The sequence below is a fragment of the Streptomyces sp. NPDC007983 genome, assembly GCF_042958345.1.
GTDB lineage: Bacteria > Actinomycetota > Actinomycetes > Streptomycetales > Streptomycetaceae > Streptomyces.
This window is the reverse complement of the sequence record NZ_JBIBJI010000005.1, coordinates 1-227021: the sequence shown is the minus strand read 5'-3', so window position 1 is coordinate 227021 and position 227021 is coordinate 1. Positions and strand designations below refer to the sequence as shown.

The 227021-nt window shown below is 70.6% G+C and carries 196 protein-coding genes and 23 pseudogenes (1 of these 219 running past the window's edge); 132 read left to right on the top strand and 87 right to left on the bottom strand.

Annotated elements, in window-relative coordinates:
- A protein-coding gene (locus ACFZCY_RS18055; protein ID WP_391174236.1) for an ATP-binding cassette domain-containing protein crosses the window boundary here: on the top strand, positions 1-277 show its end. 2063 nt of this gene lie to the left of the window's left edge; the window shows 277 of its 2340 coding nt (coding positions 2064-2340); the start codon falls outside the window, past its left edge; its stop codon occupies positions 275-277.
- On the opposite strand, the pseudogene ACFZCY_RS18050 reads toward ACFZCY_RS18055, so the two are convergent.
- Positions 261-1232, bottom strand: a pseudogene (locus tag ACFZCY_RS18050) (integrase). The gene ACFZCY_RS18055 and the pseudogene ACFZCY_RS18050 overlap by 17 nt on opposite strands.
- Before the next feature lie 96 nt (positions 1233-1328).
- On the opposite strand from ACFZCY_RS18050, the gene ACFZCY_RS18045 reads away from it, so the two are divergent.
- Both ACFZCY_RS18045 and ACFZCY_RS18040 read left to right on the top strand, forming a co-directional pair.
- Positions 1329-1799 (top strand): DJ-1/PfpI family protein, encoded by a 471-nt coding sequence (locus ACFZCY_RS18045; RefSeq protein WP_391174232.1) that lies wholly within the window; start codon positions 1329-1331, stop codon positions 1797-1799.
- Between the two features lie 138 nt (positions 1800-1937).
- Positions 1938-2503, top strand: a pseudogene (locus ACFZCY_RS18040) (aldehyde dehydrogenase family protein); the annotation flags it as partial.
- A gap of 56 nt (positions 2504-2559) precedes the next feature.
- Here ACFZCY_RS18040 and ACFZCY_RS18035 read toward each other — a convergent pair.
- From ACFZCY_RS18035 to ACFZCY_RS18020, 4 genes and pseudogenes are all read right to left on the bottom strand, one after another.
- Positions 2560-2677 (bottom strand): annotated as a pseudogene (locus tag ACFZCY_RS18035) (transcriptional regulator); the annotation flags it as partial.
- A gap of 163 nt (positions 2678-2840) precedes the next feature.
- Complete coding sequence (locus ACFZCY_RS18030; protein WP_391174230.1) at positions 2841-4250, bottom strand: amidase family protein; 1410 nt, start codon at positions 4248-4250, stop codon at positions 2841-2843.
- Between the two features lie 231 nt (positions 4251-4481).
- Complete coding sequence (locus ACFZCY_RS18025; protein WP_391174227.1) at positions 4482-5522, bottom strand: aldehyde dehydrogenase family protein; 1041 nt, start codon at positions 5520-5522, stop codon at positions 4482-4484.
- An 821-nt stretch (positions 5523-6343) separates the two neighbouring features.
- Positions 6344-6841 carry a hypothetical protein gene (locus ACFZCY_RS18020; protein ID WP_391174224.1) on the bottom strand — a complete coding sequence of 166 codons (498 nt, stop codon included), beginning with the start codon at positions 6839-6841 and terminating at the stop codon, positions 6344-6346.
- 383 nt (positions 6842-7224) lie between these two features.
- Here ACFZCY_RS18020 and ACFZCY_RS18015 point away from each other — a divergent pair, with 383 nt between their 5' ends.
- On the top strand, positions 7225-7962 hold the full coding sequence (locus ACFZCY_RS18015) for a winged helix-turn-helix domain-containing protein (RefSeq protein ID WP_391174222.1): 738 nt from the start codon (positions 7225-7227) through the stop codon (positions 7960-7962).
- A 53-nt stretch (positions 7963-8015) separates the two neighbouring features.
- On the opposite strand, the gene ACFZCY_RS18010 is transcribed toward ACFZCY_RS18015, so the two are convergent.
- Positions 8016-10250 carry an ATP-binding cassette domain-containing protein gene (locus ACFZCY_RS18010; protein WP_391174220.1) on the bottom strand — a complete coding sequence of 745 codons (2235 nt, stop codon included), beginning with the start codon at positions 10248-10250 and terminating at the stop codon, positions 8016-8018.
- A 63-nt stretch (positions 10251-10313) separates the two neighbouring features.
- On the opposite strand from ACFZCY_RS18010, the gene ACFZCY_RS18005 reads away from it, so the two are divergent.
- Complete coding sequence (locus ACFZCY_RS18005) at positions 10314-11264, top strand: WYL domain-containing protein (protein ID WP_391174218.1); 951 nt, start codon at positions 10314-10316, stop codon at positions 11262-11264.
- Between the two features lie 29 nt (positions 11265-11293).
- Here the strand turns inward: ACFZCY_RS18005 and ACFZCY_RS18000 are convergent, their stop codons facing one another.
- The gene (locus ACFZCY_RS18000; protein WP_391174215.1) at positions 11294-12676 is read right to left on the bottom strand and encodes an FAD-dependent oxidoreductase; all 1383 of its coding nucleotides are present in this window, start codon (positions 12674-12676) and stop codon (positions 11294-11296) included.
- 49 nt (positions 12677-12725) lie between these two features.
- Here ACFZCY_RS18000 and ACFZCY_RS17995 point away from each other — a divergent pair.
- Positions 12726-13775 (top strand): annotated as a pseudogene (locus tag ACFZCY_RS17995) (lyase family protein); the annotation flags it as partial.
- A 15-nt stretch (positions 13776-13790) separates the two neighbouring features.
- Here the strand turns inward: ACFZCY_RS17995 and ACFZCY_RS17990 are convergent.
- The 3 genes and pseudogenes from ACFZCY_RS17990 to ACFZCY_RS17980 all read right to left on the bottom strand — a co-directional run bounded on the left by ACFZCY_RS17990 (position 13791) and on the right by ACFZCY_RS17980 (position 15822).
- On the bottom strand, positions 13791-14126 hold the full coding sequence (locus ACFZCY_RS17990; protein ID WP_391174449.1) for a hypothetical protein: 336 nt from the start codon (positions 14124-14126) through the stop codon (positions 13791-13793).
- A pseudogene (locus ACFZCY_RS17985) lies at positions 14096-14682 on the bottom strand (helix-turn-helix domain-containing protein); the annotation flags it as partial. The pseudogene ACFZCY_RS17985 and the gene ACFZCY_RS17990, both read right to left, overlap by 31 nt.
- 24 nt (positions 14683-14706) lie before the next feature.
- Positions 14707-15822, bottom strand: a complete 1116-nt coding sequence (locus ACFZCY_RS17980; protein ID WP_391174212.1) for a zinc-binding dehydrogenase — start codon at positions 15820-15822, stop codon at positions 14707-14709.
- 923 nt (positions 15823-16745) lie between these two features.
- On the opposite strand from ACFZCY_RS17980, the pseudogene ACFZCY_RS17975 reads away from it, so the two are divergent.
- The 3 genes and pseudogenes from ACFZCY_RS17975 to ACFZCY_RS17965 form a co-directional block, all read left to right on the top strand.
- A pseudogene (locus tag ACFZCY_RS17975) lies at positions 16746-17093 on the top strand (transposase); the annotation flags it as partial.
- Positions 17094-17813: 720 nt separating this feature from the next.
- A complete protein-coding gene (locus ACFZCY_RS17970; protein WP_391174208.1) occupies positions 17814-18425 on the top strand; it encodes an ankyrin repeat domain-containing protein in 612 nt (203 codons plus the stop codon).
- Between the two features lie 232 nt (positions 18426-18657).
- Positions 18658-18894 (top strand): hypothetical protein, encoded by a 237-nt coding sequence (locus tag ACFZCY_RS17965; RefSeq protein ID WP_391174205.1) that lies wholly within the window; start codon positions 18658-18660, stop codon positions 18892-18894.
- A 309-nt stretch (positions 18895-19203) separates the two neighbouring features.
- Here the strand turns inward: ACFZCY_RS17965 and ACFZCY_RS17960 are convergent, their stop codons facing one another.
- From ACFZCY_RS17960 to ACFZCY_RS17940, 5 genes and pseudogenes are all read right to left on the bottom strand, one after another.
- Positions 19204-20265, bottom strand: a complete 1062-nt coding sequence (locus ACFZCY_RS17960) for a trypsin-like serine peptidase (protein WP_391174203.1) — start codon at positions 20263-20265, stop codon at positions 19204-19206.
- Positions 20266-20466: 201 nt separating this feature from the next.
- Positions 20467-21047: pseudogene (locus tag ACFZCY_RS17955) on the bottom strand (integrase core domain-containing protein).
- Positions 21048-21108: 61 nt separating this feature from the next.
- Entirely contained in the window at positions 21109-21489 is a 381-nt protein-coding gene (locus ACFZCY_RS17950) for a tautomerase family protein (RefSeq protein WP_391174201.1), read from the bottom strand.
- 5 nt (positions 21490-21494) lie between these two features.
- Positions 21495-22058 carry a TetR family transcriptional regulator gene (locus ACFZCY_RS17945; RefSeq protein ID WP_391174199.1) on the bottom strand — a complete coding sequence of 188 codons (564 nt, stop codon included), beginning with the start codon at positions 22056-22058 and terminating at the stop codon, positions 21495-21497.
- An 88-nt stretch (positions 22059-22146) separates the two neighbouring features.
- A complete protein-coding gene (locus ACFZCY_RS17940; protein ID WP_391174197.1) occupies positions 22147-22602 on the bottom strand; it encodes a zinc-binding dehydrogenase in 456 nt (151 codons plus the stop codon).
- Positions 22603-23514: 912 nt separating this feature from the next.
- Between ACFZCY_RS17940 and ACFZCY_RS17935 the strand changes: the two genes are divergently transcribed.
- The 4 genes from ACFZCY_RS17935 (at position 23515) to ACFZCY_RS17920 (ending at position 28214) form a co-directional block, all read left to right on the top strand.
- Positions 23515-24618 carry a 4Fe-4S binding protein gene (locus ACFZCY_RS17935; RefSeq protein WP_391174193.1) on the top strand — a complete coding sequence of 368 codons (1104 nt, stop codon included), beginning with the start codon at positions 23515-23517 and terminating at the stop codon, positions 24616-24618.
- 339 nt (positions 24619-24957) lie between these two features.
- Positions 24958-26256 (top strand): DUF3533 domain-containing protein, encoded by a 1299-nt coding sequence (locus ACFZCY_RS17930; protein WP_391174190.1) that lies wholly within the window; start codon positions 24958-24960, stop codon positions 26254-26256.
- 152 nt (positions 26257-26408) lie between these two features.
- Entirely contained in the window at positions 26409-26978 is a 570-nt protein-coding gene (locus tag ACFZCY_RS17925; protein ID WP_391174188.1) for a TetR family transcriptional regulator, read from the top strand.
- A gap of 417 nt (positions 26979-27395) precedes the next feature.
- Entirely contained in the window at positions 27396-28214 is an 819-nt protein-coding gene (locus ACFZCY_RS17920) for an oxidoreductase (RefSeq protein WP_391174419.1), read from the top strand.
- 364 nt (positions 28215-28578) lie between these two features.
- Here ACFZCY_RS17920 and ACFZCY_RS17915 read toward each other — a convergent pair whose 3' ends face one another.
- The 3 genes from ACFZCY_RS17915 to ACFZCY_RS17905 form a co-directional block, all read right to left on the bottom strand.
- On the bottom strand, positions 28579-29289 hold the full coding sequence (locus ACFZCY_RS17915; RefSeq protein ID WP_391174185.1) for a nitroreductase family protein: 711 nt from the start codon (positions 29287-29289) through the stop codon (positions 28579-28581).
- An 89-nt stretch (positions 29290-29378) separates the two neighbouring features.
- The gene (locus ACFZCY_RS17910) at positions 29379-30113 is read right to left on the bottom strand and encodes an NAD(P)-binding domain-containing protein (protein ID WP_391174182.1); all 735 of its coding nucleotides are present in this window, start codon (positions 30111-30113) and stop codon (positions 29379-29381) included.
- A 121-nt stretch (positions 30114-30234) separates the two neighbouring features.
- A complete protein-coding gene (locus tag ACFZCY_RS17905; protein ID WP_391174179.1) occupies positions 30235-30831 on the bottom strand; it encodes a TetR family transcriptional regulator in 597 nt (198 codons plus the stop codon).
- A 254-nt stretch (positions 30832-31085) separates the two neighbouring features.
- Here ACFZCY_RS17905 and ACFZCY_RS17900 point away from each other — a divergent pair, with 254 nt between their 5' ends.
- The 3 genes from ACFZCY_RS17900 to ACFZCY_RS17890 all read left to right on the top strand — a co-directional run bounded on the left by ACFZCY_RS17900 (position 31086) and on the right by ACFZCY_RS17890 (position 34086).
- Positions 31086-31787 carry an SDR family oxidoreductase gene (locus tag ACFZCY_RS17900; RefSeq protein ID WP_391174177.1) on the top strand — a complete coding sequence of 234 codons (702 nt, stop codon included), beginning with the start codon at positions 31086-31088 and terminating at the stop codon, positions 31785-31787.
- Positions 31788-31818: 31 nt separating this feature from the next.
- Complete coding sequence (locus tag ACFZCY_RS17895; protein ID WP_391174174.1) at positions 31819-32853, top strand: alpha/beta fold hydrolase; 1035 nt, start codon at positions 31819-31821, stop codon at positions 32851-32853.
- A gap of 225 nt (positions 32854-33078) precedes the next feature.
- Positions 33079-34086 (top strand): NAD(P)H-binding protein, encoded by a 1008-nt coding sequence (locus ACFZCY_RS17890; RefSeq protein WP_391174171.1) that lies wholly within the window; start codon positions 33079-33081, stop codon positions 34084-34086.
- Between the two features lie 79 nt (positions 34087-34165).
- Here the strand turns inward: ACFZCY_RS17890 and ACFZCY_RS17885 are convergent, their stop codons facing one another.
- The gene (locus tag ACFZCY_RS17885; RefSeq protein ID WP_391174168.1) at positions 34166-34804 is read right to left on the bottom strand and encodes a TetR family transcriptional regulator; all 639 of its coding nucleotides are present in this window, start codon (positions 34802-34804) and stop codon (positions 34166-34168) included.
- 125 nt (positions 34805-34929) lie between these two features.
- Between ACFZCY_RS17885 and ACFZCY_RS17880 the strand changes: the two genes are divergently transcribed.
- From ACFZCY_RS17880 to ACFZCY_RS17860, 5 genes are all read left to right on the top strand, one after another.
- The gene (locus tag ACFZCY_RS17880; RefSeq protein ID WP_391174165.1) at positions 34930-37263 is read left to right on the top strand and encodes an MMPL family transporter; all 2334 of its coding nucleotides are present in this window, start codon (positions 34930-34932) and stop codon (positions 37261-37263) included.
- A gap of 857 nt (positions 37264-38120) precedes the next feature.
- The gene (locus tag ACFZCY_RS17875) at positions 38121-38333 is read left to right on the top strand and encodes a hypothetical protein (RefSeq protein WP_391174161.1); all 213 of its coding nucleotides are present in this window, start codon (positions 38121-38123) and stop codon (positions 38331-38333) included.
- A complete protein-coding gene (locus tag ACFZCY_RS17870) occupies positions 38330-39982 on the top strand; it encodes a GMC family oxidoreductase N-terminal domain-containing protein (protein ID WP_391174158.1) in 1653 nt (550 codons plus the stop codon). The genes ACFZCY_RS17875 and ACFZCY_RS17870 overlap by 4 nt, the downstream gene beginning before the upstream one ends.
- 2 nt (positions 39983-39984) lie before the next feature.
- Positions 39985-41979, top strand: coding sequence for an NAD(P)-binding protein (locus tag ACFZCY_RS17865; protein WP_391174155.1), 1995 nt, complete (start codon positions 39985-39987; stop codon positions 41977-41979).
- A 193-nt stretch (positions 41980-42172) separates the two neighbouring features.
- A complete protein-coding gene (locus tag ACFZCY_RS17860) occupies positions 42173-42940 on the top strand; it encodes an SDR family oxidoreductase (protein WP_391174152.1) in 768 nt (255 codons plus the stop codon).
- Positions 42941-43089: 149 nt separating this feature from the next.
- Here ACFZCY_RS17860 and ACFZCY_RS17855 read toward each other — a convergent pair.
- From ACFZCY_RS17855 to ACFZCY_RS17840, 4 genes and pseudogenes are all read right to left on the bottom strand, one after another.
- Positions 43090-44193, bottom strand: a pseudogene (locus ACFZCY_RS17855) (polysaccharide lyase family 1 protein); the annotation flags it as partial.
- 76 nt (positions 44194-44269) lie between these two features.
- Positions 44270-45505: a right-handed parallel beta-helix repeat-containing protein gene (locus ACFZCY_RS17850; protein WP_391174149.1), complete on the bottom strand. Its 1236-nt coding sequence runs from the start codon at positions 45503-45505 to the stop codon at positions 44270-44272.
- Positions 45506-46276: 771 nt separating this feature from the next.
- Positions 46277-46609 carry a hypothetical protein gene (locus tag ACFZCY_RS17845; RefSeq protein ID WP_391174146.1) on the bottom strand — a complete coding sequence of 111 codons (333 nt, stop codon included), beginning with the start codon at positions 46607-46609 and terminating at the stop codon, positions 46277-46279.
- Between the two features lie 73 nt (positions 46610-46682).
- Positions 46683-47513 (bottom strand): phytanoyl-CoA dioxygenase family protein, encoded by an 831-nt coding sequence (locus ACFZCY_RS17840; protein ID WP_391174144.1) that lies wholly within the window; start codon positions 47511-47513, stop codon positions 46683-46685.
- A gap of 129 nt (positions 47514-47642) precedes the next feature.
- On the opposite strand from ACFZCY_RS17840, the gene ACFZCY_RS17835 reads away from it, so the two are divergent.
- The 3 genes from ACFZCY_RS17835 to ACFZCY_RS17825 all read left to right on the top strand — a co-directional run bounded on the left by ACFZCY_RS17835 (position 47643) and on the right by ACFZCY_RS17825 (position 50273).
- Positions 47643-48461 carry a helix-turn-helix domain-containing protein gene (locus tag ACFZCY_RS17835; protein WP_391174141.1) on the top strand — a complete coding sequence of 273 codons (819 nt, stop codon included), beginning with the start codon at positions 47643-47645 and terminating at the stop codon, positions 48459-48461.
- Between the two features lie 473 nt (positions 48462-48934).
- Positions 48935-49147: a hypothetical protein gene (locus ACFZCY_RS17830; protein WP_391174138.1), complete on the top strand. Its 213-nt coding sequence runs from the start codon at positions 48935-48937 to the stop codon at positions 49145-49147.
- A 430-nt stretch (positions 49148-49577) separates the two neighbouring features.
- A complete protein-coding gene (locus tag ACFZCY_RS17825; protein ID WP_391174415.1) occupies positions 49578-50273 on the top strand; it encodes an SDR family NAD(P)-dependent oxidoreductase in 696 nt (231 codons plus the stop codon).
- A gap of 70 nt (positions 50274-50343) precedes the next feature.
- Here ACFZCY_RS17825 and ACFZCY_RS17820 read toward each other — a convergent pair whose 3' ends face one another.
- Complete coding sequence (locus ACFZCY_RS17820) at positions 50344-51345, bottom strand: amidohydrolase family protein (protein ID WP_391174135.1); 1002 nt, start codon at positions 51343-51345, stop codon at positions 50344-50346.
- A 171-nt stretch (positions 51346-51516) separates the two neighbouring features.
- Here ACFZCY_RS17820 and ACFZCY_RS17815 point away from each other — a divergent pair, with 171 nt between their 5' ends.
- The 3 genes and pseudogenes from ACFZCY_RS17815 to ACFZCY_RS17805 all read left to right on the top strand — a co-directional run bounded on the left by ACFZCY_RS17815 (position 51517) and on the right by ACFZCY_RS17805 (position 52585).
- Complete coding sequence (locus ACFZCY_RS17815; protein WP_391174132.1) at positions 51517-51657, top strand: hypothetical protein; 141 nt, start codon at positions 51517-51519, stop codon at positions 51655-51657.
- A 170-nt stretch (positions 51658-51827) separates the two neighbouring features.
- Positions 51828-51980: pseudogene (locus ACFZCY_RS17810) on the top strand (3-oxoacyl-ACP reductase); the annotation flags it as partial.
- Positions 51981-52057: 77 nt separating this feature from the next.
- Complete coding sequence (locus ACFZCY_RS17805; protein WP_391174129.1) at positions 52058-52585, top strand: SDR family NAD(P)-dependent oxidoreductase; 528 nt, start codon at positions 52058-52060, stop codon at positions 52583-52585.
- 192 nt (positions 52586-52777) lie between these two features.
- Here the strand turns inward: ACFZCY_RS17805 and ACFZCY_RS17800 are convergent, their stop codons facing one another.
- From ACFZCY_RS17800 to ACFZCY_RS17790, 3 genes are all read right to left on the bottom strand, one after another.
- Positions 52778-52939 carry a hypothetical protein gene (locus tag ACFZCY_RS17800; RefSeq protein ID WP_391174126.1) on the bottom strand — a complete coding sequence of 54 codons (162 nt, stop codon included), beginning with the start codon at positions 52937-52939 and terminating at the stop codon, positions 52778-52780.
- Positions 52940-53172: 233 nt separating this feature from the next.
- On the bottom strand, positions 53173-54000 hold the full coding sequence (locus ACFZCY_RS17795; protein ID WP_391174122.1) for a calcium-binding protein: 828 nt from the start codon (positions 53998-54000) through the stop codon (positions 53173-53175).
- A 556-nt stretch (positions 54001-54556) separates the two neighbouring features.
- A complete protein-coding gene (locus ACFZCY_RS17790; protein WP_391174119.1) occupies positions 54557-54817 on the bottom strand; it encodes a hypothetical protein in 261 nt (86 codons plus the stop codon).
- A gap of 24 nt (positions 54818-54841) precedes the next feature.
- Here ACFZCY_RS17790 and ACFZCY_RS17785 point away from each other — a divergent pair, with 24 nt between their 5' ends.
- Complete coding sequence (locus tag ACFZCY_RS17785) at positions 54842-55378, top strand: stealth conserved region 3 domain-containing protein (protein ID WP_391174117.1); 537 nt, start codon at positions 54842-54844, stop codon at positions 55376-55378.
- Positions 55379-55712: 334 nt separating this feature from the next.
- On the opposite strand, the gene ACFZCY_RS17780 is transcribed toward ACFZCY_RS17785, so the two are convergent.
- On the bottom strand, positions 55713-55901 hold the full coding sequence (locus ACFZCY_RS17780; protein WP_391174114.1) for a hypothetical protein: 189 nt from the start codon (positions 55899-55901) through the stop codon (positions 55713-55715).
- A gap of 238 nt (positions 55902-56139) precedes the next feature.
- Positions 56140-57066 (bottom strand): annotated as a pseudogene (locus ACFZCY_RS17775) (NADP-dependent oxidoreductase); the annotation flags it as partial.
- A gap of 88 nt (positions 57067-57154) precedes the next feature.
- Here ACFZCY_RS17775 and ACFZCY_RS17770 point away from each other — a divergent pair.
- From ACFZCY_RS17770 to ACFZCY_RS17720, 11 genes are all read left to right on the top strand, one after another.
- On the top strand, positions 57155-57562 hold the full coding sequence (locus ACFZCY_RS17770) for a winged helix-turn-helix transcriptional regulator (RefSeq protein WP_391174112.1): 408 nt from the start codon (positions 57155-57157) through the stop codon (positions 57560-57562).
- Between the two features lie 128 nt (positions 57563-57690).
- Positions 57691-58230, top strand: a complete 540-nt coding sequence (locus ACFZCY_RS17765) for a ZIP family metal transporter (protein ID WP_391174109.1) — start codon at positions 57691-57693, stop codon at positions 58228-58230.
- A 283-nt stretch (positions 58231-58513) separates the two neighbouring features.
- The gene (locus ACFZCY_RS17760; RefSeq protein WP_391174106.1) at positions 58514-60280 is read left to right on the top strand and encodes an AMP-binding protein; all 1767 of its coding nucleotides are present in this window, start codon (positions 58514-58516) and stop codon (positions 60278-60280) included.
- The gene (locus tag ACFZCY_RS17755; RefSeq protein ID WP_391174104.1) at positions 60270-61151 is read left to right on the top strand and encodes a hypothetical protein; all 882 of its coding nucleotides are present in this window, start codon (positions 60270-60272) and stop codon (positions 61149-61151) included. Before ACFZCY_RS17760 ends, ACFZCY_RS17755 begins: the two co-directional genes overlap by 11 nt.
- A 40-nt stretch (positions 61152-61191) precedes the next feature.
- The gene (locus ACFZCY_RS17750) at positions 61192-61686 is read left to right on the top strand and encodes a fatty acid desaturase (RefSeq protein WP_391174101.1); all 495 of its coding nucleotides are present in this window, start codon (positions 61192-61194) and stop codon (positions 61684-61686) included.
- 75 nt (positions 61687-61761) lie between these two features.
- Positions 61762-62385: an HAD-IA family hydrolase gene (locus tag ACFZCY_RS17745; RefSeq protein WP_391174098.1), complete on the top strand. Its 624-nt coding sequence runs from the start codon at positions 61762-61764 to the stop codon at positions 62383-62385.
- Positions 62378-63391, top strand: coding sequence for a substrate-binding domain-containing protein (locus ACFZCY_RS17740; protein ID WP_391174095.1), 1014 nt, complete (start codon positions 62378-62380; stop codon positions 63389-63391). Before ACFZCY_RS17745 ends, ACFZCY_RS17740 begins: the two co-directional genes overlap by 8 nt.
- Positions 63392-63539: 148 nt before the next feature.
- A complete protein-coding gene (locus tag ACFZCY_RS17735) occupies positions 63540-64379 on the top strand; it encodes an ABC transporter permease subunit (RefSeq protein WP_391174092.1) in 840 nt (279 codons plus the stop codon).
- The gene (locus ACFZCY_RS17730; RefSeq protein WP_391174089.1) at positions 64376-65197 is read left to right on the top strand and encodes an ABC transporter permease subunit; all 822 of its coding nucleotides are present in this window, start codon (positions 64376-64378) and stop codon (positions 65195-65197) included. Before ACFZCY_RS17735 ends, ACFZCY_RS17730 begins: the two co-directional genes overlap by 4 nt.
- Positions 65198-65244: 47 nt before the next feature.
- Positions 65245-66660 (top strand): extracellular solute-binding protein, encoded by a 1416-nt coding sequence (locus tag ACFZCY_RS17725; protein WP_391174086.1) that lies wholly within the window; start codon positions 65245-65247, stop codon positions 66658-66660.
- The gene (locus tag ACFZCY_RS17720) at positions 66657-67349 is read left to right on the top strand and encodes a 2'-5' RNA ligase family protein (protein ID WP_391174083.1); all 693 of its coding nucleotides are present in this window, start codon (positions 66657-66659) and stop codon (positions 67347-67349) included. Before ACFZCY_RS17725 ends, ACFZCY_RS17720 begins: the two co-directional genes overlap by 4 nt.
- Positions 67350-67386: 37 nt before the next feature.
- On the opposite strand, the gene ACFZCY_RS17715 is transcribed toward ACFZCY_RS17720, so the two are convergent.
- From ACFZCY_RS17715 to ACFZCY_RS17685, 7 genes are all read right to left on the bottom strand, one after another.
- The gene (locus tag ACFZCY_RS17715; RefSeq protein ID WP_391174412.1) at positions 67387-68034 is read right to left on the bottom strand and encodes an HAD family hydrolase; all 648 of its coding nucleotides are present in this window, start codon (positions 68032-68034) and stop codon (positions 67387-67389) included.
- Positions 68015-68263, bottom strand: a complete 249-nt coding sequence (locus ACFZCY_RS17710) for a hypothetical protein (protein ID WP_391174080.1) — start codon at positions 68261-68263, stop codon at positions 68015-68017. The genes ACFZCY_RS17715 and ACFZCY_RS17710 overlap by 20 nt, the downstream gene beginning before the upstream one ends.
- A gap of 117 nt (positions 68264-68380) precedes the next feature.
- Positions 68381-68986, bottom strand: a complete 606-nt coding sequence (locus ACFZCY_RS17705; protein ID WP_391174077.1) for an ATP/GTP-binding protein — start codon at positions 68984-68986, stop codon at positions 68381-68383.
- Positions 68967-69347, bottom strand: coding sequence for a DUF742 domain-containing protein (locus tag ACFZCY_RS17700; protein ID WP_391174074.1), 381 nt, complete (start codon positions 69345-69347; stop codon positions 68967-68969). Before ACFZCY_RS17700 ends, ACFZCY_RS17705 begins: the two co-directional genes overlap by 20 nt.
- Complete coding sequence (locus ACFZCY_RS17695) at positions 69340-69768, bottom strand: roadblock/LC7 domain-containing protein (RefSeq protein ID WP_391174072.1); 429 nt, start codon at positions 69766-69768, stop codon at positions 69340-69342. Before ACFZCY_RS17695 ends, ACFZCY_RS17700 begins: the two co-directional genes overlap by 8 nt.
- Positions 69765-72086: a nitrate- and nitrite sensing domain-containing protein gene (locus tag ACFZCY_RS17690; protein WP_391174070.1), complete on the bottom strand. Its 2322-nt coding sequence runs from the start codon at positions 72084-72086 to the stop codon at positions 69765-69767. The genes ACFZCY_RS17695 and ACFZCY_RS17690 overlap by 4 nt, the downstream gene beginning before the upstream one ends.
- Positions 72087-72169: 83 nt before the next feature.
- Positions 72170-72937: an MHYT domain-containing protein gene (locus tag ACFZCY_RS17685; protein ID WP_391174067.1), complete on the bottom strand. Its 768-nt coding sequence runs from the start codon at positions 72935-72937 to the stop codon at positions 72170-72172.
- Between the two features lie 664 nt (positions 72938-73601).
- Here ACFZCY_RS17685 and ACFZCY_RS17680 point away from each other — a divergent pair.
- The 23 genes from ACFZCY_RS17680 to ACFZCY_RS17570 all read left to right on the top strand — a co-directional run bounded on the left by ACFZCY_RS17680 (position 73602) and on the right by ACFZCY_RS17570 (position 102715).
- Positions 73602-73850 (top strand): helix-turn-helix domain-containing protein, encoded by a 249-nt coding sequence (locus tag ACFZCY_RS17680; RefSeq protein ID WP_391174064.1) that lies wholly within the window; start codon positions 73602-73604, stop codon positions 73848-73850.
- Positions 73847-74377, top strand: a complete 531-nt coding sequence (locus ACFZCY_RS17675; RefSeq protein WP_391174061.1) for a hypothetical protein — start codon at positions 73847-73849, stop codon at positions 74375-74377. Before ACFZCY_RS17680 ends, ACFZCY_RS17675 begins: the two co-directional genes overlap by 4 nt.
- Positions 74378-75215: 838 nt before the next feature.
- Positions 75216-76694 (top strand): exopolysaccharide biosynthesis polyprenyl glycosylphosphotransferase, encoded by a 1479-nt coding sequence (locus tag ACFZCY_RS17670; protein ID WP_391174058.1) that lies wholly within the window; start codon positions 75216-75218, stop codon positions 76692-76694.
- Between the two features lie 70 nt (positions 76695-76764).
- A complete protein-coding gene (locus ACFZCY_RS17665; protein WP_391174054.1) occupies positions 76765-78084 on the top strand; it encodes a nucleotide sugar dehydrogenase in 1320 nt (439 codons plus the stop codon).
- Complete coding sequence (locus ACFZCY_RS17660) at positions 78074-79312, top strand: glycosyltransferase (RefSeq protein ID WP_391174051.1); 1239 nt, start codon at positions 78074-78076, stop codon at positions 79310-79312. Before ACFZCY_RS17665 ends, ACFZCY_RS17660 begins: the two co-directional genes overlap by 11 nt.
- The gene (locus ACFZCY_RS17655) at positions 79309-80718 is read left to right on the top strand and encodes a Wzz/FepE/Etk N-terminal domain-containing protein (RefSeq protein WP_391174049.1); all 1410 of its coding nucleotides are present in this window, start codon (positions 79309-79311) and stop codon (positions 80716-80718) included. Before ACFZCY_RS17660 ends, ACFZCY_RS17655 begins: the two co-directional genes overlap by 4 nt.
- Positions 80715-82235: a Wzz/FepE/Etk N-terminal domain-containing protein gene (locus ACFZCY_RS17650; protein ID WP_391174047.1), complete on the top strand. Its 1521-nt coding sequence runs from the start codon at positions 80715-80717 to the stop codon at positions 82233-82235. Before ACFZCY_RS17655 ends, ACFZCY_RS17650 begins: the two co-directional genes overlap by 4 nt.
- Before the next feature lie 3 nt (positions 82236-82238).
- Positions 82239-84173, top strand: coding sequence for an asparagine synthase (glutamine-hydrolyzing) (gene asnB / locus ACFZCY_RS17645; protein ID WP_391174044.1), 1935 nt, complete (start codon positions 82239-82241; stop codon positions 84171-84173).
- Between the two features lie 17 nt (positions 84174-84190).
- Positions 84191-86386 (top strand): Gfo/Idh/MocA family oxidoreductase, encoded by a 2196-nt coding sequence (locus ACFZCY_RS17640; protein ID WP_391174041.1) that lies wholly within the window; start codon positions 84191-84193, stop codon positions 86384-86386.
- 2 nt (positions 86387-86388) lie between these two features.
- Positions 86389-88326, top strand: a complete 1938-nt coding sequence (locus ACFZCY_RS17635) for a heparinase II/III family protein (RefSeq protein ID WP_391174038.1) — start codon at positions 86389-86391, stop codon at positions 88324-88326.
- An 11-nt stretch (positions 88327-88337) separates the two neighbouring features.
- Entirely contained in the window at positions 88338-89870 is a 1533-nt protein-coding gene (locus tag ACFZCY_RS17630) for a right-handed parallel beta-helix repeat-containing protein (RefSeq protein ID WP_391174035.1), read from the top strand.
- 1 nt (position 89871) lies between these two features.
- Positions 89872-91107 carry an O-antigen ligase family protein gene (locus ACFZCY_RS17625; RefSeq protein ID WP_391174033.1) on the top strand — a complete coding sequence of 412 codons (1236 nt, stop codon included), beginning with the start codon at positions 89872-89874 and terminating at the stop codon, positions 91105-91107.
- A 2-nt stretch (positions 91108-91109) separates the two neighbouring features.
- Positions 91110-92354, top strand: coding sequence for a glycosyltransferase (locus tag ACFZCY_RS17620; protein WP_391174409.1), 1245 nt, complete (start codon positions 91110-91112; stop codon positions 92352-92354).
- Positions 92351-93586, top strand: coding sequence for a methyltransferase domain-containing protein (locus tag ACFZCY_RS17615; protein ID WP_391174030.1), 1236 nt, complete (start codon positions 92351-92353; stop codon positions 93584-93586). Before ACFZCY_RS17620 ends, ACFZCY_RS17615 begins: the two co-directional genes overlap by 4 nt.
- 11 nt (positions 93587-93597) lie before the next feature.
- A complete protein-coding gene (locus ACFZCY_RS17610; RefSeq protein WP_391174026.1) occupies positions 93598-94392 on the top strand; it encodes a glucose-1-phosphate cytidylyltransferase in 795 nt (264 codons plus the stop codon).
- Positions 94389-95036: a PIG-L family deacetylase gene (locus ACFZCY_RS17605; protein WP_391174023.1), complete on the top strand. Its 648-nt coding sequence runs from the start codon at positions 94389-94391 to the stop codon at positions 95034-95036. The genes ACFZCY_RS17610 and ACFZCY_RS17605 overlap by 4 nt, the downstream gene beginning before the upstream one ends.
- 3 nt (positions 95037-95039) lie before the next feature.
- Entirely contained in the window at positions 95040-96065 is a 1026-nt protein-coding gene (locus ACFZCY_RS17600; RefSeq protein WP_391174020.1) for an NAD-dependent epimerase/dehydratase family protein, read from the top strand.
- Positions 96053-97351, top strand: coding sequence for a DUF4910 domain-containing protein (locus ACFZCY_RS17595; RefSeq protein WP_391174018.1), 1299 nt, complete (start codon positions 96053-96055; stop codon positions 97349-97351). The genes ACFZCY_RS17600 and ACFZCY_RS17595 overlap by 13 nt, the downstream gene beginning before the upstream one ends.
- Positions 97348-98655 carry a hypothetical protein gene (locus tag ACFZCY_RS17590; RefSeq protein WP_391174015.1) on the top strand — a complete coding sequence of 436 codons (1308 nt, stop codon included), beginning with the start codon at positions 97348-97350 and terminating at the stop codon, positions 98653-98655. The genes ACFZCY_RS17595 and ACFZCY_RS17590 overlap by 4 nt, the downstream gene beginning before the upstream one ends.
- Entirely contained in the window at positions 98652-99599 is a 948-nt protein-coding gene (locus tag ACFZCY_RS17585; protein ID WP_391174012.1) for a glycosyltransferase, read from the top strand. The genes ACFZCY_RS17590 and ACFZCY_RS17585 overlap by 4 nt, the downstream gene beginning before the upstream one ends.
- On the top strand, positions 99596-100816 hold the full coding sequence (locus tag ACFZCY_RS17580; RefSeq protein WP_391174009.1) for a polysaccharide pyruvyl transferase family protein: 1221 nt from the start codon (positions 99596-99598) through the stop codon (positions 100814-100816). The genes ACFZCY_RS17585 and ACFZCY_RS17580 overlap by 4 nt, the downstream gene beginning before the upstream one ends.
- Positions 100813-101364, top strand: a complete 552-nt coding sequence (gene rfbC, locus ACFZCY_RS17575) for a dTDP-4-dehydrorhamnose 3,5-epimerase (RefSeq protein WP_391174006.1) — start codon at positions 100813-100815, stop codon at positions 101362-101364. The genes ACFZCY_RS17580 and rfbC overlap by 4 nt, the downstream gene beginning before the upstream one ends.
- 7 nt (positions 101365-101371) lie before the next feature.
- Positions 101372-102715, top strand: a complete 1344-nt coding sequence (locus ACFZCY_RS17570) for a glutamate-1-semialdehyde 2,1-aminomutase (RefSeq protein WP_391174003.1) — start codon at positions 101372-101374, stop codon at positions 102713-102715.
- Between the two features lie 7 nt (positions 102716-102722).
- Here the strand turns inward: ACFZCY_RS17570 and ACFZCY_RS17565 are convergent, their stop codons facing one another.
- Both ACFZCY_RS17565 and ACFZCY_RS17560 read right to left on the bottom strand, forming a co-directional pair.
- On the bottom strand, positions 102723-103385 hold the full coding sequence (locus ACFZCY_RS17565) for a phosphatase PAP2 family protein (RefSeq protein ID WP_391174000.1): 663 nt from the start codon (positions 103383-103385) through the stop codon (positions 102723-102725).
- A gap of 502 nt (positions 103386-103887) precedes the next feature.
- Positions 103888-104463 carry an ABATE domain-containing protein gene (locus ACFZCY_RS17560; RefSeq protein WP_391173996.1) on the bottom strand — a complete coding sequence of 192 codons (576 nt, stop codon included), beginning with the start codon at positions 104461-104463 and terminating at the stop codon, positions 103888-103890.
- Positions 104464-104566: 103 nt separating this feature from the next.
- On the opposite strand from ACFZCY_RS17560, the gene ACFZCY_RS17555 reads away from it, so the two are divergent.
- Positions 104567-105739: an alpha/beta fold hydrolase gene (locus ACFZCY_RS17555; protein WP_391173993.1), complete on the top strand. Its 1173-nt coding sequence runs from the start codon at positions 104567-104569 to the stop codon at positions 105737-105739.
- Between the two features lie 87 nt (positions 105740-105826).
- Here ACFZCY_RS17555 and ACFZCY_RS17550 read toward each other — a convergent pair whose 3' ends face one another.
- Positions 105827-106960 (bottom strand): FAD-dependent monooxygenase, encoded by a 1134-nt coding sequence (locus tag ACFZCY_RS17550; protein ID WP_391173990.1) that lies wholly within the window; start codon positions 106958-106960, stop codon positions 105827-105829.
- A 150-nt stretch (positions 106961-107110) separates the two neighbouring features.
- Between ACFZCY_RS17550 and ACFZCY_RS17545 the strand changes: the two genes are divergently transcribed.
- From ACFZCY_RS17545 to ACFZCY_RS17535, 3 genes are all read left to right on the top strand, one after another.
- Complete coding sequence (locus ACFZCY_RS17545) at positions 107111-107872, top strand: TetR/AcrR family transcriptional regulator C-terminal domain-containing protein (protein ID WP_391173988.1); 762 nt, start codon at positions 107111-107113, stop codon at positions 107870-107872.
- A gap of 422 nt (positions 107873-108294) precedes the next feature.
- Positions 108295-108975 carry a heparin lyase I family protein gene (locus ACFZCY_RS17540; RefSeq protein ID WP_391173985.1) on the top strand — a complete coding sequence of 227 codons (681 nt, stop codon included), beginning with the start codon at positions 108295-108297 and terminating at the stop codon, positions 108973-108975.
- Between the two features lie 258 nt (positions 108976-109233).
- On the top strand, positions 109234-110496 hold the full coding sequence (locus ACFZCY_RS17535) for a PQQ-binding-like beta-propeller repeat protein (protein WP_391173982.1): 1263 nt from the start codon (positions 109234-109236) through the stop codon (positions 110494-110496).
- A gap of 81 nt (positions 110497-110577) precedes the next feature.
- On the opposite strand, the gene ACFZCY_RS17530 is transcribed toward ACFZCY_RS17535, so the two are convergent.
- Complete coding sequence (locus ACFZCY_RS17530) at positions 110578-111249, bottom strand: hypothetical protein (protein WP_391174446.1); 672 nt, start codon at positions 111247-111249, stop codon at positions 110578-110580.
- A 175-nt stretch (positions 111250-111424) separates the two neighbouring features.
- A pseudogene (locus ACFZCY_RS17525) lies at positions 111425-111826 on the bottom strand (phospholipase); the annotation flags it as partial.
- Between the two features lie 427 nt (positions 111827-112253).
- Between ACFZCY_RS17525 and ACFZCY_RS17520 the strand changes: the two are divergent.
- The gene (locus ACFZCY_RS17520; protein WP_391173979.1) at positions 112254-112703 is read left to right on the top strand and encodes a cupin domain-containing protein; all 450 of its coding nucleotides are present in this window, start codon (positions 112254-112256) and stop codon (positions 112701-112703) included.
- A gap of 475 nt (positions 112704-113178) precedes the next feature.
- Here the strand turns inward: ACFZCY_RS17520 and ACFZCY_RS17515 are convergent, their stop codons facing one another.
- Positions 113179-113589, bottom strand: a complete 411-nt coding sequence (locus ACFZCY_RS17515) for a hypothetical protein (RefSeq protein ID WP_391173977.1) — start codon at positions 113587-113589, stop codon at positions 113179-113181.
- A 222-nt stretch (positions 113590-113811) separates the two neighbouring features.
- Here ACFZCY_RS17515 and ACFZCY_RS17510 point away from each other — a divergent pair, with 222 nt between their 5' ends.
- The gene (locus ACFZCY_RS17510) at positions 113812-114981 is read left to right on the top strand and encodes a histidine kinase (protein ID WP_391173974.1); all 1170 of its coding nucleotides are present in this window, start codon (positions 113812-113814) and stop codon (positions 114979-114981) included.
- Positions 114978-115655: a response regulator gene (locus ACFZCY_RS17505; RefSeq protein ID WP_391173972.1), complete on the top strand. Its 678-nt coding sequence runs from the start codon at positions 114978-114980 to the stop codon at positions 115653-115655. Before ACFZCY_RS17510 ends, ACFZCY_RS17505 begins: the two co-directional genes overlap by 4 nt.
- Positions 115656-115685: 30 nt before the next feature.
- On the opposite strand, the gene ACFZCY_RS17500 is transcribed toward ACFZCY_RS17505, so the two are convergent.
- The 3 genes and pseudogenes from ACFZCY_RS17500 to ACFZCY_RS17490 form a co-directional block, all read right to left on the bottom strand.
- A complete protein-coding gene (locus ACFZCY_RS17500) occupies positions 115686-116018 on the bottom strand; it encodes a hypothetical protein (RefSeq protein ID WP_391173969.1) in 333 nt (110 codons plus the stop codon).
- Positions 116019-116164: 146 nt separating this feature from the next.
- A pseudogene (locus tag ACFZCY_RS17495) lies at positions 116165-116341 on the bottom strand (hypothetical protein); the annotation flags it as partial.
- A 12-nt stretch (positions 116342-116353) separates the two neighbouring features.
- Positions 116354-116966, bottom strand: a pseudogene (locus tag ACFZCY_RS17490) (SDR family NAD(P)-dependent oxidoreductase).
- Here ACFZCY_RS17490 and ACFZCY_RS17485 point away from each other — a divergent pair.
- From ACFZCY_RS17485 to ACFZCY_RS17440, 10 genes and pseudogenes are all read left to right on the top strand, one after another.
- Positions 116934-117365 (top strand): annotated as a pseudogene (locus ACFZCY_RS17485) (TetR family transcriptional regulator C-terminal domain-containing protein); the annotation flags it as partial. The pseudogenes ACFZCY_RS17490 and ACFZCY_RS17485 overlap by 33 nt on opposite strands.
- Positions 117366-117600: 235 nt before the next feature.
- Positions 117601-118104 (top strand): DUF5709 domain-containing protein, encoded by a 504-nt coding sequence (locus tag ACFZCY_RS17480; protein WP_391173966.1) that lies wholly within the window; start codon positions 117601-117603, stop codon positions 118102-118104.
- Positions 118105-118164: 60 nt separating this feature from the next.
- A pseudogene (locus ACFZCY_RS17475) lies at positions 118165-118533 on the top strand (aldo/keto reductase); the annotation flags it as partial.
- A gap of 160 nt (positions 118534-118693) precedes the next feature.
- Entirely contained in the window at positions 118694-119611 is a 918-nt protein-coding gene (gene ltnD, locus ACFZCY_RS17470; protein ID WP_391173963.1) for an L-threonate dehydrogenase, read from the top strand.
- A 1-nt stretch (position 119612) separates the two neighbouring features.
- Positions 119613-120899, top strand: coding sequence for a 3-oxo-tetronate kinase (otnK, locus tag ACFZCY_RS17465; protein ID WP_391173961.1), 1287 nt, complete (start codon positions 119613-119615; stop codon positions 120897-120899).
- The gene (locus ACFZCY_RS17460) at positions 120899-121573 is read left to right on the top strand and encodes an aldolase (protein ID WP_391173958.1); all 675 of its coding nucleotides are present in this window, start codon (positions 120899-120901) and stop codon (positions 121571-121573) included. Before otnK ends, ACFZCY_RS17460 begins: the two co-directional genes overlap by 1 nt.
- A 49-nt stretch (positions 121574-121622) precedes the next feature.
- On the top strand, positions 121623-122930 hold the full coding sequence (locus ACFZCY_RS17455; protein ID WP_391173956.1) for an MFS transporter: 1308 nt from the start codon (positions 121623-121625) through the stop codon (positions 122928-122930).
- 34 nt (positions 122931-122964) lie between these two features.
- A complete protein-coding gene (gene otnI / locus ACFZCY_RS17450) occupies positions 122965-123768 on the top strand; it encodes a 2-oxo-tetronate isomerase (protein ID WP_391173953.1) in 804 nt (267 codons plus the stop codon).
- Entirely contained in the window at positions 123765-124823 is a 1059-nt protein-coding gene (gene denD, locus ACFZCY_RS17445; RefSeq protein ID WP_391173949.1) for a D-erythronate dehydrogenase, read from the top strand. Before otnI ends, denD begins: the two co-directional genes overlap by 4 nt.
- 5 nt (positions 124824-124828) lie before the next feature.
- Positions 124829-125584, top strand: coding sequence for an FCD domain-containing protein (locus ACFZCY_RS17440; protein WP_391173946.1), 756 nt, complete (start codon positions 124829-124831; stop codon positions 125582-125584).
- A 136-nt stretch (positions 125585-125720) separates the two neighbouring features.
- On the opposite strand, the gene ACFZCY_RS17435 is transcribed toward ACFZCY_RS17440, so the two are convergent.
- From ACFZCY_RS17435 to ACFZCY_RS17415, 5 genes are all read right to left on the bottom strand, one after another.
- Complete coding sequence (locus ACFZCY_RS17435; RefSeq protein ID WP_391173943.1) at positions 125721-126008, bottom strand: MarR family transcriptional regulator; 288 nt, start codon at positions 126006-126008, stop codon at positions 125721-125723.
- A 107-nt stretch (positions 126009-126115) separates the two neighbouring features.
- Complete coding sequence (gene asnB / locus ACFZCY_RS17430; protein ID WP_391173941.1) at positions 126116-127948, bottom strand: asparagine synthase (glutamine-hydrolyzing); 1833 nt, start codon at positions 127946-127948, stop codon at positions 126116-126118.
- A 231-nt stretch (positions 127949-128179) separates the two neighbouring features.
- Entirely contained in the window at positions 128180-129322 is a 1143-nt protein-coding gene (locus tag ACFZCY_RS17425; RefSeq protein WP_391173938.1) for a serine hydrolase, read from the bottom strand.
- 222 nt (positions 129323-129544) lie between these two features.
- Entirely contained in the window at positions 129545-130648 is a 1104-nt protein-coding gene (locus ACFZCY_RS17420) for an ABC transporter substrate-binding protein (protein ID WP_391173935.1), read from the bottom strand.
- Between the two features lie 172 nt (positions 130649-130820).
- Positions 130821-131741, bottom strand: a complete 921-nt coding sequence (locus ACFZCY_RS17415) for a LysR substrate-binding domain-containing protein (protein WP_391173933.1) — start codon at positions 131739-131741, stop codon at positions 130821-130823.
- Between the two features lie 85 nt (positions 131742-131826).
- On the opposite strand from ACFZCY_RS17415, the gene ACFZCY_RS17410 reads away from it, so the two are divergent.
- Positions 131827-132282, top strand: a complete 456-nt coding sequence (locus ACFZCY_RS17410) for a tautomerase family protein (protein WP_391173929.1) — start codon at positions 131827-131829, stop codon at positions 132280-132282.
- Here the strand turns inward: ACFZCY_RS17410 and ACFZCY_RS17405 are convergent.
- A complete protein-coding gene (locus tag ACFZCY_RS17405; protein WP_391173927.1) occupies positions 132269-133294 on the bottom strand; it encodes a zinc-binding dehydrogenase in 1026 nt (341 codons plus the stop codon). The two genes, ACFZCY_RS17410 and ACFZCY_RS17405, sit on opposite strands and share 14 nt — an antisense overlap.
- Before the next feature lie 70 nt (positions 133295-133364).
- On the opposite strand from ACFZCY_RS17405, the gene ACFZCY_RS17400 reads away from it, so the two are divergent.
- The 3 genes from ACFZCY_RS17400 (at position 133365) to ACFZCY_RS17390 (ending at position 135675) form a co-directional block, all read left to right on the top strand.
- Entirely contained in the window at positions 133365-134348 is a 984-nt protein-coding gene (locus tag ACFZCY_RS17400) for a helix-turn-helix domain-containing protein (RefSeq protein WP_391173924.1), read from the top strand.
- Between the two features lie 146 nt (positions 134349-134494).
- Positions 134495-135199, top strand: a complete 705-nt coding sequence (locus tag ACFZCY_RS17395; protein WP_391173920.1) for a GNAT family N-acetyltransferase — start codon at positions 134495-134497, stop codon at positions 135197-135199.
- A gap of 179 nt (positions 135200-135378) precedes the next feature.
- On the top strand, positions 135379-135675 hold the full coding sequence (locus ACFZCY_RS17390) for an antibiotic biosynthesis monooxygenase (protein WP_391173918.1): 297 nt from the start codon (positions 135379-135381) through the stop codon (positions 135673-135675).
- A gap of 287 nt (positions 135676-135962) precedes the next feature.
- On the opposite strand, the gene ACFZCY_RS17385 is transcribed toward ACFZCY_RS17390, so the two are convergent.
- The 4 genes from ACFZCY_RS17385 to alc all read right to left on the bottom strand — a co-directional run bounded on the left by ACFZCY_RS17385 (position 135963) and on the right by alc (position 140932).
- Positions 135963-136706: an aspartate/glutamate racemase family protein gene (locus ACFZCY_RS17385; RefSeq protein WP_391173915.1), complete on the bottom strand. Its 744-nt coding sequence runs from the start codon at positions 136704-136706 to the stop codon at positions 135963-135965.
- 60 nt (positions 136707-136766) lie between these two features.
- Complete coding sequence (locus tag ACFZCY_RS17380) at positions 136767-138281, bottom strand: cytosine permease (protein WP_391173912.1); 1515 nt, start codon at positions 138279-138281, stop codon at positions 136767-136769.
- 139 nt (positions 138282-138420) lie between these two features.
- Positions 138421-139761: an allantoinase AllB gene (gene allB, locus ACFZCY_RS17375; protein WP_391173909.1), complete on the bottom strand. Its 1341-nt coding sequence runs from the start codon at positions 139759-139761 to the stop codon at positions 138421-138423.
- Positions 139762-139816: 55 nt separating this feature from the next.
- Positions 139817-140932, bottom strand: coding sequence for an allantoicase (gene alc, locus ACFZCY_RS17370; protein WP_391173905.1), 1116 nt, complete (start codon positions 140930-140932; stop codon positions 139817-139819).
- A 437-nt stretch (positions 140933-141369) separates the two neighbouring features.
- On the opposite strand from alc, the gene ACFZCY_RS17365 reads away from it, so the two are divergent.
- Positions 141370-141840: a hypothetical protein gene (locus ACFZCY_RS17365; RefSeq protein ID WP_391173902.1), complete on the top strand. Its 471-nt coding sequence runs from the start codon at positions 141370-141372 to the stop codon at positions 141838-141840.
- A gap of 115 nt (positions 141841-141955) precedes the next feature.
- A complete protein-coding gene (locus tag ACFZCY_RS17360) occupies positions 141956-143089 on the top strand; it encodes an FAD-dependent monooxygenase (protein WP_391173899.1) in 1134 nt (377 codons plus the stop codon).
- Between the two features lie 14 nt (positions 143090-143103).
- Here ACFZCY_RS17360 and ACFZCY_RS17355 read toward each other — a convergent pair whose 3' ends face one another.
- Together ACFZCY_RS17355 and ACFZCY_RS17350 are read right to left on the bottom strand one after the other, a co-directional pair.
- Positions 143104-143616 carry a methyltransferase domain-containing protein gene (locus tag ACFZCY_RS17355; protein ID WP_391174406.1) on the bottom strand — a complete coding sequence of 171 codons (513 nt, stop codon included), beginning with the start codon at positions 143614-143616 and terminating at the stop codon, positions 143104-143106.
- Between the two features lie 323 nt (positions 143617-143939).
- Positions 143940-144869 carry an anti-sigma factor RsbA family regulatory protein gene (locus ACFZCY_RS17350; RefSeq protein ID WP_391173896.1) on the bottom strand — a complete coding sequence of 310 codons (930 nt, stop codon included), beginning with the start codon at positions 144867-144869 and terminating at the stop codon, positions 143940-143942.
- A 227-nt stretch (positions 144870-145096) separates the two neighbouring features.
- Here ACFZCY_RS17350 and ACFZCY_RS17345 point away from each other — a divergent pair, with 227 nt between their 5' ends.
- The gene (locus ACFZCY_RS17345; protein WP_361472109.1) at positions 145097-145606 is read left to right on the top strand and encodes a MarR family transcriptional regulator; all 510 of its coding nucleotides are present in this window, start codon (positions 145097-145099) and stop codon (positions 145604-145606) included.
- 192 nt (positions 145607-145798) lie between these two features.
- Here the strand turns inward: ACFZCY_RS17345 and ACFZCY_RS17340 are convergent, their stop codons facing one another.
- The gene (locus ACFZCY_RS17340; RefSeq protein ID WP_391174403.1) at positions 145799-147043 is read right to left on the bottom strand and encodes a SpoIIE family protein phosphatase; all 1245 of its coding nucleotides are present in this window, start codon (positions 147041-147043) and stop codon (positions 145799-145801) included.
- 409 nt (positions 147044-147452) lie between these two features.
- On the opposite strand from ACFZCY_RS17340, the pseudogene ACFZCY_RS17335 reads away from it, so the two are divergent.
- From ACFZCY_RS17335 to ACFZCY_RS17325, 3 genes and pseudogenes are all read left to right on the top strand, one after another.
- Positions 147453-151176: pseudogene (locus ACFZCY_RS17335) on the top strand (HAMP domain-containing protein).
- A complete protein-coding gene (locus ACFZCY_RS17330) occupies positions 151173-153497 on the top strand; it encodes a SpoIIE family protein phosphatase (RefSeq protein ID WP_391173892.1) in 2325 nt (774 codons plus the stop codon). The pseudogene ACFZCY_RS17335 and the gene ACFZCY_RS17330 overlap by 4 nt, the downstream one beginning before the upstream one ends.
- Before the next feature lie 95 nt (positions 153498-153592).
- Positions 153593-154579, top strand: a complete 987-nt coding sequence (locus tag ACFZCY_RS17325) for a helix-turn-helix domain-containing protein (protein ID WP_391173889.1) — start codon at positions 153593-153595, stop codon at positions 154577-154579.
- 28 nt (positions 154580-154607) lie between these two features.
- Here ACFZCY_RS17325 and ACFZCY_RS17320 read toward each other — a convergent pair whose 3' ends face one another.
- Positions 154608-155471 (bottom strand): glutamate synthase-related protein, encoded by an 864-nt coding sequence (locus tag ACFZCY_RS17320; RefSeq protein WP_391173886.1) that lies wholly within the window; start codon positions 155469-155471, stop codon positions 154608-154610.
- Positions 155472-155699: 228 nt separating this feature from the next.
- Between ACFZCY_RS17320 and ACFZCY_RS17315 the strand changes: the two genes are divergently transcribed.
- The 9 genes and pseudogenes from ACFZCY_RS17315 (at position 155700) to ACFZCY_RS17275 (ending at position 164349) form a co-directional block, all read left to right on the top strand.
- Entirely contained in the window at positions 155700-156389 is a 690-nt protein-coding gene (locus ACFZCY_RS17315; protein WP_391173884.1) for a polysaccharide deacetylase family protein, read from the top strand.
- Position 156390: 1 nt separating this feature from the next.
- On the top strand, positions 156391-156711 hold the full coding sequence (locus ACFZCY_RS17310; RefSeq protein WP_391173881.1) for a hypothetical protein: 321 nt from the start codon (positions 156391-156393) through the stop codon (positions 156709-156711).
- 83 nt (positions 156712-156794) lie between these two features.
- A pseudogene (locus ACFZCY_RS17305) lies at positions 156795-157200 on the top strand (ATP-binding cassette domain-containing protein); the annotation flags it as partial.
- A gap of 71 nt (positions 157201-157271) precedes the next feature.
- Positions 157272-157993 (top strand): annotated as a pseudogene (locus tag ACFZCY_RS17300) (ABC transporter permease).
- A gap of 212 nt (positions 157994-158205) precedes the next feature.
- On the top strand, positions 158206-160422 hold the full coding sequence (locus ACFZCY_RS17295) for an MMPL family transporter (protein ID WP_391173879.1): 2217 nt from the start codon (positions 158206-158208) through the stop codon (positions 160420-160422).
- Positions 160423-160539: 117 nt separating this feature from the next.
- On the top strand, positions 160540-161757 hold the full coding sequence (locus ACFZCY_RS17290; protein WP_391173874.1) for a histidine kinase: 1218 nt from the start codon (positions 160540-160542) through the stop codon (positions 161755-161757).
- Complete coding sequence (locus ACFZCY_RS17285) at positions 161754-162434, top strand: response regulator (protein WP_391173871.1); 681 nt, start codon at positions 161754-161756, stop codon at positions 162432-162434. Before ACFZCY_RS17290 ends, ACFZCY_RS17285 begins: the two co-directional genes overlap by 4 nt.
- A 98-nt stretch (positions 162435-162532) precedes the next feature.
- On the top strand, positions 162533-163735 hold the full coding sequence (locus ACFZCY_RS17280) for a hypothetical protein (protein WP_391173868.1): 1203 nt from the start codon (positions 162533-162535) through the stop codon (positions 163733-163735).
- 65 nt (positions 163736-163800) lie between these two features.
- A complete protein-coding gene (locus tag ACFZCY_RS17275) occupies positions 163801-164349 on the top strand; it encodes a hemerythrin domain-containing protein (RefSeq protein WP_391174400.1) in 549 nt (182 codons plus the stop codon).
- Positions 164350-164351: 2 nt separating this feature from the next.
- On the opposite strand, the gene ACFZCY_RS17270 is transcribed toward ACFZCY_RS17275, so the two are convergent.
- From ACFZCY_RS17270 to ACFZCY_RS17255, 4 genes are all read right to left on the bottom strand, one after another.
- Complete coding sequence (locus ACFZCY_RS17270; RefSeq protein WP_391173865.1) at positions 164352-164876, bottom strand: hypothetical protein; 525 nt, start codon at positions 164874-164876, stop codon at positions 164352-164354.
- Positions 164877-164992: 116 nt separating this feature from the next.
- A complete protein-coding gene (locus ACFZCY_RS17265) occupies positions 164993-166105 on the bottom strand; it encodes an NAD-dependent epimerase/dehydratase family protein (protein ID WP_391173862.1) in 1113 nt (370 codons plus the stop codon).
- A 30-nt stretch (positions 166106-166135) separates the two neighbouring features.
- Positions 166136-167206: an SDR family oxidoreductase gene (locus ACFZCY_RS17260; protein ID WP_391173860.1), complete on the bottom strand. Its 1071-nt coding sequence runs from the start codon at positions 167204-167206 to the stop codon at positions 166136-166138.
- Positions 167203-167646 (bottom strand): SPW repeat protein, encoded by a 444-nt coding sequence (locus tag ACFZCY_RS17255; RefSeq protein WP_391173857.1) that lies wholly within the window; start codon positions 167644-167646, stop codon positions 167203-167205. Before ACFZCY_RS17255 ends, ACFZCY_RS17260 begins: the two co-directional genes overlap by 4 nt.
- A 174-nt stretch (positions 167647-167820) precedes the next feature.
- Here ACFZCY_RS17255 and ACFZCY_RS17250 point away from each other — a divergent pair, with 174 nt between their 5' ends.
- Together ACFZCY_RS17250 and ACFZCY_RS17245 are read left to right on the top strand one after the other, a co-directional pair.
- Positions 167821-168396, top strand: a complete 576-nt coding sequence (locus ACFZCY_RS17250; RefSeq protein ID WP_391173854.1) for an HPP family protein — start codon at positions 167821-167823, stop codon at positions 168394-168396.
- A complete protein-coding gene (locus ACFZCY_RS17245; RefSeq protein WP_391173851.1) occupies positions 168389-170155 on the top strand; it encodes a glycoside hydrolase family 15 protein in 1767 nt (588 codons plus the stop codon). The genes ACFZCY_RS17250 and ACFZCY_RS17245 overlap by 8 nt, the downstream gene beginning before the upstream one ends.
- Here ACFZCY_RS17245 and ACFZCY_RS17240 read toward each other — a convergent pair.
- The 4 genes from ACFZCY_RS17240 to ACFZCY_RS17225 all read right to left on the bottom strand — a co-directional run bounded on the left by ACFZCY_RS17240 (position 170137) and on the right by ACFZCY_RS17225 (position 175500).
- Entirely contained in the window at positions 170137-171963 is a 1827-nt protein-coding gene (locus tag ACFZCY_RS17240; protein WP_391173848.1) for a thiamine pyrophosphate-requiring protein, read from the bottom strand. The genes ACFZCY_RS17245 and ACFZCY_RS17240 overlap by 19 nt on opposite strands.
- Before the next feature lie 103 nt (positions 171964-172066).
- On the bottom strand, positions 172067-172951 hold the full coding sequence (locus tag ACFZCY_RS17235) for an SDR family oxidoreductase (RefSeq protein WP_391173845.1): 885 nt from the start codon (positions 172949-172951) through the stop codon (positions 172067-172069).
- A 624-nt stretch (positions 172952-173575) separates the two neighbouring features.
- Positions 173576-174229: a LuxR C-terminal-related transcriptional regulator gene (locus ACFZCY_RS17230; RefSeq protein ID WP_391173842.1), complete on the bottom strand. Its 654-nt coding sequence runs from the start codon at positions 174227-174229 to the stop codon at positions 173576-173578.
- Positions 174217-175500 (bottom strand): sensor domain-containing protein, encoded by a 1284-nt coding sequence (locus ACFZCY_RS17225; protein ID WP_391173839.1) that lies wholly within the window; start codon positions 175498-175500, stop codon positions 174217-174219. Before ACFZCY_RS17225 ends, ACFZCY_RS17230 begins: the two co-directional genes overlap by 13 nt.
- A 260-nt stretch (positions 175501-175760) precedes the next feature.
- On the opposite strand from ACFZCY_RS17225, the gene ACFZCY_RS17220 reads away from it, so the two are divergent.
- Together ACFZCY_RS17220 and ACFZCY_RS17215 are read left to right on the top strand one after the other, a co-directional pair.
- The gene (locus ACFZCY_RS17220; RefSeq protein ID WP_391173836.1) at positions 175761-176516 is read left to right on the top strand and encodes an ATP-binding cassette domain-containing protein; all 756 of its coding nucleotides are present in this window, start codon (positions 175761-175763) and stop codon (positions 176514-176516) included.
- Positions 176517-176540: 24 nt separating this feature from the next.
- Positions 176541-178997, top strand: a pseudogene (locus ACFZCY_RS17215) (FtsX-like permease family protein); the annotation flags it as partial.
- Here the strand turns inward: ACFZCY_RS17215 and ACFZCY_RS17210 are convergent.
- The gene (locus tag ACFZCY_RS17210) at positions 178930-179748 is read right to left on the bottom strand and encodes a LysR family transcriptional regulator (RefSeq protein WP_391173833.1); all 819 of its coding nucleotides are present in this window, start codon (positions 179746-179748) and stop codon (positions 178930-178932) included. The pseudogene ACFZCY_RS17215 and the gene ACFZCY_RS17210 sit on opposite strands and share 68 nt — an antisense overlap.
- 98 nt (positions 179749-179846) lie before the next feature.
- Between ACFZCY_RS17210 and ACFZCY_RS17205 the strand changes: the two genes are divergently transcribed.
- On the top strand, positions 179847-180563 hold the full coding sequence (locus tag ACFZCY_RS17205; protein WP_391173830.1) for an NAD(P)-binding domain-containing protein: 717 nt from the start codon (positions 179847-179849) through the stop codon (positions 180561-180563).
- Positions 180564-180615: 52 nt separating this feature from the next.
- On the opposite strand, the gene ACFZCY_RS17200 is transcribed toward ACFZCY_RS17205, so the two are convergent.
- From ACFZCY_RS17200 to ACFZCY_RS17190, 3 genes and pseudogenes are all read right to left on the bottom strand, one after another.
- The gene (locus tag ACFZCY_RS17200; protein ID WP_391173827.1) at positions 180616-181050 is read right to left on the bottom strand and encodes a nuclear transport factor 2 family protein; all 435 of its coding nucleotides are present in this window, start codon (positions 181048-181050) and stop codon (positions 180616-180618) included.
- A 99-nt stretch (positions 181051-181149) separates the two neighbouring features.
- On the bottom strand, positions 181150-182766 hold the full coding sequence (locus tag ACFZCY_RS17195; protein ID WP_391173824.1) for a carboxylesterase family protein: 1617 nt from the start codon (positions 182764-182766) through the stop codon (positions 181150-181152).
- Positions 182767-183199: 433 nt separating this feature from the next.
- Positions 183200-183409 (bottom strand): annotated as a pseudogene (locus ACFZCY_RS17190) (hypothetical protein); the annotation flags it as partial.
- Between the two features lie 131 nt (positions 183410-183540).
- Between ACFZCY_RS17190 and ctaD the strand changes: the two are divergent.
- The 3 genes from ctaD (at position 183541) to ACFZCY_RS17175 (ending at position 187000) form a co-directional block, all read left to right on the top strand.
- Positions 183541-185271, top strand: a complete 1731-nt coding sequence (gene ctaD, locus ACFZCY_RS17185; protein WP_391173821.1) for a cytochrome c oxidase subunit I — start codon at positions 183541-183543, stop codon at positions 185269-185271.
- A complete protein-coding gene (locus ACFZCY_RS17180; RefSeq protein WP_391173818.1) occupies positions 185268-185627 on the top strand; it encodes a hypothetical protein in 360 nt (119 codons plus the stop codon). The genes ctaD and ACFZCY_RS17180 overlap by 4 nt, the downstream gene beginning before the upstream one ends.
- 95 nt (positions 185628-185722) lie before the next feature.
- Positions 185723-187000 carry a SpoIIE family protein phosphatase gene (locus ACFZCY_RS17175; RefSeq protein WP_391173815.1) on the top strand — a complete coding sequence of 426 codons (1278 nt, stop codon included), beginning with the start codon at positions 185723-185725 and terminating at the stop codon, positions 186998-187000.
- A 124-nt stretch (positions 187001-187124) separates the two neighbouring features.
- Here the strand turns inward: ACFZCY_RS17175 and ACFZCY_RS17170 are convergent.
- A pseudogene (locus ACFZCY_RS17170) lies at positions 187125-187284 on the bottom strand (alcohol dehydrogenase catalytic domain-containing protein); the annotation flags it as partial.
- Positions 187285-187494: 210 nt separating this feature from the next.
- Between ACFZCY_RS17170 and ACFZCY_RS17165 the strand changes: the two are divergent.
- The 4 genes from ACFZCY_RS17165 (at position 187495) to ACFZCY_RS17150 (ending at position 190284) form a co-directional block, all read left to right on the top strand.
- The gene (locus ACFZCY_RS17165) at positions 187495-188058 is read left to right on the top strand and encodes a DUF2243 domain-containing protein (protein WP_391173813.1); all 564 of its coding nucleotides are present in this window, start codon (positions 187495-187497) and stop codon (positions 188056-188058) included.
- A complete protein-coding gene (locus ACFZCY_RS17160) occupies positions 188058-188876 on the top strand; it encodes a cytochrome c oxidase assembly protein (RefSeq protein ID WP_391173810.1) in 819 nt (272 codons plus the stop codon). The genes ACFZCY_RS17165 and ACFZCY_RS17160 overlap by 1 nt, the downstream gene beginning before the upstream one ends.
- 235 nt (positions 188877-189111) lie before the next feature.
- Complete coding sequence (locus ACFZCY_RS17155; RefSeq protein ID WP_391174397.1) at positions 189112-189309, top strand: SDR family oxidoreductase; 198 nt, start codon at positions 189112-189114, stop codon at positions 189307-189309.
- 180 nt (positions 189310-189489) lie between these two features.
- A complete protein-coding gene (locus ACFZCY_RS17150) occupies positions 189490-190284 on the top strand; it encodes a SigB/SigF/SigG family RNA polymerase sigma factor (RefSeq protein ID WP_391173807.1) in 795 nt (264 codons plus the stop codon).
- Between the two features lie 17 nt (positions 190285-190301).
- Here the strand turns inward: ACFZCY_RS17150 and ACFZCY_RS17145 are convergent, their stop codons facing one another.
- Both ACFZCY_RS17145 and ACFZCY_RS17140 read right to left on the bottom strand, forming a co-directional pair.
- The gene (locus tag ACFZCY_RS17145; protein ID WP_391173803.1) at positions 190302-191012 is read right to left on the bottom strand and encodes a Ppx/GppA phosphatase family protein; all 711 of its coding nucleotides are present in this window, start codon (positions 191010-191012) and stop codon (positions 190302-190304) included.
- On the bottom strand, positions 191009-191176 hold the full coding sequence (locus tag ACFZCY_RS17140; protein ID WP_391173800.1) for a hypothetical protein: 168 nt from the start codon (positions 191174-191176) through the stop codon (positions 191009-191011). Before ACFZCY_RS17140 ends, ACFZCY_RS17145 begins: the two co-directional genes overlap by 4 nt.
- A 239-nt stretch (positions 191177-191415) precedes the next feature.
- Here ACFZCY_RS17140 and ACFZCY_RS17135 point away from each other — a divergent pair, with 239 nt between their 5' ends.
- Together ACFZCY_RS17135 and ACFZCY_RS17130 are read left to right on the top strand one after the other, a co-directional pair.
- On the top strand, positions 191416-191742 hold the full coding sequence (locus ACFZCY_RS17135; RefSeq protein ID WP_391173797.1) for a plasmid stabilization protein: 327 nt from the start codon (positions 191416-191418) through the stop codon (positions 191740-191742).
- 126 nt (positions 191743-191868) lie between these two features.
- Positions 191869-192423 (top strand): DUF6328 family protein, encoded by a 555-nt coding sequence (locus ACFZCY_RS17130; protein ID WP_391174394.1) that lies wholly within the window; start codon positions 191869-191871, stop codon positions 192421-192423.
- Positions 192424-192805: 382 nt separating this feature from the next.
- Here ACFZCY_RS17130 and ACFZCY_RS17125 read toward each other — a convergent pair whose 3' ends face one another.
- The 4 genes from ACFZCY_RS17125 to ACFZCY_RS17110 all read right to left on the bottom strand — a co-directional run bounded on the left by ACFZCY_RS17125 (position 192806) and on the right by ACFZCY_RS17110 (position 196023).
- On the bottom strand, positions 192806-193813 hold the full coding sequence (locus tag ACFZCY_RS17125) for an SMP-30/gluconolactonase/LRE family protein (protein WP_391173794.1): 1008 nt from the start codon (positions 193811-193813) through the stop codon (positions 192806-192808).
- 4 nt (positions 193814-193817) lie between these two features.
- Positions 193818-194462, bottom strand: a complete 645-nt coding sequence (locus ACFZCY_RS17120; RefSeq protein ID WP_391173792.1) for a diguanylate cyclase — start codon at positions 194460-194462, stop codon at positions 193818-193820.
- Positions 194463-194752: 290 nt separating this feature from the next.
- Positions 194753-195817: an acyl-CoA dehydrogenase family protein gene (locus ACFZCY_RS17115; protein ID WP_391173788.1), complete on the bottom strand. Its 1065-nt coding sequence runs from the start codon at positions 195815-195817 to the stop codon at positions 194753-194755.
- Entirely contained in the window at positions 195814-196023 is a 210-nt protein-coding gene (locus tag ACFZCY_RS17110) for a hypothetical protein (RefSeq protein WP_391173786.1), read from the bottom strand. The genes ACFZCY_RS17115 and ACFZCY_RS17110 overlap by 4 nt, the downstream gene beginning before the upstream one ends.
- Positions 196024-196265: 242 nt before the next feature.
- Between ACFZCY_RS17110 and ACFZCY_RS17105 the strand changes: the two genes are divergently transcribed.
- Positions 196266-196625 (top strand): (2Fe-2S) ferredoxin domain-containing protein, encoded by a 360-nt coding sequence (locus tag ACFZCY_RS17105; RefSeq protein WP_391173783.1) that lies wholly within the window; start codon positions 196266-196268, stop codon positions 196623-196625.
- A gap of 14 nt (positions 196626-196639) precedes the next feature.
- Here ACFZCY_RS17105 and ACFZCY_RS17100 read toward each other — a convergent pair whose 3' ends face one another.
- Positions 196640-197668, bottom strand: a complete 1029-nt coding sequence (locus ACFZCY_RS17100) for a substrate-binding domain-containing protein (RefSeq protein ID WP_391173780.1) — start codon at positions 197666-197668, stop codon at positions 196640-196642.
- Positions 197669-197876: 208 nt separating this feature from the next.
- Between ACFZCY_RS17100 and ACFZCY_RS17095 the strand changes: the two genes are divergently transcribed.
- The 8 genes from ACFZCY_RS17095 to ACFZCY_RS17060 all read left to right on the top strand — a co-directional run bounded on the left by ACFZCY_RS17095 (position 197877) and on the right by ACFZCY_RS17060 (position 208452).
- Positions 197877-200030: a beta-L-arabinofuranosidase domain-containing protein gene (locus ACFZCY_RS17095; RefSeq protein WP_391173778.1), complete on the top strand. Its 2154-nt coding sequence runs from the start codon at positions 197877-197879 to the stop codon at positions 200028-200030.
- 123 nt (positions 200031-200153) lie between these two features.
- Positions 200154-201413 carry a GDSL-type esterase/lipase family protein gene (locus ACFZCY_RS17090; protein ID WP_391173775.1) on the top strand — a complete coding sequence of 420 codons (1260 nt, stop codon included), beginning with the start codon at positions 200154-200156 and terminating at the stop codon, positions 201411-201413.
- Between the two features lie 184 nt (positions 201414-201597).
- Entirely contained in the window at positions 201598-203307 is a 1710-nt protein-coding gene (locus ACFZCY_RS17085) for an ABC transporter substrate-binding protein (RefSeq protein ID WP_391173772.1), read from the top strand.
- Positions 203307-204266 (top strand): ABC transporter permease subunit, encoded by a 960-nt coding sequence (locus tag ACFZCY_RS17080; RefSeq protein WP_391173769.1) that lies wholly within the window; start codon positions 203307-203309, stop codon positions 204264-204266. The genes ACFZCY_RS17085 and ACFZCY_RS17080 overlap by 1 nt, the downstream gene beginning before the upstream one ends.
- Positions 204266-205255 (top strand): ABC transporter permease subunit, encoded by a 990-nt coding sequence (locus ACFZCY_RS17075; RefSeq protein WP_391173767.1) that lies wholly within the window; start codon positions 204266-204268, stop codon positions 205253-205255. The genes ACFZCY_RS17080 and ACFZCY_RS17075 overlap by 1 nt, the downstream gene beginning before the upstream one ends.
- Complete coding sequence (locus tag ACFZCY_RS17070; protein ID WP_391173765.1) at positions 205252-206058, top strand: ATP-binding cassette domain-containing protein; 807 nt, start codon at positions 205252-205254, stop codon at positions 206056-206058. Before ACFZCY_RS17075 ends, ACFZCY_RS17070 begins: the two co-directional genes overlap by 4 nt.
- Positions 206055-207020, top strand: coding sequence for an ATP-binding cassette domain-containing protein (locus ACFZCY_RS17065; RefSeq protein WP_391173763.1), 966 nt, complete (start codon positions 206055-206057; stop codon positions 207018-207020). Before ACFZCY_RS17070 ends, ACFZCY_RS17065 begins: the two co-directional genes overlap by 4 nt.
- Positions 207013-208452, top strand: coding sequence for an aminopeptidase P N-terminal domain-containing protein (locus ACFZCY_RS17060; protein ID WP_391173759.1), 1440 nt, complete (start codon positions 207013-207015; stop codon positions 208450-208452). The genes ACFZCY_RS17065 and ACFZCY_RS17060 overlap by 8 nt, the downstream gene beginning before the upstream one ends.
- Here ACFZCY_RS17060 and ACFZCY_RS17055 read toward each other — a convergent pair.
- Positions 208449-209087 carry an FCD domain-containing protein gene (locus ACFZCY_RS17055; protein ID WP_391174391.1) on the bottom strand — a complete coding sequence of 213 codons (639 nt, stop codon included), beginning with the start codon at positions 209085-209087 and terminating at the stop codon, positions 208449-208451. The two genes, ACFZCY_RS17060 and ACFZCY_RS17055, sit on opposite strands and share 4 nt — an antisense overlap.
- A gap of 121 nt (positions 209088-209208) precedes the next feature.
- Here ACFZCY_RS17055 and ACFZCY_RS17050 point away from each other — a divergent pair, with 121 nt between their 5' ends.
- The 5 genes from ACFZCY_RS17050 to ACFZCY_RS17030 all read left to right on the top strand — a co-directional run bounded on the left by ACFZCY_RS17050 (position 209209) and on the right by ACFZCY_RS17030 (position 214472).
- Positions 209209-210033 (top strand): hypothetical protein, encoded by an 825-nt coding sequence (locus tag ACFZCY_RS17050; protein WP_391173756.1) that lies wholly within the window; start codon positions 209209-209211, stop codon positions 210031-210033.
- A 76-nt stretch (positions 210034-210109) separates the two neighbouring features.
- On the top strand, positions 210110-210826 hold the full coding sequence (locus ACFZCY_RS17045) for a GntR family transcriptional regulator (protein WP_391173753.1): 717 nt from the start codon (positions 210110-210112) through the stop codon (positions 210824-210826).
- Positions 210827-210889: 63 nt separating this feature from the next.
- Positions 210890-211897: an ADP-ribosylglycohydrolase family protein gene (locus tag ACFZCY_RS17040; protein ID WP_391173751.1), complete on the top strand. Its 1008-nt coding sequence runs from the start codon at positions 210890-210892 to the stop codon at positions 211895-211897.
- An 83-nt stretch (positions 211898-211980) separates the two neighbouring features.
- Positions 211981-213489 carry a cytosine permease gene (locus ACFZCY_RS17035; protein WP_391173748.1) on the top strand — a complete coding sequence of 503 codons (1509 nt, stop codon included), beginning with the start codon at positions 211981-211983 and terminating at the stop codon, positions 213487-213489.
- 5 nt (positions 213490-213494) lie between these two features.
- A complete protein-coding gene (locus ACFZCY_RS17030; RefSeq protein WP_391174388.1) occupies positions 213495-214472 on the top strand; it encodes a PfkB family carbohydrate kinase in 978 nt (325 codons plus the stop codon).
- Here ACFZCY_RS17030 and ACFZCY_RS17025 read toward each other — a convergent pair.
- Both ACFZCY_RS17025 and ACFZCY_RS17020 read right to left on the bottom strand, forming a co-directional pair.
- Positions 214437-214994 carry a DUF2165 family protein gene (locus ACFZCY_RS17025; RefSeq protein WP_391173746.1) on the bottom strand — a complete coding sequence of 186 codons (558 nt, stop codon included), beginning with the start codon at positions 214992-214994 and terminating at the stop codon, positions 214437-214439. The genes ACFZCY_RS17030 and ACFZCY_RS17025 overlap by 36 nt on opposite strands.
- Positions 214995-215161: 167 nt before the next feature.
- Positions 215162-215611, bottom strand: a complete 450-nt coding sequence (locus ACFZCY_RS17020) for a DUF5707 domain-containing protein (RefSeq protein WP_391173744.1) — start codon at positions 215609-215611, stop codon at positions 215162-215164.
- A 195-nt stretch (positions 215612-215806) separates the two neighbouring features.
- On the opposite strand from ACFZCY_RS17020, the gene ACFZCY_RS17015 reads away from it, so the two are divergent.
- The 3 genes from ACFZCY_RS17015 to ACFZCY_RS17005 are packed head-to-tail and all read left to right on the top strand — an operon-like array spanning position 215807 to position 219148.
- Complete coding sequence (locus ACFZCY_RS17015) at positions 215807-218119, top strand: histidine kinase (RefSeq protein ID WP_391173741.1); 2313 nt, start codon at positions 215807-215809, stop codon at positions 218117-218119.
- On the top strand, positions 218116-218799 hold the full coding sequence (locus tag ACFZCY_RS17010; RefSeq protein ID WP_391173739.1) for a response regulator: 684 nt from the start codon (positions 218116-218118) through the stop codon (positions 218797-218799). The genes ACFZCY_RS17015 and ACFZCY_RS17010 overlap by 4 nt, the downstream gene beginning before the upstream one ends.
- A gap of 52 nt (positions 218800-218851) precedes the next feature.
- A complete protein-coding gene (locus ACFZCY_RS17005; protein WP_391173736.1) occupies positions 218852-219148 on the top strand; it encodes an SCO4225 family membrane protein in 297 nt (98 codons plus the stop codon).
- Between the two features lie 717 nt (positions 219149-219865).
- Here the strand turns inward: ACFZCY_RS17005 and ACFZCY_RS17000 are convergent.
- The 3 genes and pseudogenes from ACFZCY_RS17000 to ACFZCY_RS16990 all read right to left on the bottom strand — a co-directional run bounded on the left by ACFZCY_RS17000 (position 219866) and on the right by ACFZCY_RS16990 (position 223281).
- Positions 219866-220771, bottom strand: coding sequence for an alcohol dehydrogenase catalytic domain-containing protein (locus tag ACFZCY_RS17000; protein WP_391173733.1), 906 nt, complete (start codon positions 220769-220771; stop codon positions 219866-219868).
- Positions 220772-221086: 315 nt separating this feature from the next.
- Positions 221087-221904 (bottom strand): annotated as a pseudogene (locus ACFZCY_RS16995) (IS5 family transposase).
- Between the two features lie 744 nt (positions 221905-222648).
- Positions 222649-223281 carry a hypothetical protein gene (locus ACFZCY_RS16990; protein WP_391173730.1) on the bottom strand — a complete coding sequence of 211 codons (633 nt, stop codon included), beginning with the start codon at positions 223279-223281 and terminating at the stop codon, positions 222649-222651.
- 24 nt (positions 223282-223305) lie between these two features.
- Here ACFZCY_RS16990 and ACFZCY_RS16985 point away from each other — a divergent pair, with 24 nt between their 5' ends.
- The gene (locus ACFZCY_RS16985) at positions 223306-223752 is read left to right on the top strand and encodes a hypothetical protein (protein WP_391173727.1); all 447 of its coding nucleotides are present in this window, start codon (positions 223306-223308) and stop codon (positions 223750-223752) included.
- Between the two features lie 43 nt (positions 223753-223795).
- Here the strand turns inward: ACFZCY_RS16985 and ACFZCY_RS16980 are convergent, their stop codons facing one another.
- Together ACFZCY_RS16980 and ACFZCY_RS16975 are read right to left on the bottom strand one after the other, a co-directional pair.
- Complete coding sequence (locus ACFZCY_RS16980) at positions 223796-224458, bottom strand: response regulator (RefSeq protein ID WP_391173725.1); 663 nt, start codon at positions 224456-224458, stop codon at positions 223796-223798.
- Positions 224459-224472: 14 nt separating this feature from the next.
- Positions 224473-225687: a histidine kinase gene (locus ACFZCY_RS16975; protein ID WP_391173723.1), complete on the bottom strand. Its 1215-nt coding sequence runs from the start codon at positions 225685-225687 to the stop codon at positions 224473-224475.
- A 107-nt stretch (positions 225688-225794) separates the two neighbouring features.
- On the opposite strand from ACFZCY_RS16975, the gene ACFZCY_RS16970 reads away from it, so the two are divergent.
- Entirely contained in the window at positions 225795-226709 is a 915-nt protein-coding gene (locus ACFZCY_RS16970) for an ATP-binding cassette domain-containing protein (protein ID WP_391173719.1), read from the top strand.
- A 58-nt stretch (positions 226710-226767) separates the two neighbouring features.
- Positions 226768-227021, top strand: a pseudogene (locus ACFZCY_RS16965) (ABC transporter permease); the annotation flags it as partial.

The window sequence follows — 227021 nt, the reverse complement described above, 5'->3', positions numbered from 1 at the left end:
GTACGTCCTCGACGAGCCCACGACCGGCCTCCACCCCGCCGACGTGGAGGTGCTGATGCACCAGCTGAACGCCCTCGTCGACGCCGGGCACACCGTGGTGGTCGTCGAGCACGACATGGCCGTGGTCGCGGGCGCCGACTGGGTGATCGACTTGGGACCCGGCGGCGGTGACGCGGGCGGGCGGATCGCGGCGGCGGGAACGCCGACCGAGGTGGCCCGGGCGGAGGGGAGCGTGACCGGACCGTACCTGGCTCGGATGATCACGCCGGTAGACTGACAGCGGCCCGCCCGGTGACGTTCGCCTTCCGCCCCGTGCGGACGCGATTGCCGTCGTGCCCGCCCCATGCTTTCGCGGCAGGCCCGGGCAAGCCGCGCTCGGCACCCGTGATGAGGATGTGGTCGAGGGCTTCGCGTCGGATGCTGCCGATGATGCGTTCGCAGTGCGCGTTCATGCGGGGAGCCTGTGGCGCACTGTTGAGAATCTCCCTCCAATCGGCCCGAAAGACGGCGTCGAAGGCCTCGCCGTACTTGCCATCGCGGTCGCGCAGCAGGAAGCGCAGGGACTCGATGCGTATGCCAGGGCCGGCCGTGAGATTCCGCGCCTGCTGCACCGTCCGGTCCCGCGTCGGGCGGGCTGTGACCTTGGTGATGTGCAGTCGCCGGGTGCCGTGCTCGAGGAACATCAGCGCGTACAACCGCCTGCCGAGGGCGGTGTCGATGTGGAAGAAGTCTGCCGCGATGATCCCCTCGGCTTGCGTGGTCCGGAACTCGTGCCACTTGGGGCCTGAGTGACGTGGCGCGGGGGCGATGCCGGTCGCGTTGAGGATCTACCAGACCGTCGAAGCGGCGATCCGGTGTGCGAGTCGGGTCAACTCCCCTTGGATCCGCCGGTGTCCCCGACTCGGCTTCTCCCTGGCCAACCGCAGGACGAGCTTCTTGAACCGCTGCGGGGTGGGCGGGCGTCCGGTGCCACGGCGCGCGGTGTAGTCCCACTTCGCGGTGATGAACCTGCGGTGTCAGGCGAGCACGGTTCCGGGGGTGACAGGGAAGACCTTGAGCCAGTGGCGTCGGGGTATCAGCCCGGACAGGACGGCGAACAACTGGCGGCGCGGGACCGCGTTCCCGTGCCGCAGCACCAACAGTTCGGCGTCCTTCGCCGTCCCACGGCGGAGGAGTACCGATGGAACCGTCAGCAGCTTCCGGGTCACCTTGTACAACAAGGACACGATCATGCAAGGCATAATCTCAACGAACTGACCGCACCCCGCTCAGCTGCGGCGATGACTTTTCGAGCGGCACAGGTCGCCGGAGAGGACTGTAGCCGCCACGTGGAGCACGCCCAGCAGGCGCTGAAGGCATTCGGTCCGCTGCTGAAGCTCCACGAGGTCGACATCGACGACTACGCTGCGGTGGTTCTGCCCGGTGGTCACGGCCCGGTCGTCGACCTCTTCGATGACGCCCACCTGGGCGGGCTGCTGGCTCAGGCGGACAAGGGCGGCAAGCTCATCGGTGCTGTCTGCCACGGTCCGGCCGCACTGCTGAGCGCCAAGGACGCGGAAGGCAACTGGCTCTTCGCCGGCCGCAGGATGACGGCGTTCACCGACGAGGAGGAGCAGCTGTTCGGCACCGCCGAAGGAGCCCCGTGGCTGCTCGCCTCCCGCCTGCGGGAGATGGGCGCGATCCACACCGGTGGTACGGCCTACCAGCAGCACAACGTCACCGACGGCAACCTGTTCACCGGCCAGAATCCCGCCTCCAGCGCCAAGATGGCCGAGGACATGATCGCCGCGCTCCGCTGACACAGCTCCGCATCAGCCGTCCGCACCTCGCACCATCTGAGCTGCCCGGACACACGAGTGCGCCCTTGCCCCCGCGAGGGCCCATTCTTCAAGCGTCACTGGCGGAATCACCCTCTCGATTCCAGAAAGAAGCGTCCCATGGAAACAACCGCACCGCATGACGTCATCGGTCGTGTGGAGAAGGGGCTGCTCATCGCCGGCCAGTGGCGGCCGGCAGCGGGAGACCCGAAGTTCGCGGTGGAGGACCCCGCGACGGGCCAGACGCTGTGCGAGGTGGCTGACGTCTCACCGGTCGATGCGGCAGCCGCCCTCGATGCCGCGCATGCGGCGCAGTCCGCATGGGCTTGCGTTCCGCCGCGTCGCCGCGGGCAGATACTGCGCCAGGCTCACGACCTCCTGCTGGAGCGCAAGGAGGAGTTCGCGCTGCTGATCACCCGAGCAGGCACCTGCTGATAACACCGTGGAACGCACCACTGGCCATGCCCGCGCGCAAGATCGGACCGGCGGTGGCGGCCGGCCGCACCATGATCGTCAAACCCGCCCCGCAGACACCGCTCACGACGGCCGCACTCGCCGGTGTGCTCACCGACGCGGGCCTGCCCGACGGCGTCCTCAACGTCATCCCCACCACCCGTGCCGCCGCTGTCACCGAGCCCCTTTTCCAGGACCGCAGGCTGCGCAAACTGTCCTTCACCGGGTCCACGCCCGCCCGAGCGATCTCCTGGAGCACCTGGTCAGAGGGGTTCCGCTCGCGGCCCTACTCAAGCCGGATGTAGTAGTCAGTGCCCCCCGGCGAGCAATGCCACTTCGTCCCGCCGCAAACCGGGAACTCGGCGGGAACCGCCGTCAGGGAACCCGACATCCCGCGGCAACGTCATCACACGGCGGGCGCGCAGATAGTCGCCGAGTTGGTTCTCGCTTTCACAACGGGAAGGCTGGTCCGGAGGACGAACCTGTGGGTGGGTGCGATGGTCCCACCCACAGATCGGGCCTGTCCAGGAGTGCCTCCTCGCGGTGGCGCGCGACGCCACAGTCCCCACGTCAGCCCAGGTCAGGACGGCGGTGACGGATGGGGCTGATCGTCTCCAAAGCTGCGCCCAAGCGCAGGACGCTCGCCTCGTCATACCAGCGCGAGACGAGCTGAACACCGATCGGCAGACCGTCGGTGGTGGTCCCGAACGGCAACGACAGGGCGGGCAGGCCGGTGAGATTGAACGGAACGGTCGCGCGCATGATGCCGCGCGCCGGAACGGTCACGTCTCCGACGCGGAACGTCGACTGGGCATGCGGTGGGGCGGGGACGGGGCACACCGGGCACAGCAGCACGTCGTAGCGCTCGAAGTATGCGGCGAACAGCGAGCTGAGCGCGTCGACCTGCTGCTGTGCGGTGACGTAGTCGGCGGGTGCCACCTCCGGGGCGCTGATCGTCCGCCGGATGACGGGGTGTACTTCGGACTCGCGGTCGGCAACCACCTGCCGGAAGTACGGCGCCACCTCGGCGGTGTACAGCACCGCGCTCAACTCGGTCGCGTCGATCGCCTCCAGCCCGGCCGGCGGTGCGGGGTCGACCGCACAGCCCAGCTCCCGCAACGCGTCGGCGGCGGCTGTGACGGTGGCCATCACCTCGTGGTCCACCGGGCCGAACGCGGGCTCGCCCGCCCAGCCCACCCGCAACCCGGCCAGGGCCCGCGGCCCCTCCGCGTGTGGCGGCGAGTGCCGTACGTGACCGTCGACACCGTCGGGCCCGGCGAGAATCCGAAACGCGGTGGCGATGTCCCGCACACTGCGCGCCATCGGGCCGACGTGCCAGTAGCGGCTGGGAACCCGGGGCCAGTGCCCCGTGATCGGTACCCGGCCCCTGGTCGCCTTGAGGGCGAGAATGCCGGTGTCGTGGGCCGGGCCGCGCACGGAGATGGCCACGTCACTGCCCAGTCCCAGCGGCGACATCCCGGCGGCGATGGCGGCTGACTCACCGCCACTGGAGCCACCCGGAGTCCGCTCGCCGTTCCACGGATTGCGGGACCTGCCGACGATCAGGTTGTCGGTCTCGGTCCAGTAGGAGAACTCGGGCAGGTTCGTCTTGGCCAGAGGAATGCCACCGGCCGCCCGTAGCCGGGCCACCGCGGTGGCGTCCGCCACCGGGACATGGTCCCGGAACAGTGCCGAGCCGCGCGTGGTCACCGCTTCCGCCACGTCCAGCGAGTCCTTGACGGTGAACGGCACACCGTGCAACGGACCCACCGCGTCGCCGGCCGCCATGGTCTCGTCCGCGGCGCGTGCCGCGGCGAGCCCCTGCTCGCCAAGGACCGTCACCACGGCGTTGACCTGCGGATTGACTGCCTCCATGCGAGCCAGGAAGACCCGCACCACCTCCACCGCGGAGACCTGCCGCGTGGCAATCAGCTCCGCCAACGCGGTCGCGTCCAGATAACAGATGTCGCTTTCGGACATCTACCTGCCCCTTCCACCAGCCGCCAAGATCAAGGTACCCGCAGGATGGCCGGTCGCGGCCGTTTCGGCACCGGTCGGGGAGTTCAGCTCTCCAGGCGGGCGGCTCGGGCCTTCAGGTCCTCCGCGAAACCATCCCAGTCGGGTCCGAAAGAGAGCAGGTCCGAGACAGGCTGCGGCACCTCCTGCTGCTGGTCCGGCCCGACACGGTGTTGCGCTGGCATCGTGAACTGCTCAGGCGACGCCAGGCCGCGACTCGGCGGAGCACTCCACGAGTACCAGCACGCGGCCTGAGCTGCGTGGATGATTTATCGGCACCCGCACTGCTGTCGCGCTTATGTCCCACTGGTCACAGCTGCCGGCGGCATGGCTGACAGCCGTCCAGGACGTGTCGCAGAACCGCGTCACCAGGCCGACGATCGCACCCTCCCGCTCCTCTTCCTGCGCCATAGGAGGGCACCGGCGCCGTCGGCCATCACCGCCGTGGTCGTGGACGTGGTCACTGGTGTGAGCAACCCTGGATACGATGTCGGGCGGGTATCCGTTGACTCCGAAGGTGCCCGAAGACGGTCGGCTCGTAGAACCAGCCCGTGGCCGGGCTGTCCGGGCGGCGGCCCCGGTCGCCAGCCTGGCCCCCTCCGCAACGCCCAAAGCCACGTGCTGTTCCACCTTCTCGCGCCGGCGGGCGCTCATCAGCGGTCCGGTCGTGGTCGCCGGGCCCAGGGGATCGCCGATCACCTGCTGCTGCGTGATCTCGACGAGACCGTCGAGGATCCGGTCGTAGCGGCCGGGCCCGGTGTTGAGGAACGACAGGAACGCCGGCCCCTGCAGGGTGTGTTCCAGGTTGGCGTCGTTGAGGACGATCGCCGCGGATTTGCCGCCGAGTTCGAGGTTGGCCGGGATGAGGCGTTCGCCGCACTCGGCACCGATGAGGCGGCCGGTGGAGGTGGCGCCCGTGAAGGCGACCTTGTCGATGCCGGCCGACAGCCCGGCCTCCTGCGCGATCCGGACCAGCAGGGCGCCGCTCAGCGAGGTCTCCACCGAGGGCTTGAAGACGACAGTGCAGCCTGCCGCCAACGCCGGTGCGATCTTGGTGATGGCGAGAAACACCGGGTAGTTCCACGGCGGGATGACAGCCGCCACGCCGATCGGCTCACGCCGTACGACGGTCCGGCTGCCGGGCCCGACGGAGATGCGGGTCTCCTCCTGTTCCAGCCCACGGGACAGGCCCGCGTAGTAGCGGAGGACCATCGCCGGGGCGTCGACATTGTTCATCAGGGAGAAACCGGGTCCAGCAGGGTGACGTCTCGGTGTTGGTGGCGGTCTTCCACGTGCCGTCGGCGTGGATCTGGGCCAGATGGCGCACGGGCAGGGGGAGGGCGGTGCGGCTCATGGCAGGACTCCGTATGTTGGGGCGGTCATCATCCGGGCGGGTGTGGCCATCGAGGTCGAAGGTGGTCACAGTTGCCTTCCAGTACTTGGTTGTCGCCAAGGACTGGTCGATGCGGCCGGGACTCGACGGGGATCGGGTCGTCGGCGCCGCCGGTGAGCTGGTGCGCGGCGCTCGACATCGGTCGCGTCACACGGGTGCCCCAGGCGGTCCTCATCAGGTTGATCGGGGTGAGGCCGCCCTTCATGGCGGGCGTCGTTGAGGTTCTGCACCAACTGGAGAAGCTCCGTTGGTTGAGTGCAGGCGAACAATCCAAGCCAACATCTTGATTGAAGATTGACCTGGCAGAGTGGGAGGAGCTAGCCTCAAGAAAAATATGTCAGGCCTGAGGTGTAAAGAAATAAGATACGCCAAAAAATAATGTGGTCGTGCCATGTCTCTCTTCTCCTCTGCCGCGACTCTGACCTGTCAACGGCTACAGAGAATTATCCCTGCTGCTGAGCCGTCCTGGTCTGTGGTTTTCCTCTTGAGAGCGCATCATGGATGTGCGGATGATGTGGCCTCGAATTCTTCCATCAGTAGATCTCTCAATCGTATCCGCAGGGTCCGGGAGTTCACCGGCAACCTTCACAGGATGCCGAGCGGCCTGACGGCGCTGACAAAGTCGTGACAGTGTTGCCACGACAAGGCTCAAACCCGCCTTCGGTCAGCCGTGACTTAAAGGGCCAAAGGTGGCGTAGCCGGGTTGCGCGCCCGGGCGTTCCACCCGGATCCGGGTGCCCGGCTGGGCGTCAGGGGAAGTCGGCAGGGGTAAATCGCCGAGGAAGTCTCCGTACGCCGGCGACGGATGCGTGCCGAGGTCGATTTCTGTGCGGTCCGGCGGCAGTAGCCACACGTGCCACTCGTCGCACTCCAGTGCCGGCACCGCCACGCCCTGGGTCCAGGGCGTGGCGGTGCCGGCGGGCTGCCCGAAGCTGATCAGCTCGCCGGCTGACTTGTCCACATCGGGCGTCGAGAAGCTGCCGGCGAAGTCGGCGAGGGCCGCCTGGCCCGCCGAGCAGAGTGTCAGCCCGAATTCACCGCCGGCTTCCAGGGCTGCGCGCGTGTCGGCACGCGGACTGTGCGCAACGGATACGTAGAGAGGGGTTCTTGTTGACGTAGTAGGACCACTCAGCCGACATGATGTTGACGCCTCGTTGGTCAAGAGTGGTTATGAGGCCGACAGTTGAAGTCAGTTTCTTCCATGCCTGGCCGGAGTCCATCCTGATGCCAGTGATAGCTTATCGCTGGCCCGGTTGGAGAAGCAACCGTCTTTGCGTCGCGAGAATGCGTTTTTGGAAAGTGTGCGTTCGTGTCGCCATTGTGCACCTCGTAACGGAAGTGTGTCCGTGATCAATTAATCTTCCGATGCCGTTCACGTTCCTCCACTGGCTGTCGATTGCGGCAAGAGATCTTGGAATATGGCGCGTCAGGGTGGCAAGAAACGCACGGTCAGACGGGATTGTTCGAAATCCGCTAGGCGGGGTACGTGTCATTGGGCCGCGATCATCGCGTGCCGCGAACCCGATGTCAGAGGGTCGGTCCGTCATGATCGCATCGACGAGACAGGAGGAAGTGTTGATCGACCAAGAAGTGAGATTACTGGTCGTTGCGGATTGCGAAGGTGCAGAGGTGATGGTCAAGGACCTTGAACGCCACGGTTTCGGTACCGAAGCGGCTGAGACGGGTGTACAGGCAATGGCTACCGCCCACGACTTCGACGTCGTTCTCATTGATCTCGACCTCAAGGATTTCGACGGACTCACGCTGTGCAAGAGGATCCGCGAGGCCAGTCACGTCCCGATGATCGGTTTCTCCAAGGACGAGCTCGACCGGGTGCTCGCTCTGGAAATAGGGTGTGACGACTGCATTACGAAGCCTTATCCCAGTCGCGAGCTCATGGCGCGTCTTGAAGCACTGCTGCGGAGAGTGCGGGCCAAACCCCAACCGTTACTGGTCGCTGACCAACTGGAGATCGATCCCAACCTGCGTGAGGTCCGGGTCGGTGGCGAACTCATCGCACTGACCCGCACGGAGTTCGAGATCCTCCACCTTCTCGCGGGCGAGCCGGGGAAGATCTTCTCCCGGTCCGAGCTGCTGCGGCGCGTGTGGGCCTACGACAACACGGACCCGGAAGTGACGTCGCTGGCCAGCCGGACGATAGACACGCACCTGAGCAGCATCCGCAAGAAGCTCGGTTCTGCGCAGTGGATCGTCACGGTGCGCGGGATCGGCTTCAGATTCTGCAATGAGATGATATCGGGTGAGTTGAGAACAGGTGACTAGAAGACCCTTTTCGGGGTCGTGCAGTGGTCCCGGGCGGTGCCGTGGCGACGGGGTCAGACGGTTTCGTACAGCGCGTCGGCGGTGGCCGTGGAGGTGATGCCGGCGACGGGCCCCTGATAGAGGATCTGCCCGCCGTGCTTCCCGGGACCGGGGCCGAGGTCGATGATCCAGTCGGCCCGTCGGATGACGTCGAGGTTGTGCTCGATCAGCACGACGGTGTGCCCGTGGTCCACCAGGCTGTCGAGGTGGCTCAGCAGGGTGTCGATGTCGCGTAGGTGCAGGCCGGTAGTGGGCTCGTCGAGGATGTAGAGGGTCGGCCCGGTGGAGTCCCGGAGCTCCTTGGCGATCTTCACGCGCTGGCATTCACCTCCGGAGAGAGACGTGAGGGGCTGGCCGAGCCGCAGATAGCCCAGGCCGACCTCGTCGAGGTGGCGCAGCGCCTTCGTGACCGTGCGATCGGAGAGCCGGTCGATGGCGTCGGTGATCGTGAGGTCGTCGATGTCGGCGATGGACAGCCCGTCGACCCGGTACTTCAGGACCTCGGGCGTGAACCGGCGCCCCTGGCAGGTCTCGCAGACCGTCTCCTGATCCTCCATGAACGCCAGGTCGGTGGTGACGAACCCGAGGCCCTTGCACTCGGGGCAGGCGCCATCGGAGTTGGCGCTGAACAGGCCGGCTGGGACCTGGTTGTGGCGTGCGAAAACCTTACGGATGGGGGTCGCGATCCCGGTGTAGGTGATGGGGGTCGAACGGCGGTTGGTGCTGACCTGCTTCTGGTCGATCACGACCGCGTCGTGCTGGGCGACGAGTTCGCTCGCGAGACTGGATTTCCCGGAGCCGGCCACGCCGGTGAGCACGGTTGTCACACCCATCGGAATGTCCACGGTCACGTTCTTGAGGTTGTTGCGCGTGGCGTCGGCCACGGTGATGTGTCCCCGCGGCGTCCGGGGATCGTCCTTGACGCGGCGGCGCTGTGACAGCGCCGCCGCCGTGGCGGTGCCGGCCGTGCGGAGGCCACGGAAGCTGCCCTGGTAGACGAGCGTTCCGCCGTGTGCGCCCGCGAGGGGCCCGACCTCGATGATCTGGTCGGCGATGGCCATGACGGCGGGGTCGTGCTCGACCACGAGGACGCTGTTGCCCTTGTCCCGGAGCTGCTTGAGCAGCTCGGTCATGGAGGCGATGTCGTGGGGGTGCAGTCCGACGGTGGGTTCGTCGAATACGTAGAGCATCTCGGTGAGGCTGCTGCCCAGGTGCTTGACGGTCTTGATCCGCTGGGACTCGCCCCCCGAGAGCGTCGTGGTGGCGCGGCCGAGGTGGAGGTAGCCGAGCCCGATGGTGATCATCGCCTGGAGCCGTTCCGTCAGCGCGGCCACCACCGGTGCCACGGTTGCGTCGGTCACGCCCGTCACCAGCTCCGCGAGCTCATCGACCTCCATCCGCGCCATCTCGCCGATGGTGTGGTCGAGCACCGTGGCCGCCCGGCTCGCCTTGTTGAGGCGGTCCCCGCAGCAGTCCGGGCACACCTCGGAACGGGTGAACTTGGCGAGGGCTTCCTTCTTGCGGTCGTTCATGTCGTCGGAGGTACGCAGGTAGATGCGCTCGAACCGCTCGACGATGCCCTGGTAGCCCTTCGGAAGCCGGTTCGCCAGCGACCCGGCGGACCCGATGCCGTACAGCAGCGCGTCCCGCTCGGTCCGGCTCCAGTGGCGCAGCGGCTTGTCGACGTCGAAGACGCCGATGTCGGCGAAGTTCGTGTACCAGTAACCGCTGACGGCGAACCCGGGCAGCAGGACGGCGCCCTCGCTCAGCGACCTGTCCAGGTCGATGAAACGGTCGACGGCGCTGGCCACGACCTCGCCGATGCCCGAGCAGGTGGGGCACATGCCGGCCGGGTCGTTGAAGGAGAAGTGGCTGGACTCGCCGACGTGCGGTGTGCTCACCCGGGAGAACAGCAGCCGGAGGTAGGTCCAGGTGTCCGTGATCGTGCCGACCGTGGAGCGGGCGTTCCCGCCCAGACGCCGCTGGTCGATCACCACCACCGGGGAGAGCCCCTCGATCTCGCCGACCTCGGGGCGGGGCCACTTCGGCAGCCGGTTGCGGATGTAGGGCGGGAACGTCTCGTGCAGCTGGTAGCCCGCCTCCGCCGCGATCGTGTCGAACACCAGCGACGACTTGCCCGAGCCCGACACGCCGACGAAGACCACGACTTGTGAGCGGGGCACGTCCACGTCGAGGTCTTGCAGGTTGTGGGTACGGGCTCGCCTGATCTGGATCGCTCGTTTGGACATATTCAGGACCGTACCGTGAGATGTGGACGGAAAGTGGCCGCGACTGTCTGCGACGATGCGGTCATGGCCGATGTCATGCAACGCATCCTCGCTCTGCTGGTGGTGCTGCAGTCGGGCAAGACGTTCACGGGTGAGGAGCTGGCGGCCCGGCTGCACGTCCCCCCGCGCACCCTGCGGCGCGACATCAACCGGCTCCGCGGCTACGGATACCCGGTCGAGACGCAGCCGGGCCCGGGCGGCTACTACCGGCTCACGGCCGGGCGGACCATGCCCCCGCTGCTGCTCGACGACGACGAGGCCATCGCGACCCTCCTGGGCCTGGCCGCCCTCGGCGCGACCGGCAACGCGCGCGAGGGCAGCGTCGACGACGCGGCGATCCGCGCCTACGGCAAGGTCGATCAGTACCTGCCCAAGCGGCTGCGCCCCCGCGTGGCCGCGCTGCGCACCAGCCTGGAGACGACGCCGACGCCGACGCCGAGCATCAGCGCGGAGACGATGAGCACGCTCGCCGAAGCGATCACGCACGAGCGCGTCGTGACGTTCCACTACGTCGACGCGAACGGGACGGCCACCTCGCGCAGGGTCGAGCCCTATCGCCAGATCCACCTGCTCCTGAGGTGGTACCTGCTGGGATGGGACACGGACAAGGAGGACTGGCGTGTGTTCCGCATCGACCGCGTCAGTGAACTCCAGGCGCAGAGCAGGACGTTCGCACCGCACGCGCTGCCCGCGGGGACCGGCGTCGACTACCTCCGCCAGGGCATCAACAGAAACCGGCAGCGTGTGGTGGTGACGATCGACGCCCCGATGACGGAGGTGGCGGACGCGTTCGCGCATGAGGACATCGACCTCACGGCGGCCGCCGGAGGCGGGACCCATGCCGTCCTCATGCTCGACTCCTGGCAGTGGCTCCTGCCGCGTCTCGCCTTCCTCGACGCCGACTTCCGCGTCGAGGAGCCCGCGGAGTTCCGCGAGGTGCTGCGGCGGTTCGGCGCCCGCCTCGGCCGTGCGTGACCGGCCCGCCGTCCCGGCGGCGCGCGACATCACGAGCCCGACAGTTCGAGGAGAACCCGGACGGCGGACTCCAGCGCGTAGTTCATGGACCCGCCATTGGGCTCGTAGGAGGTGTGCTCGCCGGCGAAGTGGATCCGTCCCTCCGGGCGCCGTGCGTGCTCCATCACCGCGTGGTGGCCCAGCTCCGGGAGCACGTACGCACCCCCTATGTACCGCTCGTTGTCCCAGGAGAAGGACGTGCCGAGCTCGAAGTTCGCGCGCGTGCCGGGGAGAAGCGGCTCGACCTCGTCCAGCGCGAAATCGACGCGCTCCTCCGGGCCCATGCTCGCCACCGCCTGAGCGGACCAACCACTGAACCAGCACTCGAGAATCTTCCGTCCCGCCGGCCGCCGCGGCATGGCGTCACGCACGGTGTGGACCGGGCCGTCGGTGGACAGCATCAGCTGCTTCTCCGGCCAGAACTGCCTGCGCATCTGAAGGAAGACGCGAGTGGCCGACACGTACCGCATCCGGCGCATGGCCGCGTGCTTCTCCGGGGACAGCCGGGCCATCCCCAGGTTGATGTGGCGTATGCTCGCGAAGGGCGCGGTGACGATGACGCGGTCCGCGGTGAGCGTCTGGAGCCGGTTGCGGTCGAGGAAGGTCACCCGCGCCTCGTGGTCGTCCTGCGCGATCCGCATCACGGGCGCCCGGTAGAGGACATGATCCGCGACCCTGTCGGCCAGGGCCCGGGCCAGCATGTCCGTACCGCCCTTGATCTTGCGCCAATCGGCACCCGGCGCCGACAGGGACCAGGGGCCCGACTCGTAGCGTGCCCACGCCATGGCCGACGCGGTCCCCAGCTCGTTCCCGCGCATCTCCAGGAAGTACGGCTCGATCAGGCTGATCGCGGCGGCGGAGGCGCCCCGGGCCTGGAGCACCTCGCGCACCGAGAGTTGGTCGAGCTCCAGCAGCCGCGGCGACGGGCTCCAGACCGGCGCCAGGACCTCCGGGCCGATGTCCTTGTTCGGCTTTGTGACGTACCTGGCCACCATCTCCTCGATGGTCAGGTCCCGCTCGTCCGGGTGCAGGCCCAGGAGGGCGGCGTGGTCCGCCGTCTGGTCCGGCCGGATGCGCGTGCCGTCGCGGTAGTACGAGAAGTCCGTGCCGACGAGGTCGCTCGGTTCGGTCTCGACCCCCATCTCGCGCAGATAGTGCACGGTGTAGTCGTCGCACTGGTTCGTCACCGTCATCGCGCCGGCCTCGGCTTGGAGACCGTCGGCGAACGGGGCGCGCAGGGTCCTGGTCCGGCCACCCGGATGGCCGGACGCCTCCAGCACCGTGACGCGCGTGCCCTGCTTGGTCAGCTCGTACGCGGCGCCGAGGCCGGCCAGACCCGCCCCCACGATGACGACGTGACCGCTCGGCGCCACGGCCGTCGGCACCGGCGTCGGCGCCGCGCCGGGATTCGACGAAGCCGTACACCGACACCTCGGCGAGGTGACCGGGCTACCGGTACGCGCCCACCCCGCCCCCTTGGCCCAGTTACAGCACGGTGACCACCTGAGCACTGCTGCGACGATCAGGAACGCTGCTGTCCAGCTCGCGAAGATCGCCCAGGACTTCCGGTTGCTGGCCTCGGGCCCGCGCGGCGGCTTCGGCGAGTTGGTGCTACCAGCCCTCCAAGACGGCTCCTCGATCATGCCCGGCAAGGTCAACCCCGCCGTCCCCGAGACCGTGATCCAGATCGGCTTCCAGGTCCGCGGCAACGACCAAGCGGTCACAGCCACCATGGCCGCCGCTGATCCGGACCTCAACGTCTGGGAGACCGTCATCGCCGCCAACCTTCTGGACTCCTGCGGCCTGCTCACCGCCGCCGCCCGTCTGCTCACCGACCGCTGCGTGCACGGCATGCGCCCTGACCACCTCATGGAACCAGAACGCTCCCTGGGCCTGTCCGCAATCGTCGCCGCCTTCTACGGCCACGAAGCCGGCGCCCGGGTCGCCCACCTCGCAGCAGCCACCGGCCGGACAATCGAAGAGGCAACGGTCGAACTCAACATCGCCGACCCAGCGACCGCGCACATCCTGTGCGATCCCGAACTCCTCACGAGCCCCGCCCCGGACCGGACACTCCTCGACCGTGCGCTCGACCAGCTGACCGAGCGCATCAGACAGCAAGCCCAGGGTGCCGAGCAGGAAATCGCCGCGATGCTTCACGGCACCCCCGCCGACGGCACCGCCTTCGGCCTGCTGCACAAACTGTTCGGTGCGGCTCCCGGGCCCCGCCGCACCGCCCTGGCACACGCCTGCTTCGTCTGGGCCCAAAGCTTCGAGGGCATGCCGGCCCCGACTCCGAACGGCAGGAGGGAGGAGACCGGGCTCGACATCCTCGCCGAAGTCGCCCGCGTCCGGCTCCGCCCTCACTGGATCAAGGACCGCTATCCGACCTTGCTCGCCGCACAAGAACTCGCGGCCCTCCTCGCCAACTGCATGACCTCTCGGACCGGGATGGGGCTGACACAAGAATGACGTGAGGCCCCCGGCTCAAGCCGCGGCGATGGGTTCGAAGCGGACGGTCAGGCCGCGCCGGTCGGCAGGGGTGAGGAGGTCCGGCCACTCCGGTTCGCCGAGGATGCCCTGGAGCATCAGGGGGTTCACATAGACCAGGGCGGATTGCAGGATACGCAGGCACAGGACGAACGTCAGGTGGGCGAGGGTGAGCAGGGCCTGCCAGCCGGTGCTCAGGCGCCGCCAGCGGGTACCGAGCACGCGGCGGTGCTCCCGCAGACGAGCAGTTAGGAAGCGCAGGGCAGAGCTGGACAGGTCCAGCCCGGACGGGTGGAATGGCTCACGGCCCGATCCGCCGCTTCCGTCGGCCATTCACTGATCATGTGGCGCTGCTGGGCCTGGCGTCGGGCCCGTCCGGTGCGCAGAGCGCGGGTGAGTTCGCCGCGCAGCTCACCCCGGCCCTGGACGTAGAGAGCCTGGCAGACGGATGAAGTCCCGCAGCTGCGGGTTCTGGCCGGTCTTTCCGGGCTTCGGACGGGGCCGGTGGGCATCGGCTCGGGCCCGGGCCGTGTGAGGGCGGCAGTGGCCGCCTGCCGGGTGCCGGTTACGGCGGATCTCCCGGCTGACCGTGGACGGGCTGCGGCCCCAGCTCCGCGGCGATCGACCGCACGGTCGCCTTCTCCCGCGGCCGGTCGGCGATGTGAATGCGGTCTTCCTCGCGTAACTATCGGGACGGTCCGGAAGGCGCTGCCGCCGCGTTGATCGGTGGCAGCGCCTTCCGGTTTCCGTATGCGTGACGCCCGTTGTGCCACTTCTGGCCGCTCCGCTTGCCGATCCCGACGATCCGGCGCGCTTCCCGGCTGCTCACACCCTGCTGCATGAGCCGGGAGTATGTCTCCCGCCCCCGGGTGAGCTTCTTCCTGCCCTGAGGCTCAGGGCACGCCCCGGCCGATCACTCGTGGTCGAAGACCAGAACCGGCTTGATGGTCTCGCCGTGGTGCACGTCGGCCGCCGCCGTGTTGATGTCGGCGATGGAGTACTGGCGTACCAACTTGTCCAGGGGCAGGCGGCCCTGCCGGTACAGGCCAATGAGCAGCGGGATGAGAGCCTCCGGATCGGCGTCGCCCTCCGTCACTCCGACGATCTTCTTGCCGGCCAGGATGTCGGTCACGTCCACGGGCAGCTCGGTCCCCTTGGGAGCCGCGCCGACTACGGTACAGGTACCGAGGGGGCCGAGAGAGTCGATCGCGGAGCGCAGGACGGTCATGTTCGCCGTGGTGTCGATCGCGTAGTCCAGGCCCGCTCCGCCGGTGATTTCCCGCAGCACCGCGGACACGTCGTCGGTGGCCGCGTTCACCGTGTGCGTCGCCCCGAGTTCCTCGGCCAGGGCCAGGCGGGATTTGACCCTGTCCACGGCGACGACGGTACCCAGGGGATTGAGGGCTGCCGCCATCAGTGCCGCGAGGCCCACCGCGCCCACTCCGAAGATGGCCAGCGAGCTGCCGGGAGACGGCTTGAGGACGTTCAGCACGGTCCCGGCACCCGTCTGGATACCGCAGCCCAAGGGGGCGAGGAGCTCAAACGGCATGTCGTCGTCAACACGCACGACACTGCGTTCGTCGGCCAGGGCATGGGTGGAGAAGGAGGACTGGCCGAAGAATCGCCCGCCGATCGGCTGCCCGTCGCGACTCAGCGGATGGGTTCCGTCGGTGCGGACTCCGCCGTTGAAGATGTTGGCACGGATCCAGGTCGCACAGTAGGCGGGGTGGCCGGCGCGGCAGTGGGAGCACCGCCCGCAGGAGGTGAAGGACAGGACGACATGATCGCCCGGCCTGACTCGGTTCACATCGCCGCCGACGAGTTCGACCACTCCGGCACCCTCGTGACCGAGCACACCGGGAAGGGCGAACGGGAGGTGGCCGGCCTGGACGGTGAGGTCGGTGTGGCACAGCCCGGCCGCGACCATGCGAACCAGCACCTCGTTCGGGTGCGGTTCGTCGAGTTGGATCTCCTGGAGAGCGAAAGCGGCACATGGTGCCTCTAAAACGGCGGCGAAGGTTCTGGTCATCTGCTCGTCCTGTTCTCTGCTGCGTTACACGTGGATGGGATGAGGGCCTGCCTCCTGGGCCCTGTGGGAACGGGGCAGCGTCTGGGCGGTGATCCGCTTTCCCGGGGCACGGGATGCGAGGACGGCTCTGTCGCTGACGGCGTGCACCAGGTGCAGTCCGTGACCGCCGAAGCGGTGCCGGTCGCCTTGGTTCACCGTCGGTTCGGCGGTGGAGGTGTCTCACACGGTGATCGCCAGTTCGCGGTCACACAACTGCAGGATCGGCCCGCATGGGCCGGGTGCACATATCGCGTTCGTGACGAGTTCGCTGACGACGAGTTCTGCGTCCAGGGCCAGAAAGGCCGGCACGGGCGGGCGGGCCGCTCAGCGGGACGCGGGCGAGAAAGGCGCGCACAACGCGGCGTGCCTCAGCGGCGTGGGCCACTCCGCTGTCCCAGGCCACGTCAGAGCGCAGCGTGGCGTGCTCACCCAGGCCCTGCTCGTCTGCCGCCTGATTCTCAAGTGGAATGACCATGTAGGGCTCTTTCATCGCACTCGCCGCCCTTGAGCGGCATTTGCCCCGCGTCTACCCCGGAGCGAACCGCGTATACCGGGGCAGGATCGCGTCACGCCCACCCCCCTTCGGATGCGTCCTGGCGGTGCCGTGCACCGAACGGTGGCCGGGCGGGGGTGCATCCATGCACGGCTGCCGGCCTCGCGAGTTGGCGGCTTTCGCCTGACTGCCTGAGCCTGACGTTCAGCCTCGCCTGTCAACCGACCTGCTGATCTGCGGTTCTTTCCGCGACAGCGGAGGCGGCCGTTCTCCACGCTTCGAGATGTCGAGTAACGAAGCATGAGAGAACGGCCGCTGCGTATGAGTCTCCCCGTCCCAGGGCCCGCAGGCGAGGCGTTGGACGCCTTGTCGCGCTTCCCCGCCGGCGGTTGAGCACCGGCGTGGGCACGGTGCTACGTACGCGGCGTTGGACCGGGGCGCCCCGACCAGCGACGACCGGCTGTTCTGCCACGTCTGCGGACGCGGTGCCCGCAGCAGGGACCAGTTCGTGCCGGGATGGCCGTACTCCTTCGTCGCCGCCCTGGAAACGGGCCGCACCTCCTGGGTCGCGCTACTGGACGCCGTGCGTCCTGGGCCCACCGACGACGCGACCGCCGTCATGGCAGCCCGCGATGCTGTCGAGCGGTTGATCCACGCCGGGCAGTGGGAGCCGGGAGATCCCGAGATCCTGATCGTCATGGACTCCGGCAACCCCGAAACCGGTCTGGCTGTGGTGCTCGCGCACCGGCGTGACCGGCGCCGGCCGGCTTCGGCCGGGAACTGGTCGAGGATGCAGACAGGCTGCCCGAGGGATCTCTTGTCTCGTCGTCCTGATGAGCACCACGGCCTGGGCCCAATGCGGGCGTGGAGCAACGGAAATCGTCAGGCCCGTGGAAGGGCCACCGCGCAAGGACATCCTCCGCAGGCAGCTCGAACAGGCACCATTCGCCAGTCCCGGGTGCTGAGCGCGGTCGCCGAACTGGGCTACTCCCCGCACGGCTCGGCGCGCATGCTGAGGGCCGGCCGGAGCAACATCGTGCTGATGCCGATGCCCGACGCCGCCGACGGCGGCCTCACCGGGAACGTCACCACCACCCGCAGCATCGCCGATGCCTGCGGTCGCAACGGCGGCTCCTTCGGTTCCAAGGCGATGGCCCCACAACGTGATTCTGTCGGCGGGGGTCGTTCCGTGCCGCGGATATTGATGGCCCTCCGCGCGTTGGGGTGGCAGGGACAACGATCCCGGGATGGCTGTCTCGGCTCCTGCTCCGTACGGTACCGGTGATTCGGCCTCGCCCACGGCTTACTCGGGCCCTCGTTCACTCGCAGGAGTGCTGTACGAACCCTCGCGCGCTGGGCAGCAGGTCGGTGTCCACGGCACGGCGTCCGTGCTAAGTGTCCTGTGCCATCGAGCCCGGACCGTTCGTCAGCGAAGTTGGAGGCCAGGCATGATCAAGGTATGGACATAGCGGATCAGCTGGCACGAGCTGCAGGCGATGGCGACGTAGCTTTGGTCGCGCACCTGCTGGGTGCCGGTGCCGAGGTGGATGCCCCGATTAGCGCTGGGCGCACGCGTACCGCGCTGGACCTCGCGGTGCAGGCTGGGCACACCGAGACTGTTCGTGTGCTCCTTGCTGCGGGAGCAGATCTGCGGCAGCGGGCAGGAGAGTACGGCGAGTTGACGCCGCTGTGCCTGGCGGCGATGCGCGGGCACACGGCAGTGGTGAAGGTCCTTCTTGACGCCGGCGCCCCCACCGGTGCCCAGGGCAGGATGGGTTACGTGCCACTGGTGCTGGCAGCAACGGCCACAGAGCAGGGGCACCCGCAGACCGTGGATGTGCTCCTATGCCATGGAGTGGACATCAACGGGGTGATGAAGGACAAGACACCCCTTGAGTGGGCGGCCGCCTTCGGCCAGGTGCAGATGGTGCACCAACTGCTCGCCCGAGGTGCGACACCAACAGCGAAGGCACTGAGCGGGGCCCGCGCAGGCGCCAAGCGGTATCCGGAGGCCGCAGAGAAGTACGCGCTCATCATCGACACCCTGCACGCTGCGGATATCGAGGACTGAACCACCAGCCGTCCAACTTCGCTGACAAACAGACCAGGTTCGATGTCAACGGACACTCAGCGGCCGGGCACCCGTGCGTGCCCTGTGGGATCTGTGCGGCGCACAGCCTATTTCCCCAGGTAGACACGGTGATCTGTGAGGGTGTGAGGTGGTGCTGACGGCCGTGCTTTCCGTTCGCCCTGGTCCGGCACGCTGGCACGGAGGACGATGTGACGGCCGGGCTGCGGAGGCGATGGACGATGTCCGGCGCTCTGTCGCGGTGCTGGCCGCCCGGGTCCGCGACGCTCACACCGCTCGGGTGTGGCTCCCGCTCGGCTACGGCTCGTGGGAGGCGTACTGCGGTGCGGAGTTCGGCATCAGCCGCTCGCAGGCGTACCGGCTCCTGGACGTCGCCCGCGCCTTGGCCGCCATCCACGGTGCCGTCGCCGCCGGCACCGAGACCTCTCGCACGCGAGACGGTCGTGGGTAGCCGGACGAGTCCCGTTTCCGTGTCCGGGGCGCCGTCGTTGGTCTGATTGAGTGATCGAGGACAAGCTGACCTCGCGGACCTTCGGCGCGGGCGCCGGGGTGGCGGGCGCGGTGATGGTCAGCGGGATTGCGGAGATTCGGACCGCTCGCTCCCCCGGGCCGCCTCACTTCCAGTTGGCGCGCCCCCAGGCCAGCAGATTGGTGAAGCCGTTCCCGCCAGACATGATGTTGTCCTTGTCGAAGGCCACCCGAGGAAGTCAGACTCCTCCTGGCCGCTCACGACACCGATGAGGCGCGGATCGTTGCCCCATCACCCGAACATCGGCCCGCCGGAGTCGCCCGAAGATATGTCCGCGGTGTCCGATTCGAGCTCGGCCCCACCGGCGTCATCCGAATCGAGATCCGTCACGGAGACACCTCCTTGGAAGGAAGGCCTGTTCGCGTTCGCGATGGCGCCCGGGTAGCCGATGACGCTCCACCACGGCTGGTCTTCCCAGGGCTCGGCATAGCCGTTGTAACCAAAGTAGCCAAGCCAGGAGTCGAGCGGATCGAACAGCCTGAGGATCGCCCAGTCGTAGCCGGCCACGTGGCCGCCGGTGTCGATGCCGTACGCCTCCGCGGCATCGGACTCGACGCCGGCGCCGTAGAGCGACGTGCCGTCGTAGTAGGCCGGGACGAACCGCATCCAGGGATCCTTCCCCTTCCACGGCACCATGTGCCCGGCGGTGACGACGATCCGGTCTCCGACCAGCGCGCCCGTTCCTGAATAGCCCTCACTGTTGAAGATCCGGCCCACCAGCCCCCACGGCCAGGCGGGGTCGCGGAATGCCCATCGGTCGTCCCTGCCGAAGACCCAGAGCGGCGTCACACGCGTCCCGTTAAATCGACGCAGGAGGTCCGACCGGTCCAAGGCGGGGCGCCGGGGGACGTACACGATGTCACTCCACGAGGGCCGGAAACCCGTGAAGGAGGTCTTCGAATCGATCTCCCGTGCGATCGTCTCGGCTGGTACGCGCCGGAGTGCGCGCAGGGGTCTGACGCCATTGAAATGGCTGTCCACGGGAACCGCGACGCGCCAGAGGGACTCGCCTTCCACACGTTCCACTCGCACTTGCGGCGCGTCCGTCGACGGTACGTAGGAAACGCGGTGCATGGCCACTTCCTGGAGCTCGTCCGGCCTTGCTCCCGTACCGAGGACCGGGCGCCGTGCCTGGACTTCGGCGAGCGTGTCGGGAGGAATCTGATCACCTAGGAATTCTTGATGATGAGGACTCATCACAGTGCTCCTCAGCAGTCCGATCCGGCCGGCGAACAGCAACGCCGCACCCTCACCGGCCGATGCGTCGGAGCAGGGGCGCAGGCCGCCAACCACTCTCCCTCCAGGATCCGCTCCGAACGGGGAGGGTCGCAAGCCGGGCCGGCGGGGACTCCGGGCCGTCGAAAGAATGGAGTTGCAGGCAGCCTTCCACGAACAAATCATGAGCTTCCACCCACCCGCCTCGAAGTGATCAGAGACGGATGGATCGCGATCTTCGGATCGGGCATCATCCCTTGAGACGCCTTGACGCGAGCGTTAGTTGTAGGAGGTCACGACGTTGGTGACGGCCTCCCTGAGCAGTGCTGCCGGTGGCTTTCCTCCCGCTGCACTGTGAGGTCGGTGGTAGTTGTAGTGGACGTTCCATGCTGCTAGCGCGTCGTGACGCTGTTCCTCGGACAGCCATGTGCGGGCGTAGAGGAACTCTTCAGCGATGATCCGGTTGTACCGCTCTACTTTTCCGTTGTGACGGGGCGTGTACGGCGTGATCCGCTGGTGCCGGGATCCGAGCAGAGCCCGGGCAAACGGTTCGGCGCGACCTCGATGCCGTCGGCTTGGAGCTCGAAGGCGATGCGAGAGGCTGACCACTTGTGCGTCCGTCGAAGTGTTTGGATCTGGGTTGCTGCCTCCGCGCTGGTCGCGGTGGGTTGCTGTATTGCTGTCGACGGCCGGTCGAGCAGGCCGGTCTCGCCGTAGCGACGCCAGCGGTTGACCCACTTCGATGCGCAGGCTCGGGAGATGCCCATCTCTGAGGCGACATGCGCGACCGGTCTGGTCTTGCAGCGTTCAACGAGACGACGGCGTCCCTCGACGCTGAGAGGAGCGTTGGCGTGGGCCACGGGTCCCTTTCTCGGGGTGACTATGCGCAGGGCGTCGGGGCGAGCTGGTGTCGCGCGACGCCTACAGGTACTGCGCTTGGCCGTGGCCGAAGGACCAGTCGGCCTCGCGGTTCTCGTGGACCACGATGAAGACGTTGTGGGGCGCAACGCGGGTCTTTTCCGTGAGGCGCTGACAGACCTGTGCGTACATCTGCCGCTTTTGTTCGTCGGTCCTGCCGCGTCGCATGGTGATGTCGATGTAGACGATGCCGTCGTCGCGCGGGATCTCAAGGTAGGTGCCGTGCCGGAGCGTTCCGGTCACGCCGTCATGGTTGGTCAGGATCTGGAACCGGTCGTCGGGCGGGAAGCCGATGGACTCGGTGAGAGCCTGCTGTATGGCGTTTCCGACCGCTTCGAGTTCGGCTGGCGGCATGCGCAGTACGTCGATACGGACGAGTGGCATAGAGATCAGCCCTCCTGGTGGGTCAGGAGTGCGACGATCCCGTCGATGGAAGCCGTCATGACTCGCGGGTCCTGTCGGGCACGAGCGAGCACGTAGCTGCCCTGGATCGTAGCCACCAGAGCAGCCGACACATCCCCGGGCACAAGGTGCGGCGCGATCTGCCCCGAACGGTGCGCCTCGTCCAGCAACTGACGCAGACGTTCCGTCAGCCAGGAGAAGAATTCCTCGACTGGGCGCCGCAACGCTTCATCGGTGACCACATCCGGGTCGAGCGCCATACGTCCGACGGCGCAGCCTCGCAAGGCATCCCGCTCAAGGCGCAGGTAGGCAATGACCCGATCCAGTGCCGGCGCGGAGCCACCGAAGGTCGCCTCCGCTCGCCGACGCATGTCCTGCGTTGCGGCAGTGAGTGCTTCGATCGCAAGCCCTCGCTTGCCATCAAAGTGGTGGTACATGCTGCCCTGCCCCGCGTTAGCGTGTTGCTGGATTGCTGCGGGGCTGGTGCCGACGTAGCCACGATCCCAGAGCAGGACTCTTGCGCTTTCGAGAAGCCGATCACGATTGGTCATGGCGAAACTGTACACACTAGTAGGTACAGAGTCTCACTCTGTCAACAACGTGCTGTCCCGCAACAGCTAGGCCGTTTCGTTGTCGGTGTCAGTGGTGCTGAATGACGACCTTGCCGAAGCGACCACCCCGCTCCATGGAGGATGCTGCGACGGGCGCCTCCTCGAAGGGGAAGACGCGGTCGATCACCGGCCGCAGCTTGTACGCCGCGATGACCCTGATCATGTCCTCCAGGTCGCTCCTGCTGCCGCCGCCGATCGCGCGCAGCGTTGCGCCGCTGTAGGTGAAGTCCAGGAGGTTCATGCCCGTCGTGTCATGCGCGAGGTGGCCGACCAGCGAGATGACGCCGGCGTACGCGATCGCTGCGATCGACTGCGCCCTCGTCCCCGCGCCGCCGACCTCTACGATGACGTCGGTGCCCTGACCAGCGGTGAGCTTGCGTACCTCGTTGCCCCAGTCCGGCGTGGAGACGTAGTTGATCACGTTGCTCGCACCCAGTTCGAGGAGTCGCGCTGCCTTCTTCTCGTTGGACGTCGTGGCGATCACGCGGGCTCCCGCGGCGCGGGCGAGCTGAAGGGCGAACAGCGAGACGCCGCCCGATCCCTGGACCAGCGCCGTGTCCCCGGGGGTCGGCTTCTGTCAGCGCCGACCAGGCTGTTACCGCGGCACAGGGCAGCGTCGCCGCCTCCGTGAAGTCCAGGTGCCCGGGCATGGATGCCGGCCTCTGCTCGTCGATCACGACGTACCGGCCGGATTTGGGCATCCTGGACAAGCGCATGCGGGTGGGGGCTGGTCGTCGGTGCCGGGAATCCCAGTGGGCCCGTGGGCGTCCCGGCGGCTGGCCGCGAGGGGCAGCCGGTGGACTACGCCTGGTCGTTCCGCTCGCGGTGTCCGATTTCGACTTTCGACGAGTGCGTGGAACGGCGGGTTCGAGCCCGCTGTCGTGCTGCTTCCCGCAGAGAGGGCTACTGCGCGTCGAGGACGCCGGGGGTGTCGTGGAGGACCGCGCTCTGCTCGAGCGGGCAGTGGACTCCGAGTTGGTGGCGGTGGCTGCCATGGCAGCCACCGCAGCGGTGGAGACGCTCGCGGTCGGCGGAGGGGGGCAGGAAGAATAGTGTGCCAGGCCACCATCGAAGTGACCATCTATCAGCACCTCGGGGTGACTCCAGCCGCGCCACTTTGCGATTGGCAGGGCCTGAGGCAACGGGCCGCCTTCCTCGAAGCCCTGGCCGGCGGCATGCTCGCCGCGCGTAGTGGATCGTGGGCTGGGTGGCGCTCGGGCGACGCGCGCCGTGGCACCGGTGCTTGGGGGAGTGGCCGGCGCGGCCGTCGCCGTGTGGTCGGGAACCGCCCGCCGCCTGGGCTTGCGTGTTGAAACTGATCGGTTTACGGTGGTCGGAAACTGATCGGTTTCTCGTCATGGGGCGAGATCGAAAACTATGCTGACAAGGGGATCGGATGACTACCGCGCGCGACGCCGATCGGCAACCGCCGGCTCCGGAGCTTCCGGCGAAGCTGGCTGCGCACCCGTCGGTGCAGGCCGTACTCGCTCGGCGCAGGGCCGGTGACGTAGCGAGCCCACCGGCGGTGATCGACGCGGGCTGGCTGCGCGAACTGTGCCTGGCGGCCGGTGCGGACGACGCGGCCGCGGTCAGCTTGGATCACCCCGACCTGGCCGGCGAGCGGGAGCACGCGCTGGCCGCGTTGCCCGGTACCCGCACCCTGATCGCGATGGTGGTCCGGATGAACCGCGACAACTGCCGCTCCCCGGCTCGCAGCGTGGCCAACCAGGAGTTCCATCAGACCGACGAGCAGGCCAATCATGCCGCCCGCAGCGTTACCCAAGCATTGCAGGACGCCGGCTACCGCGCGCTCAATCCGTCTGTCGGCTTCCCCCAGGAGATGGACCGCTTCCCCAACGAGCGGATCTGGGTGGTGGCGCACAAGACCGTCGCGGTGGCCGCGGGGCTCGGTGTGATGGGTCTGCACCGCAACGTCATCCACCCCAAGTTCGGCAACTTCGTGCTGCTGGCCACCGTCCTGGTGGACGCCCAGGTGAGCGAGTACGGGCAGGCGCTGGACTACAACCCCTGCATCGACTGCAAGTTGTGCGTCGCCTCCTGCCCGGTCGGCGCCATCAGTAAGGACGGAGACTTCGACTTCTTCGCCTGCACCACACATAACTACCGAGAGTTCATGAGCGGGTTCACCGACTGGGCGCAGACCGTGGCCGACAGCCAGGACGCCGCCGACTACCGCTCCCGGGTCACCGATTCCGAAAGCGCATCCATGTGGCAGAGCCTGGCCTCTCCGCCCGGCTACAAGTCCGGCTACTGCCTGGCCGTCTGTCCTGGCGGCGAGGATGTTCTCGGCCCGTACCTGGAGGACCGCAAGACCTTCATGGACACCGTGCTGCGACCGCTCCAGGAGAAGAGGGAAACCCTCTACGTCCTGCCGGGCTCACACGCGCAGGAATACGCTCAGCGCCGCTTCCCCCACAAGCCTGTCAAAGAGGTCACCGGCGGGTGGCAGCCCCCGGCGAAACGCTCCGCGTCCTCCTGACCCGGCGCACTGCGCCCGCACCCGTACCCGGTCGTGAACGCCCCCGCCGGCGTCGGCGAACACTGGAGCCTGCTCGTACTGCATGAGGCGCCTTCGGTATACGACGCCTACAAGGGCTCCGTACTCGCGCACGGCGCACCTCTCACGTCATCCGGCCTGGTGCCCGACTCCTCCGATGGAGCTTCGAGCGCTCGTCGGATGGCCCTCGCCGAGTCAGGAGCGCCACCGTTCCGTGGCGGTCGGGTCCGCCGAGGGGCGAACGTTCCGAGGGCCGCCGGTCTGCGACGACGCCGTCCGGTCTCCTCCCGAGTAGCTGTGTTGTCCAGACCGGAGTGAGCCATGAAGAAAATCCACCCCTTCCGCGTCCTGCGAGCCAAGCCGCTGTGGATCGTCAACGGCGCCATCACCGGCGTCCTCGCGCTGCTGTTCACCGTGTTCTACGTCGGCGCCAACATCGATCCGGCCGATCACATGAAGAAGCTGCCCGTAGGTCTGGTCAACGTCGACGCGGGGGCCGCTGTCGGCGGCAAGCAGGTCAATCTGGGAGCGCGGATCACCGAGTCGATCAAGAAATCCACCACGAGCGGGGACAAGATCGACTGGAAGATGATGGACGAGAAGGAGGTGAAGGAGGAGATCGGCGAGGGCAAGCTGTACGGCGCGCTCGTCGTGCCCGGCAACTTCACCTCCTCCGTCACCGCACTGACCGGCACCGCAGGCCCCAAGAGCCCGGTTCGCCCGGCACTGACGGTGCTGACCAACCAGTCCGCCGGCAGCCTGGGCTCCAGCCTGGCTCGGGCGGCTTCGACTACGGCGGCCGAGAGTGCCTCGCTCCAGCTGGGCAAGGAACTGACCGCGCAGACCGTGGCCGGGCAGGCGAAGCTGCCCGCCGCGGCGCGCGTCCTGCTGGCCGACCCGGCCGCCGTCACGGTTGAGGACGGCCATCCGCTCGACCCGCACAGCGGCCTGGGCCTGACCGCGTTCTATTACGCGCTCGTCCTCGTGGTCTGCGGCATGCTCTCCGCCAATGTCATCAGCGGCCAGACGGACCACGTCCTCGGCTACACCCACAACGACATGGGCCCACTGCGCCTGCACCGTCCGCTGATCCGGGCGACGAGAGCGCAGACCCTCGCCATCAGCAGCACACTCATGATCGCTCTGGCGCTGCTGATGGGCACCCTGGTCATGGTCGGCGCGATCGGCATCATGGGGATGGCCGCCTCCCACCTGCCGCTGCTGTGGCTGTACTCGGTGTGTGCCATTGCGGTCTCCGGGATCGGTGCGCTCACCCTTCTTGCCGTGTTCGGCACGCCCGGCATGCTGGTCGTCACACTGGTCTTCATCGGGATGGCGGTGCCGACGGCCGGTGCCACCACCCCGATCGAGGCGCTGCCGGGCTTCTACCGCTTCCTCGCGGAGTTCGAGCCGCTGCGGCAGATCACCGGCGGCGTCCGCTCGATCCTCTACTACGACGCCCAGGCCGACGCCGGCCTGGCCCGGGGATGGGTGATGATGGCCGTCGGTCTCGTGGTGGCCGTGCTGTTCGGCTTCGGCGTGACAGGCTGGTACGACCGCAAGGGACTGCACCGCATCCCCGTCGAGACGAAGCCTGATGAGACCGCCGTCCCGGCGTAGCGGAACGTCGCCCCCGGGCCGGGGCCTCGTGTCGCGCGGAGCCCTGGCACAGTTCAGGTGTCCGATCGACTGTGCGCGGCGCCGGACATCGCCCGAGACACCCTGAAAACCGATCGGTTTTCATTTCACTGAAATCGAGTTATCCTCCCCCTATGAGCACCGAGGTGAAGCCCAGTTCCCGAGAGCGGCTGCTGGAGGCGGCGGCCACGCTCACCTACCGAGACGGTGTCGGCATCGGCGTCGAGGCGCTGTGCAAGGCGGCGGGGGTTTCGAAGCGCTCGATGTACATGCTGTTCGACAGCAAGGAGGAACTGCTGGCGGCGAGCCTGGAGGAGCGTGCCTCTGCCTTCGTGGCGAGGCTCCTGCCTGCGGCGGGCGATGGCCGCTCCCCCCGCGAGCGGATCCTGCGCGTCTTCGAGAACGTGGAATCGGAGGCGGGTGCTCCCGAGTTCCGAGGCTGTCGGTATCTGGCGGTGCAGATCGAGCTCAAGGATCAGAGCCACCCTGCGAGCCAGGTGGCGCACCGGATCAAAAGAAACCTGACGGCCTTTTTCCGGGCCGAGGCCGAACAGGGTGGCGCGAGCGATCCGGACCTGCTGGCCCGGCAGCTCAGCCTGGTCTTCGACGGCGCCAGTGCTCGCGCGGGGATCGGAGCCGACAACCTCACAGGGCTCATCGCGCCCACTGTGGTCACCCTGCTCGATGCTGCGGACATGCGCTGAGGCATCGACTCTTCGGGCGGCTGGGTGACTGATGTGCTCTACGAGTGCATGGCGGTCTCCGGCGGCCGGAGCAGCTCGCACGGCGTCATTCCTCCTGGCGCTCGGGAGGAACCCGAGGGTCGTAACCGTGTAGTCGGAGCATGCCCTGCGCCAGGAAGGTCGTGGTCTGGCCGGCATCCGCGCCCAGTGATGCAGGCGCACGGTCGCATTGGGCGGAGGGTCTGCTCGCAGCCCTTCCTGTCGTGAACGCCTCTGGCCCCTGCTGTGGCCGAAACGGGACCCTCCGCCGGTGGATCAGCCAATCCGGACATAGTCGGCGACGCGGTCCGCGATGAGTTCCCTCCTGGGCTTGCATGTGAAAACCGATCGGTTTACCGTGGCGGAAACCGATCGGTTTCTCAGTGGCTTCGGGAGTTCATGATGACGGCAAATCGGCCGATCGCACTCGTGACGGGTGCGTCATCCGGCATCGGGAAGGCGGCCGCGCTCGCGCTGGTCGAAGCGGGTTTCGACGTGGTCGGCACAAGCCGCGACACCTCGCGCGTCGCCCCGGTCGACGGAGTGGCCTTCCTCGACCTCGACGTGGCCAGTGACACGTCGGTCAGCGCGACGGTCCAGCAGGTGGTCGACCGGTTCGGGCGGATTGACGTCCTGGTCAACAACGCCGGTATCGGCTTGACGGGCGCGGCCGAGGAAAACTCCGTCGCGCAGGCCCAGGGCGTCTTCGACATCAACGTCTTCGGCGTCATGCGCATGGTGAAGGAGGTGCTGCCGCACATGCGAGCCCGGGGAGGCGGACGCATCATCAACCTCTCCTCCATCTTCGGGCTCATCCCGGCGCCGTACCTGGCTGCCTATGCCGCGTCCAAGCACGCGGTCGAGGGGTACTCCGAGTCCTTGGACCACGAGGTCCGGGAACACGGCGTGCGGGTCCTTCTCGTCGAGCCCGGCGGGACCAGCACCAGTTTCGAGGCGAACAGTACGCAGCCCGACACGCCCCTGCCCGTCTACGACAAGCAGCGTCGCGTCGCCGATCAGGTGATCGCCGCGGCCGTCAGGGACGGTGACGACCCGGCCATCGTCGCCAAGGCGATCATTGCGGCAGCGACAGATACCCATCCGAAGGTGCGGTACACCGCCGGCCCGATGGCCGGGCGAATCAGCACGCTGCGCCGCATCGTTCCCTCCCGGATCTTCTACAGCCAGATCCGCAAGTACAACCGGCTGGCCGGCTGACGCCCGCCCACGCCGGCCCAAGCACGCCCACGAGCAAAAGAGGCGCAGGGAGCGGCGCATCGCCTGAGCGGGCCGGAGGTCCTGCGGGGGAACAGTGCGGGAGAGTCCCCGGTGCGATGCTGACGCATTCCCGCACGGCGCCGGCCTTTCGGGGGCGTCATGCGGCCATCACCACCACGAGTTCAGCCCTGACTGCGGCCCAGGTGTGTAGCGGAGGTACGCATGGTCCGGCTCCTGCGCTACTCATGGGAGGAGTCCGGGGCTGTTGCCCGCGCGACAGAGCGCGGATTGCAGTGGTGGACGCCTCGGGCGGCTGGCAAAACGTCAGCCGGTCTACTTGCCGGTGTCTCTCGTCGGTGGAGAACTACTGCGCGTCGAGAACGCCGGGGGTGTCGTGGAGGACGACGCTGTGCTCGAGCGGGACTCGTCCCATGCGGAAGCTGTTGGCCGGTGCGGCCTCGTCGGCGGTGCCGAAGGAGATGCCGAACAGGAGCTTGAGCTCCTCGGGAACACCCAAGAACTCGCGGATGGTGTCGGCGTAGAACCCGAGCATGGTCTGCGGAATGCCGTCGAACCCCCGGGCCGTCAGTGAGAGCAGGAAGTTCTGCGCGTACATGCCGATGTCACCGGCCGCCCGCACCCCGTCTCCGAACGCCGGCACGAAGAGAAGGGCGACGTGGGGCGCGCCGTAGAAATTCAGGTTCTCCCGGGCCGCTGCCTTCCGGGCTGTCCGGTCCGAGCGCGGTATCCCCAGAGCCTGGTAAAGGGTCGCGGCATGGTTGTGCGCCCGGTCGAGGTAGGTGCCCTGGCCGAAGTCGGCGTAGTCGAAGGTGAAATCGTAGGAGAACCGCTCCTCGTCATCGGCGTGGAGCAGTTCCTTGCTCAGGGCCTCCCGCGCCGCGCCCGAGACGACATGCACCGTCCACGGCTGGGTGTTGCAGTTCGACGGGGCGGTTTGAGCGTCTTCCAGCACGCCGCGAATGTCCGACGGCGACAGCGGGGCGGGCAGGAACTTCCGAACGGAGCGCCGGGCCCGCACGACATCGGCGAAGGGCATGGTTGTGGTGGGCAGCAAAACGATTCCTCTCAAGTGGGCCCAGTTCGCGTGATCGCGGCTGTGCCTCATGGGGGTGGTTGTGGCAAGGGGTGGCAGTGGCGGGTGTGTCAGCGGTGGAGGGAGCGGTTGAGTTCGACGACCTCCTCCAGCGTGGGTGTGGAGGTGAGGGTGGTGAAGCGCTCCATCTGGCGGTCGCGGTTGCGCGGGGCCTCGGTCCGGTCGGCCGCCTCAAGGGCCGGCCCCAGGTCCTCAAGGTCCAGCTCGGTGCAGTAGGCGGGAGTCATCGGCTGCTGCCGCCAGGAGTCGGCCAGCACGCCCGCGTCGAACGGGTCGAAGCCGCTCTCGTCGACGAGGCGCATGCCCACGTGCCGTGCCTCGTCGGAGTCGGCGGCGACCGGGAGCGCGATGCGGCCCGGGGTGCCGGCCGGAACGCCCTTGGTCTGCAAGGTGCCTGCCAGGGCGGCGTTCCATGCCTTGACCACGGGGCGCCCCAGCTGCTCGGCGACCCACAGGCTCTCCACCTGGCCGGCCTCGACCGCGTTGATGGGGCCGTTGAGGTGGGGAAAGTAGTTGGAGGTGTCGATGACCACGGTCTCGCTGGGCACGGAGGCGAAGAGGCCCGCCACGTCCGGGATGCGGGCGAAGGGGATGGAGAGGATGACCACGTCCTTGCCCTGGACGGCATCGGCCGCGTGTGCCGCGTGCGCCCCGAACTCCAGCGCAGCGGCATCGATCGTCTCCGGCCCTCGGGAGTTCGCCACCTGGACGTCGTGTCCGCCCGCGCTGAACGTGCGCGTCAGGGTCGTCCCGATCGCTCCCGTACCGATAACGCCAATTCTCATGATTCGTCCCTCTTGAAGTCGCGCCACTCCTGGGGAGGAGATGGCGAGGTGTGCTGACGGTGCGGCGAGACACCGCCGTAAGGTGCTCCGGCAGCCCGCCGTGCGGTGAGTGGCTGGTGGCCTACTCCCCGTTGTCCCGCTCGCGGTATCCGCTTTCGATGAGTGCGCGCAGGCGGTCGAGCGATTCCTCGTCGGTGGCGCCGGTGCCCTTGATCCAGGCAACGGAGACGGCCGCCAGGAACAGGTCGTACCCCTGCACCGACGAGCGCGCGTGCCCGGTGAGCTGTGCGGCCCGCACGTACTCGTCGGTGGTGGCGATCAGGTAGTCGCAGGGCAGGGTGAGCGGGTTGTCCGGCTCCTGCTCCCTGGCCGCGGCCATGAGCGGCTCCGGCAGTCCACTGAAGGCACTGAAGTACTCCTCCATGGCCCGCAGCCACTGCCGCAGCGCCTCGGAAGCATCACCGAGCTGCGCTATGTCAGCCCGGCGGGCCACCAGTTCCTCGGAGCGCGTCTGCAGCACCGCTGCCAGCAGTGCCTCCCGGGTGGGGAAGTGCCGGTACAGCGTGCCGGGACCGACTCCCGCCTCCTTGGCCACCGCCTCCAGCGAGGCGCCAACCCCGGACCTCAAAAAGTGGCGCTGCGCCGCTTCCAGGAGGGCCGCACGGTTGCGCTGAACGTCCGCCCGGGGCCTTCGCCCCTGCTGCCCGTTGACGCTCATCCGTCTTCCTGCCTCACGTGATGTTGCGGTCCCGGTAAAACGGAGGCTGTCTCCGTGCAGGGTCGAGCGTAAAGCGGAGGCAGTGTCCGGTCAACTCGGCCCCCGCCTCGCCGGCGCCCGGATCGCGGCCAAGTCCTGTCGATCGGCGTCGCGCGCGAAGGTCGTCGTCGCGATAAGGCTCGACCGCCTTGCGGGATGAAACCGATCGGTTTACGGTGGAGGAAACCGGTCGGTTTCTTGCTTGGGAGGCAGTCGTGACAGCAGTCGAGGGCGCAACCGCTTTCGTCACCGGAGGTGCTCGCGGTATCGGCAAGGAGCTGGTCGAGGAGCTGTACGCGCGCGGTGCCGGCAAGGTCTACGCCACGGCCCGTGACCCGCGCACGGTGACGCACCCCGATGCCGTTCCGGTGGCGCTCGAGGTCACCGACCCGGCGTCCGTGGCGGTAGCCGCCGAGCAGGCCCAGGACGTCACCATTCTGATCAACAACGCCGGCGCCTCGGTCCGGGCTTCGTACCTCGACTCCGCGATGGAGGACGTGCGCCGGGACCTGGAGACCAACTTCTACGGGCCGCTGCTGGTCACCCGGGCCTTCCTGCCGATCATCGAGCGCAACGGAGGGGGCCACATCCTCAACGTCCACTCCGCCCTGTCCTGGCTGGCTGACGGCACGCCCTACAGCGCGTCCAAGGCCGCGCTGTGGTCGCAGACCAATTCTTTGCGCCTGGAGTTGCAGCCTCGCGGTATCGCGGTGACCGGGCTCCATGTGGCCTATGTGGACACGGACATGACGTCGGCCGTCGACGCGCCCAAGGCGGACCCCCGCGACGTCGCCGTGGCCGCGCTCGACGGTATCGCGGCGGGGGCACACGAGGTGCTGGCCGACGACACCACGCGCCGGGTCAAGTTGCAGCTGGCTGCTGACCTGGAAGCCATGTACGCGCAGTTGACCCAGTAGTACGCGCTTTGCTGATTCAAAGGACATTCTTGTGGAAGGCCCGCTCACCCACCGCTTCGTCGACGTAAACGGGGTCAGGCTGCACATCGCCGAGCAGGGGCAGGGGCCGCTGGTCCTGCTGCTGCACGGCTGGCCGGAGAGCTGGTACTCCTGGCGTCACCAGTTCGGGGCGCTGGCGGCGGCCGGGTACCGGGTCGTCGCCCCCGACCAGCGCGGATACGCCCGAAGTGAGCAGCCGCCGGACGTCACGTCGTACACCCTGCTCCACCTCGTCGGGGACATGATCGCGCTCATCGAGGAGCTCGGGGAGGAGCAGGCGGTCGTCGTCGGTCACGACTGGGGCGCGCCCGTTGCCTGGACGGCGGCGATGCTGCGCCCGGACAAGATCCGCGCGGTGGCCGGGCTCAGCATTCCGCCGATTCTGCCCGGCGGGATGGTCCCGCCCTCGATCACCCGCACCCAGTACGGCGAGGGTTTCTACCAGATTTACTTCCAGCAGCCGGGAGTCGCTGACGCGGAGTTCGCCCGGGACATCCCGGACTCCTTCCGCCGCCTTCTGGTCGGTGCCTCGGGCGACAATCCGCTCGGCAGGGAGCCCCGCCCGTTGGTCATACCCGAAGGTCTGGGCCTCCTGGACACCATGCCGGAGTCGCCCGCTCTACCGGTCTGGCTGACGGAGGAGGACATCCAGGTTTACGCCGATGACTTCGCCCTGCACGGCGATCAGGCGTTCACCGGAGCCTTCAACTGGTACCGGAACATCGAACGCAACAACGAACTGCTCGCGCCTTTCCGGGGGCGCGGCATCGACGTCCCCGCGCTGTACGTGGTGGGAGACCGTGACATGGTCACCGCATTGCGTGACCCGGAGGGAGGCAGCCCGCTGAGCGATCTTTTGCGTGGCCAGGGCGGGTCTCGCAACCCGCTGAGCGCTCTCGCGCCACGACTGCACGGCCCCGTGGTACTGCCGGGGTGCGGGCATTGGACCCAGCAGGAGCGTCCCGCCGAGGTCAACGCCGCGCTCCTCGACTTCCTCGCCCGCATCGATGGCTCGGTGTCCGGATGACGCTACGCAGAATGTGCCTGGCCGGCGTCGTTCGGCTGGAGCGGAGCCCAAGGCTCACGTGGAGGCGGTCATCGAGTTCAACTTCTTCGCCTTCATCGACTCGGCTTCGGCGGGACGGTCGCCCGGCCATGGGCCCGGTTTCGAGCGGACCTTCGTACCCCGTGCAGAGGGCTTCCTGCCCCTGAGCGGCCCAAGAGGCCGCTGACCCCATCCTGGGCTTGGTGAATGGCCCACCCCAATCAGACAGAGGACACGTCGATGCCAGAGCGCAATCCCATCCTGATCACCGGCGCCGCCGGCCATATCGGCGGTGTGAGCCGAACGATGGTCGACATGCTGCTTGAACAAGGTCACCCGGTGCGCGCGTTCGTGCGGCAGGACGACGAACGCGCGGACTCGCTCCGCCAGGCCGGGGCCGAGATCTTCGTCGGTGACCTGCTCACCATCGCCGACGTGACCGCCGCGCTGAAGGGCTGCCGGCGCATCTACTTCAGCATGAGCCTGTCGCCGTACTACACCGATGCCGTCAGCCTGATGGCCGCGGCGGCGCGGGCCCAGGGCGATATCGAGGTCTTCGTCAACATGTCGGAGTTCGAGCAGTCGTTCATGACGTTCGAGAAGATGACCGCCCCAGAGGAAGAACGGCGTGCGTGGCTCGGCGGACTCGTCGCGGACTGGTCGCCGCAGCAACGGGCCCACTGGGTCGCCGAGCGGGTGCTGGAGTGGTCCGGCCTCCCGACCGTCAACGTGCGGGCGGCCATGTTCGTCGAGAACCCCTTGATGACCTGGCTGGCGCTGGAGCCGCTGAGCGACGGTGAACTGCGCCTGCCCTTCGGCCGCCACCGGCTCGCGCCCATCGCGGGTTATGACGTTGCGGAGGCGTGCGCGAAGATCCTGGCCGACCCGGCACCGCACATCTCGAAGTCCTACGAGCTCAACGGTCCGGAACTGAAGGACATGCACGGGTTCGCGGAGGACTTCGGGGCTGTGCTGGGACGTCAGGTCACTTACGTTCCCGAAGAGGTCGAAACCTGGAACGAGAACTACGTGGACACCGCCCTTGCCGAGCTTCCGCACACCGCGGAGCACATGAAGACCCTGACCCGGCTGATCGGCGGCGGGGGGTACCGCGGCGTCACCGACCAGCTGGAAACGCTGCTCGGGCGTCGGCCGAAGACCGTGCGGTGGGCGCTGGAGAACCATCCGCGCATCCGGAAGCCGGCGTCTGCCTGATCCGCAGTCCCTCACGCCGCCGGACGTGGCGCGGCGTCCTGTATCGGCTCCGGTGCCGGCGAGGGCCGGGGCGGACGGATTACCCGCGTGCGACGTTGCTGACTGCGGTACGCAGGTCGTCATCCCCGGCAAGCAGCGGGGGCAGGGGGGTTGCGTTGGCGGGGTTGAGCGAGTCGAAGAGCAGGGCGACGAAGCGTGCGCGCAGCGAGGGTGCGGTGCCGGGGAGGGCGAGACCGGCGACCGCCATGACCAGGAAACGTGGAATGTCCTCCGCGGTGAGGTCGGAGCGGATCTCCCCTTGTTGCTGCGCGCGCAGCAACAAGGGGTGGAGGGAGTCGCTGAAACGCTGGAGAGCCTCCACGGCCACGTCGGTGAAGTTGCCGGCGAAGCTGACCAGTCCCCGCTCCTCGGTGATCAGGTCGAGCAAGTGCGTGGCGATGTCCTGGAGGGACCGGCGCGGGTCGGGGGCATCGGCGGCGCGGTCGATGCGGGGCAGCAGGTCCGTCTCGAGGATGTCGTCGAGGACGGCCCGGACGATCGCCTCCCGATTGGGGAAGTGGCGGTAGAGGGTGGCGATGCCCACGCCGGCCTCGGCTGCGATCTGTTCCAGAGATGCCTCGCCGGTGGCGAGGACGGTCCGCCCGGCAGCGGTGATGCGCTCGACGCTGGTGCGTGCGTCGACCCTGCGCCGGCGGCCGCGGTCCTTCGTGGTTGTCATCGACGACTCCTCCCTGCTCCGTGATGAAGGCTATCCTCCCTCGCTTGATAGTGTCCTATCACTTTGATAGGACACTATCACTTCGCGTCTGGCGTGGCCTCGACGCACGGAAGAGGGAGGGAACTGTGTCCGTTCTGCTGTACCGGCTGGGAAGGTTCGCCTACGGCAAACCCTGGTACGTCATCGGGGGCTGGCTGGCCGTGGTGGCGGCCGTGGTGGGCCTCCTCCTGGCCAACCCGGTCAAACTCAGCAACGAGGTCCGCATCGACGGCACCCCGTCCCAGAAGGTCATCGACGAACTGGCCAGATCCCTGCCGGAGGCCTCCGGCGGCCAGGGCATGCTGGCCTTCAAAGCGCCGGACGGTGCCCGGATCCACGACGGGAAGGTCCGGGCCGCCCTGGCCGCGGCAGTGGATGCCGTCTACCGCCACGACCACGTCATCGACGCCCGGAAGGTCATGGCTCAGCAAGCCGCCCAGGGGGAGAACGGCCCCCTGATACGGGGCCAGGCGGCGGTGGCTCAGGCTGCCGGACAGCCGTCCTCCGGCAAGACGCCCGTCCCGTTACAGGTGGACGGCCGGCCGGTGCCGGGAGTCACTGTCTCCGCCGATGGCTCGACGGCGTTGATGCAGTTCCAGTTCGATGAACAGACCTACGAGCTTCCCTCCGGGACGATCGACAGCACCGTCAAGGCCGCCGAGCGGCAAGCCGCACATGGCGGCCTCGAAGTCCTGCCGTCCGCGTCCATGATGGAGATCCCCGAGATCATCGGCATCGGAGAGATCGTTGGTGTCGTCGTCGCGGCCATTGTCCTGCTGGTCACGCTGGGGTCGGTCGTGGCGGCGGGGCTACCCCTGGCCATCGCCCTGGTCGGGGTCACGGTGGGGGTGGGGGGAGCCTTCACTCTCTCCGCCGTCTTTGAAATCCACTCGCTCACCGCGGTCCTGGCTCTGATGCTGGGGCTGGCCGTCGGTATCGACTACGCCCTGTTCATCGTCAACCGGGAACGCCGGCTGATCCTGGAGGACGGACTGGACGCGCACGAAGCGACCAGCCGCGCCGTCGGCACAGCCGGGAGCGCGGTCTTCTTCGCCGGCTGCACCGTCATCATCGCCTTGATGGGACTCCTGGTCGTCAGGATCACCCTGCTCAGCACCATGGCCATCGTGGCGGCCGCCACGATCGCCCTGGCCGTCCTGCTCGCCCTGACCTTGCTGCCGGCGCTGCTGGGGCTGGTCCAGGAACGCATCTGTCCCACCCGGACCCGGAACAGGGTGCGGCAACAGAAGGCATCCGCCGACCACGCGCGGGCAAGTCGCTGGGGAGCGCGCCTGATCCGCCACAAGTACCCGGCCCTCGCGTCCGCGCTCCTGATCCCGGTGATCCTGGCCGTGCCTGCCGCCGACATGAAGATGGGCCTGCCCTCCGGGGCCAGCTACAACACCGACACCGCACAGCGACAGAGCTACGACCTGGTCAGCGACGTCTACGGGCCCGGCTACAACGGCCCGCTCATGGTCGCCGTCACCTCGACCGCCAAAGGGCAGTCCCTCACCCCGGCAACTCTCGCCGCAATCACCTCCGGCATCAAAGGAATCAAGGGCTCGACCTCGGTGTCCCTGGCCGGAATGAACAGCACCGGCACCACGGCCATCCTCAGCCTCGTTCCCGGCAGCGGCCCGAACGACGACGCCACCAAGGACCTCGTGACCGCCGTACGGGACAAGAGCGCACAGATCGGCGACGCCCACGGCGCCACCATCGGTATCACCGGCTTCACCGCCCTCGCGATCGATGTCTCCGACCGGCTCGCCGACGTCCTGCCCCTCTACGTGGCAACCGTCCTCGCGCTCTCCCTGATCGTCCTGCTCCTGGTCTTCCGCTCCCTCATGATCCCGGTGATGGCCACCCTCGGCTTCCTGCTCTCCATCGGCGCCACCTTCGGCCTGACCACGGCTGTCTTCCAGTGGGGCTGGTTCCAGGACCTGATCGGGCTCGACGCCAGGGCCCCCGTGGTGAGCCTGCTGCCCATCATCATCACCGGCGTCCTGTACGGACTCGCCATGGACTACCAGATGTTCCTGGTCACCTCCATGCGGGAAGCCCACGTCCACGGCGCCACTCCGCTCAACGCCACCGTCACGGGATTCGCACGTGCCAGCTCCGTCGTCGTCGCGGCGGCCACCATCATGGTCTCCGTCTTCGCCGGATTCATCTTCAACCCCCAGCCCATGATCAAACAGGCCGGCTTCGCACTGGCCGCCGGCATCCTCATCGACGCCTTCGTCATCCGCATGACCCTCATCCCCGCCACCATGGCACTCGCGCAGGAGAAAGCCTGGTGGCTGCCCGCCCGGCTGGAGCGCCTCCTGCCCGACCTCGACGTCGAAGGCGACAAGCTCACGCAGAAGATCCCCCTGCCCCATCCTGCGTCCCACCAGCCGCACGCCACCGCGTAAAGGCCGAGACCACCAGCTGACCCGCCAGCGCAGCGTTCTCTGCGGGGGAGTTGGCGGGTGGGCGGGGTGGATCTGCCCATACCCGGGGCCGGGCTCGGGCGTTGAGCTGGACTGTTGCCAGGCAAGTGGCCTGGTCGATTTCGGACGGTCCAGCAGTGCCCACCGGGTTGAGCGGTCGTCAAGAGCTGCTTGTGGAGGGCGGTTCAATGCGGACAGGTCTGTGCGAAATTCCTCGACTCTCCTGGGACCAGTTTGGGGCCACACGGTATGCGCGCACCTGAACAACGCCCCCGTGGACACACAGAAGGGCGCTTCGTCCACGGTGGTGTTTCGAATCAGGTTGGCGCCCCAGGGCGCGGCTGAGCGGACCACGGGAGTGGGGGCTGGCCGCATCCCGCAGGGTGGGGCGACAGGCCGGTCGGTGACGCGGATGACGATCTCGCCGAAGGCGCCGGGCCAGGTGTTCGTACGTCTTGAGCGCGTCCTCGAAGCCGTAGACGGTGCCGATGACCGGATCCAGGCCCCTGCTTCTCGATCCAGGCGTTCATCTCCAGGAAGGCGCGACGGTGGCCGGCCGCCATGCCGTGGATGGCGGGCCTGGCTGTCAGGGCGGGGGCAGGGCCCGGGGCAAGGTACGGCCGGACTGAGAAGGCGCTGAAGTCGGCGTACGACATCAAGACCCGGCACGAGTCTTGCCGCTGTTCCGTTCGGGCCAGTACGCTCCCCACAGAATTGAAGTTAGTTCAATCTCTGTCGTCCACGCGCGACCCGGCGCGGGGTCGTCGTGGGGTGACGACCTTCACGGCCGAGCAGACCGGCCGGCCACGCGCACAGCGTCGTGCGAAGGGGAGCCGCACATGTCCACCCAGTCCATCAATGGTGAGATCGTCGCCTCGCTCGGCGGGGTGACGATGTCCGTGATCGACCCGGCCACCGGACCGCTCGGGGCGGCCGTTCACGTGCCAGGGGGCGGTCCAGGCGGCCCCGGCCACGGACGGGCCTTCGGAGCCGGCTCGCCGGAGGAGCTGTCCGCGAAGAAGAGCGTGTGGACGAAGGTGGGGGCACCATGAAGCCGGCACTGGAAGCCGACTGGGTGGTCGTCGGCGGCGGTAGCGCCGGGAGCGTGCTGGCGGCGCGTCTGAGCGAGGATCCGGCCAGCGAGGTTGTGCTGCTGGAGGCCGGGCGCGACTGGCGGTCCGCCGAGGCCCCACCGCAGTTGCGCAGTATGAACGGCTGGCGGGCACTGGACGAGACGGCCTGCGCGGAGTTCCAGTGGCCGGGTCTTACCTCACGGCGCAGTCGCGCGCAGGCGCCGCGGCCGCATGTGCGCGGACGGGGCCTCGGTGGTTCGTCGTCGGTCAACGGCATGATCGCCTTCCGGGCCATGCCGGACGACTACGACCGGTGGGCGGCGTACGGCTGTCCCGGCTGGTCGTACGCGGACATGGTGCCGTACCTGCGGCGCATGGAGAGCGACGCGGACTTCGGTGACCGCCCTCACCACGGCGATCGCGGGCCCATACCGGTGCAGCGGCTCGGCCGCGAGGACTGGGGCCCCGCCGACCACGCGCTCGCCGAGGCCGCGCTGGGGCTGGGCCACCTGTGGTGCGATGACCACAACGGGCCCACCGGGACCGGTGTCTCGCCGTACGCCATCAGCTCCCGCGACGGTGCGCGCGTCACGACCAACGACGGTTACCTCGAGCCGGCCCGACAGCGCCCCAATCTGCGGGTGTTCGGCGGGGCGACGGTGGACACGGTGCTCATCGAGGGCGGCCGGGCCGTGGGGGTGCGAGTACGCCGGGGGAACGACTGGACGGAAGTCCGTGCCCAGCACGTCGTCCTGTGCGCCGGAGCGGTGCACTCCCCGGCGATCCTGCTGCGATCCGGCATCGGGCCGAACGGCCCGGTGGCGGCGCTCCCGGTCGGTGAGGGGATGCAGGAACATCCTCTGGCGCTGTTCTGGCTGTACGCCCGGCCCGGGAAGCAGCCCGACATCGATGCCCGGCATGCCAACTGCTGTCTGCGCTACTCCTCCGGACTGGCGGGAGCGGGTGAGAACGACATGATGATCACCTCGATCAACCAGACGCTCGCCCTGCCGAACCCGGGCGACTCCCACCTCGTCGCGGAAAGCACCGGCGGAACCTGGGGCGGCGCAGGTGGCGGCCACGCCGCGGGCGGTCCTGGCCTGCTCTGTCTGTGGGCGAACCAGCAGTTCTCGCGCGGCGTGCTGCGCCTGGCCTCTGCGGACCCCGACGCGCATCCGGTGATGGACCAGGACCTGCTGAGCGACCCCTCGGACCTCGTACGGATGCGCGACGGCGTCAAGCACTGCGTGGAGTTGCTGCGCAGCGGACCGTTCGACGCCGCCTTCGAACACATCGCCATCGACATCACCGGCCGGAGCCTCGACGCGCTGTCCGACGACGCGACGGTCGACCGCTGGCTGATGGAGACCATCGGCGACACCGGCCACATCTGCGGAACCTGCCGCATGGGCGCGCCCGACGACCCCCGTGCGGTGGTCGATCCGTCCGGCCGCGTCCTCGGCCTCGACGGGCTCTGGGTGGCCGACGCCTCCGTGTTCCCGGAGGTGCCGCGGGCCAACACGAACCTGCCGGTCATCGCCGCGGCGGAACGGCTGTCGGACCTCATCCGCGGACGTCTCGCCGGCCCCGTCGCGGGCGAGAGCGCCGTCACCCCCGCGGAGTCATGATCATGACCGATGCCGGAGCGCTCATGGCCGGATCACATCTTCCGGCGGCCGCCGCGCCGCTGGCCGTCGGTTCGTCGACGCTGCGGAACCGGCTGGTCGCCACGGCCCACGCCAGTGGTTTCGTACGGGACGGGCTGCCGTTCGGCGGCGACGCCGAGTACTGGGGCCGTCTGGCGGCCGGCGGCGCGGCGATGCTGGTCTGCGGCGGTACGACGGTGGCGCCGGAGTCCGCGCCGCGGCAGGGGAACATCCTCCAGCTCCATCGTCCGGAGGCGGTGGGTCCGCTGCGGAAGCGGGTGGAGGCCATGCACGCCGAAGGCGCGGTCGCCGTCTGCCAGCTTGTCCACCTTGGCCGGGAGACGCTCGGTGCGCAGTCGTACTACGCGCCGGTCGCCCCCTCGGCCGTGCGCTCTCCCCGTGAGCCGACGGCGCCGCGTGCTCTGCGCGGCAGCGATATCGACGATGTGGTGGAGGCGTTCCGCGTATCGTCCGCCCACGCCCTGGAGGCGGGGTTCGACGGCATCGAGTTGCACGCCGCTCACGCCTATCTGCTGGAGCAGTTCCTCTCGCCGCGCACGAACCCGCGCCGTGACGGACTCGAGGTACTGGAGCGGGTGATCGCCGCGGTTCGCGGGCTGTCGGCCGACGCATTGCTGGGCATCCGTTTCAGCGTCGACGCCTCGGAGGACGTGGCGCTGTCGCCGGACGAACTGGCCGCGCTGCTGCCGGCCGTGGATCCGCTGGTCGACTACGTCAACGTCACCGTCGGGGTGCGGACCACGTACGTCCGTGACATGGCCACCGAAAGCCCGCCGGTGCTGGATGATCTGGCGCGTCTGCGGCCACTCGTCACCCGGCCGCTCGTGGCGTCCCACGCCTTCCGTACCGCGGCCGCGATCGGCGACGCCTTGGCGGCCGGCGCCGACCTGGTGGGAATGGCGCGCGCACTCATCGCCGACCCGGACCTGCCGCGCAAGGTGCTCACCGGCCGTGCGGCGGAAGTCCGGCCCTGCGTGGCCTGCAACGAGGACTGCCGGACGTTCGACCCGGTGCTGCTGTGCGTGGTCAACCCGGACCTCGCACCGCCCGGCGAACCGCGTCGGCCCGCCGCACCGCTGGTGCGCGCGTGGGTCCCGGCACGCGCCGGCGGGGAGCGCGTCGCCGTCGTGGGGGCGGGACCCGCGGGCCTGGAGTGTGCGCTGGGCCTTGCCCATGCCGGGGTGACGGATGTCGTCCTCTTCGAGGCCGCCGACCGGCTGGGCGGACAGATGTCCACGGCGGCTCTGGCACCCCATCGCACCGGTTGGGCCGCGCTGCTCGGTTTCTACGAACGGGGGCTGTCCGCCGCGAGTGTCGACGTACGTCTCGGGCAGACCGCGGAGCCGGGCGCTGAACTCGAAGGGTTCGACGCCGTGGTGCTGGCCACGGGCGCGGTGGAGACATCGCCACTGCTGGACGCCGGCGCCATGGCCTCGTCGGTCGCCCTGGCGCGGGGAGTTCCGTCGCTGGCCGGTGCCGCGCATGTGCTCGTGGCCGACGACGGATTCGGCTGGTGGCCAGGGTGCGACGTCGTAGAACTGGCCGTAGCCGCGGGAGTGCCCCGCATCACGTTCGTCACCCCGGGTACGGCCTTCGCCGGGGCGATCCCGCCCGAGAGCCGCGTCCAACTGCTGGAACGTCTGTCGGGCACCTGCGAACTCGAGATCCTGCCGCTGTGCACGGCGAACGGCATCGGGCCCGAGGGTGTCACCGTCGCCCACCGCATCTCCGGAGGGACCACCACCGTGCCCGCGGACCGTGTCGTCGTGGTGGGGGAGCGCCGCCCGCACGGTGCCATGGACTGCACCGCCCCCCTGGTGCTGACGGTGGGCGACGCCGTGGTGCCGCGACGCGTGGCGCACGCGATCGCCGAGGGACGGGAGGCCGCCGTCAGAATCGCCACCGCCGTACGACACCGTATGAGGCCCACGCCTTACCGTTGCGCCCCTCCAAACTAAATTGATATTGGTTCAATATGATCCTCGCTGACGATGTGCAACCCCTCGCCTCCCGGCGTGCTGATCCACCCCGGAGAACACGCGCCGCCCTGGCCCGGACGACGGCTCCGCACACGCTGACAGCGATGATCGCCGGCCGAACGACCGGAAAGACACGCGTCAGCCTCGGCTGACTCGATGAATGGAGTGTGCTGTGCCAGCGGTGGACGAACGCATCAGGGGCAAGGTCGTGTGCGTGACCGGCGCCACCGGAGGACTGGGCGCGGCCGCGGCCGCCAGGCTCGCGGAGGAGGGCGCCCACCTCGTGCTCACCGACCTCGAGGAGGAGGCGTGCACCGCTCTCGCCACCGAGTTGGACGGCACGCCGGGGCGGCATCTGACCGCACGGCTCGACGTGGCCGAGGAATCGCAGTGGGTTGACGTGGCAGGCTTCATCCGGAGTGAGTACGGCCGACTGGACGGACTGGTCAACAACGCTGCCATCGGCAGCATCGCCACGGTCGAGGACGAGACGATCGAGCGCTGGGAGGCGGTCATGTCGGTCGGTTCCACCGGGGTCTGGCTCGGCATGAAGCACCTCGGCCCGCTCATCGCCTCCTCGGGGGGTGGATCGATCGTCAACGTCTCCTCGATCCTCGGCACGGTGGGCGGCATGGGGAACAGCGCGGCCTACCACGCGGCGAAGGGGGCGGTCCGCACGCTCTCCAAGAACGCGGCGCTGCATTGGGCGGGCTCCGGAGTTCGCGTCAACTCCCTGCACCCTGGCTTCATCGGGACCCGGCAGTTGCTCGAGAGGTACGAGGGCACGGCCCGCCACGAAGCCATGCTGGCCGGCACCCCGATCGGAAGGCTGGGCCGTGGGGAGGAGATCGCGGCCGTCGTCGCATTCCTGGTCAGCGACGATTCAGCCTTCATGACCGGCTCGGAGGTCTACGCGGACGGCGGATACACCGCACGGTGAGCATGACGCCGGGGACGGATCCCGAGTGAGCAGTCGCAGATCCACGATCAGTGGTTATGCCCATACTCAAGCGACCATCCCCTGGTCAGCCACCGTGCGGCGATAAAGACATCCTCCTCCCGGCCTGCGGCCGGTCGTGCCGGTGTCTACGAGCAGTTGCCGTCCGACACCCGCAGGCCCTTGTCGGCGCCGGCCGTCCGGCTCACGATGCTCGGCACGCAACCAGCCGTGTCGAGGCTGTAGGAGTAGGGGATGCCGACCGTGGTGTTGGACTGCGGGTCGGGGCCGGCCGGGTGGTTCTCGCTGCCGGGCTCGGACCAGGTCACGTTGTCGAAGACGTTGCCGCCGACCTGCCAGTAACCGGCCACATCGGTGTAGAAGGTGCCCAGGACGTCCTTGGAGTCCTCGAAGTAGTTGTTGTCCACCTTGGCGCGAGCTCCGGCGCGGGAGTTGATGCCGGACTCGTTGAGGCGCACGTAGTGGTTGTTGTACATGTGGGCGGTTCCGCCACGCAGCAGGGGCGCGCGGGAGTCGATGTTCTCGTACCGGTTGTGGTGGTACGTGATGAAGCTGTTCGAGCGGTCGCTCTCGCTGTTCCCGACGAGACCGCCACGGCCGGAGTTGCGCAGGATGCTGTAGGAGAGGGTCACGTACTGGGTGTTGTCCTTGATGTCGAAGAGGCCGTCGTACCCCTGCGACTCCCCGCCTGACGCCTCCAGGGTGGTGTGATCGACCCAGACGTTGCGGACGTTGCGCTCCATGCCGATGGCGTCACCGCCGTTGGACGTGGGGGAGCCCGACTTCTTGACGTTCCGGACGGTCACGTTCTGGATGATGATGTTGCCGGCCTCGCGGAGGTGGATGCCCACCTGGTCGAAGACGGCGCCGTTGCCGACTCCGATGATCGTGACGTTGCTGACCTTCTTGAGCTCGATCACTCCGTCGGCGGTGTCGCAGCTCTTGCCGGACACCTTCTTGGTGTTGCCGTGGTTGATGGTCCCCTGGACTTCGATGGTGATCGGCGTGCTGCTGTCGGCCCGGTTGCACAAGGCCGTGTGGATCGCGGTTCCCGTGGTGGCCCGCACCGTCTGCCCGCCCGCGCCGCCGGTGGTCCCGCCGTTCTGGGTCGCGTAGCCGGTGGCACCGCCGGCCGCCGCCGACGCCTCGGGTACCGGCAGAAGCGCACCGGCCGCGGCTGCGAGGCCCATCGTGGCGAGCATCGCGCGGAGCCGCAGTGCGTGTGGTCTTTTCATTTCGCCTCCTCATGAGTCCGCAATGCCGGGCGTTGCTCCGGCCGGCGTCTCGCGCCGGTACGAGAACACCGACCGCTCACGGCGTCACCACCTTGCCGCCGAAGGTCACGACGAGGGGGCCGTCCCCGGCGAAGGACCAGCCCAGGGCGCCGGCGTAGGAGGAGCAGCGCGACCCGTTCGAGCCGAGCCAGAACTGGTTCGAACTGTCGGCGTCACCGACGACCTTGTCGTTGGATCCGCTGCCGCTGCGGCACGAGGTGTTGTTCCGGAACACCGAACTTCCCTTGTCGAAGGAGAAGTTGCGCTGAACACTGTCGATTCCGACGTTGTCGGAGACGGCCATCGTGCCGGGGTTGCTGTTGTAGGTGAACCCGTGGTGGCCGTTCTTGTAGGCGATGTTGTGCCGGACTGTGTGGTTGACCTTGATGTCCGAGCCGCCGAGCTTGTAGCCGTTGCGGTCACCGTTGTTGTTCTGGGTGCCGTCGCTGAGGGTGCCGTTGCTGTAGGCGAGGGAGTACTCGATGGTCACCGGCCCGATGGCGCCGGTGTCGGTCTTGGTGTAGAGGTCCCAGCCGTCGTCGATGTTGTTGTGGGCCACGTCGTAGCGGAAGACGTTCCCGGTGCCGGTGGTGAGCTTCGCGGCGAAGCCGTCGGCGTTCTCCCCGGCGGAGTCCTTGTTGTCGTGTGACTCCGAGCTCACGATCAGGTTGTTGGACGGCCACTGGGACGTGGGGGTGCTGCTGGCGATCCGGCCGAGTTGCAGCCCCGTGTCGCGGTTGAACGCCGTCACCGTGCGCTCGACGACGTTGTTGCTGCCGCCGACGTAGATGCCGTTGTCCCCGGCGCGCTGGACGGTGAGGCCGTACAGACGCCAGTAGTCGGCGTTCAGCTGGATGCCTCGGTTGGACGAACTCTCGCTCTGCGCGGAGAAGTCCAGCACCGGTGTCTCGCCCGGGTAGGCGGACAGCGTGGTGCGGGCACTGGAAGTTCCGTTGCTGCCGACGGGGATCGTGACGGTGGAGGAGTACTTGTACGTCCCGCCGCGCAGGTAGATCGTCCCGCCGGACGAGATGCGGCTGATCGCCGAGGTGAGCGTGGTCGGGGCGGACTGTGTTCCGGACGCGCTGTCCTTGCCGTCCGGCGCGACGTAGAGGACGGTGCTCGCCGCCTTCGCGGCGCTCACGCGCATGGTCGCGGGCGTGGCGCTGCCGCGATCGCCGTGAACGGAAATGGCCTGCGCCGTGGTGCCGGACAGCGTGATGAGCGCGCCTGCCAGCAGGCTGACCGATGCTGTTGCGGCTCTCGATTGCATCGCCTGTCTCCAGATTCTTCGGTTGTGGGGGTATGAGGTGGCCGTGGTCCATGTCGCCCGGGCAGGGCAAGTGGTCCTTCCGGCCGGGCAGGTGCTGTTCGGGGTGCTGAACTGGTCGTGCTGACACGGCCGAGGGGAAAGCGCTTTCTGAGACGGTAGGAACGTGTCGTGACTGCGTCAATAGAGCGGTCATCTGAAATCTGTTCAGAATGATGAATCATGGGGCCGCGGGGTGTCCGGAGCCGAACTGCTCCGCAGGCAGCGCGAGTTCGGCACACCTGCCCGGCGTACGCCATCCGCACGGGGCGTCGAAGCATGCGGGTTTCGCGGGAGCCCCTGCTTCCGAAGCCCGCCGACGCGCCGGGGCCCTCCCCTCGTGACCGACCCGCCTCGGGCCGGCGGGAAGGTGTCGCCGAGCGGGGGCATCAGGTGGGTGACGTCGTTGTGGCTGACCTGGGGCTTTGCGATTGCCTGAGCATGGGCATGATCCGTGGTCGTAGGTCTGCGACTGCTCTACCTGATCTTCTGCCGACTACTGGGCTGCCTCCTCTTATGGGGCCTGGAAATGGCGCCAAACTGCAACCGCGCCCGGTCGGCCACCGCTGATCTGAATATTGACAACCTTTGATGGCCCGGGGAGCACGGCGGCGCAGGTCAGATGACGACCCTCGCCGGGCCGTCCGGGGGCTGAATCCCGTTGATGACACGGTGCGTTGAGGTGATGTGCCCGAGCTGCGTCGGATCACGGCGGGGCCGGACCCGGCGGGGCCGTTACGCGGGGCCGGTGGCCGTGGCTGTGTTGACGAGCTTCTCGAACAGGAACTCGTGCTTGAGGAAGGACACGTCGTACTCGTGGCCCGGGTAGGGCGGGATGAGCTGCGACGCCTGGAACAGCCGCCAGCCGTCGAGCAGTGCCGCCACGCCGGTGGCGTACGGCGGCTCGTCCCCGTCCCCGGCGGTGGGTGACGTGGCGCCCGTGCCGTCGTAGCGCGCCCAGCCGATGACGCCGCTGTCGAGGGAGGAGTTGTTCAGGTAGAGGACGAGCACCTGCTGCCGGACGGCGCTGGTGAGGGCGGGCTCGGCGGTCGTGGGCTGTGTGGTCACGGTGGACAGCTCCTGGTGTGAGGCGACGGCGGGGGAGGGAGGAGGGGGGCGGAGGCGGCGGGCGGGACGGCACTCAGGCGTCGACGGTGGCCCTGCCGGGCCGGTTGGTCACCCGGGTCACCCAGTGGTCCAGATCGAAGGACGGGTCCCCGGTCAGCGCCCGCCACAGCCTGATCCGGTTGTGCAACTCCAGCCGCCCGGTCGCCTGCTCGTACCACGGGAACCGGGTCCGCAGTTCCTCGGCCACCGCCGGGTCGCCGAGGTCGTCGGTGTTCCACAGGCGGACCTGCGGGACGGTCGGATTGAAGCGGATCTTGAACATGTAGCGGGGGACACCGCTGTCGTTGCGCCGGCCGCCGTGCCAGATGCCGTGGTGCAGGATCAGCACCGTGCCCGCCGGGCACACCATCCGCTGCTGGCCGAGCAGGTTCTGGTACCGGCCGGTGTCGCTCTCGTTGGTGCGCCGCAGATGGCTGCCCGGCACGACCAGAGTCCCGCCGGCCTCCAGCGTCACCTCGCGCGGGTAGTACATGAGCTGGACGTCGAAGGCGTCCGGTCGGACATCGATGATGGCGTCACCGTGCAGCGGCTGGGCCTGGCCCTCCCGGGGCTGCCGGATGTGCACGGCGTGGTGGTCGATGGTGGGGTCCGGGCCGACCAGGCTGTAGAGCGCACCGGCCATGGCCGGGAGGTCGAGCAGGCTGCGCGCGAAGGAGCCCTCGGGGAACGCCTCGGCGACCGGAGTGCCGTAGCGGACGGCCGGCACGCCCGCGGCGAGCACATCGAGGGCTTGGTCGTTGAGGGAGTCGGGGACGACGGAGTCGAGGCGCAGAAAGCCGTGGGCCACGAACCGGGCCATGCGCGCCGAGGTCAGGAGCTGTTCGCGAACGGGTCGGGCGGCCATGTTCTCCTCCGGTCGGGAGAGCGGGAGCGGGTGGTTACTCGTGGTTCGTCTCCACGACGCTAGAACGCGGCCACCCCGGGACGCGTGGGCCTTGCTCACTACCTCTGGTAATTTTTCACCATGACGGGCATGACCGGCATGACGGGAGCAGCTCCCAAGTCCCAGCCGCAGCGGGTCCCGGTCCGGCTCGACTCGCCCCCGCACATCGAGGGGCTCGGCGTCGGCGTCCACGGCACGCGGCGCCCCCGCGACGTCTTCCGCCTGCCCGACCTGTGGCAGCTGCACCTCTACCGCTACACCGCCGAGCTCACGGTCGACGGCGTCGCGTACACCGTGCGGCCCGGTTACGTCAGCCTCGTCCCGCCCGGTGTCCTGGTGCGCTACCGCTATCGCGGGCGTTCCGAGCACCTGTACGCCCATCTGCGGCTACCCGACCGCGGGGCGGCCCGTACGGTGCCGGTGGTGCAGAACGCGGGGGCCCAGACGGCCCTGCTCTCCAGCCTCCTGCTCCAGGCCATCGCGGCCGTCCCCAGGGCCCCGGCGCAGGCGGTCGCCGAGGTGTGGTCAGTGCTGTGGCGCGTGGCGCAGCTGTCCGTCCCCACCGGCACGGGCGGCGGGCACCCCGCCGTCGCCGCCGCGATCGCGTACGTCGAGTCGCGTCTCGCCGAGCCGCTCACCGTGCCGGACGTGGCGCGCGGGGCGGGCGTCTCGCACAACCACCTCACCCGGCTCTTCCGGGCCGAGACCGGGGACACGGTGGTGGCCCACATCCGGCACCGCCGCATGGAGCGGGCCAGGCACCTGCTGCGCGAGACGACGCTGCCGATCGCGACGATCGCGGCGTCGGTGGGGATCGGGGACCTCCAGGCGTTCAACAAGGCCTGCCGCCGCGAACTCGGCGCCTCGCCGCGGGCGGTCCGCGACGGAGCGCCCGGCCCCGGCGCCTGAGGATGTTCTCCGACGCGGCGCGCTGCCGAAGGTGCCGGCCGACCTGGCGACTGCCCGGGCGAGATGGACGCCGACACCACCAACCGCGAACTGCCTGTCGCGCGCACAGGGAGAGGATTCACCGGCAGTCCGGCACCGCCCAGTTCCTGCCCCGCCCCATCGCGCGACGCACCCGCGCCCTCACCGACCGCAAGGCCCCGGCCGGAACACCCACACTCGACGTCTGCCCGGAGACCCGAATCTAGAGGAACCCGCATGAGTGACGGAATCGCCTGGATAGGCACACACGGCACCACAGGCACTTCAGCCGCCCTGCCCGGCATGCTCGGAGGGATATCGCTTACCTGCGCCCGTGGCGTCGACGCGGACGAGTCCTCATCGCGCTGGGTGCCGGCCTCGACGAGCTCGCCGGCCGTACCCCCTGCAAGGGGCTCGTCGTGCCGGCGAGGAGGCGAGGCGACCAGTCGCCTCCCGTGAATCGCGCGATGTACGGGACGTGCGGCGACTGGGTGTACGTGCTGGAGGACTGGGGCATGGCGACGTGGGCCACCGGCTACCGAACGGTGGAGTCGATGCGGCCCGCACCGGGCGAGGAGACAGCCGTCGGCAACTACTGCGGACTGTCCATCGATCAGGAAGCCGTTCAGGCCGGTGATCTTCCCGCGGTCCTGATTCCCATGGTCTGACCGCTGGTCCGACCGCCGACAACGGCGCTGGGCGGTGAGCTTGCAGATGACGGGCTCACCGTTGCCGGGCGCCTCGTACAAGCGGGTGCTCTCCGCGCCCACCTCGCTGATCACCGTGGCGATCGATGCCATAGGACCGAGGGCGCGGGGGAACTCTGCGGCCCCGACCTGGTGCGCCGTGTTCTGCAGCTGGCTGATGACGTACGGACGCCGGTAGGAGGCCCCGATGACCGAGGCGACCACCCCCATCAAGCAGCCCGTCGACAAAACCCACCGCATGTCGTTCGGGCTGCGGAGCCTGGCCGATGTCGATCGGAGAAAGCCGGTCGCACCAGCGGCGCGATGCCCTGGGCAGCTGTTGTTTCTGGTGCTGGCCGTCCTACCGTCGCAGAGGGCACTGGTTCTGCTTTCACCGACCGAGGGTGGACACATGACCACCACATTCATCACAGGAGCCAACAAATCCCTCGGGTACGAGACCGCCCGCCGCTTGATCGAGGCCGGCCACACCGTTCTCATCGGCGCACGCGATCCAGAGCGCGGCCAGGCGGCCGCCGACGCACTCGGTGCCCGTTTCGTCCAGATCGATGTGACGGATGACGCGTCGGTGGCCGCGGCCGCCGCCGATATCGCGGCTCGCGAGGGCGGCATCGACGTCCTGATCAACAACGCCGGCGTCTTCGGGACGCACAGCCCCGCCGACCAGATCACGGCCGCTGACGCCGGCGCGGTGTTCGAGGTCAACGTCGTGGGGATCGTCCGGGTGACGCACGCGTTCCTGCCTCTGCTGCGCAAGTCCGCGAGCCCGGTGATCGTCAATGTGTCGAGCGGCATGGGATCCTTCGCGGCCACCCACGACGCCGGGCGCGTCGAGGGCCGGGCCATCGCGCCGCTGTACACGGCGTCGAAGGCTGCCGTGACCATGCTGACCACCCAGTACGCGAAGTCCTGGCCGGACGTGAAGGTGAACGCGGCCGACCCGGGCTACACCGCGACCGACTTCACCGGGCGCAGCGGTCCGCAGACAGTGACCGAGGGGACCGACGCGATCGTCGAGCTCGCCACCATCGGGGCGGACGGACCGACCGGAACCTTCCGTGACCGCCACGGTGAGATGCCCTGGTGATCCACCGTTGAGGTGGATGCTTGGCGCATCGACGATCACTTGTCGGTCCTCGCCGGGGGCGGTCTTGTCGTCACAGCCGCAGAAGTCGCTGGGCGTTGGTGCGTGCGATCTTGGTGTGGTCGCCTTCGTTGAGTTCCAGGCGGTCGAACCACTCGGCGGCTTCCCGCATGTCCTCGAAGGGGTAGTCGGCGGAGAAGAGCAGACGGTCGGCGCCCACCTCCACGAGCGTGTTGAGCAGCGCGGGTGTGCGGAAGTTGCCGCTGGTGGTGAGGTAGAAGTTGGTGCGCAGGTAGTGGCCGAACGTGTGCTGGACGCCGAGGCCGCGTGGGGCGACGGCGAGCCGGTGGTCGGTACGCCAGATGTTGAACGGCAGCAGCTCGCCCAGGTGGCCGAGGATCACGTTGATCCCGGGGTGGCGGTCGAACAGGCCGCTGCCCGTGAGCCGTAGGGCGTGGGTGGCGGTCTCGACGGAAAAAGCCCAGGCCGAGCCGTAGAGCCAGGGATGGCCGTCGTACTTCGGGCTGGTGTGCGGGAGGGGGCCGCGCGGGTGGAGGTAGACGGGTACGCCGAGGTCCTCCACGGTGGCCCAGAACGCGGCGTAGCGGCTGTCGTCGAGGTAGACGACCGTGTCCTCGTCGCCCACCTGGGAGAAGCCGTTGATCAGGCCCCCGACCAGCCCGAGTTCGGTGACCGCCCGGCGCAGCTCCGCGGCCGCCGCGTCCGGGTCCTGGAGGGGAAGCGCGGCGAACGCCGCGAAACGGTCCGGCCGGTCGGAGACCTGCTTGGCGGCGTGGTCGTTGAGCCGATACGACCAGTCCACCGCCTGTGCCGGGTCGTCCACCGCCTGTGCCTGGTCGTGCAGCGCCTGGATGCCGGGCGAGAGCAGGGACAGTACGGCCTTTTCAATGCCGCATTCGTCCATGAGGCGGAGCCTGCTGTCGTGGATGTCGAGCAGCATGGCGCGGTGCGCGGGCCAGGCGTCGGCGATGAAGTGTGTCGCGGACTGTTCCACGATGTTCGGGTCGATGGCCCCGAAGTGTTCTTCGAGTGCGATCTTCTCTGTCTTATGCATGACGGCATTCCTCCTGGACTGCTGTGCGTGCGACGGTCGAATGTGCGGGATGTCCTACGCGCCGGTCCCTGCGATCGGCCCCGATGCCGATCGAGCGGTCGGCGTGCCGTGCCGCGGCTCACGCGGCACGGCGCTGCCCGGCCTCACTGGGCGACGGCTTGCATCGCCCTGATGCCGGGTGCTTTCGCGGCGGGGACCTCGTCGCCCTCGCGGACGGCGAGCATGGCGCCGCTCTTCCCCTACCTGACGCTCGACGTCACACCGCTGGCCCAGCACCCGTCGGACCTGGCGGCCGGAAAGCTCGCGGCATAAGCGGCCCTCCGGCCCCGGCCACCCCTTGCCGCGCAGGGGAAGCCCCCAACCGGGAGCCGCTGCGCATCCACAAGCCTCTCCAGGAACCGTTCGGCTTCGGAGACCCCGACGACGCCGAGGCGTGGAACCGCGTCCAGCGCCGACCCTGGTCAACCGCAGCCCCGGACGAGGTGACGAGCGCGGCATGCGGCTTCGGGGCCCGCATCGCCGGGAGGTTCTACGACCGGGGCTACCGCGTCGCGCTCACCGACCTCGACGCGGGGGCCGCCGCCAAGACGGCCGCGGACCTCGACCCGAGTCGGGAGAACACGGTCGGGCTCGGCCTGGACGTGCACGACAAGAACGCCTTCAGCCGAGTGCTCGACCAGTTGGCCGCCAGCTGGCCGAATGGTGGGGCGCGGTGCACGTCCTGGTCAACAACCCCGGACTGTCCCCGGTCGAAGGGGGCTTGCAGATCAGTGCCGAGAGCTTCGGCACGGCAGTGTCGACCAACTTCGACGCCACCCTCTTCGGCTGCCAGGTCTTCGGCGAGGACTTCGCCGAACGCGGCTACGGGCGCATCGTCAACATCGCCTCCCTCGCAGGGCAGAACGGCGGTACCGCAACCGACGCGCACTATGCGCCGGCCAAGGCGGGAGTGGCCACGCCCACCAAGGTGTTCGCCTGCGAACTGGGTCCGCACGGTGTGACCGTCAACGCGATCTCCCCAGGACCGCAGGACCTTCCGGTGGTCTGCCGGAGCGGCGATCCGGACACGCCCGCCAGGATCGAGCAGACGACCCCGGACGGCTGGGGCACCCCAGGTTCGTCGCCGACATGGCCATCCTGCTCGCTGCCGAATACGCGGACGCGGTCACCGGAGCGTGCTGGGACGCCAACGGCGGCCTGCTCGTGCACTGACCGCACCGTTGGCGAAGGCATGGAGTGATTCGGCCGTTCGTGAGGTGTGAGAGCTCGGCTGTGGATGGTGGACGACGAGTAGTGGGCTCTGATCGAACCGCCGTCGCCGCCCCGGCCAGAGAGGTCGCCGGGGCCTCGCACGACAGCTGACCGGCGGTTCCACCTCGGGCGCCGGCCAGGCCGCCTGGAGTGATCGACATCGCCCGCGCCGCCGGAGCCATCAACGGACGCCGTCCGAGCCATCGTCCAGCCCGTCCCGGTGTCGATCGTCAGCCGCACGACGCTCCCTTTCTTGATCGCTGCCGGCATTCTTCCTCAGGACGGTGGTGGGCATGAGGATGATGCGCCGCTGGGCCACTGCCGTGGTCACCGGGCCGGCCACGGGCAGTCTCCTCGCCTTCGGCTCACCGAGCTGGGCGGCCCCCAGCGCTCCTTCCTCGGCCACCGCTTCCGCCGAGCTTCCCGACCCTCGGCCGCCGACGAAGCACGGGCGGAACCGGCCGAGTCGACCGTCTGCCCGTTCGGCGGCGGAACGGCCCGGGTCGTCGACCCGGGCCGTCTTGTAGTTCAGGTCCCTGAGTCCCTTGCGATCTCTTGAGGTCCCCTCAGGACCCCTCAGAACCCCTCAGGGAGGGATCCGTCCTGGTCGATGACGTTGTTGCCGGGCCCGCCGTCGATGCCGTCCTGGCCGGGGCCGCCGAAGAGGTAGTCGTTGCCCGGTCCGCCCTTGATGGTGTCGTCGCCCTCTCCGCCGTCGATGGAGTCATCGTTGCCGGCACCGTCGAGATAGTCGTCGCCGGCGCCGCCGTAGATCTCGTTGGCCACGTCATCGCCGATGACGGTGTCGTCGCCGTCCCCGGCCCACACCGCGAACGAGTCGGTGATGGTGTCGTTGCCGGCGTTGCCGTTCGCGTTCGTGGCCTGGCTGATGGTGTCGTCGCCGTCGCCGCCCACCGCGACGGAAGCGCCGACGATGGTGTCGTCCCCGGCCTCGCCGTAGACGTTCACATCGCCGCCGGAGATCTTGACGCTGTCATTGCCGTCGCCGAGTTCGACGTTGCCCTGGTCGCCGCCGTGGTCCGGGTCGGGTACGGGCACGGTGCAGGTCACATACGTCAGGTCGGTGGTAGTGGGGTGGGTGCAGTCGGTGCCGGCGGTGATCTCGACAACGTCGTCGACGCCGAAGGTCAGCGTGGTGTCGGTCTCGCTGACCCGCTTGATGATGAGCTTGTTGGTCTGGCCGTCTGCCGTCGTGTAGGCCATCACTCCGTCGGTGACGGTCACGGTGGCCGGCGACGCGGCCGGCGACACCGGCGACGACGACGCGGGCGAGGTGGCGGCCTGGGCGTTCCAGGCGAAGAGTCCGGTGCTGGCAGCGACGGCCAGTAAGGCGGCGACACCGACCGGGCGGACGCGGCGGGAGCGCGGGCCAAGGGTGGACACGAAAGACCTCCGTGGGGAGTGGATCTGATTTCCGATCACCCGTTTCGACGTGGAAAATCCGCGCGGGGTTGTGCCACTCCCATGCCCTGTTCACCGATCTTTCCGAATTCCCATTTCGCGTTCACCCCTACGACACCGGGACTTTTCTCCGCGTTGTCGGAATGCGCGCTCTGCGAGCGGCAGGAATTCCCATGAGTCCGTCCACGTCCCCCCCGGCACCGCCCGCCGGTGCACCGCTCAGGACATCCGCTCCCTGGCAACCGGCTCGTGGCTGCTCGTGCCGGCGCGCCAGCGCGGTTGCGTTTCCGCCACGTGGCTCAGCATTCCGCACCACACCCGCCTCCGGTGGAGCGAATCCGGTCCGGCGTGCCGGAGCCGGCCGCTGGAGAAGTACAGGACTTCGACCGGTCGCGCGGCCGCGGGACCCAGGCCACCGTCCGGACCGCGCGTCCGGGATTGCCATCACCGCGCTCGGTCGCCGTAACTCGCCGCCCGGTACGCGACGCGCCCGCCGCTCGCCTACAGCGGCCCTCGGCAGTTCGTCTGGTCTCCGTGGTCACTGCGGCAGGCCGGCCTCGGCCGCCCACCGGAAGACGTCCCCGCACGTAGGGGACGGCATCGGCGAGCGATCGGCGAGGACGATCAGCGCATGGCGCAGTTCTCTGCTCAGCTGGAAGAGCCGACGACTGAACTGCCCGCCCTTGTAGGTGTACAGGCGGAAGAGCCCGACAGCTTGTCCGTCACGGCCGTCAGCGAAAGTGTCCGGGAGCCCCGCGAGCAGTTCAATATCGCGCTTGCCGGTCGCCGCCTCGGCCACGGCATCGAGGCGTAGAGCGTCGAATTGACCGCGGGGCACTTCTTCCACGGCAACGGCGTCGCCAAGCTCCCCTTCTCACCCTTCCAACTCGGCCTGGGAGCACCACACCCCGACGACCCCGCGCCGAACTCCGCGGGCAAGAACGTCCGCGCACTGCTGCGGAACACCCACGCCCGGTTCACCGTCAACAAGTTCATGCACACCCCACACCCCCAGCGGCGCACGGTCATGCAGGAGCTGGAGGAACGCTTCGCCGAGGACATCGCCCGCACCAGTCGCTCACGCTTCCGCTCGGTCACCGACATCGCCATGGCCACATCCCTGCACCACCACTACACCTACCTCACCGGCCGGGCAGTGCCGGCCAAGTACAAGCTGCGCTACATCGACGTGGCCCGGCCGAACATCACCGACGCTCTCGCCGAACTCACCTCTCGCAGCCACGACTTCTTCTGCCTGAACGATGTCAACACGCCGGAGAACGAACAGGAGCGCGTCACCGCCGAACTCCACACCTTCCTGGAGAACTACTTCCCCTTCCCCCGCCGCTACGAGCGCTGACGAACTTGTGCGGCTGGAATGATCAACGCTTGGCTGATGCCTGGCTCCCGGCTCGGTGCGCGTGGTGTGTGCGGAGATATGGCACACAGGCGGTGCTCTCGGGCAGACCATGAGTATCCCGCGCCAGCATGGCTGCCTTTCTTCCTCTGCGCGGTCCTTGTTGGGTGTCGCCAGAAGGCGATTGTCCTTGGTGCCCTTGTCGATGAGCCCCCGGGGGTGTCGGGGTGGTCTGACGGCACACGGTCCAGATCCAGTTGACCGGATCGATGGCCTTGACCCGCACCCCCTCGCCGATCCGAGCAGCGGTTCAAGCGGCGATCGTGACGACGCTGCCCTAGCCCGCATACTGGTCATATGAGCGCTGCACCGGAGCCTCGGCGAGTTTGCTCAAGGGTGTCCGGTCGGACGGCGCCAGGGTACGAAGGTCGTCGATTTCGTCCTCGGCCCGCTGGTATTCGGACTGCCAGCCGGACATCCGTGTGGGGCTGATCTGTACGAGACCGTCGCGGACGGCCTGCTGCATCACCCCGCGCCGGCACAGCCGGACTGTTCTTCACTGTCGAGCGCCCGACGCCGTCAGCGATCCAGCTGCGTCGCGATGCCCGTCCAGCCGACCCATCAGCTGTCGCGTCCGACTGCCTTCGCCGCAGCGTGGGCCCAGGTGGCAACGGCTACGCCGCCCACGACGGCGAGAACGTAGACGGTGATACTGACGGCGAATCCGCCTGGCACCCAGCCGAGCAGTCCGGCGTTGCCGTGGGGACGGTGAGGACGAGCTTGCCCTGGAGGTGACCGCCGTCGAGGAGCCGGTGCGCGTCGGCGACGCGCTCGAACGGGAACGTCTGCTGCACGTGGACCCGGAGCCTGCCCTGTTCGACGAGTGCGACGAGACCTCGCAGGGCGACCGGATCGGGGTCGACCGCGATACCGCTGAAGCGCATGCCGGCCGCCTCGTACGTGGCCGTCAGCTCCGCATCCTCCTCGGCGACCGCCGTCACCAGGTGACCACCTGGGCGGAGCACTTCGAGCGACCGCTCGACGGTGTCACCGCCGATCGTGTCGAGCACGACGTCGATGTCGCGGACCGCCTCGGTGAAGTCGACCACCGTGTAGTCGATCACCTCGTCGGCGCCGAGCCCCTCGACGAACCTCCGCTTGCTCCCGCCGGCGGTCGCGATCACGTGCGCGCCGAGCGCTTTCGCGATCTGGATGGCGACGTGGCCGACCCCGCCACCACCGCCGTGAACCAGGACACGGTCGCCCTCGCTCACGCCGCCGAGGTCGACGAGGCCCTGCCACGCCGTCAGCCCGACGACCGGCAGCGCCGACGCCTCGACGTGCGAGAGCGACGCCGGCTTGCGGGCCAGGTGCAGCGCCGGCGCCGACACGACCTCGGCGTACGCGCTCGCCGCCCGCGGGAACAGCGGCATCCCGAACACCTCGTCGCCGGGCCTGAACCGCCACGTCTGCGGCGCCTCCTCGACCACGCCGCTGATGTCCCAGCCGAGGATGAACGGCGGCCGGCCGATCAGCGGGAACTCGCCGGCGCGCAGGCGCGCCTCCAGCGGGTTCAGCCCGATCGCCTTGACGCGCACGAGAACCTCGGTCGGGAGGGGCTGGGGCTCGGGCGCGTCCACGATGGTGAGCACCTCGGGACCGCCGAGCGTCTGCTGGGTGATGACTCGCATGACTCTCCTGGCTTCGGGGGGGGGAGAGCCCAGGCTAGGTTTCCGATAGGAACCAGCAGGTACCTGTGGCGCGGTTACCTTTGGCGCCATGAGCGGTTTCGTTCCCGGTGATTTCTTTCTCGCCGACTGTCCGGCGCGGCTGGCGGTCGAGTTGATCGCCGACAAGTGGACGGTGGTCGTGCTCTACGGCCTCAGCGAGGGTCCGGTGCGTCATGGCGAGCTGATCGAGCTGATCGGCGGCATCTCCCGCAAGATGCTCACCCAGACGCTCCGACGGCTCGAGGCGCACGGACTCATCCGCCGCCACGCCTACGCCGAGGTGCCGCCCCGCGTCGAGTACGAGCTCACCCCGCTCGGGGCGACGCTGATCGATCCGATCCACATGCTGACCGAGTGGGCGAGGGCGAACGGCGACGCAGTGCTCGATGCGCTCGACGCCGCGCAGCTCGCCGTCCGGCGTGGCGGCGAAGCGGCGCTTGAGGTGGGCGGCCAGTGAGGATCCGGTGGTGGCCCGCCGCCGGTCGACGCTGCCCGGAGTCATCGCCGCTCGCACGGGTACACGGGGCGGCATGCCCGAGGTAATACAGGCAGGCGGGTTGGGGGTTGTTGGCAGACTCGGCGCTGTTGCTGGGAGCATCGTTGGGCTACGGGCTGCGCGTGCCGCCGAAGGCCATCGCGTTGGTGATGGCCGGCCACCACACAGGGCAGGCCCAGCCGTCCGAGGAGGAACACGGCGGCTCGGGGCTCGCTCTGGCGCTGGGGGCGCTGCTGGACGGCGTACCCGAGTCGGCGGTGATCGGGGTCAGCCTGCTCGACGGTGGCGCCGTCAGTCTCGTCACGGTGGCAGCGGTGTTCATCAGTAACGTCCCCGAGGGCCTGTCCAGTTCAGCCGGGATGAAGAAGGCCGCGCGCAGCAAGGGCTATGTCTTCGGGGCCTGGGGTGCCATCGCCGCCGCGAGCACCCTCTCCGCGGTGCTTGGCTACACCGTGGTCGGGGGATTTTCGCCGTCCGTGGTCGCCGGGGTGACCGCCGTGGCCGCCGGGGCGATCCTGGCCATGATCGCCGACACGATGATCCCCGAGGCGTTCCAGAAGGCTCACCTGGCGATCGGGCTGGTCACGGTCAGCGGCTTCCTGGTCTCCTTCGCGCTGTCCCACATCTGAGAACCCGCCGTCCTCTCCTCCCGGCATCCGAGCGCAGCGCGGACGACCGGCCATCTGCCCTGTGGTCAAGCGGAAGGTGAAGAGTTACGCTACCGCCCGCGCCTGATCGGCTGTTGTCTGCTGTCCACCGCCCTGGTGAGGGATCGCAACGTGACCAGGCCATTGGACTCCAGGAGTTTCATCTTGAGTGGTGGGAGCGCTCAACGGGTCGGCTCTGGAAAGGGGTTTGGAGGAGGTCGCGACACGTCAGCAGGATCGAGCGTGCTCACAGATCGCGCTGTACATGTCCCGGCCGGATGCGACGCTCACCGGCATCCTCGCTGTCCGGGCACGCTTCACGCCGCACCGCCCAGCGTTCCGCCTTCTGGCTGACGGGACGAGTAACCGCGTTGAATCGTGGACCTATCGCGACCTGAAGCGGTACTCCGACGCCGTGGCGGCGCGGTTGAGGTCCGGAGGACACAGTGGCGACCGCGTGGTGTTGGCCGGTCAGCCCGGACTGCGGTTCGTGGCGGGGCTGATGGGGATACTCCAGGCCGGTGCGACGGCCGTCCCGGCCTTTCCTCCGACCAACCGGCGGGCCGTGACCCGGCTGCGTTCGATCCTGGCCGACTGCCTGCCTGGTGCGATCCTGGCCGATTCCCGCCATGAGCGGCGATTCGCCGGGATGGCGGCCGGTGGGGACAGGGTGCCGCAGCTGATTCCGCTGGACGACGAACCTCCCTCGAAGGCGGCCGACAGCCATGTCTCGACGGCGTTGGACGATCCGGTGCGGCCGACGGACACAGCGCTGATCCAGTACTCGTCCGGCTCGACGGGCGATCCGAAGGGCGTGGAGCTGACGCACGCCAATCTGATGAGTAACTGCCACGCCATCGGTCGGCACATCGGCGCGGAGGACGATCGCATCGGGTTGACCTGGTTACCGACCTATCACGACATGGGGCTCATCGGGACCATCATGCTGGCGCTGCACGGCGGCTGGCCGTTGCTGATGATGACGCCGGAGCACTTCGTGCAGCAGCCGGCCCGCTGGCTCCAGGCGATCACCGAACACCGGGTGACCATCACCGTCGCGCCGAACTTCGCCTTCCAGCTGTGTGCGGACACGGTGGACGAGGAGGATCTGGCCGGTGTGGACCTGTCGTCGCTCCGGCACGTCTTCTGCGGCTCCGAGCCGATCGTGCTCGACACCCTGAACGCCTTCCGGGAGCGGTTCGCGCCCCGGGACTACCGGGAGAAGACCCTGATCCCGTGTTACGGGCTCGCCGAGGCCACGCTGCTGGTGACGGCCAAAACGGCCGGGACGCCCCTCAGCGTCGAGTGGGTGGACCGGGAGGAGCTGTCGCGTGGCCGGGTGGCGGGCACGGAGGGCGACAGCGTGCCCATGGTCGGCTGCGGGGGCGCGCCGGAGGGCCACGAGCTGCTTGTCGTGGATCCGGATGTCGGCCGGGTGCTGGCCGATGGCGAGATCGGGGAGATCTGGGTGCACGGGCCGGGCGTCGCCGCCGGCTACCACCGCAAACCCGGTCTGACCCGCTCGACGTTCGGAGCGACGCCCGCCGGTCGAGCCGGTCCGCGAAAGTATCTGCGCACCGGTGACCTCGGCTATCTGCGCGACGGCGAGCTGTTCGTCACCGGCCGGATGAGCGGTCTGCTCGTCGTGGCCGGCCGGAACCTCTACCCGCAGGACATCGAGCGCACGGTCGACCGTGTCCACCCGTCCGTACACCGGTCCGTCGCCTTCGGGTACCGGGGCACGTCCGAGGAACAGATCATCGTGGTCGCCGAGGTGCGCGACAGCCGTCGGACCCGGGTCGAGCTCGACGCCTTACGCGGCAGTCTGCTGGCGGCGGTCGCCGCCGAACACGGCGTCCGGCCGGCCGACGCGCACCTCGTGCGGGTCGGCACCATCCCCATGACCACCAGTGGGAAGATCCGCCGGGGGGCCGCGCAGGAGGCGTATCTGGAAGGCACCCTGGGCGGCGCTCTCGTGCCCTGTGATCTCGTGCCCTGCGATCTCGCGGGGGAGCCGGGCCATGAACGCTGAAGCCGATACCGCGCCACCGAGGGATCGCTCCGCGCTCGTGCTCGCCTGCGCCACGGTTGGCGGATCCACGGCCGGTTTCGCGGCCGCGATCGTCTTCACGGTCCACCAAGGCTGGTCATGGCTGCACTTCGCGCTGTTCTTCGGCATGTACCTCGTCACATCACTGGGCGTCGAGGGCGGGCTGCACAGGTTCTTCTCCCACCGCTCGTTCTCCGCCGGCCCGGTGCTGACCTTCCTGTGGGGCGTCGCGGGCAGCATGGCGGCACAGGGGCCGATCCTGTTCTGGGTGTCAGTGCACCGCAAACACCATGCTTTCGCCGACCGGGACGGCGATCCGCACTCGCCGCGCCCGCGGGGTGAGGGGCGGCTGGCGGCCCTGCGCGGTCTGTGGCACAGCCATGTCGGTTGGCTGTTCACCGTCCGGCGGGAGGGCTGGGTCACGTTCGTCCCCGACCTGCTGCGCAATCGCCATGTCTGCACGGTTGATCGTTATTACGCCTGGTGGATCGCTCTGGGGCTGGCCCTGCCGGCAGCGGTGGGCTGGGCGGTGACCGGCCGGCCGGTGGACGCGCTCGGCGGACTGCTGTGGGGCGGGTTCGCCCGCATGTTCGTCCTTCGACCATGTGACGTGGACGGTCAACTCGCTGGGGCACACCCTGGGCCGCCGCCCGTACAGGACCCGGGATTCCAGTCAGAACCTCGCCGTGCTCGCGCCGGTCTCCGTGGGCGGGTCATGGCACAACAACCACCACTCCCAGCCGTCGCTGGCGCACAACCGGCACCGCTTCTGGCAGATCGACATCACCGGCGGGGTCATCAGCCTCCTGGACCGCGCGGGACTGGTATCCGAGGTCCGCTATCCGGCGCGTAGGACCGCGGCCCGGGAAACCTGAGAGGAGGAAGACCGAACCATGTCGGCTCCCAGCGCCCCGGCGGGCATCGTCCGGCTCGACCCGAGAAGCCTGCGGATCAAGAGGTTCTCCGCGCTGACCACCATGGTCCTTCCGCTCATCGGTACCGTCGCGGCCGCGTACCTGCTGGTGACCGGGCGGTTCACGGTGACCGATGTGGTCCTGTTCGGCTTGTTCTACTGCGTGCACCTGGGCGGCGTCACCATCGGGCTGCACCGGTACCTCGCCCACAAGGCGTTCAAGACCTCACCGTGGTTCCAGGACGTCCTGATGGCCGCCGGTTCCATGGCCGCGCAGGGCCCGCTGCTGTTCTGGGTGGCGACCCACCGCCGGCATCACAAGTTCGCCGACCGCGAGGGCGACCCGCACTCGCCGAACTTGCACGGCACGGGATTCAAGGCCCGCATCCGCGGCCTGTGGTACGCGCACATGCCGTGGATGGTCCTCGGCCTCGACGGATGGCTGCGCCGGTACGGCATCACGCTGGAGGTCTGAGGTTCGCCAGGGAGGCCGCCCACGTCATGAGGGCCGGTCGGGCGGCCGTTCTTCGAGCCGCTAGGATCGTCGCTTGTGGAACGTTCCCAAAATGAATCGTCGACGATGGTCGTGTGGGATCTCGGCGGCGTCCTCGCTCCGTCCGGCCGTGCGCTGGGCGCGCTGGCCGCTGCTCTCGACGTACCCGAGTCCGACCTCGCCGGCCCGTACTGGGCCTACCGCGATGCCTACGACCTGGGTGTCTCTCCCGATGAGTACTGGCAACGGGTCGCAAGGGATCTGGGGCGCCGGCTGAACGAGGCTTGGGTCGACCGGCTCGACCGCATCGACACCGAGTGCTGGTCGGTCCTCGGGCCCGAAGCGGCCGGACTGCTCGGCCGGTTGGCAGACCACGGAATACCGTTGGGAGTCCTGTCCAACGCGCCGGGCTCGCTGGCGAAGGCGATCCGTCGGGCGTCATGGAGCGGCCTCTTCTCGACGCTGGTCTTTTCGTCCGATCTCGGGCTGATGAAACCCGATCCCCTCGTCTACCGGAGTGCTGACGAACGGCTCGGCCGTGCCCCCTCGGACGTCGTGTTCTTCGACGACCGGCGGGAGAACGTCGAGGCGGCCCGCGCCCACGGCTGGCGCGCCCACAGGTGGACGGGAGCCGACGCGGCCGCGGCCGTGCTCGCCCAGGAGGGTGTGCTCGGTGGCTGACCGGCCTCGCAATCCGACGATCATCGACGTGGCCCGGCGGGCCGGGGTGTCCAAGTCGGTGGTGTCCCGGGTGGTCTCGGGACGTGGCAGCGTGGGGGAGGAGACCCGACGGCGGGTGCTGCGGGCCGCGGAGGAACTGGGCTACGTCGTCAATGCCGTGGCCCGGGCCATGGTCGCCCACCGCACCTATACCGTCGGGGCGTTCGTCCGGGACGCGGCGACGCCCTTCTACGGCCACCTGCTCACCGCGATGCAGGAGCGCGCGGCGTTCCACGGCTACCGGGTCGTCACCGCGACGGGCTCCGGCGGGTTCGAGGTGAGCGACGAGTACCGGGCGCTGGAAACCCTGGCGATGCTGCGGGTGGAGGCGCTGATCGTGTGCAGCGGGCTGCTGCCGAGCGAGCAGATCCTCTCGTTCGCCACCCGGCTGCCCACTGTCGTGGCCGGGCGTCCCGAGACCCATCCGAGCATCACCAGCGTCTACTGTGACGAGGACGAAGGGGGCGCCGCGCTGGCCGACCATCTCCTCGGTCTTGGGCACCGCGAGATCGCGGTGGTTACCGTCCCGACCAGCAGTTCCGTGACGCTCGGGCCGCGGACGGCGGCCATGACCCGTTACCTGCGGGAGCGTGGAGCGCGCGTGCTCGAGATCTCGGGGCCGCGTCGCGAGACGGCCGGCGCGTGGGCAACCGAAGTGCTGCGACATCCCGAGATCACCGCTGTGATGGCCCCCAGTGACCGGCACGCGGTCGCCCTGCTGGAACAACTCCGTCTGCGGGATGTGGAGGTACCGGGGGAGCTGTCGGTGACCGGCTACGACGGCATCGGAGACCTGGCGACGCCCTTGATCGGGCTCACGCACTGGCGCCAGCCGATCGATCTGATCGGCAGCCAGGCCGTGGACTCGCTGGTGCGGTTGCTCGACGGCGAGCAACCGCCCGACCACCACCAGGCATTGTCCGGCACGCTGGTCGTGGGCCGTACGACCGGCCCGCCGACCGGCTGACCCGCTTTTCGCGCAGTGTTCACCCGAGGGCCGCTGCGCCCGTCCGTCGCTGGGTGGGAACGTTCCACCCATGATTGGGAACGTTCCACTCCGCCGGGGCGCAGCACGCCGCCCGGTCCGGCGCCCACGCGGCCTCGCCGGTCCGCTGATGGTCCTGCCGTGCGTCGGCCTTCTCCTCGTCTTCGCGTATTGGCCGGTCGTCCGCGGCGTCGTACTGAGCCTGTACGGCAATGACCTGCTGGGCGATCCGACCCGGTTCGTCGGCCTCGACCAATACGCCGAACTGTTCACCGATCCGGACCTGCGCCGGGCGCTGCTGACCACGGTGGCGATCGCCGGGCTCAGCGTGCTGCTCTCCGTGGGCGGCGCGCTCGCGGCGGTGCTCCCACTGCGCCGGGCCGCGCGCAGGCCGAGGGCCGTGGTGTCGGTGCTGCTGTCGATGCCGTTCGCGTACTCGGCGGCGGCTTCGGCGGCCGTGTTCGCGGGCCTGTTCGCTCCGGCGGTCGGAACCCTCAACGAAGTGCTGCACCACATCGGCGTCACCGGGCCGGAGTGGCTGCGCTCTCCGGAGTGGGCCGTGGTCGCCGTTTCGCTCGCCACCGCGTGGTACGAGTTCGGATTCGCCTTCCTCGTCCTGCTGGCCGCGGTGACCCAGCTCGACCAGCAGGTCATCGAGGCGGCGGCACTGGACGGCGCGTCGGGGCTGCGGATGGCGCGTTCGGTGATCATTCCGATGCTCCGGCCGAGCCTGATATTCCTCCTGGTCACCCAGACGATCAGCGGACTACAGGTCTTCACCCAGGTCCAGGTCCTCACCCGGGGCGGCCCGGCGGGCTCGACTTCGACGCTGGTGTTCGAGCTCTACCAGCGCGCGTTCGGCGAGGCGCTGCCGCACGTCGGCTCGGCCTCGGCCCTGGCCGTGGTCCTGCTGCTGCTCGTCCTGCTGGTCACCGCGCTCCAGTTCGGGATGGTGAAGAGGTGGGCATGACACGCAGCCGAGTGGCCTCCCTGCTGCGCTGGCTGTGGCTGGGCGCCGTGGTCGTGGTCGTCGCGTTCCCCGTCTACGTCACGGTCGTCACCGCCCTGCTGCCTCCGGCCGACGTGGCCGCCGGCCGGCTCGTCCCCCTGCCGGACCGGTTCACCCTGGACAACGTGCGCGCCGCCTTGGGCTCCGCGCCGCTGGCCCAGCAGTACATGGTCAGCGTGGCCGTCACCGCCCTGCAGTCCGCCGCCCAGCTCACCACGGCCGCGCTCGCCGCCTACGCGTTCGTCTTCCCCCGCTGGCGCGGCCGGGGTGCCGCCTTCGCTCTGGTGCTGGCCAGCCTGGCCTTCCCCGGGGAGAGCCTGGTCATTCCCAACTTCGAACTCGTCAGCGGGCTCGGGCTGCGCGACACCGTGCTCGGGATCGTCATCCCGTATCTCGCCGCGGGCTACGCGGTCTTCCTGCTCCGCCAGGCGTTCCTCGGGCTGCCGCGCGAAACGTGGGAGGCCGCCCGCATGGACGGCTGCGGCGACCTGCGTGCGCTGTTCCACGTCGTCCTGCCCATGGCGCGGCCTCAGCTGGTCACGGCGGCGATGTGGTGCGCCCTGTCCGCGTGGAACGGCTACTTCTGGCCGTTGCTCATCACCGACTCCCCCCAGCGGCGGACCATCCAGGTCGGTCTCTCCCAACTCGTTGTGGACCGGGTCACCACACCAGCTGTGATCTACGCCGGCACCCTCCTGGTCCTTCTGCCGACCCTGCTGCTCGTCCTGTTCGGCCAGCGATTCCTGGTCCGCGGCCTGGCCGCGCGGGTCACCACCTAGCCCCCACAGCCCGCCCATGGGCAACCGAGAAAGAAAGCCGATCCGCCATGCCCCTGTTTCCCTCACCCTCTCCCTCCCGGACCGGACCGCGAGCACGCGTCGCGGCCGGCTGCCTGACGACTGCCCTCGCCCTGACCCTCACCGCCTGCGGAAGCGCCGACGGCGGCAAGTCCGCCGACGCGGTGCCCGGTCCGTCGGCGCTGGCCGATGCGAAGAAACCAGTGACCGTGACGCTCTGGCACGGCATCGGCGCCCCGGCCAGTCAGGCGCTGCAGAAGGAGATCGACGCGTTCAACAAGGCCAACGTCGGAAAGATCGTGGTGAAGGCGTCGTACCAGGGCAGCTATGCCGACGCCATCGCCAAGTACACCTCCGCGATCCGCAGCGGCGGCACCCCGAGCGTCATGATCACCAACGACATCACCAGCGGCTATCTGCGCGACGCCGGGCAGACGGTCTCCGCCCAGGACATGGCCGCCGCCAACCCGGGGGACCTCGACCTCGACAAGCTCCGCCCTGCGGCACGCAACTACTACACGGCCGAAGGCAAGCTCCTCGCGGTACCCCTGAACACGTCCATGCCCCTGCTGTACGTCAACGACAAGCTGCTGGACCGGGCGAAGGTGGACCGCTCGACCCTCGGCACGCTCACGGGCGTGGCCGCCGCGGCGCGGAAGGTCCATGCCGTGCTGCCGGGTGTGAAGGGCATCGACCAGCCCATCGACGGCTGGTGGTTCGAGCAGCTCACCGCTGCGGCCGGGGTCCCCTACTGCACCCCGGACAACGGCCGGAAGGCCGGCGGGGCCACGGCGCTGTCCCTGGCCGGCGGGCCGCAGCGCTCCGCGTTCGGCACCATGGCCAAGCTCTACACCGACGGCGTCGGCCTCGACACCGGCGACGACGGCAACGCCGCCCTGTCGGCGTTCGCCGCCGGCAAGACGGCCATGATGTTCAACTCCAGTGGCGCGATCGGCGGCCTCAACGAGGGGGGCATGAAGGGCTACAGCGCGCTGCCCTACCCGCTCTCCGGCTCGCCCTCCACGGCGGGGGCCGCGATCGGCGGCGCCGCGATGTGGCTGAACCGGACCGGGCACAGCGCGGCCGAGCAGGTGGCGAGCTGGAAGCTGATCGGCTACCTCGCCTCGCCCGAAGCGCAGGAACGATTCGCCAAGGCGTCGGGATACGCCCCCATCAACACCGACGTGGACAACTCGTCCACGTGGAAGACGTTCCTCGCCCAGCACGAGCCCTACGCCGTGCTCGACAAGCAGTTCGCCGATACGCCGGCCACGACGGCCACCTCTGGCTGCCTCACCGGCGCCATGCAGGGGGTGCGCGACGCGGTCGTGCCGCAGATGCAGCAGGCGTTCAGCGGCAAGAAGCCGCTCGACGCCGCGCTGAAGGCGGCGCAGGAAGCGGCGACGGCGAAGATCAAGGACTACCGGGAGCAGGCGGGGCAGTGACCGACGACATCATCACGGCGGCAACTACGGCCACGACCTCGAACGAGCGCTTCGCGCAGGCTCCCGGAGACCCGTACCGCTACGGAGTCTATCTGCGCCCCGACCCCGTCACCTGTGCCGCGGTCACCGCCGTGACCGCCCAGCTGCGGGCGCAGTACGGGCTCGTCTCGGCGGGCGCGTTCCCGCCGCACGCGACCCTGGTCGGCAGCCGGCACCTCCCGGGTCCCGAAGAGGAGATCGTCGAGGCCGTGACCCGGGCGGTGGCCGACGTTCCCGCCTTCACCGTCCACAACGCGGGCATCCGCCGCCAGGGGGTGGGGCTGGTCTACGACGTCCACCACCTCGCCGACGGCACCACGCCGAACACGGCGCTCGTGGCCCTCGCCGCCCGGATCGACACGGCCATCGCCCCCTTGGAGACACCGGCGCCCAACCCGGCGGCACATCCTTTCGACGCCGATACCTTCCGGGCCCACCTGTCGCTGCTCTCGCACGACATGTACGTACGCCCGGACCCGGACCTGTTCGCCGAGGTCGAGGAGTACGCCACCGCACTCCCCGTGCCCTTCTCCGACAGCTTCCCGGGAAACACCGTCGCCCTCTACCGCACCCGCAGCGACGACTGGACGGGCCGCTGGTGGCAGACACTGACCTGGGAACACGTCCGCAGTTGGCGCCTGCCCCGCTGAGTACCTCCGGGGCCGACCGTCCTCGCTCGCCCGTGCTTCAACCGCCGGCCGGCCCCGCTCTCGCCGAAGACGACGAGAGCGGGGCCCCAGCCGGACGGTCCGGACTCCGCGAGCCCAGGTGCGCACCGCGCTGCCCGGGGCGCACGAACTTCCTTGATCTCGACCGTGCCGTCCCCCTGTGCGCGCAGCGTCGCGAAGCCGGCGGGGAAGCCCTCGACCTCGGCGAGTTGTGGGCCGGCTTGTACGCACCGGAGTCCTCGGCGGTGACGATCGCGTCGAACTGAACCCGCAGCCGGCGCTGGGTCTCGCCGATGACGACCCGGTCGCAAGTGGTCAGCGGGGCAAGGTTCCAGCCGGACTCCCGCAGTTCGCGCAGGGCCTGCCGGGTGTCGGGGAAGGCCGGCCAGCACGGGATGCCGGCCGACAGTGCGCGGGTGTCCTCCTCCACCAGCTCGACCTTCGCCTCGGCGGCCGTCCGCTTCAGCGGCTCCGCCAGGACATCGCTGTAGTGCATGGAGGGGTGCTCGCGCCGCACCTGCGGCTCGTGCCGGTTGTAGACCTCCAGCAGCTCCCAGCCCTTGCCGGGCGCGACCAGTTCGATACCGGTGGCGATGCCGTGGCGCCAGTTCACGAGGGTGCCGAAACAGTCGAACGTGACCCAACGCCTACGCCGTCGCGCTGTCAGGAGTGGCCACCAGCACGGTGATCGCCATCGGCGGCGCCCCGATCCTGGCGGGCCTCACCGCCTGCTTCGTAAGACGGCGCTCCGTCACCCGTACCTGGGCCGTCGCCACGGCGGTTGCCGTCACCGGCATCGCGTTCGTAGCCCTGCTCGGCGGCACCATCACGTTCAGCCTGCCCGGTACCGCCCTCGCGGTGCCGGCGGCCGCCTTGTACGCGGCGCAGGCCGACACGGTCCAGAGCGTGGCCCGCCTCCATGGACCCGCCGCGGTGGCGGCCGATGGCGGCCGCCTGGCCGGCAACCTCGTCCGGGCGGACACGGACATGGCGAAGGCCAGGCCACATCTCGCCTACGGGCTGGTCCACGGTGCTGTGGTGGCGGAAGTGGTGGCGGATTCGCCCGCCAGCTCGATCAGTGTGATCAGGACCTCCTTCCCGGATTCCCGGTCCCGCGCGTCGCACAGCACCACCGGAGTCTTCTCGTCCAGGTCGAGCGCTGTCGCCACTTCACACGCGCTGTAGTCCCGGAGGCCGTTGAAGCAATTGACGGCCACGACGAACGGCAGCCGGCGCCGCTCGAAGTAGTCGACGGCCGGGAAGGAGTCCCGCAGCCTCCGGGTGTCCGCGAGCACCACCGCGCCCAGAGCGCCGGTGGCGAGCTCGTCCCACAGGAACCAGAACCGGTCCTGGCCCGGAGTGCCGAAGAGATACAGCGCGAGGTCGTCGCCGAAGGTGATCCGGCCGAAGTCCAGTGCCACGGTGGTGGTGCGCTTGTCGGCGACCTCGTCCAGGCTGTCGTCCATCCGGCCCGCCTCCGTCAGAAGCTCCTCCGTGTTCAACGGCCGGATTTCGCTGACCGCGCCGACGAACGTGGTCTTGCCGACCCCGAAGCCCCCGGCCACCAGGATCTTGAGGGCGAGCAAGGGCGCTGGCGCGTCAGAGCGCTCGGAGTCCATCGATCACTCTCCTGAGGGTGCGTGCGTCGGGGAGCCGGGCCGGGGGGACGGGCGGCGTGGCGCGGATCAGGCCTGTTCCCAGCAGATCTCCGAGGAGCACTCGTACGACCGTCAGTGGCAGTCCGGAGTCGGACGCGATGTCGGCCACCGGATGCGGTCGTGTGCCGCACAGGCGCAGGATCGCCGCCTGCTCGGGCGAGAGCACCGGGTCGTGATCGGGGTCCGGCGGCACCGCATGGATGACGGTCATCAGGTCGAGTCGCTGCTCGGCGCCGACGCGTGCCCGCCCGGTCGTCACGGCGTAGAGACGCACCAAGGGCCCCGCCTCCTCGTCGTACCAGCGCTGATCGGAGTCAGTCATCGAGGCGTGAGGTCTCACCGGCCTCGCCGCGCGCCGGAGTGCCGAGGTGCGCACCGACCCGCTTGACGAGCCGGGCCATCTCGTACGCGACCAGGCCGACATCGCCGCCGGCCTCACTGAACACCGCCAGGCAGGAGCCCTTGCCCGCGGTGACGACGAACAGGAATCCGTCCTCCAGCTCGACCAGCGTCTGGACGACCCTGCCCGCCCTGAAGTGGCGTCCGGTGCCTTTGGCGAGGCTGTGGAAGCCGGAGGCGATGGCGGCGAACCGTTCTCCGTCGTCCCGGGACAGCGTCTTCGACGTGCCGACCGGCAGTCCGTCGCCGGAGAGCACGATCGCGTGTCTGATCTCCGGTACCTGGGCGATGAGCTCCTCCAGAAGCCAGTCGAGTTCACTGGAGCGTTGGGCCGTGCCGGTCATGGGTGCTCTCCTTCGCCTGCTGTGTCGTGGTCGCGCGGCGCCGTCCTGACGGCCTGGCCGCGGGTCCAGCCCGTCCGGAAGGACGCCATGACGGCGCGAGCCTCCTCCGGTGTTCGCTCGGACGGTTTCCGCGCTTGCTCATACGGTTCGGACTCCTCGGGCGGTCCGGGTGCCTGACCGGCCCGGCGTACACGACGGGGCAGCTCGGGCCGGCCCACCGGCTCCTCCGGCGGTCGCGTCGGGGCCGGGACGGGGGCAGCGGGCGCCGCATCCACCTGGCCCGCGTCCACGTCCGCGATCGCCGTCTCCGCCGGGACGGCGGCACCCGGCCTGACCGGAATGCGGCGGGGCAGGCCGGCGGGAGCGCCGTCCGCGGCCGTTTCCCCGACCGCCGCACCCTCGCCGGTCTCCTCGATCGGTTCGCCCGCCACGTGGCCCGGCAGCAGGACAACGGCGACGATGCCTCCGTACACCGACGATCGCAGGGCCACCCGCACGTCCAAGCGGTGCGCGATCCGGTTCACCACGAACAGGCCGAGCTGGCCACTGTCGAGCAGGTCGATCCGTTCGGCGTCGGTGATGCGCCGGTTGGCCTCGGCGAGCGCGGACTGGTCCATGCCGAGGCCGCGGTCCTCGATCTCCAGAGCGATGCCCGCGCCGACGCGCTCGGCGGACACGCGCACCCTGGTGTGCGGGGGTGAGAACGCCGTGGCGTTCTCGACGAGTTCGGCGACCAGGTGGGTGAGGTCAGCCACCGCCGCACCGGGCAGCCGGACCGCTGGGATATCCGTGATCAGCACCCGGCCGTAGTCCTCGACCTCGGCCACGGCTGCCCGGACGATGTCCATGAGCGCGACGGGACGCCGCCAGCCACGCCCCGGCACGGCGCCGGAGAGGATGATGAGACTCTCCGAGTGGCGGCGCATCCGGGTGGTGAGATGGTCGAGCCGGAACAGGTCCTCCAGTTCGGCCGGGTCCTCGTTACGGCGTTCCATCGTGTCGAGCAGCGCGAGTTGCCGGTGCACCAGCACCTGGCTGCGGCGCGCGAGGTTCACGTAGACGCCGGAGATGCCGTGCAAGACCTCGGCCCGATCGGCGGCTGCCTTGACCGCGGCCCGGTGGACGGCGACCAATGAGGCGCCGACCTGTGCCACCTCGTCGTCGCGGTGGGGACGCATGGGGGCTACGGCATCGAGGTCGACGGGTTTCCCGGCGTGCAGCCTGGCGATGGCACGAGGCAGTTCACGACCGGCCAGCGTGAGCGCGGAGTTACGCAGACCGGTGAGTTCGACGATCAGGCCACGGCCGATCCGGACCGAGATCACCAGCGAAAGGACCACCCCCACGAGGCCGAGGACAACGGCGACCCCCGAGCCGCCGAGGGCGTCGAACGAGAGGGGAGCCGGGCTGTCGGCGGCGCGCGTCCTCGCCTGCTGCTGCGCTTGCGCGAGTTGCTGGAGGACGTCTCCGGCGGGTGTGCCCCAGCCGGCGGACGCGGCGACGAGCCCGGCTCGTACGCCATCGCCTGCCTTGAGCATGGCGTCCTCGGCGTCCCGCAGGTCCCGCATCGCGGTCCCGCTGAGGACCTTCCGGTACGGGGCCGCGTCGGTGGCCCGTAGATCGTCCACGGAAGCGGAGAGGAGGTACCGCTGGGTGTGGGCGGCGCCGGCGAACTCCAGGATCTGGCCTTTGCTCATACGTCCCGACACTTGCGCGGCGCCCATCAGCGCGTCCTCGCGGGCGATCATCTCCCGGGCATGCGCCAGTTCGAGGACGACGCGCTCCGCCGAGGCCGTGTCGGGGCCCGGCACGACGGCCAGGGACCCTTCCAGAGCGAAGGCCCGGGCGATCGTGCTGTTGTAGTCGTCGTAGGTGTCCTGCCACCCGGCATCACCTCCGCGCAGCCGCTCGCGCAGCGCGCCGAGGTCGTCGAGGCCGGACATCAGCTGGTCGACGCGACCGGCGGGGTTCGCCCCCACGGCCTCGCTGTCCAGACTGCTCGCCCGGATTCCGCTGCGGAGCGCGGCGACGGCCGCGTCGGTGTTCCTCTCCTTGTCCGCCGCGTTGTCCGCCCGTTCACGGCTGGGTGCGGCGAGTCGACGCAGGTTGGCCGAGCGTTCGGACTGCACGGCGGTGACGAGCGAGTCCAGGGGTTTGAGGAGGGTGGAGTTGGTTTCTTTGTACTGGCTCAGTTCCGAGACACTGCGCGCCGTTGTGACGGTGGCGAAGGCCCACAGCGCTATCAGGGAGACGGCGGGGACCATCAGTAGACAGACGATCTTCGCCCGGATCGAACGTGGCACCAGGAATGTGTTCATCAATTCCTCGAGCTGTCAGGGGTGTGGGCGTTCGGTGAGGGAGGCGGGGGACGGGAGCGAGGTGGGGCACGTGGCAGCCGGAATCAGCCGGCCGGTGTGGCCGCGGGGGCGTCGGCGCTCTCGACTGCCTCGATCTTCGTGGGCGACAGGGCCACGAAGGCCGATGCGAGGAACAGGAACGAACCGAGGAGCACCGCGAGGGGGAAGATGAACTGGGTGGCCGTGGCGCCGTCCAGTACGCCCCCCTGCGGGGCGAGTTCGATGTGCACGGCGGCCATTCCGGTGTAGTGCATGCTGGACACGGCGAGCCCCATGACGAGGGAGGCGAGCGTCGCTCCCGCAGGGCCGCGCACCACGACGGCGGCCCACAGCGCGGCGGTTGCCGCGGCCACGGCGATGACCAGCGAGAGGACGACGATCGGCAGCTTGTAGCCGACGCTTCCGTGCAACCGGAGTGCCGCCATCCCGAGGTAGTGCATGGCACCGACGCCGAGGCCGGTGCCCAGACCACCCACCAGCAGCGAGCGCCAGCGTGACCGCCCGTAGCCGACGGTGAAAACACCTGCCCCGACGACCGCCATGGCCACCAGCAGGCTGAGGAGCGTGAGCGGGACGTCGTAGCGAACCGGGGTCCCCTCGACTCCGAAGCCGAGCATGGCGATGAAGTGCATCGTCCAGATGCCCGATCCGATCGCGACCGATGCCGTCACCAGCCAGTTGCGCCGGGAGCGGCCGTCCGACGCCAGTGCCTTCATGGTGCAGTGCAGTCCGAGCGCGGCGCCGATGCAGGCCATCACGTACGCGATGACAGGTGAAAGCCATCCGGCGCTGAAGTGATCAAGGTGTGCCAAAACTCCCCCTCTTCTTTGCAACTTCAAGGCGCCGTGGACGCTAGCATTCCGTTTCTTCACAGAAGCTTCACAGGTGGGTACGTGCCTCGACCACGCGGCTGACGTGGTCACTTCGAGCTGTCCTACTTGCGAGTTCCGTGGTCACAATCTGCGTCAGCCGGACACTTCAGCTGTCCCGGCGACAAGGGTCTTGTAGTGCGCTTATGGCGTAGATCACGGCGGGGCGTGCGGGGAGGTGTGTGAAGGCCCGTTCGGACTTGACGGACCGCGGGCTCTCCGTGAGCGTGACTGCGCCCAGCTCTTCCATCAGCGTCCGGTGCCCGTGCCGCGTCAGCCCGTCCCTTGATCGGCGCCCAGCACGCCCCACGGTGGCCGGGACCGGTCGGCCACCATTGCCGGAAGAGACGGTCGCGCTCATCCGGCGCCTGGCGAGAGAGAACCTCGACCTGGGGATGCGTCAGGATCCAAGGCGAACCGCGGCCGCCCAACTCGTTCGCGACCTGCTCATGGACCTCGAGGAGAGGGCTGGGGATCCGGTTCAGCGTTCGACCGGCGGCGGATCAGGGATGGCGCCGCGAGGGTATCCAGGTTGTTCGCCACACCTCTGGGTTGGGTGCGCCGCTTGTGGTTGCCCTTGTCACTCAGAATGTAGTAGTTCTTATACATGAGCGAGCAGGTGCACAACAGACTTTCCGTGGTTCGCGCCGAGCGGAAGGTGTCGCGCCAGCGTCTGGCCGAGGAGGTGGGGGCCCACTACCAGACCATCGGCTACATCGAGCGGGGGCAGTACAACCCGAGCCTCGACCTGGCACTGAAGATCGCGAAGTTCTTCGAGCTACCGGTGGAGGCGCTGTTCTCACTCGAACCGTTCCGGCCGCTCACGGATGAGATCTACGGGAGGAAGACGCCATGACAACGACGCGGCTGACGCGCTACGACCGCAGCATGATGCGGCTGATGAACGACCACCGAGGCCGGCCGCTGTACGCCACGGCGGCCCGTCGGCGCCTGGTCGTCGCCGCGCATCTGGTGCTGACCGTGGCCATCGGCGGGCTGATGGCCTACGCCTGCCTCGCGGAGGGGGAACCGATCTGGGCCTTCGTCGTCGTGGCGGTGCTGTTTCTGCCGTGGATGGTGGCGACCGGGGCGATCAATGCGGCCACCCGTGGCCTGCTCGAACTGCGCGAACGAGCGCTGGACGAGCGGCAATCCGCCGAACGCGCCCGGGTGCAAGCCCGCGCCCACCGGGCGATGACCCTGCTCCTTGCCGCAACCGCCGCCGGCTTGTTGGTCAAGGGTGCGGCCGAAGGCAATGTCCCCACGGCGTATGCGGCGCCGGTGCTCATCGCGGTCCTTGTTGCGCACTGGCTGATGCCCTTGTGGCTGGCCGGTCTGATGGCTCAGGACGAGCCGGCCGAAGGCGACGGCCGCGTGGCCTGATGAGTTCGCTGTGCCCGGCCGACAGCTGATCGAATCAGAAGTGTCAGGGATCGGCCGGGCCAACTCTCGTGCCGCCGGGGCCAATTGAAGCGCTGCGGCCAACGGGAGCGCTCAGTCACACCGCTGAGTTGCCGGCGTCGTCGTGTGCTGTCCAGCGGATCTTGCCGGGTCCCGCGCCGCCCGGCACGCACACTCGGCGTGCGGCGCCACCGGACAGGCCCTGAGCGCGGCTCAGTCGGCAGTGCCGGCGCGTCTTGGGATTGCCGGTGCCGACGGCCCGGAGAACTCCCGTCATCGCAGGTCACGGGGCGCGTCTTTGTCGTCGAGGCACCCGCGGGCGGCCATCGATCGGTGGCTCCGGCTTCAAGGTTTGGGCACAAATTCCACACATCCCCTCTTCAGCGGGGCCGCGATGGTCTAGATTGACCCGTGCTTCACATGTTTGGACACCAGGCGACAAACGATGATCTATGGGTCCGGCTCTACGGAAAGCCAGCAGTCGCGTCGTCGGCGCCAGACGTGGGGGTGATCAATTCTTGGAGCCCGAGAGGGGGCCCCTTGGGTGTGGGGAGCACCCGAGGTTTCGACGGGCTTTCGCGCACCTTGAGAGTTGGCAGTACATGCGGGTCCGCTGCCGCCAGGGTGGGCCGTTCACGTACCTCTGAAACAGCCGGCATGTCATGCGTGGGAGGCGGGGGCCTCCCACGGGGAGGAACAGCGCGGCGCGGGGGGCGGGGGGCCTCCCGAGGGGAGGAACAGTACGGGAGGCGGGGGCCTCCCGAGGGGGAGGAACAGTGCTAGGCGAATACGTCGAACCACTGGGGACCTGGGGGGTTCTGTGCGGCAAGGGGGATTAGTCAACCCGTTTTCGCCGGCGCGCGGGCGTGTGGCGGACGGGGCAATCAGTCAGCCCGCGACCGACTGGGAGCAGCGGTACCGCCGTACCGTGATCACCAGCGACACGGTGGCCACGGCCGTCGTGGTGGCGGCGATCGGCAACTTCTTCGGGGCCCGGGACGCGGCCAACTGGCATGAGAAGTGGGGAATTCTCGCATTCGGCACCGAGCTGCTGGTGCTGGGGGCGCTTGCGGTGAGCCGGTCGTGGGCTCCGGCCGTGCTCGGCCAGGGCGCCGAGGAATTCCGCCGGCTCGGACGCTCACTGTTCACGGCGACCGTCGTACTGGCGCTCGGCGGGATCGCCCTCACCTCGCGCAACATCAAGCTCTGGATCTTCGTCGCGATCCCCGCGATCGCGCTCATCACCATGACCGCGCGGTATCTGCTGCGCCTCTGGCTGCACAAACAGCGGAAGGAAGGACGGTGCCTGCGACCGGTGCTCGCTGCCGGGAGCCTGGCCACCGTACGCGACCTGATCACCCGGACCCGCAAGTTCCCGCACCTCGGCTGGCGGGTGGAGGCGGTGTGCACGACGGACGGTCTCGGCCCCGACGGTGACCAACTGGACGGAGTGCCGGTCGTCGGCCACTTGGCGGACGTCGCGGGCCACGTCCGCCGCGACGGCTACCGTGTCGTCGCGGTCACACCGGACCCGCACTGGTCACCGGACCGGCTGCAGCGGCTGGCGTGGAACCTCGAAGGCAGCGACGCCGAGATGGTCGTGGCCCCCGTGCTGATGGAGGTGGCCGGCCCGCGGCTGCACATCGACGCGGTGCTCGGGATCCCGCTGCTGCGGGTCAGCATGCCGACCTTCACCGGGGGCCGCCGGGCGGTCAAAGGGATCGTCGACCGGATGGGCGCGGCGATCCTGCTGGTGCTGTTCGCGCCGCTGATGGTGTTCGTCGGGCTGCTCGTGATGGTGGACAGCCGGGGTGGCGTGTTCTACCGCCAGCGCAGGGTCGGCAAGGACGGCCGCGAGTTCACCATTCTCAAGTTCCGCACCATGGTCGCCGGGGCTGACCGGGCACGAGCCGAGCTGGCCCACCGCAACGAGGGCGCCGGCCTGCTGTTCAAGCTCCGCCGGGATCCGCGGGTGACCCGGGTGGGAGCGGTGCTGCGCCGGTACTCGATCGACGAACTCCCGCAGCTTTTCAACGTACTCACCGGGTCGATGTCGCTCGTCGGCCCGCGGCCTCCGCTGCCGGAGGAGTCCGCTGCGTACGGCCCGGACATCCGGCGGCGGCTGCTGGTCAAGCCCGGCCTCACCGGCCTGTGGCAGATCAGCGGACGCAGCGACCTGCCGTGGGAGGAGGCGGTCCGGCTGGACCTGCGGTACGTGGAGGACTGGTCGCTCGCCCTGGACACAGTGATCTTGTGGAAGACGCTGCGCGCGGTGCTCCAGGGACAGGGGGCCTACTGATGGGCGGGGGCGTCGTCCGGTCGGCGCACGGAAGGCAGGCCGGAAGGGCGTGCCTGAGGGGGGAACAGTCATGAGAGTCAGCGTTTTCGGGCTCGGCTACGTGGGCTGCGTGTCGGCCGCGTGCCTGGCCGGCATGGGTCACGAGGTCATCGGGGTGGACGTGAACCAGGTGAAGGTCGACCTGGTCGACGACGGCAAGGCCCCGGTGGTCGAGGAGCGGATCGGCGAGCTCATCGCCGAGGTCGTGCGGACCGGGGCGTTGCGCGCCACCGGCGACGTCCGCGAGGCGATCATGGGCAGCGAGGTGTCGCTGGTCTGCGTGGGCACGCCGTCGGAGCCCAACGGCAGCCTGTGCACCACGTACTTGGAGCGGGTCACCGAGCAGATCGGCGCGGCGCTCGCCGAGCGCGGCGGTCGGCACACCGTCGTGTTCCGCAGCACCATGCTCCCGGGCACCTGCCTGAACCTGCTGGTGCCGATCCTGGAGAAGTACGTCGGTGGCACGGCCGGGGTGGACATCGGGGTCGCGGTCAACCCGGAGTTCCTGCGCGAGGGCACGAGCGTGCGGGACTTCTTCGACCCGCCCAAGACCGTCATCGGCGAGCTCGACCAGGCGAGCGGCGACGCGGTGGCGGCGCTGTACGACGGCCTGCCCGGCGAGGTGTTCCGGGTGCCGGTCCCGACGGCCGAGGCGATCAAGTACGCGGACAACGCGTTCCACGGCCTCAAGATCGGCTTCGCGAACGAGCTGGGCGCGGTGTGCCAGGCGCTCGGGGTGGACTCGCACCAGGTGATGGACGTGTTCCTGGCCGACCGCAAGCTGAACATCAGCCCCGCCTACCTGCGGCCCGGCTTCGCCTTCGGCGGCTCCTGCCTGCCCAAGGACCTGCGCAGCTTGGTGTACGCGGCGCAGCGGGCCGACGTCTCGGTGCCCATCCTCGCCCACGTGCTGCCCTCCAACTCCGACCATCTGCAGCGCGCGGTGGAGCTGGTCGAGCGCACCGGCAAGCGCCGGGTGGGCCTGTTCGGGCTGTCCTTCAAACCCGGCACCGACGACCTCCGCGAGAGCCCGCTCGTCGAACTGGCGGAGAGGCTCTTCGGCAAGGGATACGACCTGCGGATCCACGACGCCAACGTGAGCCTCTCCCGGCTGCTCGGCGCGAACCGCGAGTACATCGAGAACCGGCTGCCGCACCTCGCGCAGCTGCTCGCGGATTCCGTCGGCGAGGTGCTCGAACACGCCGAGGTGTGCCTGGTGGGGACCAGGGACCCGGCCGTACTGTCGGCGCTGCCCCATGGCGGCGACGGCCCGGTGATCGTCGATCTCATCCGCCTTCCCGACGCCGAGGCGCGCCGGACCGAACCGGGGTACGTGGGCCTTGCCTGGTAACGCAATCAGCGGTGAGGGGTCGGGCCGGCGTGCGCTGATCCTGGTGGAGAACCTGTCGGTGCCGTTCGACCGGCGGGTGTGGCAGGAGTGCACGACACTGCGCGACGCGGGCTGGACGGTGCACGTCATCTGCCCCCGGGGGAGCAAGCGGGACACGGAGCCGGAGGCCGTGATCGACGGGGTGCGGATCCACCGCTACCCGTTGCGCGCGGCCACCGGAGGACCGGCCGGCTATCTGCGGGAGTACGGATCGGCGTTGTGGCATACGGTCCGGCTGATCCGCAAGGTCGGCCCCGTCGACGTGGTCCACGCGTGCAACCCGCCCGACCTGCTGTTCCTGCCCGCACTGTGGCTGAAGCGGCGCGGTGCGCGGTTCGTCTTCGACCAGCACGACCTGGTGCCCGAGCTGTACCTCTCCCGGTTCGGCCGCGGCGAGGATCTGCTCTACCGCGCCGTGTGCGCGCTGGAACGGCGGACCTACCGAACCGCGGACGTCGTGCTCGCCACGAACGAGAGCTACCGGGACGTCGCGCTGCGCCGAGGCGGCAAGCGGCCGGAGGACGTCTTCGTGGTGCGCAGCGCGCCCGCCGTCGACCGGTTCCAACCGGTGCCGCCCGAACCGGAGTTGAAGCGCGGCAAGCCACATCTGCTGTGCTACCTCGGCGTCATGGGCCCGCAGGACGGCGTCGACTACGCCTTGCGGTCCCTCGCGAAGCTGCGCGACGAACTCGGGCGGACCGACTGGCACGCGGTGTTCGTGGGCTCCGGCGACGCCTTCGACGCGATGGTGGGGCTGTCCCGGCGGCTCGGGCTCACCGAGCAGGTGCAGTTCACCGGGCGCGTTCCGGACGCCGACCTGGTGCGCTACCTGTCCACCGCGGACGTGTGCCTTTCCCCGGACCCGCGCAATCCGCTCAACGACGTGTCGACCATGAACAAGGTTCTGGAGTACATGGCGATGGGCCGGCCGATCGTCTCGTTCGACCTGAAGGAGGCGCGGGTCTCCGCCGGTGAGGCCGCCGTCTACGCCCCCGCCGACGACGAGGCCGAGTTCGCGGGGCTCATCGCGCTGCTCCTCGACGATCCGGAGAAGCGCGCCCGGATGGGCAAGATCGGCCAGGAGCGGATCAGCGGGCCGCTCTCCTGGCGGAACTCGCAAACGTCGCTGCTCGCCGCCTACGCGTCGGCGGGGGACCCGGGCCGGGCAAGGAAGAGGCCGCGCCGTTGAGCGATGACACGATACGCCTGGTCACGATCGGGCGGATTATCCGTCGGCGCTGGCGGCTTCTCACCGTCCTCGCCGTGGTGGGGGCGCTCTTCGGCTACGGCACCTCTTTGCTGTTTCCGCCGCGCTACACGACGTCGGCATCGGTACTGCTGCCGGGGGCGTGGGAGGAGCGCGAATTGCTGACCCAGGCGGAGATCGCGACCAGTTCGGTGGTGGTCGACCGCGCGGCTGCCACGCTCGGCTGGGCCGGGGTCAGCGGCAGCGAGCTGCGGGACCGGGTGAGCGCCGGGGCCGCCGACGGGAACATCATCAAGATCTCGGGTACGGCCGAGACGCCGGAGCGCGCGCAGCGGCTCTCCGACCAAGTGGCCCAGCAATTCGTCACCTTCGCCGCGCGGCTCGCAGGCGACGACACCGACTCCGAAGCGTCGGCCGGGCCCGGGGACTTGCGGAAGATGGTGGTGCAGACCAGCCGCCGCATCACCCAGCTGGCCGACGCGGCCGATCCGGGGCGGACCGTGGAGAGCGTGCAGGGCCGCACCGAGCTCGAGAAGCTGCGCATCGCGCTGCAGGAGGCCATGAAAAAGCTGGACGAGGCCGACCCGGTGACCAACAAGTCCAACATGGTCGTCATGGGGCCGGCGGCCCGGCCGGCCGGTGCGGCACCGCCGACGGGGACGCAGCTCATCGTCGCCGGAGCGCTGCTGTTCTTCCTGCTCGCGGTCATCGGCCATCTCACCGCCGCACGGATGAGCCGCCGGCTGCGCACCGAACCGGAGATCGCCGCGGCGCTGGGCTCGGCGCCGCTCGGTACCGTCGACGTACCTGTCGACGTGCCTGGTGAACGGCGCGCGCACCGGCCGGAAGGCGGTGGCCCGCGGGCCCGGATCCGCCGGCTGCTCGGCGTCGACACCCGGTGGGACCTGCCGACGCCCCAGGCGTCCGGCGACGAGGCCAGCAGGCACATACGCTACCGGCGGGTGTGCGCCCGCCTCCGGGACCGGGTGCCGGCCCCCCGGCGGCTGCTGGTGGTCGTACCCGAAGGCGACGAGATCGCCCGCCGGGCCGCCGAGCAGCTCGCCGCCGTGTCCGAGGGCGATCCTTCCCCGTCCTCCTCGAGCAGGGGATACCCCGTGCTGCGGGTGGTGGGAGTTTCGGTGTCCCAGCCGCTGGTGCCGGACCGCGGCACCGAGTCCGGCGCCCTGGTCGTGCTCAGCGCGGGCAGCTGGACCGCGGCGGAGCTGGCCGGCATCGCCGAGGCGTGTGCGGACGGCAAGCACGAGGTCGTCGGCATCGTCGTCGCCGGTACGGTCCGGGCCCGTCCGAAGCGGTCTGCCGGCACGCCTCCCGATGACGCCACTCCGGCGCTCGCCGTTCGCGGCCACGCGACGGGAGGTGCCGTGTGACGGCGAGCACGACACCGGAGTGGCCGGCGGCCACTCCGCTGTTCGACCTGCAGGCGCTGGTGGTGGCGGTGCGCAGGCGCCGCCGGCTCCGGTGCTCCATGGCCGTGCTGGGGCTGCTGGCCGGTGCGGCGATGGCGGTCCTGCTGCCGCCACCGCCGACCGCGGTGACCAAAGTGCTGGTCGCGCATCAGGAGGACCAGCCGAACGACACCGGAACGCTGATCCGCACCGACGTCGCGCTGCTGGGGACCACGCGGATCGCGGGCAAGGCCCTGCAGTCGCTCAAGTCCCCGGAAAAACCGGAAGACTTCATGCGGGACTACCGGGGTACCGGCCTGACCAACAACCTGCTGCAGATCGATGTGACAGGTGACAGCGACGCGGAAGCGGTGGCCCGGGCCAAGGCGCTGGCCGACGCGTTCGTCGCGGACCATGTGCGGCGGATGCGGGAGGCCGCGAAAGCCGAGTCCAAGGCCCTGCTGGACCAGCGTGACCGCGTGCGGCGCGAACTCGCCGAGGTCAACAAGGCGATCGGAGGCCGATCGCCGGGCAGCGACCCGCAAGCGTCGGCGGGCATCGAGTCGCTCTTCGCCCGCCGGGCCGAGCTCAACTCGCGGATCGCCGACTTCGACCAGCGCGCCGCGGAGGCCCGCACCGGCACGCCCCGGGTCGTCGCCGGGACACAGATCGTGGACGCCCCGCGCGCGCTGCCGCACTCCCCGCTCAAGGCCGCTGCCACCAACGCCGCGATCGGGCTCGTCCTCGGGCTCGTCCTCGGGCTCGCGGTGGCCGCGGTCGGCGCGGTGGTGGCGGACCGCCCCGTGCTGCGCCGGGCGATCGCGGCGAACCTGGGCGCCTCGGTCATCGCGGAGCTGCCCCGCCGGTCGGGCAGGCTGTGGCGGCGCCGACGGGTCCGGGCGGTACGGACACGGCTCACCGCGTCCCTGGCCCGCACCGTACGCGGCTCCGCGGAACCGGTGTCGCTGCTGGAACTGGGCTGTGCGCGCAGCACGAGCGAGATCGCCCTGGACCTCGCCAGGGAACTGGCGGCGGATGGGCCGGTGGCCATCATCGATGGTCTGCCCGGCCCGCAGCTCGCGGGCCGCCGCCCGAAGCCAGGAGACCCCACCGTGGTCAGCGGCGAGCAGGCCGCTGCCGTGTCGCATCAGGAGCGCCGGGTCGGCGTCGGTTCGGTGGCGCCCGGCACCGCGTGGACCGACCTCCAGTACCTCGGTACCCGGACCGTGCTTGTCGTACGTGCCGGACACGGCAGCGCCGCATGGCTGCACACCGTGGCGCGGCAGCTCGCCGACCAGCGCATTCCGGTGATCGGTGTGGTGCTGATCGACCCCGATCCGGGTGACCGGACCGACGGCACGCTGTGGGACGGGCTGCACATCGCGCTGCGGGGCCATGGCGAGCGGCCGGCCCTGCGCCAGGGGATGGGCCAACTACGGACGGAGCGGCCGCCGATGTGGGCCGCACGCGTCCCGGACAGCGACCAGGAGGCACGGTAGGACATGTGTGGTATCGCAGGCACCTACCGATGGCCGGACGGGAAGGTCGTGACCGACCGGCTCACCGATACCCTCGCCCACCGCGGTCCGGACGGGACGGGACGGTACAGCCACCCCGCCGGTGACGGCGAAGTGCACCTCGGGCACCGCCGGCTGGCCATCATCGACCTGTCCGGGACCGGCGCCCAGCCGATGGTCTCGGGCGGCCTCGTCCTGACGTACAACGGCGAGCTGTACAACGCTCCCGAGCTGCGTGCCGAACTGGCGGCCGCCGGGGTGCGCTTCCGCGGCACCTCCGACACCGAGGTGCTGCTGGAGGCCTGGCGGCGCTGGGGCACCGACTGCCTGCCCCGGCTGCGCGGCATGTTCGCGTTCGGGATCTTCGACGAACGGACCGGCGAACTGGTGCTGGCACGCGACCAGTTGGGCATCAAGCCACTGTTCCTGCTCCGGCGCGGCGAGGGCCTGGTGTTCGCCTCCGAACTCAAGGCGCTCGCCACCGCGACCGGCGTGCCGCTGGAGGTGGACCATGCGGCGCTGGTGGCCTCGCTGCTGTACTACTGGGTGCCGGACTCGCGCTGCGCGTTCCGCGAAGCGGAGAAGCTGCCGCCGGGGAGCTGGCTGAGGTGCCGGCCCGACGGCCGGGTGGAGCGCGGCCGGTTCTGGCACCTGAAGGACGTCGCCGCCGAGGGCCGGGAGCGGGCCCGGAGCGGCGAGCAGCCGGACCTCGCCGCCATCGTCGAGGAGTCGACCCGGCGCCACCTGCTCTCCGACGTGCCCGTGGCGACCTTCCTCTCCGGCGGTCTCGACTCCAGCTACCTGACCGCGCTGGCGGCCCGCCACCAACCCGGGATCTCCGCTTACACGATCGGGTTCCGCGCCGAGGACGCCAGGTTCGAGGCGATGCCGGACGACCTGCGCTACGCCCGGCGGGTGGCCGAGCGGTTCGGCGTCGACCTGCACGAGATCGAGATCGCTCCGAACGTGCTCGACCTGCTGCCGCGGATGACGTACCACCTGGACGAGCCGATCGGCGACCCCGCCGCGATCAATACGTTCCTGATCTGCTCGGCCGCCCGGGAGGCCGGGGTCAAGGTGATGCTCTCGGGGATGGGCGCCGACGAGCTGTTCGCCGGTTACCGCAAGCACCTGGCCAACCTGATCGCGCTGCGCTACCAGCGCGTCCCGCGGCCCCTGCGGCGCGGGGTGTCCAGGGCCGTGGACCGGCTGCCGGTCGCAACGGCCCGCCGGGGCTACCGGTCGGTGCGCTTCGCGAAGCGGTTCCTCTCCTTCGCCGATCTGCCGGAGGAGACCGCGTTCCGGCGCAGCTACACCATGTACGACCAGGACGAGCTGCTCGCCCTGGTCGATCCGGACCTGGCCGGGACGGTTCAGGACGTGCTGACCGAGCACGCCGATGTCTACCAGGACAACGACCTCGACGACTTCGTCAACCGCATGTGCCTGGGCGACGCCCGGATGTTCCTGCCGGGCCTGAACCTCACGTACACGGACCGCTCCAGCATGGCCGCGTCGACCGAGGTGCGGGTGCCGTACGTGGACGTCGAGGTGGTCAAGGCGGCGTTCGCCGTGCCCGGCGACCGCAAGATCGTCGGACGGCAGGGGAAGGCCGTCCTCAAGGAGGCGGCCACCTCCATCCTGCCCCGGGAGATCGTGTACCGGCCCAAGGGCCTGTTCAGCGCCCCGCTGCGGGCCTGGATGAGCCGGGACCTGGCACCGCTGGTGCGCGAGGTGGTCAACGACGGTGTGCTCGTCCGCTCCGGGCTCCTGCGCCGCGACGCGCTGGCGCGGATGGTCGCCGAGGACGCCGCCGGGCAGCGGGACTTCTCCAAGCATCTGTGGCATGTGCTGACCCTCGAGTACTGGTATCGCGACGCGACCTCTGGGTCCGGCCAGAGCACTCGGTTGACGGCTTAGGAATCAGAGGAGTTCGGGTGAAGCAGGTTGTGCAGAACTACAAGAGCGGCGAGCTGGCGCTGCTCGACGTGCCGGTGCCGGGGTGCAAGCCGGGTGGTGTGCTGGTCCGCAGCGCCTACTCGCTGATATCCACCGGGACCGAGCTGATGAAGGTGTCCGAGGCCGGCATGTCGATGGTGGGCAAGGCCCGCTCCCGGCCGGACCAGGTGGCCAAGGTGGTCCAGAGCGTGGCCACCAACGGGCTGCCCGCCACCTACCGCAAGGTGATGGGCAAGCTGGACTCCTACACGCCGCTCGGCTACTCGCTGTGCGGGGTGGTCGAGCAGGTCGGCGCCGGGATCGACGAGGTGAAGGTCGGCGACCTCGTGGCCTGCGCCGGCAACGAGCACGCGTTGCACGCCGAGCTGAACTGGGTGCCGAAGAACCTCTACGCCCGGCTGCCGGACGGCCTCGCGCCGCGGCACGCGGCCTTCGGCACCGTCGGGTCGATCGCGTTGCAGGGCGTCCGCCGCGGTGAGCCACAGCTCGGCGACGTGGCGCTGGTCATCGGCCTCGGGCTGATCGGGCAGCTGGTGGTGCAGCTCCTCGCCGCCTCGGGAGTCCGCGTCGTCGGCGCCGACCCCGACCCTTCGCGCTGCGAGCTCGCCGAGCGCCTGGGCGCGGCGGCCTGCGGCGATCCCGCCTCCACGGCCGTGGAAACCGCCGTCGCCGAACTCACCGGCGGGCACGGCGTGGACCAGGTGTATCTGGCCGCCGGCGGCGGCAGCAACCAGCCCGTCGAGCTGGCCGCCAGACTGAGCCGGGACCGCGGCCGCGTCGTCGACATCGGCAAGTGCCGCCTGGACCTGCCGTGGAACGCGTACTACGAGAAGGAGCTGGACGTCCGGTTCTCCCGCAGTTACGGCCCCGGGCGCTACGACCCGGAGTACGAGCTGGAGGGGCGGGACTACCCCATCGGCTACGTGCGCTGGACCGAGCGCCGCAACCTGGCGTGCTTCCTCGATCTCCTCGCCCGCGGCAGCGTCGACGTGGAGCCCCTGGTCTCCCACATGGCCGACTTCGATGACGCCGTCGAGACGTACCAGCGCCTGAAGGACGGCGACCTGAAGGCCGTGGCCGTGCTGTTCCGGTACCCCGGCCACCCCGGCCGGGCCGTGGAAACGGGGACCCCGGCGGTGGCCGTGCCCGCGGTGCGACGCGGCGGCAAAGCGTCCACCCCGGCCCGGCTCGCCAACGCGTCGGTGCGGCTGGCGTTCGTCGGCGCGGGAAACTATGCGACGTCGATGCTGCTGCCGCACCTGGAACGGCGCGACGGCGTCGAACTGTCCACCGTCGTCACCACCACCGCGCTGTCCGCGGCCAACGCGAAGCGCAAGTTCGGCTTCGCCGAGGCGACCACCGACCTCGACGCCGTGCTCGGCGACCCGTCCATCGACGCGGTGTTCGTGGCCACCCGCCACAGCTCCCACGCCGAACTGACCATGAGGGCGCTGCGGGCCGGCAAGGCGGTGTTCGTGGAGAAGCCCCTGGCCCTCACCGAGGACGAGCTGGCCGGCGTCCTCGCGGCGGTGGAGGAGTCCGGCAACGACCGGCTGCAAGTGGGATTCAACCGCCGGTTCGCGCCGCTGCTGCAGGAGGCCAGGAAGCGATTCGGCTCCCGCACCGGACCGGCGAGCCTCCGCTACCTGGTCAACGCGGGCCGCCTCGACCACGGCAGCTGGTACCTCCAACAGGGCACCGAGGGCACGCGGTTCGCCGGCGAGGGCGGACACTTCATCGACACCGCGAGCTGGCTGCTCGGGGCCGACCCGGTCTCGGTGTACGCGGTCGCCACGCCCGGCAACGAGGACCTGCAGGTCGTGCTGCGCTACCCGGACGGGTCCACCGCCACCATCGCTTACGTCACCACCGGCGCGCCCGGCTTCCCGAAAGAGACGCTGGACCTGATCGCGGACGGCAAGGTGCTGCGGCTCGACGACTTCGTCCGTGCCACCGTGTACGACGGCCGCCGCAGCCGGTGGGTCAGTTCGCGGCTGCCCAAGGCCCGGGACAAGGGCCAGAACGCCGAACTGGCCGCGTTCATCAAGGCCGTGCGGACCGGCGGGCCGATGCCGGTGCCGCTGGAGTCGCTGGCCGCCACCACGGCGGCCACCCTCGCCGTACAGGCCGGCCTGGCCGGCGGTGCGCCGGTGACGTTGGCGAGGGCCCTGTGACCATGAGCGCGGGCTGGTACCTGCGGCGGCTCTCCCGGATGGGACCGCGGGAGGTCGGCGGCCGGGTGGGCGACGCGGTGCGCAGACGGCGGTGGCGGTCGGCGCGGCCGGACTGCCCGGGCGTGACCGGCGCCCGGTTCACCGCCGTACTGCCCGCGGGGGCGATCGCCGAGGTGCCACCGGACGCCGCGAAACGCCTCATCGCCGAGGCGGACCGGCTGATGGCCGGGCACGCCGAGTACTTCGGGGTGGACCGCGACGACCTGGCCGACCCGGACTGGTGGTACGACCCGAAGACCGGGCGCCGGGCCCCGTCGGGCTACGCCTTCGACGTGCCGTACCGCGACGAGGACGCGGTCGGGGACATCAAGCAGATCTGGGAGCCCTCCCGGCACCAGTACCTCACCCAGCTCGCCGCCGCCTACGCGATCACCGGGAACGAGCGGTACGCCGAGCGGGTGGCCGAACACCTGCGGTCGTGGTGGACGGCCAACGCGCCGCTGCGCGGAGTGCACTGGACCAGCGGCATCGAGCTGGGGATCCGGCTGCTGTCCTGGGTGTGGATCCGCCGGCTCCTCGACGGCTGGCCGGGCGCGGCCGGGCTGTTCGAGGACAACCCGGTGGCGCGGAACCAGATCTGGCACCACCAGCGCTGGCTGGCCGCCTTCCCGAGCCGGGGGTCTTCGGCGAACAACCACGTCATCGCCGAGGCCGCCGGGCAGTTCGCCGCGGCCTGCGCGTTCGGGTGGTTCCCCTCCTCGGCGCGCTGGCGGGCCGACGCGCTGCGGTCGCTGGAGCGGCATCTGCGCGGCAACACCTTCGGCTCCGGCCTCAACCGCGAGCTGGCCACCGAGTATCACGGACTGGTGCTGGAGCTGGGTCTCGCCGCGGTGGCCGAGGCGGATGCCGCCGGAGTGCCGGTCCCCGCGACGGTCCGGCTGGTGCTGCTGCGGATGACCGACGCGCTCGCGGCCATCGTGGACGGCCGGCTACGGCCGCCGCGCCAGGGGGACGCCGACGACGGGCACGGCCTGGTCGTGGACGGCGCGGGCACCGACCGCTGGGCCTCGCTGCTGGCCACCGGGGACGCCGTGTTCGGCCGGCTCGCCTGGTGGCCGGCGGTGACCGGCACCGATGTGCGCACCCCGCTGCTGGCCGCGTTCATCAAACCCACGGAACCGTCTGTGGCCCGCCCTCCAAGCCGACCGGGACACTTCGCCGACGCGGGGCTCACCATCCTGCGCGGTCCGGAAGAGATCTGGTGCCGCTGCGACGGTGGTCCGCACGGCTTCCTGTCCATCGCCGCGCATGCTCACGCCGACGCGCTGTCCGTGGAGGTCCGGCACGACGGGATCGATGTGCTCGCCGACCCGGGGACGTACTGCTACCACGGACAGCCCGAGTGGCGGCGGTACTTCCGGTCGACCCTCGGCCACAACACGCTGCAGCTGGACGGCGGTGACCAGTCCGTCTCCGGCGGCCCGTTCCTGTGGACCCGGCATGCCAAGAGTCGCGTCCTGGTCGCCGACCCATCCGGCGAGGGCGTGGCCCGCTGGTGTGCCGAGCACGACGGCTACCAGGACGCCGTGCACCGCCGCCGGGTGGAGCTGACGGCCGCGAGCCGGGAGCTGAGGGTGGTGGACGAGGTGCGCGGCCCGCGCCGGGCCGTACGCCTGGCGTTCCACCTCGGCCCGGCGATCGCCGCGGACCTGGTGGACCACCGGGCACAGCTCACCTGGACCCGGGACGGCGAGGACCGCTCCGCGGTGCTCGACCTGCCCGGGCAGCTGACCTGGCGGGCACATCGCGGCGAGACCGCTCCGCCGCTGGGCTGGTACTCCGCCGGCTTCGGGCGCAAGGAACCCACCACCACGCTGGTCGGCACCGGCTTCGCCGACGGCGTGCGGGAGTTCACCACCGTACTCAGGTTCCGCGGCTAGAGGGGGCAGGCGTGGTGATCAAGAGGCGGAAGTGGGCGTGTGCGGTGGCACCGCTGGCTCTGCTGGCGGCGACCGGCTGTGTGAACACGTCGGGCGCCGGTGCGAACCCGACCGCCGTGCCCACCACGTCCGGGGCGCGGTCCACGTCCCTGGCCCGGGTGTGCGCCAAGCCCACGCCCGGGCCGGCGAAGGCGCCGGCGGGCGCGGTGACGGTCGACCCCGCGGTGGCCGGTGACCTGGCCGCGAAGACCAAGAGCAGCCCCCCGCACACCACGTTCTGGCTCCGGCCGGGCAAGCACAGGCTCGACCCCAACCGCTACGCCCAGGTCATCCCCAAGAAGGGGGACACCTACCTCGGCGCGCCGGGCGCGGTGCTCGACGGCCGGAAGAAGAACCAGTACGCGTTCGGCGGCACCGCCCGCGACGTCACCATCCGCTACCTGACCGTGCGGGGTTTCGTCGCGCCGCACAACGAGGGCGTGGTCAACCATGACTCGGCCGACGGGTGGGTCATCGAGCACACGACGATCCAGGACAACTCCGGCGCCGGGCTGATGGCCGGTGCCCGCCAGCGGGTCCGCGCCAGCTGCCTGCGCGGCAACGGCCAGTACGGCATGAACGCGTACAAGGCAACCGGCCGTATCAGCGGCCTGGTGGTCGAGGGCAACGAGATCGTGGGCAACAACACCGACGACTGGGAGCGGCGGCGGAAGGGCTGCGGCTGCACCGGAGGCATCAAGTTCTGGGCCGTCAACGGCGCCGACGTACGCGGCAACTGGGTGCACGACAACCGCGGCACCGGGTTGTGGGCGGACACCAACAACAACGACTTCCGCATCGAGGACAACGTGCTCGAGGCCAACGACGGTGCCGCGCTGATCTACGAGACCAGCTACAACGCGGTCATCCGGAAGAACACGATCCGGCGGAACAACTGGGTCGAGGGCCGCAAGGCGGCCGACCGCGGCGACAGCTTCCCGCTCGCGACCATCTACCTGTCCGAATCCGGTGGCGAACCACGGATCAAAGCCCGCACCGACAAGATCGAGATCTACCGGAACGCGCTGGAGAACAACTGGTCCGGGATCACCCTGTGGGAAAACGCCGACCGGTTCTGCAACAGCCCGGCCAACACCTCATCCGGCGACTGCACCTTGCTGGTCCGGGACACCGACCGCTGCGCGAAACCGGCGATCGCCACCGCACCGCTCTTCGCCGACTGCCGCTGGAAGACCCAGCGGGTGGACATCCACGACAACCGCTTCGTGCTGGACACGTCCGTCGTCACGTGCGTGGTGAAGTGCGACCGCATGGCGATGCTGGCCAACTACGGCACCTATCCGGACTGGTCGCCGTACCAGGGCGAAGGGGTGGCCGAGGCGATCACCACCAAGCAGCACAACCGCTGGCACGACAACGTCTACATCGGACCATGGAAATTCGTCGCCCACGACCCGAGCCGGGTGCTCGACTTCGGGCAGTGGCAGGTCACGCCGTACCAGCAGGACGCGGGCAGCACCCTCCGCGCACGGGACGGCGGTTGAGATGGGCGGGGGTCACACACCGAAGATCGTTGGGACGGTCTGGGGGCTGCTGGTCCTCAACACCCTCGGCTCCGCCGGGGCGAAGACCATCGTCCCGCTGCCCCGCTCCCTCATCCAGATGGCCACCATGGGCGCGCTGGTCGCCGCGTTCGCGCTGGCGCTCGCGATCAATCCCCGGCTGCGCATCCGAGCCGGCGCGTACGTGTTCCTGCTCACCCTGCTCCTGGTGACGAGCGTGATCTCCAGCGCACACCTGGAGTCCGGGTTCGGCGCGCTGTTCCGCTGCGCCCGGCTGGCCCTCTTCGTCGGCACGCTGTGGCTGCTCAGCCGTTGGTGGGACGGCAGTCCGACGTTCATCCGGCACCACATCCGGATGTACTTCGCGGTGCTCGGGTCGGTGGCCGCCGGCCTGGTCATCTCACCGGGCGCGGCCCTGCCCGACCTCTACGGCGGGCGGCTGGTCGGCGCGCTGTGGCCGCTCACTCCGCCGCAGATCGGACAGTACGCCGCGGTGATCATCGGACTCACCGTGCTGCTCGTCCTGGGCCGCCGGACCGACAGGGCGAGCGCGGCGCTGGTCATCGTGCCGTCACTCGTCCTGCTCGCGCTGACCCATACCCGGACGGCCACGCTCGGCCTGTTCGTCGGCCTGGCGTTGGCGATCGGCTCGCTCCTCCTCACCAGCGGCGCGGCCCGTCGGTTCTTCACCTGGGCGGTGCTGTGCGCCACGGTGGCCGCTGTGGGGTTCGCCTCCGTGCTCCAGGCGTGGTTCCTGCGCGGACAGACCAAGGAGAACTTCTCCAGCCTCACCGGCCGGGCCAAGGTCTGGGACGCCCTGCTGGCCGCGCCCCGGACGACGGGGGAGAAGCTGTTCGGCGTGGGCCTGGGCGACAAGTCGTTCGGCGGGCTGCCGATCGACAACAGCTGGCTGGCCGTCTACAACGAGCAGGGTCTGGTCGGCGTCGTCCTGGTCGCGGCGATCATCATCGTGCTCGGCGGCGTCGCGCTGCTGCGGCCACCGTCGCTGCAGAGGGCCTGCGCGATCTTTCTGATCAGCTACTGCGCGATCGCGTCGTACACCGAGGCCGGCCTCGGCGACGCCTCGCCGTATCTGCTGCATCTGGCCCTGGCCGCCTCGCTGCTGGCGACGCCTGCCGCGGCCACACCTCTCGCGACACCCGACGTCCCTCGACGACACATCCCGCGCTGGGCCCGGGCTCGAACGGAGGTTCCTTGAGCATGCACGTCCTCGTGGTGCACAACCGCTACGCCTCGGCGCAGCCGAGCGGGGAGAACAAGGTCGTCGACCAGGAGGTGGAGCTGCTGCGCGCGGCCGGCCACCGGGTCGAGGTGTTCGAGCGGCGCAGCGACGACATCGCCGCCATGTCCCTCCTCGCCAAGGCCGCGGTGCCACTGCGGGTGCCGTGGAACCCGGCGGTCCGCGCGGAGCTCGCCGCCCGGCTGCGCACCGGGCGGCCGGACGTGGTCCACGTCCACAACGTCTTCCCGCTCCTGTCGCCCGCGGTGCTCGCCGCCTGCGCCGACGCCGACGTGCCCGCCGTCGCCACGCTGCACAACTACACCCAGGTGTGCCCGCCCGGCACGCTGCAGCGGGACGGCCGGCCGTGCACCGAGTGCGTCGGGGCGGCGGCTCCGCTGCCCGCCGTCCGGCACGGCTGCTACCGCAGCTCCCGCCTTGCGACGGTGCCGCTCGCGGTCAGCCTGTCGGTCAACCGGCGGCGATGGTGGTCCGGCGTGGAGCGGTTCTTCTGCATCTCCGCGGCGCAGCGCGACGTCCTGGTGCGGGCCGGCATGCCCGCCGAGCGGCTGGCGGTGAAGCACAACTTCGTGCCCGACCCGGGCGCCCGCCGAGAAGGCGGGGGAGAGCATCTGCTCTATCTCGGCCGGCTCGCGGAGGCCAAGGGCGTGACGCTGCTCATGGCCGCGTGGGACGAGATCGCGGCGAGCGGTGGTGTGGGAGTACCGCTCGTGATCGCCGGCGCGGGGCCACTGGAGGCAGCGGTGACCGCATGGGCGGCGGGCCGGGACGACGTGGCTTTCGTCGGCCTGCTGGACCCGGCGGAGTGCGCCAAGGCCATCGCGCGATCGGTCGCCGTGGTGGCTCCCTCGACGTGGCTGGAGGCGTTCGGCCTGGTGGTCGTGGAGGCGATGGCGGCCGGGGTCCCGGTCGTCGCCGCCGGCCACGGCGCCTTCGTCGAACTCGTCGAGGACGGCGTGACCGGGCTGCTGCACCGGCCGGGCGAGGCCGCCTCGCTCGCGTCCGGCATACGCCGGATCGCGGCCGAGCCGTCCCTGGGCCGGGAGATGGGCAGGGCGGCCCGGCGCCGTTACGAACAGGGCTTCAGCCCGGCCGTCGGGCTGGAGCGCCTGGTGGAGGAGTACCGCACCGCGATCGCGGGTCGGTCAGCACTGACTCGCGGCGGGGACTCCCGCGCGAGCAGGGGGGATGGGGACAGTAGATGACACGATGCCGACTCTGCGGCTCGGAAGCGATGGCGAGCGTCGTCGACCTCGGGGCGACGCCACCATGTGAGAGCTTTCTCGCCGCGGACCAACTGGACCAGCCGGAGCCCGCGTACCCGCTGCACCTGCGGGTCTGCACCGACTGCTGGCTGGCGCAGATCCCGCCGTTGATCACGCCGGAGGAGACGTTCAAGGAGTACGCGTACTTCTCCTCGTACTCGACCTCCTGGGTGGAGCACGCGCGCACGTTCGTCACCCACGCCGCAGCGCGCCTCGGTCTCGGCACCGACGCCTTCGTGGTCGAGGTGGCGAGCAACGACGGGTACCTGCTGCGACACGTGGTGGACCGGGGGATCCGCTGCCTCGGCATAGAGCCGTCGGAGAACGTCGGCGGCGCGGCGCGGGACGCCGGGGTGCCCACGCTCACGGAGTTCCTGAGCCCGGACACCGGCGCGGCCGTCCGCGCCGAGCACGGCCCGGCGAACCTGGTCGTGGCCAACAACGTGTACGCGCACATCCCCGACGTGGTCGGGTTCACCCAAGGGCTGCGCGCCCTGGTCGCCGACGACGGCTGGGTCTCCATCGAGGTGCAGCACCTGCTGACCCTGATCGAGGAGAACCAGTACGACACGATCTACCACGAGCACTTCCAGTACTACACGGTCGCGTCCGCGATCCGGGCCCTGGCGAGCGGCGGACTCACCCTCGTGGACGTCGAGCTGCTGCCCACCCACGGCGGCTCCATCCGGCTGTGGGCCCGGCCCACCGAGGTGGCCGGCGAGCCGACGCAGCAAGTGGCCGACGTACTGGCCCGGGAGAAGGCCGCCGGGCTGCAGGAGCTGTCCGGGTACACCGAGTTCTCCGCCAGGGTGGCCAAGGTGCGCCGGGATCTGCTGCGGTTCCTCATCGAGGCGGCCGAGCGCGGCGAGAAGGTCGTCGGCTACGGCGCCCCGGGCAAGGGCAACACCCTGCTCAACCACTGCGGCATCCGGCCCGACCTGCTCCCGTACACGGTCGACCGCAACCCCTACAAGCACGGCAGGTTCACCCCGGGCACCCGCATCCCGATCCTGCCGCCCGAGCAGATAGCCGAAGACAAGCCGGACTACGTGCTCGTCCTCCCGTGGAACCTGCGGGCCGAACTGGTCGAGCAGCTGTCCTTCGTACACGACTGGGGCGGCCGGCTGGTCTTTCCCATCCCGGAACTGAGCATTGCCGAGGTCGCGTCTTGAAAGGGCACAGCATGAAGGTCGTTCTGTTCTGCGGCGGTTACGGGATGCGGATGCGCAGCGGTGCCGCGGACGATGTGCCCAAGCCGATGGCGATGGTCGGCCCCAGGCCGCTGATCTGGCACGTCATGCGCTACTACGCGCACTTCGGGCACACGGAGTTCATCCTGTGCCTCGGGTACGGGGCCCACCACATCAAGGACTTCTTCCTCAACTACGAGGAGACGACGTCCAACGACTTCGTGCTGCGAGGCGGACGGACCGAGCTGCTGTCCACCGACATCTCGGATTGGACGATCACGTTCGCGCAGACCGGTGTCGAGTCGCCGATCGGGGAGCGGCTGCGCCGCGTGCGCCACCACCTGGACGGCGACGAGATGTTCCTCGCCAACTACGCCGACGTGCTCACCGACGCCCCGCTGCCGGAGATGATCGACCGGTTCGCCGCGCGCGACGCCGGTGCGTCGATGATGGTGGTGCCGCCGCAGTCCTCCTTCCACTGCGTGGAGTTGGGCGAGGACGGCCTGGTGGGCGGCATCACCGCGGTGAGCGAACTGCCGCTGTGGGAGAACGGCGGCTACTTCGTGCTCCGCCAGGAGGTCTTCGACCACATCCCGGAGAACGGCGACCTGGTCGCCGACGGATGCGCCCAACTGGCCAAGCGGGGCCGGCTGGTGGCGCACCAGCACCGCGGCTTCTGGAAGCCGACCGACACCGTGAAGGAGCGGGCCGCGCTCGACGCCGCCTACGCCCGGGGCGACCGCCCGTGGGCCGTGTGGGAACGGGACAACGCCGGGGTGGGCGCGTGATCCGGCTCGGGGCCGGACCCCTGGACCGGATCGTCGCCGTGGGCGCGCACTGCGACGACATCGCCATCGGCGCCGGCGGCACGCTGCTCGCCATGTGCCTCGCGCGGCCCGGTCTCCGGGTCGACGCGCTGGTGCTCTCCGGCGGCGGCAGCGAACGCGAGCGGGAGGAGCGGGCCGCGCTCGCCGCCTTCTGCCCGGGCGCCGACCTGCGGCTGACCGTGCACAAGCTGCCGGACGGCCATCTGCCCGCGCACTGGGAGGAGGCCAAGGCCGCCCTCGAGGAACTGCGCGCGCAGACCGACCCGGATCTGATCCTGGCCCCGCGCACCGATGACGCGCACCAGGACCACCGCGGCCTGGCGCAGCTGATACCCACCGCCTTCCGCGACCACCTCGTCCTCGGCTACGAGATCGTCAAGTGGGACGGCGACCTCGGCCGCCTCGCGGCGTACCAGCCACTGTCAACGGAGATCGCCGAACAGAAGGTGCGGCTGCTGCAGGAGCACTACCCCTCGCAGCGGCACCGGCCCTGGTACGACCGGGAGGCCTTCCTCGGCCTCGCGCGGATCCGCGGCATCGAATGCCACGAGCGATACGCCGAAGCGTTCGCCGTCACCAAACTCACGCTCAACCTGGGGGGTTGAACCATGCGCGTACTGCTGACCGGACACCAGGGCTACCTGGGGACCGTCATGGCCCCGGTCCTCGCCGCCGCCGGACACGAGGTCGTCGGCCTCGACGCCGGCCTGTTCGCCGACTGTGTCCTGGGCCCGACGCCCACGGACCCGCCGGGGCGGCGGGTGGACCTGCGCGACGTCACGGCCGAACACGTGGCCGGGGTCGACGCCGTGATCCACCTGGCCGCGCTCTCCAACGACCCGCTGGGATCGCTGGCGCCGGAGCTCACCCACGACATCAACCACCACGCGTCCGTGCGGCTGGCCCGGCTGGCCCGCGACGCCGGGGTGCGGCGCTTCCTGTACGCGTCGACCTGCTCGGTCTACGGCGCCGCCGGCGGCGAGGACCTGGTGGCCGAGGACGCCCCGCTGCGCCCGGTGACGCCGTACGCGGAGTCCAAGGTGCGGGTGGAGGACGACCTGCACGACCTGGCCGACGGCGACTTCAGCCCGGTGTTCATGCGCAACGCCACCGCCTTCGGCTACTCGCCCCGGCTGCGTGCCGACATCGTGCTGAACAACCTGGTGGGCCACGCCCTGTTGTCCGGCGAGGTGCTGGTGCTCTCCGACGGCACCCCCTGGCGCCCGCTGGTGCACGCCGCCGACATCGCACGGGCCTTCACGGCCGCGCTGGCCGCGCCGAGGGAAGCGGTGCACGACCGGGCGTTCAACATCGGCAGCGAGACCAACAACGTCACGGTCGCCGAGATCGCCGGGCAGGTCGCCGAGGCGGTGCCCGGTGCCGAGGTGGTGATCACCGGGGAGACCGGCGCCGATCCGCGGTCGTACCGGGTGGACTTCTCCCGGTTCCGCGCCGCGATACCCGGCTTCGACTGCGAGTGGACGGTGAAACAGGGCGCGCTCGAACTCGCCGACGCCTACCGGAAACACGGGCTGACCCGGGAGGACTTCGAGCAGCGCTTCACCCGCCTCGCCGTGCTGCGCGCGGCGTCCGACGCCGGCACCGTCGACGACACGCTGCGGTGGCGCCGGTGACCGCGCATGGAGGAGAAGGTGCCGGCGAGGAGATGTACGCCCTGGTGGAGCGGCTGTACCCGCTCTGCCGGAGCATCACCGGTGACGGTGTGCGCGCCACCCTGGACATCGTCGGCGAGTACATCCCGCTGCAGGTGCACGAGGTGCCGACCGGGACGCAGGTACTCGACTGGACGGTGCCGCAGGAGTGGAACATCCGGGACGCGTACATCGCCGACCCCGCCGGCCACCGGGTCGTCGACTTCCGGGCGTCCAGCCTGCACGTGCTCGGCTACAGCGTGCCGGTGTCGGCGACCATGCCGCTGTCCGAGCTGCGCGCGCACCTGCACACCCTGCCCGACCACCCGTCCTGGGTGCCGTACCGCACCAGCTACTACAAGCCGGAATGGGGGTTCTGCCTGGCCCAGGAGACCCTGGACGCGCTGCCGGACGGCGAGTACGAGGTGCGTATCGACTCCACCCTCGCCGACGGCCACCTCACCTACGCCGAGCACGTGGTCCCCGGGCAGGTCGCCGACGAGGTGATCGTCTCCTGCCACGTCTGCCACCCGTCGCTGGCCAACGACAACCTGGCCGGCATCGCGGTGGCGGCGTTCCTGGCCCGCGCGCTGGCACAGCGGTCGCCGTACTACACCTACCGGTTCATCTTCGCGCCCGGCACCATCGGGGCGATCACCTGGCTGGCCCGCAACGCCGAGCGGGTGGAACTGGTCAAGCACGGGCTGGTGCTGGCCTGCGCCGGCGACCCGGGCTCGTTGACGTACAAGCAGAGCAGGCGCGGCGACGCGGAGATCGACCGGGTGATGCGGCACGTGCTGGCCGCCTCCGAACGCCCGCACCACGTGGCCGAGTTCACCCCGTACGGCTACGACGAGCGGCAGTACTGCTCGCCCGGGTTCAATCTGGGCGTCGGCTCGCTCACCCGGACCCCGTACGCGGGCTACCCCGAGTACCACACGTCGGCGGACAACCTGGACTTCGTCTCCCCGGAGGCGATGGCGGACACCCTCGCGGTCTGCCGCGAGGCGTTCGCCGTCCTCGACCGCAACCGGCGGTACCTCAACCTCAGTCCCTACGGTGAACCACAGCTGGGACGGCGCGGGTTGTACGACGCGCTCGGCGGCCGCAGCGACACCAAGCAGGCCCAGATGGCCATGCTCTGGGTGCTCAACCTCTCCGATGGCGAGCACAGTCTGCTGGACGTCGCCGAGCGGTCCGGGCTGCCGTTCGACACCGTCGCCACCGCGGCCGGCGCCCTGCACGGCGCCGGGCTGATCAAGGCATGACGCCCATGACCACCGAGGGGGAGAATCCGGGGACGACGGCGCCACCGGCCGGGTCCGCCAAGCGGGCGCTCGTCGGCCGGCTGTCCTGGGGACTGGCTGACCAGGCGGCCTCCAGCATGTCCAACTTCGCGGTGGGCATCTACGTGGCCCGCTCGCTGGGGGTGACCGCGTTCGGCGTGTTCAGCCTGGCCTGGGTGACCTACGGCGTGGTGCTCAACATCTCCCGCGGGCTGGCCACCGATCCGCTCGTGGTGCGCTTCAGTGGCGTGCCGGACGCATCCTGGCGAGGGGCGGTGGCCCGGTCGACGGGCACCGCACTCGGCGTGGGCACGGCCATCGGCGCGGCGTGTCTGGTGGCCGGGCCGGCCCTCGGCGGCCGCGTGGGGCCCGCGTTCGTCTGCCTCGGCGTCATGCTGCCGGGGCTGCTGCTGCAAGACGCCTGGCGGTTCTCGTTCTTCGCCGCCGGCGCCGGGCGGAAGGCGTTCGTCAACGACGTCGTGTGGGGCGTCGCGCTCGTCCCGGCCATGATCGTGGCGGCCCGCGTGGGCAGTGTGGCCGCGTATCTGCTCGCCTGGGGAGCGTCCGCCACGGTCGCGGCGGGGTACGGCTACCTCCAGTCCGGCATCCGGCCCCGGGTGGCCGGCGCGCGCGGGTGGCTTCGCGAGCAGCGCGATCTCGGCTACCGCTACCTGGTCGAGAACACCTGCCTCAGCGGCGCGAGCCAGCTGCGGGCGTACGGGCTCGGCGCGATCGCCGGGGTCGGCGCGGTGGGCGCGGTGCGGGGCGCCGAGCTCCTGCTCGGCCCGTTCCTCGCCGTGCTGATGGGCCTTTCGCTGGTCACCGTCCCGGAGGCGGCACGGGTACTGCGGCGGGCCCCGCACCGCCTCGGCGCGTTCTGCCTCCTGCTGGGTGGCGGACAGGCGGCCGGCGCGCTGCTCTGGGGCGGGTCGCTGCTGCTGATGCCGGACCGGCTCGGCGCGTTCGCGCTCGGCGATGTCTGGCACTCCGCCGCACAGCTCATCGTGCCGGTCACCCTCGGCGTCGCGGGCGCCGGCCTCGGCACCGGCGCGGCGGCCGGGCTGCGCGCGCTCGGCGCGGCCCGGCGCAGCCTGCGCTCCCAGCTGTTCGCCTCCGCCTGCTACGTCGGCGGCGGGCTCGGCGGGGCGGCCGTCGCCGGCACGGTCGGCTCGGCCTGGGGCGTCGCCGCCGCGACCGTCAGCGGCTCGGCCGTGTGGTGGCTGCACCTGCGGTCCGCCCTGCGCGAGCACCACCAAGACTCCATCCGCGAAGTGAGGACGCCATGACCGCCCACCCCAGGCTGAGCATCGGCCTGCCCGTGTACAACGGCGAGGAGTACCTGGCCGAGTCGCTCGACGCGCTGCTCGGCCAGACCTACGAGGACTTCGAGCTGGTCATCTCCGACAACGCCTCGACCGACGGGACCGAGGACATCTGCCGCAAGTACGCGGCGCAGGACGCGCGCATCCGGTACATCCGGCTGCTCCGGAACGTCGGCGCCACGCCGAACCACAACTACGTGTTCACCCAGTGCCGCGGCGAGCTGTTCAAGTGGGCCTCGCACGACGACCTGTACGCCCGCGATCTGCTGCGGCGTTGCGCCGAGGCGCTGGACGAGCGGCCGGACGTGATCCTCGCGCACGCCGACCAGGCGGTCATCGACGGCGACGGCCAGGTGAAGGTCCCGTACGAGTACACGCTCGCCACCGACTCACCGCACCCGCCGGAGCGCTTCCGCAGCATGCTGTTCGAGCCCGGCGGTGACGACTTCTACGGGGTGATCCGGGCCGACGCGCTGCGCCGGGTGAAGCCGATGGACAGCTACCACCACGCGGACCGCACGTTCGTCGCCGAGATCGCCCTGCACGGGCGCTTCCACCAGGTGCCCGAACTCCTGTATTTCCGCCGCGACCACCCCACTCGCGCCGAGCGGGCGAACCCCTCCAAGCGCTCCCGATGCGTCAACCTGGACCCGCGCCGGGCGGGCCCGCTGCACCCGACGCCCCGGCTGCTCGCCGAGTACGTCTGGGGCTTCGCCTCGGCGATCCGGCGGGCCCCGCTGTCCCCGGCCGACCGCCGCGCCTGCTTCCGCCACCTGGCCGCATGGATGGCCAGCCGGGCCCGGCCGGGCGCCGGCGAGCGGGTCGAGGACCGCGCCCCGGTCGACCCGGCCAAGCTGACCGTCTCCGTCGACGCCCTCGTCGCCGGCCGTGAAGGGAGGCGGGCATGAGGACGGCGACACGTGTGGGGGTGTTCGGCCTGCTCGGCTCCGGCAACCTCGGCAACGACGGATCACTCGAAGCCGTCCTCGGATACCTCCGCGCCGAGCACCCGGACGCGGTCGTGGACGCGCTGTGCGGCGGACCCGAGGCGGTGACGGCCCGGTTCGGGATACCCGCGACGCGGCTGCACTGGTACCGCGGGGAGTACCGGACCGCGTCGCGAGCGGGCGCGATCGCGGGCAAGGGTCTGGGCAAACTCGTCGACGTCTTCCGCACCGCCGCCTGGGTGCGCCGGCACGACGTCGTGATCGTGCCCGGCATGGGCGTCCTGGAGGCCACGCTGCCGCTGCGGCCGTGGGGCTTCCCGTACTCGCTGTTCCTGCTCTGCGCGAGTGGCCGGCTGCTGCGCACCCGGGTCGCGCTGGTCAGCGTCGGCGCCGCCGAGATCGGCAACCGGCCGACCCGGGCCCTGGTGCGCTGGTCGGCGCGGCTGGCCGCGTACCGGTCGTACCGGGACGCCCCGTCCCGCGACGCGATGCGGGCCATGGGCGTGGACACCACGCGCGACGAGGTCTACCCCGACCTCGCCTTCTCCCTGCCGACACCGCCGACGAGCGCGCCCTCGGGCCCGCCGGGCCTGGTCTGCCTCGGTGTCATGGACTTCCACGGCGGCAACGACGACCGCGCCCGGGCCGAGGAGATCCACCGGCGCTACCTCGACGGGACGATCCGGTTCGTCCGCGCGCTGGTCGAGGAGGGCCGACCGGTCCGGCTCCTCACCGGCGACCAGTGCGATGTGGCGGTGGTCGCCGCGATCCTCGACGCGGTCGACTCACCACTGGTCACCGCGGCCGAACCGGCCTCACTGGCCGACCTGATGAACGAGATGGCGGCCGCCGACACCGTGGTGGCCGTCCGCTACCACAACCTGATCTGCGCGCTGAAGACCGGAACGCCCGTGCTCGCCCTCTGCTATGCGGCGAAGAGCGACGCGCTCATGGACCGGATGGGCCTCGGCGCGTACTGCCACCCGGCACGCGAGGTCGACGCCGACCGGCTGATCGAGCAGTTCCGGGCGCTGGAGAAGCGATCGGCGGAGCTACGACAGACCCTCACCGAGCGAAACCGGGTCGCCGCACAGCAACTCGCTTCCCAATTCACCGCCTTGACCACGACCCTGTTCCCGGCGAACGACCACGCCCACGTCCCACGGAAGGCTCCATGAAAGCGACCGAAGTCCCGGAAATCGCCGGCGCGTACCTGTTCGAGCCGACGCCGTACGCCGACGAACGCGGCTTCTTCTGCCGCACCTTCGACGCCGATGTGATCCGCTCGGTGGGTCTCGACCCGCACGCCTTCATCCAGGACAGCGTCTCCCGCTCGGTCCGGGGTGTGCTGCGCGGCCTCCACCTGCGCTCCGGCGCCGGCGAGGCCAAGCTGGTGCGGTGCTCGTACGGGCAGATCTTCGACGTCGTCGTGGACCTGCGCCCGGACTCGCCGACCTACCTGGGGCGGGCCTTCTTCGAACTGTCCGGCGAGACGCAGGCGACCCTGTACATCCCGGCGGGGTGCGCGCACGGCTTCCAGGCGCTGAGCGAAACCGCCGACACCTCGTACCGGATCGACCGCCCGCACGATCCGTCCGAGGACGTGACGATCGCCTTCGACGACCCGGAGCTCGCCGTTCCCTGGCCACTGCCGGTCACATCGATGTCCCAGCGGGACCGGGAGGCGCCGAGCCTCGCCGAGGTCCTGAAGCACAAGGAAGGGTGAAGCCGGCTTGGACACCGAACACACCGAGCAGACCACGGAGTTCCTCCTGCCCCGGTCGCGGACGGCGAACGAGCGGCTGCACGCCATGATCCCCGGGGGCGCGCACACCTACGCCAAGGGCGACGACCAGTACCCCGAGAACCTGACCCCGGTCATCAGCCACGGCCGCGGCGCCCACGTGTGGGACATCGACGGCAACCGCTACGTCGAGTACGGCTCCGGCCTGCGGTCGGTCAGCCTCGGCCACGCCCACCCACGTGTGACCGAGGCGGTGCGGCGGGAAATCGACCGCGGCAGCAACTTCGTCCGGCCGTCCATCGTGGAGGTCGAAGCCGCGGAACGCTTCCTGGCCACGGTGCCGACCGCCGAGATGGTGAAGTTCGCGAAGAACGGCTCCGACGCCACCACCGCCGCGGTGCGCCTCGCCCGCGCCGCCACCGGACGCCCGCGGGTGGCCATCTGCGCCGACCATCCGTTCTTCTCCGTCGACGACTGGTTCATCGGCACCACGCCGATGTCCGCCGGCATTCCGGCGGCGACCAACGAACTCACCGTGGCGTTCCCCTACGGGGACCTGGCCGCCACGGAGGAGCTGCTCGCCCGGTACCCGGACGAGGTCGCCTGTCTGATCCTCGAACCCGCCACCCACACCGAGCCTCCGCCCGGCTACCTCGCCGGCCTGCGCGAGCTGGCCGACCGGCATGGCTGCGTACTGATCTTCGACGAGATGATCACCGGCTTCCGCTGGTCCGAGGCGGGCGCCCAGGGCCTGTACGGAGTCGTCCCCGACCTCTCCACCTTCGGCAAGGCGCTGGGCAACGGATTCGCCGTCTCCGCGCTGGCCGGGCGCCGCGAACTGATGGAGCTGGGGGGGTTGCGTCACTCCGGCGACCGGGTGTTCCTGCTGTCCACCACGCACGGTGCGGAAACGCACTCGCTGGCCGCCGCGATGGCGGTGCAAACCATCTACGCCGAAGAGGGCGTCACCGCGCGGCTGCACACCCTCGGCGAGAAGCTGGCCGCCGATGTCCGCGCCGCCGCGGCCGACATGGGCGTCGGCGAACACATCGTCGTCCGGGGCCGGGCCAGCAACCTGGTCTTCGCCACCCTCGACGAGAACGGGCAGCCGTCGCAGCAGTACCGCACCCTGTTCCTGCGCCGGCTCCTCGAGGGCGGGGTGCTCGCCCCGTCGTTCGTGGTGAGCAGTGCGCTCAGCGACGCCGACATCGATCACACGGTCGACGTGGTGGCCCGGGCATGTGCGGTGTACCGGAAGGCCCTCGATGCCGCCGACCCCACCCCCTGGCTGGGTGGACGACCGGTGAAGCCCGTCTTCCGCCGCTTGGAGTGATGTGACGTCAGCGCCGCTCCCGCCGACGGGCGTCGGCCATCCGATCGACCAGCCACGCGGTCGCCGGAACCACCGCCAGTGCGGTGCACCAGCCGCCGAGCACGTCGGTCGGATAGTGCGCGCCCAAGGCGACCTGAGCCCATCCCATCGCGGCCCCGGCCACGAGCGCCGCGGCGAGCGCGAGTGACGTGCCGGCCGCCCTGCCGAGACCGAACCGGCCGGCAGCGAGCAGCGCCGCGATGAGGGCGAGTGCGGTGAAGAAGGCGGTGTGCCCGCTCGGATAGGACAGGTTGCCGTCGCCGTGGATGGTGCGTCCCACCAGATGCTTGAGCAGCGTCGCCGTCCCCACGGCCGTGGCCGCGCCGGCAACGACGAGCACCGCCGCGCGAGGACGCCGTAGCAGCAGGCAGCCCGCCACAGCGGCCACGATCAGCACCGCCGCTCCGGCGGGCTCCCCCAAGAAGTCCAGGGCCAGAGCGACGCGCCTCCAGGGCGGCCCCACACTGTCCGCCGTCGGCTCGATGATCCACCTGTCCACCCTGCCGGGCTCGCCGTGGCCGGCGTACAGGACGCCGAGCACGCCGACCACCAGCACGGCAAGGACCGCGATCCACCCGAGCCACGCGCGCAGCGACCGGGGCAGCACCGCGGGCGCCGGCCGGCCGGTCACAGGCCCACCGCGTCCGGTCGACCGGCGGTAGCGCCCTCTCCGAACTCGACCGCGCCGCAACCCCTTACGCGGTGGCGGTCGAGCCCCGCAAGAACCGCCCCCTGCCATCCGCCGACATGTCCGGGATCGTCAGCCACGAACTGAGTTGGGCCGACATCCAGGTCAGCTCCGGCCAGCCGATCCAACGCGAGCCCCCCGTCGTGTCCGACCACCCTCCAGCGCAGCCCCGAACTCGCCGGCCTGGCCATCGCCTTGGCCCAGGGGATCAGGATCAGCTCTCCTTCTGATCCTACCGGTAGTCGGTCAATCCCGGCGGTGGAGAACAATGCCGTGGTGGCCGACTCGCTGCCGCTGCTCGGCGATGAACGCTTCGCCCCATCGCGGTGACGTACTTGTCGCCGAACCCGGTGTGCCTCCGCGGCATGCTCGACGAGTCGCACCGCACGGATCCGGCTCGGCGACCCGGCACTCGATCACCGCCTGATCCCGCCCAGGGGATCGATCACTCCGCTGATCTGGGGCTTTTGCGCTGGTTGGCATTGAAGCGCGCCTTCTTCTGACGATTCCCGCACGTGTTCATGTCGCACCACTTGCGAGTGCGGCTTTGGCTGGTGTCGAAGAAGGCGGCTTGGCAGGTCGGTGATGCGCACAAGGCCAATTTTCCGTCTCGTTCGCCCGCGATGATGCTGACCGCGTCGGCGGCGATCACGCTGAGGGCATCTTCCACGCAGGAAGCCGAGCTGAGCTGCCATCGCCGCTTACCCTCGGGCGTCAGGATCGCCGCGGCCCGACCCTGAGCGCTGCGGTCATTGATGACCTGGACAGCAGACGCAGGGAGAGCGTCCTGGAGTGCGGCCGCTGTCGCGGCGGCATGAATCGACTCCCTCAGTTCCCGGGCGAGGTCGAGCTGGGCAGTGGTGCACGAGTCCACGGCGAGGCCGTTCACTGCCAGCCAGTCGACGAGTCGCTGCGGCGTGGGAATGCGCTCCACGGCGTTGCCACGCCGCTCCGACAGAGTCCCCGTGAAGCTGGTCGCCAGCACGCTACCGAGGCGGAAGTCAGGGAACCCAGCACGCATGGAACCACCTTAGCAGGTTGCGGTGTGGCTCGGAGAGCTGCTAGAACCTTCTTAGCTGGTTCGCGATGGGTCGCAGCCGGTTCCGCGATGGCCAGGAGGTCTCATGTCCCGTCCAACCAGCGACGTGCAATCATTTGAAGCCCACGCAACTGACGCCGACCTCGACGATCTGCGCGCGCGACTGGCCGCGGCGCGACTACCGGAGGCCGAGACGGTCTATCGCGCCGCGCCCGACCCTCGCCGATGGGAACAGGGCGTTCCTCTCGCCGACCTCGTCGATGTCGTGGACTACTGGCGCACCGGATACAACTGGCGGTCGTTCGAAGAGCGCCTGAACCGCATCGGCCAGTTCCGCACGACCATTGATGATCTGGGAATCCACTTCCTGCACCGACGATCCGCGCGCGCAGATGCCACTCCTCTGATCTTGACGCACGGCTGGCCGGGCAGCATTGCTGAGTTCATCGATGTAGTGGACGAGCTGGCAGATCCGAAAGATGCAGACGCGCCGGCGTTCCACGTCGTGGTCCCGTCGCTACCCGGCTTTGGTTACAGCGACAAGCCGGCCACCACCGGGTGGGGAACCGAAAAGATCGCGGCCGCATGGGTGGAACTGATGGGAAGGCTCGGCTATGGCAAGTTCGCAGCCCAGGGCGGGGACTGGGGAGGTAATATCACCACGGTTCTCGGCGGCAGGTTCCCGGCGCACGTTCTCGGCATCCACACAACGTTCGCGGAGGCGCCGCCCGGGTTGACAACGGATGGGCTGACGGCGGCCGAGCGCAAGTGGACCGAGGACACCCGCGATTTCTGGAGCCACCGCGCGGCGTATGCGAAGCAGCAGGCGACCCGACCGCAGACCATCGGCTACTCGCTCGTCGACTCACCGGTCGGGCTTCTCGCCTGGATCCTTGACAAGTTCGCTGAGTGGACGGACACCGAAGACAGCCCGTTCGAGACGATTTCCATGGACCGCGTTCTTGACAACGTCACTCTGTATTGGCTGACGCGGACCGGCGCATCGTCGGCCCGCATTTACTACGAAAGCCACAACTCGCTCGACCCCGAACTCCGGGTCGACGTCCCGTCGGCAATCAGTATGTATCCCCGCGACATCGAGAAGTGCCCGCGCCCCTGGGCACAGGAGCGGTACCGGCAAATCGTCCGATGGAGGGCGCCCGAAAGCGGGGGACATTTCCCGTCGCTGGAGGTTCCCGAGTATTTCGTCAAAGATCTGCAAGAGGGCCTCGCGGCAGTGCTGGCCGCTCATCGGTGAATCCGCACCAGGACCGGCAACCAGCGAGCCGGAACGCGCCGGAAACGTGCCGCTCGACTTTGAGGGCGTGGCTGGGAGGTTCTGAACCTAGGCCGGCTCGGGTCGGTCCGGGTTCGGGACGAAGGCGGGTAGCGCGGCGAGGCTGTGGCGCACGGCCTCGCTCCCGTACTCGAACATTTGCCGCTCGTAGCTGTCGACCGCGGAGAGAAGGTCTTGACGGCCCTCGGCGGCCTCAACCAGGCAACGGCCCAGCAGGTCGGCATCGCGCAGGGCGGTGTTCGCGCCGTTGCCGCCGGTCGGAGAGGTGGCGTGGATAGCGTCACCGAGCAGCGTGACCGGACCGGGTGCCCAGCGCTCACCTGGCTCGACCACCCCGATGGGCAGCAGGGTGCTGTTGTCCGGGTCGGCCTGCTCGATGAGCGCCTGCAGGTCCGGGTGCCAACCTTTCATTCTGGACAGCGCGGCCTCCTGTGCCGTCAAGGTGCCGAGAGAGCCGTTCGGCGGGAGGATCATGGCCCAGCGCACGTAGTCATGGATGTCAGGGAGCGTTACTTCGGGTGCCAGTTTCTCCGCCGCTTCCTTTGGCGGAATGGGGAACCGCATTGCCCCGAGCAACAGACTCACTCCGCCCCCGACGATCTTCCCGCCGTAGGCCCGGGACAGGCCGGCGAACTGCTCCGTCAGCGGCGTGCGGCCGATGACGAACCGAACGCCGGTGTCAGTCGGGGTGGTCCGCGGCGTCAGCACCTGGCGGATCGCGGAGCCGACCCCGTCCGCCCCGACGAGCAGATCAGCGGTTGCCGGATCGCGTTGCGCGAACCGGGCTTCGACCCTGCCGTCGTCCAAGACGTCGTAACCGGTCAGCGCGGCCCCGGTGTGCACAGTGAGTGTGGTCAGCAGCAGGTGCCGGAGTACTTGCCGGTCAACCACGACCCCACTCCTGGCAGGGCCGAGTTCGCCGATCTTGTTCAGCTGGGCGTCCAGGGCCAGTCGCTCAACGTAGGCGTCACTGACGACCGCGTCCAGCAGTGGGTGCCAACGCTGTGGGAGACAGTTGCGCAGCGCCTCGAATCCGACCGGATCCAGTACGAGCCGGTACCCCTGAAATCGTGCGGTGATCGCTGGGTCCCGCTCGTACACGTCGACCTCGATCCCGGCACCACGCAGACCCTGCGCCAAGCACAGGCCCCCCAGGCCGGCTCCGGCCACGGAAACTCGCATCACACCACCTCCTGAACAGACTGTCCGAACCCTGCTCAGGACCTGAGCAGGGGGTAAGTACGCCAACCACGCAGATACGAACTTAGTTCGGCATGTACGATCTAAGTTCTACGAGGCGAACTTAGATCGTGTCAAGCTATAGTCATCGGTATGCCCTCCGATCCCCGGCAACGCCGAGCAGCTCGTCACGCCCAGCCCGCTGGGGAGCCCTCGGCGGCGTCCCCACGCAAGAAGCCCATCACGGTCGACCGGATCACCGACGCCGCCCTGCAGGTCGTGGCCGCCGAGGGCTACGACGCACTGACCATCCGGCGGGTCGCCGCGGTGCTCGGTACCGGGCCGTCGTCGCTGTACGCGCACATCGTCAGCAAAGAGGACATCGACGATCTGCTCGTCGGTCGGCTCTGCTCCGAGGTCGTGCTGCCCGAACCGGACCCGGTCACGTGGCGCAAGCAAATCATCGACGTGTACACGCAGATCCGCGACCAGTACCTGAAATACCCCGGAGTCTCCCGTGCCGCGCTGGGCGTAGTCCCGACCAACCTCTCCACGTTGCGGGTCAGGGAAGGGCTTTTGGCGATCCTGCTCGCTGGCGGAATCGAACCGCAGAGCGCCGCCTGGGTGCTCGATGCCCTGTCCCTCTACGTCAGCGCCTACGCCTTGGAGCAGTCGCTGGTCCAGCAGCGGCGCAGACACCCGGACCAGGAATGGGTCCTCGGCCGCGAGGAGCTGATCCGCCGGTTCACCGCGCTGCCGGCCGACATGTTTCCGCAGACCCGCCGCTATGCCGCTGAGCTGACCTCCGGCACCGGGCACGACCGGTTCGAGTTCACCCTCGGCCTGATCATGGATAACCTCCCCCAGCCCCAGCCCCAGCCCCAGCCGACACCGGCATCCGACCCCGCCGGATGAACGCCGCAGCCCGAGGCGGACCGGCTCCACCACCTTCTCCAGCGCAATGTTGATCAGGTCCGCCGGGCGGTTCTTCGCTGCGGCCTCCTTCCGGATCGAGGGCCCACCTCGGCGATATCCCTCGGACAGTTCGCGCTGGGGAGCGCGCGCCTCTGTGGCCCCGTCGCGGATGGATCAGGGTTCGGACTCGTTCACGCGGCGGCGCAGCAATACATCGGATCTCTCTGCTCTGACGCTCTGGACAACTTGCGCTGCCTCCCTTACTTTCTCGGCGTGAAAATCAGGCATGTTGAGATCCTGAGGGGATTGATCGGATGTTAAGGAAGTCGAGCCAGAAGTGGGTCCAAGCTGTGTGCGCTGTAGCCCTGGTCGCCGGCCTCGCCCTGACCGGGGGGTCCGCTGAAGCAGGCACCCGCGTCGACATGAGCGGCCAGGCGTTGCCCGCAGGGGTCTACTTCCAGGACGAAGGCACTGTCCAGGGCTGGTCCAACTACCCGCAGAAGCCGCAGAAGCAAGGCGTCATACGCAACGTCTCCACCCCCGCCTACAAGGGCGGCAACGCCATCGAGGCCAAGCAGACCTACATCGACGAGGGTGGTGGCTACCACTCCGAGACCATCCAGGGCTCCACCCAGGCCGTCGGCCAGGACCGTTATTACGGCCAGGCCGTCTACGTTGCCCCCACCTGGCAGTTCCACAACCAGAACGTGACGTTCCAGCAATGGTCGCCCGAGGATCCGGAGGGCCCCTGGGAGCTGATGTTCATCCAGAATGACGACCTGCGCATCGGCGGCTCCGGCGGTTTCAGCGCGAACGTCGCCAAGGTCACGAATCTGCGCGGCACCTGGATCCGGATCGTCACGCGCCTGAAGTTCGACGCCACCAACGGCGCCATCGAGATCTGGGTCAACGGTGCCAAGGCGTATAGCAAGACCGGAGTCCCCGTACTGCCCAAGACGTCCAACACGATCCGCTGGTCCTCTGGCATCTACTGCACCGGCTGGCGAGAGAATCTCCCCGCCGGGCCCCGGGAGCTCTCCGTCTTCCACGACCAGGCACGCATCGCGAACTCGTACAGCCTGGCGGAACCCGCCAACTGGTGACGCCGCGGATTGCGCACGCTGAACACGCGTCGCCCACGGCCCTGGCGAGCTTCCTGCCCCGCGTGTGCTCGTGGATGGAGGCCGCCCAGCCGATCGAAGTGGGTTCCGAGCCGACGGCGGTGGGCGTCGTGGCGTCCAGCAAAGTTGAGCGGCTGTCATTTTTTGTCGTCAGACCACTTGTGGCAGGCATCCGTCTTCATTACTTTCCAGTAGGTGGCGCCCCGACGATGACAGACCCCCGCTTCGAATGGAGTGGCCATGCCTTCAGAGCACCGTGGCTCCACCCGGATGGTTCTCTCTCTCGCCGCTGCCGTGGCCCTGGCCGTGACCGGTCCCACGGCGGTGAGTGCCTCCGCGCAGGCCAAAGCAACCGGCCTGCGAGAGGTGATGTTCGTGGGCAACAACTGGGACGGCACCGCCGACGTCATCAAGTCCAGTGGTGACCTGGCCAGGATCGGCCGGATCAACGTCATACCGGACAAGGATCAGCGGCTCGCCGAGATCTACCTCAACCCCATCAAGCTCGCCTTCTTCCTGGGGGTCCGGCTGGGGCCGGGGGAGGGGCACGACCAGTTCGTGGACGACATGTACTCGACCCCGGACGGCTCGGCCATCGTCGTCTCCCGGCCGAGCTTCGCCGACGTGGTCTCGATCGACGTCGCGACGGGCAAAATCAACTGGCGCTTCCCCGTGTCGGGATTCCGCGCGGACCACATGGCCGTGTCGCCCGACGGCAAACGCGTGGCGGTGTCGGCTTCGACGTCGAATACGGTGCACGTCCTCGACATCGAGACGGGTAAGCAACTCGGTTCGTTCTCCACCGGTGACAAGCCCCATGAGAACGTCTTCACCGATGGCGGCAAGTACCTCTGGAACATGTCGATCGGCGAGGTCAACACCGCACTGGACGATCCGTCGATGGACTGGACGAAGGGCGACCGGCGCATCACCGTGGTCGACGCGAACACGTTCAAGCAGGTCAAGGTCATCGACATGCGCGAACGGCTCGACGCCTTCGGTCGCAAGGACCTGTCCGATGCGGTCCGGCCCGTCGCCTTCACCCCCGACGAGTCCAAGCTCTACTTCCAGGTCTCCTTCTTCAACGGGTTCCTGGAGTACGACGTGGCCAAGGACAAGATCACCCGCGCGAAGACCCTCCCGAAGAATCCGGCCACCAGCGAGGACCGCACCACCTGGGTCAACGACTCCCGCCACCACGGGCTGTCGATGAGCCCCGACGGCAAGAAGCTGTGCGTGGCCGGGACGATGGACGACTACGCGACCGTCGTCGACCGGGAATCGCTTCAGGAAGGCCCCCTGGTGCCGACCTCGAAGCCGTACTGGGCGACGGTGAGTGGCGACGGCACCTCCTGCGTCGTCTCCGAGAGCGGTGCCGACCGGGTCACCGCGATCGACTTCGCGACGGGCGAGAAGACCGCGTCCGTGGCGGTCGGCGATCACCCGCAGCGGGTGCGCATCGGTCATGTGGCAGCCGACTGGACCGGACCCGCGGGCTCGTAGCGTTCGTTCGTGATGTGGCCACAGAACATCCCGGTGGTGTTCTGTGGCGCTCGCGGGTCGCCGCGTCGGCCATGGCAGGGCCTAACGGGACTGGTCGTGGAGCCAGTCGATGACGACGTCGTTCTGATATGTCTGTGCCCACGCGAAGTGCGGGCTCACCGGCGTCGTGCCGGGCGTGTAGCTGGTGAACAGCACATGGCTGCCGGCTCGCCGTGCCGGGTTCAGCAGGGCCCTGGACCGGGCTTCGAACTCCGCCTTGGGCAGGTCGTTGGCCCATTCCCCGCGGGTGATCCGTGCACCGGCACTCTCCAGCGCGTTCATCAGCGTCCAGGTGCCGGGCTTGCCGAACCGTCCCTCGCGGTGGGGGACCACCGGGTCGTCGATGGAGTGATCGGCCCAGATCGGGATGTGCGTGATGCTGTCCATGGCCGATGCCTCACCCCAGCCGGCGGTGGCCAGGGCCGCGGCGAAGGTGTGGGGAAGCCTCGGGAGCAGGTTGAAGATGCCTCGCGCACCCGATGACAGGCCGACGAGATAGAGCCGGTCCGTGTCGACGGGGCGCTGCGTCGTGAAGGTGTCGATGAGTTCGACCAGCGCCGCACGGACCTTGGCGTCGGTCCAGTCCGTGTTGTCGGGTCCGTCCGTGGGGCGGGGCAGTGGGATCTGGGAGGCGAGTACGAACGCCGGGTTTCGACGCTGGCGTTCCGGCTTGGCGAAGGTGACGGCGACGCGATGGGCGGTGAGCTGGGTCATGTTGTTGTCGGCGACTTCGCCGCCGCCGTGCAGGGTACGATCCCGCGGTGAAGTCGTCGACCACCGGGGTGATGACGTCGTCGTTCCGGATTGCCAGCGGACCGGCCGGGAGCACCAGGTCGCCGCCGGGGGTCCTCACGTCCGCCACCTGTCGGATGGCGTAGGCGCGGTGGAGTGGGAGAGGGTCGGTGCCGGCGGCCTGCGCATTGGTGTCGTCCGGGTCGAGCTCGATGATGAGGTATCTGCCCGGCCGCCCCGCCTCGGGGCGGTCGTCCGTCCTGGCCACGGTGTTCGGGTAGGCCCGGGTGACCGTTCGGGCCGCGCTCTGCCTGCCGAGGTCGGCGGTGACCTGGAACGCGGAGGGTGGGATGACGCCGCCGCGCAGGTGGAGCGGGTGCGCGTAGCGGATGGCGACGGCGGTCACCCGCCAGTTGTTCCTGGGCGTCACCCGTGTGATGAGGGCGGTCCGCAGAGCGGGGCCTGCCCCGGACGCCGCCGGTCGTCCCGGTGCCGGGGCGTCGGCCGCGGCGGTGGTCGCGTTGGTCACCGTCGAGGCGGTGACGGTACCCGCGGCCATCGTGAGCGCCGTACGTCTGGTGATGTCTCCCATGGGTCATCCGTAAGGTGTCGGGCGGCCCGCGAAGGCCGGACGTGGGGCCGATTGCCTGGTGCGGTGAACCGTGAAACGAGCCGTACGGTGTGGCGAGCGCGCTGACGAGCGGGCGAGACGCGGCGTCGTGCCGGGGCGGGGCAGGTGGCGGGCGTCGCCTTGCCATGGGTGAGTCTCCAAGCCGTGCCCAAATGGCGTCCAGCATCGCGACCGGGATCTGTTGATGCGTCATGTGCATCAATCCGGTGGCGTGCTCGTGCTCCCCGGAGCGACGGCTTCATGTCCGGCGGCGCGGTGTCGGTCGGGGCTACGGCTCAGAACGAGCGAACAGGGCCGGCCAACGGAAGGTTTGGCCGGCGATCGGGTAGACCTGCTGAGAGGAAGGGAAGCTCACGTGATCGAGAAAATGCCCGAGACGGCCCGCCTGCTCGAGATGAGTGCACACCCCGAAGGAGGTTGGTACAAGGAAACGTGGCGCAGTGCCACTGAGACGCAGCCGCAGGGCTACCCTGGGCGGAGGTCCATCTGCTCAGCCATCTATTTTCTCTTGCCTCCCAACGAGGAGTCCCGCTGGCACATGGTTCGTTCGCCGGAACTATGGCTGTGGCACCGTGGCGGTCCCTTGCTGCTCTTGCTGGGCGGTTCCGGGGAGAGGCCAGAAAAGGACCCAGAAAAGGTCATGCTTGGCCCCGAGCTCGCGAGCGGCCAGCGGCCGCAGGCTCTCGTGCCCGCTGGGCACTGGCAGGCCGCTATCCCGGCCGGCGATGAAGAGGTGCTGGTGAGTTGTGTGGTCTCGCCCGGATTTGATTTCGACGACTTCCGGCTGCTGCCGGACACCTACTGACTTTCGAACTGGCGCCTCGTGGGGCCTGATGGTCACGATCCGGGGGGCAGCCCAGGCGGCCGGCCTGCCCCCCCGATCGTGCCTGGACGTCTACCAGGGCACGTCTCCGTTGTCGTCCTGGAAGGTTCCTTTCGGGCCGTCCGCATCGAGAGTCGCTCAACGCACGACGACCCCGGCACTCTCCTCCGGCGCCCTTCCGAGCCGGCCCTCGGCCGCGTCGATCGTCGCCCTCCAGGGCGCCCTGAGCGTCAAGCGACTCCGGGCAGGAAGTCCGCGACCTCCTCGTTCCAAGGCGGTGTCACCGTCCTGCTCTCCACCGGCTCCGCGGAACATCTGGAGGCCGGGCTGAACCTCTGCCTCGACCACCTGCTGTCGTAGCCCCGCGGCGACGCACGAGCGCCGTACGGGCCGAAGGCTTCGGTCCGTACGGCGCTCAGCGCCCCCCGTGGTCATCCGGTCGTGCGGTCGGCCGGGGTCAGTAGGCGGCCTGTCCCGTCCCGTTGTTGCCTCCGCTGAACTCCAGGTAGAAGCCCCACCCGTCCGGGACGTCGGCGTGCTCCTTGTTGACCACCTTCCACTGGCCCTTGTAGGCCTGCACCCAGGAGTCGCACTCGATGTACTTCCAGCAGACCCGGACCTTGCGGGAGTAGTTGACCTTGACGTTGATGTCGGCGCAGTTGCCGGTGGTGTACTTGAACCCGGTTCCCGGCCAATAAGCGGCATCGACACCATTGCCGGTGGCCGTGTAGTTCTCCGCGTTGCCGTAGCAGGACTGGATCACCTGCGATCCCTGCGTGGCGGCCGAGGCCGTCGTCGCGGCGGCCGTGCCGCCTCCCACCAGCAGGGTGGCGAGGGCCAGCGGAACGAGGCGTGAGCGTGTGAGCATGGTGGTTTCCCCGTGTTCTGCGATGTGTGCCGCGGCGGTGAGCCGTGGGCGCCGGCCTGGGTGACCGGCACGGGGAAGAAGCTACGCAAGCCGGATACGACCGACGTCAACCCGTGGGGGAAGATGCGCGTGAACTCTCGCGGTACGGGTCAACTCCTGCGGTAGGGCCGATACCACGGTGGTTTGATGTCCTGCCTTCCGCTTCGGCGCTACGCTGCGGCGATGCGGATCCGCCCCTTGGCTGTCGACGCACTCATCGCGGCCGCGCCGACCACCGTGGCCGTACTGGTGGCGCAGGAGGCGACCGCGGAGGGCTGGCCCGCGCTCGACGCAGCGGGCTATGCGCTGTTGGGCGCGGTCAACCTGCCGCTCATCGCCCGCAACCGCGCTCCTGTCGCCGTGTTCCTGGCCGCCGTCCTGATGTGGACCGGCTACATCACGGCGGGCTACTGGCCCGTGGTGAACTCCTACGGGCCGATGCTCGCGTTCTACACCGTCACGTCCCTGCGTACGGCGCGTGTCTCGGCGGGCTGCGCGGTGCTGCTCGCGGCGGTGTGGATCTACGCCGGTGTGCTGGCGCCCCGGGCCTCGATGCCCTCCGTGGTGGGGCAGGCCGTGGGGTTCCCGCTGATCCTGTGGTGGTTCGGCACCCTGGCGCGCAGGTCCGCCGAGCTCACCCGGCGGCTGCGGCGGGAGCAGGCGGAGCGGGCCCGGCGCGCCGTCATGGAGGAGCGTGGCCGGATCGCGCGGGAGTTGCACGACGTGGTGGCGCACCACATGTCGGTGATCTCCGTGCAGGCGGGCCTCGGGCGGTTCGTCTTCGACTCCGACCCGCCGACCGCGCGGACCGCGCTCGGCACCATCGCCGACACCAGTGCCGAGGCCCTCGAAGAGCTGCGGCGGATGCTCCAGGTGTTGCGCCAGGAGGAGGGCGACGGGGCTCCGCCCGGCCCGATGCCGGGGCTCGCGCGCCTCGGCGAGCTGGTCGAACGGGTCAGGGCCGGCGGCCTGTCGGTCGAGCTGCGCGTCGAGGGCACGTCGCGGCCGCTCGCGCCCGGCGTCGAGCTGTGCGCGTACCGCGTCGTACAGGAGGCCCTGACCAACGTGATCAAGCACGCGGGGCGGGCTCGGACCACGGTCGAGCTGCGCTACGGGCGCCACGAGGTCATGGTTTCGGTCATCGACGACGGAGAGGAGGTGATTCAGGACAGACTGCCGACGGGCCCCGGACACGGCTTGATTGGCATGCGGGAGCGGGCCAAGCTCTATGGCGGGACGGTCCGCGTCGGCCCGCGGAGCGAGGGCGGTTTCGCCGTGCGGCTGACCCTGCCGACCTCGCCGCAGGCCGTACGCCACCGGGACGACGCGCAGGGAGACGACGCTCCAGGATGACCAGAGTGCTCGTCGTCGACGACCAGTTCCTCATCCGTGCCGGGCTGGTGGGGGTGCTCAACGCCGCGCCCGGCACCGAGATCGTCGGCGAGGCGGGGGACGGCGAGGAGGCCGTGGCTCTGGCCGCCCGCACCTCCCCCGATGTCGTGCTGATGGACATCCGCATGCCCGGTATGAACGGCATCGAGGCCACCGAGAAGATCCTCGCCCAGGCGTCCGACCCCGCGCCGAAGGTGCTGGTGCTGACCACCTTCGACCTCGACGAGTACGTGTACGGGGCGCTGCGCGCGGGGGCCTCGGGATTCCTGCTGAAGGACTCCGGGCCCGAGCGGCTGCTCGCCGCGGTGGCGGCGGTCAGCGGCGGCGACGCGCTGTTCGCGCCGAGCGTCACACGCAGGCTGGTGGAAGCCTTCGCACGGCAGACCGGCGGCGCCGGTGTCGGTGGCGGTGGCGAACGCCCGCCGGACCTTGCCACGTTGACCTCGCGTGAGGTGGAGGTGCTGGAGCTGATCGGGCGGGGGCTCACCAACCTGGAGATCGCCGACCACCTCTTCATCAGCGAGGCGACCGTCAAGACACACTTCAACCGCACCATGAGCAAGCTGAGTCTGGACAGCCGGGCCCAGGCCGTGGTGATCGCCTACGAGACGGGGCTGGTCACACCGGGCCGCTGAGGGGCGGCCCTTTCGGTGCCGGCCGGGGACTCAGCTGTCCAGGCGGGCGGCTCGGGCCTTCAGCTCTTCCGCGAAACCATCCCAGTCGGGTCCGAAAGAGAGAAGGTCGGCCGCCGCTTCGCGCAGGAGTTCGGGGTCGTCCGGGCGCTGTAGACAGGCCAGGCGGTACGCGAGATTCCGGGCCCAGACCGGCATGGCCATCCAGTCCTCGGCCAGCGCGCCGCGCAGCGCCGGGAGGATTTCCTCGGGCGTGGCGAACGTGATGCTCTCGATGAAATCCCGGACGGGGTCGGGGAGGCGCGGCGCACCCTCCTCGTAAGTCGACCCGATCAATTCTTGGGTCAGCTGAGTCAGGTCAGGCATGATCCGATGTCATTCATGGGGTGAGCCAGTAGGTGGCCACACGGTACACAGGGTCGGGTGTCCGGGAGACGCGGTAGCCGATGCCACGGCCGCCGATCTTGACGGACCCGTCCATGGGGCCGGTGAATCCCGGCCCCACGCGGCGCGGTGCGCTCGGCGACGGTCGTGCCGTTCGCCGCCATGCGGAGTTTCGCCGTGCGCCGGCCCTTCGGGTCGTATGTGCAGCGCCACACCGTTCCGTCGGGCGTGGTGTCCTGGGTCGGGTGATCCTCGGCGTCCCACTCGTAGCGCCAGGTGTCCGGCTTGCGGGAGATACGGGTCTTGTCTCCCGCGGGTCAGATCTGGGTCTCGCCGCGGGCGATGTACAGGTTGGCTCCGAGGATGAAGCTGCTTTGCTCGGAGGCGAGGAAAAGCCACCACGTCGGCGACCTCGTCCGGGTGCCCTATCCGGCCGAGGGGGATGCCTGCGGTGAACTGTGACCTGGAGACGCGTCCCCCGTACCGGCGACAGCATCGAGTCCAGGAGTGTCGATGGTGCCCGGGGAGATCGCGTTGACCCGGATGTTCCGGTCCTTCAGCCCGTTGGCCCAGGTCCGGGCGTAGGACCGGATTGCCGCCCTGGAGGCCGCGTAGGTGCCGAACGCCGCCGAAGGTCTGGTCGAAGTGCTGCTCGGTGATCTGCTCCAGTGTCGCGAACGACGAGCTCGCCGCGTTCGCGAAGACCACGTCCAGGCCGGCCCCGGGCGCGGACCGCGTCGTACAGGCGATCCAGGTCGGAGATGTCGCCCACCACCGCGGTGGCCGCCGCCGGGCCGATGGTCTCCACGGCCGCGTCCAGTGCGGCCTTGCGCCGGCCGGTGATGAACACTGCGCGCCCTCGGCTGCCAGCCGGATGGCGGTTGCCAGGCCGATCCGGAGGACCTGTTCCGCAAGGCCCTGGAGCGTTATACGGAAGGCCCCGCCTCGTACGGGGCCCGGGCCCTGCAGGAACCGACCGCCCGGCAGGTGGCCACCGCGTTCCTGCACGGCTCCGTTCGCGCCACCACGCGCCCCGGCTGCCCCGCCGGGTGCCTGGGCGTCCAAGGTTCCCTCGCCGCCGGCGACCCGGGACGCAGCGCCCGCGACGCCCTCATCGCCTGGCGCAACGAGGCCACTTCCCTTCTCCGCGACCGGTTCCAGCAAGCCGTCGACGAAGGCGACCTGTCTCCCGGCACGGATCCCGGACTGCTCGCCCGCTACGTCATGGCCGTGGCGAACGGCATCGCCGTCCAAGCAGCCAGCGGCGCTACGCGTGAGGACCTGCAGCAGGTGGCCGACATGGCCCTGCGGAGCCGGCCGTCTGCCTGACGGCCCTGTCGGCAGGGACCGGTGGTCACTTTGGCCTCGCGTCCGCGCAGGTGGGCCCGGTTGTGGAGAAAAGTGTGCCAAGCGCGGCCCGATGGCAATGGCACGAGGTCAGAGGCGAGCCCCGCCCTCGATCAGCCGACGGCCACGACATGGCGCGATCAGGGGGCAGGCTGACCAGGCCGCGAGTGGGTACTCGGCCGATCAAGCCCAAGGACTCATAAGCATGGAGGCGATCATGAGCGACGACAGCATGGCGGACGACGCATATCAGCCCGTCGGCAGCAACGAGGAGCAGGAGGACGCGGCGCCCTTGGACCTCGAGGACGCGCTGGACGAACGCGGCTACGACGACATCCTGGAGGAGGGGTACTCGCCACCGGAAAAGCCCCTGGGCGTGGGCAAGGTGGGCACCACGGCCGCGGAACAGCACGAGGGGGAATCCCTCGGCCAAAGGCTCGGCCAGGAGAACCCGGACGTCGGAACGGAGGAGGGCGACGGTGTCGGCGACCTGCCCGGCGGCGAGGGAGAGCCGATGGACCCCGAGGCCGGCGAGGAGCGGGCAGGGCGACTGGTGGCTCCGGACGAGGGAGTCAGCTCGGACACGGATAAGGAACTGTGGGCCTCCGACGTCGGCATCGACGCCGGTGCCGCCGGCGCCGAAGAAGCGGCTGTTCACGTCGTGGACGAGGAGGGCCTCGTCGAAGAATCCGCGGATCGAGGCCCGGACGAAACGCCGTGACGCTGCCGCCGCCACGGGCCGGGGGCCGGGGCCGAGCAGCGCTGGTGGTGCCGTGACACGAACGTGGCGTTCGCCGCGGCGGCGAGGCACACGTCGGGGGAGTGGCTTGACCGGCGAACCGGCGCCCGGGCCCTGGGCCGTATGTCACCGGATCGCGCCATGCATGCGGGGAACCTGCGCATCGCCGACGAGGTCCAGGCCAACGCCGCCACGGTGGGCGCCACACCCGCCCAGGCCGCCCTCGCCTGGCTGCTCGCCCAGGGCGACGACATCGCCCCCATCCCCGGCACCAAGCGGGTGGCCAGGGTGGAGGAGAACGCCGCCGGGAGTCTGCGGCTGACCGAAGAGGTCCTGGCGAAGCTGTCCGGCCTGCCCCCGGCTGCCGGTGACACCCACGGCGAGGCCGGTATGGGCATGCTCGAACGCTGACCTCGGCCGCCGGACCCGCCCGGATCCCCTCATTCATATGTGACGCGCATCACGGTAGCGAGAGTCATGTCATCAGGTCATCATATGACCTGACCGTCGCGGTATCGGGGGCGCGCTCGTGCTGCCGAACGGGCGCGCCACAGCACACATGAGGAGGGGTATGAACGACCAGGACAGGCGCGCACGACCGCGCGTGGGCGTGGTGGGCCTCGGGGCCATGGGGCTCGGAATGGCCCGCAGCCTGCGGAGGGCGGGCTACGAGGTGGCGGTCCATGATCTGCGGCCGGAGGTGGCCGCGGACTTCGCCCGCGACGGCGGGACCGCGTTCGCTTCCCCCGGCGATCTGGCGGCCACCGTGGACGTCGTGGTCTGCGTGGTGGTCAACGCGGCGCAGGTCGAGTCGGTGCTGTTCGGTGCCGGCGGGGCCGCCGACCGGCTTCGCCCGGGGGCCGTCTTCATGATGTGCTCCACGGTCGACCCCGGCTGGTCCGCCGAACTGGAGGGACGCCTGGCCGAGCGGGGTGTGCTCTACCTGGACGCCCCTCTCTCCGGCGGTGCCGCGCGGGCGGCGACCGGTGAGCTGACCATGATGACGTCGGGCTCCGCCGACGCCTACGCGGTCGCCGACCCCGTGCTGGAGGCCATGAGCGGCACGGTCTACCGCCTGGGCGAGCGGGCCGGTCTCGGCTCCAAGGTCAAGGTCATCAACCAGCTGCTCGCGGGGGTGCACATCGCCGCGGCCGCCGAGGCGATGGCGCTGGGGCTGAAGGCCGGTGTCCCGGCCGAGACGCTCTACGAGGTCATCACCCACAGCGCCGGGAACTCATGGATGTTCGAGAACCGCATGGCCCATGTGCTCGCGGGTGACTACACCCCCCGCTCCGCGGTCGACATCTTCGTCAAGGACCTCGGTCTGGTGCTCGATTCCGCACGGCCGGAGCGGTTTCCCCTCCCGCTCGCCTCCACCGCCCACCAGATGTTCCTCCAGGCGTCGGCGTCCGGTCTGGGCTCCGAGGACGACAGCGCGGTCATCAAGATCTTCCCCGGGATCGACCTGCCCGCTCCGGTGGAGGCCTGAGGTGGCAATCCGACTCGGCTGCGTCGCCGACGACTTCACCGGCGCCACGGACCTGGCCAACAACCTGGTGCGCGCGGGGATGCGCGTGGTCCAGCTGATCGACGTACCGCCGGACGGCCGCGAGGCGGCGGTGGACGCGGACGCCGTGGTCATCGCGCTCAAGTCGCGGACCGTTCCGGCCACCGACGCCGTCGAGGCATCGCTCCGGGCCTTGTCCTGGCTGCGGTCCGCGGGCGCCGAACAGATCTACTTCAAGTACTGCTCCACCTTCGACTCGACACCGGCGGGCAACATCGGGCCGGTCACCGAGGCTCTGATGGACGCGCTGGACACCGACTTCACCATCGCGACACCCGCGTTCCCCGACAACGGGCGCACGGTGTTCAAGGGGCATCTCTTCGTCGGCGATGTCCTGCTCAGCGACAGCGGGATGCGCCACCACCCGCTCACGCCGATGGCCGACCCCAACCTCGTCTCGGTCCTCGGCGCGCAGTCCACCCGCACGGTCGGCCTGATCGACCACACGGCCGTGGCCCACGGCGCCGAGGCGATCCGGGCCCGGATCGACGAGCTGCGCCGGCAGGGCATCGAGATCGCCATCGCCGACGCCGTCTCCAACGACGACCTGCTGCGCCTCGGCGTAGCGGTCCGGGAGATGCCCCTGGTGACCGCCGGCTCCGGGCTGGCCATCGGGCTGCCCGCGAACTGGGGGTTCAAGCCGTCGGCCGCCGCCGCACAGCTGCCGTCGCCGAGTGGCCACCGCGCCATCATCTCCGGATCGGTCTCCGCGGCCACCAACGAGCAGGTCGCGGAGTTCCTGCGGAGCGGCCGACCCGCGTTCAGCGTGGATCCGCTGCGCATCGCGGCCGGTGAGGACGTGGCGGGGGAGGCCCTGGCGTTCGGCGCGGCGCACCTCGCCGACGGGCCCGACGGGCCTGTCTTGTTCCACTCCACCGAGACCCCCGAGGCGGTCCGCGCCGTCCAGAGCCGGCTCGGCGCCGTCGAGGCGGGCGCGTTGGTGGAGCGGACCCTGGCCCGTGTGGCCCAGGGTCTGGTGGCGCGCGGTGTCCGCCAGATCGTGGTCGCCGGCGGGGAAACCTCGGGCGCGGTCGTCCGGGCGCTCGGCATCACCGGACTGCGGATCGGACCGCAGATCGATCCCGGAGTGCCCTGGTGCGCGGCGGCGCTTCCCGGCGGGGACACGCTCCACATCGCGCTGAAGTCCGGCAACTTCGGTGGCCCCGGCTTCTTCACCGACTCGTTCGCCCTGCTGGACCGGGAGGCCTGATGACCGAGCTGCGCGGCACCGCCGTGGACGAGGCGCGCGACGAGATCGTCCGGGTGGGGACGAGCCTGTTCGACCGGGGCTACGTCCACGCCAGCGCCGGGAACATCAGCGCCAGGGTGGGCGACGGCCATCTGATCACGCCCACCGACGCCGCCCTGGGTTTCCTGGAGCGCCACCGCCTCGCGCTGGTCGACGCCGGGGGCGAACAGCTCGCGGGCGACCGCGCGAGCAAGACCCTGACGCTCCATCGACGCATCTACGAGGCCGACCCCACGGCCCGATTCGTCCTCCACACCCACTCCACCCATCTGGTCGCGCTCACCCTGGCCGGTGTGTGGAGCCAGGACGATGTGCTCCCGCCGCTCACGCCCTACTTCGTGATGAAGGTCGGGCACGTGCCGCTCATCCCGTACCACCGGCCCGGCGATCCGCGGGTGGCCGACCTGGTGAGTGCCCGGATCACCGGCCACCTGGCGAGCCGCACACCGATCAGAGCCGTGCTGCTCGACCGGCTGGGCCCCGTGGTCTGGGGGCCCGACGCGGCCACCGCTCTCGCCGTCCTCGAAGAACTCGAGGAAACGGCACGGCTGTGGCTCCTGACCGACCGTCGTCCCAGCCCGCTCACCGCGGACGCCATCGAAGAGCTGAGGGCCACGTTCGGCGCCGCGTGGTGACCTCGCCCTCCCCGTCAGAGAATCCCCTGAGCCGCACGAAGGATCCGCCATGCCCCTGCCCGTAGTGGCGGCCGAAGCCTCCGGCCTCGTCCGTGAGAACGCCGTTTTCCGCAAGGTCGTACGGCGCATCGTCCCCTTCCTCATCCTCTGTTACGTCGTCTCCTATCTGGACCGGGTCAACGTCGGGTTCGCGAAGCTGCAGATGTCCGACGACCTCGGGTTCAGCGAGGCGGCGTACGGCCTCGGGGCCGGGCTGTTCTTCATCGGCTACTTCCTCCTGGAGGTGCCGTCGAACCTGATGCTGCAACGCGTCGGGGCCCGCACCTGGATCGCCCGGATCATGATCAGCTGGGGGCTGGTCTCGGCGGCATTCGTGTTCGTCACCAACGAGCTGTCGTTCTATGTGCTCAGGTTTCTGCTCGGCGCCGCGGAGGCGGGCTTCTACCCGGGCGTGATCCTGTACTGCACCTACTGGTTCCCCTCGCACCGCCGTGCCCGGGTGATCGCGATGTTCATGTCGGCCATCCCGGTGGCGGGCATCTTCGGCAATCCGCTCTCCGGCTGGATCATGGACCGGTTCCAGGGCGTGAGCGGCTGGCAGGGCTGGCAGTGGATGTTCCTGCTGGAGGCGATCCCCGCACTCGCCGTCGGTGTGGTCACGCTGTTCTACCTCGACGACGACGTGCGCGGCGCGAAGTGGCTCACCGATGAGGAGAAGGCCGTCGTGGAGCGGGCGATCGCCGACGACACCGCGCACCGGACCGTGCACGGCCGGGTCCGGGACGCCTTCCGCGAGCCCAAGGTGTGGCTGATGTGCTTCATCTACTTCTGCTTCGTCATGGGCCAGTACGCGCTGACCTTCTGGATGCCCTCCTTCGTCGAGTCCACCGGCATCGAAGACAACCTCACGGTCGGTATGCTCAGTGCCGTGCCGTACCTGGCCGCGCTCGTCGCGATGAACCTGTTCGGCTGGTCGGCGGACAAGCGGCGTGAGCGCCGCTGGCATCTGATCATCCCGAGTCTCATGGGCTCGGCCGGGTTCTCGCTGGCCGCCGTCTGGAGCGGGTCGACCGTACTGTCCCTGATCGCGCTGTCCGTCGCCGCGGCCGGGGTGCTGACCTGCGCTCCGCTGTTCTGGTCGCTTCCCACCGCGTTCCTGGGCGGCACCGCGGCCGCTGCCGGGCTCGCACTGATCAACTCGGTGGGCAACCTGGCCGGATTCGTCAGTCCGTACATGATCGGCTCGCTCAAGGACGCCACCGGATCGGCGTCGATCCCGATGTACGTCCTGGCACTCGGCCTCGTCGTGGGCGCCGCCGCGGTGCTCACCACCAAGAGGCAGGTCGTCAACCGCTGACCGGGACGATCCCGGCCCGTACCCAGGAGCCAGCATGCCGAGGTTCGCCGCGAACCTGTCCATGATGTACACCGAACACGATTTCCTCGACCGCTTCGCCGCCGCGTCGGCGGACGGCTTCGAGGCCGTCGAATACCTCTTCCCCTACGCGTACGACGCCACCGAACTGCGCCGCCGGCTCGACGACCACGGCCTGCGGCAGGTGCTCTTCAACGCACCGCCCGGTGTGTGGGATTCCGGGGAGCGCGGCATCGCGGCGCTGCCCGGACGCGAGGCGGAGACGCGCTCCGGGATCGACCGGGCCCTGGAGTACGCCGCGGAACTGGGCTGCTCTCAGGTGCATGTGATGGCCGGACTCGTACGGCCGGAGGCGACACCCGCGGAGTCCTCCCGCCACCGCGACACCTATCTGGCCAATCTCGCCCGGGCCGCGGAACGGGCCGCCGCGGCGGGCGTCGACATCCTGATCGAACCGATCAACGGCCGTGACATGCCCGGCTACTTCCTGAATCGGCAGGCCGAAGCACACGCCGTGGTACGGGAGGTGGCGGCGGCGAACCTCAAGGTGCAGCTCGACCTCTACCACTGCCAGATCGTCGAAGGAGATCTCACCACGACCCTGCGCCGCGACGTGACCACGGGCCGGATCGGCCATCTGCAGATCGCGGGCGTGCCCGACCGCCACGAGCCCGACCGGGGCGAACTCGACATCCGCCACCTCTTCGGCGTCGTCGACGACCTCGGCTTCGACGGGTGGATCGGCTGTGAGTACATCCCCGCGGCCGGCACGAGCGAAGGGCTCGGCTGGCTCGACGACTACCGAGGAGACAACGCATGAGGATCGTCATCACGGGCGGCTTCGGCTTTCTGGGACGACAGGTCGCGGACGCACTGCTCACGACACGGACGTTCCGTGGCGCACCGATCGGCCGGCTGGTGCTCGCCGACCGCGTCGTGCCGTCCGGCCCGTCGTCCGGTCCGTCGGCGGCCGACCCGCTCGTGGACATCGTCCGGGGTGACGTCGTCGACCGGCTCGATGAGCTGTTCGCGCGGCCCGTCGATGTGCTGATCCACCTCGCCTCCGCCGTCTCGGCCGAGTGCGAGGCCGACTTCGACCTCGGCATGAGCGCCAACGTGGACACGACCCGCGCGTTGCTCGAAGCCGCCCGGGCCCAGTCGGCCGCGGGCGGGCCGACGCCGCGGATGCTGTTCTCCAGCAGCGTCGCCGTCTACGGCTCCGACCCCGCGCTGCCGCTGCCCCCGGTGGTCAGCGAGGCGACCCTGCCCACGCCGCGGTCGAGCTACGGGGTCCAGAAGCTCGTCTGCGAGCAGCTGATCGCGGACTACACCCGCCGCGGTTTCGTCGACGGACGCGTCGCCCGCCTGATGACCGTGTCGGTACGGCCGGGCAAGCCGAACGCGGCCGCCTCCGGCTTCCTCTCCGGCATCATCCGGGAACCGCTCGCGGGCCTCCCGGCGACCTGCCCGGTCCGCCCCGATCTGCGGGTGGCCCTGGCCTCGCCGCGGCGCGCCGTCGAGGGAATCCTGCGCATCGCGGAGGTCGAGCGCGGCGCCGGTCCTGGCCTCCTCGACGGCGGACTGCCGGTCAACCTTCCGGCGCTCACGGTCTCGGTCGCCGGCATGCTGGACACACTGCGGCGGGTGGCCGGCGACGCCGTCGCCGACCGGGTGACGCTCGCACCCGATCCCGGTGTCGAGGCCATCGTGGGCTCGTGGCCCGCCGACTTCGACAACGCGCGCGCCACCGCGCTCGGGCTGGAGCCCGACCCGGATTTCGCGTCGGTGGTGCGCCAGTACGTCGCCGACCACGCCGACGCGGTCGTGGCCGACGCGGCAGCCGCGCGGGCGGAGCGGCCCATGCCGATAGACTGAAGACCATGTTTTCCAAGGTGAGCGGTCCCCTACGGCTCGCGGACCGGGTCGCCGCCATGCTCTCGGAGGAGATCGAGTCCGGGCGGCTGGCCGAGGGCGACAAGCTGCCGACCGAGGTGGAGCTGGTCAAGCAGCTGGGCGTCAGCCGCACCGTCGTGCGCGAGGCCGTCTCCCGGCTCCGCAACGCGGGCCTGGTCGAGCCGCGCCAGGGGCGTGGCGTGTTCGTCATGCCACGGCGCATACGGCCGCTCGACCTCGAGGCCGAGACCGCCCACGACACCGAGTCCAAGGTGCGGCTGATCGTGGAGGTGCGCCGCCCCATCGAGGGCGAGGCGGCGTACCTCGCGGCCACCCGCGCCACCCCGGCCGACCTCACCCGGATGCGTCAGGCCCTGGAGGCCATCGACACCGCGGTCTCGGCCGGCGGTGACGGTGTGGACGAGGATCTGGCCTTCCACCGTTCCATCGCCGAATCGACGGGGAACGCGGTGATGGTCTCGACGGTGCGCTATCTCGGCGAGGTGCTGCGCGGCGGAATCCGCGTCACGCGTGCGAACGAGGCGCGTAGCAGTGACTTCCTCGAAGCCGTCCGGCAGGAGCACCACGCCATCCTGACCGCCATCGAGGCCCGCGACGCCGAGGCCGCACGCGACGCGGCGCTCCTCCACCTGAAGCACGCCGCGTCCCGGCTGCACGAGGCGGACGAAGGATTCTGGAGCGAGACCGGCAACCTCGAAGTGGATCTCGACGCCGCCCCGTGACGCGCGGGCCCATCCCTGCGGACCATGCCGGTGGTGTTCGGCCTCCCGGCCCTGGTCCTGCGGGGATACGTGCGTCAAGAAACGGCAGGGTGCGCTCTTCGGCCGGGCAGGCCGCTGAAAGCCGGCGCTCGGCCGGTCAGCTGAGGGCGGTATCGCCCTGGGCCTCCAGGACCTTGCGCAGGCCCGAGGTGAACTGCTCGCGCTCCTCCGGGGTGAGGACCGACAGAATGTCCTCGCAGCCCCTCAGGTGGGCCGCCATCACCCGGTCGGAGAGGTCCTTGCCGTGCCTGGTGAGACGGATCCGCACCGAGCGCCGGTCGGCGCTGTCGCGCACCCGCTCGACCAGCCCTTTGGCCTCCAAGCGGTCGATGCGGTTGGTGACGGAGAGCCACGAGAAGCTCGCCCTGCTCACCGTGCTGGGCACCGACCGTTTCACCGCCGCCACCGAGTGATGCCACCCGCGGGGCCGCCCGGACCGGAGCAGGGGCGCATGCCCCCGCTCCGGTCCGGGCGGCGGGGCGCCGGCGCGGCTCAGTCCAGCGTGATGGTGGGCTTGCGCAGGTCCAGCCATGTGGCCAGGTCCAGGGCGCGTTCGATGGCGGCGCGCTGCTGCGGGGTGATGTGCTCGCCCGGTGCGGCGATGGCCTCGTTCAGCGTCTCGAGGCGGCACAGCTCGAGAGCCGGGTGTCCCGAGGTGACGAGGTCGCTCGCCTGCCGTTTGATGGCGGCGAGATAGGCGGGGTCGAAGCTCCCGGGGTAACCGCTCTTCTTGCGGTTCGCGACCGACTCGGGCAGCACATCACGGGTGGCCTCGCGCAGGATGCTCTTCTCCCGCCCGTCGAACGTCTTGAGCGACCAGGGGGTGTTGAAGACGTAACTCACGAGCCGGTGATCGCAGAACGGCACCCTGACCTCGAGGCCGACGGCCATGCTCATCCGGTCCTTGCGGTCGAGGAGCGTGTTGACCATGCGGGTGAGGTGCAGATAGCAGACCTCTCGCATGCGCTTCTCCAGACCGGACTCGCCCTCCTTGAGGGGGACTTCCTTCAGCGCGGTGACGTAGCGGTCGCGGAGGTAGGTGTCCAGGTCGAGCCGGTCGGCGAGGTCGTCGGGCAGCAGGCTCTTGGTGTCGCCGAGCATCGGCCCTCCGGCGAGCCACGGGAAGGTGTCGGCCTCGCGCCGCTCGTCGTGGAACCAGGGATAGCCGCCGAAGACCTCGTCGGCCGACTCGCCGGACAGCGCCACCGTCGACTGCTCGCGTACGGCCTTGAACAGGAGGTAGAGCGAGTTGTCCCGGTCGCCGAGCCCGATGGGCAGGTCCCGGGCGGCGATGGCGGCCTGCCTGACGGCCGGGTCGGACAGGGCGGAGCCGTCGAGCACGATGTCCTGGTGGTCGCACTTCACATAGTCGGCCACCGCGTGCACGTACGGCGTGTCGACGCTGGGCGCGACATCGATCGCGCGGAAGTTCTCCGCCTGGTCGGGGAAGTCGACCGCGAAGCTGCGGACGGTCTCGCCGACCTCGGCGAGCCGGCGGGCGGCGAGCGAGGTCATGGCGGAGGAGTCGAGCCCGCCGGAGAGCAGGGTGCAGCGGGGCACGTCGGCGACGAGCTGGCGGGCGATGATGTCCTCGAGCAGCTCCCGCACATGGGCGACGGTCGTCTGCTGGTCATCGGTGTGTTCGGACACCTCAAGACGCCAGTACGCCCGCTCGCGCAGCCCGTTGCTGTCGACGACGGCCAGATGGCCGGGGCGCAGTTCCCTCATGCCCTTCCATATGGCCTCGCCCGGCGTCTTGGCGAACGAGAAGATCTCCCGCAGTCCGTCGATGCCGACCACGGGGGCGGCGAGCGGGTTGGCGAGGATGGCCTTGGGCTCGGAGCCGAAGAGTACGCCGTCGTCGGTCTCGTAGTAGTAGAACGGCTTGATGCCCATCCGGTCCCGGACCATCACCAGCTTCTCGGTGCGGGAGTCCCAGATGGCGAAGGCGTACATGCCGTTGAGCTTCTCGGTGAGGGATTCGCCCCACTCCAGATAGCCGCGCAGGACGACCTCGGTGTCGGAGTCGGTGGTGAAGCCGTGGCCCCTGCGGCGCAGTTCGTCGCGCAGCTCGGTGAAGTTGTACGCCTCGCCGGAGTACACCATGGTGACGGGGCCGTCGGCCGTGTCGACGGTCATGGGCTGGGCCCCGCCCGGCAGATCGATGACGGCCAGCCTGCGATGGCCGAGCGCCGCCCTGCCGGTCACCCAGGTGCCCGCCGCGTCCGGGCCGCGGCACGCCATCGTCTCCGTCATGGTGTCGAGGAGCTGTCGGTGAGAGGTCAGGTCGCGGCGGTAGGAGACCCAGCCGGTGATGCCACACACGGTGATCAACCCTTTCGATCGGGAGCCGAACGGTTGCCTGGGATAACCATCTACCTCTCCGGAGGCGGATCGCTACCTTCTGCCGCCAACGCCGACGGGTGTCGTTTCTCACCAGTAAATTCCTGTTAAGAGAACGTTTCACCTCAAGCGCTGTCCGAAATCCCGCGCCCCGGAACGGGCGCCGGATGGGGGCGCTGGGTTTCGCGGCCGATCCTCAGGTGTTCGAAGCGGCTAGGGCCTGCACAGTTCCTGGGCCACGAGTGCTCTCATGGCCTGCTGCGTGTCCCGGCCGCCGTCACTGGTGGTATACACCACGGCGCTCCTGCTCCCGTCTCGGGTGGCGCCGGCCAAGGCGTGATAGCCGAGCAGTTCGCCCACGTGGCCGAAATAGCTGCCGCCACAGGGCAGTGGGATCTCGCCCAGACCGAGTCCATACCTCACGCCCAGCTCGGGCGCGGGCATGGTGGTCGTCATCTCGTCGAGCTGTGCCGTATCCAGCAGACGGCCGCCGAGCAGTGCGGTGTAGAACCGGTTCAGGTCGTGCGTGGTGCTGATGATCGAGCCGGAGCCGACGGCCATACTCGCATTGAGCGTCGTGACGTCGATGCTGGTGCCGGTGCCGAACGCGGCGTAGCTCTGGGCGTGCGGGCCCAGGATGAAGGGGAAGGTGCCGGGTGTCCTGGTGCTCCTCAGGCCCAGCGGGCGGATGATTCGGTCCTTCACCTCCTGGCCCCAACTCTGGCCGGTGACCGCGTGGATGATCATCGCGGCGAGCACGTAGTTGGTGTTGGAGTACGACCAGTCAGCGCTCGGGGAGGAGTAGGGACGGGTCTGCGTCGCCAGCCCCACCAACTCCTCGGGGGCGTAGGTGCGGAACCGCTCGGCTCGATAGCCGTCCGCGTTGTTCAACGCGGGTATGTCCGGCTCGACGTCAGGGATGCCGCTGGTGTGCTGCAGCAGCTGCCGCACGGTGATCCGGCTGCCGTCGAGGCCGTTGCCCTGGACCACTCCCGGCAGCCACTGCTCTACGGTGTCCTCCAGGGACAGTCGCCCCTCGCCGACGAGCTGTAGCACGACCGTGGCGGTGAAGGTCTTGGTGGCGCTGCCGATCCGGAACCTGCCGTTCTGCGGCATCGGTCTTCCGGTGCCCCTCTCGGCCGTCCCGGCGCGCGCGCTGTCCCGTGTGTGCGGTGACGTCACCTCGGCGAACACGCCGACGGCCCCGGTGTCGTGGATCGCGTCCACCTGCCGTTGGAGCGGATCGGCCTGCCGCGGCTTCGCCGCCGCCGTCAGCCCGGTCGATGCGACGAGGACGACCGCGGCCAGACTGGTCAGGACGAATGAGCCTCCCCGACGCCTTCCTGACACCTGCATGGTGACCCCTTTCCCGTTCAGGTTGCCTGCGCGTTCAGGGACCGCTCACGCTGTGGCGCGCGGCTGTATCGCCCCCGGAGCAGATGGCCGACGACCATCCCACCAGCGGAGAGGGGAACGGCCCATCCGGCTTTCCCCCTGACGTGCCGCTGCGCTGCCCTCAGGGCGGTGCCGGGGGGTACCCCCCGTAGGGACGCTGAGGCTTCCCCGGCTGTCACAGACTCAGCCGACGTGAAGGATCCGAAAGCGATCGGGTTCCGCCGGGTCTCGATCGACGACCTGGATCGGCGGCCCAGCCCATTGCCACACGCTGACGCCCGGCGTGCGGGAGAACAGGATCTGCCCGCGGGTGCCTTCGACCGCGACGCGCGGCCAGGATTCGGCGATGCGGGCCCGGTCCGCGCCGTGGGAACGCAGCATCTCGGCGAGGACGGTGACCGAGTCGTAGCCCTCGAAGGCGACGAAGGACGGCGCTTCGCCCAGCCGCTCGCGGAGGTCCGTCTCCACTCGTGCGCCGAGTGGGCCGAGGCGCTCGGGCAGATAGCGCAAGAACGGGATCGCGGTGCCCAGCGGCGTCGCCCATTCGGCGAACTCCGGTTGCCCGGCCGGAGCACCGATCAGGATCTCGGCGAGGCGATGGCCGCCGCGTACGGACTCGACGATCGGCACCGCCGGATCCGGGTGGCCGACCAGAAGAAGGAGGGCTGTCGCGCGGCTGTCGACGAGCGCGTCGCACACGGCCGTGGGGGTGAGCGCGCTTGCGTCGAGTTCGGTGACGGTGCCGCCGCGAGGGGCGAGGTGGTCCCGCAGGATGCGGGTCCCGGTCGCCCAGTAGACGCTCGGCTGGGTTGCCACGGCGATGCGACGGTGGCCCGCGCCGAGGAGGAAGTCCGCGTAGACCCGCCAGCCGCGGGACTGCGGCGGGGAGAGGCGCGCGACCCATTCCGTCGGGTGTTCGGTGAGCGCGTCGAGTACCGCTGACGAGCAGAGGAACGGCAGGCCGAGGGCGTCGGCCCTGGTGGCAGCGGCGCGAGCGACGACGCTGTGATACTCCCCGGCCAAGGCGGCCACGCCCAGGCCGGCGAATTCCTCTACGGCCGCCGCGGCCCTCTGCGGATCAGCCGCGGTGTCTCGGGCCACCAGCTCCAGCGGTCTTCCGCCGATCCCACCCGCCTCATTGACGTCATGAGCGGCCAACTCCATTCCCGCGAGAAGGCTTTGCCCTGCCCCGACCCAGCCGGGCCGGGTCAGCGGAACGAGAGCGCCGATCCGGACGGACGATCGGTCCGCCGGCTCCGACCCAGGTGGCGATGGTGGCGTATGCATGCGTAGACGTCTCCCGCTCCCGTATGGCGATTTGCTTGCAGCGAGCCCAGGTCGCCGGGTGGCGAGGCCCGATGTGCGCTCGCCTCATCTCGCGGTGGAGGGTGCGCCTGGGGATCATGCCGGACATTGCATCCATCACCATCGCCCACAGACAACCGGTTTTGTTCAGTGATCAGTCGGCGAGGTCGGCGAGGTCCGCGGCTTGCCGGCGCAGGGCGCGTGCCAGCGCGTCCGTGGGTGCCGTGAGGAGGCCCGGCACGCGGACCAGGCTGACGCGTCGTACCTCCTCCGCGACGCCTTCGACGGACACGATACGCACGCCGGGCGGAACGGCGGGCAGCAGCGTCGGCGTGGCGGTGGTGATACCCGCGCCGGCCGCGACCAGGTGGAGCTTGGTCAGCCAGTCGCGGGCGGTGTGGCGGACCGTGGGCCGCCCGGGCAGACCGGGCCAGACGCCGAGCAGCGGCTCGTCCACGGTGCCAGGACTGGCGATCCACGGTTCGCCCGCGAGGTCGTGGACGCTGACACTGCCCCGTTCGGCGAAAAGGCCGCCGGCCGGCACCGCCACGGCCAGGTGCACCTCCAGCAGCGGCTCGACGCTCAGGGGCGGATCGTCCGTGTCGGGTGAGCGGTGCGGCGGCCGGGAGGAGAGGACGGCGAGATCCAGGGTGCCGGCGCGCAGCGCGCGCACCAGTGAGGGCGTGGTCCCCTCACGCGTCGTCACCTGGATGTGCGGGTGCTCCCGGCGCAGCGTCGCCAGCGCCTGGGGCACGATCACCGCTCCGGCGGTGGGGAAGAAGCCGAGCCGGACGCGGCCCCGCTCGGCTTCCTCCTCTCCGCGCAGCTCCCGGTCGGCCGCGTCCAGGGCGTCCAGGGCGACGACGGCGTGCCGCAGCAGGCCACGGCCCGCGCCGGTCAGCCGGACACCGCCGGGGTGGCGGTCGAAGAGCCGGGTGCCGGTCGCCTGTTCCAGCGCGGCCACCTGCCGGGAGACGGCCGACTGTGTGTACCCGAGCGCGTCTGCCGCGGCGGTGAAGGTGCCCCGCTCCGCCACCTCACGCAGCACCCGCAGCCCGGCCAGTGTCATCTCCATGAGCCACGCCCCCATGAGTAATCGGCATATCCATTATGCCGATCATTCGCTGGCGGAATGCCCTGCGGGTTCCTAGCGTGAGAACATGCCTCTGATCAACATCTACCTGCGCCGGGGAACCACTCCCGAGTACCGCCGGAATGTGTCCCTCGGCCTCCACAAGGCCATGGTCGACGTGCTGAAGATCCCCCAGGACGACCAGTTCCACGTCTTCCATGAGGTCGCGCCTGACAACTTCCAGATGCAGCCGGTGGTGTTCGGCCTGAGGCGCGGCGAGCGCGCCATGTTCATCCAGCTGTCCTTCAACCCCCGCACCGCCGAGCAGAAGGCCGAACTGTTCCAGGCGATCGTCACCAACCTCCAGTTGTTCGCCGAGGTCCCCGAAGAGGACATCCTGATGATGATCAGCGAGACGGCCCGCGAGAACTGGTGGGCGGCCGGGCGCGTCGTCGATCCCGCCACCGGCTACGACGAGCGCATGAACGACGTTCTCACGGAGGACGGCGTACGGCCCGAACCGTCCCGCCTCAGCGCACGGTGATCACCAGCTTCCCCGTGGTGCGGCCCGTCTCTCCCAGGGCGTGGGCGCGGGCGCCTTCGGCGAGGGGGAAGGTGCCGGAGACGTGGGCGCGGAGCCTGCCCCGGTCGACGAGTTCGGCGACGGCGCGCATCCCGGCCCGGTCGTGCTCGACGAGCAGGCTGACGGCGCGGACCTGGGCCTTCTCCGCCGCGGCCGGGGTGTCCTGGGCGCCCGGCAGCAGGGAGACGACGATGCCGCCAGGGCGGAGCACACCCACGGAGCGGGTGGCGGTCTCCCCGCCGAGGGCGTCGAGGACCACGTCGTAGCGCTCGTCGGTGTCGGTGAAGTCCTCGGAGCGGTGGTCGACGCAGGCGTCCGCGCCCATCTCGCGCAGGAAGTCGTGCTTGGGGGCGCTCGCCGTCCCGGTGACGTGCGCGCCGCGGTCCTTGGCGATCTGTACGGCGAGATGGCCGACGCCGCCGGCCGCGGCGTGGATCAGCACCCGCTGCCCGGCCCGGAGGTCCGCGGTCTCGACGAGGGCCTGCCAGGCGGTGAGCGCTGCCAGCGGCAGCGCGGCCGCCTGGACGTGGTCGATCCCGGCGGGCTTGGTGGCGAAGGCGCGGGTGGGGCCGGTCACGTACTCGGCGTGGGAGCCTGCCCCGTACGGATAGGGCAGCATGCCGAACACCTCGTCACCGGGCCGGAAGAGGGTGACGCCGAAGCCGGTCTCCACCACGGTGCCGGAGACGTCCCAGCCGAGGGTCAGCGGCGGGGGCGGCAGGAAGATACTCAGGGCGCGGTGCTTGAAGTCCGTGGGGTTGAGCCCGGCCGCGTGCACGGCGACGAGGATCTCCCCGGGGCCGGGCGCGGGCCGCGGAAGCTCGGTCAGCCGCAGGACCTCGGGGCCGCCGAGGGCCGTCTGGTGCAGGGCGAGCATCACGGGGGCGCCGCCCGGCGCGGCGGGGCCGGGGGAGTCCGTGGCGGCCGCCGGGTCCGGGGAGCCGAGGTGGTCAGGGGTGTCCGTCGAAGTCATGCCTCGATCCTGGCCGTACGGCCCGGCCCGGGGCGATGGCAAGATGGTCAGGCTCCGATACATTCCTGCCATGTCCGTCGTCCCTGCCGCCCGCCGCGTTCCCGGCGCCCACAAGGTCGTCGTCCTTGCCCTCGACGGCGTCTATCCCTTCGAACTCGGCATCCCGCACCGGGTCCTGGGTTCCGCCGGTGGCCGCTACGAGGTGCGCTCCGCGAGCGTGGACGGGCGGCCCGTGCGTACCGACTCGGACCTGACGGTCACCCCCGGGCACGGTCCCGAGGTGCTGGACGAGGCGGACACCGTGGTCATCCCTCCGTACGCGATCTCCCGGGCCTCGGCCACCGCACCGGACCCGCGGGCCCTCGCCGCGCTGTCCCGCGTCCGCCCCGGCACCCGTCTGGTGTCCATCTGCACCGGCGCCTTCCTGCTGGCCGCCGCCGGTCTCCTGGACGGGCGCCGGGCCACCACCCACTGGGCGCTCACCGACCACTTCCGGGAGCTGTTCCCCCGGGTCGAGCTCGACGCCGGTGTGCTCTTCGTCGACCACGGTGACGTGCTGACCTCCGCCGGGGCGGCGAGCGGTGTCGACGTCTGTCTGCACCTGGTGCGCCGGGACCACGGCAGCGAGGTGGCCAACCACGTCGCCCGTTGCTGCGTCGTACCGCCGTACCGGGACGGCGGGCAGGCGCAGTACATCGAGCGGCCGGTGCCGCCGACGGGTGGAACCGGCACCGGGCCGACCCGTGACTGGGCGCTGCGGCGGCTGGAACTGCCGCTGTCACTGGACGAGTTGGCCGCGCACGCGGCGATGAGCACCCGTACCTTCGCCCGGCGCTTCCGGGAGGAGACCGGTCTGAGCCCCGGCCGGTGGCTCACTCAGCAGCGGTTGCGGCGGGCGCGGCAGCTGCTGGAGTCCAGCGACCTGCCGGTGGAACGGATCGCCCACGAGGTCGGCTTCGCCACCGCCACCTCGCTGCGGCGCCACCTGGCGGCGGAGGCGGGGGTCGCCCCGTCGGCGTACCGGCGCACCTGGCGGGACAGCGCACCGTCATGAGGCGGGTCCGGGCCCCTCGCCCGGTGGGCCGCGCTCGCCGCAGTGCCGCCCGTGGGTCGCGAGGGCGTCCGACGCCGCCGCGTCGCGTCTCCTTCGGGGGGTGTGCCTATGATCGCACCCGCGTCCGACATGAGAGGTACGGCACCATGGTGAACCGCGACTCCCCGGCACTCGACGACCCGGTGGGGCGATCACTCGGCGGTCACCACGCGCATCTCGCCCGTCGCCTCGGCCGGGCCGCCACCTATCTGCCGGACGTCGCGACCTTCTCCGCGGTGTCCGCCGACCCGGGCCCGGCGGAATGGGCCGATCTGGCCGGGCTGCTCGGGCCGGGCGCGTTCGCCGACATGTTCAGCTGCCCCGCCACTCCGCCGCCGGACTGGGAACCGGTCTTCTCCCTCCAGGGCCGCCAGATGATCGGGCCCGGTGGTGCTCGGCACTTCCACGCGGAGACCGGTACCGATGAGGGCGTCGTCGACCTGGGCGCGGACAGCGTGGCCGAGATGCTCGACCTCGTCGCGCGGACCGAGCCGGGGCCGTTCTGGCCGCGCACCCACGAACTCGGCGCCTATCTCGGCATCCGCGACAACGGCACGTTGGTGGCGATGGCGGGGGAGCGGTTGCGGCCCCCGGGCTGGACCGAGATCAGCGCCGTCTGCACCGCTCCCGAGGCACGCGGTCGCGGCCACGCGGCACGTCTGATCAACGCGCTCGTGGCGCGGATCGTGGCCCGCGGCGAATGCCCCTTCCTGCACGTGGCCGAGGCGAATACCGGCGCGATCGCCCTGTATGGGCGCCTCGGTTTCACCACCCGCAAGCAGGTGACCTTTCGGGGGTTCCGCACGCCGTGACGGCTCTGCGCGTCACGTGATCGTGGGATGGCCATGCGGGTCCTGTGGATCTACGCTTCCGTCGACGCCACGCGTACCCTCGTCGAGACGGGTGTCACCACGCGGGTCGACGCCGACACGCCAAGCCCGCCGAGACCCGCTACCGACCACCGCCGCGACCCGAGAACAGGGACACCACCGTGATCACCGAGATCGCCCAGATCGAGATCCACCCGGGCCAGGAAGAGGAGTTCGAGGAGGCCGTCACCAAGGCGCTGCCCTTCTTCCTCGAGGCCGACGGCTGCGACGGAGTCGACCTGCAGCGCAGCGTCGAACACCCCTCGCGCTACCGGCTGATGGTCCGGTGGGAGACGGTCGAGCACCACACCGTCACCTTCCGCGGCTCCGAGGGCTTCACCCGCTGGAGGGCCCTGGCCGGACCGCACTTCGCGGCTCCGCCGCAGGTGGAACACGTGTACTCCGTCCTCGCACCATGACGTCGGCGGCCGGGATCGCAACCGGTCCCGGCCGGTTCCGGCCCCGCGGAGGCACCAGACGATGTCGGACCCGGTTCCGTCGGGGAGATGCACACCATCGGCAATGCCCGGGATCAGCGAGCTCGTGGAGGCGTTCGGCGCCGCGTGCCTCGACCAGCTTCCGGCCGACCGGGCGATCGCCCGGATCATCGCCGTCTTCCTGCGGGAAGCCGCCGAGGCCGCCGCGACGATCTTCCTCAACGGCGTACAGACGCCCGAGAGCAGCCGTTGGGCGGCCTTCGCGATCATCAGCGCGGCCCCGTGTGTGCCCCCGGGGCGTACGGCCAGCCGGTCACCTTCTTGGGCCGGGGCGGCGCGTAGGTGCGCACCTTGGAGGTGGACAGCCCGAGCCTGACCAGCGACTCGGCGATGGTCACGGCGGCGCTGACGCCGTCGACGACGGGGACGCCGGTGCGCTCCCTGATCCGGTCGTCCAGGCCCGCCATGCCGCCGCAGCCCAGACAGATCACCTCGGCCTTGTCCTCGCGTACGGCGCGCTCGGCCTGTGCCACGATCGCTTCGACGGCGGCTTCCGGGTCCTCTTCGAGGTCCAGCACGGCCATTTCGCTGGCCCGGACCGAGGCGCACCGGGTGTGCAGACCGGCCAGTGTGAGCCGGTCCTCGATCAGCGGGAGCGTCCGGTCCAGGGTGGTGACGACCGAATAGCGGTGTCCGAGGAACATCGCCGTGGTGGCGGCGGCCTCGGTGATGTCGACGACCGGTACGTCCAGGAGTTCCTGCAGGCCCTCCCTGCCGTGTTCGCCGTACCCCGCCTGGATGACGGCGTCGAAGGGCTCCGGATACGACTGGACGCGGTCCATCACGGCGATCGCCGCGAGGTAGCTCTCGAAATTCCCCTCCACGGACTCGGCCCCGAAGCGCGGCGTCAGGCCGACGATCTCCGTGCCGGCCGAAGCCACCGTTCTCGCCTGGGCGGCGATCGCCTCGGTCATGGACTCGGTGGTGTTCACGTTCACGACGAGGATGCGCATGCGGAATGCCTCCGGGTGGATCATCGGACGGGTGGTGTTCGCGTCATGGGTGGTTCGGGCTCAGTCCGCGCACGGGACGGCGATCTCGGCTCCGGAAACGTCCTCGTGGACTTCCTTGCGGTTGGACACCAGGAAGTATGCGACGGCGGCGACGCCGGCGCCGATGAACCACGCGAACGGCGCGGCCGGGGCGAAGGCCGGGACGAGGGCGAGCAGGACCGCCAGCACGGCCGCGGGGACGAAGGCCGCGATCGCGCGGGGGTTGAAGCCCCGGGTGTAGTGGTACGGCCCGGAGGCGTCCATGGTGTAGAGCTGGGGCACGTTGACGCGCCCCTTCCGGATCAGCCAGTAGTCCGCTACCACCACTCCGAACAGCGGGCCGAGGAGGGCGCCCAGGCCGCCGAGGAAGTAATTGACGACGGTCGGGTTGTTGTAGAGGTTCCACGGCAGGATCGCGATGCCGATGACGCCGCTGACGACTCCCGCCCGCCTGAAATTCAGGTGCTTGGGGAAAAGGTTGGCCAGCGCGTAGGCGGGGGCCACGAAGTTGGCCATCAGATTCACCGCGATGGTGAGGATGATCAGCGCCAGGCTGGCCAGGGCCACGAACAGGGTATTGGGCAGGTCCTGTACGACGTCCGCGGGGCTGGTGATCGTTTTGCCGTTGATCTGGAACTGGGCGCCGGAGATGACGATGCTGATGATGCCGAACAGCATGATATTGACCGGAATTCCGCAGAAATTACCGACCGTGATCGCCCTTTTGCTTGTGCAGGACCGGGTGAAATCACAGAAATTCAGCGCGAAGGTCCCGTAGATGGACACCCAGAGCGATGCTCCCGCGAATATCTCCCGCCACATGTGGCCGCCCTCCAGATTATTGGGCGCCGAGAGGGCGATGGAGCCTCCCGCCCTGACGAACATCCAGATGGCGAGGGCGCACAGGGTGACGAGGATGACCGGGCCGGCGAACGCCTCGTACTTCCGGACCATTTCCAGCCCGTACATGACGATGACGATCTGCACGGTCCACAGGAGCCCGAAGGAGATCCACCCGAGAGCGGAGAGCCCCAGGAAGGAGTGCTCGGTCAGCCCGGCGAACGGACGGTAGACGGCGATCAGCAGGACGTTCAGCACATGTGATGCCAGATACGTCTGGATGCCGAACCACGCGATGGCGACGGCCCCGCGGATGAGGGCCGGAATCTGGGCGCCACGGACGCCGAAACTGATCCGGCTCATAACCGGGAACGGAACGCCGGTCTTGTGCCCCATGTAGCCGGCGAGATTGAGGATCCCGAACAGCAGCGCCGCCCCGATCGCCAGCGCGAGCAGTATCTGCCAGGCGCCGAGTCCCAGGGCGAACAGGCCGATGGCGAAGGTGTAGTTGCCGAGGCTGTGGACATCGTTGGCCCAGAGGGTGAAGACGTTGTAGCTCCGCCAGCGGCGTCCTTCCACCTGGGTGGGCGCCAAGTCCTTGTTGTACAGGCGGGGACTCGGAGAAACCGTGCTGCGGGCCGATGCCGACGGGTCGGCCGGTGCGGCTCCGCGATCGTCCCGATCGCCGTCGATCACACCCGTGATCCGCTCGGAATGTGTTGCCCGCAGTGGCTCCACAGGAATTTCTGCACTCATTACCGGCCGCCCATCATCGCGGTTTCCGTAAGTCGGAAGAGTTTCCATGCCTTGATCAGGCCGTGGATCAGGCCGTCGGTCAGGCCATTCCTCGCCTCAGCAGCCGTCCGCGCGGCGGCTCCTCTATGTCCACCGGCTCGCCGTTCAGCCAGGTGCTGCGCACCGTCCCGGCCAGCGGGCGGCCGACGTAGGCGGACACGGGGTTCTTGTGGTGGAGGTTGGCGACGTCCACGACGAACGCCTCGTCCGGGGCGAAGACGCAGAAGTCCGCCGCGCTGCCCAGCGCGATCTGTCCCTTGTGGATCAGCCCGGCCTGCCTGGCGGGGTTCTCCGCCATCCAGCGCACGACGTCGGTCAGGGCATGCCCGCGGCGACGGGCCTCGGTCCACACCGCGGGCAGGCCCAGCTGCAGCGAGGCGATACCGCCCCACGCGATGCCGAAGTCACCGATGTCGAGGCGCTTCAGCTCCTCCGTGCAGGGGGAGTGGTCGGAAACCACCTGGTCGATCACCCCGTCGCCGAGCCCCCGCCACAGCAGCTCGCGGTTGCCGGCTTCCCGTATGGGGGGACAGCATTTGAACTGCGTCGCCCCGTCGGGGATCTCCTCCGCGGTGAAGGAGAGGTAGTGGGGACACGTTTCCACGCTGAGCTGCACGCCTTCGCGGCGCGCCGAGCTGATCATCGGCAGTGCGTCGGAGCTCGACAGATGGAGGATGTGCACGCGGCAACCGGTCCATCGGGCCAGTTCGATCACTTGCGCGATGGCGAGGTTCTCCGCGCCGCGCGGCCGTGACCGCAGGAAATCGCCGTAGCTCTCCCCGTGCGGAGTGGCTGCCCGGTCGATGGCGTGGGCGTCCTCGGCGTGCACGATCATCATGGCGCCGAAGGAGGCGAGCTGACGCAGCGCCCCCTCCAGCTGCTCCGGCGCCAGCGGTGGGAATTCGTCCACGCCGGAATGGAGCAGGAAACACTTGAAGCCGAACACCCCCGCGTCGTGCAGTGCGCGCAGCCCGTCGAGGTTGCCGGGCACCGCACCGCCCCAGAAGCCGACGTCGACCCATGCGCTGCCTTCCGCGGCCTTGCGCTTGACCTGCAGCGCGTCGACGTCGACCGTCGGCGGGATGCTGTTGAGCGGCATGTCGATGATGGTGGTGATCCCGCCGGCGGCCGCGGAGCGGGTCGCGCTGGCGAATCCCTCCCACTCGGTGCGGCCCGGCTCGTTGACGTGCACGTGGGTGTCCACCAGGCCCGGCAGCAGCACCACGTCGCTTCCGAGCTCGACGGCACGCTCCCCTTCCAGGGCCGCGTCCAGCGGTTCGATGGCGACGATCCTGCCGTCGGCGACGCCCACGCACCGGGACACCTCTCCGGCGGCTGTGATCACCCGGGGCGCGCGGAACACCAGATCCAGTTCGGTCATCTCATTCCTGCCGTTTCTGCTGTCGTGGCGGATTCGCCGGCGGTGACCGCGGGGGTCAGGACAGTTCGGCGGTGCGCTCGGCGAGGTTCTTGGCGCCGGTGTCGGTCAGCGAGCCGTGCAGCCGCAGACGGGAGATGCCACCGTCGGGGAAGACGTCGATCCGTACGTGTGTCGCCGTCGGCTCGTCCACGAGGAAGCGGTGCACCGTGTCCGGCTGGAGCCGGGTGCGCGGCAGGATCTCGAACCACTCGTCCGAGCCCGTCTCCTGGTTCTGTCCGTAGAGTGCGGCCCAGCCCGCCGAGTTGCCCTTGAGATAGCCGGTGTCGATCTCGACGGCCCGGATCACCGCCTGTGCGGTGAGCCGGTAGCGCACCCAGTCGTTGCCGCGGTCACGTCGGCGTCGCGTCTCCCAGCCGTCGTCCATCTTGCGCGACCGGCCGGGCAGGATCGTGTTGGTCGGCGGCGAGTAGAACCGGTCCGACGCGTCCTCGACCGCACCGCCGTTCTCCAGCGCCACCACGTCGAACGTGCCCAACGCGGCCAGCCACTCCGGATCCGCGGTGACCTCCCCGTACACCCGCAGACGTGCGATCCCGCCATCGGGGTGCTGGGCGATGCGCAGGTGGGTGAAGCGCCGCTCCACGTCGACCGCGAAGGCATTGGCCGCGTGACCACCCACCGGGGTGCGCGGCACGATCTCCGTCCACTCCGTGTCGTCCGCCAGCAGCTCGGCGGGCGAGGCGGACCGTGGCGCCGAGGTCGCCTGCACGCTGACCGCCTGCGGATAGTTGCCCCGGAAGTGCGCGGTGTCCACGATCAGCCCGTGGACGACCCCTGGCGCCCCCAGCCGCACCAGCGCCCAGTCGTGATCGTCATCCGTCGGATGGGGTGCGTCACCGTCGGTGCCACGGCGACGCCGGGTCTCCCAGCCATCCATGATCTTGCCCTTGTGGCCGAAGTGCTCGGGGTCGAACACAGCCGGGCCCGGGATCAGCAGGTTCTCCCGCTCGGCGAAGAACTCATCGTTCGCGGCGATGACACTGCCCCCCAGCCGACGGTCGGCCAGGTCGACCAGATGGCCGAACGGGACCTCGGCGCTGCGGTAGTCGGCGTAGGGGTCGCCGCCACCGTACGGCTGTGCGTCTCCGGAGAAATGAGTGGCCTGCGTCATGGATGGTGACCTTTCGACGGTGCCGGTGGGGTGAGTGGTGTGGATGCGGTCCGGAATAGACAGAACTTCCGCAATGCGGATAGTTATTTCTGTCATATGGAATGACAACCCCGATGCCGTGTCGGCGTCAACCCCTTGGTGGCCATGTCGTCCCACGGATGGCGAAGACGGCGTGAACACTCGACGCCTGTCGTTCATGTCAGCTTTGGTGAGCTAATGAGGTGTGATGACCGCTATTGGATAGAATGCGGCTTTCGAGCTGCAGGACGTCCAGCAGGTCTACGCCGACTTCGTCGCGCAGGCGACGGACTATGCCGCGAGGGCCGCGACGGCCCGCGCGTGGTGCCGGCAGAACATGGACCACCGCCCAGGAGCTGGAGGACAGGAGGCAGGACCATGTCACGACGCTCGCGGGTCTCAGGGCGCATGGCACGATCGTGATCACCCGCGGCACCAACCCGGTCCAGGCGCAGCAGATCTTCACCCATGTCACCTTCGGCGGCCTGCCCCTGGACCCCACCCTCGTGGCGCCGCCCAGCGCCGCCGACGCCGACGCGCAGACCGGCCGCGGCGTGAAGGACACCGCGGCGGGCCGGATCGGGGAGCGGTCGCCCGGCGAGCTGACGGGCTTCTCCCTCGATGCCTTCATGCTGATCGCCGAGGCGGACGTCAACCGCGTCACGCTGCCCCGCAGCGACTCCGCCACCGTGGCCGGAGAAGCGGGGGTGTGCGGATTCGCCGCCGCCGGGCTGTCACGCGTCGCCATCCTGGCCGAGGGCCGGGCCTCCGGCGAGGCCCCGGAGAAGCGGGAGCTGGAGCGGATCAACTCGACGATCGGCCGGAACGTCGCCGCCGTGGTGAGCCTGCTGAAGGCGGCGGCGCTCCAGTACCGCCAGGTCGCCGTTTAGGGGGTGTCGGGGGTCTGTCGGTCCGATGTCGGCGGCTCGTCGGCGGGGCCTGGGAGCTTTGCGGAGATCCCGCCGGGTGCCCACCCGGTGGGCGTACGACACGCAAGGAATCACCATGACCCCTGACGTCACGATCATCGGCGCCGGACTCGGCGGGCTGACGCTCGCCCGCGTCCTGCACGTCCACGGCATCCCGGCCACGGTCTACGAGGCGGAGCCGTCGCCGACCGCCCGCGCGCAGGGCGGCATGCTCGACATCCACGACTACAACGGCCAACCGGCCCTCGAGGCGGCGGATCTGATGGACGAGTTCCGCGGCCTCATCCTGGAAGGCCGCCAGGCGATGCGGATCCTCGACCGGAACGGGACCGCCCTGTTCGAACAGCCCGACGACGGCACGGGCGGGCGCCCCGAGGTCCAACGCGGCGAGCTGCGGCGGATCCTGCTCGACGCGCTCCCGGCCGGCACCGTCCGGTGGGGCCACAAGGTCAGCGGCGTCCAGACGCTCGGCGAGGGCCGCCACGAGGTGACCTTCGCCGACGGCACCACCGCCGCCACGAGCCTGCTGGTCGGCGCGGACGGCGCGTGGTCACGGGTCCGCCCGCTGCTCTCCGACGCCGCCCCCGAGTACATCGGCCGGTCGTTCGTCGAGACCTACCTGTTCGACGGCGACTCCCGGCATCCTGCCGCCGCGAAAGCGGTCGGCGGCGGGTCGCTGCTCGCGCTCGCGCCGGGCAAGGGGATCCAGGCGCACCGCGAGAGCGGCGGCACGCTGCACACCTACGTGGCGCTCACCGAGCCGCAGGACTGGTTCGCCGCCATCGACTTCACCGACGCCGCCGCGGCCACCGCGCGGATCGCGGAGGAGTTCGACGGCTGGGCGCCGGAGCTCACCGCGCTGATCACCGACAGCGACACCGCGCCGGTCCTGCGGCCCCTCAACGCGCTGCCGGTCGGGCACAGTTGGGACCGGGTGCCGGGGGTGACCCTGCTCGGCGACGCCGCCCACCTGTCGGCCCCCAACGGCGAAGGCGCCAACCTGGCCATGTACGACGGCGCCGAACTCGGCAAGGCCCTCGCCGCGCACCCCGGCGACATCGAGACCGCGCTCACCGAGTACGAGCAGGCCATGTTCCCCCGCGGTGCCGCAGCCGCCGCCGAAGGCGTGGAGCTCCACGAGCTCATGTTCGGCGACGACGCACCCCACGGCCTGATCACCGCGTTCAACGGGCACGAACAGGGCCGATGAGCGGAGCCACGGTGTCAGGGCGTTGGCCGGGCGTGTGCCCCAGGCCTGGAACAGGGTGGCGTGCACGACCAGCGTGCCGGGGTCGGCGAGGTGGCGGGACAGCGCTTCGATGTGGTCGTCGAGTTCGGCGTCCGTGATGAGGCGGTGGTCGAAGCACGCACCCGCACGTTCAGCCACCCGCGTCGGCGCAGCATGCCGGGCAGTTGGCGGCCGGGCATGACGTCCATGCCGTTGACCATTTCGTCGAGCACGTCGTCGGTGTGAGGGACGTTCATCAGGAACAGCCTGGTGTGGACGAGGTCGAAGGAGGAGCGGGGCAGGCCGGTGTCCGCCGCGTCCGCGGCCATGAGCGAGACGTTGCGCAGGTGCCGTTCGCCGACGGTGCGGCGGGCCATCTCGATCATGCGGGGCTCGGCGTCCAGGCCCACGCCCCGGCCCTCGGGCCCGAGCCGGGGCGAGAGCGCCCTGTGGCTGCGGTACCGGACCGCCGCGCCGGTATGGCTGGTGCCGGTGACCGTGCTCGTCAGCTCGCTGTGGCACTACGTCGCCTCCCGCTGGGGCCTGTCGCTGCGTCTGATGCGCCGCGACGCCGAGGGCGAGTACCGGGGACTGGCGGCGAGCACCGAAGGAGCGGTGGCCACCGTGGGACCGGCAATGATCACCACCCTCGTCACCGGAGCGCTGGCCGGCGGCTGGACCGTTCTCGCCGTGGTCTTCGTGGTAGCCGCCGCGCCCACTCCGGCGCTCTGCCGCCGGGCGTTGCGGGGGCGGGAGGGCCCGGGTGGCGGCCGAGCCGGTGCCCTGCGGCGTACGGGGCCGATGAGCGGTGCGCCTCGTCGCCGGACCGGGACTACCGGCCGAGGTGGAACCGGATGGTGGTGCCGTCCGGACCGGTGTGCACCCGGACCAGGTCGGTGACCCGATGCACCAGCAGCAGGCCCCGGCCGCCGATCTGACCGGGCGCGGCCGGCCGCCGGCCGGCGAGCGGATCGCTGAGGCGGCCGCCGTCCTCGACCTGGCACAGCACCTGCCCGGCCCACTCCCAGACCCGCACCGTGCCGCGGCCGGCGCCGTGCAGCACGCTGTTGGTGGTCAACTCGGACACCGCCAGGGCCATATCGCCCAGGCGCTGCCCGGCGAGGCCGAGCCGCTCACCGGCCGCGACCGCGAACTCGCGGGCGAGGGGCAGACGTTCGGCATCGAAGGAGAAGGCGGGGATGCCGGCGGGCGGGGGCAGCGGCTCGTTGTGCGCCGCGGTGGCGCGCTCGGGGTCGTAGGCGTGGCTCGGGCGCTCCCGGCCGTCCTCGATGATCACCGGGTGGGTCAGCCAGGCGTCGGCGAGCGCGTCGGCGTCCAGCCGTCGGCTGTGGTACGGACACAGGATGGTGACCGCGCGGCCGCGGAAGGCCAGGTTGATCAGCGCCTCGTGCTGGACGCACGGACCGTACTCGGCCGCGGTGCGGCCGGCCCAGATGGGTTCGCCGATGATCCGCACCCGGCCGCCGGGGTGCCGGTCGGCGAAGTCCCGCAGCACCGCGGGGATGATCCGCCCGGGGTTGCGCCCGGCCTCGGTCATGTCGAGGAACCGCACATGCGCGCCATCCCGCCCGAGCGCGCTCCGCAGGAGCCGGAGGTTGGCGCCGGGGACGGCCACCGCCACCGGCTCGGCGGCGCGCAGGCCGTCGAGCACGAAGGGCAGGGTGCCGGTCAGATAGTCCTCGTCGTCCCGGTAGAACAGGGCCGGGTGGACGAAGGGGCCGGCGACGGCTTCGGTGCTCACCACGGCGTCACCCCGATCGCGGAAAGACAGGACCCGGCCCGGGCCGCCCCGGCGAGCGGGTGGGGGAGTGGTCTGAGGACCGCCCCACTCTACCCAAGGGGTGCCCGGTGCGACCGTGTGCACGTCCGGGAGGGGGGTGGGTGGCGGACCGGGGATAAGGTTGCAGCGGGAGCAAGGCGCAAGGTCGGCACCAAGGGGCCGAAGACGCTGATTCGGAGTGCACTGTTATGGGCGTGAATCCGGCACCCTCTCACCGCCGGTCCCGCGAATCCGCTCGGATGGCGTGCGAGGTGATCGAGCTGCTCGAGGTGCTGTGGGAGCGGGGGCGGGACGCCGTCTCCTCGTCCCCGGTGTCGGCGTCACAGCTGCGCGTGCTGTACAGCCTGGACCGCGAGGAGGGGATCAACCTCCGCACGCTCGGGGAGCTGCTGGGCTCGGCGCCCTCGTCCGTGAGCCGTCTGTGCGACCGGCTGCAGGCGCTCGGATTCGTGGAGCGCGCGCCCAGCCCGGTCAGCCGCCGGGAGCTCGAACTGCGGCTGACCAGCCACGGCAAGGCGTATCTGCTGGAGCTGCGGGCCCGCCGGGAGGAGGCCCTGCTGACCGCCATCGCCGCCATGACCCCGACCGCCCGCAAGGCGCTGCTGGAGGGGCTGAAGGGGTTTCAGGAAGCCGTGGACGAGACGGCGCCGATCCTCCGCCGGGGGGACGCCGAGGACGGCGCGGTGCGGTTCGCCTGAACCCTTCGCCGGGCGCGGGCCCGCATGCCGGATCGACCCATGCGCCACGGTCCGTCCCCCCGTCTGTCGTCGCCGCGGTCCGTCTTCGGCTGTCGTCGCCGAGGGTGCCGGAGGAGCGCCGCGGGTACCCCGGCGCGACCTCCGTGAAATGGTGTATCCGGGCACCAGATTCTTGTCATCCGAGCATGGTTGTCAAATGGCAACGATTTCCGGAGATTCCGCTTCAGGTGCCCCTTCGCCGGATTCTCCCCGTTCCCTCCGCCCGTACCAGTCGAGGCAGACCACCAGGGCGTCGTCGTCCAGCGGGGTGCCGAAGCGGAAATCGGCGAGCTGGCGCAGCACCGCCTGGGGTACCTGGGCCGGTGGCAGCAGCTGGGTGTTGCCCAGCGCGCGGGCCAGCGCCCGCTCCCCGTAGCTCTCGCCCGACGGGGACAGCGCCTCGTACACCCCGTCGCTTCCGAACAGGAAGCGGTCGCCGGGCTGGGCGGTGAAGTGCTCGGCGACGTAGACGGTGTCCTCGAACATCCCGAGCGGCAACTGCGCGTCGAACCGTACGGACTCCACCGAGCGCTCCCGCTGGCGCCACATCCGCGGCGACCCCGCGTCCACGACCTCCACGTCCCCGGTCGTGAAGCCGAACCGCAGCAGCAGTGCCGACACATGGGCCTCCCCCCGGTACTGGGCGTAGACCGCCTGGTCGGCCAGGCTCGCCTGATCGCACAGGCTCAGACCGGCGCGCCGCGCGTTGCGCAGCGCGCTCACGGCGAGGCTGGTCAGCAGCGACGCCTCGATGCCCTCCCCCATGCCGTTGGTGATGGTGAGCGTCAGATGGTCGGCCGAGGCGGACCAGTCGAAGTTGTCGCCGAAGATCGCGTACGCCGGCTCCAGATGCGCCCCGAGCGAGAACTCGGGACGCGCGCAGGAGCGGCCGGGCAGCAACTGCCACTGCATCTCGGCGGCCAGGGTCAGCCGGGTGGTGCGCCGGGCCAGGAGATAGAGGTCCGTATCGCGCTCGGCGACGAGGATCTCATGGCCCAGGGCCTCGCAGACCGCCTGGAGGTAGTGCATCCGGGCCCGGGCGTCCTGTTCGGCGGGCAGCCGTACGGACAGCACCCCCATCCGGTCGCCGCGGATGGTCATCGGCAGGTGCACGGTCACCGCGTCGTGCCCGCCTTCCCGGCCGTGCCCGCCGTTCCGGATGACGCACGGCTCCTGCGACCCGAAGGCGCGGCCCTGGGGGCTGCCCTGGATGGGCACCGGCTCGGCGCCGTAGACCCCCGGGTTCACAGCCTGGAGCGAGCGCATGGCGTAGTCCGCCATGAGGAGCTCCACCTGTTCGGCGCCGCACTGCTCGGCCAGGGCGGCCGTGACGACATCGAGCAGAGCGTGAGGCGGGGCTGTGCGCAGCGCCCGCTCGACCGTAGAAATTTTGTCCACATCGTCCTGCTTCTCGAAACGCGCCGGGGGCGCGGCGATGTGTGTGATCACCGCGAGCGCATTCTATGCACCATGGCGACAACAATTGTCGTACGGCAATTATCTCCGGGGTTCCGGTCGCGCGGAGCGGGTGCCCCTTCGTCACGCTCTTGATCGCCCGCTGTGGGTGGGACGTGCCGGGAGGCTCCCGCGCCATACCGCATTTGTCCGGCATTCGCTCATCTCTGTCGCGGTGGCGCTCGAACGTGTCAGCCTTCGGGTGGGTAGGTCCGTCCGTCAATAGTTGCCGGGCGGCAACTATGGCAGTATGGCGGCTCGGAGCGCCTGATCAGTCCCGGGCCGAAGGCTCACCGGCCCTTCATTCGGGGGCATCCGGTGGGCGGGACCGCTACTCGAGGGGCGGAGAACCATGGCGGTGAGTTCCGGCGCGGGACAGCGCACGGGGGCGCGTACGGCCGCGGGCCGCGGTGCCGGCACGGTCGCGGAGCCGGAGTTACGGCAGTTGCTGGTCGGCCTCACGGCGGTCAGGGACGGCGACTTCGGCACGCATCTGCCGACCGACCGGGACGGCCTCCTGGGGGAGATCGCCACGGTCTTCAACGGCATGGTCGACCAGCTGTCGCTGTTCACCTCCGAAGTGACCCGGGTGGCCCGGGAGGTGGGCACCGAGGGCCGTCTCGGCGGCCAGGCCGCGGTGCCCGGGGTGGACGGCACCTGGAAGGACCTCACCGACTCCGTCAACGCCATGGCCGGCAACCTGACCACGCAGGTGCGCGACATCGCCCAGGTCGCCACGGCGGTGGCCAAGGGCGATCTCTCGCAGAAGATCACGGTCGTGGCCCGGGGCGAGATCCACGAGTTGAAGAACACCATCAACACGATGGTGGACGAACTGTCCTCGTTCGCGGACGAGGTGACGCGGGTGGCCCGCGAGGTCGGCACCGAGGGCAACCTCGGCGGTCAGGCCACCGTCCGGGGTGTCTCGGGCACCTGGAAGGACCTGACCGACAACGTCAACGTGATGGCGTCCAACCTCACCAGCCAGGTGCGGTCCATCGCCCAGGTGGCGACGGCGGTGGCCCGCGGCGATCTGTCGCAGAAGATCACCGTCGAGGCCAAGGGCGAGGTGGCCGCGCTCGCCGGGGTGATCAACACCATGGTGACCACCCTCTCGGCGTTCGCGGACGAGGTGACGCGGGTGGCCCGCGAGGTCGGCACCGAGGGCATGCTCGGCGGTCAGGCGCAAGTGCCCCATGTCGCGGGCACCTGGAAGGACTTGACGGACAACGTCAACTCCATGGCGAACAACCTGACCAATCAGGTCCGTAACATCGCGCAGGTCACCACGGCGGTGGCCCAGGGCGATCTCACGCGCAAGATCGACGTCGACGCGCGGGGCGAGATCCTGGAGTTGAAGACCACCATCAACACGATGGTGGACCAGCTCTCCTCGTTCGCCGCCGAGGTCACGCGCGTGGCCCGCGAGGTGGGCAGCGAAGGGCGGCTCGGCGGTCAGGCCGAGGTCGAGGGCGTGTCCGGCACCTGGAAGCGGCTCACCGAGAACGTCAACGAGCTGGCCGGGAACCTGACCCGCCAGGTCCGGGCCATCGCCGAGGTCACCAGCGCCGTGGCCGAGGGGGATCTGACGCGCTCCATCACGGTGGACGCCTCCGGCGAGGTCGCCGAGCTCAAGGACAACATCAACGCCATGGTGGAGTCCCTGCGCGAGACCACCCGCACCAACCAGGAGCAGGACTGGCTCAAGACCAACCTCGCCCTCATCTCCGGGCTGATGCAGGGCCGGCGCGATCTGGCGGTCGTCGCCGAACTGGTCATGGACCGGCTCACCCCGCTGGTCGGCGCCCAGTACGGCGGCTTCTACCTCGCCCACGACACCCCGCGGGGCGTGGAACTGCGGCTGCTCGGCTCCTACGGACTGCCGGCCGGGAACGCCGCGGACGCCGGGGACCGGCCGGTGGCGTTCCGGCTCGGCGAGTCGCTCGTCGGGCAGGCGGCCCGCAGCCGCCGCACCATCGCCGTCGAGCAGCTTCCGCCCGGGTACGTCACCGTCTCCTCGGGGCTCGGCGCGGCCGAGGCGTCCAGCCTCCTCGTCCTGCCCATCGTGGTCGAGGAGCAGGTCCTCGGCGTCATCGAGGTGGCCTCGGTCGGCCGGTTCACCCAGGTCCACCGGGACTTCCTCGACCAGCTCATGGAGACCATCGGGGTCAACGTCAACACCATCGTGGCCAACGCCAGGACCGATGAGCTGCTGGAGGAGTCCCAGCGGCTGACCGCCGAACTCCAGGCGCGCTCCCAGGAGCTGCAGGCACGCCAGGACGAACTGCAGAACTCCAACGCCGAACTGGAGGAGAAGGCCGCCCTGCTGGCCGCGCAGAACCGCGACATCGAGACCAAGACCCGGGAGATCGAACAGGCCGGCCAGGAACTGGAGGAACGGGCCCGGCAGCTCACGCTGGCCTCCAAGTACAAGTCGGAGTTCCTGGCCAACATGAGCCATGAGCTGCGCACCCCGCTCAACAGCCTGCTGATCCTCGCCCAGCTCCTGGCGCAGAACCCGTCCCGGAACCTCACCCCCAAGCAGGTCGAGTACGCGGGCGTCATCCACTCGGCGGGCTCCGATCTGCTGCAGCTCATCGACGACATCCTGGATCTGTCCAAGGTCGAGGCCGGCAAGATGGACATCCAGCCCGAGCGGGTGCCGCTGCAGCGGCTGCTCGACTACGTGGAAGCCACCTTCCGCCCGATGACGGCGCAGAAGGGCCTCGACTTCCGCATCAGCGTCTCGCCCGCCGTCCCCGACGAACTCTTCACGGACGACTCCCGGATGCGCCAGGTGCTGCGCAATCTGCTGTCCAACGCGGTGAAGTTCACCGAGTCCGGCTGCGTGGAGCTGCGCATCGCGCCCGCCGCGGAATCCGATCTGCCCCAGGAGGCCCGAGGCCAGGGGCCCGTCCTGGCGTTCCGGGTCGTGGACACCGGCATAGGAATCGCCGAGCCGCACCTCGAGGCCATCTTCGGGGCGTTCCAGCAGGCGGACGGCACCACGAGCCGCAAGTACGGCGGCACCGGGCTCGGCCTTTCCATCAGCCGGGAGATCGCCCATCTGCTGGGCGGTGCGGTACAGGCCGCCAGCACCCTGGGCGAGGGCAGCACCTTCTCCTTCTATCTGCCCGTCGGCAGCCCCGACCAGGAACCGCGGGCCAAGGACGAGCAGAAGCCCGCTGCGGCGCAGTCGGCCGCCGGTGCCGTGGAGCAGCGCCATCTGCTGGTGGTCGAGGAGCAGCCGCACGGGCTGCTGGCGCTCCTGGCCGAGAGCGCGGTGGCCGAGCTCGCGGACGGCGGCACAGCCACCGGCGCGGTGCGGATGCGGACCGTGGCCGATCCGGGGGAGGTCGCAGCGGCGCTCACCGACGAGCCGTGCCACTGCGTCGTCCTCGGCCTCGACATGCCCGACGAGGCGGCCCTGCGCTTCCTCGACGAGCTGGACCGCGTCCCGGCCGCCCGGCACGTGCCGGTCCTGGCCCACCACACCCGGCGGCTGGACCCGCACGGGAACCGGCGGCTGACGGACCGTTTCCAGGGCGCGCGGTGGGAGCTGCTGCCGAGCCTGGACGAGTTGCGCGAGCGCATCATCCTGCATCTGACGGCCGGCCGGCCGGCCGGCCGACGTCCTGCCCCTGGTGCAGCCCGGCGCCGCCACGCGGCCGGCCGCCGCGGGTACGGGCGCGGACAGCGACCTGGCCGGGCGGGTGGTGCTGATCGTGGACGACGACACCCGTAACGTGTACGCGCTCACCGGCATCCTGGAGCTGTACGGCATGTGCGTCCTGCACGCCGAGAACGGGCGCAAGGGGCTGGAGATGCTGTCCCGGCACGAGGCGGTCGAGCTGCTGCTGATGGACATCATGATGCCCGAGATGGACGGTTACGCCGCCACCGCGGCGATCAGGGGCATGCCCGAGTACGCCGATCTGCCGATCATCGCGGTGACCGCCAAGGCCATGGCGGGCGACCGGGAGCAGACACTGGCCGCCGGAGCCAGCGATTACATCACCAAGCCGCTGGACGCCGATGAGCTCGTGGCGTGTGTGCGCCGCTGGCTGAACCGGTGAGCGGGCGCGAACCGAGCCTGGACGCGCTGGCGGCAGCCATCGAGCGACTGGGCGGCGAACTGACCGCCGCGCGGGAGGCGGCGGACGCGGCGGCCCTGATCGGCATCGCCACCGGAATCCTCGTCGAACGCGGCCACGGCGGCCCGACGGAGGCCGCCCGCCATCTGGAGGAGCTGGCCGGGGCCGCCGGGCTACCGCTTCCGGAACTTGCCGCCGACGTGGTCAACGGGGCGGCCGGGGACACGGTCGCCCGGGCCCTGCCCGGCGCGCCGCGGGGGCCCGCCGGCGCACGCCACGACGCTCCCGATGTTCTGCGGCTGCGGGCGGCCGAGGCCGGATCGCTCACCGGCGACGCCCAGACGGTGGTGGACACGCTGCTGGAGCAGGCGCTCGCCCCTTTCGGGGTGAGCGCGGTGGCCCTGTGGGCCGTGGCCTCCGGCGGCGCGCTGGTCCTCGCCGGACACGCGGGCTTTCCGCGCGGCGAGGGCGAGCGGTGGCGGTACGTACCGCCGGGCCTCGGGGTGCCCGCTCAGCGCGCCCTGACCGAACAGCGGGCGCACTGGTTCCCGTCGATGCCCGCCGACGCGGCGGGCATCGGCAGGCCCCAGGGTGGCGACGGCGCCCGTGCCGTACTCCCGGCCGAGACCAACGGCCGCGTCCTCGGCGTGCTGGAGGTGTGCTGGCCCCATCCGCGGCCCCCGCTGTCCGGCACGGTCAACCGCCAGCTGAACGCGCTGGCCGACCTGTGCGCCCACGCGCTGCCCGGCACCGAGGAGACGGCGATCGACGCCGTGGCGGACCCGGCGCTCCCGGTCGGCCCCGCCATGGATCTCGCCGAGGGCCTGCTCGATCCGGTGCTGGTCCTGCGGCCGGTGCTCGATGACCGCGACCAGGTGGCCGACTTCGTCATCGCCTATGCCAATCAGCGCTTCGCCGACCCGGCGGGCCGCCCACGCGCCACGATCACGGGCATGCGGCTGCTGGAGGCGTACCCCCGCACCGCTCGTGAGGGCGGCCTGTACGAGCAGGTGCTGCGGGTCCACGCGACGGGCGAGCCGTTCCGCGCGGAACGGATGTCCCTGCGCGTCCTGGTCGACGATGTGCCCCGGACCGGGCTCATCACCGTGGGCATCGGCCGCTACGGGGACGCGGTGCTGCTGAGCTGGCGGCTGGAGGACGAGGCGGCGCGGCTGGCCGCCCTGCTCGAACACGTCCAGCGGCTGGGCCGGATCGGCGGTTTCCAGGAGGACGCCGTCAGCGGCGAGATCCTGTGGAACAGGCATCTGTTCTCGCTCTTCGACCTCCCGCCCACCGCGCCCCCCGTGCCGGTGGAGCGGCTGCACCGCCATGCGCATCCCGATGACTCCGTGGCCATCGGCCGCTTCCTGCGCACCCTTCTGCACCACCGCCACGCCGCCTCGACCGCGTTCCGCATGCAGCGGGCCGACGGAGCCGTCCGCCACATCCGCGTCGTCGCCGAGCCGGTCACCGATCCGGCCGGGCACCTGCTCGCGGTGCGCGGGGCCTACCAGGACTTCTCCAGCCAGCACTGGACGGAGGTGGCGCTCGCGGCCACGCGGGACCGGCTCGCCGACACCGAGCAGGAGGCCGCGGAACGCAACCGGCTGGCCCTCCAGTTGCAGCGGGCCATCATGCCCTCGTCCCCCGCCCCGGTCGACATCGCGGGACTGCACGTGGCGGTGCGCTACCGCCCGGCCGAGGAGGGACACCTGGTGGGCGGCGACTGGTACGACGTCGTCGTCCTGCCCCAGAAGAAGGTGCTGCTGGCGGTCGGCGACGTGGCCGGCCACGGCATCGAGGCGGCGACGAGCATGGTGGTCCTGCGCAACGCGCTGCGCGGTCTCGCCGCGACGGGGGCGGGCCCGGCCCGGCTCCTGGGCTGGCTGAACACCGTGGCCCACCATCTCACCGAACAGGTCACGGCCACCGTGGTCTGCGGCATCTACGATCAGCCGACCCGGGTGCTGGACTGGGCGCGGGCCGGCCACCCGCCGCCGGTCCTGATCCACGAGGGCACCGCCGCCGCCCTGCCGCTGCCCGGCGGCATGCTGCTGGGCGCGGTCGCCGAGGCGACGTACGAGGAGCGCCGGCTCGCCCTGGTGCCCGGCGACCGGCTGCTGATGTACACCGACGGGCTGATCGAGCGCCGGGACCGCTCCGTGGAGAAGGCGCTCGAACAGCTCCTGGCCACCGTCGGCGCCGCCACCCCGGAACTCGGTGAGCACCTCGACGTCCTGCTGACGCACGCGCGCTCCGACACCGACGACGACACGTGTCTCATCGGCATCGACGTGAGCTGAGGCGATGACCCCTCGGTTCGAACAACCGTGCCCTATAGTGAAGCTGGGGCAATGAACGCGAGGTGGGCCGACCGGCGATGGACAGTGGTGGAGGGGTGGCTGACGCGTCGCGCGTGAGCTTCCGCTGGGACTCCACACGCCCGGTTGCCTCACCCGGGGGATTCGACGCCTTCAGGCGCGAGTGGCAGGCACGGCTCGGTGATGGCCTGCCGCTGACGACCTTCAGCCCGGCCACCACGGACGACTTCCGGGTCAAGGGCCGCGTCGTCAAGCTGCGCGACGTGGTACTCACCGATTTCCACACTGCGTTGCCCCTGCGAACCGCGCCCGGCCCGAACGGAGATGAGGACTGGGTGCAGATGTTCCTGGTGCGGCGCGGCGCATGGATCATCGACGGCTCGCCCGACAGCGGCACGCACACCGTATCCGGCGGGCAGTTCCTGCTCCGGCACGGAGGGCGGCTGGCGAATTTCGAGACGGCGCCCCACACCGTGGCGCAGAACATCATCCTGCCCGCCGGGGCGCTCAAACCGCTGCTCGGGGGCCGGACCATCAAAGGGCCGGCGGATGGGGCCGAGGTGCGGCTGCTGGTGGCCCACGCGAACATGGTCCACTCCACCGTCGCCGACTTGAGCCCGGCCGGTGTGCAGGCCGTCCGCGGCACGCTGATCGAGCTGGCCAAGGCAGTGGCGATGCGTCGCTTCGACGATGTGGAGCCCCTGTTGACTCCCGCGCTCGCCCAGGCCGCGAAGGACTTCGCGGACCGCCATCTCGCCGACCCCGAGCTCTCTCCCACGATGCTGGCGCGTGAGCTGAACGTCTCCGTACGCACCCTCCAGCGGGCCTTCGCCGCGACGGGGGAGTCGGTGACCGCCTACATCCGCCACCGGCGGCTGGAAGAGGCCCGCCTCGCTCTCACCGCGCCGTCCGGCCTCAGCATCTCCGAACTCGCAGCGCACTGGCACTTCGCCGACAGCAGCCACTTCAACCGGGCCTTCAAGAAGCGCTACGGCCAGACCCCCACCGAATACGCCCGGCCGACGGCCGTCCTTCCGGCCGACGCGGGATCGCCGCGCAGGTGAAGGCCGCACGTGATCTCGTCAGCTGGGGTCAGGGAGCGGTTTCTGCGGACCGGGCGGTGTCGGTGTCGGCGCCGGTCAGGAGGCGTTCGGTCCCGGTGACGAGGGACCGCAGAGCGCCGTACGCGTCGGTGTGCGGCGCCGTGTCGACCTGCACCACATCGGCTCCGGCCCGCAGGTAGTCCACCACGTCGCGGCCGGAGGTCACGCCGCCGCGCGCCGCGATCGGCAGGGCGAAACCGCGCTTGCGCAGCCGCCGGACGGCCGCGAGAACCGGTGGTACGGCCCCGGGCCCCGCACAGCCGTGGCCGGACGTCTCGCCCGGCTCCGGGCCGCCGGTCCGCGGGGAGATGGTGACGGCGTCCGCGCCACCGGCGATCGCGGCGTGTACCCGGTCCTCCAGGCCCTCACCGACGGCCAGCCTGACGGAGAGAGGAAGTTCGACCCAGCAGCGTGTCTCGGACGTGTAGTCGTAGACGCGTTGGGGGCTGTCGTCCTCCAATCCCGATTCCTCATCGACGCACGAGACACCGAGTTCCACCCCCGGGCAGCCGGTGATCTCGACCGCTCGCGCGAGCATGCCCAGTTCCGCCGGTGAGTCGGCGTGCACGGAGGCGATGACCGGCAGGGATTCGTCGGCCAAGGAGCGCAGCATCCGCAGCCAGTGGTCGACCGGGCGTCTGGAGCAGGCTGTGCTGCCCAGCATGCCGACGGGCAGCCGCAGGATCCGTTCGTCCGGGGCTTCGGGAGGACAGGGATGGATGGTCTGCGTGACAACGGCCCCCGCTCCCTGCGCCAGCAACCTCCGGATGGTGCGCTCCTGGCCCGTCAGACGCCCGGACCCCACGACCACCGGAGTCTTCGCCCGCAGGCCCGGAAGGGGAAAGTCGGGCACGTGGTTCTCCATCGAACGGCGGACTGCGGGACTCAGGGGGACCGGGGCACCGGGCCACTCCGGGGACGACCGGAAGCGGCGTGTGCCTCCCTCTCGAAGGCTAAAAGGCCTGTACCAGCGCGCACTTGAACCACAGCGGCATGCCGACAGAACATATGCGCCACCGGGGCCGCCGTTGCGCATGGCCTACGGTCGTCAGGACCGCACCAACGCCGTAGGAGGTCGCCCATGTCCGACATCGGTGCCCATCGCAGGCGGGTGACGCTGACTTTCGACAACGGGCCGACCCCGGGCGTCACCGGGGACGTACTGGATGTGCTGGCGGATCACCGGGCCACCGCCACGTTCTTCGTAGTCGGCACCCGGCTGCGACAGGCGGGCGGCCGGGCTCTCGCGGCACGTGCGGTGGCGGAGGGCCACCGCATCGGGCATCACACCGCCACCCACACCCTGCAGCTCGGCGCCGCCGAGGATCCCGAGGCGGCGGTGGACGCGGAGATCACCGCCATCGAGCCCGATATCGACGCGTTGGCCGGAACCAGCGCGACACGAGGCGAACGGCTGTTCCGGCCGTACGCCGGCGGCGGCGTCCTCGACGAGCGGGTGTTCAGCCCGGCGGCCGTACGGTACCTCCAGCGGCACCGCTACACGTGCGTGCTGTGGAACACCTTGCCGCGCGACTGGGAAGACCCCACGGGCTGGGTGGACCGGGCACTCGCGGGCGTGGCCCGCACCGACTGGGCTGTCGTGGTCCTTCACGACATCGCCACCGGAGCCATGGACCGCCTGCCGGCGTTCCTGGACGGGGTGGCCGCGATGGGCGCCGAGATCGTCAGCGGCTTTCCCGACGCGTGCGTGCCCATCAGGCAAGGCCGACCGCTGTCTTCCGTATCCCATCTCACGGCGGGAGTTGAGTGACATGCGCCAGAAGCTGTCCCTTCGCCTCCACCACCACGCCTGGACGGTCGACGATCAGGAAGCCACCCGGCGCTTTCACGAGGACGTGATCGGCCTGCCCCTGCCGGCCACGTGGAGCGAGGTCGAGGACCGGCGGTCCGCGCTGCTGACGGCCACCCCCGCCGCCGTGGCCCGGCTGCGGGAGTGGCAGGCACGGCGCGGTGCGCTGGTCCGCGAGCAGGTGGCGCGGCTGTCCGAGAGCGACCGGGCGAGCCTGGCCGCGGCCGTTCCGGCGCTGCGCAGACTGGCCGAGAACCTGCACGAGGAGGTGGAAGGGCCATGACCGACACCCAGGGAAGCACCGCTCCGGCCGCGTTCGTCTGCGACGGCCTGGGGTACGCGTTCGGGGAGATCAAGGCGGTCGATGACGCCGGGCTCACCGGCCGGGAGAACGTGGAGCTGTTCGCCCGCGTCTTCGACGTGACCCGCCGGGAGCGGGCCGCGCGCGTGGCGCGGGTGCTGGAGGCGGTCGATCTCACCCCGGCGGCCGACCGGCTCGCCAAGACGTACTCCGGCGGCATGATCCGCCGCCTCGAACTGGCCCAGGCGCTGGTCAGCGCCCCGGCTGCTGATGCTGGACGAACCGACCATCGGCCTGGACCCGATCGCCCGGACCAGCGTGTGGGAGCACATCAACGCGGTACGGGCCGCCACCGGGATGACCGTGCTGGTCACCACGCACTACATGGATGAGGCCGATCAGTACTGCGACCGTGTCGCTCTGATGCACCGAGGCCGGATCCACGCCCTCGGAACGCCCGGCCGGCTCCGCTCCGAGCCGTCGCACCGCGTCACGGGTCGGCTGAGGCCGCCGCGCTCACGCCGGACGGTCCGCCCGACCCCCTGGTGACCGCGCCGCGCGCCCGCGCCGGCTGGCGGATACTGCCCGCGCGGGTCGGCGCGATGTGCGTGGTCGAGCTGCAGAAGCTGCGGCACGACCGCACCGAGCTGTACACGCGGGCCGTCCAGCCCGCCCTGTGGCTGCTGATCTTCGGCGAGACGTTCACCCGGCTCAAGGCCATACCGACCGGCGGCACGCCGTACATCGACTATCTCGCACCCGGCATCATCGCCCAGTCCGCGATGTTCATCGCCATCTTCTACGGGATCCAGATCAGGCAAGGCCGTTCGCCGCGGGGGTGAAGGCGCTGATCCAGGCGGTCGTGGTGATCGTCATCGCGGTGGCGCTCGGGGTGGCGCTGACCTGGAATCCGCTGCGGCTCCTCGGGGTGGCCCTCACGGTGGTCCTGGGATCGGCCTTTTTCTCCTGCCTGTCGATGACCATCGCGGGGATCGTGCTGACCGGCGACCGGCTGATGGGCATCGGCCAGGCCATCACCATGCCGCTGTTCTTCGGCTCCAACGCGCTGTATCCGGTGGCCCTCATGCCCGGCTGGCTCCAGGCCGTCAGCACCGCCAATCCGCTGAGCTACCAGGTCAACGCGTTGCGCGGACTGCTGCTGGGCACTCCGGACCACCTCGCACTCGACTACACCGTCCGGGTGCTGGCCGCGGCGGCCGGTATCGCGGCGGCTTCCTCGCTGCTGGGGCGGCCGGCGCGCTGACCCGGTGCGCACCACCGGCCCGGCAGGCGCCCCGGCGTCGCGCGGGTCTCATACTCGAGCGGTAGCGAGCACTCCTCCTCCGGGAGGACAGGGCCACGTCCGTCTGGTGTGCCGGCACCAGGCGGCAGTGCCAGCACCGGCACGATGCCTCGGGACGGCTCTCCGGCCAGGCTGGTCTCCTACCCCCACCCAGGACTGGAGATCCGTTTCCCGTGGCTACCTTGCTCTATCGGTTGGGCCGGACCGCCTTCCGGCGGCGCTGGCTCGTGACGTTGTTGTGGGCAGTGCTCCTCGGCGCCGTCGGTCTCGGCGCCGCCAAGGCTCCGGCCGCCTCCGACGACGGCACGTCCTTCCTGCCCGGCATCGAGGCCCAGAAGGCCTTCGACCTGATCGGAGAGCGTTTTCCCGGCTCGGACGCCAACGGTGCCAACGCGCGGATCGTGTTCGTCGCACCCGACGGGGAGAAGGTGACCGCGGCCGGCAACCGCGCGGCCATCGAGGCACTGGTGACGCAGGCCGCCGACGCGCCCGAGGTCGCCGGGGCCGTGAACCCGTTCACGGCGGGTGCGGTGAGCAAGGACGGCTCCACCGCCTACGCCACGGTGAACTACCAGGCGAAGGCCCGCGACCTCACGGACGCGGACAAGGCCGCCCTGGAGAAGGCCGTCGACACGGCTCGCGCCGCGGGCCTCACGGTCGAGGTCGGAGGCAACGCCCTCGCCGAACAGCCCGCGGCGGGCGGCTCGTCCGAGGCCATCGGCATCGTGCTGGCCGCCGTCGTCCTGCTGATCACCTTCGGATCCCTCGCCGCCGCCGGTCTTCCCCTGCTCACCGCCGTCGTCGGCATCGGGATCAGCATGGCCGCCATCATGGCCCTGGGCAGCGTCTTCGGTCTCTCCATGACCACCGGGACGCTCGCCACGATGCTCGGACTCGCGGTCGGCATCGACTACGCCCTGTTCGTGGTCTCCCGTTACCGGGAGGAGCGCGCGAACGGGCACGCCCCGCGCGAGGCGACCGGCCTCGCGGTCGGCACGGCCGGTTCCGCCGTGGTCTTCGCCGGTCTCACGGTTGTCATCGCGCTGGCCGGTCTGACGGTGGTCGGCGTGCCGATGCTGACCAAGATGGGCCTGTGCGCGGCGGGCGCCGTGGTCGTCGCCGTCCTGATCGCCCTGACGCTGGTCCCGGCCCTGCTCGGCATGTGGCCCGACGCCGTACTGTCCCGCCGTACCCGCAAGGGCGGCCCGGCGGCCCAGCCGACCGGCAACGGCGGCTCCCGGTGGGCGCGTTTCGTGCTGCGCCGCCCGGTGGCCGTCCTGGTGGTGTGCGTCGCGGGCCTGGGCGCCCTGGCGCTGCCCGCCGCCCAGTTGGAGATGGGCATGCCGGGGGCGGAGTCCAAGCCGGTCTCGTCGACGGAACGGCGCGCCTACGACGCCCTCGCGGACGGTTTCGGCGCGGGCTTCAACGGACCGCTGACGATCGTGGCGGACGTCAAGGGTGCCCCCGACCCCAAGGGGGCCGTGACCGCGATCGCCGAGGAGATCCGCGCGACCCGCGGGATCGTGTCCGTCTCGCCCGCGCGGTTCAACCCGGCCGGGGACGCGGCGCTCTTCTCGGCCGTCCCGGCCACCGGCCCCAACGACGAGCGCACCAAGGACCTCGTCCAGAGCATTCGCGCCGAGCGCGCGGATCTCGAACGGGACACCGGGGCGACCTTCGAGGTCACCGGCAGCACCGCGCTGGACATCGACGTCGCGCAGGCCCTCCAGGACGCGCTCGTGCCCTATCTGGCCGTCATCGTGGTGCTGGCACTGATCCTGCTGCTGGTGGTCTTCCGTTCCGTGCTCGTGCCCGTCAAGGCGGCCTTCGGGTTCCTGCTGTCGGTGCTGGCCGCCCTCGGCGCGGTCGTGGCGGTCTTCCAGTGGGGCTGGGGCGCGGAACTGCTCGGCGTGGAGCAGGCCGGTCCCATCATGAGCCTGATGCCGATCTTCCTGGTGGGCATCGTCTTCGGCCTGGCGATGGACTACGAGGTGTTCCTCGTGGCCCGCATGCGGGAGGCGTACGTCCACGGGGACCGCGCTCCCCAGGCGGTCGTCACCGGCTTCCGGCACAGCGCGCGGGTGGTCGTCGCCGCGGCCGTGATCATGATCGCGGTCTTCTCCGGGTTCGTCGGCGCCGACGAGTCGATGATCAAGACCATCGGTTTCGGCCTCGCCGTCGCGGTGCTGTTCGACGCCTTCATCGTCCGCATGGCGCTCGTGCCCGCGGTGCTGGCGCTGCTGGGCGACAAGGCGTGGTGGCTGCCCCGCCGGCTCGACCGGCTGCTGCCCCGCGTCGACGTCGAGGGAGCGGGGCTCGCGGCGTCACCTGGACCGGGAGCCGCACCGGCGGGCGACGAGCCCGTGCCGCGGGAGACGGCCCGTATCTGAGGCCTGTACCCGAGGCCCGTGTCCGAGGCCCGTATCGCCGGTCGCGGTGCCGAGAACGACGGCGCCGCGACCCGCGGTGTGTGAGCATGTTCGTCCCTGGATTTCTCTCGGAGCGTGATGAGCACGAGCTTGCGGCGCCGGGCGGCGGCCCGTCCGAAGGCCGTCGAGGCCGCGTCACTCGGCCTGCTGTTCGCCGTCACCGTCGCCGGTGTCGTCCTCGCCCGGGCGGTGACGCCCGAGCCGCCGCCGGTCTGGCGCGGCATCGCGATCGCCGCCGTCGCCTGCGCCGCGCAGCACTGGCAACGGGGGAGGCCCCTGCAGGTCCTGGTCGCGACCGCGCTGTGCACCACGGCCCAGGGCGCGCTGGGCTATCTCATGACGCCCTTGCTGATGGCCCCGCTCCTGACCGCGCAGTACCTCACCGCCGTACGCACCCCGCGCCGCACCACCTGGAACAGTGCGCTGGCGGCCACCACATGTGTGGCCCTCACCGGCGTGTTCCTCCCCTCCTTCCTCCACTCCCTGATCATCGGCGTCGTCAATCCCGCGGCGTGGATCCTGCTGTCCGCGGCCTTCGGCAGCTACATCCGGGTACGCCGCGAGTACGCCGTGGCCCGTGCCGAGCACGCCGACCGCCGACGGGAGGAAGAGGCACGGCACCGGGTGATCCAGGAACGCATGCGCATCGCCCGCGAACTGCACGATGTGGTCGCCCATCACATGACCCTGGCCGACGCCCAGGCCGGTGCCGCGAAGCACCTCGCGCGGACCCACCCCGACAAGGCCTTCGAGATCATCGACAAGCTGCCCGGCACCACGGCCGCGGCACTGCGCGAACTCAAGGCCACCGTGGGACTGCTGCGGCAGGACACCGACCCGGCGGACGACCTGGCCCCCGCGCCGGGACTGCGCCAACTGCCCGACTTGGTCGACTCCTGCTCGGCGGCGGGCCTGGAGGTCACCGTCACCGTCGAGGGGCGGCAGCAACCGCTCCCCCCGGTACTCGACCTGACGGCCTACCGGATCATCCAGGAAGCGCTCACCAACGTCACCAAGCACGCCGCCACCCGCACCGCACAGGTCCGGCTCGGGTACGCGCGCCACTACCTGACCCTGACCATCACCAACGACACCGCCACCGACCACCCCGTGGCGGCGCCCGGCTCCCACGGCGGCTTCGGCCTGCTCACCATGCGCGAGCGCGCCACGTCGGCGGGCGGCACCCTCCACGCCGGCCACCGCCCGCAGGGCGGCTTCCAGGTCGCCTGCACCCTTCCGCTCGACAGCCACATCGACAGCCACGTCACCAGCCCGGACGAAAGCCCCGCCACATGACCATCCGCGTCCTGCTCGCCGACGACCAGGCCCTGCTGCGCGCCACCTTCCGCATCCTCATCGACTCGGCCGAGGACATGACGGTGATCGCGGAGGCGGCCGACGGACACGAAGCCGTCGACCTCACCGCGACGCACCGGCCCGACGTGGTCATCATGGACATCCGCATGCCGAACGCCGACGGAGTGACGGCCACCGCCGCCATCTGCGCCCGGCCGGAACTGGCGGACACCCACATCCTCGTCCTCACCACCTTCGAGAACGACGAGAACGTCGCCAAGGCCCTGCGCGCGGGCGCGAGCGGCTTCCTCGGCAAGGGCGTCAGCCCCGACGTCCTCCTGTCGGGCATCCGCACGGTCGCGGCGGGCGAAGCCCTGCTGTCGCCCGCCGCCACCGCGGCCCTCATCACCCGCTTCCTGGCCACCCCGGACACCGACGGCTTCCTCGCCCTCCCCGACGCCGTGAAGGCCCTCACCGACCGCGAACGCGAAGTCACCGCCCTGGCCGCACACGGCAAGTCCAACGCCGACATCGCCGCCCAGCTCGTGCTGAGCCCGCTGACCGTACGGAGCCACATCCACCGCGCCATGACCAAGCTGCACGCCCGCGACCGCGCGCAACTCGTCGTCGTCGCGTACCAGAGCGGCCTGGTGAAACCACACCCACATCGGACGTGAACGACCCATCGGCAATGGGGTGCACGTTCCCCATGAGCGACATACCGGTGACACCCGCGCGGTAGGGAACAGTCTTGTCGCCCGCCTGAGGAGTCCGTATGACGTTCAACCCGTTGGAGCAGCGGGGCATCCCCCTCGACCGTCAGATCCGCAACTGGCGTGAGCTGGACGTTTCCCCCATCGACCCGGATCGCTGCGATCCGTACACCCGGTGCCGCGTCATCGCCATGAACGGCATCGAGATCGAGGCGATCCTGTTCAGCCACCAGATGGCGCGCCACTGCCCGGACCTCGATGTGAAGCGGGAGCTGGCCCGGACCCGCTATGTCGAGGCGCAGCAGCAGAAGGCGGTGAACTGGCTGCTGCCGGGCGTCGCCTCGGTGCTGGAGACGACGATCGCCTACGAGCAGGTGGCGGTGGACCTGACGGCGTGGGTGGCCCGCATGGAGCCCGATCCGTATCTCACGCAGGCGTACCAGTTCGGGGTGCTGGAGGACTTCGATCACCTGTACCGGTACGCGAACCTGTACGAGATGATCGAGCACCGTAAGGCGGAGGAGATCGTCCAGGGGCTGACGGAGGTCATGCCGGGCCGTCCGACGGAATACCATCACCGCAACCCGGTCGACAACGTCCGCGAGCCCTATGACCGGACGCGGGTCGATCCGCTCTCCAGGCTGCACGCGCTGACGATCATGGCGGCGGAGCAGCAGACCATGAATTTCTACATGAACGTCGGCCCGACCTACATGGAGCCGATCGCCCGTCAGCTCTACCAGGAGATCGGGCTGATCGAGGAGGAGCACGTCACCCACTACGAGTCCCTGGTCGATCCGGGCGAGAGCTGGTGGGAGCGGCTGGTGGTCCATGAGTACAACGAGTGCTACCTCTACCACTCCTTCATGGAGCAGGAGCCGGACCCCAAGGTGAAGGCCGTCTGGGAGCTGCACCTGAACATGGAGCTGGAGCATCTGCGCATCGCCGGTGATCTGATGCGCCGCAACGACGGGCGCGAGCCCGAGGAGGTCGTCGCCCGCGAGCTGCCGAACGCGCTCACCTTCGAACCCAACAAGGCATACGTCCGTGAGCTGCTGGCCACCCAGATGGACCTCACGACGCTCGGCACCGGTTACGTACGGGACGCACACGAGCGGTTCGAGGCCATGCAGGCGCGGCTCAACGACGGCGATCAGCCGCCGAGCAAGCGCGTGATGGAGCAGCACCGCGAGATGTTCGGCCGGGAGTACCGGCTGGAAACCGAGGGCGAGCACCCCGCGCCGTCCCAGCGCTCCCGCGACTGACCACCCACCCCGGCCTCAAGGAGGACATCGTGACCGACGACGCTCAGCGCCATGCCCCTGACGGTATGGACGATGTGGTGGCGCTCCTGACGCGTCAGCACGGCGAGATCCGCAACCTCTTCGACGAGGTGGAGCGGGCCTCGGGGGACGACCGGCGGGATGCCTTCCGCCGCCTGGTCCGGATGCTGGCCGTCCACGAGACGGCGGAGGAGGAAGTGGTGCACCCCGTGGCACGCCGGTCCTTCGACGGCGCGGAAGCGGTGGTCGATGACCGGCTGCGGGAGGAGAAGGAGGCCAAGGAGAAGCTCAGCCGCCTCGACGGGATGGACACCGCCGACGCCGCATTCATGCCCCTGCTGAGGGAGTTGCGCACCGAGGTCATGGCGCACGCCCGCGCCGAGGAGCGGTACGAATTCGCGCAACTGCGGCGACACACCGAGCCCCGGCAGCTCGCCACCATGGCCAAGGCGGTCCAGGCCGCCGAAGTGACGGCTCCCACCCATCCGCATCCGGGCGTGGAGACCGCCGCGAAGAACATCGCGCTCGGGCCGATGGCGGCTGTGATCGACCGCACCCGTGACACCATCCGCAAGGCCATGGGCGGGGACGGCTGAGGTCAGCCGGTGCCCACCGGATCGGTGTGCAGGCGGGCGAGCAGTTGCGCGTGGTGCAGGTCGGCGACCGGTGCCAGCAGGTCCGGGTGGCGCAGCAGCGGCGCCGCCTTCCGGTCGTGGGCGTCGGGGGCCGTCAGGCGCCGGAAGTCGACCGGTGAGGCGGCGGCGTGCTCGCAGGCGGCGAGCGCCGCCACGGCCGCCTCGGCCAGGGCGGGCGAGGCGAGCAGGGCCGCCGCCCAGCTCGCCACCACCTCGTCCACCCAGGTGCGCCAGGCGAGGTCCGCCGCGTTCACCTCCTGCGGCTCTGTGCCCAGGAGCCATTCCAGCCGGGCGGAGCCGCCCGGCCCCGCCATCGCCACGAGTGCCGCTTCCGTCACGGTCGGATACCGGAGCCAGGCGGCCACGGTCACGGCCTGCCGGGCCTGGGCCTCGGCGAGCACGGTGCTCATGGCTCCTCCGGTCGCCGGATAGGCGCGGACCAGCCATTGGGACGTGGCGGCGATGATGGATGACAGATCCCCGGACAACGAAGCCACTCCTCTCCTTCCGGTGGCGTCGATCCACCATACGGGTGAGGCGGGCATAAGGGGACCCTTGGGGTGCCGCGTGCGGAAGCGGACAGGACCGGAAGCCGAGACACGCCCTAGGGGCGTTCGCCCACCCCGGTCGCCGCTTCGTGGACGCGGCCCGCTGCCGAGTCGGCGGCCAGTGGCGCCGTGGGGCCGCCCGCTCCCCGGCGCAGCCCGCGCAGGAACTCCTCGATGGCGTCGGTGGCGGTGTGCCGGGGCTCCCACCCCAGCTCCCGCCGGGCGCGTGTGGTGTCCATCAAGGGGATCCGCAGCACCGCGTCCAAAAGCTCCGGGGAGGCCGGTGCCAGATGCAGCTTCCAGGCGCTCGCGACCGCGCCGCGCAGCAAGGGCCGGGGCAGGCGGAAGACCCGCGCGCCCAGGATCTCCGCGAGGGTCGCGGCGTCCACCGGCGGTTCGGCCGCGATGTTGAACGCGCCGCGTACGTCCCGGACGGCCGCGGCCCGGTAGGCCGTCGCGGCGTCCTCGGTGTGCAGCACCTGGAACCGCAGCCCGGGCACATCCGGGACGACGGGCACGAGTCCCGGCCGCACCAGGCTGCCCGGCACCAGCGGCCCGCCGAAGAGGCGGCGCTGCTGGGAGGCGGACTGCCGCTGGAACAGGAAGCCGGGCCGCATCCGCACCACGCGAAGGTCCGGGTGACGCTGCTCGAACCCGTCGAGGAAGCGCTCCAGATACGCCTTCTCCCGGGTGTACGCGGCCTCCGGCCAGCCATGGGTGGGCCAGGACTCGTCGACCCCGCGGTCCTTCGGCCCCGGCGAGTACGCGCCCACCGACGAGGCATGGACCAGCGCGGGGACACCCGCGGCGGCCACGGCCTCGAAGACCCGGACACTGCCCAGCACATTGCCGCGCCACGTGGTGACCGGCTCATGGGTGGGCTGGAACAACCAGGCCAGATGCACCACCACATCCGCGTCGCGGAAGTGCGGTACCAGCTCCACATCGGGGTCGCCGAGGTCCACGGCTCGCCACGCCGTCTTCTCCGGTGTCCAGTCGGGGACGCGGCGCGCGAGCCCCAGGATCGAGGACACGGCCGCCTCCTCGCCGAGCGCCCGCACCACCGCGGAGCCGACGTTGCCGGTGGCGCCCACGACGACCACCCGCAGGCCGGTCGCGCCGTCACCCCGCCGGCCCCGCGTGTTCGTGCTGTTGCCAGGCGCGGTCATCGGCCCTCACCTCCTCGCGAAAACGGCTCGTCACCCATGTCCCGGCCACGCCGGGGCGCGTCTCGCGCGCCGTACGGTCAGGGCGCACACGGCGGCCCCGGCGGCCGTGCCGGCGGCGGCCAGCAGTCCGTGGTGGTGGGAGGCCCACAGCTGGGGGCTGCGGGACGTCGCCCGGTCGTCGAAGGCCCCGTGGGTTCCGTAGTCGCGGCCGTCGGTGCCGTCGGCCGGGGCCCACAGGTTCGTCGGCTGGTCCGGGGCGCGGGAGAAATCCGCCTGCTGGGAGTCGTAGCCGGTGCGGGCGAGGTACCGGTCCAGCAGCCCCGGGGCGAACTTGTTCGCGATCAGTGTCGCGACGGTGGAGCCGGCCACCCAGTACTCGCGTCGCTCGGGGTGGTCGGCGGCGTACAGGATCCCCCGCGCGGCGACCTCCGGCTGGTAGATCGGCGGCATGGGCATGGGGTGCCGCGACAGGCGGGAGAGCACCCAGCTGAACTGGGGCGTGTTCACGCCGGGCAGGTGCACCATGGTGACCCGTACCCGGCTGTGGTCGTGCAGCAGCTCGCAGCGCAGGGATTCGTGGAAGCCCTGGATGGCGTGCTTGGCCGCGCAGTAGGCGGCCTGCAGGGGGATGCCGCGGTGCGCGAGGGCGGAGCCGACCTGCACGATGGCGCCACGGTCTCTGGGCACCATACGGCGCAGCGCCGCCTGGGTGCCGTGGACGAACCCCAGGTAGGTCACGCGCGTGACCCTCTCGAACTCCTCCGCCTCGATCTCCTGGACGGGCGCGAAGACCGTGGTGAAGGCGGCGTTCACCCAGACGTCGATCGGCCCCAGCTCCCGTTCCACCCGCGTGGCCGCCGCGTCGACGGCCGCGGCATCGGAGACGTCGACGCTGATGGGCAGGGGATGGCCACCGGCCGCCGACACCTCCCGCGCGGCGGCTTCCAGCCCACGGGCGCCACGCGCCAGCAGGGCGACCGCGGCGCCCCGCCCGGCGAAGGCGTGCGCCGCCGCGCGGCCGATGCCGGCGCCGGCTCCGGTGATGACGACGATCCGGTGCCCGTGGGGTTCCGGCCTTCCGCCCGGGGCGTTGTCGGTCACCGCTGCTGCGCTCGGGCGTCGCCCTTCATCCCGAAAGCGGAGGTGGCCAGCCCCAGGAGGAAGATCACCGCACCGGTGACCACATTGCTGATCATCGTGCCCGTGCTGATCGATGGCCCGTAGACCACCCAGGGCGTGATGATCGTCCATACGCCGATCGCCGCCACGACCCAGCCCAGCCCGTGGGTGCGCTCGTAGGCCGAGCCGAAGCCGAGCGCCAGGATCGCGACCGCCAGCCCGGTGATGAGGTTGTTGACGGTCAGCCCCGTCCCGGTGTCGAAGAAGCCCACCACCCACGGGGAGACGGCCAGGTACAGCCCGGCCAGCAGGGTCAGCCCCTCGACCGCCCGGGCCTGCGGAGTCGTCGCCGCCCGCTCGTAGCGGGCCCTGAGCTCCATCAGGTCGGGATGCTCTTCGATGCGGGAACCATGCGTGGTCATGATGACGAACCTCCTTCCGAGGCGTTCAGCGCCGGGTAGCCACCAGGAGCGGGCCCAATCAGCACGGCCGTGCCGGATTCTCCGGGCAGGCGCCGCGGCTTCCACCGGTCGTCGCGGCAGGGCCGGGTACCCGGGGGCGGCAGGCGATGAGCAGGAGGTGCGCCGATGGCCCGCATGCCCCGTACTCTCACGGTTCCGGCCCGGATCGAGACGCGGTGGGCGGCGGGCAGACGACTCTTCCTGACCTCCGCGGCCCTGCTGGCCGTCGTGGGCGCGATCGGCCGGGGCGCCGGCTGGGTGACGCTGACCGCCACGCTCGGCCCGACGGCATACGTCCTGCTCGTCCACCCGGAGAGCGAGGCGGCCCGGCTGCGCAACTCCTCGCTGGGACACCTGATGGCCATCGCCTGCGGCCTCGCGTGCCTGGCCGTCTTCGGGCTGTGGCAGCACCCGTCGGTGGTCGAACAGAAATACGACACCTGGGCGCAGATCGGCGCCCAGGCCCTCGCCGTGGGCCTGACCCTCCTCCTGCTCGAACTGATCGAGGCCCAGCACCCGCCCGCCGCCGCCACGGCCCTGCTGATCTCCTCCGGTATCGCCCGGCCGGGACCGCCCCTGTACGGCATGCTCACCGGGCTGGTCCTGCTGATCGCGGGTGCCGCCCTGCTCGCGTGGGCCGGCGGGCGGGCGGGCACCTCCGCCGCACGGGAGGAAGCCCCGCACGGGAAGGCGGGGGAAGCGGATGAATGACACCCCCGCCTCGTCGCCGTGGACCCTCCGGGCGTACGTCTTCCTCGGCGACGGCGAACGCGGCGCCCTGGTGGGGCCGCGCGGCGAGATGGTGTGGCTGTGCGCACCCCGCTGGAACAGCGACGCGGTGTTCTCCACCCTGATCGGCGGCCCGGGGGAGTTCCTTCTGGGCCCCGAGGACCACTGGAACGTCTGGGGCGGCTCCTACGAGGACGGCACCCTCATCCACGTCGGCCGCTGGGTCACCGGCGACGCCGTGCTCGAATGCCGGGAGGCGCTGGCGGTGCCCGCCGCCCCGGACCGGCTGGTCCTGCTGCGCCGCGTGCGGGCGGTGCGCGGCGACGCCCGCCTGCGGCTGAGGCTCGATGTCCGCCCCGGTTTCGGCGCGCACACGATGACCGGCCTGCGGCAGGAGCGCGGAATCTGGTCGGCCCACGGCGGTGGACTGCGTCTGCGCCTCGCCGGAGCGGCCGATGCCACCCCCGGCCGGCAGGGGTCGCTGGAGGCACGCTTCACGGTGGCCTCCGGCGAGACGCGCGATCTCGTCCTGGAAATCGGCACCCGGGCGATGACGGAGGAGCCGGATCCGGAGCGGCTGTGGGAGACCACCGCACGCCACTGGGCCCGCGCCGTACCGGACTGCTCCGCGCTGGCCGCCCCGCGCGACGCCCGCCACGCCTACGCCATCCTCAACGGGCTGACCAGCGCCTCCGGCGCCATGGTGGCCGCCGCCACCACCTCGCTCCCGGAGCGGGTCAACACCGACCGCAACTACGACTACCGCTTCGCATGGATCCGGGACCAGTGCTACGCCGGTCTGGCCGTGGCGGCGCACGGCCCGCACCCCCTCCTGGACGCGGCCGTGGGCTTCGTGACCGAACGGCTGCTGGCCGACGGCGGCGATCTGCGCCCCGCGTACACCGTCACCGGCGACACGGTGGCCGGGGAACGCTCCCTGCCGCTGCCCGGCTACCCGGGCGGCACCGACCGGGTGGGCAACCGCGCCGGCCGGCAGTTCCAGCTGGACGCCTTCGGCGAGATGCTGCAGCTGTACGCCGCCGCGGCCCGCCTCGACCGGCTCGATGCGGACGCCCGCCGCGCCCTCGACGTGGCCGTGGCCGCCGTCGAGCGCGACTGGCCGCGCCCCGACGCGGGTCTGTGGGAGCTGGAGGAGCGCTGGTGGACCCACTCACGGCTCTGCGCGGTGGCCGGACTGCGCGCCGTGGCGCGAGACGTGCGGGACCGGGCCGCGCGGGAGTGGGACGGCCTGGCCGACGCGATCCTGCGCGAGACCCGCCGCCGCTGTCTGGGCCCCGCGGGTCACTGGGCCCGGGCCGAGGACGACGACGGGCCGGAAGCCGCCCTGCTGCTGCCGCTGGCCCGCGGTTGCCTCCCCGCGGACGACCCCAGCGGGCCGCGCACCCGCCGGTTCATCGAGGAGCGGCTGGCCAGGGACGGCTATCTCTACCGTTTCCGCCACGGCGACCAGCCCCTGGAGGAGGCCGAGGGAGCCTTCCTGCTGTGCGGCTTCATGATGGCGCTCGCCGCCCACCGCCAGCGCGATCGCGTCAGCGCCTTCCGCTGGTTCGAACGCACCCGGGCCGCCTGCGGCCCGCCGGGGCTGTTTGCCGAGGAGTACGACGTCCGTCGGCGCCAGCTCCGCGGCAACCTGCCCCAGGCGTTCGTCCACGCCCAACTGCTGGAGGCGGCGGTGCGTCTCGGCGCCGACGAGGACCCCGGTCAGTCCTTCCGTTCCTGACGGTGGCTCTTGCCCGGCAGGAACTCCTGGATCTTGGCCTTGACGCCCTGCCGGACCATGTCCGCCCGGTCGCTGTCGCCCTTGGCGATGGCCGAGGCCGCGGCCTCGATCTGATCGAGGCTGGCGTGCGGGGGAATCGGGGGCACGGCGGGGTCGGTGCGGAAGTCGATGACGAAGGGGCGGTCGGCGCCGAGCGCCTTGTGCCAGGCGGATTCCACCCCTTCCGGAGTCTCCACCCGCACCCCCTCCAGGCCGATGGAGCGGGCGAAGTCCGCGTACGGCACGTCGGGCAGCGCCTGGGAGGGCAGGAACTGCGGAGCGCCGGACATCGCGCGCATCTCCCAGGTGACCTGGTTGAGGTCGTGGTTGTTGAGCACGGCGATGATCAGCCGGGGGTCCTGCCACTCGGGCCAGTACTTGGCCGCGGTGATCAGCTCGGCCATGCCGTTCATCTGCATGGCGCCGTCGCCCACGATGGCCAGGGTCGGCCGGTCGGGGTGCGCGAACTTGGCGCCGATGACGTACGGGACGCCGGGGCCCATGGTGGCGAGCGTGCCGGACAGCGAGCCGCGCATGTTCCCGCGGATGCGCAGGTGGCGTGCGTACCAGTTGGCGGCCGAGCCGGAGTCGGCGGCCAGGATCACATCGTGGGGGAGCAGGGCGTCCAGCGCGTGGACGACGTATTCGGGGTTGATGGGGTCGGCGTCCACGGCGGCGCGCCGTTCCATGACCTTCCACCAGCGGGCGGTGTTCTTCTCGATCTTCTTGCGCCACGAGCCGTGCTTCTTGCGCTTCAGCTTCGGAAGCAGGGCCTTGACCGTCTCCCGGGAGTCCCCGACGAGGTTGACCTCGAAGGGGTACCGCAGGCCGACCATGAAGGGGTCGATGTCGATCTGCACGGCGCGGGCCTGGTCGAGATCCGGCATGAACTGGGTGTAGGGGAAGCTGGAGCCGACGACGAGCAGGGTGTCGCACTCCTGCATCAGTTCATAGGAGGGCCGGGTGCCCAGCAGCCCGATGGCACCGGTGACATACGGCAGGTCGTCGGGGAGGGCGTCCTTGCCCAGGAGGGCCTTGGCCACCCCGGCGCCGAGCACATCGGCGAGCTCCTCGACTTCGGCCCGTGCTCCGCGGGCGCCCTGGCCGATGAGGATCGCCACCTTCTCCCCGGCGTTGAGCACTTCGGCGGCGCGGTCCAGGTCGGCGGCGGCCGGGATGGGCGCGTAGGAGGCCATGCCCAGGCTGGAGGGCACCATCTTGAACGCGTGGGTCGGCGGGGAGTAGTCGAGCTCCTGTACATCGGCCGGGATGACGACGGCGGTCACCGTGCGCTTGGCGCGGGCCGTGCGCATCGCGCGGTCCAGGACGTTGGGGAGCTGCTCGGGGACGGTGACCATCTCGCAGAATTCGGCGGCCACGTCCTTGTAGAGGCTCAGCAGGTCGACTTCCTGCTGGTAGGAGCCGCCCATGGCGCTGCGGTTGGTCTGGCCGACGATCGCCACCACCGGCACGTGGTCGAGCTTGGCGTCGTACAGGCCGTTGAGCAGGTGGATGGCGCCGGGGCCCGACGTCGCCGCGCACACCCCCACGCGTCCGGAGAACTTGGCGTAGCCGACGGCCTCGAAGGCGGCCATTTCCTCGTGCCGGGCCTGAACGAACCGGGGCTTGTTGCCGGCCCGCTCCCAGGCGGCGAGCAGGCCGTTGATGCCGTCGCCCGCGTAGGCGAAGACATTTTCGACGTCCCACTCACGCAGGCGCTGGAGGATGTAGTCGGACACTTTGAGTGACACAAGTCTTCCTCTCGTCATGGCGTGCGGGGGAGCGCGGGGCCCCGATACCAAGATCTACACACTGCGCATCGTCCCGGCATCCCGCACCACGCCGGGACGCCCGTTTGGCGGAAGGCGGGCTCTAGGGCAGCGGAGTGCCTCCGGTGGCATTGACGATCTCCGCCGTGATGTAGCCGGCCTGCTGCGATGCCAGGAACACATAGGCGGGGGCCATCTCGGCGGGCTGCGCCGGGCGGTTCAGGGGGCTCTGGGCGCCGAACTCCGAGGCGTCCGGCAGCGTGGCGGGGATCAGCGGGGTCCACACGGGGCCCGGGGCGACGGCGTTGACGCGGATACCGCGCTCGGCGAGGTTGCCGGCCAGTCCCTGGGTGAAGGTGACGATCGCGCCCTTGGTGGTGGCGTAGTCCAGCAGGTGGGAGCTGGGCTTGTACGCCTGAACCGAGGTGGTGTTGATGATGCTGCCGCCTTCCGGGATGTGCGGAAGGGCCATCTTGCACAGCCAGAACATGGCGTAGAGATTGGTGCGCATCACCCGGTCGAACTGTTCGGTGGGGATCTCCTCCAGCCCCTTGGGCCGGGCCATCTGGTACGCGGCGTTGTTGACCAGGACATCGATCCCGCCGAAGGTCTCGACCGCCCGGTCCACCAGCCCTTGACATGCGCTTTCCTCGCGGATGTCACAGGAGACCGGCACCGCTCGGCGCCCGGCGGACTCCACGAGACGCACCGTCTCCTCGGCGTCCTTCTCCTCCTCGGGTAGATGGCTGAAGAGCACATCGGCGCCCTCCCTGGCGAACGCGAGGGCGACCGCGCGCCCGATCCCCGAGTCACCCCCGGTGATCACCGTGCGCCGGTTCTTCAGCAGCCCGTGGCCCTCGTAGCTGTCCTCGCCGTGGTCGGGCCTGGGCTCCATCGGTTCGGTCTCACCGGGATGCGCCTGGTCCTGCTGGGGGAACTCCGGCCGTGGATGCTGCTCCACCGGATGACGCTGTTCGTGCTGGTTCACGGGGCACCTCCCGGGCCGCGGGGGTCGGACGGAATCGTCCGACCCCAGGTGCCCTACGGGATGCCGGGGCAAACGCCACCGGTCGCCGCTGAACGGCTCGCGGGCGTGGGTGGCCAGGAAGTTGTCGACCACGAGGACGTCCCCGCGCCGCCGAGCGGCTCCTGAGCGGACCGTGGCCGCGCGGAGGGGAAGCCCCCTCCGCGCGGCGTGTCGCGGCAAGGCTCAGACGGTGAGGGCCACGTTGATGCAGACGCCCACCGCGATGATGACCAGCAGTATCCACGGCCACAAGGGCCGTTCCTTGCCTGGCTTCCAACCCGAGGTCTGTGTCATCGCCGATTCCCGTGCGGTGCGAGGTGAGTGTCGGGCGCGGTTGCGCCGACATCTGGGACTGTACGCACGGTTCGGGGTCCGCGGAGGAGAGTGATCTCCAGTTCCGAGGTGCAGAAAACTGCATCTTCCGGGTCGACCGCACTGCCGCGGAAACCGCGCCACCCGGGGCCAACCTGCCCTATGTGCCGCCTCCTGGAGACATGGTGGAACCAACGCGGTGCGCTCCGGCGGACGGCTCTGGCAGCGCTGCTGTCAGCGATCTGACCGGCGGTCGCCGACACACCCCTCGGATCACGCGTTGCTGGCGTTGAGGTACGTGAGCACCGCGCGCACCCGCCGGTGGCCGCCGTCGGTGGTGGGCAGGCCGAGCTTGCTGAAGATGTTCCCGATGTGCTTGTTCACCGAGGTCTCGGCGATGAACAGCAGCTCTCCGATGGCGGTGTTGCCATGCCCCTCGGCCATCAGTGACAGCACCTCGCGCTCCCGCGCGCTGAGGGCGGCCAGCGGGTCGTTGCGCGTCCTGCGGACCATGAGCTGGGAGATCGCCTCGGGGTCCATCGCCACACCGCCGTCCGCGACCCGGTCCAGCGCCTGGAGGAACTCCTCGATGCGGCCGACCCGGTCCTTCAGGAGATACCCCACCCCGGAGGCGCCCTGGGCGAGCAGCTTGGACGCGTACGCCTGCTCGACGTACTGGGACAGCACCAGCACCGGCAGACCGGGGATCTCCGCCCGGGCGGCGATCGCGGCCCGCAGTCCCTCGTCCTGGAAGGTCGGCGGCAGCCGGACGTCCAGGACGGCGATGTCCGGGCGGTGTTCCAGCAGCGTGGGCAGCAGGCTGTCGCCGTCCGCCACCATCGCGCAGATCTCATGCCCGGCGTTGGTCAGCAGAAGCGAAAGTCCCTCCCTCAGCAGGGTGTTGTCCTCGGCGATCACGATCCGCACGGCAGCTCCACTCGAAGTGTGGTCGGCCCCTGGTCGGGGCTGGTCAGCTCGGTGGTCCCGTCGAACGCCGCGACGCGGCGCCTGATGCCCCGGATCCCGCTTCCGGCGTCCTCCGACACACCGCCCCGGCCGTTGTCCCACACGGTGATCAGAATGCTGTTCCCCGTGGTGTGCAACCGGACCTGGGCCTGGTCGGCGCCGCTGTGTTTGGCGACGTTCGTCAGGGCCTCGGAAATCACGAAATACGCGGCGGACTCGACGGCGACCGGAGCGCGCCCGCCCACGGCGGCCATGTCGACGTCCAGCTCGGTGGGCACCTGGCAGGCGGCGACGAGCGACCGCACCGCCTCGGCCAGACCGTGGTCGACGAGGATCGGCGGATAGATGGCGCGCACCGCCTGACGCAGCTGGGCCAAGGCCTGCTCGGCCAGTTCATGGGTGCGGTCGATCATTTCCGGCAGCTGTTCCGGGCGCTGGGCCACGGCCTGTTTGATCAGGCCCAGCCGCAGCGAGATGCTCACCAGCCCGGCCTGCGCGCCGTCGTGCAGATCGCGCTCGATGCGGCGCAGCTCCGCCGCGTGGGCGTCGAGCGCTTCGGCGCGTGACGCGGTCAGCTCCTCGATCCGCCGGGCGAGCGTCACCTTCCGGCGCCGTGCCTTGAGCATGAACCGGGTCATCCGCGCGTGGGACCGCGCCAGCGCCGGGACGATGAACGCGGCCAGCGCGGCGTAGGCCAGGCCGACGATCACCGCGCCCAGGGAATCCGCCCAGGAGTTGATCTCCCAGAAGAGGAACTCCGCCTTCGGGACCAGGATCCACCACAGCGGGGTGGTCATCCAGCTCACGGCGCCCATGCACAGACCCAGCGTCAGGGCGACGCTGAACAGGCCGAAGAGCGCGTGCAGCGGCAGCCAGGCGAGATCCGCGTAGGTGGCCCGGTCGGTCAGCATGGTGTGCGCGCGGATCAGCGGCCCGCCCTTGGGCGTGCGGTAGTCCGACCGGATCTCGGCGCCCAGCACCGTGGCCGCCCGCCGGCGATGGGCGTCGGCGCTGCGGCGTAATCGCATCAGGAAGGCGGGTAACAGCAGCAGCCCCGGACCCAGCAGGCTCAGCGCCAGGACGAAGACCAGCGCGTAGAGGGCGAACAGGGCGACCAGCGCGGTGCCGCCGCTGACCAGGACGTACGGCACGGAGGCGATGAACCGGGAGACGAAGGCCTGCCAGGTCATCATGCGGACGGAGCCCATGTAGATCGTTCTGTGGGAATCCACAGTCATCTCCCGCCCGGCCCTCGCATAGGTCGAGCGCACTTTATCACCGCAATTCCGCCCACCGCCGGGTCTTTGCGCACGACCCCGGAAGGGGCAGCAAGCTGCACCTTCTATCTACCAGTGCACGCCGTGTTCCCCGTCGCTCCACGCCTCTAGCGTGAGTGCGGACAGCACAGGAACTCTTTTCCAAGGGGGACGCGGCGGTGGCTCAACGTGGGGGTGATGGCCGGCCGGCCGGCGGCGGGACTCGGCACGCGACCATGGAGACCGGCATGCCGGTTCCCGCAAGCCGCCGGGCTGTCCAACTGCAGGGCGTGAGCAAAACGTACGGCCGGGGCGCCGGGCAGGTCTCGGCCCTGCGCGACCTGACCATCGATTTCGACCGGGGCAGCTTCACCGCTGTCATGGGCCCCTCCGGCGCGGGCAAGAGCACCTTCCTGCACTGTGCGGCGGGGCTCGACCGGCCCACCTCCGGTTCGGTGCAGCTGGGCGGCACGGACCTGGCGAGGCTGACCGAGGCCGAGCTGACGATGCTCCGCCGGGAACGGGTCGGGTTCATCTTCCAGGCGTACAACCTGCTGGCCTCGCTGACGGTGGAGGAGAACATCACCCTGCCCATGATGCTCGCCGGGCAGTCGCCGGAGCCCGCCTGGTTCGAGCAGGTCGTGCACCAGGTCGGGCTGGCGGACCGCATGGGCCACCGGCCCTCCCAGCTGTCCGGCGGCCAGCAGCAGCGGGTGGCCATCGCCAGGGCCCTGATCACCCGTCCGGAGGTCATCTTCGCCGACGAACCGACCGGAGCCCTGGACACCCGCACCGGCCGGCAGGTTCTCCAGCTCCTGCGCCACGTGGTGGACACCACCGGCCACACGGTGGTGATGGTCACCCACGACCCCGTCGCGGCCTCCCACGCGCACCGGGTGGTCTTCCTCGCCGACGGCCGCTTCGCCGAGGTGATGGAGTCCCCGACCCCCGAGCGCGTGGCGGAGCGCATGACACGCCTCGGGGAGTGGTGACCGGTGATCTTCCGACTCGTACGCATGACGCTCAGGGAGCGCAAGGCGGGGCTCGTCGGCGCCTTCGTCGCCCTGGTCGGTGCGTCCGCCCTGGTCACCGCGTTCGGCATCCTCCTGCAGTCGGGCATCGGATCCGGCGTCCCGACCCAGCGTTACGCGGGCGCCGCCGTCGTCGTCAGCGGCAAACAGTCCTTCAAGGTCCATGACGGCAAGACCAAGGAGAAGCCGCTGGCCGAACCGGCCGCGCTGGACCGCGATCTGGTGGCCAGGATCGCCCGGGTTCCAGGCGTCCGGAAGGCCGTCGGCGACGTCAGCTTCCCCGCCCAGGTGGTGAACGGCTCCGGCGATCTGGTGGAGGCCGACAACGGCCGGCCGTCCACGGGACACGGCTGGGGCAGCGCGGCCCTGGGCCCCTTCGAGCTGAGCGGCGGACGGGCGCCGGAGCACGACGGTGAGGTCGTGCTCGACGCCCACCTCGCCGAACAGGCAAAGATCACCCCTGGCCGGCGGGTGAGGCTGGCGACCACCGAGGCCGCCGCCTCGTTCGAGGTCGTGGGCCTCGCCACGCTCAAGTCCACGGACGAGGAGCTGCGCTCCGCCCCCCTGTTCTTCACCGAGTCCGACGCGGCGCGGCTGTCCGGCGACCCCGGCCGGGTGCGGGCGGTCGGGGTCATCGCCGCGCCGGGAACCGACACCGGCGAGCTCGAGGACCGGATCAAGGACAAGCTGCACGGGCAGGAGATCACCACCCGTACCGGCTCGGACCGCAGCCGGATCGAGAACCCGGATGTGGCCACCGCGCGGAGCGACCTGCAGGAAATGGCCGGCTCGCTCGGCGCCACGGTCATCCTCATCGCGATGATCGTGGTGTCCAGCACCCTGGCGCTCAGTGTGCACCAGCGCCGCCGCGAGCTGGCCCTGCTGCGCGCCGTCGCCGCCACTCCCCGGCAGATCTACAAGATGATGGCCGCCGAGGCGTTACTCGTCTCCGGTGTGGCGTCGGTGCTCGGCTGCTTCCCCGGAATCCTGGTCGCCCAGCTGATGCGGGCGGCGCTGACCACCATCGGCATGGTGCCCGACGACTTCACGTTCTCCTACGGGCCGCTCCCCATGCTGGTCGCCGTGTTCGCCGGAATCATCGCCGCCGAGGCGGCGGCCCTCGGTGTCGCCCGGAAGGCGGTGGCCGTCCGTCCGGTGGAGGCCATGGGCGAAGCGGCCGTGGACAAGCCGAAACTGGGCCGGTGGCGGGTGTTCTCGGGCGTGATGCTGTTCCTGCTCGGCGCCGCCGCCTCCCTGCTGCCGCTGTTCTTCGGCAGCATCTTCGCCGTGGCCGGAGCGGGCTCCGGTGGCCTGGTGATGGTGATCGCGGTGCTGCTCCTGAGCCCCCCGGTGGTGAGCCTGTCGACCCGTCTGCTGGCCCGGCCGGTCCGCAAGCGCACCGGCCCGCACGGCTGGCTGGCGGTGGCCAACACCCGTGCCAACGCCCGTCGGCTGGCCGCCGGGATCGGCCCGCTGACGCTGGCGATCGGCTTCGCGATGGTGCAGCTGGTCATCCCCACCACCACCGCCGAGGCCGCGCAGGACCAGGCGGAGCAGGGCATCGTGGCCGACTTCACCCTCAACGGCCAGGCGGGCGGTGTCCCCATGCCCGCGGTCGAGGACGCGGCCCGGCTGCCCGGGGTGGCCGCCGCCACCGGCGTCATCCGGGTCGACCTGGCCGCCTCGCGTGCGGTGCTGGACTCGCCGGAAATCTTCGAGTACCAGGGCCAGGGGGTCACGCCCCGGGGGCTGGAGAAGAACATGGACCTGGAGGTGACCGACGGCAGCGTGAGCCGGCTGCGCGACGGGACCGTGGCCCTCAGCACCGGCGCCGCCAGCACGCTGGGCGTGGGCGTGGGGGAGCGGGCGCGGCTGCATCTGCCCGACGGTGTCGAGGCCAAACCGGTCGTGGTGGCGGTCTACAAGCGGGGACTGGGGTTCGGCGACGTCACCCTTCCGCAGCGGACCGTTCTCGACCACAGCAACCGGCGGCTGGACGACACCGTGTTCGTCAAGGCGGCGCCCGACGCCGACAAGGACAAGGTCAAGGCGGCGCTGGAGAACCTCGGCAAGCGCTACCCCGGAACCGATGTCCTCGACGACGCGGGCCTGTCGGCCGCCCAGGAGGACCAGGCGACGTCCAGCGTGCTCACCAGCGCCCTGCCGCTGGCCCTGGTCTTCGGATACCTGGCCATCTCGGTGGCCAACACGCTGGTGATGGCCACCCTGAGCCGGGTACGGGAGTTCGCCCTGCTCCGGCTCGTGGGCGCCCCCGCCCGGCAGGTGATGCGCATGATGAGGGTGGAAACGGTCATCGTGGTGATCACCGCGGTGGTCATCGGCAGCGTGGTGCCCCTGCTTCCGCTGGTCACCGTCAGCCTCGGACTGACCGGATCGCCCGTGCCGTACATCCCCCCGCTGCTGTACCTGGGGATCGTCGCGGCGACGGCCGCGATCGGCGCGTCGGCGATCCTGCTGCCCACCCGCTGGGCGCTGCGTACGGCGCCGGTGAACGCCATCGGCCTGCGGGAAGTGTGATGCGCTTCTTGAGGCCGAGATCGGACAGCTGCTGGTCGAGCCCGCGAAAATACGCGTGGGCCACCGCCGCGGGGGAGCCCGCGTAGGCGAGGTCGGCCAGCTCCGCCAGCGCGACCGACTCCCGCCCGGGGAACCTGTCCCTGGGCACGACCGCCCCGAGCCGTTCCGACATCACCGGCACCTGCTCCAGCGCCGGGTCGCTGCCGACCGGGAGCCGGGCCAGCGTCAGCGCCAGCCGGCCGTCCCCCACCGCGTCGACCAGGCGGTCGGCGGCGCCCGGCCAGCGTGTGATCTCGAACCGGTCGCCGACCCGCTCGGCCAGGGCGTCGATCCGTGTCCGCAGCTCCGGGTGGATGCCGGTGGGCACGCCGAGCAGCACGGTGGTCCGCTGTGGCCGGGCCGTCTCGTCCAGCCGCCACTTGATGGAATCGACCTGATCCAGCACACCGCGCGCGATCGGCAGCAGCGCGCTCCCGGCCGGGGTGAGCCTCATACGGTGGGTGTCGCGGTCGAAGAGCCGGTGTCCGAGCTCGTTCTCGAGGTCCTTGATCCGCCGGCTCAGCGGGGACGCCGCCATGTGCAGTTTGCGGGCCGCGGTGGAGAAGTTCAGTTCCTGGGCGACGGCGGCGAAGTAACGCAGGTGTAGGAGCTCCACGGACCCCACGCCAGCCACCGCGCCCCGCGGGTCCCGTCCCCGGTGCGACTACCGCTTTCGGGCGGAATAGGCACCGATCCCCGCCGGTTGGACCCGGCGTGGCTACTTTAGGAATCATCGGCAGCGGGAAGATCGGCGGCACTCTCGCGCGACTGGCCGTGAACGGCGGACTCGACGTCGTGCTCAGCAACTCCCGCGGCCCGCGGACACTGACCGATCTGGTCGCGGAACTCGGCCCCCGGGCCCGGGCGGCGACCGCGGCGGAGGCAGCGGCGGCGGGCGACTGGGTGGTGGTGTCCGTGCCGTTCAGGGCGTACGACTCCGTACCGCGCGAACCCCTCGCGGGCAAGACGGTCATCGACACCGGCAACTACTCTCCACAGCGCGACGGCAGGGTCGCGGCCCTGGACGACGACGCGACCACCAGCAGCGAGCTGCTTCAGCGGCACCTCGGCGCGTCGGCACACGTCGTGAAGGCCTTCAACAACATCCACCACACCCACCTCGCCGTACTGACCAGGCCAGCGGGCGCCGAGGAGCGCACCGCTCTCCCCATCGCCGGCGACAACGCCGAGGCGAAGCGGCACGCGACCGAACTGCTCGACGCCCTCGGGTACGACACCGTCGACGCGGGCCCCCTCGCGCAGGGCAGGCTGTTCGCCCCGGGCACACCCGCCTACGGCGCCCCCTACACGGAGCTGCCCCCCGACTCGTTCGGCCCCCTGGCCCCCGGCTCCGCCCCGGCCGGCTTTCTCTCCCTGAAGGCAGGTCCCGCGTCGGCAGCCGAGATACGAGCGCTCCTGGCGAAGCCGTGAAGCGGACGCCAACCCCTCGCCCGGCGCCCGCCGTCGGCGCCGGACGAGGCCGTCAGACCTCGAACGCCCGGGCCACCGCGAAACTGTCCTCGTAGACGTGGTGCCGGGTGACAAGGCCGTCTTCGACCGTGAGGTGCAGAGCGAACCGTGCGCGGTAGGGGCGGCCGGTGGGGCGGGCGGTTTGGCGGATCTCGCCGAGTACGACCGCGTCGTCGCCGTCTATGAGGATGCGCTCGATCTCGGTGGCCGCCGCCCCGGGCACGTGGTGCTCGGCAAGCTCGCGGTAGTGGGCGGCGGCCTCGGCGCGGGTGGTGCGGTGGCGGATCCACGGGGTGGCGGTGCGGCCGTGTTCGTCCTCCGGCCAGTCCAGTTTCCAGTCGCCTCGCTCGGCATACAGCTCGGCGATGTGCTCGGGGTCGCCCTCGCCGATCCGGCGCAGCAATTCCTCGACCACATCGCGCGTGGTCGTGGGTGCGGATGCCGCCATTGCTGATCCTTTCCGTTCGGAACCCGCGTGTTGTGACGCGGAGATCGTTATTCTGACCGGCATCGACCGCCCACGGCGATTACTTCCCGGGTAAGGAGGTCACTTCCGGCGGTCGCGCAGTGAGCTCGCGAGCTGAGCCGGATCCGTGGTCAGCCAGTCGTAGCTGATCCCGTTCCAGAAGGAGCACCGGTGCCGCGCCGCGTACGCCTCGGAATCGACGGCCTTGCCGCGGCCGCCGGGCAGCAGGGACATGAGCGTGGTGCCGCGGTACGGGGGCCACGCCGCCTGCCCGTCCGTCGCGGGGTCGGCGTCGCGTACGAACGCGCCCCAGTAGCGCAGCATCGTCCGCGACAGCCGCCGCTGCTCCGGTGTCAGTGGCTTCGCGGCCATGCCGGGCCACAGGTAGGGGAGCTCGGCGGCGTGGGCCGCGCCCGGTGCGAAGCCCGGGGGAGTGGGGCCGCGCGAGGGCGCTGGCTCGCGGTCGCCGAATTCGTAGAAGTACGTCCTGGGCTGCCGGTACGCGAAACGCTCCGCGAGGCGCTGGTATTGGCACCCGCCCATCCCGTAGAACACGCTGCTGTCGGTCCACACCGCGCCGAGGGCGTACGCCGCGCTGTACGGGCCGCCGTCGGCGCCGTACGGATAGCGGGCGAGCACCCCGTCGGCGTGGGGGCCGAACTGCCGCCTGATCACGCGCTCGTACCGCTCCCGGGGCGCGTTCGCGAACGGCAGTGCCCACTTGCGTGTCTCGTCGCGGTTGGTGCCGATGAGGACGGGGACGTCGGCGAACCTTCCGGTGCGCACCGCGACGCCCGGTGCGACCGGCAGTTCCGGGACGCCGGACACGGGCAGGGGACCGTTCAGGATGCCACCGAAGTCGTGCCCGGCGGCCAGCACCTCGTCCGGTCGCTTGGCCCGCAGACAGGACGCGGCGGTCGCGGAGTCACGGCAGCCCGCGGCGGTGGCGTAGCTCGTGCCCCGCGCCCTGGCCTGCGCGGCCGTGAGACTCGGGCACCCGCCGCTCTGGATGATGGCGCGGTCGAACAGGCCGCGGGCCGGGGGCGAGGCCATGAGGGCGCACACGGACTGGCCACCGGCAGACTCGCCCGAGAGCGTCACGCGGCCGGGATCCCCGCCGAACGCGGCGATGTTCCGCTGGGTCCAGCGCAGCGCCGCCTGCTGGTCGAGCAGACCGTAGTTGCCCGCACCCCGCTCGCTCAGCCCGGGCAGGTCGAGGAAGCCGAACACGCCGAGCCGATAGTTGATCGTGACGACCACGATGTTGTTGGTCCGCGCGAGCAGCGAACCGTCGTAGAGGTCGCCCGAACCGCTCATGAAGCCCCCGCCGTGGATCCAGAACAGCACCGGCAGCGGATGGTCCGTGCGCCGTTCGGGGGCGTAGACGTTGAGGTACAGGCAGTCCTCACTCGTGCCCGGGCCGCCGCCCGCCGTTTGCTCACAGCGCGCACCGGGACGGTCCGCCGACCGGACACCTGGCCATGCGGCCGCGGGCGCGGGCGGGCGCCAGCGCAGGCCGCCGACCGGTGGCGCGGCGTACGGGATGCCGAGGAACCGGCCGACCCCGTCCGCCGCGGCGCCCTCGACCACGCCCTTGTCGGTGGCCACCGTCAAGGGCCGCGAGACCGTGGGCGCGGCCGAGGGGACGGTCATCACCGCGGCCAGGCCCACGACGGCCGCGAGTACACGTCGGATCATGGCTCGCCCTGGACCTCCCGTAAGGCAGGAGTCCATCGAATCATGCGCCGGACCGGCGCTTCGAACCGCTCCGTCCCCGCCCGGGCCCGGGCCCGGCCCGGACCGGCCCGGCTGTCAAGGGGGAAGCCGGGGGCACTCGCCGCGACGGCCGCACCGGCCGCTCCGCCGTCTCCGCCTACCCCGAACTCGCCGACACCCCCGCCGGGCAGCGCCTGCCCGAGTGCGTACCTCTTCGACGTCCAGTCCATCGGCGGTTCCGATGTCACCGGGCTGCCCCTGCGGCGCCGCAAGGTTCTGCTGCGCTCCCTGCTCACCTGGCGCGATCCGCTGCGCCTGATCCCGCACCGCCCACCGGCGCCGGGACGCACTGGGCGCGTCCCCAACTGGTCGCCGAGGTCGCGTTCACCGAATGGACCCTCGACGGACGCCTGGCCTGCTCGTAGGCGATCGTCGTCTCCAGGACGGAGGAGACGCCGGGCAGCAGCCAGTTGACCGCCTTCTGCTGCTGCGCCTCGATGTAGCGGGTCCGCGCCAGCTGCCGCTTGACCTCCGGATCGGGGCAGTGCCGGGCGAACGGGTGGCTGAAGAGGATCGCCTCGACCTCGATCCCGTTCATGGTGATGACGCGGCACCCCGGTACCGGATACCCGCGGATCACCCGTACGCGCTGCCTTATGAGAGGTGCGGCGAGCCCTGGTGAGACTACACAGGTGCCTGACCTCTCCGAAAAGGCAGGCGCGTGCGCGCTCTGCCCCCGACAGACAAGGCGATTGCATGGCGACGGCGATCGAATCCGGGGCCCCGGCGCCCGTTTCGAGACGCACGGTGGGCACCGTGCTGGTCACCTGGATGACTACAACGGATCATAAGAAGATTGGACATCTCTATCTGATTTCCTCGTTCATCTTCTTTCTGTTCGGGGGGTTGCTCGCCCTTGTCATGCGGGCCGAACTGGCCCGCCCCGGGATTCAGATCCTCTCCAACGAGCAATACAATCAGGCTTTCACCATGCACGGCACGGTCATGCTGCTGCTGTTCGCCACGCCGACGTTCGCCGGTTTCGCCAACGCGGTCATGCCCCTGCAGATCGGGTCCCCGGACGTCGCCTTTCCCCGCCTCAACATGCTGTCCTTCTGGCTGTTTCTCTTCGGCGGGCTGATGGTGGTCAGCAGCATGCTGCTCATTCCCGCGGGGACCGCCGACTTCGGCTGGACCGCCTACGCCCCCCTCAACAGCGCGGAACGGACACCGACCGTCGGCGCCGACCTCTGGATCATGGGGCTGGCGCTGGCGGGGTTCGGCACGATCCTCGGCGCGGTCAACTTCATCACCACGATCCTGTGCATGAGGGCCCCCGGCATGACCATGTTCCGCCTGCCCATCTTCACCTGGAACATCCTGTTCACCTCGGTGCTCGTGCTGTTCGCGTTCCCCATCCTGGCCGCGGCGCTCCTCGTCCTGGAGGCGGACCGGCGGTTCGGCTCGGTGGTGTTCGAGGCGGCGAACGGGGGACCCCTTCTGTGGCAGCACCTGTTCTGGTTCTTCGGGCACCCCGAGGTCTACATCATCGCTCTGCCCTTCTTCGGCATCGTCACCGAAATCATCCCGGTGTTCTCCCGTAAGCCGATCTTCGGATATGCCGGGCTCGTCGGCGCGACCATCGCCATCACCGCTCTGTCCATCACGGTGTGGGCACATCACATGTTCGCCACCGGGGCCGTACTGCTGCCGTTCTTCTCCCTCATGACCTTCCTGATCGCCGTGCCGACCGGCGTCAAGTTCTTCAACTGGGTCGGAACCATGTGGAGAGGTTCCCTCAGCTTCGAAACCCCGATGCTGTGGTCCGTCGGATTCCTGGTCACCTTCCTCTTCGGCGGCTTGACGGGAATCATCCTCGCCTCCCCGCCCATGGACTTCCACGTCACCGACAGCTACTTCGTGGTGGCGCATTTCCATTACGTCGTCTTCGGCACCGTTGTCTTCGCCACCTTCGCGGGCTTCTACTACTGGTGGCCGAAAATGACCGGCACCATGCTGGACGAACCTCTGGGAAAGATCCACTTCTGGACCCTCTTCATCGGTTTCCACACCACATTCCTCGTCCAGCACTGGCTGGGGGCGGAAGGCATGCCCCGCCGCTACGCCGACTACCTGGCCGCGGACGGCTTCGCCGCGCTGAACACCGTCTCCACCATCGGCGCCTTCCTGCTCGGGCTCTCGACGCTGCCCTTCCTCTTCAACGTCTGGAAGACCGCCAACTTCGGGCAGCGCGTGACGGTGGACGACCCCTGGGGCTACGGCCGGTCCCTGGAGTGGGCCACCTCCTGCCCGCCCCCGCGCCACAACTTCTCCACGCTGCCGAGGATCCGGTCCGATTCGCCCGCGTTCGACTTGCACCACCCCGCGATCGCCGTGCTCGATCAGGCCCGGCACACGGATCAGCGTGACATCGTCGAACCGGAGGAAGGCGCCGCCCCTCCGGGCGGCCAGGGTGAGAGGCCATGAGCCCGGAGACGGACCACGACCGGGAGGTGGCCGCGGGGCTGGTCGAGATCGAGGGCCTGCTACTGGCCGCCCACCACCGGCGCAGGGCCCGCGAGGAAGGCGAGGCGTTCGCCCGCCGCATGCCCTGGCTCACTCCTCCGCAGCACAGGGAAGTCGCGCGTCTCTACACCGACCGGCACATGGCGCTCGCCAAGGAGATACTGCGCACCGTCATCAGCCGCAGCGAGGAACTCAAGGCCGAATACACCCACCGCTACCGCTCGCTGAAGAAGCGGCTGCTGACCGTCACCGTGACATCGGTGGTCGCGGCGGCGGTGCTGTTGGTGGCGCTCCAGCGGCAAGGACTGGCCCCCTGAGCGCGACGCGCTCTCGTGTCGTGACACCTGGTGGCGCATCGCGGCGGTATTGATAGTCCTGTGCTCACGACCGGAACCGAGGAGGCGCCACGGCGATGTCTTCGTCGCTGAGTGACCGGGGCGCCAGGGGGCGGCGGATGCTGGCCGGGCTGCTGGCCGAAAGCCACTTGATGCCGCTGGAGATGCTGCCCGCCAGGACCCGCGAATACGCGGCGCTCGCCGGTCTCACGGAGGTGGTGATCTATCTGCGCGATCTGCAGGGCCACGTGCTGCGCAGGCTCTCCGGCGCGGGGCTCACCACGCCGCCCGCGGCGCCGGAGGCGCCGGATGAGCTGGTGATCGAAGGGACCGTGGCAGGGCGGGCGTACCAGCTGGGACAGATCACCGCCGACGACATGCCGCACGCCGCCCTCAGGCGCTGGGTGCCGCTGCTGGACGGCACCGAGCGGGTCGGGGTGATGCGGGTGACCGTCGACACCGACGACGCGCGAACCTCGGAGGACATGGAGGCGCTGGCCGCGCTGCTGGCCCTGCTGATCGTCCGTAAGGCGGACACCAGCGACACCTACGCGCGCCTGACACGGACCAGGGCGATGGGGATCACCGCCGAGATGCAGTGGAACCTGATGCCGGAGCGCACGTTCGTGGACGGCAGGGTGGCGATCTCCGGCGTCCTGGAACCCGCCTACCAGGCGAGCGGGGATGCCTATGAGTACGCCACCGACGGGCCGTTGGTACATCTGGCGATCTTCGACGCCATGGGGCACGACACCACCGCCGGACTGGCCGTGGCCCTGGCGATGGGCGCCTGCCGCAACGCACGCCGGCAGGGGGCCGGGCTGGTGGAGATCGGGCGGGCCGTGGACGACGCGCTGCTCGGCCAGTCCCCGCAGGCCCGTTACGTCACCGGCGTCCTCTGCTGCCTGGACACCCGCAGCGGCGCTCTGTCCTGGATCAACCGCGGACACCCACCGCCGATCGTCATCCGCCGGGAGGCAGGCGGTTCGGCCTGCCTGGACTGTCCGCCCGCGCCGCCCATGGGTATCGGCCTGGGACCCGAGGCCACCGTGTGCCACGAGCGGCTGGAGCCCGGGGACCGCATCGTCCTGTACACCGACGGCATCACCGAGGCGCGCCGGCCCGGTGAACGGGAATTCGGGGTCGACCGCTTCACCGATCTGCTCACCCGCCACCACGCGGCGGGCCTGCCGGTACCCGAGACCCTGCGCAGGGTGATCCACACCGTCCTGGACCACCACGGCGGGGAACTGGAGGACGACGCCACGATCCTTTTCTGCGAATGGATCAGCCCCACCCCCACGCCCAGTGGAGAGGCCGCCAGACTGGCCGGGATCCCGCAGCGTCCCGATTAGCGTGACGGCCGCCGGGTACCTGCCCGGCCTGGAACGCGGTGGCCCGGGCGGGCACGGCCCACGCGTCGGAAGGAGAAATCATGCCGACGACCGATGGCCTCGAGGAATATCGGCGCAAGCGGGCCCTGTCGCCCGGCCGTACGGCGGTGACTTCGGGACCGACCTCCTGCACGACGCCCATCGGTTCGTGGCCCAGGATGTCGCCCGCCTCGAGGAAGGGGCTTCTCGATCACTGGATCGGGAACGGTGTCCACCCGCACGCCCGCCTTGCCATGCCATGCCATGTCAGGGCTTTCATCACGTCTCCTTGCCCGATGATTCGTCAGCGCAACGCGAGAGTTGAGCCCGCGTTTCCTTCGCGCTCCGGCCGAGGGCCGATGCGAAGACGGACACACGAAGGGGGGAACTTCCGTCTCGGCGTGACACCGGCGACCGCGGCGGGAAACGCACAGTGACGGATGATCCGCTCACCATGTGAAGGACGGAGACGGCTGATGGCGACCACTGCTGACGGGGCCTTGACCGAGGGGAAGGCGGCCCGCGGACTGCAACTGCCGGGGATCGTCCTGGGGGTCGGGCTCGGAGGGTTCGTCGACGGAATCCTGCTGCACCAGCTCCTCCAGTGGCACCACATGCTCAGCGGCACCGACCACGACCACATCGGGGTGAAGTACTACAGCCCGCACTCCGTCTCCGGTCTGCGGATGAACACGGTCTGGGACGGCGTCTTCCACACCGTGTGCTGGCTCGCCGTCCTGACGGGGCTCGCGGTCCTGTACTCCCGCGTCACCCATCATCGCCGCCGGGTGTGGGCCTCCCGGGTGCTGTGGGGGTGGATCCTGGTGGGCTGGGGGCTGTTCAACCTGGTCGAAGGCGTGCTGGACCACCATCTTCTCGGCATCCACCATGTGCACGGCGGACCGCGGCAGCTGTGGTGGGACATCGGCTTCCTCGTGCTGGGGGCTCTGCTGGCCGTCGGCGGCTACGGGCTCCAGCGGAGCGGGCGCCCCTTCGACCCCGAAGCCGGGGACGCCCGGCGGAGCGGACGGGCCGGCTGATGGGCGGCGGCCACCCGCACACCGGCCACGGTGCGGGCAGCGGCGCCCTGGCGGCCGCGCTGCCCGCCATCGTCATGCTCCTGTGCGTCTGCGGCTATCTTCGGCTGGCCCATCGGGCCAGGCTCCGCAACCCGGCGCGGGGCTGGAGCCGGTGGCGGTCGGCCTCCTTCGCGACCGGGGCTGCCCTGCCGGCCGTGGCGCTGCTGCCGCCCCTGGCTCCGTTCGCACACGCCGACTTCCGCGGCCACATGGCCCAGCACATGCTCATCGGCATGTACGCTCCGCTCGCCCTCGTCCTCGGCGCCCCCGTCACCCTGCTCCTGCGGAACCTGCCCGCCACCCACGGCCGACGGCTGACCACGGCCCTGCACAGCCGCCCCGCCCGGATCCTGACCCACCCGGCCACCGCGCTGCTGCTGGCCTCCGGAAGCCTGGTGGCGCTCTACTTCACCCCGCTCTACCGCGCCACCACGACCTGGCCGCCCGGACACTGGCTGCTGCACGCCCACTTCCTGCTGTCCGGCTGCCTCTTCGCCCACGTCATCGCCGGTCCCGACCCGGCCGCCAGACGGCCCGGTGTGCGGGCCCGCCTGGTGTGGCTCGGCTGCGCCATCGCCCTCCACGCCGGGGTGTCGCAGCTGATGTACGGCGGGTTCGGGATCGACATCCCCGCTCCCGCCGCCGAGGTCCAGGGGGCGGCGGAAATCATGTACTACGGCGGTGACATCGCCGAGCTGCTGCTCGCCGGCGCACTCGTCGCCACCTGGCGCCCCGCCCGCCACACGGTCCCGGCCACGGCCGCGTCCGCCGGGTGCTGAGGGACACCGAAGGGGCCAACCGGGCCGTGTTTTGTGCTCACTGCCCCGGGCACCCGCGTGCCCCCGGTGGTGACTTCGGCACCGGCCGCGTCGTCGCCCTGCTCTACGCACGTGAGGGCGCGGACGTCGCCATCGTCTACCCGCCCTACGAACAGCCCGATGCCGAGGGAACGCAGCGCGTCGTGGATGAGCGGGGCCGGGGTGTCCGCGCCAACGTCGTCGCGCCCGGCCCCACCTGGTCCGTCCTCAGCATCGCCGACGCCCACATGCCACGCGAAGGTCTCGCGCAGCTCGGCAGCGAAGCCCCCTGGGCTGTTCCGCCCAGCCGGAGGAAATCGCACCGGCCTATGTGTACTTGGCCTCCGACGCGGATTCGAGCTACACGGTCGGCGAGGTGATCGCGGTGACCGGCGGAGTCGTGGACACGCGCTGAAGACGGCCCATTCCGAATGTGTTTGGGGGTGTGGGGGGCGGGGCAGGCGCTGGTTGTGCTTCGGACTGGAGGCACGCCCAAGGGAGCAGTTCGGCTGCTCGGGGTGTGCTGTGTCCGGCACCCCCGGCAGGTGGATTTCTCCCATGGTGCTACCGACCACAGGATGAGGGAGACCGCGCCATGACTGCCGAACGCGCACGCAGCAAGCACTCGCACGACGACGCTCCCGACACCACTGCCGAGTTCGAGCGCATCGCCACTCTGCCCGATGGTCCCGAAAAGGAGGCGCTGCGGCAAGAGGTCGTACGCGCCTGGATGCCGATGGCGGAGCGGCTGGCGAGGCAGTTCCGTAACCGCGGTGAGTCGGCGGAGGATCTGCGCCAGGTCGCCATGCTCGGCTTGGTCAAGGCCGTCAAGCGCTACGAGCCGGACCGCGGCAGCGCCTTCGCGAGCTTCGCCGTGCCGACCGTTGTCGGGGAGATCAAGCGCCACTTCCGGGACCACATGTGGGGCGTGCACGTGCCGCGCCGGGTCCAGGAGTTGCGCAACCGGGTGCGGGCGGCCGTGCAGGACCTCACGCGCACCCCCGACGACCGTTCCCCGAGCGTGGCCGACATCGCCCGGCACACCGGGATGAGCGAAGAGGACGTCCTGCTGGGGATGGAGGCGATGGAAAGCTTCTCCGCGCTGTCCCTGGACGCCGAACTGCCGGGCGCCGACGACGGATACTCCCTGGCCGACACCCTCGGCGCGCCGGAGCCTTCTTACGACCGTGTCATTCAGCGCGAGGCCCTGAAGCCCAAGCTGCGTGCCCTGCCCGAGCGGGAGCGCCGGATCCTGTACCTGCGTTTCTTCCGTGAGGAGACCCAGGGCCGGATCGCCGAGCAGCTCGGCATCTCCCAGATGCACGTCTCCCGGCTGATCAGCCGGACCTGCGCCAAGCTGCACGACCAGATCGAGGCAAAGGCGGCGTGACGTTCACTCACCGGCACTCATCGAGGGCCGCCCCTCATCGAGGGAGAAGTCACGCGGCGGCGGACGCGACCCCGGGGGCCGTCCTGTCCGGCGAGGGACTGATGGGCGCGGGAGGCGGAGACGCCGCGCAGCTTCGCGCGCTGGGCGTCGGTCCTTGACACGAGCCGGGGGATCCACGGCCGCAGCCGGTCCACGCCGAGCGTGCTGGAGGGGCAGGTCCCGGGCTTCGGCTTCGGGCCGCCGGTGAGACGGGCCAGCCGGCCGAAGGTCTTGGAGGTCGCGACGCAGGAGGCGGGGGCCGGGAGTTCGCGCAGTTCGGCCGTTGCCTCGCTGATCACGGAGCGTACGTAGGCGCGCAACTCCTTGACCTCCCGCTTCTTCACCGGGGTGGTCTCCGGGAGGTGATGGCGGGTGAGCCGTCCCGCTCCCAGGGGGACGGAGATGGCGGCGTCGGGCTCGGCGCGGCCGCCGGAGGCGATCTCCATGGAGCCGCCGCCGATGTCGAAGAGCAGCATCCGGTCGGCGGACCAGCCGTACCAGCCGCGGGCCGCCAGGAAGGTCAGCCGCGCCTCCTCGAGGCCGCTCATGAAGCCGACGTGGATTGCGGTGGCGGCCTCGATCTCGGCGAGGACGGCCTCCTGGTTGGTCGCGTCCCGTACGGCGGACGTGGCGTGGGCGACCAGGTCGTCGACGTGGTGGGCGCCCGCGACCGCCCCGGCCTCGGTCACGGCGCCGACGACACGGCGTATCGCGGCCTGGTCGATCCCCCCTGCCGGTCGGTGGCCTCGGCGAGACGCACCGACCGCTTCAGGCCCGCCACATGCTCGGGCGGGCTGTCCGGGACGAGATCGGCTATCTGGAGGTGGACGGAACGGGAACCGATATCGAGCACTCCTAGTCGCATCCCCGAGTTCCCAAGGGGCCCGGCTCCAGTCCGGGCGATCGGGGTTTCGTCCCGCCGGCCCCGCCGGGCCCCGCCGGCCGGATCACCGGGCGCACAGGGGTTAGAGGTACGGCGCCGAGGGGGACTCGGGCCGTGGAATACACCTGGCCTTGGAGCGGCCGCTTGTCGGGTGCTCCGGCCGCAACAGGGCGCCTTATGTGAGAAGGCGTGGAAAGAAGGGCAGTGACATGCCTGCGGGTTCCAATTTCAAGCGTGAACGGCAGTACGAGCACATCAAGGAAGGCGCGGAGAAGCGCGGCACGTCCACGGGGCGCGCCAAGGAAATCGCCTCCCGCACCGTGAACAAGGAGCGCGCCCGCTCGGGAGAGGCCAAGTCGGCCGGCAAGACCTCGACGCGGGACCGGAAGTCCGCGTCCCAGCGCGGCGGCGAGCGCTCGCACAGCGGCTCCGGGGGCCCAACCCGTGACCAGCTGTACAACCAGGCGAAGCAGCGCGGGATCGAGGGTCGCTCGCATATGAACAAGGAGCAGTTGGCCAAGGCCCTCGGGCGGTGAGGAAGGGGCGTGCCGCCGGTGGCGCCGAGGCCACCGCACACGCCGATTCTCCCCGTGGTCGGCGCGCATCGCGCATACCTTTCGCCGGACAGGGAATTCGAAAATTCTCTGGACTGCGGAGGAGACATGACGATGGCAAGCCCGGAACTCACGTCGTCGGCGCATGACCATTCATGCCCGTCCTGCACGAGCGCGCCGTCCTCCGAAGAGTGCGAGCGGCCGGAGACCGACCGCGAACGCCTCAACCGGAAATGGAACGAGATTCTCCAGGAGACGCGGGTCGCACAGACCGGGGTGCAGATTCTCTTCGGATTCCTGCTTTCCCTCGCCTTCACTCCGGCGTTCCGGGACCTGGAACTCTTCGACCGCGTCCTTTATGTGGTGACCGTGGCGGCAGGGGCCTCCTCGGTCGCCGCTTTGATAGCTCCGGTGTCCATCCACCGGTTTCTGTCCGGGCTGCGGATGAAGGACGAGGTCGTCGAAGCCGCCGGGCGGTTCATGGCGTGCGGGATGGTGCTGCTGGCGCTCACGATCGCGTGCACTCTGCTGCTCATCCTCAACGTCGTCACCGACAGTGTGGTCGGCGAATTGGTCGTCGGGATTGTCATGCTCTGGTTCACCGTCTGCTGGTACGTCATTCCCCTGCGGCTCCGGCGCAAGTCCCGGCGGCGCGGCGACTGAGGTCCGGACACTGTGAGGAAGGCCACCGGCGGCGGGGTCTCCTTCCGTGGGGTTCGTCTGTGAGCAGGGACGGTCACTGAGCCGTAGCAGTGTCGCCGTGGTCGGCCGAGCCCCGCCGGGGCTCGCATTCCGTTCGCCTCCTCACCCTCGGCATGCCCCGTGAGCTCTTCCTCGCCTTCGCCACCCGCGCCTCGATCTCCCGAGCGTTCCCCCTGGCGGTGCAGGGCGGCTCCCGGGCTGCTCCTCGGGCTGGTCGGGGGAGCGGCGGCGGACGCCTGGCCCCGCAAGGATCACCGCGGCCGTCAGCCAGGTGGCGCTGGCGGTCATCGCCTTCAAGTCACGACACACATCAACCAACGATCAGATGATCCCAGGAAACGGCCTAGGCGGACCCGTCCTCGCGGGCGGCCGGGAGCGCGCACACCGCGATGCCCCGCTCCAGCAGACTGCCCAGCACCAGCCGGTGGCCGTGCTCGCACACGCTCGTGGCCATCCGGTACGGGGACCAGCGGCGCAGCAGATGGCGGGCGACACTCCCGTCGGGGCGGATCGCCAGCACGCGCAGGGTGGCCCGGGGCCGGGGGCGGAGCCTCTTGGCGGTGGCCGCCGCCGCCCTTCTGACGGCGGGAGGGGCGCGGTGAGCCGCGTCCACGGCGGGCTCCCGCGGCCCGGCCAGGGCGACCCAGAACACCCCGTCGGTGCCCCGGGAGAGGTTGTCGGGGTAGCCCGGCAGGTCCCGTACGAGGATGTCGTGCCCGCCCTGGCGCGGACCGGTCAGCCAGTGGCGGCTGATCCGGCGGGCGCCGCTCTCCGCCACGGCGACGAACGACTCGTCAGGGGCCAGCGCGACGCCGTTGGCGAACCGCAGCCCGTCCCGCAGGACCTCCGGCTCGCCACCCGGCCGCAGCCGCAGGAGCAGCCCGGTGCCGGTGTCCTCCAGGATGTCGCTCAGCCAGTCCTCCAGGGGGTGGCGGCGGCTGGAGACGGTGAAGTAGAGGGTGCCGTCCGCCGCCATGGCGACGTTGCTGCAGAACCGCAGCGGGGCGCCGGCCACCTCGTCGGCGAGGACGCGCACCGTTCCGCCGCGCGGGTCGACGCGCAGCAGACCGCGCCGGGCGTCGCACACCAGCAGTTCGCCGTCGGGGGAGGGGACCAGGCCCAGCGGCCTGCCGCCGGTCTCGGCGATCACCTCGGCGCGGGCGAGCCCTGTCGTGTCCGACAGGGTCAGCCGCCAGATCGCCCCGTCCGCGGTCCCGGTGAGGATCCGGCCCCGGTCGTCGAGGGCCACGTGCTCGGGCCCTCGCGCGTCACGGGCGACGATCTGCGGGCGGGGCAGTGGCTCGACCGTGGCGCCCGCCACGGCCGCCGGGGCGCGGTGTCGTCGTGGCATGGGCTCACGCCGTCCTGCGGGCCCTGGCCGCCTTGACACACCGTGTCATCTCCTCGGCGTAGGGCAGGGCGACGAAGGCGCCGACGGCCGCACCGACCGCCACCAGATAACGGGCGGGCAGCGGGTTCTCCTTCGGCAGCAGCTTCCAGTCCTCCGCCGTGTCACCCCCGCGCAGGGTGGCGCGCACCTGCTTCCAGTGCAGACACGAGGTGAAGGCCAGCGCCGACAGCGGCAGGACCTCCAGGAAGCTGTGGATGTGCTGCTCCACCGGACGCACCTCGCGCTCGCCGGTGGCCAGGCTGACGTCCCACAGGGCCGTCGCGCCGTGGGCCACGGCCGCGCCGCCCATGACCGACAGCACGAGCGGATTGACCCGGGCGAGCAGGGCCATCGCCACCGGGATGCCCGCCTCCGTCATCATGAGCGCGTGCAGCGCCGACTCGCGTGTGCCGGACGTCTCCTCGATCCGGGTCCGGCGGTGCATGGCCCAGTCCGCCACGGCCGGTACGAACCACAGCGGCAGTACCCCGTACATCAGAAAGCGCCGGTTGGCGTCCTCGACATCCATGGGCTCCCGCGGCACCCGCAGATCGCGTGGCCGACGCCAGCGACGCCATGCGCGGGCCACCGGACTGTGGGAGAGAGCCATGCCGCCTCCAGCCTTCAGGGGAAGATCGGGCCGCCCGAGTGCCCTGCCAGTGTCCGCGACAAACCGTCACCCGGCCGGTACGCCGCGCCCACCCGCGGTCACTCCGGCCCGCTGAAACAGCCGTGACAGATGAGGTGACTGGGAGTCAAGTGGTAGATATATGCCAAGTTTGTTGGCCCGAAGGGGTACATCAGCCCTTCATCCGTGCCACACTGAATGTGGCTGGCCCTCACCGCATCCCCCGTCGGTGAGGGCCATTCCCTTTCCATCCCCTTTCCCGCCCCTTCCGGTCAGCCCTGGGCGGCGCGCAGCGCCGCCAGGTGGGCCGTGCGGACCTCGGGGGTCTGGCCCTGGACGACCAGGAACAGGCCCTCCCGGGCGAGGCGCTGGGCCGGGTGGGACAGGCCGAAGGCCCGGCCGCCGCCCGCGGCGATGGCGGCCGTGGTGGCGGCGCGCATCAGGTCGTACGCCCGAGTCTTGGCGGCGAGCCGGTCGTCCAGCCGTTCGGCGGGCGGCACCTCGTCGACCAGGGCGTAGGCGTCGCGGCGCACCCCGTCCAGGTGCTCGCGCAGGACGCCCGCCGTGTCCTTCGCCTCGGCGTCGCCGGACGCGTCGAGGAGGTCGAGCGCGGCGCGGGCCACGCCGAAGACGGCGGGGTTGGTGTTGGTGTTCTTCGGCCGGTCCTCCGTCGCCCAGCGCTCGTGCGGCAGGCGCACCGCCACCGCCTCGTCGGGCACCACCAGCCCGTCGAGCAGCAGTCCGACCGTCCGCGAACCGGTGAGCGCGGCGAGCTGGAGCGGGCCGGTGGCGGTCAGCCCCGGCTGCTCGTGGGCGCCGACGACGCCGAAGACCACCTCGCCGTCCTCGGTGCCGCCGCCCAGCAGGAACAGGTCGTTCAGCCCCCAGCCGGTGTACCAGGGCACGAGCCCGTCGAAGCGCCAGCCGTCCGCCACCCGGGTGGCCCGCACGGGCAGCTTCGGGTGGGCGCGCAGATGCGAGAAGGCGATTCCCGCCAGCAGCGTGCCGTCGCTCAGCGGGCGCAGCCAGCGCTCGCGCGCCGCTTCCTCGCCCGTGGTCAGGGTCCGCACCGGCGTGTGGTGCTGGGCCTGGACGAAGAACGTCGAACAGCAGGCGCCCGCCAGGATCTCGGCGATCTCCCGGCCGACGGCCGCCGGGGCCTCCGCGCCGCCGTACGCCGCCGACGCGTTGACCCCCAGCACCCCCGACGCCTTGACGGCCTCGATGGCCTCGGGGGTGACGCCGTCCCGGTCGTGCGCCTCGGCGGCGGGGGAGAGGACGTCGTCGGCCAGCCGGCGGGCCGCTGCGACGAGGGGGTGGTCGGGCGTGGCGGTCATGCGGAGCGCTCCTCTGCGGTGGTGCGGGCTGCGCCTCGACGGGGCTCGCCCAGGGTGAGCATCAGTCGGTCGGCCCGGGCGAACACGGCGACGACGTGGACGAGGTCCAGGATCTCGGTGTCGTCCAGGCCCGCCTCCGTCCGCAGCGCCGTGAGGCCGAGCGGCTGGTCGGGCTCGCGGGTGAGGCGTACCGCGAAGTCGGCCACGGCCGCGCCGCGCTATGCGGGCGGGAGGCATGGTGGTCCAGGGGAGGCGCGAAGGAGGAACGAGCGGGGCGGGAAGGTGCCGCTCAACATCCCGTGGTGGTGGACCTGCGGAGATCGAGATACCGGCGCTTGGTGAGAAGCGGAGTTCGCACGGCCGCCCCCTCGGATCCTTGTGCGATACAGATGACCTTGAAACTATGCGGGGGGCTCATCCGCTGTCAAAGGAAAGGTAAATCACGCCGATGAAGACCGGCCCGGTACCCTGCCGCGTCGTCGTGTGCCGGGACTGCTGCTGCGGCAGCGCCAAGCTGCCCCGCGTCGATCACGCGGCGCAGACCGAGCGGCTGCGCGAGGTGGCGCCGGTACGGATCTCCGAGTGCCTCGACGCCTGCGACCACGCCAACGTCATCGTCGTACAGCCCTCCACCGAGGGCCGCGCCGCCGGTGCGCGGCCGGTCTGGCTGGGGCTGGTCAACGACCCGGACGCGACCGAGGACATCGCCGCGTGGGTCCGGGCCGGCGGGCCCGGCGTCGCGCCGCGGCCCGAGATCCTGGACCTGTACGCCGTCACTCCACGGGCGCGGAGCGAGGCTTCCCGGTAGACCGGCGTCCGGGCTCAGGACACCGGCGCGGTTGACCCCCGGATCACCACGCGGCAGGCCAGGGTCTCGACCCCCGTACGCGGTGCCCCGGCGATCGCGCCGAACAGGGCGTGCGCCGCCGCGCGGCCGACCTGCTCCAGGCTCATGTCGACGCTGGTCAGCGGGGGCCGCGAGGCGGAGGTCAGGACCTGCCAGTTGTCGAAGCCCATGACCGCCACGTCCTCCGGCACCCGGTGGCCGCGCTCGCGCAGGATGTCCAGGGCGCCGCGGGCGATCTGATCGCTGCCGCACAGGACGGCGTCCACCGTCCTGTGCCGGTCGAGCAGCATCGTGGTGGCCGCCCGGCCCCAGCCCTCGGACCACTCCCCGTACCGCGGTTCGCCGACGAGCGCGAGACCGGCGCCGGCGAGCGCGGCCCGGGCCCCCTCGGCCCGGTCCCGTGCCGCGCGATGGCCGGCGTCTCCGGTGATGTGCGCGATCCGGGTACGCCCGCAGGCGAGCAGATGGCCGACCGCGATCCGGCCCGCGTCGACGTTGTCGGGGACGATGGACAGATCCTCCGGATCGTCCGACGGGGCGTACGCGTAGACGACGGGGACGGGCAGTTCACGGCCCAGGGACGGGCGGGGGTCGGTCCGGCTGCCCACCACGATGAGGCCGTCGACCCGGCGGTCGAGCAGCGCGCGGACATGGTGCCGCTCGCGGATCGTGTCGCCGCGGGCGTCGCAGAGGAACACCGCGACCTCGCCCGCGCCGAAGGCGTCCTCGGCGCCCATGAGGATCGGGATGCCGAAGCGGCCCTCCAGGTCGCTGGTGAGCAGGCCGACGGTGCCCGTCCGCCCGGCGAGCAGGCCGCGGGCCAGCTGATTGGGCCGGAACGACAGCCGCTCGGCCGCCTCGATCACCCGCTGTCTGGTCTCCGCGCGCACCTGGCTGCGGCCGTTGAGGGCCTTGGACGCGGTGGCGAGGGACACCCCGGCCAGCCGGGCGACGTCGCCGAGGGTGGCGGGCCGCGAACGAGAGGGGCCGTGGGCCGAGGGCATGGGCGTTCTCCTGGTTGTTTCGGTCAGAGTGTACTCAGGGTGTTTCCGTGGTTTCGCTCGTTCGCCAAGTGCGGCCGCTCTCAAGGGGATTGACGGGCCATGGGTCGCGTCCTACGTTCACTGAAAGCCTTTTCGGTCTGTTTCCGCCGCAGGTCATGCGCCACCCCGTCCATCGCCCGTCATCCGGATCGACGATCGGAGTCCGAGCATGTCCCAGCCCCCCTCCCGCCGCCGCGCGCTGCGGCTCGCGGCCGGAGCCGCGGCCGCCGCCCCGCTCGCGCACGCCCTGCCCCAGGCGTACGCCGCCGGGGCCGGTGCCCCCGCGGCGGCGCCCGGGCCGTCGTCCGCCCCCGCCACCTGGCCGGTGCGCCCCTTCCCGCTGGACCGGGTGACCCTCGGCGACGGTGTCTTCCGCCGCAAGCGCGACCTGATGCTCGACTACGCCCGGTCCTACCCGGCCGACCGCATCCTGGCCGTCTTCCGGGCCAACGCGGGGCTCGACACCCGTGGCGCCCTGCCGCCCGGCGGTTGGGAGACCTCCGACGGCAATCTGCGCGGCCACTTCGGCGGCCACTTCCTCACCCTCATCGCCCAGGCGTGCGCGGACACGGGGGAGGCCGCGCTCAAGTCCAAGCTCGACTATCTGGTCGCCGCGCTCGGCGAGTGCCGGCAGGCCCTGGCCGAGCACGGCTCGCCGAGACCCAGCCATCCCGGCTATCTGGCGGCGTACCCGGAGACCCAGTTCATCCTGCTGGAGAGCTACACCACGTACCCCACCATCTGGGCGCCGTACTACACCTGCCACAAGATCATGCGCGGTCTGCTCGACGCGCACACCCTGGTAGGGAACGAGCAGGCCCTGCAGATCGCCTCGGGGATGGGCGACTGGGTGCACAGCCGGCTCGGCCACCTGCCGAAGGCCCAGCTGGAGCGGATGTGGTCCATCTACATCGCGGGCGAGTACGGCGGGATGAACGAGGTGATGGCGGACCTGTACGCCCTCACCGGCCGCCCGGAACACCTCGCCGCCGCCCGCTGCTTCGACAACGCCGCGCTGCTGAGCGCCTGCGCCGAGGACCGCGACACCCTGGAGGGCAAGCACGCCAACCAGCACATCCCGCAGTTCACCGGCTATCTGCGGCTGTTCGACCACACAGGGGAGACCGGGTACGCCGCCGCGGCCCGCAACTTCTGGGGCATGGTCGCGGGCCCCCGGATGTACAGCCTGGGCGGCACGGGACAGGGCGAGATGTTCCGGGCGCGGAACGCCATCGCGGCCACCCTGGACGACAAGAACGCCGAGACCTGCGCGACGTACAACATGCTCAAGCTGAGCCGGCAGTTGTTCTTCCGCACGCCGGACGCCGCGTACATGGACTACTACGAGCGCGGCCTGACCAACCACATCCTGGCCTCCCGCCGGGACGCCCCGAGCACGGACAGCCCGGAGGTCACCTATTTCGTCGGGATGGGCCCGGGGGTGCGGCGCGAGTACGACAACACCGGCACCTGCTGCGGTGGCACGGGCATGGAGAACCACACCAAGTACCAGGACTCGGTGTACTTCCGCTCCGCCGACGGCACCGCGCTGTACGTCAACCTCTCCCTCGCCTCGACGCTGCGGTGGCCGGAGCGGGGCTTCGTCATCGAGCAGACGAGCGACTACCCGGACGAGGGCGTCCGCACCCTGACGTTCCGCGAGGGCCGGGGGCGGCTCGACCTGAAACTCCGGGTTCCGGCCTGGGCCACCGGGGGCTTCACCGTCACCGTCAACGGGGTGCGACAGCGCGGTAAGGCGGTGCCCGGCAGCTACCTCACGCTGAGCCGGGAGTGGCGGCGCGGCGACCGGGTCCGGATCTCCGCTCCCTACCGCCTGCGCGTCGAGCGGGCCCTGGACGACCCCGCCGTCCAGTCGCTGTTCTACGGGCCGGTCCTGCTGGTCGCCCGCAGCCAGGAGACGGAATTCCGCTCGTTCTCCTTCTACCGGGACTTCACGCTGCGCGGCGATCTCGCCGACGCGATCGAACCCGGCGACCGGCCCCTGCACTTCACCACGCACGGCCTGACCCTCGCCCCGTTCCACCTCGCCGACGACGCCCCGTACCACGCGTACTTCCGGCGCGCCGAGCCCGTCGTCGTGTTCGGCGCGACCGACTCCGGCGTGCCGAACCGCGCCCGCGGCGACGGTCTCACCTTCCTCGACGTGCTCTGGGGGAAGGCCCCGTTCGCGTCCTCCGGCCGCTTCGTCCGGGCGGTGCGGGCCCTCGCCGGCGCATGGCTGTCGGAGGGGCTGTTCAGCCGCGCCGAGCGGGACGAGGTCGTCGCGGCCGCCGTCGGAGTCGATCTCAGGGGCGGCCAATAGGTCCGATGACATGAGGCGGTGGGCGTCGAAAGTTTCGGAATAGGGCGCACTCTCTCGACAGGCAGATCGGAATGCGTATCAATTCATCCGATCACCCAACTCGTGAGAGGGAAACGCCCCATCATGCAGAGACCTGGCTTACCCATCCGTGCCCTCGGTGTCCTCGCCGCGACCGCCGCCGCCCTCGGGGTCGTCGTGGCCACCGGAACCGAGTCCAACGCCGCCCAGCTCACGGCGCGGTCCGCCGCCGCGCCCGGCACGCCGCCCGCCCCGCGCTCCGCCGTCGTCACCTGGGGCTCCAGCGCCTACCCGGCCGGGACCGCCACCCAGGACCTGACCTACCGGTTCGTCATCCACACCAGCGTCGGCGGCCGGGACCTGCGCATCCGGCTCTCCAACGCCTACGGCGACCAGCCGGTGACCTTCGGGCACGCCTACGCGGGCGTACGCGGTTCCGGGGCGGCGGTCGTGCCCGGCAGCAACCGGCGGCTGACCTTCCGCGGCGCCTCGTCGGTGACCGTACCGGCGGGCGGCGTCGTGTACAGCGATCCGCTGCCGGGCGGCGTCCGGCCCCAGTCGGACCTCGCGATCAGCCTCTACGTACGCAGCGCGGGCACCCTCGCGACCGGCCACAAGGGGGCCCGCGCCACCCAGTACGTCGCACCGGCCGGAGACCACGCCGCGGAGGAGGGCGCCGACGCGTACACGGAAGCGATCACCTCCTGGTACTACCTGGACGCGGCCGTCGTGCGGCCACGGCCGGGCACCGGCGCCGTCGTCGCCTTCGGCGACTCGATCACCGACGGCTCCGCCTCCTCCCAGGACACCAACCGCCGCTGGCCGGACTTCCTCGCCCGCCGACTGCTCGCCGACCCCCGCTCACGGCTCAAGGGCGTCGCCAACGAGGGCATCTCCGGCAACAAGGTCCTCGCCGACGGCTCCGCCGAAAGCGCGCTGAAGCGGCTCGACCGGGATGTGCTCTCCCAGGCCGGAGTACGCACGACGATCCTCTTCGAGGGCATCAACGACATCAAGTCCACGCCCGGCCCCACCGCCGACGAACTGATCGCCGGATACCGGCAGATCATCGCCAGGTCCCACGCGCGCGGCGTCTGCGTGGTCGGCGCGACCGTCATGCCGTACGAGGGCTGGCGGGAGTACGAGGCCGTTGACGAGACGGTTCGTCAACAGGTCAACACCTTCATCCGCACCAGCGGCGAGTTCGACGCGGTCGTGGACTTCGACAAGGCCGTCCGGGACCCCGCGGCGCCCTCCCGGATACTCCCCGCCTACGACGGCGGCGACCACCTCCACCCCAATGACGACGGCATGCGGGTGATGGGCGACGCCATCTCCCTGCGCGCCCTCCGCTGCTCCCGCTGACCCCCGTCTTCCCCACCACGGCCCCCGGCCCGCGCCGGGGGCTCCAACTCGACTCGGAGCGGGGCATCTTGGCAACGCCCCGTCCGCCGTTTACCGTCACGAGCACCAGTGCAATGTCACACAGCGCCCCATCGGTGGCCCCGCTCACGGCCCAGCCCCGAAAGAAGGCACAGTGAAAAGCACCGTGAAAAGACCGCGCTCGCTCCGGATCGCCACGCTGGCCTCCTCACTGGCCCTGGCACTCGCCGCCTGCTCCGGCGGCGGCCCGCAGGGCGCCTCCTCCGCGGCCGGGCCCGGCGGCAAGGCGGCCAAGGGCGGCACCGTGCGCGTCCTGACCAACGTGGCGTTCTCCCACCTCGACCCGGCCCGCGGCTTCGACGGCGGCGTCAACAACTTCTACCGCCTCATCTACCGCACCCTGACGACCCAGGGCGCGGCGCCCGGCAAGGCCGGTACGACCATCCGGCCCGACCTCGCCACCGACACGGGAACCCCCTCCGACGGCGGCAAGACCTGGACGTTCACGCTGAAGAAGGGGCTCCGCTTCCAGAACGGCGACCCCATCACCAGCGCGGAGGTGAAGTTCGGAGTCTCACGGGCCTGGGACCCCGAGATCGGCATCGGTTCCCCGTACGCCAAGCAGCTCATCGACGCCCCTGACGGCTACCGGGGCCCGTACGCCTCCGGGGACCTGCCCACGATCCAGACCCCGGACGCGCGGACGATCGTCTTCCATCTGAAGAAGCCCTACGCGGACTTCGGCAGCGTCACGGCCCAGCCCACGTTCGTCCCCTTCCCCAAGGGCACCGGCGGCAAGGGGGAGTTCGACCGCGCGCCCATCGCCTCCGGCCCGTACCAGATCGCCTCCTACAAGCGCGGCGCCTCGCTGACGCTGGACCGCAACAAGCACTGGGACCCCGACACGGACACCATCCGCACCGCCCGGCCGGACCACTTCGCGTGGACCTTCGGCCTGGACGGCGCCACCATCGACGAACGCATGATCGCGGGCCAGGGCGATGACGCCGGCGCCATCGCGGGCGGGTCCGGCATCCAGCCCGCCACCGTCGCCCGGATCCAGACCCCCGCCGTGCGCAAACGCACCCTCTCCGGGCTCACCGGCTGCACCACCTACCTGGGCCTGAACACCACCAAGAAGCCGCTGGACCAGGTCAAGGTGCGCCAGGCCATCGCGTACGCCGTCAACAAGGCGACCCAGGTCGACGCGGTCGGCGGCACGGCCAAGGCGCAGCGGGCCACCTCCATCCAGCCGCCGACCGTCGTCGGCCGGAAGGCCTACGACCCGTACCCCAGCGAGGGCGGCAAGGGCGACCTCACGGCCGCGCGGCGGCTGCTCGGCGAGGCGGGGGCCCGGGGCGGCTTCACCCTGACCCTCGACATCCGCTCCCAGCCGTCCATGCAGCAGCAGGGCGTGGCGATCCAGCAGGCGCTGGCCCCGCTGAAGATCGACGTCAAGCTCAACACCATCGACACCGCCACCTACTACGAGGCCATCGGCACCCCCTCTCAGCAGCACGACGCGGCGATCACCGGCTGGTGCCCGGACTGGCCGTCCGGCGCCACCTTCCTGCCGCCGCTGTTCGACGGCCGCACCATCGCCGCCAAGGGCAACCAGAACCTCGCGCAGCTCGACGACAAGGGGGTCAACGACCGGATCGACGAGATCGCCGCCATGAAGGACGTGGACCGGCAGAACGCCGCGTACGGCGAGCTGGACGAGCAGATCATGAAGCTCGCCCCGGTCGTGCCCCTGATGTACGAGAAGTACGTCGGCGTCGTCGGGAGCAACATCGCGGGGGCGTACCTCCACGCGGGCTTCTCCGGCGGCATCGACCTGGTCTCCGTCGGCCTCGCGGACCCGGGCCGGTCCTGATGAGCGTCGGCACACCGCTCCCGGACGCCGAGGCCCAGGGCCTGGCCACGAGCCCGGCGCCCGCGCTCACTTCGGGCCGCCGCGTCGCCGCCGCGTTGCGGCGCGACCGCGCCGCGGTGGCCGCCGCCGCGTTCCTCGGGCTGCTCTGCCTGGTGGCGCTGTGCGCCCCGCTGATCACCGCGCTCACCGGCTGGGGCCCGTACGCCTTCGACTCCTCCGCCGTCGACACCGGCCTCGGCGGGGTGCCCAGGGGGTCGTTCGGGGGCATCGGCGCCGAGCACCTCTTCGGCGTCGAACCGCAGAACGGCCGGGACATCCTCGCGCGCATCGTCCACGGCGCCCGCGTGTCCCTGCTGATCGCGCTCTCCTGCACCCTGCTCACCGGGGTGCTCGGTGTCGTCCTCGGCATGCTCGCCGGGTTCTACCGGGGGTGGGTGGACCAGGTGATCTCCCGGGTCATGGACTTCCTGATGGCGTTCCCCGCGCTGATCTTCATGATCGCGATCCTGTCCTCCCTGCCGGCGGGGAACCGGCCGGTGCTGCTGGTGGTGGTCATCAGCGGCTTCGGCTGGCCGTATCTCGCCCGCGTCATCCGGGGGCAGACGATGGCGCTGGCGAGCCGGGAGTTCGTGGAGGCGGCCAGGGCGTCGGGCGCCCGCGACCGCGATCTGGTGTTCCGCGAGATCCTGCCCAATCTGCGCGGCCCGATCACCGTCATGGCCACGCTCGCCGTGCCCGGCTACATCGGCACCGAGGCCGGGCTGTCCTTCCTCGGCGTCGGCATCACCCCGCCCACCCCGTCCTGGGGCCAGATGATCGCCAACTCGGTGAGCTGGTACCAGGTCGACCCGATGTACTTCGTGATCCCGGGCGCGTTCCTCTTCCTCACCGTGCTGTCGCTGACCGTGCTCGGGGACCGGCTGCGGCACGCCATCGACGAGGGGGAGGCCGCCGCCTGATGGTCCGCTACCTGATCGGACGGCTCGCCGGTGTCGTCGTCATCCTCTTCGCCGTCTGCCTGTTCACCTACCTCATCTTCTTCCAGCTCTCGCCCGACCCCGCGGTGATGATCTGCGGTAAGACCTGCACCGAGGAGCGGATCGGCGCCATCCGCGAGGCACTGGGCCTCGACCGGCCCTTCCTCAGCCAGTTCGGGGCGTTCCTCGGCGGGATCTTCGCCGGGCGTGACTACGGCTCGGGCGCCACGCTCGTCCACTGCCCGGCGCCCTGCCTCGGCTACAGCTTCCAGACCGACGAGTCCGTCTGGTCCATGATCACCGCACGGCTGCCGGTCAGCGCCACCCTGGCCATCGGCGCCGCGGTGCTGTGGCTGCTCGTCGGGGTGGCCGCCGGGCTGCTCAGCGCCGTACGGCAGGGGACGTGGTGGGACCGCGGCGCGATGGCGCTGGCGCTCGGCGGGATCAGCGTCCCCAACTATGTGCTGGCCCTGGTCCTCCAGTACGTGCTCGTCGTCAAGCTCGAATGGCTGCCGTTCCCCTCGGCCGTCGCCTTCTCCGACGACCCGGCGCGGTGGTTCCAGTCGTATCTGATGCCGTGGATGGTGCTCGCGGCCGGATACGCCTGTCTGTACGCGCGGCTGACGCGGACCCATGTGATCGAGACGCTGTCCGAGAACTTCCTGCGCACCGCCAGGGCCAAGGGGCTCAAGCGGTCCCTGGTGCTGCGCCGCCACGCGCTGCGGCCCGCGCTCACCCCCGTCACCACCCTCTTCGGGATGGACTTCGCCGGGCTGCTCGGCGGCGCCCTCATCACCGAGACCGTCTTCGGCCTCGGCGGCATCGGAAAGCTGGCCGCCGACTCGATCGCGAAGAACGACCAGCCGGTGATCATGGCGGTCACGCTGCTGGCGGCCTTCTTCGTGGTGGTCGGCAATGTGGTCGTGGACCTCGTCTACACCGCCCTGGACCCGAGAGTGAGGATCCGATGAGCGGATCGAAGGAGCTTCTGGTGGTGGACGACCTCACCGTCACCCTGCCCACCACCCGCGGCCCCGTCGACGTCGTCAAGGGCGTCTCCTTCACCGTCGACAGGGACGAAACCCTCGGCATCGTCGGGGAGTCGGGCTCCGGAAAGTCCATGACCAGCCTCGCCATCATGGGACTGCTGCCCCGCGGCGCGACGGCCACCGGCAGCGTCCGCCTCGACGGCGAGGAACTGCTCGGCCGCCCCGACCGCGAGCTGCGCCGGATCCGGGGCGACGGGATCTCCATGGTGTTCCAGGACCCGCTGTCCTCGCTCAACCCCTATTACACGGTGGGCCTCCAGATCGAGGAGGCCTACCGGGCCCACCGCGGCGGCTCGCGCAAGGCCGCCCGGGCCGTGGCCGTCGAAGCCCTGACGCAGGTGGGCATCGCCGAACCCGGGCGGCGGGTGGACCACTACCCGCACCAGTTCTCCGGCGGCCAGCGCCAGCGCGTCATGATCGCCATGGCGCTCGTCTGCTCCCCGTCCCTGCTGATCGCCGACGAGCCGACCACCGCGCTCGACGTCACCGTCCAGGCACAGATCCTGCGGCTGCTCGCCGGGCTCCAGCAGCGGACCGGCACCGGGATGGTCCTCATCACCCACGATCTGGCCGTCGTCAGCTCCCTCGCGCGGCGGATCCTGGTGATGCGCGAGGGCGACCCGGTCGAGTACGGGGAGGCCGAGCGGATCTTCTCCGATCCGCGGCACCCGTACACGCGGGCGCTGCTGGAGAGCGTGCCGCGCATCGAGGAGGTGCCACGGTGAGCGCGTCACCGGGTGAACCGCTGCTGCGGGCGCGGGAGCTGACCAAGACCTTCGTCGGCCGGGGCCCCGGTGGGATGCTCGGCCGGAAGGCCGCGTTCACCGCCGTCGACCGGGTCGGCTTCGACATCCGCGCGGGGGAGACCCTCGCCGTCGTCGGCGAGTCCGGCAGCGGGAAGTCCACCACGGCCCGGATGGCCGCGCGGCTGATGGAACCGACGGGCGGCAGCCTGGAGTTCGCGGGCGAGGACGTCACCCGGGCCACGGGGCCCGCCCTCGCCCGGTTCCGCAGGGGAGTCCAGGTCGTCTTCCAGGACCCCTACTCCTCCCTCAACCCGCGGCACACCGTGGAACGCATCCTCATGGCGCCGCTGGACTACCAGGGCATCGCCCCCAAGGGCGGCCGGCGCGCCCTCACCAAGGAGCTGATGGAGCGGGTCGGGCTCGACCCCGACCACTCCCAGCGCTACCCCGCGCAGTTCTCCGGCGGTCAGGCCCAGCGCATCGGCATCGCCCGGGCGCTCGCCGTGGACCCGCGGCTCGTCATCTGCGACGAGGCCGTCTCCGCCCTGGACGTCTCGGTCCGGGCCCAGGTGCTCGACCTGCTGCGGCGGCTCCAGCGCGAGAGCGGCTTCGCGTACCTCTTCATCGCCCACGACCTCGCCGTGGTGCGCCGCATCGCGCACCGGGTCGCGGTCATGAGCGAGGGACGCATCGTGGAGACGGGCCCGTGCGAACGCGTCTTCGCCGACCCCCGGGCCCCGTACACCCGCACCCTGCTGGCCGCGGTCCCGCGCATCAACCCCGACTGGGACCGCGCCCGCCGCGCCCGGGCCGCCGCGGGGCGGCGCGGCGACGGCCGGGCGGCCGCCGGGCCGGGCGGCGACCGGACGGGCGACGTTCGAGCGGCGGACCGGCCGGGCAACGATCGTACGAGCGACCAAGGAGGCACCACCCATGGCTGACCGGACGACCACGACCCCCGGCCGGTCCGGGCCCGTCCCCACCGAACCGGACCCCCGCCTGCCCCGGCTGGGCGACATCCCCGGCTTCGCCGCGTACATGAGCCAGGGCTGGGCCACCCCCGACCGCACGCCGCCCACCACCCCCGGCGCACCCGAGGCCGCCGCCGCGCACCGCGCCCGGCTCGGCGCGCTGTTCCCCGGCCGGGCCATCGTCGTGGCCGGCGGCAGCGCCGCCGTACGCAGCAACGACACCCGCTACGACTTCCGCCCGGACAGCAACTTCGCCTGGCTCACCGGCTGCTCGGCCGAGGACGCCGTCCTCGTCCTGCGGCCCTCGGGCACGGGCCACGACGCGACCCTCTACCTGCCGCCCCCGGCCCACCCCGGCGAGCCGGGGTTCTTCTCCGACGCCGCCTACGGAGAGCTGTGGGTCGGCGCCGCCCCCGGCCCCGGCGACTGGGCGGACGCGCTCCAACTGGAGGTGCGCCCGGCCGGTGAGCTGGAGTCCGCGCTGACCCGGCTCACCGACCCGCTGATCACCGGGCCCCTCACCACCGACGACCACAAGCCCTCGGCCGAACTGGAGCGCACCCTCGCCGAACTGCGCATGATCAAGGACGACTGGGAGATCGACCGGCTCCGCGAGGCCGTCGACCGGACCGTCTCCGGATTCGCCGCCGTGCTCAGGGAGTTCCCCACCGCCCTCGAAGGCCCCGGCGAGCGCTGGCTGCAGGGCACCTTCGAACGCCACGCCCGCACCTACGGCAACGGCCCCGGCTACGCCACGATCGTCGGCAGCGGCGCGCACGCCCCCACCCTGCACTGGGTGCGCTGCGACGGCCCGGTGCGCCCGGACGACGTGGTCCTGCTCGACATGGGCGTCGAGACCCGCGACCTCTACACCGCCGACGTCACCCGCACCTTCCCCGCCTCCGGCCGCTTCTCCGCCGCGCAGACCCAGGTCCACGACCTGGTCGAGAAGGCCCACCGCGCGGCGCTCGCCCAGGTGCGCCCCGGGAAGCGCTTCACCGACTTCCACCAGGCAGCCATGGAGGTCATCGCGCACGGCCTCGACGACTGGGGGCTGCTCCCGGTCTCCGCCGACGAGGCCCTGTCCGACCGTGGCCAGCACCACCGCCGCTGGCTGGTCTGCGGCATCGGCCACCACCTCGGGCTCGACGTGCACGACTGCGCCCAGTCCTCGTACGAGGCGTACCAGGGCGCCGAGATGGCCCCCGGCATGGTGCTCACCGTGGAACCCGGCCTGTACTTCCACGCCCACGACCTGAGCGTCCCGCCGGAGCTGCGCGGGGTCGGGATCCGCATCGAGGACGACCTCCTGGTGACCCCCGACGGCGCCGAGGTGCTCTCGGCGGACCTGCCGCTGGACGCCGCGGGCCTGGAGCGCTGGATGGAGCGCCGGACCCCCTAGGAAGGGTCGGTCAGGGCGGTCGCGGTCAGGGTGAGGTGCTGGACCAGCAGCGCGGCCGCGGCGTCGGCGTCGCGGGCCAGCACCGCCTCCTCCAGCCGCCGGTGCTCGTCGGCGCCGTCCCGGCCGGGGGCGCGGTGTGCCGACCAGCGGCGGGCCAGTTCGCTCGCCGTCCACATCCGGTCGAAGGTCTCCAGCAGCACGGCGTTGCCGCAGCCCTCCAGCAGAGTCCGGTGGAACACCCGATGGGCCTCGGACCAGGTGTCGCAGAAGTACGTGCCCTCTTCCGGCGAGTACGCCGGGGTGCGGGCCAGACGGTGGTGGGCGGCCCGTACGCGGGCCTCCCAGTCGACGTCGCCCCGCTCGACGGACATGCGCAGGACGGCCGGCTCGATCGTGCGCCGGGCCTCGGTGATCTCCTGCCAACACCGGTCGGTGAGGGCGGGAACGGCGAAGCCGCGATTGTGCAGCCGGTCGGCGAGGCCGTCGCCGACCACCCGCACCAGCGCCTCGCGCACGACGGCCAGGCTCACACCTTGCTCCCTGGCCAGGTCCTGCGGCTTGAGGGCCTCGCCGGGGGCGTAGTCCCCACGCATGATCGCATCCCGCAGGCAGGCGTAGACCTGCTCGGAAAGCATCTTCTGTGGCATATCCCCAGCATAGACGGCTCTCTTCGATAATCGATTATTGCTGCTATGGTCGATGATCAACCGTCAGTTTCCGATGACGGATCTTCAACTCATCAGGGAGAGCAGTCGCATGAGCGACATACGCGCGGTCAGCGGCGCCATGAGCGCGGCCCACATGTTCATCTACTTCGTCCCCGAAGCCGCGGAGGAGGCCGCCAAGCTCGGCGTGACCGAGCGCGGACCGGCGTACTTCGCCTTCCGGTCGGCCGCGATGGGGGCGGTCCCGTGGCAGGTCGCGCTCGCGACCTTCTACAACTTCAGCCCGCGGGCGGTGCGGTCCATGACGGGCGTGTGGGACGCCGCGTCGCCCGAGCAGTGGCAGGCCGCCCGCTTCGCCGGTGCCGACCGTGCGTTACAGCGCGTCGGCGTGAACCTCACGGCCGATCAGATCGCGGAGGCGCGGTCGCTGATCGACCCGGTCGTCGCCGGCGCCGATTACGCGGGCAAGACCCTGGCCGCCGCGAACGCGGCGGTCGCGCTCCCGTCCGATCCGCTCGTCGCGCTGTGGCAGCAGATCACGGTGGTGCGCGAGTGGCGCGGCGACGCGCATCTCGTCGTGCTCGCCGCCCACGGCCTCGGGGCGTGCGACTGCAACGTCCTGCAGGCCGCGACGGGCCGCGTCCCGGTGGGGCTCGCGCGTTCGACCCGTCAGTGGAGCGACGAGGAGTGGGCCGCGGCGACGGCGCGTCTCGCCGCGCGCGGCTGGCTCGACGCCGACGGCACCGTGACCGACGAGGGCACCGCGGCGCGCGAGCGGATCGAGGTCGAGACCGACGAGCTGTGCGCCCCGCTGTGGGCGCCGATCGGCGACGCGGGCGCCCGTCGCCTCGCCGAGCTCGTCACGCCGATCAACGACGCGTTCACCGCGGCCGGGACATACGACCAACTGCGCTGAGCCGCGACCATCGCCGACTCGTTCCCGACGGCTGGAGGTCTGGACAGGACTGAACAGGTACAGCTAGCTTCTGGACATGACTGAACAGGTCCTCAAGCATCAGCGCATCGCCGGTGTCCTGGCGCGTGAGATCCACAGCGGTGCCCTGGAGCCGGGTAGCAGGCTGCCCGGCGAGCACGCGCTGACCCGGCGATTCGCGGTGAGCCGGAACACCGTCCGGCAGGCCCTGGACGAGCTGAACAAACGAGGGCTGATCTCCACGCACGCCGGAGTCGGCTCGTTCGTCACCTTCGACGGCGGCCTGCTGGACAACCGGCTCGGCTGGACCAGGGCCCTGGCCGACCAGGGCGCCCGGATCACCACCGAGGTGCTGCGCCTGGAGGCGGTGCGCGACGCCTCGCTCGCCGGGGAGCTGGGCATCGAGGGCGCCGAGTTCCTGGCCCTGGACCGGCTGCGTATCCTGCCCGAGGGCACCCCCGTCTCGCTGGAGCGCAGCAGGGTCCCGCTGCTCCCGGCGCTCGCCCAGGTGCCGCTGCGCGGCCTGGTGGACGCCTCGCTGACCAAGACCCTCGCCGCGGCGGGGGTCCGCGCCACCCACGGCGACGAGTGGGCGTCCGTGGCCGGGCTCGACGCCGACGAGGCGGCCCTGCTGCGGCGCGCCGAGGGCGACCTGTTCCTGCGCACCCGCAGGGTCAGCCGCGGGGCCGACGGCCGCGTCGTCGAACACGTCACCAGCCTGCTGGACCCCGCCCGTTTCCAGCTGCACCTGGGCTTCGGCGAACCGCCCCACTGAACCGCCGCCCGCCCGCCACCCCCCTCACCCCCCTCACCCCGATCACCCCGACAGGAAGCCTTGATGAACCACCTGCACGACCGCGCACTCGGAGCCCTGTACGGCCTGGCGATGGGCGACGCCCTCGGCATGCCGACCCAGATCATGCCCCGGCGGTCGATCGTCGCCCGGTTCGGCACCGTGACCGGTTTCGAGCCGGGACCGGCGGAGAATCCGGTGAGCGCCGGCATGCCCGCCGGGGCGGTCACCGACGACACCGATCAGGCCGTGCTGGTGGGGCGACTGCTGGTGGAGGGCAACGGACACATCGACCCGCTGCGGCTCGCCCAGGAGCTGCTGGAGTGGGAGCGCGCCATGAAGGCCAAGGGCTCGTTCGACCTGCTCGGCCCCTCCACCAAGGCCGCCCTGGAGGCCGTCTCGCGCGGTGTGCCGCCGGAGGAGGCGGGCCGGTCGGGCTCCACCAACGGCGCCGCCATGCGGATCACCCCGGTCGGCGTCGCCTTCCCCGACAAGCCCCTCGAATCCTTCGTCGACCAGGTGGCGGCGGCCTGCCGGGTCACCCATGACACCACCCTCGGCATCGCCTCCGCCGCGGCGGTGGCCGCCGCGGTGAGCCGTGGCGTCGGCGGCGGCGGTCTGGAGGACGCCTTCGCCGCGGCGATCACGGCCGCGGCGGCCGGTGCCGAGCGCGGCCACTGGGTGTACGGCGCATCCATCGCGGCCCGTATCGAGTGGGCCGTGGAACTGGTCCGCGGCCTGCCCGAGGAGCGGGCCCTGGACCGCGTCAACGACCTCGTGGGCACCAGCGTCGCGAGCCAGGAGTCGGTGCCCGCGGCCTTCGCCGTCCTCGCCCTGGCCGACGGCGAACCGTGGCGCGCCTGCCTCCTGGCGGCGAACCTCGGCGGCGACTGCGACACCATCGGCGCCATCGCCGGTGCGATCGCCGGATCCATCAGCGGCGCCTCGGCCCTCCCCGCCGACGCGCTCACCACCCTCCGTTCCGTCAACGGCCTCGACCTGGAGCCGCTGGCCACCTCCCTCCTCGAGCTGCGGGCCGCCGCAGCCGGGTGACCACCTGCCGCCCGCGCCACACGCCCAGTCCCCGAAGGCGGCGCGGACGGCCCGCAGTCCCGCACAGAAAGACAGGTACGACCATGGCCGCATCGCAGGACGACCGCGTCGGCGCGGTGGAGACACGCGGCATCGAGCCGGTGCCCGACACCGAGCGCCACGGCCACCCCGGGCAGATGTTCTGGACGTGGTTCGCGGCGAACATCAGCATCCTGGGGCTGCCGCTCGGCGCCGCCCTCGTCAGCTTCCGCGGCCTGAACATCTGGCAGGCGGCCCTCGTGGCCATCATCGGCTCGTTCGGCTCGTTCGCCCTGGTGGGAGCGCTGAGCATCGCGGGCAAACGCGGTGGCGCGCCCGCCCTCACCCTCTCCCGCGCGGTCTTCGGAGTCCGCGGCAACGCGGGCCCCACCCTCATCACCTGGCTGAGCCGCCTGGGCTGGGAGACCATCAACACCACCACGGCCGCCTTCGCCCTGCTGGCCCTGCTCAACGTCGCGTTCGGCATCCACCAGAACGCCGTCCTCACCGTGGTCTGCCTGCTCGTCTTCATCGGCTGCACCCTGCTGATCAGCGGTCTCGGGCACGCCACCATCATGTGGATCAACAAGTGGGCCACCTACGCCTTCGGGGTGCTCAACCTCGTCGTCATCGCCTTCCTCGGCGCCACCGTGGCCTGGGACAAGGTCTTCCAGGCCCCCGCCGGGCCGGTGAGCGCGATGATCGTGGGCACCGGGATGGTCGCCGCCGGCACCGGTATCGGCTGGGCCAACGCGGGCGCCGACTACGCCCGCTACCTGCCCCGGCAGATCCCCGGCCGCAAGCTGGTGGCCGCCTCAGCGTTCGGCGCGGGCATCCCGCTGGTCGTGCTCATCTCGCTCGGCTCGCTGCTCGCGGCGGGGCAGCCGGACCTGGCCTCGGCCGCCGACCCGGTCTCGGCCATCAACGCGATGCTGCCCTCGTGGATGTCGATCCCGTATCTGATCGCGGCCTTCGGCGGACTGCTGCTCTCCAACCACCTGTCCGTGTACTCCGCCGGGCTCACCATGATCACCCTGGGGATACGGGTCCGGCGCACCGTGGCCGTCGGGCTGGACGTGGTCGTCACCTTCGCGGGCGGCATCTACTTCATCCTGATCGCCAAGGACTTCTACGGACCGTTCATCACCTTCCTCACCCTCCTGGCCGTGCCGATCACCGCCTGGGTGGGAGTCTTCGCGGTCGACCTGATGCTCCGGCGGTCCTACGACCGCGCGGCGCTGATGGACGTGGGTCCCACCAGCCGTTACTGGTTCCGGGGCGGCGTCCGCTGGGCCGCGCTGGGCGCGTGGCTGGTGGCCATCGTGGTGGGACTGCTCTTCACCGAGGCCGCCACCGGCCCGAAGGACGTCTGGTTCGCCGGACCGCTCTCCGGCACCTGGGTCGGCACCAACGGCCTGGGGTGGGTCGTGACCCTCGCCCTCGCCGCGGGCGTCTACGCGGTGCTGCGGTGGCTGGGCGGCGCCACGGCGCTGTCCGACGGTTCCGGCGAGGCCTTCGAGCCGCCCGCCCCCGCGCACACGCTGCCCGAGCCGACCGCACAGGAGCCCGCGTGAGCCGCATGCTGCTTCTCGGCAACGCCATCGTCGACCTGGTCATGAGGGTCCCCGCACTGCCCGAACGCGGTGGCGATGTCGTCTCCACGGACACCACCTTCGTCACCGGCGGCGGCTTCAACGTCCTCGCGGCCGCGCGCCGCCTCGGCCTGCCCGCCGTCTACGCCGGGTCCCATGGCTCGGGGCCGTTCGGGGACCGCGTCCGGGCGGACCTCGCGCGGGAAGGCATCGAGGTGCTGCTTGCCCCGCTGCCGGACACCGACACCGGTTTCTGCGTCGCCCTCGTCGACGACGATGGCGAGCGGACCTTCGCCACCAGCCTCGGAGCGGAGGCCCGGCTGACCGATGCCGACGCGGCGGCGGTGCTCGCCGCGCTGCGGCCCGGCGATCTGGTGCAGGTCTCCGGATACGCGCTCGCCCACCCGGCGGGCGGCCCGGTCCTGGCCCGGCTCATCGCGCGGCTGCCCCCGGACGCGCGGGTCTTCCTCGACCCGGGGCCGCTCGTCGCCGACATCCCCGAAGACGTGCTGCGCGTGGCCCTGGCCCGCTGCGACTGGATCAGCTGCAACCAGCGCGAGGGGCGGCTGCTGACCGGACTGGACGATGCCCGGCGCACCGCGGCCGCGCTCGCCGCCCGGCTGGGCCCGGACACCGGGGTGATCCTGCGGGCCGACGCGGCCGGGTGCTGGCTCGTACCGCCCGGCGGCGAGGCCGTGCACGTCCCCGGCCGTCAGGTGACCGCAGTCGACAGCAACGGCGCGGGCGACGCCCACGCCGGAGCCCTGCTGGCCCTCCTCGGCGGCGGCCTGGACCCGCTCGACGCGGTACGGGGCGCCAACGCGGCGGCCGCGTTCGCGGTCACCCGGCGCGGGCCCGCCACCGGGCCGACCCGCGACGAACTCCTGGGCTTCCTGGACGGCGACGGACCCGCCGCCTCGACGGTCCGATCAGCCCTCGGAGCCGGGCTCGGCGCGCTCGGCTGAGGCCGAGGGCAGGTGCGTGAGCAGCAGGACGATCCCGGAGAGCAGGAAGACGCGCGTGGCGGCGTCCAGCCCGTTCCACGACTTCGACTGCCACATGGAGAACCACTCGCCGCCGATGGCGATGAACCCGGCGCCGAACAGCAGCATCAGCATCAACAGCCCCACGGTGCCCGCCCGCCGGGCGCGGCGTATGCCGCCCCCGCCTCCGCCTCCGCGCAGGCTCACGCACCACATGGCCGTCGCGGCGAGGAGGACGAGGGCGGCGAGGGTTTCCCAGGCGATGATGGCGATGTAGGCGGCGTCCTGGAGCGCGGTCGAGGTGATCGCCCGCCACATCAGGTCGTCGTCCTTGAACGTCGTGTCCATCGCCAGGACGTGCCGCACGAACTGCTGATTGGTACCGAAATCGGTGATGTTGCCGAACGCGACGAGCGCGATGTACAGCGCCATCGTCCCGGTGAGCACCGCCGAGACGGCGGCGAGGGTGCGGGACGAACGCGTCCCGTCCGCTCGTTCCCTCACCGCACGTTCTCCCACCACGTTTTCTCTCGCCACGGCCGCTGGTCCTCCCCCTGGATCCCCCTGGATCCCGCTTGGTCCCGCTGATCGTGCTGGATCATCCACCATGCAGAGGAGAACAGTCCAGCGGCGGTACGTTTTCCGTCGCCGGCCCGTGGGCTGGCGACGGGTCAGCGCGTGACGTCGAAGGAGGCGCCGCGGGGCACGAACGCGGTGTCCCCGTCCTCGGCCGTCGCCAGCGCCGACACGTACCAGGTGCCCTCGGCCAGCTCGGCTGCCTCCTCCTCGGTGACCCGCAGCGTGTAGGTGCAGCGGGAGGTTTCGGCCGTGGTGCTCCGGCACGTGGCGCCCTCCGCGTGCCGAAGCTCCGCCGCGGTCGGGTCGAGCTTGGAACTCGCGGGCCAGGCGACAACCTTGAGGCCACGGATGCCGGAGTCGTCACTCACGTCCGCGGTGTACGTGAGGGCGCCCGGGGCGCCGTTCGACGGAGCGACGTAGCGGGCCGAGCCGTTCTCCACGGTCGGCTTCGACGCGGCGGACGCCGTGGCGAGGCCACCGGCGGCGACGCCGCCGAGGACGGTCACGCCGATGAGCGAGGACACGAGAACACGCTTGGACATGGGTATCTCCTGGATTCATCAGGGTGGTTTCACCGGGGCGTTCGGCCGCCCTCTCGATGTGATCGACTCTATGGACCCGGACCCGGCACGGTCTTCGCGCTGCGGGATGATTGCCGCCTTGAACCAGAGGTAGAGACGGAATCCGCCTCCAGCCGGAGAGGCGGCCCTCACCTGCGGACATAGCCTTGAACCGCTATGAACCGAAACGACGGCCGGCTGATCCCGGTCCTGCTGATCTGCGCCCAGGCCGTGGTGTGGCCCGGGGCGGGGCTGGTGCGCGGGGCCGTCCCGCCCGCGTCCGCCCTCCTGGTGGCGGCCCTGGGCGGGGGACTGGTGACGGCCGCCCTGGCCCTCCGCCGTACGCGCCCGGTGGCCGCGCTCGCCCTGACCGCCGCCGTCTGCGCCCTGGGTGCCGGGCCGCTGCCCACCGGCGCGGTGACGGTCCTCGGGACGGCGGGTGTGGCGCTGGCCCTGTTCACCGTGGCGACCGAACGCGACACCTTCACCACCGTGTTGTGCGTGGTGACGCTCGCCGCCTGGCAGCTGCTGCACGGCATCGGCCTGCACGGGCTCGGCGACCGGGACGGACTCGGCCTCGTGCTGACCGCGCTGCTGTACGCCGCCGCGTGCGGCACCGGCCTGCTGGTGCGGCGCACCCGCCGCGCGCGGCGCGCGGCCGAACACGTGCTGAGGCGGGCCGAGGCCGAGCGCCACCGGCTCCCGGCGGTCGAGCGGCGCCGCATGGAACGGGAGTTGCACGACGTCAGCGCCCACCATCTGACGGCCGTGGTGGTCTCGGCGGGGGCCGCGCTCGGACTGCGCGACCGTCGCCCCGAACTCACCGGCGAGGCACTGGAGTTCGCGGCCGAGACCGGCCGCGAGGTCACTCGGGCGCTCGGCGCGGTGCGGGCCCCGGCACCCTCGCGGGAGGACCTGCCGTCACCACAGGAACGGCTGCGCGATCTGATCGCGGGGTTCCGGCGGCTGGACCAGCCGGTGGACTGCGAGATCGACCCCCTGCCGGACGGCGCCGTCGCCGACGCGGCCTACGGCATCGTGCGCGAGGCGCTGACCAACGTGGCACGCCACGCCCCCGGCGCGCGGACGAACGTGCGGTGCCGGTACGGCGACACCCGCACGGAAGTCGTGGTCACCAGCGCCGCACCACCGGCCGGTTCGGCCGCGTACGGCGCGGGCCTCGGCGGCGGACGCGGCCAGGGCTTCCTGCGGGCCCGGGCCCGGGAGGCGGGCGGCACCCTGGCCAGTGGCCCCACGGCGGACGGCGGTTGGGAGGTGCGGGCCGTCCTGCCCGGCCGGACCGCCGCCCCCGCCGAGCGGTCCGTACCGCGCGGCTACCGCCTGGCGCAGCTGACGGCCGCCACCGGGCTGTGTCTGCAACCGCTGCTCCCGGCCCTGGTCATCCGGGCGGAGCACACACCGGGCGGGCCGCCGGTGTCCGCGGGAGTGCTCTTCGCGCTGCTGGCCGCCGCCCAGGCGGTCGCGCTGCTGTGGCTGCGCCGGGCGCCCCGCACCGCCCACGGAGTCCTGCTCGGGCTGGTCCCGCTCTGGCCGGTGGCGATGGCCATGGGCGCGTACACCGGCCCGGCCCTGCTGCCGCCCGCCTTGAGCATCCTCGCCACCTGCGCGGCACTCGGCGCGGACGCGGCCCGGGAGGCCCGTACGGCGGCCCGTCTCCTGGCCCCGGTCGCGGCCGTGGCCGTGCACGCGGCGGCCGCCACCGCCGCCGTACTGGACCGGGGCACGACGGTCCCCGGCTGGGCGGTCGCCGCGGCGGCCACGGCCGGGGCCTCGCTGGCGGTCGGCGGGGCCCGGTGGGCCGGAGCCGTACGCGGGCGGCGCGCCCGGGCCGCCCGGGGCACCCACGAGGAACGCCTCGCCGCCTGGACCGAGGAGGCCGTCCGGGACGCGTGGACCGAGCGTCGCCGGATCGCCGCCGGGCTGGAGACCACCGTACTGACGCACACCGCCGGCATGGTCGCCGAGGCGGAGGCGGGCCGGCTCGACGCGGCCGCCGAACGCGCCCGCGAGGCCCTGGCCACGATGCGCGCCCTCCTCGACACGGTCCGGGAGGGCGAGACCGCGCCCGAACTGCGGCCCCGGCCCACCCTCCAGGCCCTCGACCTGCTCGTCCACCAGTGCCGGGCCACCGGCCGCGACGTCGGGATACGGCTGACCGACCGCGTGCCGGAGCGGCTGCCCACCGCGGTGGACCTGGCCGCCTACCATGCCGCCGAGACGGTCCTGTCGGTCGTCGGCGAGGAGCCCGCGCTGCTCGAACTCGACGTGGAAGACGACACGTTGACACTCCACGCCACCGGGGTACCCCGCGTCGAACGCCCCGCCGTGCGCGAGCGGCTGGCCGCGCGGATGGCGGCGCTCGGCGGCACCCTGACCACCGGCCCGCCGGGCACGCTCCGCCTGCGGATGCCACTCGATCCGGCCGCCGCCGCGCCGCGGAACCACGAAGACGAGGAGAGGGAGCGATGAGCCTCAAGGTGCTGGTCGTCGACGACCAGGGCGTCGTACGGGCGGGGTTCGCCGCCGTGATCGACGCCGAGGAGGACATGACGGTCGTCGGCGAGGCCGGTGACGGCGCCGCCGCCGTACGCCTCGCCGACGAGCTGGCGCCCGACGTGGTCCTCATGGACGTCCGGATGCCCGAACTGGACGGCATCGCCGCCACCCGGATCATCACCGGCCGCGAGAACGCCCCCCGGGTCCTGGTGCTGACCACCTTCGACCTCGACGCCTACGTCTTCGACGCGTTGCGCGCCGGTGCCTCCGGCTTTCTGCTCAAGGACGTGCACGCCGCCGAACTCCTCCACGGCATCCGGGTGGTGGCGGCGGGCGAGAGCGTGCTCGCCCCGACCGCGACCCGCCGGCTCATCGGCCACTACGCCTCCGGAAGGGTCCCCGGGACCGGGAACGGCAGCGGCCCCCGCGAGCTGGACGGCCTGACCGGCCGCGAACGGGACGTCCTCACTCTGGTCGCCTCCGGCCTCAACAACGCGGAGATCGCCGACGACCTCGGCATCACCGTCGGCACCGTGAAATCCCATGTGAACGCGCTGCTGCGCAAGCTCGGGCTGCGCGACCGGGTACAGGCGACGATCCTCGCGTACGACCTCGGCCTCGCCCGCCCGAACCTGCCCGGCAGCCCCATATGACCCCCACCTGACCCCCACCCGAACCAGCACGTGAGACGAGGAGCCCCCCACCATGACCGATCCCGGCCGCCCCTTCCCCCGCCACCTGCGCCAGGCCCTCCGCACCATCGCCGCCCGCGTCTACCTCGCGGTGTGCGCCGCTCTGCTCGTCTGGGCGCTCGTGGTGACCACCACCGACAGCTCGGACGACTCCATGGCGGGCGTCATCCCGCTCCTCGCCACCGCCCCGGTCAGCCTCGTACTGCTCGTACTGCCGGACCACGCGGCGGCACTCGTCGTCGCCGTCGTCCTCGGGGCGCTGGTCAACGCGGCCGTCATCGGCTGGTGCGCCCGCGCGCTGCGCCGTTGAGCCCCACGCGTCCCGCTGCCACACCACGGGAACCCGCTCGAAGCCTCCCGTGAACAGCCCCGCGCCGCACCAGCTCGGCCAAACGCACGGCCATATCGAGCCCGGGCAGCCGCTCCAGCTGGATCTCCAGGGCAACCCACAGTTCGGTGCGGGCCAGCGCCTGGCCGACGCACGCGTGGAACCGGCGACGAAGGAGATGCGCCGGTTGAGAGGGACGGCTCAGGTCCATCGCGTCCGGGTCGGGGACCATCAGCTACGTGCGATCCGGGCCAGAACCGCCTCGGGCAGGGGGCGGCCGGCGGTGTCGGTGATCTCGATGACCTGGCTGATCAGGCTGCCACCCGGCGGCCACTGCTTCCCGGCCACGTGGTCGCCGAGATACGCCAGCAGCTCTTCGCACGCGCGCGGAGCTCCCGCTCGTCGTAGCGGCCCGAGCAGACTAGGGTGCCCGACCAGTACGAGAAGCGATGCCAGTTCCGCTCCGGTCGTACGCCCAGCAGGGCGCCGATGACCCGCACCGGCAGTGGATCCGCGAAACCCGCCAGGAGATTGGCGGGCTCGGCCTTGCCTCCATTGTGTCCACCAGGCCATGCCCGATGGCCGCGATCCGCGGCCGCAGCGCAGCGGCCTGCTCTTGGCTCACGCCGGGACCGGTGATCTGGAGGTGCACGCTTCCCGCGGCCGGGGCCGCGGGAACTCCCGAATAGTGGGGCAAGGTCAGATGCGGACCACGATCTTCCCTCGCGTGTGTCCGCGTTCGGCGTATGCGTGCGCTTCCGCGATCCGTTCGAGTGGGTAGGTCCGCTCGATGCGCGGTGTGTAGTGGCCCTGCCGGCCGAGTTCGCCTGCTTCGGCGAGGAGTGTGGAGTCGTTCTCCGCGTTGGCCACATGTACGCCCAGGCGATGCGCGTTGGTGTAGTCGGCGATCGTCGACACGTGAACAGGGTCGCCCACGATCGCAATGAGATCGGCCAGTGACCCGGAGGCAGCGGTGTCGAGCGCGATGTCGACACCGTTCGGAGCCAGGGTGGCGAGGCGTTCAGCGAGGCCGGTGCCGTAGGTGGTGGGAACGGCTCCGAGAGAGGCGAGGAACTCGTGGTTGCGCTCGCTGGCCGTCCCGATCACGGTGGCACCTTGAGCCACCGCGATCTCGACCGCAGCACTGCCCACGCCTCCGGCGGCCCCCTCGACGAGAAGGGTGCGCCCCCGCAAGGGACCGAGCGCCTTCAGCCCGCCCATTGCGGTCACAGATGCCAGACCGGCGCCGGCGGCCTCCTCGTCGGTCCACGTGGCAGGCGCATGGGCCCAGGCCGAGAGCACGGCCAGCTCCGCTGTCGCGCCGGTGACGCCGCCCAGCCCGAAGACACGGTCACCGATGCTCATCTCCTGCACGCCTTCACCGATCTCATCGACCACGCCGACGGCATCACGCCCAGGAATCGCAGGCAGATCCACGGGGAGTACTTCGTGCACCGCACCGGAACGCACCTTCCAGTCGACGGGGTTGACGCCGGCCGCCGCGACGCGGACGCGGATCTCACCGGGTCCGGGATGCGGGTCCGGCACCTGCTCGACCACAAGGGTCTCCACACCGCCGTACTCGTGATAACGGACTGCGCGCATGTCGTTCTGCCTCTCCACGCGGCCTGAACCGGCCGTTCGTGAGATCAACGGGGTGAATGTTCGGCGAGCGCCGACGCCCACAACGCTAGAACCTCACGTTGGCGTCAGGTGCAAGTCGGGCGGGCCTCCCGAACAGAGTGGTCCGCCAGGTGCTGCCGTGCGTGGACTCAGGTGAAGCCCCCCCCGGCACTCCTGGACCAGCTGACGTCCGAGCGTTTCCGCATCGACCAGCGGATCACCGACCTGCTCGCTGTGCGCGACCGGCTCGACCATCGCGCGGGACCTGATTCCGACTGCTCTCACGTGCAGTGAAGACTACTGCCGCAATGACTTCAGACGTCGCCAGCAGATGAGTGCGCATCCGAGGGTGAGGAAGGCTTCGTGGATGTCGTCGCGTATCTCCCAGCGGATCCGCAGGCGGCGGAACCAGTGCACGTGGGCGAAGGCACGTTCGACGACCCAGCGTTGGGTGCCGAGGCCGGAGCCGTGCTCGGTGCCGCGGCGGGCGATCAGTGGTTTCACGCCGAGATCCCGGACCAGGCGGCGGTACTGGTCGTGGTCGTAGCCGCGGTCGCCCAGCACCACGTCCGGGCGGCGCCGAGGTCGGCCGCGCTTGCCCCGCACCGGCGGCACGGCCTGCAGCAGCGGGATGAGCTGGGTGACATCGTTGCGGTTGCCACCGGTCAGCGTGGCGGCGAGCGGGATGCCGGTGGCGTCGGTGATCAGGTGGTGCTTGCTGCCCGTCCTGCCCCGGCCGTCGGGGCTTCGTCCGGTCTTGGGGCCCCCTTTAGCGCCCGGATGTGGGAACCGTCGACCGCCGCCCGGGAGAAGTCCAGGGCGTTCGCGCCGCGCAGTTCGGCCAGGAGGGCCTCGTGCAGCCGGCGTCACACCCCGGCCTCGGTCCATTCGGCCAGACGGCGCCAGCAGGTCATGCCCGAACCGAAGCCAAGCTCCTGCGGCAGGTGTTCCCAGGCGATTCCGGTGTGCAGGACGAACAGGATGCCCTGGAACACCAGACGGTCCGGATGCCGCTTGCGCCCGGGGTGGCGAGCCCGGCGTTCGACTTTGGGCAGCAACGGCTCGATCACCGCCCACAGCTCGTCGTCGGCTTCCCACGGCTTCGGCCGTGCCACTCCACACCTCCGAATCACCGGTCCTGGAGTGATCCAACCACCTCGAAGATCATTTCGTTAGGAGTTCTAAGGGAGGGCGCGCTTCCGCCACTTCTGCTTCGTCCACGGACCCCCTCCAGAGGTGCAGATGCGGCGAGTTACTCACCACGCATGGATCAAGTGAAAGCGGCTTCGCGATACGACCGGTGCCCAGTAGCTGGTGCTGCCGGGCTCCGGCCGACCGTTACGGTTGCGGGGATCAAGATGGTTCGGACACCGGGGCTTGACCCATCTGCTCTACTGCCTCTGCACGTGCCGAGGCCGCCGATTCGGGCGCGAGAAGGCTCAGGACGGTCTCCAGAAGATCCATCGCCCGCGTCCTTGTGCTCGGGCCGTGAAAGGCACGGAGCAGTTCCAGGCGTGCGACGTGGGCTGCCCCCTCGACGCGGTGCCGTTCGGCGGCCTCGCTCCGGCGGCCGACAGCCAGCAGTGTGTCCTCCCTGACGATCACCGTGGCCCGGCCATGAGGATGGGGTAGGTGCGCAGGGCTTCCGCGGCATGGTCTGTCAGCAGTGACCGTGCCACGGCGTCGCCGTGCAGGACCGGAGCCCGTTGCGATGCCTCCGATGTCCAGTCGTAGGCGAAACGCACGTCGAAATAGAGACCGTGGTCCGCGCTGGGCAGCTGGGCGGTGAAGGTCTTTCCGAAGGGCCGGGTCCTCCTGCCTCGCGGAACCGGCGTCACCCCGGCGGAAGAGACGCGGCCTCATACGGCGCTGTGGGTGCTGGCCGCCGCCCCGCGTGCCGCCATCTCCCTGACAACCTCGAAGAGGCGCGTACGCAGCTGGGTGCGGAACGGCGCCGTGCCGGCGATGAGCCTGTCGAGTTCGCCGCCCATTACATCCACCTGGGCCGAGAAGATGACGGCGACGACATCCTCCACGGCATCTCCGGGCAGCTCACCGGCTTCAGCCGCGTCGCACCACTGACCGAGCACCTCCGCCGCGCGCTCGCGTTGTTCAGGACGGCGCCATGTGGCCTGCCAGCCTTCGCGGAGCAACTCGCGGACGGCCTCGCCGTGCTCTGCTTCCGCGTTGAGGAGGAGGGGGACCGGCGACGCGGAGGATTCGGTGTCGTCCAGAGCGAACACGTCGAGGAAGGCAGTGTGGCTGGACCCTCCCTTCTCCGAAGTGTTCCTCTCCGGCGCGGTCCAGTCGACGAGCGTCTTCAGCACCCGCGCCGAAAGATCGGCGTCGCCCAGCAGGGACTTCAGCGTGGTCAGCGCTGCCGCCCGTACCTCCTCGTGCTCAGACGTTCGCAGGAGGTACTTCAGCCTGGTCAGCGCGACGCTGGTGTATTCACGGGCCAGATTCCTCCCGCACACCTGCGCGACGGCCACCTGGCGTTGGGGCAAGGTGACGCCGTGAGCCCATTGAGCGAGGACTTTGCGGACTTCCGGGCCCAGAACGGGGTTGACCGCGCCGCGCCCGCGCGCCGGGCACCTGGAGTGCGCGATCGGCGCGATCGGCGCGGCGGCCGGGCCGGTGCGGCGGCCGGGCCGGTGCGGCTGGAGCAGTCCGCCCCGCTTCCGGCGATCTTCGTTGTACCCGAGCGCGGCCGGGAGGATGGAACCGGCGTAGCCGCCCAGGTGGACCATGGGTTACAGGATCATCAACGAGTCGTCACACGCGCCGACTTATTGTCGTATGTTGGGTCAATGAGCCCACATGATCCCGACCCCCGATCTCCGTTCACGTCCGTCGGCAAGGTGGACAGAGTGCTGGCGATATTGATCATCATCGGTATCGCCTTCGGCGTGTTCTGGCTGGTCTCGAGCCTCGCCTCGTCCTACATAGGGTTCTTCACCTGACGCGGGCACCGCCGCCCGGGGCGTGGCCGGCGCTGCCGACGGGTCAGTGGCCCGGCGAGACGAAGCCGGACTCGTACGCGGCGATGACCGCCTGGGTGCGGTCCCGCGCACCGAGCTTCGCCAGGACGGAACTCATATGCGACTTGACGGTCTCGGTGCCCACCACCAGGCGCGCCGCGACCTCCGCGTTCGACAGCCCGCGGGCCACCAGCCGCAGCACCTCACCCTCCCGCTCGGTCAGCGCGGCGCGCTCCAGGGCCGCCCGGCCCTCGGCGCTGCCGTGGGTCTCACCGTACGAGGCGGCCAACTGGCGCACCGCCGCCGGGAACAGCAGCGAGTCGCCCTCCGCCACCAGCCGCACGGCGTGCACGATCTCCGCCGGTCGCGCCCGCTTCAGCAGGAACCCGTCGGCGCCCGCGCGCAGCGCCCCGTACACGTACTCGTCGTTCTCGAAGGTCGTCACCACGATGATCTTCGGCGGGTCCGGCACCGTGCGCAGGACGGCCCGGGTGGCCTCGATGCCGTCCATCAGCGGCATCCGCACGTCCATGGCGACGACGTCCGGCCGCAGCCGACGCACCAGGGGGATCACGGCGGCGCCGTCGGCCGCCTCGCCCACCACCTCGATGTCCGGCTGCGCCTCCAGTACGGCGCGCAGGCCCGCCCTCACCAGAGGCTCGTCGTCGACCAGGAGAACGGTGAGCATCCGCCCAGCCTAGATCACCCCAGCGGCAGGTCGACATGGACCAGCCACTGGCCGCCGTCCCGCTCCGTCCGGGCCTCGCCGCCGAGCAGCGCGGCGCGCTCCCGGATCCCGCGCAGCCCGCTGCCGCCGCCCGTGACGGCCACCGCCGCCGGCGCGGACAGGGGGTTGCGCACCTCCAGCCTCAGCCGTGCCTCGTCCACGGCGATGCGGACGCGGACGGGGACGGGGCCCGCGTGCCGCAGCACATTGGTCAGGGCCTCCTGGAGGATCCGGTAGCCCTCGCGCGACACCGGGCCCGGCACCCGCTCCAGCGGACCGGTCACCTCGGCGTCGATCCGCGCCCCCGAGGACCGGGCGGACTCCAGCAGCCGGTCCGCGTCGCCCAGGGCCGGGCGAGCCCCGGCCGGCGGCGCCGTCTCGCGCAGCACCATCAGGACCCGTTCCAGGTCCTCCAGCGCGGCCCGCCCCGACTCCTCGATGGTCTCCAGCGCCCGGTCGGTGAAGTCCGGGTCGCCCGCCGCCCGCGCGGCACCCGCCTGCACCACGGCCAGGGTGAGGGCGTGGCCGAGGGAGTCGTGCAACTCCCGGGCGATGCGGTTGCGTTCCAGCAGCCGCTCGGTACGTTCCTCCAACTCGGCCAGCCGCTCCCTGGCCGACGGGCCGAGCAGTCGACGGGCGGCCTCCGCCATGAGGGCGCCCGCCCCGGCGGCCAGGGCGGCCAGCACCAGCAGGGGCACCGGGACCAGCAGGGCATACCCCCAGCCCCCGCCGGACACCCGCAACGGCGCGTCGCCCACGCCGGGTTGCCCGGCGGCCGCCCCGGCGAGCGACAGGCACAGCGCCATCAACTGTCCCGTCACCAGCGCGACGGCGAGCCCCACCTCCAGGCGCAGCACCAGCCAGGCACCGGTCCTGGCCCGGTCGCTCCACGAGGCGGACGGCGCGGCCGAGACCCCCGGGTCCTCCTCACCGCGCACGCGCGCGTGCGGCCCCGGGAACAGCATCAGCCGCGCCTGCAGCCCCTCCGCCCGGCGCACCTCGGGCACCACGGCCGCCGCCAGGACCAGGGGAACCGGCAGCGCCGCGATCAGCAGCCAGTCGGTCGGGGCGGGACGGGTCAGCCCCGGATAGATGGCGCCGCAGACGAACGGCACGATCGCCCCCACCAGCACATGAAGCCAGCGGGTGTAGGTGACCGCACGGGTCAGCGGCAGCAGAGGGCCTGGCATGCCGTCATCGTGGCAGAGCGGGCGGGGCGGTGGTTCCCCCTCACGGGGGAGACGGTCTCCTCCGGCGGGGGAGGCCCGCCACCTTTCCGTACGGCCAGGCTGAAGCCATGACCAGCATCGACGTACACGACCTGACGAAGGAGTACGGCAGCACCCGCGCCGTCGACCGGCTCACCCTGAGCGTCGAACCGGGCCGGGTCACCGGTTTCCTCGGCCCCAACGGCGCGGGCAAGTCCAGCACCATGCGCCTCATCCTCGGCCTCGACCACCCCACCGCCGGCACCGCCACGGTGGCGGGTCGCCCGTACGCGACCCTGCGCGAACCCCTGCGCACGGTCGGCGCCCTGCTCGACGCGCAGGCGGCCCACGGTTCCCGGACCGCCCGTGACCATCTGCGCTGCCTCGCGGTCAGCAACCGCCTTCCGGGCCGCCGTGTGGACGAGGTCCTCGAGGAGACCGGTCTCGCCACCGTGGCGGGCCGCCGCGTCAAGACCTTCTCGCTGGGCATGCGCCAGCGCCTCGGCATCGCCACCGCGCTCCTCGGGGATCCGCCCGTGCTCCTGCTGGACGAGCCCGCCAACGGCCTCGATCCGGAAGGGATCATCTGGATCCGCGCGTTGCTGCGCCGACTCGCCGGGGAGGGCCGCACGATCCTGGTCTCCAGCCACTTGATGAACGAGACCGCGACCTACGCCGACCACCTCGTCGTCCTCGCCCGGGGCCGCCTCCTCGCCGACGTCTCCATGCCCGACTTCATCGAGCGGCACAGCCGGGCCCGCGTACGGGTACGCACCACCGACCCCGCCCGGCTGAGGGCCACGCTGCTGACCGGCGGATTCACGGTCCTGGAAGGCGAGGACGGCGGATGGGTGGTGGAAGGCGCCAAGGCCGAGCAGATCGGGGCCGTGGCCGCCCGCGAGGGCATCCCCGTGTCCGAACTCGCCGACGAACGCGCCTCGCTGGAGCAGGCCTACCTCGCGCTCACGGCGGACGAGGCGGAGTTCACCGCCGCCACCAGCTGAGAAGCGGCCCCACCACCCGAGAAGCCGCCCCCACCACCCGAGAAGAGGAGACCCGACCATGCCCGTCACTGCGGTGCTGCACTCCGAGTGGCTGAAGATCAGATCCATCCGGGCGAGCTTCGGCTCCCTCGTCGCGGTCTTCGCCGCCACGCTGGCCATCACCGTGCTGGTCTTCGCCACCGTCGGCCGGGCGGAGGCCGACGGTGGCGAAGACCCCGTCTTCGGCGCCTTCTACGCCATCAACTTCGCGCAGATCGCCGCCATCGCCTTCGGGGCCACCGCCGTCTCCTCCGAGTACGCGGGCGGCGCCCT

Excerpts from the sequence above, each read along its gene's own strand:
- ACFZCY_RS18030 (WP_391174230.1), bottom strand. The coding sequence starts at position 4,250 with ATGTCCGAAAGCGACATCTGTTATCTGGACGCGACCGCGTTGGCGGAG.
- ACFZCY_RS18025 (WP_391174227.1), bottom strand. The coding sequence starts at position 5,522 with ATGAACAATGTCGACGCCCCGGCGATGGTCCTCCGCTACTACGCGGGC.
- ACFZCY_RS18015 (WP_391174222.1), top strand. The coding sequence starts at position 7,225 with ATGATCGCATCGACGAGACAGGAGGAAGTGTTGATCGACCAAGAAGTG.
- ACFZCY_RS18010 (WP_391174220.1), bottom strand. The coding sequence starts at position 10,250 with ATGTCCAAACGAGCGATCCAGATCAGGCGAGCCCGTACCCACAACCTG.
- ACFZCY_RS18005 (WP_391174218.1), top strand. The coding sequence starts at position 10,314 with ATGGCCGATGTCATGCAACGCATCCTCGCTCTGCTGGTGGTGCTGCAG.
- ACFZCY_RS17990 (WP_391174449.1), bottom strand. The coding sequence starts at position 14,126 with ATGGCCGACGGAAGCGGCGGATCGGGCCGTGAGCCATTCCACCCGTCC.
- ACFZCY_RS17980 (WP_391174212.1), bottom strand. The coding sequence starts at position 15,822 with ATGACCAGAACCTTCGCCGCCGTTTTAGAGGCACCATGTGCCGCTTTC.
- ACFZCY_RS17970 (WP_391174208.1), top strand. The coding sequence starts at position 17,814 with ATGGACATAGCGGATCAGCTGGCACGAGCTGCAGGCGATGGCGACGTA.
- ACFZCY_RS17965 (WP_391174205.1), top strand. The coding sequence starts at position 18,658 with ATGGACGATGTCCGGCGCTCTGTCGCGGTGCTGGCCGCCCGGGTCCGC.
- ACFZCY_RS17950 (WP_391174201.1), bottom strand. The coding sequence starts at position 21,489 with ATGCCACTCGTCCGTATCGACGTACTGCGCATGCCGCCAGCCGAACTC.
- ACFZCY_RS17945 (WP_391174199.1), bottom strand. The coding sequence starts at position 22,058 with ATGACCAATCGTGATCGGCTTCTCGAAAGCGCAAGAGTCCTGCTCTGG.
- ACFZCY_RS17935 (WP_391174193.1), top strand. The coding sequence starts at position 23,515 with ATGACTACCGCGCGCGACGCCGATCGGCAACCGCCGGCTCCGGAGCTT.
- ACFZCY_RS17930 (WP_391174190.1), top strand. The coding sequence starts at position 24,958 with ATGAAGAAAATCCACCCCTTCCGCGTCCTGCGAGCCAAGCCGCTGTGG.
- ACFZCY_RS17925 (WP_391174188.1), top strand. The coding sequence starts at position 26,409 with ATGAGCACCGAGGTGAAGCCCAGTTCCCGAGAGCGGCTGCTGGAGGCG.
- ACFZCY_RS17920 (WP_391174419.1), top strand. The coding sequence starts at position 27,396 with ATGATGACGGCAAATCGGCCGATCGCACTCGTGACGGGTGCGTCATCC.
- ACFZCY_RS17910 (WP_391174182.1), bottom strand. The coding sequence starts at position 30,113 with ATGAGAATTGGCGTTATCGGTACGGGAGCGATCGGGACGACCCTGACG.
- ACFZCY_RS17905 (WP_391174179.1), bottom strand. The coding sequence starts at position 30,831 with ATGAGCGTCAACGGGCAGCAGGGGCGAAGGCCCCGGGCGGACGTTCAG.
- ACFZCY_RS17890 (WP_391174171.1), top strand. The coding sequence starts at position 33,079 with ATGGCCCACCCCAATCAGACAGAGGACACGTCGATGCCAGAGCGCAAT.
- ACFZCY_RS17885 (WP_391174168.1), bottom strand. The coding sequence starts at position 34,804 with ATGACAACCACGAAGGACCGCGGCCGCCGGCGCAGGGTCGACGCACGC.
- ACFZCY_RS17875 (WP_391174161.1), top strand. The coding sequence starts at position 38,121 with ATGTCCACCCAGTCCATCAATGGTGAGATCGTCGCCTCGCTCGGCGGG.
- ACFZCY_RS17870 (WP_391174158.1), top strand. The coding sequence starts at position 38,330 with ATGAAGCCGGCACTGGAAGCCGACTGGGTGGTCGTCGGCGGCGGTAGC.
- ACFZCY_RS17865 (WP_391174155.1), top strand. The coding sequence starts at position 39,985 with ATGACCGATGCCGGAGCGCTCATGGCCGGATCACATCTTCCGGCGGCC.
- ACFZCY_RS17850 (WP_391174149.1), bottom strand. The coding sequence starts at position 45,505 with ATGCAATCGAGAGCCGCAACAGCATCGGTCAGCCTGCTGGCAGGCGCG.
- ACFZCY_RS17840 (WP_391174144.1), bottom strand. The coding sequence starts at position 47,513 with ATGGCCGCCCGACCCGTTCGCGAACAGCTCCTGACCTCGGCGCGCATG.
- ACFZCY_RS17835 (WP_391174141.1), top strand. The coding sequence starts at position 47,643 with ATGACCGGCATGACGGGAGCAGCTCCCAAGTCCCAGCCGCAGCGGGTC.
- ACFZCY_RS17825 (WP_391174415.1), top strand. The coding sequence starts at position 49,578 with ATGACCACCACATTCATCACAGGAGCCAACAAATCCCTCGGGTACGAG.
- ACFZCY_RS17820 (WP_391174135.1), bottom strand. The coding sequence starts at position 51,345 with ATGCATAAGACAGAGAAGATCGCACTCGAAGAACACTTCGGGGCCATC.
- ACFZCY_RS17815 (WP_391174132.1), top strand. The coding sequence starts at position 51,517 with ATGCCGGGTGCTTTCGCGGCGGGGACCTCGTCGCCCTCGCGGACGGCG.
- ACFZCY_RS17780 (WP_391174114.1), bottom strand. The coding sequence starts at position 55,901 with ATGCAGCAGGCCGTCCGCGACGGTCTCGTACAGATCAGCCCCACACGG.
- ACFZCY_RS17770 (WP_391174112.1), top strand. The coding sequence starts at position 57,155 with ATGAGCGGTTTCGTTCCCGGTGATTTCTTTCTCGCCGACTGTCCGGCG.
- ACFZCY_RS17760 (WP_391174106.1), top strand. The coding sequence starts at position 58,514 with ATGTCCCGGCCGGATGCGACGCTCACCGGCATCCTCGCTGTCCGGGCA.
- ACFZCY_RS17755 (WP_391174104.1), top strand. The coding sequence starts at position 60,270 with ATGAACGCTGAAGCCGATACCGCGCCACCGAGGGATCGCTCCGCGCTC.
- ACFZCY_RS17750 (WP_391174101.1), top strand. The coding sequence starts at position 61,192 with ATGTCGGCTCCCAGCGCCCCGGCGGGCATCGTCCGGCTCGACCCGAGA.
- ACFZCY_RS17735 (WP_391174092.1), top strand. The coding sequence starts at position 63,540 with ATGGTCCTGCCGTGCGTCGGCCTTCTCCTCGTCTTCGCGTATTGGCCG.
- ACFZCY_RS17730 (WP_391174089.1), top strand. The coding sequence starts at position 64,376 with ATGACACGCAGCCGAGTGGCCTCCCTGCTGCGCTGGCTGTGGCTGGGC.
- ACFZCY_RS17725 (WP_391174086.1), top strand. The coding sequence starts at position 65,245 with ATGCCCCTGTTTCCCTCACCCTCTCCCTCCCGGACCGGACCGCGAGCA.
- ACFZCY_RS17705 (WP_391174077.1), bottom strand. The coding sequence starts at position 68,986 with ATGGACTCCGAGCGCTCTGACGCGCCAGCGCCCTTGCTCGCCCTCAAG.
- ACFZCY_RS17700 (WP_391174074.1), bottom strand. The coding sequence starts at position 69,347 with ATGACTGACTCCGATCAGCGCTGGTACGACGAGGAGGCGGGGCCCTTG.
- ACFZCY_RS17695 (WP_391174072.1), bottom strand. The coding sequence starts at position 69,768 with ATGACCGGCACGGCCCAACGCTCCAGTGAACTCGACTGGCTTCTGGAG.
- ACFZCY_RS17690 (WP_391174070.1), bottom strand. The coding sequence starts at position 72,086 with ATGAACACATTCCTGGTGCCACGTTCGATCCGGGCGAAGATCGTCTGT.
- ACFZCY_RS17680 (WP_391174064.1), top strand. The coding sequence starts at position 73,602 with ATGAGCGAGCAGGTGCACAACAGACTTTCCGTGGTTCGCGCCGAGCGG.
- ACFZCY_RS17675 (WP_391174061.1), top strand. The coding sequence starts at position 73,847 with ATGACAACGACGCGGCTGACGCGCTACGACCGCAGCATGATGCGGCTG.
- ACFZCY_RS17665 (WP_391174054.1), top strand. The coding sequence starts at position 76,765 with ATGAGAGTCAGCGTTTTCGGGCTCGGCTACGTGGGCTGCGTGTCGGCC.
- asnB (WP_391174044.1), top strand. The coding sequence starts at position 82,239 with ATGTGTGGTATCGCAGGCACCTACCGATGGCCGGACGGGAAGGTCGTG.
- ACFZCY_RS17635 (WP_391174038.1), top strand. The coding sequence starts at position 86,389 with ATGAGCGCGGGCTGGTACCTGCGGCGGCTCTCCCGGATGGGACCGCGG.
- ACFZCY_RS17625 (WP_391174033.1), top strand. The coding sequence starts at position 89,872 with ATGGGCGGGGGTCACACACCGAAGATCGTTGGGACGGTCTGGGGGCTG.
- ACFZCY_RS17620 (WP_391174409.1), top strand. The coding sequence starts at position 91,110 with ATGCACGTCCTCGTGGTGCACAACCGCTACGCCTCGGCGCAGCCGAGC.
- ACFZCY_RS17615 (WP_391174030.1), top strand. The coding sequence starts at position 92,351 with ATGACACGATGCCGACTCTGCGGCTCGGAAGCGATGGCGAGCGTCGTC.
- ACFZCY_RS17610 (WP_391174026.1), top strand. The coding sequence starts at position 93,598 with ATGAAGGTCGTTCTGTTCTGCGGCGGTTACGGGATGCGGATGCGCAGC.
- ACFZCY_RS17600 (WP_391174020.1), top strand. The coding sequence starts at position 95,040 with ATGCGCGTACTGCTGACCGGACACCAGGGCTACCTGGGGACCGTCATG.
- ACFZCY_RS17590 (WP_391174015.1), top strand. The coding sequence starts at position 97,348 with ATGACGCCCATGACCACCGAGGGGGAGAATCCGGGGACGACGGCGCCA.
- ACFZCY_RS17585 (WP_391174012.1), top strand. The coding sequence starts at position 98,652 with ATGACCGCCCACCCCAGGCTGAGCATCGGCCTGCCCGTGTACAACGGC.
- ACFZCY_RS17580 (WP_391174009.1), top strand. The coding sequence starts at position 99,596 with ATGAGGACGGCGACACGTGTGGGGGTGTTCGGCCTGCTCGGCTCCGGC.
- rfbC (WP_391174006.1), top strand. The coding sequence starts at position 100,813 with ATGAAAGCGACCGAAGTCCCGGAAATCGCCGGCGCGTACCTGTTCGAG.
- ACFZCY_RS17560 (WP_391173996.1), bottom strand. The coding sequence starts at position 104,463 with ATGCGTGCTGGGTTCCCTGACTTCCGCCTCGGTAGCGTGCTGGCGACC.
- ACFZCY_RS17555 (WP_391173993.1), top strand. The coding sequence starts at position 104,567 with ATGTCCCGTCCAACCAGCGACGTGCAATCATTTGAAGCCCACGCAACT.
- ACFZCY_RS17550 (WP_391173990.1), bottom strand. The coding sequence starts at position 106,960 with ATGCGAGTTTCCGTGGCCGGAGCCGGCCTGGGGGGCCTGTGCTTGGCG.
- ACFZCY_RS17545 (WP_391173988.1), top strand. The coding sequence starts at position 107,111 with ATGCCCTCCGATCCCCGGCAACGCCGAGCAGCTCGTCACGCCCAGCCC.
- ACFZCY_RS17540 (WP_391173985.1), top strand. The coding sequence starts at position 108,295 with ATGAGCGGCCAGGCGTTGCCCGCAGGGGTCTACTTCCAGGACGAAGGC.
- ACFZCY_RS17535 (WP_391173982.1), top strand. The coding sequence starts at position 109,234 with ATGCCTTCAGAGCACCGTGGCTCCACCCGGATGGTTCTCTCTCTCGCC.
- ACFZCY_RS17530 (WP_391174446.1), bottom strand. The coding sequence starts at position 111,249 with ATGACCCAGCTCACCGCCCATCGCGTCGCCGTCACCTTCGCCAAGCCG.
- ACFZCY_RS17515 (WP_391173977.1), bottom strand. The coding sequence starts at position 113,589 with ATGCTCACACGCTCACGCCTCGTTCCGCTGGCCCTCGCCACCCTGCTG.
- ACFZCY_RS17510 (WP_391173974.1), top strand. The coding sequence starts at position 113,812 with ATGCGGATCCGCCCCTTGGCTGTCGACGCACTCATCGCGGCCGCGCCG.
- ACFZCY_RS17505 (WP_391173972.1), top strand. The coding sequence starts at position 114,978 with ATGACCAGAGTGCTCGTCGTCGACGACCAGTTCCTCATCCGTGCCGGG.
- ACFZCY_RS17500 (WP_391173969.1), bottom strand. The coding sequence starts at position 116,018 with ATGCCTGACCTGACTCAGCTGACCCAAGAATTGATCGGGTCGACTTAC.
- ACFZCY_RS17480 (WP_391173966.1), top strand. The coding sequence starts at position 117,601 with ATGAGCGACGACAGCATGGCGGACGACGCATATCAGCCCGTCGGCAGC.
- ltnD (WP_391173963.1), top strand. The coding sequence starts at position 118,694 with ATGAACGACCAGGACAGGCGCGCACGACCGCGCGTGGGCGTGGTGGGC.
- ACFZCY_RS17460 (WP_391173958.1), top strand. The coding sequence starts at position 120,899 with ATGACCGAGCTGCGCGGCACCGCCGTGGACGAGGCGCGCGACGAGATC.
- ACFZCY_RS17455 (WP_391173956.1), top strand. The coding sequence starts at position 121,623 with ATGCCCCTGCCCGTAGTGGCGGCCGAAGCCTCCGGCCTCGTCCGTGAG.
- otnI (WP_391173953.1), top strand. The coding sequence starts at position 122,965 with ATGCCGAGGTTCGCCGCGAACCTGTCCATGATGTACACCGAACACGAT.
- denD (WP_391173949.1), top strand. The coding sequence starts at position 123,765 with ATGAGGATCGTCATCACGGGCGGCTTCGGCTTTCTGGGACGACAGGTC.
- ACFZCY_RS17440 (WP_391173946.1), top strand. The coding sequence starts at position 124,829 with ATGTTTTCCAAGGTGAGCGGTCCCCTACGGCTCGCGGACCGGGTCGCC.
- ACFZCY_RS17425 (WP_391173938.1), bottom strand. The coding sequence starts at position 129,322 with ATGCAGGTGTCAGGAAGGCGTCGGGGAGGCTCATTCGTCCTGACCAGT.
- ACFZCY_RS17420 (WP_391173935.1), bottom strand. The coding sequence starts at position 130,648 with ATGCATACGCCACCATCGCCACCTGGGTCGGAGCCGGCGGACCGATCG.
- ACFZCY_RS17415 (WP_391173933.1), bottom strand. The coding sequence starts at position 131,741 with ATGGAGATGACACTGGCCGGGCTGCGGGTGCTGCGTGAGGTGGCGGAG.
- ACFZCY_RS17410 (WP_391173929.1), top strand. The coding sequence starts at position 131,827 with ATGCCTCTGATCAACATCTACCTGCGCCGGGGAACCACTCCCGAGTAC.
- ACFZCY_RS17405 (WP_391173927.1), bottom strand. The coding sequence starts at position 133,294 with ATGACTTCGACGGACACCCCTGACCACCTCGGCTCCCCGGACCCGGCG.
- ACFZCY_RS17400 (WP_391173924.1), top strand. The coding sequence starts at position 133,365 with ATGTCCGTCGTCCCTGCCGCCCGCCGCGTTCCCGGCGCCCACAAGGTC.
- ACFZCY_RS17395 (WP_391173920.1), top strand. The coding sequence starts at position 134,495 with ATGGTGAACCGCGACTCCCCGGCACTCGACGACCCGGTGGGGCGATCA.
- ACFZCY_RS17385 (WP_391173915.1), bottom strand. The coding sequence starts at position 136,706 with ATGCGCATCCTCGTCGTGAACGTGAACACCACCGAGTCCATGACCGAG.
- allB (WP_391173909.1), bottom strand. The coding sequence starts at position 139,761 with ATGACCGAACTGGATCTGGTGTTCCGCGCGCCCCGGGTGATCACAGCC.
- alc (WP_391173905.1), bottom strand. The coding sequence starts at position 140,932 with ATGACGCAGGCCACTCATTTCTCCGGAGACGCACAGCCGTACGGTGGC.
- ACFZCY_RS17360 (WP_391173899.1), top strand. The coding sequence starts at position 141,956 with ATGACCCCTGACGTCACGATCATCGGCGCCGGACTCGGCGGGCTGACG.
- ACFZCY_RS17345 (WP_361472109.1), top strand. The coding sequence starts at position 145,097 with ATGGGCGTGAATCCGGCACCCTCTCACCGCCGGTCCCGCGAATCCGCT.
- ACFZCY_RS17315 (WP_391173884.1), top strand. The coding sequence starts at position 155,700 with ATGTCCGACATCGGTGCCCATCGCAGGCGGGTGACGCTGACTTTCGAC.
- ACFZCY_RS17310 (WP_391173881.1), top strand. The coding sequence starts at position 156,391 with ATGCGCCAGAAGCTGTCCCTTCGCCTCCACCACCACGCCTGGACGGTC.
- ACFZCY_RS17290 (WP_391173874.1), top strand. The coding sequence starts at position 160,540 with ATGAGCACGAGCTTGCGGCGCCGGGCGGCGGCCCGTCCGAAGGCCGTC.
- ACFZCY_RS17285 (WP_391173871.1), top strand. The coding sequence starts at position 161,754 with ATGACCATCCGCGTCCTGCTCGCCGACGACCAGGCCCTGCTGCGCGCC.
- ACFZCY_RS17280 (WP_391173868.1), top strand. The coding sequence starts at position 162,533 with ATGACGTTCAACCCGTTGGAGCAGCGGGGCATCCCCCTCGACCGTCAG.
- ACFZCY_RS17275 (WP_391174400.1), top strand. The coding sequence starts at position 163,801 with ATGGACGATGTGGTGGCGCTCCTGACGCGTCAGCACGGCGAGATCCGC.
- ACFZCY_RS17265 (WP_391173862.1), bottom strand. The coding sequence starts at position 166,105 with ATGACCGCGCCTGGCAACAGCACGAACACGCGGGGCCGGCGGGGTGAC.
- ACFZCY_RS17255 (WP_391173857.1), bottom strand. The coding sequence starts at position 167,646 with ATGACCACGCATGGTTCCCGCATCGAAGAGCATCCCGACCTGATGGAG.
- ACFZCY_RS17250 (WP_391173854.1), top strand. The coding sequence starts at position 167,821 with ATGCCCCGTACTCTCACGGTTCCGGCCCGGATCGAGACGCGGTGGGCG.
- ACFZCY_RS17245 (WP_391173851.1), top strand. The coding sequence starts at position 168,389 with ATGAATGACACCCCCGCCTCGTCGCCGTGGACCCTCCGGGCGTACGTC.
- ACFZCY_RS17240 (WP_391173848.1), bottom strand. The coding sequence starts at position 171,963 with ATGACGAGAGGAAGACTTGTGTCACTCAAAGTGTCCGACTACATCCTC.
- ACFZCY_RS17220 (WP_391173836.1), top strand. The coding sequence starts at position 175,761 with ATGGAGACCGGCATGCCGGTTCCCGCAAGCCGCCGGGCTGTCCAACTG.
- ACFZCY_RS17200 (WP_391173827.1), bottom strand. The coding sequence starts at position 181,050 with ATGGCGGCATCCGCACCCACGACCACGCGCGATGTGGTCGAGGAATTG.
- ACFZCY_RS17195 (WP_391173824.1), bottom strand. The coding sequence starts at position 182,766 with ATGATCCGACGTGTACTCGCGGCCGTCGTGGGCCTGGCCGCGGTGATG.
- ctaD (WP_391173821.1), top strand. The coding sequence starts at position 183,541 with ATGGCGACGGCGATCGAATCCGGGGCCCCGGCGCCCGTTTCGAGACGC.
- ACFZCY_RS17180 (WP_391173818.1), top strand. The coding sequence starts at position 185,268 with ATGAGCCCGGAGACGGACCACGACCGGGAGGTGGCCGCGGGGCTGGTC.
- ACFZCY_RS17175 (WP_391173815.1), top strand. The coding sequence starts at position 185,723 with ATGTCTTCGTCGCTGAGTGACCGGGGCGCCAGGGGGCGGCGGATGCTG.
- ACFZCY_RS17165 (WP_391173813.1), top strand. The coding sequence starts at position 187,495 with ATGGCGACCACTGCTGACGGGGCCTTGACCGAGGGGAAGGCGGCCCGC.
- ACFZCY_RS17160 (WP_391173810.1), top strand. The coding sequence starts at position 188,058 with ATGGGCGGCGGCCACCCGCACACCGGCCACGGTGCGGGCAGCGGCGCC.
- ACFZCY_RS17150 (WP_391173807.1), top strand. The coding sequence starts at position 189,490 with ATGACTGCCGAACGCGCACGCAGCAAGCACTCGCACGACGACGCTCCC.
- ACFZCY_RS17135 (WP_391173797.1), top strand. The coding sequence starts at position 191,416 with ATGCCTGCGGGTTCCAATTTCAAGCGTGAACGGCAGTACGAGCACATC.
- ACFZCY_RS17130 (WP_391174394.1), top strand. The coding sequence starts at position 191,869 with ATGACGATGGCAAGCCCGGAACTCACGTCGTCGGCGCATGACCATTCA.
- ACFZCY_RS17125 (WP_391173794.1), bottom strand. The coding sequence starts at position 193,813 with ATGCCACGACGACACCGCGCCCCGGCGGCCGTGGCGGGCGCCACGGTC.
- ACFZCY_RS17120 (WP_391173792.1), bottom strand. The coding sequence starts at position 194,462 with ATGGCTCTCTCCCACAGTCCGGTGGCCCGCGCATGGCGTCGCTGGCGT.
- ACFZCY_RS17115 (WP_391173788.1), bottom strand. The coding sequence starts at position 195,817 with ATGACCGCCACGCCCGACCACCCCCTCGTCGCAGCGGCCCGCCGGCTG.
- ACFZCY_RS17105 (WP_391173783.1), top strand. The coding sequence starts at position 196,266 with ATGAAGACCGGCCCGGTACCCTGCCGCGTCGTCGTGTGCCGGGACTGC.
- ACFZCY_RS17100 (WP_391173780.1), bottom strand. The coding sequence starts at position 197,668 with ATGCCCTCGGCCCACGGCCCCTCTCGTTCGCGGCCCGCCACCCTCGGC.
- ACFZCY_RS17095 (WP_391173778.1), top strand. The coding sequence starts at position 197,877 with ATGTCCCAGCCCCCCTCCCGCCGCCGCGCGCTGCGGCTCGCGGCCGGA.
- ACFZCY_RS17090 (WP_391173775.1), top strand. The coding sequence starts at position 200,154 with ATGCAGAGACCTGGCTTACCCATCCGTGCCCTCGGTGTCCTCGCCGCG.
- ACFZCY_RS17080 (WP_391173769.1), top strand. The coding sequence starts at position 203,307 with ATGAGCGTCGGCACACCGCTCCCGGACGCCGAGGCCCAGGGCCTGGCC.
- ACFZCY_RS17075 (WP_391173767.1), top strand. The coding sequence starts at position 204,266 with ATGGTCCGCTACCTGATCGGACGGCTCGCCGGTGTCGTCGTCATCCTC.
- ACFZCY_RS17070 (WP_391173765.1), top strand. The coding sequence starts at position 205,252 with ATGAGCGGATCGAAGGAGCTTCTGGTGGTGGACGACCTCACCGTCACC.
- ACFZCY_RS17060 (WP_391173759.1), top strand. The coding sequence starts at position 207,013 with ATGGCTGACCGGACGACCACGACCCCCGGCCGGTCCGGGCCCGTCCCC.
- ACFZCY_RS17055 (WP_391174391.1), bottom strand. The coding sequence starts at position 209,087 with ATGCTTTCCGAGCAGGTCTACGCCTGCCTGCGGGATGCGATCATGCGT.
- ACFZCY_RS17050 (WP_391173756.1), top strand. The coding sequence starts at position 209,209 with ATGAGCGACATACGCGCGGTCAGCGGCGCCATGAGCGCGGCCCACATG.
- ACFZCY_RS17045 (WP_391173753.1), top strand. The coding sequence starts at position 210,110 with ATGACTGAACAGGTCCTCAAGCATCAGCGCATCGCCGGTGTCCTGGCG.
- ACFZCY_RS17040 (WP_391173751.1), top strand. The coding sequence starts at position 210,890 with ATGAACCACCTGCACGACCGCGCACTCGGAGCCCTGTACGGCCTGGCG.
- ACFZCY_RS17035 (WP_391173748.1), top strand. The coding sequence starts at position 211,981 with ATGGCCGCATCGCAGGACGACCGCGTCGGCGCGGTGGAGACACGCGGC.
- ACFZCY_RS17030 (WP_391174388.1), top strand. The coding sequence starts at position 213,495 with ATGCTGCTTCTCGGCAACGCCATCGTCGACCTGGTCATGAGGGTCCCC.
- ACFZCY_RS17020 (WP_391173744.1), bottom strand. The coding sequence starts at position 215,611 with ATGTCCAAGCGTGTTCTCGTGTCCTCGCTCATCGGCGTGACCGTCCTC.
- ACFZCY_RS17015 (WP_391173741.1), top strand. The coding sequence starts at position 215,807 with ATGAACCGAAACGACGGCCGGCTGATCCCGGTCCTGCTGATCTGCGCC.
- ACFZCY_RS17010 (WP_391173739.1), top strand. The coding sequence starts at position 218,116 with ATGAGCCTCAAGGTGCTGGTCGTCGACGACCAGGGCGTCGTACGGGCG.
- ACFZCY_RS17005 (WP_391173736.1), top strand. The coding sequence starts at position 218,852 with ATGACCGATCCCGGCCGCCCCTTCCCCCGCCACCTGCGCCAGGCCCTC.
- ACFZCY_RS17000 (WP_391173733.1), bottom strand. The coding sequence starts at position 220,771 with ATGCGCGCAGTCCGTTATCACGAGTACGGCGGTGTGGAGACCCTTGTG.
- ACFZCY_RS16980 (WP_391173725.1), bottom strand. The coding sequence starts at position 224,458 with ATGCTCACCGTTCTCCTGGTCGACGACGAGCCTCTGGTGAGGGCGGGC.
- ACFZCY_RS16975 (WP_391173723.1), bottom strand. The coding sequence starts at position 225,687 with ATGCCAGGCCCTCTGCTGCCGCTGACCCGTGCGGTCACCTACACCCGC.
- ACFZCY_RS16970 (WP_391173719.1), top strand. The coding sequence starts at position 225,795 with ATGACCAGCATCGACGTACACGACCTGACGAAGGAGTACGGCAGCACC.